Source organism: Selenomonas sp. oral taxon 892 str. F0426 (assembly GCF_000468035.1).
GTDB lineage: Bacteria > Bacillota > Negativicutes > Selenomonadales > Selenomonadaceae > Centipeda.
The window spans coordinates 200,060-373,708 of record NZ_KI260539.1 but is presented as its reverse complement, the minus strand read 5'-3'; the positions used below and the strand labels follow the sequence as shown (position 1 = coordinate 373,708).

Sequence of the window (173,649 nt, the reverse complement as noted above, 5' to 3'; positions counted from 1 at the left end):
GCATTGTGTAGTTTTCAGGGTACATCCGGCGCCATTTAGAGGCTTTCAGCGTTTCTCTCCGCTTTCGTTGCCCTCATCGGCGCGACTGTCATAATATAACACAGGGGGCTGACTCTCGTCAACCCCCTTTTTTCATTTTTTGTGATTCTTTTTAAGAAAATCCTGCCATGCCTATGTGCTGTAGGTAAAGTTGAGTTCTGTACGTGCGGCAAGAAGGGGTGCATTAGCATCCTTGTCCGATAGTACCGTCGGTGCAAGCGGCCACTGCACATTAATCTCTGGATCGTTCCAGCGGATATTCCCATCGCAGTCGGGTGCATAGAGATTATCTGCCTTGTACTGTACTTCGACATCATCGGTCAGTGTGATGAATCCGTGGGCAAAGCCGCGCGGGATGAAGAGCTGCCGATAATTCTCCGCCGTGAGTTCCACGCCGACCCATTTGGCATACGTCGGTGAGCCGCGTCGAATGTCGACAGCAACGTCGAAGATTGCACCGTGCGAGACGCGCAGGAGTTTTGCCTGTGCCATGGGGTTCAGCTGATAATGCAGACCGCGCAGCGTCCCCTTCTGTGCAGAAAAGGAATGATTGTCCTGGACGAAGTCGACAAAGATCCCTGCATCCTCCATCTTCTTTTTCGACCAGCTCTCCATGAACCAGCCGCGTGCATCACCGAACACCTGCGGTTCGAGTATACGGACACCGGGAAGTGCCGTTTCAATTACGTTCATTTAACTGCTCCCCTATGCATCCTGAATCATGCGTTTCAGATAGATGCCGTACTCATTCTTTGCAAGGGGTTCGGCAAGGCGAAGCACCTGCTCGGCGTCGATGTACCCCATGCGGTAGGCGATCTCCTCAATGCAGGAAATCTTGAGTCCCTGCCGTGCCTGGATGGTCTGGACAAATGTCGCCGCCGACAGCAGGGACTCATGCGTTCCCGTGTCGAGCCACGCATAGCCGCGCCTCAGGCGCTCCACGCGAAGCTTGTTCATCGCAAGATATACCTTGTTCACGTCCGTAATCTCAAGCTCTCCACGCGCCGAAGGACGGATGCCGCGTGCGATCTCTACGATGTCGCTGTCATAGAAGTAAAGTCCCGTAACGGCGTAGTTTGATTTTGGTTCTTTGGGCTTTTCCTCGAGCGTGAGCGCATTCCCCACCGCATCGAAGGAGACGACACCATAGCGCTCTGGATCGGACACGTAGTATGCGAACACGGTTGCGCCGTCCTCGCTCTGCACAGCGCACTGCAGGACCTGAGCAAAGTCAGAACCATAGAATATGTTGTCACCGAGTACAAGTGCGCATCCCTCACCCGCGATAAAGTCCGCGCCGATGATAAATGCCTGTGCAAGTCCGTCCGGGCTCGGCTGCACGGCATACGAAATGGAAATGCCAAGCTGACTGCCGTCACCGAGCAGTTCCTTGTAGAGCGCGCTGTCGCTCGGCGTTGTAATGATGAGGATGTCCTTGATGCCCGCGAGCATCAGCGTGCTCAACGGATAGTAGATCATCGGCTTGTCGTAGATCGGCATGAGCTGCTTTGATACGACCTTTGTCAGCGGGTAGAGCCGCGTGCCCGATCCTCCTGCGAGGATAATTCCCTTCTTGATCATCCCGTCACCTCTTCTGCGTTCTTGAAGAATTCTGTCTATCATTATATAATAATGTATCTATAAAATACAATGGCTTTCGTTCCAAGATATTTTTTGCATGAATGTTAGTAAGGAGATGTCATGAGTACGTCGGTGAATTTTTCTGTTGGTGACCCGTTCCCTATGCCCATACTGGCACAGGCGGACGGCGGGATGTTTCAGGTGGATCGGAACGGCATAATGTTCCTGCTCCAGCTCTCGCACACGGATGCCATCGCCGTCGAGGCGTTCCGTACGGGAGAAATTGAGTTTGCCCTGACAGAGGTCGACGGCATTCTCTTCCTTCTCTATCGCATTGACGGGATCTTCAAGGATGGTTGGGGCGATGCACCGCTCTCCCTCTCGCTCGTCAAGAAGGAATTGCTGCCGGATGAAAAGAGTCTCGTTGATCCGACGATCCATCTCTATCTCGTCGATACGAACTTAAAGATTCTGCTTGCGCAGCGAACGGCACATGTGCCCGAGGAGTTCGCAGAGATCATACGACAGAATGTACGTACACAAAAAGAAGAGCCTCTTTCGGCGCTTGCATTTCAAAAAAAGGTATCCGCTGTCTGGGCGAAGAAATCGTCCGCTGATCTGCGCGAGATGGCAGCTGCGGCACATACATTGCCGATGGCGCTTGAGAATACCAAACCACACTGAAAAAGGGATGTTGCACGAAGCTAGAAAACTTCGTGCAACATCCCTTTTTACGAAACGTAATACACGCGATTCGGGCGGCGTGCCGACGCCTTCGGCGGGTTGCCGTCCGGATAGCCAAGGGCGCAGTGCCCGATGCCGATGTATTCGCCTTCGATGCCGAGTTTTTTCAGCAGCGCCTGATAGGCAGGTTCCTCGAACTCCTCCTTCGCGCGGTTGATCCAGATCGTACCAAGTCCAAGTGCGTGCCCTGCAAGCATGAGATTTCCCATGACCAGGCTGCCGTCGTAGACGCCGTTTGGCCAGTCCTTCGGCGCGAGTACGATGAGGATGACAGGAGCGCCATAGAACGGGTCAAAGCCCTCCTTCCAGCCGCCGATACGGCAGTTGTCACGCATGATCTGCATTCTGAGGTCAGGATTCGTCACAGCAATGATGATCGGGGCCTGTTTCCCCTTGCCGTTTGCGGCATAAAGCCCCGCCTCGATCACCTCGTCGATGAGTGCCTGAGGCACCTCATCCGGCTTGAATTTTCGGATGCTGCGGCGTTCAATTATGTCTTTAATGGTGGTATTCATTGTGCCAGTCTCCTTGCAGTCAGCTCTTTTACGATGCGCGCGACGAGTGATGTCCGCGAAAACGGCGTGATGATATAGTAGCCGTCAATGTATGGCGCAATATCTTTTGCAATCTCAAGTGAAAGCTGCACGGCAAGTTCCTCTGCCGCCTCACGATCGAGTCCGTGATAGGCATTGATGATGCGCTCCTCGACATGAATCCCCGAGATCTCACTCTCCATAAAACGCGCGTTGCGCTCACTGACAACGGGCATGATGCCGCCTATGATAAGCGCCCCCGGCAAGGTATCGCGTGCCGTACGCAGATTCTCCTTTGCCCGTGCACTGAGGACGGGCTGTGTGAAGAATCCCGTCATCCCTGCCTCCATCTTCTTTTTTGCAAGCCCAAGCTGTGAAGGAAAATGTTGGGAATTGACGTTGAGTGCCCCGAAGATATGGAATGGCACGACATCGCCGCGCTCTCCGAGGTTCGTAATGAATGCGGACAGTTTGCGTGAGTTGAACTGATAGACACTCTTCACTTCATCGCGCTCTGCGGTTGGAATCGGATCCCCCGTAATTGCGATCATGTTGTGAATGCCCTCGGCGCTCAGGCCGAGGAGGATGGACTTGATTGCGTTGAGATTGCGGTCACGGCAGGTCATATGCGGAATCGGTTCGAGTCCGAGGCTGCGGTAAACACGCCCCGCAAGCATTGCCGCATCCATGCGGGCACGCGCAATAGGGTTGTCTGCAATTGTGATGGCATGAATACCCGCTGCCTGAAGTTCCAGCGCCCCCGCCATGAATTTATCTGCATTACCGGTCTCAGGTGGATCAAGCTCGACAGCGATGGGGATTTCCCCTGCTCTCAGTGCATCAAAGAACGGGCTGCGCGACGGTGCAAGTGCAGTACGCACCGCCCGTTCTTCCGCTTCTGCCGTGACACTTCCTTCGTCTCTCAATGCGCCGCAAAGAGCGCGGATGTGATCCGGCGTCGTACCGCAGCAGCCGCCGACGATGGATACACCGTCACCTACGATGGCGGCAAGCCCCTTGCCAAAATAATCCGGTGCGCTCTCATAAAAGGTACGCCCATCAACGACGATCGGATGGCCTGCATTGGGCATGAGAGAGAGCGGCAAGGAGCATGTGCCGAGGAGATGCACGAGTTCCTTCATCGACTGGACGCCGCTGACACAGTTGAAGCCAACAGCGTCAATGTAGCCACTCTCCACAGCCACACGAACAAGTTCCTCAACGAAGAAACCGTCGCGCGTATAGCCGCCGGGGAAGGCAGAGAAGGATGTCAGGACGAATGCATCAGGACAGACCTGCTTGATGTGTGCCGCTGTCTCGACCAGCCCCTCTGCGGAAGAGTTTGTCTCAAAGAGGAAGTGACGCGCGCCCGCCGCAAGGAAGGAGTCGGCCAGGAAGTAATACTCCTCGATGATGTCAGCAGGCGGCAGTCCCGTGACGGGGCCGATGTCGGCAAAGATATACGCGCCGAACGGCTCTGCCGCACGCGCGGCGATCTCGAAGCCCGTGTGCAGGATGCGCTCGACGAGCGCCGTATCCCCCTGATAGACAATGCGGTTCGCCGCAAAGGTGTTGGTCTTGATCGCCTGCGCACCCGCACGCAGATACTCTGTATGGATCTCCTCGACCACGATCGGAGTCTCGATGTTTGCGAGCTCCACGCCCTTGCCGCGCGTATGCGTCTTTTGGGCGTAATAGGTACCCATGCCGCCGTCAAAGATGAGCGGCTCTTTCTTTATATGTTCCCGTATATTCACGCGCTCCTGCTCCATATCCATAAGCCTCCTTGCTGTTTTTTACTATCCCAATACGCGGCGTGCGATCTCGACAATGCTGCGCGCATCTCCCGCGTAGTAGTCCGCGCCGATCTCCTTCGCATAGTCCTCGGTCAGCACAGCGCCGCCGACGACGGTCTCACAGGAATGCCCTGCCTCGTGCAGTGCCTCAATGGTCTTTTTCATCGCCGTGACCGTCGTCGTCATGAGCGCCGAAAGCCCGATCAGCCCGACCTGCTTTTCGATGGCGACCTCTACGACGCGCGTAATGGGTACGTCGCGCCCGAGGTCGATAATCTGGTAGCCGTAGTTCTCGAGGACGACCTTTACAATGTTCTTGCCGATGTCGTGGATGTCCCCCTCTACCGTGGCGAGGATGATCTTGCCCTTTGATACGCCCTGCCCTTCCTCGGCGAGGCGTACTTTAATGAGTTCAAGCCCCGCCGTTGCCGCATTCGCCGCATTGATGAGCTGCGGCAGGAAGATGATCTCCTTCTCGTAGCGGTCGCCCACGATGTCAAGCGCGGGGATGACCTTCTCCTGTATGATCTCCATCGGCGCCATCTCCGTGAGGAGTTTGCGCGTAATGCGCTCCGCATCGTCACTGAGTCCGCGAATGATCGCGTCCATCAGAGGATCGACCTCGCCCGCACTGTCCGCTGCGGCAGTCTGTACCGCTCCCGCCGCCTCATCGCCCGTAATGCCGAGTTCCTTGCGGCGGCGCATCTCTGCCTGCTCGGGAGCAAACCGCTCGATATATGCGGCGCAGTCCACATCCTCCCCCGACACCGCGCGGAAGGATACAACGGCATCCATGACGCCCTTCGTGTTCGGATTGATGATCGGGAAATCAAGTCCGACGTGCATCGCCTGAATGAGAAAGTTCTCCGTCATGTGTCCGCGCGCGGGCAGTCCGAACGAGATGTTGCTGACGCCGAGCGCACAGTGGAGTCCGAGGCGCTCATGAACCTCGCGCACTGCGCGCAGGGTCTCCATCGCCTGCTCCTGCTGTGCCGAGACGGTGAGTGTCAAACAGTCGATGATGATGTCCTCGCGGTCAAGGCCGTACTTTTCTGCCTCCGCGACAATGTGCTCAGCGATGGCAACGCGCTGTGCCGCCGTCTCTGGGAGTCCGCGCTCATCCATTGCGAGACCGAGCACTGCCGCGCCGTAGTGTTTCGCAAGCGGGAAGATGGCGTCCATGCGCTCGCGCTCGCCGCTGACCGAGTTGATGATGACGCGCCCGTTTGTCACGCGCAGCGCCGCCTCGATCACCTTTGGATTCGCCGAGTCAATCTGGAGCGGCAAGTCAACGACACTCTGTACCGCCTTGACAACGTACGGAATGATCTTTTCTTCGTCCACGCCCTGTGCGCCGACGTTGATGTCAAGCACCTGCGCCCCCGCCTCCTGCTGCGAGATGGCAAGTTTCTTGATGTAGCCGTAGTCCTCCTCAAGGAGCGCCTGTTGGAGGCGCTTCTTGCCCGTCGGGTTGATGCGCTCGCCGATGACGTTGAGCTTACCGTACTCCGCAACGCGCCCCGGGGAGGCGACCCCCTTGCGCTTCTTCCGCGCAGGGCGCTCCGACGCGCCGCCCGCGACAGCGGCCGAAAGCGCACGGATAAAGTCGGGCGTCGTGCCGCAGCAGCCGCCCATGATAACTGCACCGCGCTGTGCAAACGCTGTCATCTCGCGTCCGAAGTCCTCCGCTGTCATTTCGTACGCGCCCGTGCGCGGGTCAGGAAGTCCCGCGTTCGGCTTTACAATGATCGGCAGATCCGTCCACTCCATAAGCTCATCTACAATCGGGACAAGCTCCACGGGACCGAGCGAACAGTTGACGCCGAGCGCCGAAACACCGAGCGCGTCGAGCGTGACCGCAACGGACGGGACGGCAGCACCGAGGAAGGTGCGCCCGTTCTGCTCGAACGTCATCGTCACCCAGATTGGCAGCTTCGTATGCTCCTTTGCCGCCAGCACCGCCGCTTTGGCCTCGTAGAGGTCGGTCAGCGTCTCAAAGATCACAAGGTCGGCACCCGCCTCCTCGCCCGCAGTCACCATCTCGCGGAAAAGCTCATATGCATCCTCAAACGATAGCGTGCCGAGCGGCTCGACCAATTCCCCGATGGGGCCGATGTCGAGTGCAACGCGCACGCCCGTGACGCCGGAGTTCTCCGCAGCACGGCGTGCAGTCGCGACGTTCGCAGCGATCACCTCTGCTACCGTCTTTCCCGTGCCGACAAGCTTGTGTCCGTTTGCACCAAAGGTATTGCTGTAGATGACGCGGCTGCCCGCGGCGATGTAGTTGCGATGAACCTCCTCGATCACATCGGGATGCTCCATGCCGAAGAGTTCGGGGCGCTCCCCCGGCGCAAGCCCGCGAGCCTGCAGCTCCGTTCCCATGCCCCCGTCCAGTATAATGATATCGTTCATTCCATATCTCCCATATTTTTTCATACCGTTATTGTGTTTTTGCCCCTTCCCTGCACCTGCGTCCCGCCTTGCGGAACGGACAGTTGCGGAACATGAGGCAGTGCTCGCAGTCCGGCGGCCGATGCGGCTGCGGCGTGCGCGCAATCCCCATGATCGCCGTCACGGACTTGCGCGGCACCATGATCGTTGTCGGCGTCAGCGAGACACCAACACGCCGCGTCATGTCGAGCAGCGCAAAGAATTTCGGCTGCTCCGTGATCGGTAGGTCGCCGTAGCCGGGGCTGAACCGATCTGTCAGATAGCGCCCCTCCGCCTCGACGGCGGTGCGCATATCGCTCTCGAAGTTGTTGCATATATTCTCGATCGCCGTACTCGCACATGCGTCCATGATCACGGAGTCAGCGGCATTCGTCACCTCATAGCGCATCATCAGCCGCTCGACACCAGGGCCGAGCGTTGCTCCGAAGAGCACAGCCTCCTCACATGGTGCGAGCATCTGCGGGATATCCTTGCCCGCAAATGTAACACCGAGCACGGCACCGTCCACAAGAGGTGCCTGCCGATACGTGAGGCGCGGTGTCGCTGCGGCGAGCACCTCGTCCGTACAGCGCTTGATCTGCGCCGCAATCTCCTCCGTCAGTTCCTGTCCGCGGAATCCAAGGTACTTCAAGATTTCGTTCATATTCAGCGTCGTAAAACGCGGTTCAAACATAGCCTCTCCTATTTCATTGTCAAAGTACTAATACACAGGATAAGAGATTATATCACATTCGAGCAGTCCTCACAAATACACTTTTGTCATATTACAATATGTATGCTATAATACTGCCCTGTCTTTTTCTTTTTCAAGGGGGAAATGGAATGATCAAAGAAGCGATCAAAAAGATCGTAGACAAGCAGGATCTTGGCTACGATGAGGCATATGCCGTCATGAATGAAATCATGTCAGGCGAGACCTCTGCGGTCGAGAACGCCGCCTATCTTGCCGCGCTCTCCACGAAGAGCAGCGGCATGGAGACCATCGCAGAGATCTCCGGATCTGCTGCCGCCATGCGTGCGCACGCAGAACTCGTCGAGCATGACATGGAGGTCATCGACATCGTCGGTACGGGCGGCGACCACTCGGGCAGCATCAACGTCTCAACCACTGCCTCGTTCCTTGCGGCGGCGGCAGGACTCAAGGTCTGCAAGCACGGCAACCGCGCGGCATCCTCGAAGAGCGGCACAGCAGACTGTCTCGAGGCGCTCGGTGTGAACATCGATCAGCCGCCCGCAAAGGTACGCGAGGAGCTCAGCGCTGTCGGCATGGCCTTTCTCTTTGCTCAGCGCTATCATCAGTCGATGAAGCACGTCGGCGCAATTCGCCGCGAACTCGGCATTCGTACGGTATTCAATATCCTGGGACCGCTCACGAACCCCTCACGCCCTGCCTATATGCTCCTGGGTGTCTACGGCGAGCATTTGCTCCGCCCGCTCGCAAAGGTACTGCCGGATCTCGGAATCAAGCGTGCGCTCATCGTCCACGGCACGGACGGCATGGACGAGATCTCCATCGGTGCACCGACCCTCGTACGCGAAATTGCAAACGGCACGGAGAGCGCCTACGAGATCTGCCCCGAGGACTTCGGCATGGTACCTGCATCCAAAGACGCGATCCGCGGGGGCACTCCCGAGGAGAACGCAGCCGTTACACGCGGCATTCTCGCAGGCGAAATCACAGACGCACGTGCCGACATCTGCCTGATGAACGCTGGAGCTGCAATCTACATCGGCGGCGCGGCATCCTCCATCGCGGACGGCATTGCGGCAGCACGTCAGAGCATTGCGGATGGTACGGCACTCAAGAAACTTGAGGATTTCATCAAGATCTCTCTTTAAATCGAAAGGAGTTTGCATCTATGCAGACACTTGAACAACTCAGCAATTTCGTCTCCCGCTACATGGCATTATTCGTTATCCTCATCGCGGGTATTTCACTCTTTCAGCCGTGGACGTTTATTTGGACGGTTCCCTGGATCACAATTCTGCTCGGCATCGTCATGTTCGGCATGGGTATGACACTGCAGTTTGAGGACTTTAAGCTCGTCCTGCAGCGTCCGCGCGATGTATTTATCGGAACGGTCGCGCAGTTCGGCATCATGCCGCTGCTCGCGTGGGGCCTGGCACACGCATTCTCCCTCCCGCCTGAGCTCGCAGCGGGCGTCATCCTCGTCGGCACCTGTCCCGGCGGCACCTCATCGAACGTCATGACCTATCTCGCACGCGGCGATGTCGCGCTCTCCGTCTCCATGACGATGGCCTCCACCATCCTCGCCCCCTTTATGACCCCGCTCCTCACACTCTGGCTGGCAGGTCAGTGGATTGACATTCCGGCAGAGAAGATGATGATCTCCATCGCACAGGTCGTCATCGCGCCGATCTTCCTCGGCATCCTCATCAACCATTTCTTTGCGCGTCCCGTACAAAAAGTTGTCAAGGTGCTCCCGCTCATCTCGGTCGTTGCCATTGTCCTCATCGTGGGCGGCGTCGTCTCGGCAAACGCAGGGCGCATCATCGAGACAGGTGCACTCATCATGGTTGTCGTCATGTGCCATAATCTCCTTGGCTACACGCTTGGCTTTGTCGTTGCAAAAGCACTTCGCATGGATATTGCAAAGGTCAAAGCAGTCTCCATCGAGGTCGGCATGCAGAACTCAGGACTTGCGACCTCCCTCGCCCTCCTGCACTTCGGTGCGGCAGCGGCAATTCCGGGTGCACTCTTCAGTGTATGGCATAATATCTCGGGATCGCTTGCCGCGAACTATCTGTCCAGTCGTATGAAAAAACCGAACGAGTAAAAGTTCCCTGCAGCTCCTCCAAAAAAATCTAGGACGTTTGGAGGAGTTTTTTTATTTATATTGAATTAAATTATATACCGAGGGAAACAATCCTTGCTTCCACGTTATTGGATACAGGTTGTCAGGGCCGTTTGTGCGTATTATCAAAAGAGGTGACGGAATGAAATTAAAGACGAAAATGCTCCTGTGGATCGGAACTCCACTCGTCGTGATTTTTACCGCGATGGCAGTGTTCTCCTACTGGGAAGCGAGCAACATGATTGAGAAGGCAACGGAACGCGAGATGCGTGCGCTCTCGGAGTTCCACGCCGAGGAGGTCGACCGCATGGTCGAGGGACCGAAGGGGATCCTCGAGGGTATCGGCCGTGTATGGTCGACGAATATACCGACGGATGAGCGTTTTCTTGAAACAGCCAAGGACTTCACCTCACGTCCGGACATTGATTCCATCTATATGGGTTTCCCGCGCGAGACAAACCGCCCCTTCCTCTACAGTGAGGAGGGTATCGTACCGCTTAATGAGTTCGACGCAACGAGCCGTCCGTGGTACAAACTCGCAGAATCCAAGGAGGGCGTGCAGCTCAACGAGGTCTCCACGAACGAACGCACCGGCAAGGCGACGCTTGCCTTGAGCCGCGCCATCCGTCACGAAGGACAGCTGCTTGCCGTGATGGGGCTCGAGACCAATTTCTCCGACATTCAGAATATCGTCGCAAAGATCAAGATCCGCGAGCATGGCGCGGCCTTCCTGCTCGATGAGGATGGTCGCTTCATCTACCACTCTGCTCTCGGACTCAACGACAATGTGCACGCACAGGGCGAGGAAGACGCGCGTCGCCTTCTCTCAAAGACGCCTATTTTCTTTACCAACACATATGCAGGTGTTGAGAATTACTACGCAGTCCATCCAGTCGGCACAACGGGCTGGTCACTCGTCCTTTTTGTCCCGAAGGATGAGGTGCTTGCTGATGTAAATAACCTCAAATGGACGATGATCATTGGACTCCTCGTCTCCCTCGCCCTTATTGGCAGTCTGCTCTATAAGATTGCCGACTCGATTGCAGGCCCTCTTGAGAATATGGCAGGTGCGGCGCAGGAGGTGGCAAAGGGTAATCTTGCCATCGTCCCGCCCCAAATGGATCGCGACGATGAGATCGGACAGCTCCACAACTCCCTGCTCACGATGGTCAAAAATCTGCGTGAACTGATTCAGAAGACGGCGCAGACCTCCGAGCAGCTTGCTGCCGCATCGGAAGAGCTCACCGCATCTGCGGATCAGTCGGCACAAGGTGCACAGAGTGCAGCCGAGGCCATCGTCAAGATTACAGGCAGTACGGTGGAGCAGAATGAGGTGGTTGATCAGTCGTTCAAAACGGTGGATGGCATTACTCACGCAATCAACGAGATCACAGCGGGCATTTCGGATGTCTCCGCTGCAACCCACCGCGCTTCAACTGCAACGGTTGAGGGCCAGCAGGGGCTGAGCGTTGCAGTAAAGGGCATGAGTATCCTAGATCAGAGTGCGAAGGATGTCTCCGGAGCGGTCACGGCTCTCTACGAGAGTTCCAAGCGCATCTCTGAGATTGTTGAAATGATCACCGAGATTGCGGGACAGACGAACCTTCTCGCCCTCAATGCCGCTATTGAAGCAGCGCGTGCGGGAGAACAGGGCCGCGGATTTGCTGTCGTTGCCGAGGAGGTCAGAAAGCTTGCCGAGCAGTCCGAAACTGCCGCACAGGAGATCACTGGGCTGATCACCGAGAATGCGAACCGCATTGAGGACACGTTTAAGGTCATGCAGGAGCAGAAGGAACATGTCGGTGAGGGCGTCAAGCAAGTCAATCAGGCAGGTGAACAGTTTGACCGCATCGCAGACGTTGTAAACGAGCTCACTGAGAAGGTGGATGCGATCCTGAAGAATACTGAGGGCATTAAGGCGGGCAGCGAACATATGATGAGCTCAGTCGAAGCTGTCCAGAAGGTCTCGAATGCCGTCCATACGGAGGCGGAGAATGTCTCTGCTGTCTCCGAACAGCAGGCAGCCTCCATGCAGGAGATCGCTGCTTCCAGTCAGACCCTTGCACAGCTTGCGCAGGATCTGCAGCGCATTGTCGGAGGCTTCAAGCTTTAAATACTGTCTGATAAATTCAGTTCTGACAGACTTCATTTTATCAGCGATTCCTTCAGATAAAACAGAAGACAAAAGGGGCTGCCCCAATGGGGCAGCCCCTTCTCTATGCTCCGATCCCCTGCAGGAGTCGGATTAGTGGTTAAACATATTGCGCAGTGCCTGCTTGTTAACCTCGCGGTTGAGCTGGGCGAGATGCTGCGTGAGCTTGATGCTCTTCGGGCATACACGCTCACAGTTCTGGCTGTTGCCGCAGCTCGTGATGCCGCCCTTTTCCATCAGCGCATTGAGACGCTTCGGCGCATCGAACTTTCCGAGCGGATGGAGGTTGAAGAGCAGTGTCTGTGCCGTCGGTGCAGGACCGATGAAGTCTGACTGCGGGCCGACGTTCGGGCACGCCTCGAGGCAGCAGCCGCAGGTCATGCAGTGTGACAGCTCGTAGCATGTCTCCGCCGTGTACGGGTTCTGGATGGGGGCATCCTTATTGTCCCAGGTACCGTCAACCTCAATCCAGCCATGTATACGCTTGAGGCTCTCGAACATAACCGATCGGTCGATGAGAAGGTCACGGATGACCGGGAATGTCCGCGCCGGCTGGAGACGGATTGGCTGTGATAGATGATCCACCAGCGCACAGCACGCCTGCTGTGCACGGCCATTGATGACCATCATGCATGCTCCGCATACCTTCTCCAGGCAGTTGCACTCCCAAACTGGAGGCGGGACACGCTTGCCGTCCACCGTCACGGGGTTTTTCTGAATCTCCATAAGAGCCGCAACCACATTAAGACCGAGGCGATAGTCGACCTCGAACTCCTGCGTATAGGGGTTCTCGTTCGGTCCATCCTGACGCTCGATGATAAAACGAACTTTTTTCTGTTCTGCCATGACTTCTATCCTCCCTTACTCCTTCTTGGCAACTGCGTAGTTACGCGCACGCGCCTTGATGAGTGAATGCTCGAAATCCATGTAGCTGATGATTGGCTCCTCCGTCTGCGGATCGTAATCCACGATGGAGGTCTTCATGAAACGTTCATCATCGCGTCCGTAGAACATCAGCTCACCGTCGGCATCCGTCATACGCTCGCCCTTATCGTCGAGGAGGATCTTCGCATGTGCACCGCGGCTCTCATCACGTGCACGTGCTGCCTTCGTAACCGCCATCGCATAGAGGATCATGTTGCGCAGCTGACGTACGAACATCGCCTCCTGGTTTGCCCATGTGCCGTGGTCGGTCACGCCGATGTCGTCCCAGCGCTTCAGAATCCCCTTGAGCTTTTCAAGGCAGATGTCGAGGCCCTTGTTGTCGCGTTCAATGGAGACGTAGTCATACATAATCTCGCCCATCTCCTGATGGAGCTTATGCGCATTCTCAGAACCCGTCATATTGCGGATCTTGTCGAACTCTGCAACGCATTCCTTGCGCGCTGCCTCGAGTTCTTCCTCCGTGAGCGCCGCACCAAGTTCGCCGCTGCGCGCCCAGCGGAGCGACTCAGGTCCTGCGACGTAGCCGGAGTAGCTTGCCGAGAGGAGGGAGTTCGCGCCCAGGCGGTTCGCGCCGTGGTACTGGTGATCGCACTCACCCGCCGCCATGAGACCGGGGATGTTCGTGTGGTGCATACGGTCGACCCAGATGCCGCCCATCGAGTAGTGCACGGACGGGAAGATCTCCATCGGCACCTTGCGCGGATCCTGACCGACAAACTCGGAGTACATCTCGAGAATGCCGCCGAGCTTGTGCTCAAGGTAGTCCGCAGGGATGTGCGAGAGGTCGAGGTAGACGCGGCGGTCGTTGTTGACACCGAGCCCCATGTGCACGCAGACCTTGAAGATCGCGCGTGAGGCAACGTCACGCGGAACGAGGTTGCCGTATGCGGGGTACATCTCCTCAAGGAAGTACCAAGGCTTGCCGTCCTTGTACGTCCAAACGCGTCCGCCCTCACCGCGGCACGCCTCGGACATGAGACGGTTCTTATCCGATCCGGGGATTGCGGTCGGATGGATCTGGATGAACTCGGGGTTGCCGATGTGCGCGCCCTGCTGGTATGCAGAGGAGACAGCCGAGCCGTTGCAGATCGTGGACGCTGTGCAGCGGCCGAACACCTGTCCGGGGCCGCCCGTCGCGAGGATGACGACATCCGCAGGGAATGCCTTGATCTCGTTTGAGTTCATGTTCTGTGCGACCAGACCGCGGACGATGCCGTCCTTGTTCTTGATCGCGCGGATGTATTCCCAGAACTCGTATTTCGTGATCTTGCCCTTGACCTCCCAACGGCGCACCTGCTCGTCGAGTGCATAGAGAAGCTGCTGCCCCGTCGTAGAACCGGCAAAGACCGTGCGCTTATTCTTCTGTCCGCCGAAGTTGCGGAGATCGAGCACGCCCTCGGGTGTGCGGTTGAACGGAACGCCCATGCGGTCAAACATCTTGACCAGGCGCGGCGCCGCCTCAACCATGCCCTTGACGGCAAGCTGGTCAGCGAGGAAGTCGCCGCCGTAGACGGTATCGTCGAAGTGCTCATAGACGCTGTCGTGCTCGCCCTTCGTATCCATGCAGGCGTTCATGCCGCCCTGCGCGCAGAGCGAGTGAGAGCGCTTCACCGGGCAATAGGAAAAGAGGTCGACCTTGCCGCCGCCCTCGCAGATCTTCAGCGCAGCGAGAAGCCCCGCCAGACCGCCGCCGATGATCGCAATGTTATTTTCTGGTACTTTAGCCATTCTTACTCTCCTTTGCTGCGCTTCTTACATGAAATAGCTGCCCATGAAGGCGAGCGTAACAAGACTCATCAGCGTGCAGAGACCCATCGACAGCGCGTTGATCACTGACTGTGCGCGCGGGCCCTTCGCAATGCCCCACGTCATGCAGAACGTCGAGATGCCGTTGCAGAAATGGAAGATCGCGGCAATCATGCCGAGCGTATAAAGTACGGTATGGAGGATTGCATAATCGCCGGACACAAAGTAGGTGTAAAGCAGGTCATAGTTGATATGAGTTCCCATGACGCCCTTTTCCCACACGCGCATATAGCCAACGTGCCAGATGAGGAAGGGGATGAGCAGCCATGCCGTATAGCGCTGCACGGCAAACTGCCAGTTGCGGATGTAGCCATAATTGCCGGGATTGTTCTTCGCCTGCGCTGCAATATAGATGCCATAGACCGCGTGGAAAAGAATCGGCACGGCGATGGCAAAAATCTCGAGCGCGTAGAACACGGGGCGCGGGATGAGATCCATCATGGCAAGCGCATCATTGAAGGCTTTTGCCCCCTGAAGCACAGTCGAATTCGTAAAGATGTGCTCGAAGAGGAACACACCAATGATAACGAGTCCGACCAATGAGTGCAGCCGCCGCATGTAAAAGGTTGTGTGGAACATTTCATACCTCCTGAAATATATAGACCTTTGGATATGCTGCCCCGAACGCTGTTTGGAACAGCCCCGCGATGATTTGTCATGCGCCAAACCATCGGTATGAACACTCTAGTTAAGGAAGCACTGATAAATTCAGCCGCACCATCTTAGCGCATCTTTTTTGCCCGCTTTTCGTTAGCAAATCCTCCACATAGCTTTGGCTATGCGTCCGGTTTGCTGCCTCAATCGGACGAAAAAATCTACGCCAATCTGACGGACTTCATTTTATCAGCGATTCCTTAGAGTTTGCGGTAGGGTTTCTGCCCCATTTCATAGAAGTTGTTGCCCTCAGAGTCAATGACGACGATGCAGGGGAAGTCCTCGACCGTCAGCTTTGCAACCGCCTCAGGTCCAAGTTCGGGATAGCCTACGACTTCGTACTTCTTCACGGATTTCGCGATGAGCGCAGCAGCGCCGCCGACGGCGGCAAAATAGGTGACGCCGTTCTTCTTCATCGACTCCACGACCGCAGCCGAGCGCGACCCCTTGCCCACCATGCCTTTGATGCCCTGCTCAAGCATCGTCGGTGTGTAGGCATCCATGCGGCCGGAGGTCGTCGGACCTGCCGAGCCGATCGGATCGCCTGGCTTCGCCGGCGTCGGTCCGAGGTAGTAGACAATCTGATCCTGCCAGTCAACCGGCAGAGGCTCTCCCTTTGCGAGTGCCTCTGTCATCGCCTTGTGTGCCGCATCGCGTGCGCTGATGATCGTGCCCGTGATGAGAACGCTGTCGCCTGCCTTGAGCTTACGCGACATTTCCTCCGTGAACGGAGTCGTAATACGGATACTTTCCGCCATGAGTATTCCTCCCTAACAATAATACACAGGAACTGCTGTTACAGGACGCGATGTGCATGCCGAAGTGCATGGCAGCAAATCGTCACCGCAACTGGGAGGCCCGCAATATGCGTTGCGCCCCACTCAATGTTCACGGCAAGCGCGGTCGTCGTTCCGCCAAGCTGCGGTCCGATGCCCGTCTTGTTCACCATTTCGAGAATCTCCTCCTCGAGCTTTGCATACTCGGGCATGGAGTGGCGCTGGTCGATGGGACGCGTGAGTGCCTTCTTCGAGAGGAGTGCCGCCTGATCCATCGTACCGCCGATGCCGACACCGATGACCTCGGGCGGGCACGGGTTCGGACCTGCGTGCTGGACGATCTCCATGACCGCCTTCTTCACGCCCTCCACACCGTCGGCAGGAACGAGCATCTTGACACCGGACTTGTTTTCCGAACCAAATCCCTTCGGCGCAATCGTGATGCTGAGCTTGTCCCCCGCGACAATCTTCGTGTAGATAACACCCGGCGTATTGTTCTGCGTGTTCTTGCGGTTGAAGAGAGGCTCTGCAACGACCGACTTGCGCAGATAGCCCTCCGTGTACCCCTTCGCGATGCCCTCATTGATCGCATCCTCAAGGAGTCCATCCGTGATATGGAGATCCTGCCCAATCTCCACAAACACGATCGTCATGCCCGTATCCTGGCAGTAGGGACGATCCTCTTCGCGTGCGATCTCAGCGTTGCGAATGATCTGATCCAAAACGACCCTTCCTACGGGTGACTCCTCCGTCTCTCGTCCCTTTTTGAGCCCCTCGTAGACATCATTCGGGAGATAGTACGCCGCTTCTTTGCACATCTCGGCGACGTTCTCCGTGATTGCTTTTGCGCTTAGCTCTCGCAAAATAATCCCTCCTATAAATATAACTTATACACAGGTTAGTTAGACTATATCATATTTTTTTCATGCTTTCAAGTCTTTCAAACATGGTGCAAAGCCTTGAAAAAATTGAATACAATTCAAATTGGGAATGATATTCACACGATAAAACAATCTATTATTATTAACTTATATACAATTATTTATACCGAATTCTCCGTTTATTATCTTTATTGTTTTTATAAATTTTATAATAGAACATTAAAAATCCATATCGCAGGATATGGATTTGCTATGCATTCTCATTATGAAATTTTTCTATTTGGTACCAAACTTTAGCCTATGCTCAGATACGGATGAGGGTCACCGCTGGTTTTTCATCCTCGCTGAGCTCCACAAGCATAAATGAGCCACGCCGCTCATCGCGTGGCCGTGCAATACTGCCGGGATTGAGAACTGTAATATCTCCGCGCTCCTCAAGTGCAATATGCGTATGTCCATATACCGCAATATCTGCCCCCGACTCGCGTGCCGCCTCCGCAAGCATCGCCGTGTCAAAGCGTACGTTGAAGAGATGCCCGTGCGTCAGGAAGATACGGTGCCCGGCGATCTCAACAACGGTCTCGTCATACACGCCCTCCATATGAAAATCGCAGTTTCCAAGTACACGTACCACGGGCTTTCCCGTCATTTCCTCCAGAACATCTGCATCTGGCGCAAAGTCCCCGGCGTGCAGCCACATCTCTGCATCCGCTGCACCGAATGCAGAGAGCATATCCTCAAATACACGGACATCACCGTGACTGTCACTGACGATTCCGATCTTCATAATGCCTCCGCCAACATTTTCTTCATCATATCAAGTGCCGCACCACGGTGACTGATCGTGTGCTTTTCCGCACGCGACAATTCTGCCATGGATCTCCCGTCTGCACGATAGAAATGCGGATCGTATCCGAACCCCTCTGTACCGCGTGCCTCTGGACGAATAAAGCCGGCACATGTTCCCTCTGCACCGAGCTCGCGGCCATCCTCAAGAACGAGTACGAGCGCGCAATGATAGGCGGCAGCAGCATTCTCTGTCCCTTGCGCTCGTATCTCCGCGATCAGCTTCGTATTATTCGCTGCATCATCTCCATGCACGCCTGCATAGCGCGCTGAGTAGACGCCGGGCGCGCCGCCGAGGACCTCGACCGTAAGGCCTGAGTCATCAGCAAGCGCTGCAAGGCCCGTCTGTGTACGATAGTAATGGGCCTTAATACGCGCATTTTCGAGGAAGGTCTCCCCATCCTCCACAGGCTCTTCGATTTCTCCGGCATCCGGCAGGACTTCTCGTATGCGGGAGAGTGGGACAAGGCGCACGGGCAGTCCCTCGAAGGCCTTCTCCATCTCACGCACCTTCCCCGCATTCGATGTCGCAATAAGGATGATCTTTTTTTCCATATTACCCCTCCCGTCCCGGCAGCCACGACAGGATCCCGCCAAGTGCCGCCTTCTGATGGTCGATGAGCTCACGTATTCCGCGTTCACCAAGATCTAAAAGAGCATTCATCTCTGTGCGTGAAAATGACCGTCCCTCGCCCGTTCCCTGCACTTCAACGAACTCCCCTGCTCCCGTCATAACGAGATTCATATCAACCATGGCAGAGGAGTCCTCCTCATAGCAGATATCGAGGAGAGGCATACTCTCAGCATCGATGCCAACACTGACCGCTGCCACATAATCACGAACGGGGAAAACCCCGCTCTTCGTATAGAAGCTCGCACACGCCTCAACAAGCGCAACGAATGCACCTGTGATCGATGCCGTCCGTGTTCCGCCGTCCGCCTGCAGCACATCGCAGTCAATGTGGATTGTGCGCTCACCAAGGGCCTTCATGTCGACGACCGCACGCAGGGCACGTCCGATGAGGCGCTGAATCTCCTGTGTGCGCCCAGACTGGTGTCCGCGCACGGCCTCACGCGCCGTGCGCTCGGATCCAGCACCGGGCAGCATCGAGTACTCCGCCGTCACCCAGCCAGTCCCCGAGCCTTTTAAAAAGAACGGCACACGCTCCTCCACACTCGCTGCACAAAGGACGCGTGTATGTCCTGTCTCAATAAGCGCTGAACCTGCAGGATATCGTTGATAACCGCGCTCAATCCGCACGGGACGCAGCTGATCAGGACGCCTCAGATCTCTTCTTGGCATGAAATTTTCTCCTTTGGAAGTTTATGCAGAGTCCCCTATCGACTCGCTTTTCCCGCCGCCTCCCCGCTTCGGCGGGGAAAGCTAATATGCCGTAATGCAAAGCCTCCCCCATCGAAATGAGGGAGGGGGCCATGCGCAGCATGGTGGAAGGGGGGGACCTAACTTACACCCGATGACTTTCCTGATACTGCCGATAGTTCTTGATGATGCAGATCGGTGTTTTCTGTGAGGCGTTGCCGAACGGATTATCAAGCAGCAGCTGTGCTGCAAGTTCGCCGTTGACCCCATCTGATACACCGACTACGCGCGAACGCTTGAGATCATTCACATCAGCAATCATCCCGCCGAACGCACCGACACGGTCACGAATACGTGCGGCAACCTGATCCGGCTCGGCAGGTCCGTAGACGATCACCTTGTCGAACGGCGGCATCGTGCCTGTCACATCGTCGATGAGCGCCGCCTCCTTGCCCCCCCACTGGTAAAAAAGTCCGCTCTTGCCGACGAGTTTACCGAGGAATCCTGCAAACAGTGCGAACAGGACACGCCACTTTCCCTCTACATCCATCAGCGCCTGCATGCCGTGGGGGCTTGCAAGACTGCCGTAATCGGGGATGAAGCGGCACGCAAAGCGTGCAGCACCCGAGATGTTCAGCTCCTCTGGGCGTGCTATCCGCCCCTGCGTCACTGCAACCACGCTCTCGGCACAGCAGACGAGGTCATCCGCTGTGACCCGTGCTCCTGCATAGTATTCGATGGCATCCACAATGTCGTCCGCATCCGTCAGGATCCGCGTTGGAACGGGAAGAATCTCCACCTCAGCCATTCTTCCTTCCCCCTTCCTCGACGAGCGCAACGCCCGCAAGTGCAGCGATCTCTGCTGCCGTAATCTTCAGCATGATTTTCGAGTAATGCGCCGGAATGCGGCCCGTCTCCTGATAGATGAGATCCATCCGGAAATCCGGCATATGTGCAATCGCTTCTTCCAAATTGTTGCCTTTGCGGCCCTCGATGGAGAGCTTGAGAACAAGGTCGATGCACTCACGCTTTTGAATGAGCACCGCCTCGAAGTAGTCGTCCTCGCGCGGCGCCCCCGCAAGCTCCACCTTGCCGCGCACAAGTGCTCCATCATACTGTTCATAGGGCAGCTGCACACGCAAAATTGCGTCCATGATCGTCGCGCACTGCTTCCCCTCATTTGCAAAGGGGATCGTCGCACCGATCACAAGCCGCTCATCGGTACGCTCAACGACAGAGTATGCTGTCATCTCCTCCGTTTTCGGCACGATCTTCTCCGTGCCGAGATAGGCAAAAAGTACACGCCGCCCAATCTCCTCGACAATGAGGATGACGACGAGTAAGTGTATCCACCATCCAAGTTCAGATCCCAATGTCCCGTCCCTCTTTCTCCTGTATCATTGCCGCTTCGAGCGGCTCATAAAACTCCTTTGGCAGACGCGTGATACGCCCCGTCTCGCGTACGGTGAATACGTTCTCGGAGAAACCTGTCACGAGAACCGTCTCCTGCGCATTTAGAACACGATACGAAAAGGCCATCTTCGCTTTGGTCAGTGCCGTCGCAGTCGTCTCAATGATGAGATCATCATCGAAATGCCCCGGTGCATGAAACTGAGCACCTACCTTCGTGATGGGAAACACATAGCCGGCCTCCATCAGTGCGCCGAGCGTAATGCCAATACGGCGCAGGTAGGCCACCCGCCCAATTTCAAACCAGCGAATGTAGTTCGCATGGTGTACGACCTCCATCGCATCCGTATCGTAAAAATTCACCCGATGTTCAACCCTAATCGGCATGAATGCTCCCTTCCTTCAAACAATCTGCTCCATGCGCGCGGCTCGCGCAAGATAGCTCTCGATACGCGCCAGGGCTTCCTGTCCCGCCATCGGACGACCGGACTCAAAAAACTCACAGGGTGCCATCTCCGTACCTGCGGCCGCCGTCGTAAGGCCTGTACGCCGCGCAAGCTCTTCTACCGTGCCTTCGTTTCCATCCACAAAGCCCATTGTCTTCGGCAAAAGTCTGCGCATGGTGTCCTTGAAATAGTTAAAATGCGTGCAGCCAAGCACGATGGCGGAATATTTGCTGAGTTCATAAGGTGAAAGCGTATTCCATAGATACTCCTCCACGCGCGCAGACGAGAACTCTCGACTTTCTGCAAACTCTACGAGGCCTGGCAGCGCAAGGAGATCGACAAGCCCCTTTGTATCATAGTCCGATAGGAGACGACGCAGCTTCTCCCCATTGACCGTAATCGGCGTTGCCGTCACGAGCACACGCCGATCTGGGTCCTGTGCAAGAGCCTTCTTTACGGCCGGCTCCATGCCGATGATCGGCACATCGTACAGCTGCCGCATCTCCTCCACTGCGACGGAGGTCGCCGTATTACAAGCGACAACGACAGCATCCGCCTTCTGTCGCTCGACGAGAAAGCGAAAGGCCTCCCGTACATAACCGCGAACGGCAGAAACGGACTTCGTTCCATAGGGAACATGATCGCGGTCGGCAAAGAACAGAAACTCCTCGGATGGCAGTACGCGGCGTGCATGACTGAGAACCGTCAGTCCGCCAATCCCCGAATCAAACAGAGCAATGCGCATACAGACATCTCCTCCACTGCGCCGAATCATACGGATCTATTATAGCAACTTCTTCCATCTTTGACAAACGGCTTCATTCCCTGTTATAATTATTGTATTGAAATTTTATAATATTTTATTTTTTTGATAGGAAATCCTTACAGATGAAACACCGTCTTAAAAAACACGAATACATTCTTGTCGCATCCATGCTCTTTGGGATGGTTTTTGGCGCCGGCAATCTTATCTTCCCCGCGTCCATGGGGCAGGCTGCCGGAGCGTCGATGCTGCCGGCACTCATTGGCTTCTGCATCACAGGAGTAGGGCTGCCGCTCCTCGGTATCGCAGCGATCAGCATTACAGAGAGTGAAAGTCTATTTGACATTGGAATGAAGATCGACCAACGCTTTGCCTATGCGTTCACCTGTGCCCTCTATCTCTGCATTGGTCCTTTCTTTGCAATTCCGCGCACCGCCACAGTCTCTTTTCAAGTGGGCGCTGCCCCCTTTGTCCCGCTCGAGGGACAGCCATTGGGACTGTTCAGTTTTACGTTGATTTTTTTTGCCATTGTACTCTACTTCTCCCTGCGCCCCTCAGGCATCCTCATCTGGATTGGAAAGGTACTCAACCCGCTCTTTTTGCTCTTTCTCGGCATTCTGATTGTCACTGCCGTACTCAATCCGATGGGTACGGTGTGGGACGTAGAACCGACAAACGCATATACAGAACATGCCTTCTTTACGGGGCTGATCGAGGGCTACAACACGATGGATGTGCTCGCCGCACTCGCGTTTGGCAACATCCTAGTCAATGCGATCAAGCGTCTGGGGCTGTCCGATCCAAGGGATCTCTCCTACAGCACGATTGTATCCGGCACATTCAGTACTGCGCTGATGGCATTCATCTACTTTGCGCTCACGTATATCGGTGCGCAAAGCCGTGCTGTCTATGGCATTGACGCGAACGGCGGCGACATACTCGCCCATATCGCTGCACATTACTTTGGTGCATTTGGCGGTGTACTGCTCGGCATTACGATCACCTGTGCCTGTCTCAAAACAGCCCTTGGGCTTGTCACGGCATGCAGTACGACGTTCTCCGAACTCTTTCCAAACTCCCTCTCCTATGCGAAATATGCTGTACTCTTTTCCGTCTTCTCCTTCGTGGTCTCAAATGTCGGTCTCAGTCGCATCATTGCATACGCACTGCCTGTGCTCTATTTTCTTTACCCTATTTCCATCGTTCTGATTGCCCTCTGCCTTATCGAGGGCATGGTTGGCTATCATCGACCGCTCTACGTATGTTCCATGATCGGCACCGCGCCAGCAGCAGCATTCGACTTCCTGCGTGCGCTCCCTGCGGGGCTGCACGAGGCACTCCCTGCGATCCAATCGATCTATTCTGTCGGCGACACTCTCCCACTTGCCGCTATTGGCATGGGCTGGGTGCTCCCTGCTCTTGCTGGGCTCATCATCGGAGGACTCATCCTCGCATGTCAGAGGGTTGACAGCGCGGCTTAATTTTTGATAGAATAAATCCTGCTGAACACGGAGAGGTGTCCGAGTGGTTTAAGGAGCCGGTCTTGAAAACCGGTGATGCGGCAACGCACCGTGGGTTCGAATCCCACCCTCTCCGCCATACTTTGAAACTTAAAAGAGACTGTTACACGAATGTAGCAGTCTCTTTTTTGTCCCCCTTCCACCGCTTGCGCGGTCCCCCTTCCCCGTCATACGGGGAAGGCTGAAGGTTTTACAGCGTCCCAAAGATACGGTCACCTGCATCGCCGAGTCCGGGTACAATGTAGCCGTGCTCATTGAGACATTTGTCCACGGCAGCAACGTAGATCGGCACATCCGGATGGTCGGCAGCTACGCGCCGAATCCCCTCGGGCGCCGACACGAGGCACATGAGGATGATGTTCTTTGCCCCCTTCTGCTTGAGCATCGTGAGCGCTGCCGATGCGCTGCCGCCCGTTGCGAGCATGGGATCCGGAACGATGAGCGTGCGATCCTCCACACCGCTCGGGAGTTTGGCATAATATTCGACCGGCTCCAAGGTCTCCGGATCACGGTAGAGTCCGATGTGTCCCACGCGTGCAGCGGGCACAAGTGTCAGGATGCCGTCGAGCATGCCGAGTCCTGCGCGCAGGATGGGGACGATGCCGAGCTTCTTGCCCTCGAGCATCTTTGCATGACACGTTGCAACGGGTGTCTCGACCTCCACATCGCACAGGGGGAAGTCACGCGTGATCTCATACGCCATGAGCATGGCGATCTCCGATAGTAGTTCGCGAAACTCCTTCGTCCCCGTCTCCTTCATACGCATGATCGTCAGTTTGTGCTGAATGAGCGGATGATCTACAAGGTGGAGGCTGGGAATGTCGGATGGATAAAATTTATCTGCCATAGAAGGGGGCTTCCTTTCCTAAAAAATTACTCGTAAAGAGGATATTTGCTGCAGAGTTCAGCGACACGGCGCCGCGCTTCCTCCTGGCGAGTCTCATCGGTCGGCGCATCGAGAACGTGAGCTATGATCCGTGCAACCTCACGCATATCATCCTCTTTGAAGCCGCGTGTCGTGAGCGCAGGTGATCCGAGGCGGATGCCGCTCGTGATAAACGGGCTGCGCGGCTCGAACGGGATCGTATTGCGGTTCGCCGTGATGTTCACCTCATCGAGCAGGGTCTGCGCGTCTTTGCCCGTGATATCCTTATTGGTAAGATCGACAAGCATCACATGTGTATCTGTACCGCCGGAAACAATGCGATAACCGCATTTCATCAGCTCATCCGCAAGTGCAGCGGCATTCTTCACGACCTGTGCGCCGTACTCCTTAAACGATGGCTGGAGCGCCTCACCGAGAGCAACCGCCTTTGCTGCGATGACGTGCATAAGGGGCCCCCCCTGAATGCCAGGGAATACCGATTTGTTGATCTTCTTGCCCAGCTCTTCATCACGTCCGAGGATAATGCCCCCTCGCGGTCCGCGCAGCGTCTTGTGTGTGGTCGATGTCACAACATCAGCATGTGGAACGGGACTTGGATGCTTTCCAGCGGCAACAAGCCCAGCGATGTGCGCCATATCCACCATGAAGAGCGCTCCGACAGTCTTTGCGATCGACCCAATGCGTGCAAAGTCGATCGTGCGGGCATAGGCAGATGCACCTGCAATGATCATCTTCGGCTTGTGCTCTTTCGCGAGCGCTTCGAGGGCATCGTAGTCAATGCACTCCGTCTCCCGATCCACACCATAGGGAATGACCTTAAAATAGGTGCCAGAGATGTTGACAGGGCTTCCGTGTGTGAGGTGGCCGCCATCTGTCAGGTTCATGCCGAGGATCGTATCTCCTGGCTGCAAAAGAGCAAAGAATACCGCCATGTTGGCCTGTGCCCCCGAGTGCGGCTGCACATTCGCCCACGCCGCGCCGAAAAGTTCCTTCGCACGATCAATGGCCAGCTGCTCCACGACATCAACATACTCACAGCCGCCATAGTAGCGCTTACCGGGATAGCCCTCTGCATACTTGTTCGTGAGCACGCTTCCCTGTGCCTCCATGACGGCACGGCTAACGATGTTCTCCGAGGCGATGAGTTCCAGCTTCGTACGCTGGCGGTTTAGTTCCTGATCGATTGCGCCAGATACCTGTGCATCAACCTGCTTCAACGAATCCATAATGCTCATGCAAAAATCTCCTTAGTCTTTTTTCTTATCCTGCAGGGCCATCATCTTTTCGACGCGGCGAGCGTGACGGCCGCCCTCGAACTCTGTGCGAACCCACGCACGCACGATCTCGCCTGCAGGACCAAAGCCTGTCACACGCCCGCCGAGGGCGAGGACATTCGCATCATTGTGTTTGCGTGCCATGATGGCAGAGTAGACATCGGTGCAGAGAGCCGCACGTATGCCGTCGATCTTATTCGCTGCAATCGAGATCCCAATGCCAGTGCCGCAGAGCACAATACCACGATCCGATTTCCCGGAAACAACATCGGCGCAGACCTTCTCCGCGATATCAGGATAGTCGACCGCTTCCTTTCCAAACGTGCCAATATCCGTCACACGCACATCGCTAAACTCGTGAAGCACCATCTTGACCTCATCCTTGAGCTCTACTGCCCCATGGTCGCTTCCAATCGTAATGTTCATGGCGGCTCCCTCCTTCACATATCCATTATACTCTGTATTTTATCACAAGTCGTTGAAAAAGAATAGTGCCGCTAGCGACGAAAACGCGGCCGCAGCGCAAGCGACAGGAAGAACGACGCAGCTGCGGCGGCAACGATCGATGCCCCTGCCGCAATGCCGAGATAATATGCCGAAAAGAGCCCGACAAGTCCCGCCAAAAGCGCACATACAACTGAGATGACATGATATTCCTTGACGCTGCCTGCGATATTTCGCGCTGTCGCGCCGGGCAGGACGAGCAGTGCATTGATGACGAGGATACCGACCCACTGGATGCTGACGGCAACGACGACGGCGAGCAGTGCGGCAAACGTCGCCTCCACGGCAAAGATGGAAACACCGCGGCTGCGTGCAAGCGAAGAGTTGACCGAGAGTAAGAGAAGTCGATTGAAGAGCAGCAGCCATCCGATCAGGACGATTCCGTCCACGACGGCAAGACCCACGAGATCGGCATACGTGATGCTTAGAATATCCCCAATGAGCAGCGGTGAATACTTTGAGAATCCTCCGCCGTGACTCATTATCATAAGGCCGACTGCGATCGCCGTCGAGGAGAACACCCCGATCACCGTGTCCGCAGATGCCGCTGTCCTGTGCTTGATGTAGGTGATAAGAAGTGCAAAGAAGATGGAAAAGACGAGGAGTGCCGTAAGCGGCGAGGCCATCCCCACAAGAACACCGACGGCAATGCCCGTAAACGCACCATGTCCGAGCGAGTCTGAGAAGAATGCCATACGGCTTGAAACAACCATCGTGGAGAGCAGCCCGAAGAGCGGCGTCATGAGGAGAATCGCAAGCAGCGCATTTTTCATGAAGGTATATTCCATCCATGCGAATGGAAGCAGCAGATCCATAGTGTCGTAGATCAGCTCCATGCGGGCTCTCCTCCTTCCCTATCGTTCGTCTGCAGATGACGAACATCGGGCAAAATTCCAAAGAGCCGCTCCATCTGGGGATCGGTAAAGACCTCCATCACGCTTCCTGACGCCGCGATCCCATGCTCCATGAGGACAACTTTGTCCGCATGACGTGCAACCATACCGAGATCATGGGAAATGAGGAGGATCGTCAGATCCTCCTTGGCACGCAGCTGACCGACAATGTCATAGAAAAGGGCAAGCCCATTCTGATCGACCCCCGATACCGGCTCATCAAGCAGCAGGAGATTCGGCATAGGATCGAGCGCAAGTGCAAGCAGCACCCTTTGGAGCTCGCCTCCCGAGAGTGCTCCGAGACGCCGGTCGATCAAATGATCTGCGCACACACGCGCCAGATTCTCGAGAATGCGGTCACGATAGCGGCGTGCGGGAAAAAGCCAAACAGGACGCGCCGAGATGCATGCCATGAATAGATCCTGTACCGTGGTTGGCGCACTCACATCGAGGCGCAGATACTGCGGCACATAACCAATGATAGGATGCCCTGTATGGCGATCATCCGCATCGACGAATCGAAGTCTGCCCGTATGCCCCACCTCACCGAGAATGGCGCGCAGGAGCGTGCTCTTGCCCGCACCGTTGGGACCGATAATCGCGGTGAGTTCCCCGCAGTGAAAATGGAGATTGACATGCGAAAAGACCTCGAACGTCCCGAATGAGACGCCGAAGTCCTCAATTTTGGTGCAGCAGAACTGCGCGCAGCCCTCTGCCGCTCCTCTGTGATGAAAGATATGCCTGAGCATGGTGATCCTTTTTTCTAATCCGTCAGCCTTCGAAACTTCCACGTTCCCGCCGCAATCCCCAGCACTGCATACGCAATGACCACGACGAACGAGAGTGGCGAGAAATCCCCTGCAGTCCCAAGGCTGCGCAGGAGATGGCTCGTATGTGTCAGCGGCAGCAGCTCTACGAAGTAACGCATTGGATCCGGCAGCGCTGCCGTGGCGAAGAATGTCCCGCAGAGAAAGGACATCGGGAGGAGTACATAGAGATTGACCTGACTCATCTCCTCATAGGATGAGATGTACATCGCTGCAAGAAAGCCAATCTCGGCAAAGATCATGCAGTTCAGTGCGAGTACGAAGAGAAAGAGCGGTGTGATGGCAAAGTGCGCCCCGAAGAGATAGCTCAGAGCGATGATGATGGCCGATGAAATCATTCCGCGCAGGACAGCCCCTGCGATTTTCCCGATTACAAAGGCGTTTGGCCGAATCGGCGCGATCAAGTACTCCTCGAGGCTCTTGTGATAGACGCGCTCAGAATGCACGGGTATGATGCTCATAAAACTGATGTTCATCGAGTTCATCGCCAGGAGCCCCGGCACGAGAAAATCCAGATACGAGCCAGTCCCGACATCAATGCTGCGTCCAAGCCCCCATCCAAAGGCAATGAGGAACATGAGCGGTGAGACCATACGACTCAGCACATACTTCGTCAGGCGGCGGCGCAGAACGACCCAGTCGCGCCAGAACACAGTCCAGATATCCCCCAGCATCAAAGCCCCTCCTTTCGTCCCGTCAACTCGATGAATACATCCTCGAGGTTTGTCGGGCGCAGGAGGACGCGCGGCATATCCTCAATGGAGCGCGCATAGACTCCTGCCTCCTCACGCGTATGAAAGAAGCGATAGGCTCTGCCCTCCGGACCATCCCACTCGACTGCATGATCCCCGAGCTGTTTACAGAAGTTCCGTGGGGACTGCACATCAATCAGATGGCCCTTGTTGATGATGGCGACACGGCCACAGAGGGCCTCTGCCTCCTCAATGTAATGCGTTGTCAGGAGAACGGTCACACCGCTCTGTGCAATATCGTGAACGATGTTCCAGATATGCCGTCGAATCTGAGGATCGAGTGCCACGGTCGGCTCATCGAGAAAAAGGAGCTGCGGGCGATGAATGAGCGCACGAGCGATCAGCAGACGTCGTTTCATTCCGCCGGAAAGCCGGCGCACTCCATCATTGCGCACCTCGTTCAGCGACATCTCCGTGAGAAGTTCCTCAATGCGGGCCGTTCTCTCGGTACGTTCCATGTGATACAGGCGTGCATGCAGTTCCAGATTGTCCCACACGCTCAGCTCCTGATCAAAATTTACATGCTGCGGCACAACACCGATCATTTCCTTGGTTGCCCGCTCATCTGCACGAATATCACGTCCGTTGATGCGGATTGTTCCGCTCGTTGGATGCGTCTGCATCGTAAGCATGCGGATGATCGTCGTCTTACCCGCACCATTGGGTCCGAGCAGACCAAAGACTTCACCGCGCCGTACAGAGAGAGAGAGGCCTGCAACAGCCGTTTTCCAGGTGTTTTTCTTCGCCATGTCCGTATGCGGAAATTTTTTGACGAGATCCTCCATCTCGATCATCATACTGTCCATATCAATCAATCCGCCCGAAACTGAATCCCGGCCATGAGGCGAGCCTTCTCCATGACGGCGATCACAGTTCGCGATGTCTGCAGCCCCTCCTCCACACTCATATAATCCTGTCGTGCAAAGATGTCCCGCATGGCCTCAAACTCGTGTACCATGCGGTGCGCGTGCCGATTCATCGCATAAGTTTTCGGCTCTCGGCCGCGCAGACCTACCGTAAAGGAGGAAAGCTCACTCGGTATCCCCTCGGCGCGGATCCAACCAGACTCTCCCTGTATCATGAAGAAGGATGGACTGGAGCTGTCCTTCGCTGCTGCCGCAGTCGCAACAAATCCATTGTACCGCATCGTCAGTACACCGGAGGTATCAATGCCGTTAAATCCAATATTTGCTGCATACGTGGCCGACTTGGGACGGCCAAAGAGAGAAGTGATGAGTGAGACATTATAGACATTCAGATCGTAAAGTGCGCCCCCCGAGAGAGACGGATCGAATGCCGGAGCCACGTCGCGTGCGAGATAGCGGTCATAGCGGCTCGAATACTGCGAAAAATTGGCCTGCACAAGTCGGATCAGTCCAAGACTTGGAAGCGCCTCCAAAATCCCCAGGTAGTTCGGCAGAAAAAGCGGTGTCATCGCCTCAAAGAGATAGCAGTGCGCTGCACGGGCTCGCGCGATCAGCTCCTCCGTCTCAGCAAGTGTCGAGGCAAAGGGCTTTTCCACAATAACGTGCCAGCCCGCCTCTATCGCCTGCCGTGCATAGTCAAAATGTGCGCTGTTGACAATGCCGAGATAGACAAAGTCAGCGTTATGCCTCGCGAGCATTTCCTCATAGTCCGTCGTCACTTCGGATACACCGAACTCCTGTGCCAAGGCGCGTGCTTTATCAAGACTGTGAGGGCGTGCGCATAGCCCGGTGACCTCGACATTCTCCACTTTACGCAGGGCTGCGAGCGCCTCCCGCGCAATCATCCCTGTCCCAACAACTGCAATCTTCATTGCCGTACGCTCCTTCATGTGCGGATCCCTTCGCTTCTGCACATATTATAGCAGGGTATCTCCGCAAAGAAAAGGGGCTGCCGCAGAAGCAAACACTCCTGCGACAGCCCCCTCATCATACAAAGGGCGGATATATGCGCCTTACTTCATCATTTTGATATGATCTGCGTCCGCGCCCTTATCGCCCTGCAGCGCAGCCCATGCGTCGTGGGCACGCTCCACATACATATCGCGGACCATCTTGTTCTCGCCAATTCCATGGAGATAGGCATCCACCTTGTAGCCCTCGCCCATGAGAATGTTCTTGTGCGAATCCGGATCATCGCCCGCCATATCGTTGGTCGCATGATCGCCCGCAACCATCATCATCGGAACAAGCGTCACATGCTTGATCTTGTTCGCCTTGAGCTTCGGGATGACATCCTCAAGGCTCGGCCAGCCCTCGACCGTATAGACATAGACGTTCTTGTAGCCGAGCGCATCGAGCTTCGCCTGAATCACAGCATAGTACGCATTCGAGATATGCGGCGTGCCATGTGCCATGATGAGAATGGCATCGTCCTTCTTCTGCTGGGGGAACTGGCTGGCGAATGCCTGAATGAACTCGATGATATCATCCGGCTGCTCCTCCTGTCCCTGCCAGTACATGAGGGAAGTGCCGCAGGTCATCGTCTTGAACTGATCCTTGTAGCCGTGGAATACCCCTCTGACATAGGCATATTCCATACCCGGGATAACGTCGAGCGAGACGAGCGCCACACGTGAGTAGCCGTCCGCCTTAAGCTGCGCAAGCGCCTCCTCGGGGGTTGGGTACTTCACTCCCTCTTTCTTTGCGATGCGGTCGATGATGATGTGGGAGGTAAACGCCGTCACAACCTTCACGCCAGGATGTGCTGCCTTGATCGCATCCACCGTTGCCTCAATCGTCTTCTCACGCGTCTCCTTAAACGTCGTACCGAAGCTCGTCACAACGATGGCATCCTTGTTCGTATAGTTCCGCATCTGCGGATTCTCATACTTCAGCACACCGATCTCCGATGCCTCCATGAGTGCCGGTGTTGCTGTCTTCACCTCGGGGTTCAGCTCATATGCAGCTTCTGCCGGGCTGTACGAAAGTCCCAGAACCGCCGAGCACGCAAGCGAAGCAACCAGCATTTTCTTCCAATTCTTCATCCGAATTCCTCCCAAAAGATATAAATAAAGGCTTTCCTGCAAGAGCAAGAAAGCCCATGATCCGCATCGGTCATGAATCCCCTTCCTGTCACTCGCAGGTCTGTGCCCTCGGCACGCGGTGGATGCTCAAACAGGCAGTTCTCCTGACTCGGTTCATCGCGCCCCTGCGCCTTCCCAAGAGGATCTCCCTCCCAGTGACACAATGCAGGTTTGCTCCCCTTACAGTGGCGGGACCGTGCCGGCTCATCCGGCTTCTCTATTAAGCATGCGCATTTACGCATGCACCTGTTTCCATTTAATTCAGTTAATATACATAGAATACATCGTTAGACACAGATTGTCAATCGTTTTTCCTGCTTATTTCGCACGATCTTCTTCTACATGCGAGCGCCATTTACTTGAGGAAACGGCCCCCATCTCCGCAGCTTCTTCGACATAGGCAGAAACCGCATCGTAGTTCGCACGCACACCAGATTCTGTATTCCGATAGGTCACGGCATTTGCCTTCTTCACACCAATGGCGCCTGCTTCCTGAGCCGCATCAATATTCGCCCCAAGATAGATGAAGTCCCAGCCATCCTTCTCTTGTTTGTCCGAGATCATCTGCTTTACCTTCAGCTTCGTGAACTCCATGCTCGCATTTTCCATACCGTCCGTAATGATGACAAAGATCACCTTCGTTCCCTTGTCCTTAACGGCAGGCTCTTTCTCAGCCTTCAGGATCGTACTGCCCACAGCATCAAGCAGGGCAGTCGTGCCGCCGACCTCATATTCTTTCCCCGTCAAGGGCTTCACCTCGCGGATGTTCCGGCTCATGTAGAGTATATCCATCTTATCGTTAAAGAGGACGGCCGTCACACGCACAGGAACATCGAGGGCTTTCTGCTTCTCAATCATTGAGTTGAATCCGCCAATCGTATCGGACTCCAACCCCTGCATGGATCCGCTCTTATCGAGAACAAGCACAAGTTCAATGCGTTCCGGTCTCTCCATCGACTTTCGTGCATTCTCGGCCGGTGCCGCAGCAGCGCTCGCAGCCGTTACGCACATGAGACAGACGAGCAGTGCACATCGGATTCTATTCCACATGATAAAGCCTCCTTTGCAGATCAATAAGTCAACCACCTAGTAAATATCATATCAGGTTCAAAAAGGTATTTCTACTTATTTTCTGATTGCAAATATAAGGAGTACCTAAAAATAGAGTCCCCCTATTCCTCCGGTGTATGTGCGCCGCGGTTGATCGTCGTAAGACCACGGTAGACCGTACTGATATCCAAGTCATCCCCACGTGACTCCATGTATTTTTCCAGCTTGCGCTTCACACGCTGCAGGGCATTGTCGATCGATTTTACCTGACGGTGCAAATCGACGGCGATTTCCTGATAAGATTTCCCATCGAGATAGCTCATGAGTACACGCCACTCAAGATCGCTGAGGATCTCCTCCATTTTCTGCTCAATGTCAACGAATTCTTCTCGGCTGATCACAAGCTCCTCCGGATCACTGATTCGTGCACCCGAGAGCACATCAAGCAGCGTTCGATCGGAGTCCTCATCATAGATCGGCTTGTTGAGTGATACGTAAGAGTTTAGAGGAATGTGCTTCTGCCGCGTGGCCGTCTTAATCGCCGTGATGATCTGACGCGTCACGCAGAGCTCAGCAAAGGCGCGGAACGATGACAGCTTGTCCTCACGAAAGTCACGGATCGCCTTGAAGAATCCGATCATGCCTTCCTGTACGATATCCTCGCGATCGGCACCGATGAGAAAATAGGAGCGTGCTTTAGAGCGCACAAAATTACGGTACTTGTTGATGAGATAGTCCAGTGCCTCGTCCCCCTGGCAGGAGCGGATATGTACAAGCAGTTCCTCATCGCTGTACCCATCATAGGCACTGCTCTCTATCGACGACTCATCCAGTTCCTCTTCTTCTGCGTCGAGGTCTCCCGTCTCGAGTTCATCTGGTACCGCCTGTTCCTCATCCAACATGGACTTTTGCTTATCGCCGTAAAAAATCATACGATCGCTCCGTCACTTTCAAAGGATTCTCCTCAAGGCATGCAATGTAAAGGCAGTTCCCCTACAATCGTCCTAGTTACTTTTATATTATACCTCGATCTTAAAACCTCCGTCAAGAGACAAAAGAGAGTCACAGCACATGCCGTGACTCTCCATTTTGCCGTATTTTAGATACGTTCTCGAATGATAACCTTCTCTTCTGCATCGACATCATGCAAGAGGACAGAAACATCCTCAAGCGCCGCTGTCGGGACATTCTTGCCAACGTAATCGGCCCGGATAGGCAATTCTCTGTGCCCGCGATCGATGAGCACAGCCAGCTGGATCATTCGGGGGCGCCCAATATCGAGAAGAGCATTCATGGCTGCACGTATCGTGCGCCCTGTATAGAGTACATCGTCCACAAGTACAATCGTCTTGCCGGAGATATCCACCGGCATCTCAGTCGGATGCACAATGGGCTGATACGACAGTTCATTGAGATCGTCGCGGTAGAGGGTGATGTCAAGCACGCCGCGCGGCAGCTCACGCTGCTCGATCCGCGCAATCTCCTCCGCGATCCGCGCAGCGATGGGGACGCCGCGCGTGCGGATTCCGACGAGCACGAGATTCTCCGTGCCCTTATTCTTTTCGACAATCTCGTGCGCAATGCGCATCAGTGCGCGCCGAATGGCGTCACTGTCCATGAGGACTGCCTTTTCACGAAACTCTGTCATACCGTCATCTCCTTAGCTCATATGCCGCAGGCTGCACAATATTTCCTCCATATCTGCGGGCAGGGGGGCTGTAAAGATCATCTCGCCTCCCGTGCGCGGATGCGTGAGGCTGAGTGTCAGCGAGTGCAGTGCCTGCCCCCCAATCGCAAAGGGGTTCTTCTTCCCTGTATACTTCATATCGCCAACGAGGGGGTGTCCAATACTCGTCATATGAACACGAATCTGATGTGTGCGCCCCGTCTCAAGACGACAGGCAACAAAAGTATAATCGCCAAAGCGCTCCAGTACCTCAAAATGCGTGGTCGCAGGCTTTCCATTCTCCCGCACAATCGCCATCTTCTTGCGATCTGTCGGATGACGCCCAATATCGCCTGTAATGACGCCCGCACGCGGCACAATATTTCCGTGCACAATGGCGCGGTATTCACGGCGCGCCTCCTTGACGCGTATCTGCTGGGCGAGGACGTGATGCGCCATATCATTTTTCGCCGCGACCATGACGCCCGAGGTATCCTTGTCGAGGCGATGGACAATGCCAGGGCGCAGGACTCCATTGATCCCCGAGAGATCCCTGCAGTGATAGAGCAGCGCATTGACCAGCGTCCCCGTCATGACACCCGCAGCAGGATGAACCACCATGCCGCGCCGTTTGTTGACGACGATGATATCCGCATCCTCATAGAGAATATCGAGCGGGATGTCCTCCGCCACAATCGAGACCTCTTCCGCCGATGGCATCGTACACGCGACCTGCTCCCCCACACGCAGCTTATAGTTCGCCTTGCGGGGCATATCGTTCACGGTGACCTGCCCCTCCTCGATGAGGCGCTGCGCATAGCTGCGCGAGATGTCAGGGATATGACGCACGAGAAAGAGATCCAAGCGCTCGCCCACACGGTCGGAGATATATGTCTCACTCATGAGAGAAGCTCCTTTTTCTGTATGAAGAGCGCCCAGAGAACGGCTGCCGCCCCGAGGACAATCGCAATATCCGCCACATTGAACACCGGCCACACGCGAAAGTCGAAGAAATCCACCACGTGTCCGATCCGTATGCGGTCGATCAGATTGCTCACGGCTCCGGCTGCAAGTGCGACGCTGCCATAGTGGATGAGACATCCGCTACGCCGCAGTCGTGCATAGGACGCAAGAAATCCCACGACAAAGAATACCGCCGTGACAAGAAACAGCCACTGCTGATCACGAAAGATACCGAATGCTGCTCCAGGGTTGAGCACAAATGTAATATGGAAAAAAGGCGACGCAACAGGGATGCTCTCCCCCGGCAGCATCGTCATCTCCACATAGTATTTTACCAGCTGATCGATTAGTACGATGCCAAGAAAGGAAAATGCGGCTTTCACACATCCGCTCATCGCTCTCAAATATCCTCCTCGCCCTGTTTCACATTGTCCTTGGTGCGGCTCGCGTTCTTTTCAACGGCCATATCGGGCATCTGTGCAATCGCATCCTCAATGAGTGCGAGTTCTGCCTGTACGTTTCCCTTCATGCGGCGCAGGAATTGGTGCTTTTCCCGCACCAGGCGCTCGTACTCCGCTACAATGCCGCGCACTCTGTCCGCCGCATCATCCACCTGCGCCTTTGCCTGCAGCGTCGCCTCACGTTTGAGATTCTGTGCCTCCTTCGCCGCGGTCTCGAGCATCTGGTCTGCGTTTCTCTTGGCATTTGCCGTGACTTCCTCTGCTGTTTTCTGCGCGACGATCAGTGTCTCCCGCATACTCTGTTCGATGCGCCGAAACTCGTCACTCGCAGCCTGTTCCCGTGCCAGCTCCGCACGCAGCTGTTCATTCTCATCGAGCACCGCGGCATATGCCTTCATGATTTCATTGAGGAAATCGTTGACCTCGGTCTCATCGAATCCGCGAAAGCTTCTGCCAAATTCCTTCGCATGTATATCCATCGGTGTCAGCATTCTGCTCCCGCCTTTCCTCAAAAAAATCGGTTTAACACGACGACCGTGCGTCCCTTCTTCGTCTGTCCGCGCACCTCAGTCACGATGGCACGCCCACGTCCACGCATAGAGAGGACATCGCCCTCCTTGATTGTCTTGGATGGGCTGGCCGTACTCTGCCAGTTGAGTTTCACCTTGTCCGCTGCAATATCGTCTGCCGCACGGCTGCGTGAGATTCCAAAACCTGCCGCAACAATAGCGTCAAGCCGCAGTGAGGCCACTGTTGCACGGATCTCTTTCATTCGTTCTTCACGCGGTGCAATCTCTGACGCATCACCGAGCTGCACCTTAACGCCGACCGCGCCGATCATCGTCAAATTCTGGATGATGAAGTCAGCAATCTTCGTATCACAGAGAATCTTTGCCGTGTCCGCTATCGGCAGGATATCTCCGATCAGCTCGCGTTCAATGCCAAGCCCCATGACGGCACCGAGCACATCACGATGTGTCAGGCGGGCAAATTGACCATTCCAAGCAGCTTCCACACAGGCAATCGCAAAGCCATCCGGCCGCCCCGCAAAATCTCTGTGCCGCAGCATGGCACGCTGACGCTCCGCACCAGGATATCCGCCGTCAAAGTCAAGCTGCAGTCCGTCATAGCTGGCACAAATGGTCTCCGCAATTTCCTGTCCGTAGGGATCCAGGAAGGGGCTGAGCCGAAATTTGGCCGTCTTCACTACTGCCTCCGCAAGATCGATGAGACGAATCGCCGTCTCCTCCCCCTCGCTGCCACGATAAAAGCGGAGAATCCGCTCCTTCTGCTGCTCTGCCATTATTTACTCCCCAACTCTCTTGAACGCTCGGCCGCCGCAAGGACAGCCTCCATCAGAGCCGAGCGTACACCCGCACGCTCGAGGACACGCAGTCCCGCTGCAGTCGTTCCGGCAGGACTCGTCACCGCAGCGCGGAGCTCTGCAGGAGAGCGCTCCCCTGAGGTCACCATTTGTGCCGCACCAAGCATGGTCTGCGCCGCGAGTTCGGTCGCAGTCTCCCGTTTCAGCCCTGCAGCAACACCGCCCTCAATCAGAGCTTCCATCATCAGAAACACATAGGCAGGGCCACTGCCCGATAGTCCTGTCACGGCATCGAGATCGCTCTCCTGCACCTGAACCGTCCGTCCGGCGACTCCGAGCAGCAGCTCTGTGCGCGTACACTCCAACGCGCCCGCACAGGTACCACACGCATAGGCACTCATCCCAGCACCGACGGCAAGCGGCGTGTTCGGCATTGCACGAACAACAGGGTGCTCCGGATAAACTGCCTCAATCGCTTGGATAGGAAGTCCCGCTACAATAGAGAGGACAAGGGCGCCCTCCTTGAGGAGAGGCGCGCTCTCCTGCATTGCTGCCGCAGCTGCTGCTGGCTTTACTGCCAGAATAAGCACGTCAATATGGGGCAGAAAGACTTCTGCCCCTACCTGCGCCTGTATGCCGTATTTGTGCGTGAGCTCATCACAGCGCACAGCCTTGTGCTCAGATACGCAAATATGCGTCGGCAGCACTGCCCTCTCTTTGAGCATGCCTGCGATCAGAGCTTCCGCCATCGCGCCGCCTCCGATGATTCCGATCCGAATCTCGTCACACATCGGCCGCTACCTGTTCAGAAAAGACATATCGTCGCCAAGACGGTGCTCCTCCTCAGAGTAGCTCACATTGACGTTGTTTGGTGCGCAGAGAAACACATTGTTGCTGATCTTCTTGATATCGCCATTGAGCGCATACGTTGTTCCGCTGATAAAGTCTATGATGCGGCTTGCTACGCTCTTCTCTGTCTTTTCAAAGTTCAGCACCACGGGTTTCTTTTTTTGGAGATTAACGGCCACCTGCTGAGCATCATCAAATGTTTGCGGCTCAATGACCACGACATTCATACGATATGCGGCTACGACATTATCGATCACCGCATTGCCCGTTCCACCTGTGGACACAGAAAAATCTGGAAAGGAGGAGACGTTTGTTCCAGTCTCCGAGCGACGACCAGCACGCGAGCCAATCCCTGTCACAGGAGAGCTTTTCTTCTCCTCTTCGTGGACCTCGCTCTCCTCCATCTCATCATCCGGCGTAACACCAATGAACTTCGTTGATATTTTCTTAAAGATACTCACTGATCCCTCACACTCCTAGGGCATATTGACGTGCACCAAAAATGGCTGTGCCAACGCGAACCAGATTCGCGCCCTCCTCAACCGCAATCTCATAGTCATGCGTCATCCCCATCGAAAGATAACGGATGTCCGCCGTGCGCGGTTCCGCCGCCTTGACCTGCTGAAAGATTTCATACATCGTGCGGAAGAGCGGCCTGCACTCCTCCACATCATCATAATTCGGCGCCATGCACATAAAACCCTGCAAACGGACAGAACGCAGTCCATCAATTGCCGCCAGAAGATCATCGAGCTCCGTATAATCAATCCCCGACTTGCTTGCCTCGCGCGCCAGATTGATCTGCACCAGGATATTCTGCACCTTGCCAAATTTCGCTGCCGCCTTATCGATCTCCTCTGCCAGGCGTATCGAATCTACGGAATGAATCAGATCAAACTGCCGCACGGCGTGCTTCACCTTATTCGTCTGCAGATGTCCAATGAGATGCCATTTGACCTCACGCTCCAGTGTTTCCGCCTTCTCTAGCGCCTCCTGCACACGATTCTCTCCAATGTTCATGACACCTTTGTCGATTGCCGTCTGCATTTCCTCTACAGAATGATTCTTCGTCACCGCAATCAGCTCGACTGGTGCCTCCTTCGGCACGTGGGTACGTCGGGCACGTGCTGCCGCAATCGTATGGTATACCTGCTGAAGACGCGCTTCGATCGTCATATCTTCACTCATCTTAGTTCCATCACCGCCGCAAGCCGTCCTGTCCTGCCGTCTGCGGCACGATAGGAGTAAAAGAAATTTCGGTCACAGGAGGTACATATGCCCGCCTGATCAATATTGCGCTCTGTGAGTCCTGCCTCAATGAGCTGCATCGTGTTTGCCGTCCAGAGATCCAGGTGGATCTCGCCGTCCTGATCCTGGACAATTTTCTCTGCATACCTCGGAAATGCAGCGTGAAATCGGTCTGCCACCTCACGTCCGACCGTATAACACCCTGCCCCAATAGAGGGACCAATCCCTGCAAGCACATCGGAGGCCACTGTGCCGAACTCCTCGCCCATACGCGCCAGTGTCTTTACTGCAATCCGCTCCAGCGATCCCTTCCATCCTGCATGGACAATGCCCGCCGCATTGTGTACGGGATCGTAGAGGAGAACAGGAACGCAGTCCGCATAGCAAAGCATGAGTGCAACACCGCTGTCGTTCGTGATGACGGCATCCGCATCGGCAAGGGCATCGGCATAGTCATGTGCGCCTCGCCCCGCATCTCTCCGAAAGGCGCGCACGATCTCTGTGCCATGTATCTGGCGGATCGTACAGATTCGCTCCGCATCAAGCCCCAGAGCCGCAAAGTACCGCCGCCGATTCTCCCACACATTGCTTGGTTCGTCGCCAACATGGAGCGCCATATTGAGTGTATCGAACGGCACAGGGCTTACGCCTCCCTGACGCGCAGAAAATCCGTGTATGAGGCGATCCTCTGGAAAGATATCGAGCGAACCACTCCATAGGTTGTCCCGCAGATGCTTCAATACGAAACTCATACGATCGTCCTTTCTTTGTCGGGCGCACAGACACCACAGCGCGTACATCCATCGAAGCAGCTCGGCGTTGCTTTCAGAGCCTCCGCGCGCACGTATTCCTGCCGCAGATACCCCTTTGTAAACCCCATGTCCAGGTGTTCCCAGGGGAGCAGTTCGTCCGCTGTCCATGACCGCGTCAGGTAGTCGTCCGGGGACAGCCCCGCCTCCTGCATCTCCGGCACTAGATCCTTTGCCCCACGTCCCTCTGACGCCCGTATGAGCGGTGCAGCAAGACGGCGATCGCCTCGTGCGAGAATGGCCTGGACGAGCGCCTCCTTCGGCGACTCGAAGTGGACGACAATCTTTTTTTGACGGCGCAGTGCCTGTGTGATTCTCTTCATCACCGCATCGAGACGCTTCTTGTCCGCCATCGGCATCCACTGAAACGGAGTGAACGGCTTTGGAACAAAGGGATTGATGCTGAGTGTCAGCGTTCCGCGGCAGCCCCTCTCGTCCATATATCTGCGAAGGCGCTCCGCAAGATCAATGATCGACGCAATATCGTCATCTTCCTCGAAGGGGAGGCCGACCATGATATACAGTTTGAAATTTGGAATGTGTGCCGCTGCCCCGAGATCGATCGCCGTGAAGAGGTGATGCTCCTCGATCCCCTTGTTGATGACGGCACGCATGCGTGCGCTCCCGGCCTCAGGGGCGAGCGTCAGCGTCTTCAGCCCACTAGCTGCAAGGGATTCAACCAGCTCCTGCGTCACCGAATCTGCACGAAACGACGCAACGGACATGGACAGCCCCTCTCCGAGAATAGAGCGGCAAAGAGCATCGATCTCCGGATAGTCCGAGATCGCTGCACCCATGAGGCCAATTTTCTTGCCGTAGGGGAGTGCTGCGCGCACCTGCTCCTCAATGACTGCGAGAGAGCGATTGCGCGGGCGGCGAAAGCAATACCCCGCCATACAGAAGCGACAATGACGGCCACAGCCGCGCGCCGTCTCGATGAGATAGAAGTTGAACTCCGTATCCTCCGTGACAACGACCGTATGTGCTGGATATGCATCCAGATTCTCCACCCACTGTCGTGCGATCTTGGAGGGCGCATCATCTGTTGAGCGAAGTGCCGTTAACCGTCCGTCCGCATCATAGACCGGAGTGTAAAGAGCAGGAACATAGACCCCCGGAACGAGGGCCAAATGGTGCAGAAGTGCCGTCCGATCAAGCCCCTGGCGAAGTCCCTCATGATACGCATCCATCAAGGCCGGCATAATCACCTCGCCCTCGCCGATCACAAAGGCATCGGCAATCTCTGCAAGGGGTTCCGGGTTGAATGTCGCACATGGCCCTCCTGTAATCACAAGGGGATCACGTCCCGTACGTTCTGCCGCAAGAGGTCGAACATGGCTGAGTTCCAGCATCTTGATGATGTTGAAGTAATCCATCTCGAAGGAAACGGCAAAGCCGATGAGAGCGAAGTCCGCAAGAGGCGTCTGCGTCTCCACGCTCATCATCGGCGTCTGCGTGCGTTCATAGCGAGGAAGTTCTGTACGGTCGGGCAGGAAGAACCGCTCACATGCAGTATCCACACGCTTGTTGAGAAGATCGTAGATAATGTGCAGTCCAAGGTTCGACATACCCACGAAGTAGGTATTTGGATAGACGAGCGCAAAGCGCGTTCGTCCTCCTGCTGGATAGCGGTAAGACCCACGCTCCTGTGCAAACCGATCCTGTAAACTGCTCTTCAGACGGTGATCCAAATCCTGCCTCTTTCGTTCTCGTTACTCCTTCCCCCGATGCGCGCGCAGGGTTTCCAGCTCCTCGATGAAATTTGTAATGTCATCAAATTTTCGATAGACGGAAGCAAAGCGAATATAGGCGACCTCGTCGAAGTCCTTCAACCGCTCCATGACGATCTCGCCGATCTTCTCAGACGGCACCTCAGGCTCCGTACGGTTGCGGATATCGCGCTCGATCTCCGCGACAAAGTTCGTGATTTGCTCCATCGAGATGTCGCGCTTATCACAGGAACGAATAATCCCCGTCAGCAGCTTATCCCGGCTGAACGGCTCACGGCGATTATCCCGCTTGACGACCATGAGCGGCAGCTTCTCCACTACCTCATAGGTCGTAAAGCGCCGCCCACATTCACCACATTCACGGCGGCGTCGGATCGTCGTCCCATCATCGGCTGCTCTTGAATCGATCACCCGGCTGTCCGGCTGCTTGCAAAAAGGACATTTCATCGTACTTCATCCTTCCTCATTGCCGTTCTCACTGCGTATTCTTTGCGCCTGCCGTGCTCCTCGTATCCCGCGCATTTCCCCCGTTTGCGGCACTGCGCTCCGCGCGCCCGGAGGGCTGCTGGTCCTTAGCCGATACGGATTCCTGCGTACGTGCAGGGGGCAGGGTATCCTTCAAGTCCTTTGACGTCTTTGTGAAGCGGCGCTCGACCACTTCTCCGTAATCTCCGAATTTGCCGAGTTTTCTCCCGTTCAGCGATACATCCAGGGCTCCCGCATTGCCCGCGCGAATAACAACAGAGTCCTTGCCCTGCCAGTTCTCTGTTTTCCCCTTTTCGATGATCCCCTCAAAAACATTCTTTCCGTCGATGCTTACTTCCGTCCAGCAGCGCTCTGAAAGAGTCACGCTCACACGCACCCCGTCTGACGTTGCCTCTGCACGCGCTGCATCGGTCGCATCAGCCTCAGCAGACGCCTTAGAGGGTCCTGCCTGCTCCGTCTTGACTGCCGGAACCTGCGCTGTTTCCTTCGCAGGAGAATTGATCGCCGAGATGACGGCCGCGCCTCCGCCCACGAGTGCGGCCAAAACGACGATCCCGATCGCGAGCTTTGCAAATATCCCAGCATAGGATGCACTCGTGCCTCCTATAGAGATCTGAGAGAGAGACTCATCGCCCACATTGCTCAGAGAAATGCGCCGTGCGCTGCTCTCTGGCTCCGGAGAAACCGGTACAGGTGCTGCTCCATTCTCCTCTGCAAACTGCTGCACGAGCATCTCCGCATCCATGTGCAGGAACTTTGCATAGTTGCGTACGAAACCCTTCGCATAGACCATTCCAGGCAATTCATCAATGTTGCCTCGCTCAATATGCTCGATATAAAGCCTACGAATACTCGTCCCTTGCTCGATATCGGCAATTGTCAGCCCTTGTTTCTCGCGCTCTCTTCGCAAGATGTCCCCTACCATGAGACTCCCTCCCTGACTTTTGTCACTTACGGTATATAAATTGATTATACATGAACTATCTTACAAAGACAAGGAATCACAGATAAAATAAGGTCTGCCGGATTTTCAGCGTTCCGATGCGATCTGTGTCATCGTATCGGCAAACTCCTCCACGTCCGCATGCTCGGTAAAGCGCCCAATACTAACACGGATCGCCCTGCGCGCCTCTTCCTCTGAGAGATGCATTGCGCACAGGACGTGGGAGGGGTGTGCGGCGCCCGCACTGCAGGCACTTCCAGCAGATACTGCAAAGCCCATGAGATCAAGACGAATGAGCAAGCTATCCTGTGCGAGGGCCTGTGTGCCAAAATTCAAGATCCCGGCAAGACAATGTTTTTGCGCACCATGAAATACAATCCCATCAATAGCGCTGAGTCGGCTTCGAAGAAAGTCGGCTTCCGACCGAATGCGCCGTTCCTCCGCATCCATCTCCGCCAGCGCAATCTCCGCCGCACGACCGCATCCGACAATCGCCGCGACATTCTCCGTACCCGCCCGGTAATCACGCTCCTGTGCTCCGCCGTGAAGCAGCGGTGCACACTTTGTCCCGCGCCGCAGATAGAGAGCACCAATGCCCTTAGGCCCGCAGAATTTATGCGCAGAAAAGGAAAGAGCATCCACCTGCAGTGCATTCACATCGAGTGGAATATGTCCAGCCGCCTGCACCGCATCCGTATGAAACGGAATGCCGCGTGCGTGCAGACGCGCACCGATCTCCGCAATCGGCTGGATGGTTCCGACCTCATTGTTCGCCGTCATGACGCTGACAAGCGCCGTATCGGTACCGAGTGCCGCCTCGATGTCATCGGGATCAACCATCCCCTCATAGTCAACAGGAACTGAAGTGATGGAGAAGCCAAGCGTCTCCAGATAGCGACACGTCTCACGCACGGCGGCATGCTCGATCGCCGAAATCACGATGTGCGCGCCGCAGCCCGCCGCCCTGCGTTCCGCGGCAATTCCGCACAACGCCCAGTTATCGCTCTCCGTTCCACCACTTGTAAAAAAAAGCTCGTCGGGTGCAGCTCCAATCAAGGCTGCCGCCTGCTCACGCGCGCACATAACGGCACGCCGCGCCGTCTGACCGAAGTGATGGAGGCTCGATGGATTTCCATAGGCCTCTGTCAAATACGGCTGCATCGCAGCAAGGACACGCGCATCAAGAGGACTTGTTGCGGCATAGTCGAAATAGATACGCTTCACTGATTGCACCCAATGCGATGTCGATTGCGCTGCACAAGATCAGCAAGTGAAATATTATTTAGGACAGCGTTCATGCTGTCGCAGACCTCTACCCAGATCTGACGTGTGACGCAGCTGCCCGCACGTACGCAGCTCTGATCGTCTGCCTCCGCACTCGCGAGCACGCAGTCCACGAGGGCAATCGGTCCTTCAACGGCCGTGATAATCCGCCCAATGGTAACATCTTCGGGCGCGCGTGCAAGTGTATAGCCGCCCTGTGCCCCGCGTACGCTCTCTACAAGTCCTGCACGCCGAAGCGGCGCCATCAGCTGCTCGAGATAGTTCTCTGAGATTCCCTGCGTCTTTGCAATTGTCTTGAGAGGAACAACCCCCTCACCATAGTGCAGGGCAAGTTCATAGAGCGCCGTCACACTGTAGCGCCCCTTCGTTGAAAGTTTCATATCATCTCCCGGATGGATGGATTCCCCATCAATCCCAATAAAAATCAGTCTATTTCAGGTCATTATAAATGAGTTTCGTTTTCCTGTCAAAAATGGCATGCATCATGAGCCCGTCGATCCGAATCCGCCCGAACGTGCTCCTCCATGTCCCGCCGTATCGCCGTCCACGGTCAGATAGTGGGTAAAAATGCCCTGTGCAATTCGCTCGCCTGCCGCAATATGGACAGCTTCCGTTCCATAATTATAAAGCGGGATAAATATATGGCCCTCATTCTCCGCATTTCCATAGTAATCAGCATCAATGACGCCAACGCTGTTCATGAGCATGAGATGCTTCTTGAGTGCCGCACTCGAACGGATATAGATGAGCAGAACCTCGTCCGGCTGCATATACGCCTTAACCCCCGTGGGAACGAGACAGCCCTCACCCGCCTGAATCTCGACAGACTCCGCCGCCGCAAAATCATATCCCGTGCTGGCCCCCGTCTTGCGCTCCGGCAGATGAATTCCCGTCGATTCATACATGGAAACGATCTCAAATCCGCGTGTCTTCATATGTTCTCCTCAAAAAGAAAAACACTGCACCGAACCGGTGCAGCAGCATTATTTCTTTGCCCCTCAGGACTCATCGGCCAGAACCTTCACCGTTTGTCCGGGCGTAATGGTTGATATCGCGTGCTTATAGATCATCTGCTGCTTCCCCATCGTATCAACGAGCACAACAAAATTGTCAAAGCCTCGTACCGTCCCCTTGATCTGGAACCCATTCACGAGATGGATTGTCACAGAGATACCGTCCTTACGCACCTGATTAAGAAAATTGTCCTGCAGATTGATGATTTTTGCCGTCACGCCTGAGCGCCCCTTTCTCTTACTTCCTGCCATGCACGCACATCCGCGAGGATCTCATGCAGGAGTTCTGTCTCCGTTCGCGCATCCGCATCATACCAGTGGATGTAGGGCATACGCCGATACCAGGTCAGCTGACGCTTCGCAAAGTGACGCGTCGCCGTCTGGATAGCATTGATCGCCTGTGACTTACTCATCCTCCCAGCAAGATAAGCAACGGTCTCCTTGTAGCCGATCCCCTTCATCGCAGGAGCATCGCGATCTATTCCAGATGCGAGAAGAGCCGCCACCTCATCCGTAAGTCCCGCCGCAAACATTGCTTCCACCCGAGCATTGATGCGTTCATAGAGATGGGCACGTCCCCGTGTGAGTCCGATGACAAAGGCATCGTAGGGAGCTGTACCACACGCAAGTGCACTCTCCTGTGAGATTTGTTCATCTCCATAGCGTACAACCTCGAGTGCGCGGATCACACGCCTGAGATTATTGGCGTGCAGGCGCTCTGCTGCAGCGGGATCACGATGCGCCAGAAAGGAATGGACGCGTGCATTGCCGCGCCGGCGCGCAATGCCCTCCAGAGCACGGCGAAACGCCGTATGCTCACGCGTTTCGTTGAAGTCATACCCCTCGACAAGTGCCTTGATGTAGAGTCCTGTCCCGCCAACAACGAAGGGGATTCTCCCCCTCGCTTCGTGTTGGGCGATCAACGCAGAGGCACGCCCAACAAATTCCGTCACAGAGAATGTTTCATCCGCATCAAGAATGTCGATGAGATGATGCGGGACACGTGCGCGCTCCTCTGCTGACGGCTTTGCACTGCCGATGTCAAAACCAAGATAGACGAGCATCGAGTCACCTGAGATAATATCCGTCCCAAGGCTCTCTGCAAGGTGGAGTGACAGCGCGGTCTTACCGACCGCTGTTGGGCCAAGCAGTACGAGAAGGGGGCTTTTGAAACGTGCCGTCAAAGCTCGATCGTTTCGCCGGGCGCAACAACATTCACTTTCGCACGCGTCATCGCCTCCGTGACCTCCTTATAGTGTCTGACCTCCTGCGCGATGACCGGCCATGTATTGTAATGGATGGGAATGACATGTCCCGCGTTGACCCACTGCGCCGCCATCGCTGCATCCTCAAGACCCATCGTATAGTTATCACCAATGGGGAGCACGGCATAGTCAATCGCATCCTTGCGCCCGATCAGCTGCATATCGCTGAAAAGTGCGGTATCGCCTGAATAGTACACGACCTTGCCGCCGATGTAAACAACGAAGCCGCACGCAATCCCGCCGGCAACGCCTGCGCTGTGTTGGGCGAATGTCATGCGCACCTTGCCAAACGGCAGATCAAGCGAGCCGCCGATGTTCATTGGATGGGATTTGATCTCTGCAAGTGCCTGCCCCTCACAGACGGAGATGACCTCTGGAATGGCGACGATCGCCGCTCCCGTGCGCGCCGCAATTGATGGTGCATCGCCAAGGTGATCCCCGTGCGCGTGCGTAAGCAGGATGAAATCGCAGTCCACCTCGTTCGCCGCGATGCTCGCCGTCGGATTCCCCGTCAGGAACGGATCCACAAGCACCTTATGCGTTCCGTCATCAAGCAAAAAAGCCGCATGACCGTAGTAACTGAATTTTACCATTGCGACCACTCCCCTGTTTTCACAATTCTTCGTTGTTTTTATTATACGATTTGTCCAAACAATGTCAATAGAAAAGCCGCTTCGTTCAGGCGGTCCCCCCGAACGAAGCGGCTTGCAGTCAAACTCTTACTTGATGCTGAGCGTCAGCTTCTCTCCGTTGACGTTCCACTCCTTGCTTGTGCCCGCCGGTGCATCGTAGGAAATGCTGTCAGCAAGCGTAATCTCGGAAATGAACGCCTCGTTCTTCGCTGCGATCGCCGTGAGCTTCGCGTTACCCGAAAGATCGAGCGCTATATGATCGGTGACCTCAAGCCCGCATTCCTTGCGCATCGTCTGCACCTTGCTGATGATCTCGCGGACAAACCCCTCCTCGAGGAGTTCCGGCGTAAGCGTTGTCTCGAGCGCAACGGTGACACCGCCATAGCTCTGGCAGTTGTAGCCCTCCTGCTGGGAGACCGTCACCTCGACATCCTCGGACGTGACTGTAACATCGCCGTCCGCAAGATGCAGCGTGTAGCTGCCGCCTGCGAGCGCATCCTTCACCGCTGCGCCGTCGCTCTCTTCGAGCGCCTTCTTGACCGCATTCATCTGCTTACCGACCTTCGCGCCGAGCACGCGGAAGTTCGGCTTCACATGATAGGCGAGGAAGTCCGACATATCGTCGCGGAACGTGACCGCCTTGACATTCAGCTCATCCTCGATGATCGCGACGAAGAACTCCGGCAGTGCGTGCTCCGCCTTGACGAACATATTCGCGACCGGTTGGCGGTTCTTGATATTCGCTGCGTTGCGTGCCGCACGCCCGAGCGTCACGACCTCGAGCACGATCTCCATATTCTCCTCGAGCGCAGGATCGATTAACGATTCGTTCACCGTCGGGTAATCAGCGAGGTGCACCGAGATCGGCGCCGTCTTGTCGACCGAGCAGACGAGATTGCGGTAAATGCTCTCCGTGATGAACGGCACCATCGGCGCCGCCGCCTTCACCGTCGTCACAAGCGCAGTATAAAGCGTGAGGTAGGCATCCACCTTGTCCTGCTCCATGCCCTTCGCCCAGAAACGGCTGCGGCTGCGGCGCACGTACCAGTTCGACAGCTCCTCGACGAAGGCCTGCACCGCCTTCGCCGCCTCTGTCACGCGGTAATTGCCGAGGCAGTCATCCACCGTACGCACCATCGTATTCAGGCGCGAGAAGACCCAGCGGTCCATGACCGAAAGGCGATCATAGTCGAGCGTGTACGCCGTCGGGTCGAAATTGTCGATGTTCGCATAGAGAACGTAGAACGCATACGTGTTCCAGAGCGTCCCCATGAACTTGCGCGCACCCTCCTGCACCGCGTCGTCAGAGAAGCGGTTCGGCAGCCACGGCGCACTGTTCTCGTAGAAGTACCAGCGAATCGCATCCGCACCGTGACGGCGCAGTGCATCCATCGGCTCGACCGCATTTCCCTTCGACTTGCTCATCTTCTGCCCGTTCTCGTCCTGCACATGACCGAGGACGATGACATTCTTGTACGGACTCTTGTCAAAGAGCAGCGTCGAAATCGCAATCAGGGAGTAGAACCAGCCGCGCGTCTGATCGACCGCCTCGGAGATGAAGTCTGCGGGGAAGTATTTCTCAAAGATCTCCTTGTTCTCAAACGGATAGTGCCACTGTGCAAACGGCATCGCACCGGAATCAAACCAGCAGTCGATGACCTCGGGCACGCGGTGCATCTCCGCACCGCAGTTCTCGCATGGGAATGTGACCGCATCGATGTACGGGCGATGCAGCTCAATATCCGCAGGGCAATTCGGCTGAAGTCCGCGCAGCTCCTCGATGGAGCCGACGGCGTGCTCATGCCCGCAGTCGCATTTCCAGATATTGAGAGGAGTGCCCCAGTAACGGTCACGGCTGATGCCCCAGTCCTGCACATGCTCGATCCAGTTGCCGAACCGCCCCTCGCCAATCGTCTTTGGAATCCAGTTGACCGTGTTATTGTTCGCTACGAGCGCATCGCGCACCGCCGTCATCCGGATGAACCACGAGGCCCGCGCGTAGTAGATCAGTGGAGTATCGCACCGCCAGCAGTGCGGATAGCTGTGCGTAAACTCCGGTGCCTTGAAGAGTTTGCCCGACTTATCGAGATCCTCGAGGATCAGAGGGTCGGCATCCTTTACGAAGACCCCCGGCCAGTCCGTCTCCTCCGTCATCTCACCCTTGTCATTGACAAACTGGACGAACGGCATGCCGTACTTGCGGCAGACGCGGTTATCGTCCTCACCGAATGCGGGTGCCGTATGGACAATGCCCGTGCCGTCCTCAGTCGTGACATAGTCGTCGCAGATGACGAAGAATGCCTTGTCCTGCACATCCTTGCCCGCAAACGGATAGAGCGGCTCGTACTTGCGGTACTCGAGATCGCAGCCCTTCATGGTCTCCAAAATCTCGCGGTCACCCCACGAGTCTGCAAATACACTGTCCATCAGTGCCTCGGCAAGATAGTAGACCTTGCCATAGACGCGCACCTTGACGTACGTCACGTTCGGGTTCACGCACAGACCGAGGTTCGACGGGAGCGTCCACGGTGTCGTCGTCCACGCGAGGAAATAGGCATCCTCGTCCACCGCCTTGAACTTTACAATCGCCGAGCGCTCCGTCACATCCTTGTAGCCCTGTGCCACCTCGTGCGAGGACAGCGGCGTGCCGCAGCGCGGGCAATACGGAACAATCTTGTGCCCCTGATAGAGCAGCCCTTTCTTCCAGATCTCCTTGAGTGCCCACCATTCAGATTCAATGAAGTTGTTCTCATACGTGATGTAGGGATGCTCCATATCCGCCCAGAAACCAACGACATCGGAGAACTCCTCCCACATCGCCTTGTACGTCCAGACAGATTCACGGCACTTCTTGATGAATGGCTCGATGCCGTAGTCCTCGATCTGCTCCTTACCGTTGATGCCGATCGCCTTCTCAACCTCGAGTTCGACAGGCAGGCCATGCGTATCCCAGCCAGCCTTGCGGAGCACCTTGCGCCCCTTCATTGATTGATAGCGCGGCAGCATATCCTTGATGACGCGCGTCAATACGTGCCCGATGTGCGGGCGGCCGTTCGCCGTCGGCGGGCCGTCATAGAACGTGAACGTCTCGCAGCCCTCACGCTGGTCCACCGCCTGCTGTGCAATATGATTCTCGCGCCAAAAATCCGCAACGGCTTTCTCACGCGCGGCAAAATTCAGATTGGTATCTACTTTCTCGTACAAAGAAACCCCTCCCGTAGCATAGTCACGTCATTCTAGCACACGGAAGGGGATTTTTCAAGGAACAGACGGCATCTGCCCAAGATTTCCCTTGCACCTTGATGCAAAGAGTGCTATAACCAACGATAGATATAGAAAGCACAGATAAAATTCACTCCAATTTTAGCAAAGGTTTTATCAGCGATTCCGAAAGGATCGTCGGTTTACACAGTGGAGGGATCTCATGCACGCATTCAAACATTTACTGACTGCCCTGCTATTATGCATCATCCCATACACCGCCTCTGCCGCCGACACGAATGCAGACTACCGGGGCTATCTCTGGCGCATCGATATGGCGACAGGCAATGTGGCGGAGCTGCCGCACAATTTCCGCACGGCGGCATCGCCGTTCCAAATGCGGACAGACGCAGCGAAGTTCGGTGTCGACCCGAACTACACTCCCTCTCGCGAGGGGCTAGACGCCCTGCCGCTCTCGGGAAGCGCGGAGTTCTCCGTCCCTGCCTTTCACGCGCTGCTGAAAGACCTGCACACGCGCGCAAAAGGCTCGATCTGTATCGTCGATCTGCGGCAGGAGTCGCACGGCTTCATGAATGGGAACGCCGTCAGCTGGTACGGCAAGCACGACTGGGGCAATATCGGCCGGACGAAGCACGAGGCACTGCGTGACGAGAACATGCGCATTCGCAGTGCACAGGGCAAGGATGTCGTGCTCGCGCACCTCGACAAGAAAAAGCAGCCAAAAAATCAGCAGACCGTCCGCGTCACGGCGGCGATGACGGAGCGTGAGCTGGTCGAGGATGCGGGCGTGCGCTACGTCCGTCTCGCCGTCATCGACCACAAATGGGCAGACCCACAGACCATCGACGAATTTGTCGATCTCGTGAAAAGAATGCCTGCGGACACATGGATGCACTTTCACTGTCAGGCAGGCAAGGGACGCACGACCAGCTTTATGGCGATGTACGATATGATGAAAAATCCCTCCGTCCCGCTGAAGGACATTCTCTATCGTCAGTACCTGCTCGGCGGAGCATACCTCGCCTACGACCCGACCACGCAGCATGCACCGATGGGATGGGAGGATATAGACTACCATCACAAGTCAGAAATGATCGCAAAGTTCTACGACTACGTTCAGCAGAATCACGAGGACAACTATGCCGTGCCGTGGAGTATGTGGCTGAAAAAGAATCCATAAGAGAATAAGAAAGCCCGCACATCAAATGCAATGTGCGGGCTTTCTTATTCTCTTACTGCGGCTTGATATGCCCTGTCTGATATGCGCGCAGGAGTGTATGCAGGTCAGCAATCTCATCCATGATCGCCGCACCGCGATCGGTGTCGCGTACGAGGCAGCTGCGCGCCTGCAGTTCGACGGTCTGCGAGACGGACTCGATGTCGCGATTCTCACGCAGTGCCTCGCGCACATTCGCCACTTCCTGATGCTGGAGGAGGCGCAGCCCGCGCGAGTTGTAGATGAGCGTGTACCCCGAGATCCCCGTTTTGGAATGGTATGGCGTCGCAAAGCCGCCGTCGATGATGATCGCCCGCCCATTCGCACGCATGGGGCTCTCCCCCTTCTTCACCTTGACGGGAACGTGCCCGTTGATGATGTGCCCATGCTTCGGGTCAAGGCCGAACTCCGCAAGGATTTTCTCGCAGATCGCTTCTTCCTTGATGAGACGGAAATACGGGTCGGACGGCTCTTTCCACGTCGATTCATCGGAGATAAAGGAGCGTTCGAATGTCGTGAACGAGCGGCCCGAGGTCGGCGCAAGCAATCCGCACCAGAGGAAGTACATGAAGTCCTGTCCCTCCTGCGTATGCTCGAGCCACGCCTCACGCGCCTTTTCCTCACAGAAATCCATCCATGCGCGGCCCGTGTATTCCTTGCCCTTGTAGGTGATCGTACGGAAACTCCCATCCTCGTTCATGGGAACGCATCCGTGGAAGAGCAGGTTGCCATTGCAGCACAGATACATACTGCCTCGCTCGTAGAGGTAGTCTACATGGCGCTGCAGTGTCTTGCTCTCGATGAAGTAGGAACGCAGATCATCGATGATGTGCTGCTCTTCCTCCGTCAGCTCATAACAGTTCGCTCCGTCGTCAATCGTCGGAAAATAGGCGCTCTCAAGCTCCACGCGCCGCCCGTTGTTGAGCGTGACATACGATGAGCTGAAGTTGATCTTGTCAAGGAGCAGACGATCTTCCATCTGAAAGTCTGGGTTGCGCTTAATGAGTGCTCCCTCGATTTTGAACATCATCATCGAGACTGCACGTTCCGCCGCCTTGATTGGGTTCTCGTCTGGATAGATGCGCGATGCGAAGGTCGAGAGCGGACGCAGGCTGATGCCGTAACCGCGCTCAAGCACATCCGTATTGCGGTAGCGCAGCGAGTTGCGGATGACCGCCGCAATGCAGACCTCACTGCCGAGCGCCGCGCCCATCCAGAGCACGTCGTGATTCCCCCACTGGATATCGACGGACGGATGCTGCATGAGGAGGTCAAGGATGCCGTCGGGACGATCGCCGCGATCGAAAAAATCACCGACGATATGGATGCGCTCGACTGCGAGGCGTTTGACGAGCACGCTGAACGCATCGATGAAGTCCGTGCCGCCGCCGATCTCCACAATCGTTTCGATCAGTTGTTTATAGTAGTAAAGCTGCGCCTCGTCCAGCTCGGGGCGCGTGCTCAGCAGCTCCACAATGACGGATTCGTAGCGCTTTGGAATGTAGCTTCGCATTTTGCTTGCGGGGAATTTCCAGCTCATGAGCTTGGTCAGTTCGAGCAGATTGGCAATGTTCTGCTGATACCAAATCGTGTCTGCCCTGCCCTCCGCCGTCAGCTGCTCCACCTTCTCGCGCGGATAGTAGATCAGCGTGCAGAACTCTGCCTTCTCCTCCTCCGTCATACGCTCGCCGAAGCAGTAGTCGACCTTCTCCTTGATAACGCCCGAGCAGTTGTTGAGGATGTGAAAGAAGGAATCGTATGCGCCGTGGAGATCGCTCATAAAGTGTTCCGTGCCCTTCGGCAGCATGAGCTGCGATTTTAGGTAGACGATCTTCTCGTAGACGATTTCCTTCGTCGGGTACTTCTCCGCCATCAGACGGAGCACCTTTTCCTGCTCCGTCTTTGCCATGTTTATGCTCATATCGCGTCCTCCTGCGTAATGGAATCACTGATAAATTCCGCGATTCCAATATTTTTACTCTTCTGTATTCTAGCATTAAGCAGAAGGAAATTCAAGAAAGCCCACTGTTTGCGGGAGCACTCACAGTACTCCCTTTCCACGCAGAAATTCCTCCGCAACGGAGCGCGGTTCCCTGCCCCCTGTCTCGACAGCGTAGTTCATCGCCGCCATCTCCTCGTCTGTGATTATCCCCGTCAGCTTTTCAAGCGCATCTCCCAGCTCCGGATGCCGATCCAAAACATCCGCACGCACAACATTGCCGCAGCGATAGGACGGGAAAAAGCTCCGATCATCCGTGAGCACACGTGCATCTGCTGCCGCAAGCTGCCCGTCTGTCGTGAACACGATCATTACATCGATTTGCCCATTTGCAAGCGCCTGATATTTCAGCCCGATATCGAGATCGACCGTGCGCCCGAAATCGAGCCCGTACTCCTTGCAGAGTGCAGGATAACCATCTGCGCGCTCAAAGAAGTCATATTCCGCGCCGAACGTCATCTGTGGGGCAGCACGACGCAGATCGGAATAGTCGTGCAGATCATAGCGTTCCGCAATCTCCCTGCGCACGGCGATGCCAAACGTATCGTTAAAGCCGTACATCCCGACCCAACGCATGGCAAAGCGCCGCTCATATTCCTCGGTCAGCGTTGGAAACAACGCCTCACTGTACTTCGATTCTTCTTTGAGTACCATATTCCATCCCGTTCCCGTATACTCGGGATAGATGTCGAATGCGCCGCTCTCCATGCCGGGATGGATATTCGACGTTCCGCCGCCGACACCTGGCGTAATACGCGCCTCGAGCCCCGTATCGTGCTCGATGACCATTTTAAGCATCTCGCCCATAATAAGCTGCTCCGTCATCGGCTTTGTAGCGATGTGAACGATGTCTGCCCTGCCAAAGAATCCGTAGGTAACCCCACTCACGGCAATGATCAGGGCAGCCGCTGCACCGGCATAGGCAGCGCGGGGTGTTCCGCTGACGCGTACGGGGCGCTTCAGCCACGCCTCCACCCATCCGAGTGCGCCGTCTCCCACAAGCGCAAGGATTGCAATCAACAGGCTTCCCGCAATCGTAAGCGCGGGGTTGTTCGTCGTGATGCCGCGATAGATTGCAACACCGAGCCCGCCTGCACCAATAAAGGATGCAATGCCTGTAAGTGCGATCGTCATCGTCGCCATATTGCGGATACCGCTCATGATGACGGGCATCGCAAGCGGAATCTGGACACGTATCAGCGCATGCAGCGGAGAGCCGCCCATGCCGATTGCCGCCTCCACGAGAGAGGGCTGTATCTGCGAAAGCCCCGTATGTGTCGCACGCACCATTGGCAGCAGCGCGTAGATCGTGAGGGCGATGATTGCCGAGCGGTTGCCGATGCCGAAGAACGGGATGAGGAAGCCGAGCATCGAGATCGACGGGATCGTATAGAGGAAGTTCACTGTCCCGAGCGTTGGCGCCGCTGCCCGTTCATATTTGTGAATCAGCACGCCTGCCGCCCCGCCGAGTACGATTGCGATACCGATTGCTGCACCCGAAATCCAAAGATGCTCGATTATAAGCTGCACGAAAAATGTACTGCGCTCTGCAAAAATTGAAAGAACTGCCTGAAATAGTTCCATGTTTCAATCTCCAAAATGTAATATATTCGATCACAATTGTATTATATCACAGATGAGAATGTCATGCAAATGAAAAATCCCTCTCTGCAGGAAGAGAGGGGTTCTGCATCTATATCATGACCCATTTTCTTCCATATTATCACCTTCTCATCGCAAGGGGCAAGTATATGCGAATGGATTTGTCACAGCCCTTTGCCTATGTTATAATGCCTCTGTAAAAAGTAACAGGACAGGAGCTGAACGTCCTTGAAGAAATTTTTTTCGACATTTTTCCACTTCATCGCAAGCGTTGTCCTTGCGGTCGGTGCTGCGGGATACTGGTATATAACAGATGAGGTCTCCGTCGAAACGGCATCTGAAATTTTCCTCGGTGTCTTTCTTGCCGCCTCACCGCTGCCCTTTATCCTATCACGCGTTGTACTTGCTTTGCGGATCAAGCGCAGCCTGCGCAGCTCCGGTATTGTGTGCAGCCGCATGGGAGCGCTGACCGAACTGATGCACGTCGATACCATTGCGTTCAACCGCAATGGTACGCTCACAGAGGGCAATGTCTTCATCTCCGCGCTCGTGCCCGAGGGCATGACGCAGGGCTCACTCCTCGCGCTCGCTGCCAGTGCCGAGCGTGAGGCAACACATCCCTACGCCCACGCGCTCTATGACACGGCTGTCCAGCGTGGTCTGCATCTCCAGCGTCACTCTGCCGCGCACGAGACAGAGAGCTTTGGCGTCGAGGCGCTGATCGCACGTACACCCGTACGCGTCGGAAAAAAGGAGTGGCTGCAGGAGGAGAATATCGAGATCAGCGCCGCGCTCCTCACGCGCGCCGACCAGCTCGCAACGAGCGGGCAGACACCGCTCTTCGTCAGCTCTAGCAAGTACGCGCGCGGCATCATCGCCGTCCGTGACGATATACGCGCCGAGGTGCGGCGTGCCCTGCAGCAGCTCAAGGAACGCGGACTTTCCCTCATTCTTCTTACGGGAGAGACAAAACGCCTTGCAAACGCAACGAGCAAGGAGCTGAGAATCAGTGAGGTACGCTCCGATCTTACGAGCGCAGACAAGGCTCGTGAAATCCGCCTTCTGCAGTCACGCGGCTCCGTCGTCGCGATGGTCGGCGACCCGATGGCGGATCAGGCAGCAATGCGCGCGGCAGACATCAGCATTGGCTGCCCCTCCTCACTCGACAGGCCGCCCGCAATCGAAGCGAACGAGATACGGCACGATCCTCTGCACGAGGAACTCCTGCGCGGGCCGGACGGAGAGGATGTGCCGCAGGAGATCGAACCGCTGATGGCCCCCGAGGATGCCGCCTACTTCGAGGCACAGGCACTGCGCAATCAGGGGCGCTCGACGAACTTCACTCCCGACATCATGCTTGATGCACAGGGAATTCCAAGCCTTGTCACGCTCTGGGATACGATCAATGGGTCACGCGCCCGTGCCCGACAAAATCTCTGGCTCAGCATCATCTTCGTCCTCCTCTTTACGCCGTCGGCTGCAGGGGCACTGACCTTCTTCGACGGCGCCTTGCTGTCCTATCCTTTCGTCGGCGGCACGCTTATTTTCCTCTTCATTTTGCTTATTGTGAATGCCCTTCGAAAATGAGGATAACAGATATTTATTCCTAATCAGTTGAAAATATCCATCTAACTTGTATTTCATTTTGACCTATGATATAATTCACCGAATCAAGGTCTTTTGTCACGATTGAAGCGACAGAAGACGGTGCTGTTATTATCATGGCTATTTTATTTAGGAGGGGTTTGGAAATGGAAGAAGTGCTGCTGTCACGATGGCAGTTTGCAATCACCACTATCTATCACTTTCTCTTCGTCCCCGTCACCCTCGGCATGGCGATCTTTGTCGCCCTGCTCGAGACGTGCTACGTACGGACGAAGAAGCCGGAATGGAAGAAGACCTGCCGGAAGCTGCTGCATTTCTTTGGCACGCTCTTTCTCATCAACTTCGCGATGGGTGTCGCTACCGGTCTGGTGCAGGAGTTCCAGTTCGGCATGAACTGGTCGGAGTATTCGCGCTTCATGGGCGACATCTTCGGCGCACCGCTCGCACTTGAGGCGCTGACGGCGTTCTTCCTCGAGTCGACGTTCCTCGGGATCTGGATGTTCGGCTGGGACAAGCTGTCCGAAAAGGCACACTGCGCGTGTATCTGGCTCGTCGCGATCGGCAGCAACCTGTCGGCATTCTGGATTCTCGTCGCCAACTCATTCATGCAGCACCCCGTCGGCTACACGATCGCCAACGGACGCGCGGAGATGGCAAACTTCTTTGAACTCATCACGAACCACTACATCCTCGGCGAACAGTCGCACACGCTCTTCGCGGGCATCACAACGGCAGGCTTCGTCATCATGGCGGTCTCGGCATGGAAGCTGCTCCACGATGAGGAGTCGCGTTACGCCTTCACACAGGCGATCAAGGCGGGTGCGATCTACACCATCGTCGGTGTCGTCGGTGTCATCATGAGCGGACATTTACACACGCAGTACCTCGCTCAGGCCAGCCCGATGAAGCTCGCGGCGATGGAGGCGCTCTGGGAGACGGAGGATCCCGCGCCCTTTGCCGTACTCGCCTATCCGAACATGGAGAAGGGGCACAACGACTTCGAGATCACGATCCCCTATATGTTCACCATCATGGTGCATGACAACATCAAGGGCGAGGTGCGCGGCATCAATGACCTTCAGAAGGAGGCCGTCGAGAAGTTCGGCCCGGGCGACTACCGTCCGCACGTAACGATGCTCTTCTACTCCTTCCGTGCGATGGTCGGCGCCGGATTCTTCATGGTACTCGTCTCACTTGTCGTATTCTATCTGGCAAAAAAGGACAAGCTATTCTCGGCAAAGAAGCTGCTTTACGCGCTCCCGTGGCTCGTCATCGTGCCCTTTATCGCGAACTCCTGCGGCTGGATCGTCGCGGAGATGGGCCGTCAGCCATGGCTCGTCATGGGACTGCAAAAAACCGTTGACGGTGTGTCGCCGAACCTTACCTCGGCAGAGATTATGTTCACGATGATCGGCTTTACCGTACTCTATCTGCTGCTCATCATCACGGCGCTCTACATCGCCTTCCGCTTCATCCGCCGCACGCAGATCACACCTGCCATCGAAGGAGGGAAGTAAGCATGGACTACAATATTCTCTGGTTTGTGCTCATCGTCGTTCTCTTCACGGGATTCTTCTTCCTCGAGGGATTCGACTACGGTGTCGGCACACTGCTCACACTCCTCTCGGACAAGGAGAGCGACCGCTCTCAGCTCGTTCGCTCCATCGGCCCTGTCTGGGACGGCAACGAGGTCTGGATGATTACGGCGGGCGGCGCGATGTTCGCGGCGTTCCCGCATGTCTACGCCACGCTCTTCAGCACGTTCTATATCGCGCTCTTTCTCATGCTTGTCGCGCTCATCCTGCGTGCGGTCGCGTTCGAGTTCCGCCATCAGCGCACGGATGAAAAATGGCAGCGCACATGGTCGCGTGCGATTGCGTTCGGCAGCATCGTCCCCGCGTTCCTCTGGGGCGTAGTCGTCACGAACCTCATCGCGGGTCTGCCCATCGGCGCAAATATGGTCTATCGAGGCGGCTTTTTCGATCTCCTGACCCCGTACACGGTGGTCGGCGGCGTGACATTCTTCGCAGTCTTTGCATTCCACGGAGCGACATTCCTGAACCTGCGCCTCACAGATCGCTATCTGCTGGAGCGTGCACGCAGCTATGGGCTGAAGTTCGGCGTCGCTGCAGCGCTTCTCTACGTACTCTGCATGGTACTCACGTACACGAATACCGACCTCTACAGCAGCCCGCTTGCAGCCGGCGCACTTGTCCTCTCCGCTGCGGCATTTGTCGCTGCCATCGGTGCGCTCTATGCCAAGGCACATAAACCAGCGTTCATCCTTGGCGGTCTTGCCATCGCGGGCACGACGGTCGGCTTCTTCGCGGGGCTCTTCCCGCGCCTCATGGTCTCAAGCCTGAATGCGGGCTGGAGCCTCACGATCTACAATGCGTCCTCGACGGAGTACACACTCTCCATCATGACAGTCGCAGCGGTCATCCTCGTTCCGATTATCCTCGGCTATCAGATCTGGACGTACTACATCTTCCGCAAACGCATCTCTCCAAACGATGCGGGGCATCAGGCATACTAATCACAATGAAAAAAAAGAAGTCCATTCTACGCTCTGTGCTGCACACCGAACGCAGCAGCCTCCTCATACGCGCGGTGATCGAACTCCTCCACGGGGGGCTCGTCATCGCGGCGGCATGGGAAACTGCCGTCATCGTGAATGCAGTATTCATGGAGCACGGCGGACCTACCGAAACAGCATCAGATCTTCTGATGCTGTTTTTGTGCGTCCTCTCTATGGCACTGCTGCGCCTCCCCAAGGGACGCATCGAGGCGCAGCTCTCCCATCGCGTTCGCCTTTCCGCACGCACAGCACTGCACGAAGCAATGCTCCTGCACGGCCGCAATTCCTCCGGTGCGCTGACACTCACGCTGGAGCGCGTCGATGCACTCGATCCGTTCTTCCATACGGTGCTGCCCACGATGATAGCAGGCGCGGTTCTCATCCCGCTGATTCTCGTTGTCACGGCAGTTGCAGACCCACTCTCAGCGCTGCTCTTCCTTGCGACTCTTCCGATTGCTCCCTTCCTGCTCTTTTTGATCGGCAAGGCGACACGCCGTGCGAGTGAACGGCAGTGGGACAAGATGCAGTCGCTCACGGATGGGTTCGGCGAACTCGTGCGTGCGGCGATGACGCTCAAGATCTTTCGCCGCATTGACGCCGAGGGAGCACATCTCGCACAGATGAGTCACTCCTTTGCCGAGGCATCCCTCTCTGTCCTGCGTCTTGCCTTTGTCTCAGCGTTCGCGCTCGAGCTTATCACGACGCTGTCGATTGCGCTCATCGCCGTCTCCATCGGCCTGCGGCTTCTGGACGGCATGATGACCTTCCAGACGGCGTTCTTCGTGCTCATTCTCGCTCCGCTCTTCTATCAGCCGCTGCGTGAGGGCGGCATCGCGTTCCACGCGGCGATGGATGCAAAGACGGCAGAGGCGGCGCTCACCCCCTATCTGGATCTCCCCTCCCCCTCAGACGGCGCACGCAGTCAAATCCTTTCGCCGCCGGCGCCGCATACGAAAAACCTCTCCTATCGCTATCCGCTGACCGAAGAGACCGTGCTCACGGGGCTGAATTTCTCGTTTCCCGCAGGCAAATCCACCGTACTTGCAGGCGCGAGCGGCGTCGGAAAATCCACGCTGCTCCTCCTGCTCGCGGGGCAGACTGCACCGACCGAGGGAAGCATTCTGCTCACGGACGGAGCTGGGAGTGCCAATGTATTTGACCTCGCACAGCTCTCGGAGGAAACAAAACAAAACCTCATCACATACGTGCCGCAGGAACCGCATATCTTTACGGCATCACTTGCCGATAACGTCAGTCTCTGGCTTGCGGATGCCACGGACGATGCCGTTGCGGAAGCACTTGAGGCGGCCGCACTCGGCGATTTCCTGCGCGCCCTGCCCGATGGACTCCGCACCCCGCTCGGTGCAGGCGGGCATCCGCTCTCTGCGGGAGAACGCCATCGCCTCGGGCTTGCACGCGCCTTCTTTCAAAACCGTCCCATCGTGCTTCTCGACGAGATCACAGCGGGACTGGACGGAGAGACGGAGGCAGAGGTCATTGCGGCACTGACGCGCTTTGCCCATCATCGCACGCTGATTCTGACATCCCACCGCCCCGCCCTCATCGCATGGGCGGATCACGTCATTACCTTGGGAGGTGCGCACGGATGACAGGGACACTCTTTCGACTGCTTGCTATTGCAGCACCGACAAAGGCGCTGCCTGCACTCCTCGCCGGTGTGCTCGCCGCCGCCTCGGGCATTGCACTCATCGGAACGGCTGCATGGATCATCGCAAGCGCGGCACTGCAGCCGCCGCTCTCCGCGCTTGCCCTTGCAATCACACTGGTGCGCGCGTGCGGTATCGGGCGTGCCGTCTTTCGCTATCTCGACCGCCTGCTCTCCCATCGGCTTGCATTCGCGTGCTATGAGAACCTGCAGCAGGCAACCTATCGCCGCTCTGCCGCAGCGATTCCTCTGCGTGCGGGAAACGCGCGCGAGGGCGAATTTCTGCACGATCTTCTGACGGGCTGTGAGACCCTGCGCAACTTCTACCTGCGCACCGTCCCGCAGCCGCTGATCGCGGGCATTCTCACCGCTGTGACCTGTGCGGCACTCGCGCCGCTCTGCCCGTGGGGCGTGCCACTCATCATCGCGCTCTATCTGCTCCACCTCGTCCTCCCCCACCTCCTGCACGAGACGGATCTGCGGACGGAGAGCACGGCCTATCGCGAGGTTCTGCTCGATCTCCTCGACGGGCGTGCGGAGCTTGCGGCGGCGGGTACGCTCACACAGGCACAGGGACAGCTTGACACAGCAGCAGAGGATTTTCAACAGAAGCAGAGTCACAAGCGCACGAAGCGCGAGCGCCTCTTCACCCTGCTCGACGTACTACGCGTCGCGGTCTGGATCGCCCTGATTGCACTCCTGACGCCATACGCTGCAGACGGTGTGCTCTCCGGCGTTCAGTATGCCGTCTGGGTGCTCGTCCTCGAAGCTGTGCTCAGCGAGTACCGCCCTCTGCCTGCAGCGAGTCTCGGCACGGTGGAGGCAGTGCAGGCAGCGGAGAATATTCTGCCGTCAGCCCCCTGTGCCGCACTGAACCCCGCGCACACAGACACAGAGTACAGCGCAGAGGAACAGGCTCCGCTCATCGAGGCATATCACCTCTCCTTCGGCTACCACGCCGACGTCCCCATCCTGCGCGATCTCTCATTCCGCATCCATCGCGGCGAACATACGGCGATCATCGGCGAGAGCGGCGCGGGCAAGACCACGCTCGCAAGCCTCCTGCTGCGCCTCTGGGAGCCTGACTGCGGCACGCTGTCCTATAACGGGGTACCGCATACACAGCTGTCGCCCGACGGCACGCGTACCCTCTTCGGTGCCTCCCTGCAAGGGAGCTGGCTCTTCAGCACCTCCACGCGTGATAACTTTCTGCGCCTGCACGAGAATATGGATGAGGCACATATCTGGCAGGCACTTGAGACGGCACAGCTTGCCGATGTCGTGCGGGCGCTCCCCGCAGGACTCGACGAGCCGCTCGGTGCAAATGCCGCACGGCTCTCGGGAGGACAGCGCAGCCGTCTGCTCACTGCACTTGCACTTGCCGCCGAAGCAGACCTCCTCCTGCTCGACGAGCCGACCGCAGGACTGGATGCCGCACGCGGAGAACGATTGATTGCTGCTGTTCTGGAAACGCTTGATGCGCGCGGCGGAACACTCATTGTCATCACGCATGACCTCCCCCTCCTAGACCGTATGAAGCAGGTGATAGAACTATGACACAGGAACGATTTCACGAGCTGATCCACATTGTTCTGGACAGCCTCGGCAGTGCTGCCCCGCCCCACGATCTCTTTGCAGGCGGCGTGGACGACTGGCACGCACGCGCACGCCTTGCCCACTTTCTTGCCCAACGCGCGGAATACCGCACAGAGGCGCTCGAACTCTTTCAGAGCGTCGTGGATGCAGAGCCGAACGAGGAACTCGCACAGGATGTGGAGGAAAAAGTCTACGCCATGCAGGGACTGAGCGCCCTTGAAGCGACGGAAACGGAAACGCAAGAAGCGGCGCTCGAACACATCAACCTCGCAATTGAGTGCGCCGAGTCCACGGATTTTCTCTACAAGTACATCCTGCGCGGCGAGCTGTGGGCAGATCGCTGGAACCTCATGCACAAGCTGCGCATGACTGAGGAAGCAGAGGCGGAGGCGGACGAGCGCATCGCTGCGTTTGACGGACTCGAGGACGCCGTTCCGCACAACTCGTATCTCTACTACGGCTACCGCTTCAAGGCACACCTTGCCGCAGAGCGCGGTGTCGTCCTCATTGCAAAGGACTATATGCACATGGCAATTCATGCGATGGAGATGCCATCTGCATACGAGCAGGGGCTTGCGGACGCATTCGCCGCGACGCACGAAAATGCGCCGTGGATCCTGCGCGAGATCGACCGCGCCACGCCAAATCCCGAGCATCTGCATTGGGATATATGATATCTTCCAAGCCTTCCCCATCATGCGGGGAGGGTTTTTGTTTATGGCATTGCATTGCTTTATTAAAGGAAGCACTGATAAATTCAGCTGCGCCATCTTGACGCATCTTTTTTTGCTCGCACTGTTTCGGCAAATCCTCCACATAGCTTTGGCTATCGTCCGGTTTGTCTCCTTGTTCGGACGAAAAAATCTACGCCAATCTGACGGACTTCATTTTATCAGCGATTCCTTAAAAGCGCTGCTGCACGAGAGCAAGAACCTCCTCATGCCGCAGCGCTTTTTTCTGTGTAAATTTTGAGTTGACAAGAGAAATGCAATACTGTATTCTAGCGACAGATAGATGAAGGAACGATTATAAACACGGTCGTTATCGCTTGCGGTATCGACCGTATTACGGGCAAAAGAAAAAGGGGGGATTCCCCTTTTTCTTTTACCTATCAATTGATAATAATTGTATATCTCATATTCTTACAGCATGGAGATTCTATGGAACCATCTGGAAAAAACCTCCCCACCGACATTCATCCGCGTACACTGCTGCGGCGGCTGGCACTTGGCATCGGCTTCCTCGCACTCATTGGAGCACTGCTTGCGAGTGCCTCATTGGGCGCGGTCGAGATCGCCCCGCGCGATATTCTTCCGACACTGCTCGGAAACGGCACACCGGAGGACTACCGCATTCTCTATCATATTCGTCTGCCGCGCATCGTCACAGGCGCACTCACAGGCATCAATCTTGCACTCGCAGGCTGTATCCTGCAGGGTATTCTGAAAAATCCGCTCGCCGATCCGGGCATCATCGGTGTCTCCGCAGGAGCCGGACTTGCTGCCATGTGCATCATGATCCTGCTGCCTGCCGAGACGAAGTTCGTCCCACTCGGCGCCTTCATTGGAGCGATGATTGCCGTAGCGCTCGTCTTTGCCCTCTCATGGGAAAACGGCGTACACCCAATGCGCATGGTACTCGCAGGTGTCGCCATCGCCGCATTTTTCGGCGGAGCGATGACTGCACTGATGGTATTCTACTCCGATCGCGTGCAGGGCACGGTGAACTGGATGGCAGGAGGGTTCGCGGGGCGCAGCTGGAGCCATGCGGAGATGGTACTCCCCTACACACTCATCGGCATTGCCGGAGCGCTGCTCGGCAGTCGCTGGCTGAACGCCCTGCAGCTCGGCGAGGAGACGGCACGGAGCCTCGGCGTGAATGTCGCACGCGCCCGCCTTGTCCTCCTCGTGCTTGCCGCGCTGCTCGCCGCATCCGCTGTCAGTGCTGCAGGCATGCTCGGCTTTGTTGGACTCGTCGTGCCGCATATCGTGCGCCTCCTGACCGGCTCTGACTTTGACTGGCTCCTGCCGGCGTCAGCACTCTGGGGGGCAGCGCTTGTCGCCGGTGCGGATGCTGCGGCACGCGTCGCCTTTGCACCGGTCGAAGTTCCGGTCGGCGTATTCATGTCCTTTCTGGGCGCGCCGTTCTTCCTCTACCTGCTCAAAAAGAGCATGCGAAGGGAGTGACGTTATGGAAGAACTGCTGCGGGCACACGCTCTTTCACTCGGCTACGGGAGCACGGAGATCATACATGCGGTCGATGTCTGCATACACCGCGCAGAGATCGCAGCAATCATCGGCCCCAACGGCTCAGGCAAGTCGACACTTCTAAAGGCGCTCGCCCGCCTCCTCAAGCCGCACAGCGGAACAATTGAGTTCCTGGGAACGGATATATGGAGAAAAAGCGAACGGGATATTGCACAGAAGATCGCCTTCCTGCCCCAGAGTGCAGAACCGCCCGGCGATATTACAGTACTCGACCTCGTTCGCATGGGACGCCTGCCGCATCGAAAATTCTGGGACATGTTCTCCAAAGAGGACGAGGAAATATGTCGTGAGGCATTGGCACGAACAGGCATGGAGTCCTTCGCCATGCGCCCAATCCGCGCGCTCTCCGGCGGCGAACGTCAGCGTGCGCGTCTTGCGATGGCACTTGCACAGCAGCCGGAGGCACTGCTCCTCGACGAGCCGACCACGTATCTCGACATCCGCCATCAGCTCGCGCTCATGGAGCTCGTGGAAAATCTCCACGAAACACTCGGTCTCACTGTCATTATGGTGCTGCACGACCTCAACCAAGCCGTGCGCTATGGTGAACGCCTCATTGCCGTTCACGCGGGCAAGATCATCGCGGACGGATCCCCAAACGACGTCTTCACGCGCGAACTCGTGCGTGATCTCTACGGTGTCGAGAGCCGCGTCAGCGATGTTGAGATCGCTGGGCGGCACACGAAACTCTGCCTCCCGGAGCGCGTTGCGCGGAAGGCACACGAACATTGAGCGCCGAAATCCAACAGGATGGCTTTATCGTTTTTGGAGGTGTTTATGCGAAAAATCGGTATCATTGCGGCATTTCTCTGTCTCGCGGCAGCCGCAGTCTTTCTCCTCTGGCCGCAGGAGCAGGCATCGCCGGAGCAAAAGGAACGCACGGTGACGGACAGCACGGGGCGCACGGTCACACTTCCGTCGCATCCGCAGCGCGTTGTCATCCTCAACCCGTCGAACCTCGACCTCTACGTCGCAGCGGGCGGCGCCGACAACATCGTTGGAAAGCCGACCTCGCAGGTGCTCTCGGAGACGGTCAAGGAAAAAACAGCAGCCGCAGAGGAGGTCGGCATCATACACCAGCCCGACATTGAGAAGATCCTCGCGCTGCAGCCCGATCTCGTCATCGGCACAAACGTCCCCTTCCATACGGGACTCGTGGAGACACTTGGCAATGCCGGCGTACCGCTCTACATACAGGCGCTCGACGACGTCCCTTCCCTGCTCTCCACACTTGATTTCTATGGGAAACTCACAGGACATGAAGAGGACGCGCGTGCGCAGGCAGCAGTGATTCAGGAGAAGCTCGATGTTGTAAAGACGCGCGCGGAGGGCCGCACACCACCAAAGAATCTCCTCGTCTTCGGTTCGCCCGACAGCTTTAACATGGGCACATCGAAATGCTTTACCGGCGGTCTGATCGATATGCTCGGCGGCGGCAATATTGCCGACCGGGCAGAGGGGGACGGCGGTTATCTGCCGCTCTCCATGGAGTTCGTCGCGCGCGAGAATCCCGCCGTGATCTTCATCGTCGTGCACGGTCCTGCAGAGACGCTCGAACCCAAGATGCGCCGCGACCTGCAGGAGAGCGAGGCATGGGCAGATGTCGACGCTGTAAAGAACGGGCGTGTCTATGTACTCCCGTACGAACTCTTCGCCGTAAATCCCGGCGTCCGCGCCGCGGATGCACTCCAGACGATCGCGGATATCATGTATCCAACGCCGCAGTGAAGGGAGTGATTGACAAAGGAAAAAGACGTGCTTTCAGGAGAGCAAAACGAGGCGGCAGCGGCGATGTGCAAAAATTTCGCACGTGAAGTTTTTGCACACGCCATGTTTGACATATAGTGATAGGAGATAGAACAATGTCACACAAGCACACGCGGAAGAGCATTCTTCTGACCGCAGCCGTACTGAGTACAGTAACCGTACCCGCCTGCGCAGCCGCTCGCGATGGTGGAACATCTGTCGTTACAGATAAAGTCATTGTCACAGCGTCCCGCACGGAGCAGGAGGTCAAGGAGACCCCGAGCGCCGTCGAGGTCATCGCACGCGCAGACATTGACAAGATGGGCGCAGAGAGCCTCGCACAGGCACTGAAGCTCGCGCTCGGCATCGACATACAGGAAAACGCAATGGTCGGTAATCGCTCTGCCCTCCGCGGCATGAACACGAACCAGACGCTCATCCTCATCGACGGGCGCCGTGTCCGTACGGAGAACACGAGTGAGACGATGAACTACTATGAGCTGCAGCGCGTCAACATAGACGACGTAGAACGGATCGAGATCGTGCGCGGCGCGGTCAGCTCCCTCTATGGCTCAGAAGCGCTCGGCGGCGTCATCAACGTCATTCGGAAGCGCCCCGCCGAGGCGCAGACCTCTGTTACGCTCGACTGGACAACGCGCCAGAACGATCAAGGCCTCCGCCTCGACTCCGGCAAGGTGGGCAAATGGGCATTCAGCACGAGCTTCAAACACATGGGCGTGCGGGAGCGCGGCACGAACAGCATCAGCAATATGTACGGTAAGAAGTATTTCTTCAACATCGACGGCCGTATGGAGATAACAAAGGACAAACATCTCGATGTCTTCTTTGATTATCTGAAGGAAGACCTCGATATGAAGGACTCTGCCACGCAGAAAACAACCTACGACCATGACCGCATCACGACGGGCGCAAAGTATTCGGGACGCGACAGCCGCGGCGACTACGAGATGCAGGTATACTATACCTATTTCGACAAAAACCAGCGGACAAGAAAACGTGCCGACAGCGCACTCAGCAGCTTTGACGATATGACGTACAATTCGCTGATCTTTGACGGCAGGCGTTCCATACAGCTCGCTCCAAACCACCTGATGACCGTCGGCGGCGAATACCGCAAGGAGGACTATGAGAGTACACGCATCAAAGGCTCCAGGACAACAACGCTTGAGGGTGTGACCAATCAGCTCGGCGACAGCTCGATGGATTTTGCCGCACTTTATGTGCAGGATGAGTGGCTCGCCAGCCCGCGCTGGACGATCATCCCGTCTGTGCGCTGGGATCACAGCGACGTATTCGGCAGCGAGGTGACGGGTAAGCTCGGCACAACTTACAAAATGAGCAAAGGACTGCGCTTCAAGGCGAATGTTGGCACTGCCTACCGCGCTCCGACGGCAAGCGAACTCTACTTTGACTGGCGGCATACACCTGCTGCGCGGGTGAATGTCCATATTGTTGGAAATCCCGATCTGAAGCCCGAAAAGGCGCTGAACTTCGACCTTGGAGTCGAGGGCGAGCGCGGCAAGACCTTCGGTAAGCTCACGTACTTCCACAACAAAGTGGAAGACTTGATCAACGTCAATGTAGTCAATACCGTCATCCCCGGTCCCCCGCCGCCTACTATCCTCTCAACCGGTACATATCAGAACATCGACAACGCCACGATACAGGGCGTCGAGCTTGAGGCGAAACAGGATCTCGGCAGCGGCTTCGCCCTGCGTGGGCTCTATACCTACCTCGACGCACAGGACGATAAGACTAACACGCGCCTAATGGGACGCGCCCGCCACAAGGCGAGCCTCCAGCTCAGCTACGATGACCCGCGGCATGGCTGGAACGCAACACTCTGGCAGGACTGGATCTCAGGCTACCGCTATGCGGAGCAGGTCGGCAGAGGCATGGCTGCGCGCACCGTTTATAAGGACGCGGCTCTCGCACTCACGAACTTCGTTGTTACCAAGAAATTCAACGACCAGTTCAGCGCCTACCTCGGTATCGACAACATCTTCGACAAGGAGAGCGACGCGCTCGCCTACGACGGCCGCATCTGGCGCGGCGGCGTACGCATGACGTTCTAAACAGACACAGTAAAACAATTAATCAAAACCACCAGTTGAACTGGTGATTTGAACAGGCCCTATAAGGGCCAAATGCTTGTGGTAGCACCTTAAAAGATGCATCGAATGGGTTCTGACAACCACACTATTGTCACGGGCAGCCCCCTACTTGGGGGCATTTTTATTTGCCTTTTTCACTCCTGCTACCCGTAAACGGGTCAACAAACTCCTTTAGGCTTAGTTGATCTGCCATAATATCCTCCTGTAACTGATTCTTGATATAATTCTTGATTGCATTTTCACATTTCCCAACAGTATCGACATAATATCCGCGACACCAAAAATGTCGATTCCCGTATTTGTACTACACTTTTCTATAAGAATTTTTTCTCTACCTCCAGTTGAACTGGGGGGTTATTATACCTATTCGGCGACCAAAAATACACCAACTGCGGTGTATGTTATATAAAATTTATATCCTCTATCACCTGTGATAAATTCTATGTATAACGTACCCAAAAAGCACTTCTTTTACAAGGAAAGCAACGAAAAAACTTCTATTTATATTCATTCTTTTTTGCTATTTGTGACATCATTTGAAAGAAATGTTTTTTCCTGCTATAATCATAGGCGATAAAGGAGAATGCCTCATTGGCTGAAGCAACAAATTCTCCATCCAGAAGGAGTTACTTTCACAATGCTGTTACACCGAAAATCCGTCGAACTGCTTGCCCCGGCCGGCACATGGGATGCCATGACTGCGGGCATTGCGGCCGGTGCGGATGCTGTCTATCTCGGCGGCAAACATTTTAATATGCGCCTGCATGAGGGTGATTTTAACTTCGATGACGAGCGGCTAAAGGCTGCGGTAAACTACGCGCATGCCCACAATGTTGAGCTCTACATTACGCTCAACAACCTCATCAGCAATGAAGAACTTCCGGCGCTGCGCGAATACCTCGCCTATCTCGAGGAGATTCGCCCCGATGCGATTCTCGTACAGGACTTTGCTGTGCTGGAACTGGTCCACGAGATGGGCATTACTGTCCCCCTGCATACGTCCGTCATGATGAATACGCACAACGAGCATGCGATCGAAAAGCTCAAAGAGTACGGCATTACGCGCATTGTCGTCGGCAGAGAGATGACGCTCTCAGAGCTGGCGCTCTTCCGCGCACGTACGGGTATTGAGGTCGAGTACTTCATGCACGGCGACATGTGCATCTCCGAGAGCGGACAATGTATCCACTCGGGCGTTCTCTTCGGTCAGAGCGGCAACCGCGGGCGCTGTATGAAGATCTGCCGCTGGCCGTTCTCCATGATCGACGAGAAAACGGGTGAGGTACTCGATGAGGACAGTCCGGGACCGTATAAACTCGCACTGAAGGATATGTGCATGTACCGCTCGATCCCTGCGCTCATACAGGCTGGCGTCTACTCGTTCAAGATCGAGGGACGTATGCGCTCGCCGGAGTTCATCAGCCGCCTTGTCTCCACATATCGCAAGGCGATCGATTCCTATATCGCTGATCCGAACGGTTACACGACGGACGAGGAGGGTTGGCGCACGCTCTACGACAACCGCGTGCGCGACTATACGACGACGTTCGCATTCGGTCAGCCATCTGCCATCGATATTGGGATGACGGGGGAACGCGAACCGCGCTTCTTCAGTCAGGCGATCGAGGAGGCGGGCTTTGCCGACGAGGTGCTGCGCGAGGAACGCTCCATCGAAAAGGAAAACACACCGAGCCGTCACCTCAGCGTACGCGTCAGTACGCCGGATGCTGCACGTGCTGCAGTGGATGCCGGAGCAGACACAATCTATGTCGGCGGCGAGGCATTCCGCCCCAACCGCCCGTGGAAACTTACGGACTATGAGGAGATTGCACGCTATGCGGCGGGTCGCACACGCGTGGTCGTCAACACGTCGCGCACGACCATGCGGCGTGAGTGCGGCGAACTTGAGCAGTTCTTCACCGCGCTGAACGCAATGCCTGTGGATGGCATCATGGTTGGCAACCTCGGCACGCTGAAACTCGCACGAACGCTGACAAAGCTGCCCGTACAGGCGGATCACTCATTTAACATCTTCAACCATCTCGCCGTTACCTTCCTCAAGGAGAACGGTCTCACGATGGCTGCTGCCTCCTATGAGCTGTCCTTCCGTCAGCTGCGCGAGATCGTCGAGAACGCAGTGCTCCCGATCGAGGCGGTCGTACACGGGGCGTACGAGTCCATGATCTGTGACTACAACTTCCCCGCGATGTCGCTGCCGAACTACAGCGATCTTGCCGCGCCGGAACTGATGGATACGCACTATGCGTTCCGCGACGAGGCAGGCGGCGTACACCCCATCCGCATCGATCAGTACGGGCGCAACCATATCTACTTTGCGAAAGATCTCTGCCTCTACCCCTACCTTGAGAAGTTCAACGGCCTCGGCTCCTACCGCATTGAGGCGCAGGACTATACGGCAGAGGAGACGTCTGAGATTGTCCGCATCTACCGCGCCGCGCTCGATCGCCTCGCGGCGGGCGGCGACGGATATCGTGCGGCAGATTTTGACCGCCTCACAGAGATCTCGCCGCGCCCCCTTGGCATTGGAACATACCGTTTCCGCCAAAGCCGAAATTCCATTTGAGCACGATAGAAAGCATATTCCATGGACATAGCTTCCACGAACGAGAACAACTACATCGGCGCTGCCGCCATCCTTGAAAAGAAGAAGAAATACATCATGCCCTGCCTTGGGCATTTCTACAGCGACCCGCGCCAGATCGTCCGCGGCGAGATGCAGTATCTCTACGACAGTGAGGGCAGAAAGTATCTCGACTGCTTCGCAGGCGTCTCCGTCATCAACTGCGGACACTGCAATCCCGCGATCAATGCCGCCGTCACGGAGCAGCTGAACACGCTCCAACACGTCTGCAACATCTACCTTACGGAGAACTTCGTCAACCTCGCCGAGCAGCTTGCGCGCATCACCCCGGGAAATCTCCAAAAGAGCTTCTTCTGCTCCACGGGCACGGAGGCGAACGAGGGCGCGTCGCTCCTCGCCGAGATTGCCACGGGCAGCAGCGAGTTCATCGCTCTGCGCGGCGGTCTCCACGGGCGTACGAAGCTCACGATGAGCCTCACGGGCATCTCCATGTGGCGCACCGATCCGAATCCCGTCGGCGGCATCCACTTTGTCAAGAACCCCTACTGCTACCGCTGCCCGCATCAGCATACACCCGAGGAGTGCGGCATCGACTGCACCTATGAGCTCGAGGAAACGATCAAGAGTGCCACCTCTGGGCGGCCTGCCGCATTCATCGCGGAGAGCATTCAGGGCAACGCGGGCATCATCGTCCCGCCGAAGAACTACTTCAAGCGCGTCAAGGAGATCCTCGACCACTACGGCGTACTCTTCATCGCAGACGAGGTGCAGACGGGCTTTGCGCGCACGGGCAAGATGTTCGCCATCGAGCATTTCGGCGTTGCTCCCGATATTATGACGATGGCAAAGGCGCTCGGCAACGGCGCGCCCATCAGTGCATTCATCGCAACCCCCGAGGTTGCAGATACCTACACGAAGCCCGGCGCGTCGACGCTCGGCGGCAATCCCGTCTCCACAACGGCAGGACTTCATGTCATCCGCTATATCGAGGAGCACGACCTCATGGAGAACGCCGAACGACGAGGAGCGCAGCTGCGCGCAGGACTTAGGGAAATCCAGAAACGCCATCCCATCATCGGCGATGTTCGCGGTCTCGGCCTGATGGTCGGCGCGGAGTTCGTCCACGCGGACAAATCCCCCGCCGCCGCCGAGCTCGACCTTGTGCTTGAGGAGCTGAAGGATCGCGGCTTTATCGTCGGCAAGAACGGCATCGGGCGCAATGTCATGGCATTCCAGCCGCCGCTCATCATCACCGAGGACAATATCAACGATGTACTGAATGCGCTCGAACTGGTCCTCACAGAGAAAGGACTCTAAGGAAAGTATCATGGCAAAACGATATTATGACCTCACCGTTGCTGGGTGCGAGCGCAGGCTCTCCATCCTCAACCTCAACGAGAACCTTGCGATTGCTGGCTTCATCATGCTCGGCGATGTTGAGCTATGCGAAAACTGTGCGCGCGAACTCGCAAAGAAGATTCCTGCAGATACTGAGATCATCATGACCGCCGAGACAAAGGGAATCCCCCTCGCGGCGGAGCTTTCACGCCAGCTTGGCATGCCCTACTACATAACAGCACGTAAGTCTGTCAAGGCATACATGGAAGATCCGATCTGGGTCGAGGACGAGTCGATCACCACGATGGGCAAGCAGCGTCTCTACCTCATGAATACAGACATTGAACGCATCGAGGGGCGTAAGGTGCTCCTCCTTGACGATGTCATCAGCACGGGCGGCTCCATGACGGCACTTGGCAGCCTCGCCGAAAAGGCAGGTGCGCACGTCATCGGGCAGGCGGCGGTGCTCGCCGAGGGCGATGCTGCAAAGCGGACGGACATCATCTTCCTTGAAGCCCTGCCGCTCTTTGAAGCACAGTAGAGAGGCGGCATCTCTTGCATCAGTACCTCTTCTACATCGGCGACTTCCCCATCCGCTCCTATGGTGTCGTCATATCACTCTCCATCCTGCTCGCGACGGGCGTCGGCTACTTTCTCGCAAAGGCGGACGGACGCGGCTACGAGAAGCACGTCCCCGATCTCGGCATCTACTGCGGTATTGCGGGACTCCTCGGTGCGCGGCTCTGGGATGTATTCTTCTTTGACTGGGAGTACTATCAGCACCACCTGACCGAGATTCTGAACGTCTGGCAGGGCGGCATGGCGATCCAGGGAGGTGTCTTTCTCGGTGTGCTCGCCGGCATCCTTTACTGCCGCAGGCACAAACTCGACACCATTCACTTCATGGATGTCACCGCACCTGCGATTGTACTCGGACAGGCGCTCGGCCGGTGCGCGAACCTCCTCAACGGGGATGCCTTCGGCGCACCGACGGGCAGCAGCTTCGGCATCCTCTACCCGGACACGACACTTGCCCACCACACCTACGGCACACAGCCGCTCTGGCCAGCAGAGGTCTGGGAGGGGCAGCTTGACATCGTCATCTTTGCCCTCCTGCTCATCTTTCGCGCACGCGGACATGCACGCGGACAGTGTTTTGCCCTCTACGTCATGCTTTACAGCCTCGTGCGCTTCGCACTCGAGTATCTGCGCGGCGACTACACGGAGAAATATTTGGGGCTTTTCACAAGCGCCCAGATGACAAGCCTCGGTTTCGGTCTTGTCGCACTTTGTTTCTTCCTCTGGCTTGGACTGCGAAAAGAAGCCATACCAACAAAAACAGAAGAAGAACCACACGAGCGAAAGAAGACGCGACGAAAAAAATAATATTTTGCATATGAAAAAGCTGCCTATCAAATGGCAGCTTTTTTCGTGTATAAGGCCTATCATTCGTCTGGATACAGTCCTCGCCGAATCGAACGAATCCCTTCAAGCAATTTGAAGGCGGGCGTGTACTGTTACCTAAGGAACAGCAGATAAAATAAGGCTACCAAATTGGCGTGGATTTTTCGTCCGATTTGCTGACAAAAGTGAGAAAAGATGTACTAAGACGGCGGTGCTGACTTTATCAGCGATTGCTTAATCCGGAAATTCGACAGATAAAATTGTTGTGAAAAAGCAAACGCTCTTTACATCGACTCGTATTCGCTTGAGTTACAAAGTGGGATACAACCCCTTTTTGATGGCACGCAGACCTTCAAGTGTCTTGAGTCCAGGTGTGTATATATAGCCGAAGGGGATCATATAAATACGATTGTTTTGCACCGCACGCAGAGAATTCAGGCGCACATTTCGAAAGAATGCCTCCGACTGTGCACGATGTCGCTCATTGAAATATACCGCAAATATCACATCAGGATTCTGCAGGATCATCTCCTCCATACCTGCCGATTCACTTTGAAGGGGCATACGCCCGCCCAAACGCCGTACCATATCTCCCACGATCCAGCCCTCATCATAGTTCATGACCTCGTTCCCATCAACCTCCACAACCATGACATCCTGCTGCTTCACCCTGTCATCCGTCCAGTCAATCTCCAACTCCGCGTAAATATCCCGTATGACAGCATTCGTTTTCTCTTGCACGTCAAAAATCCGCCCCATATCATCTAGGAACTTACACTCATCTTCAATGGTCGCGGATTTTTTCACATGATTGGAGGTTGCAATAATATAGGATGGGATACTGCGCTCCTCCCACCATTGGATGCTGCCAAATCGGTGCGGAGAGAATGCAGATTTCCACCCAATAACAAAATCCGGCTGATAGGAAATCAGCTCTTCACGACTGATAAGCCGAGAAGAGATATGCGGTATTTTTTTGATTTCCTCCGGATACTCCTTTTTCAAATTTTCATAAAGGCCGCTTGCCGTGCTGCTGACTGATGCCCCAATAATCCGATCCCCAATCCCCAGCGGGATCAGTGTATTCAGCAAAACGCCATCGCATACAAAAACGCGGGAAGGTATTTGGGTAAGATAAATGGAACGTGGTTCCTCATTCGTATCAATGGTTTGGATCTCGATTGACTCGCGTCGTATATCATTAACGTAATTATTGCGCGGCTCGTCCATAACAGAAGTCGGCTCTCGCACCATTGCAGCCGCTATGATAATACCCCCCATAACAAACAACAACAAAATAGATTTTTTCATTGCAATAACACCTCAAACATAATGGCAAGTGGTTATCGAACCAACTTGCCATTATATTCTATGGAATTCTTAGAACTTATACTTCGCACCGATCATGAAATGACGTCCCGCCTCCGGCCAAGAGCCTTTTCCATGATACTCTGACACAATCGTTTCATAGGATTGATTCGTGAGATTCGACACCGATGCATAGATCGTCATGTCGTCATGCAGCTTGTAATTGATGTTGAAATCGAGCAGGAGGGCACGCGCACTCGTAAATGCCGCCGTATTGCAGCCCGTATACCACGTTCCCGTCAACGATGTATTAAGTTTGCCGTTCTCATAGACAAGATCCGCCATATAGACATTTGCAGGGCGCATGTCATTGATGGCAGCATTAACATTTCCGTTCGCCCATGTGAGCGCAGGGTCAAAGACGAGTCCATCCTTTGCAGAGAACTTGTCAAAGGCATGGGTGTAATTCAGTGTCAACGACCAATGCGGACGGAAGCGGTGCGAAAGAGAAAGGTTGAACGCCTTCTTTCCCTCTTTTGCATTGATGGACTTCGCAGTAAAATCTCCTTCATCATCGTCCCAAACGCTGTACTCCGTAATTGCATTGGCCATATGCGTATAATTGTAGTGAACGGCAAGCGATGTGTCCTTGCTGAATGCGTGACGAACGCCCATCGTCCATACATCGCCCTTTTCATCTTCGAGCGGGCGCGGACCGAAGTCGCTCGTATAGTCGTCCACCTTGATGGGACGATGTACACGGCTATATCCAAAATACGCGCTCGTCGCCTTGTCAAAGGCGTACTGCGTGTTCAAAGATGGTGTAAAAATAGCACCGCCTGAGGTTCGAATCGTCGATTCTACGCCAGTCGTTGTCCGTTGCCCGATATCGTTATAGCGTGCATAGCGTACTGCAGGGGTCAGTTCCCATTTATCCGAGAGGAAAATCTTATCCTGAAGATATCCCGTCAGCGTGCTGCGCTCCAGATGATATTTTTTTCCGGTGGAAAGGACTGTATGATCAAACTCCGAACGGTCATACGTCCATGTCGTCAGTACATTATGCTTCCCAAATGCTTTACCGAGCTGCAGTTGGATCCCCTCGTTGCCGAGACGGTCATACCACTTCCGAAAATCTCGCCCTTTGTAATGAGCCTTCGCCCATGCATACCATTCTGGGGTCTCCGGAACAGGCGTATCTTCAAGCATGTCCTCCTCTCCGTTCGATCCCCAATAGCGCTCATTCTGCTGATAGACGCGCACAAAGCTCTCCATCCCGCTGTCGCGATGGAACACATAGGTCAAATCGTGATTGTTCTTGTTATAGGCGCTGTATGCTCCCGTAGCCGCCCAAATTGCCCACTTGGTACGGAATCCATGGAATCGAGATTCCCCTCGTGCCCCGTTCCTATCCCTCCATATGTTCTTAATACGCTCCCAATCCATCGGATTAAAGTATTTATGGTCGGGTGCCGCCATCGGATAGTCTGCATCACTCTGCATGTGATTATGTGCAAAACGCAGCGTATGATTCTTGTCGAAATCGTAGTCGATACGGATATTCGCAGCCTCATCCTTATACCCCGTATTGACAAAGGTATAGGTGTTGCCGCTGAGACCGTCCTTATATTTGGAATCACCGCTCATCTCACGGCTCAGCCCGACAAAGTATTTGAGGCGGTTCTCATCGAGACTGCCTGCATAGCTGAGTTTATAGTTATGACGATGCCACGAGCCCGTCGAAATGTCGAGTGTCCCCTCCGTCTTGTCGAGGCCCTTGCGCGTGATAATGTTGATGACACCGCCTGTTGCATCTGAGCCATAGATCGAAGCGCCGGGACCCTTGATGACCTCGATCTGTTCAACCCCGTTCATATTGATGACTTGATTGATATCAACATTTGCCTTTGTCTCAGCATCGGAGTAGGTCCCAAAGATATTGCTCACGGAGTTATCAACACGCCGTCCGTCAACGAGTACGACAACACGGTCATCACCGTTGATGCTCACAACATTATGATTGTTGGCGATCTGGAACTCACCGCCGCGAAATCCTGGCGTGCGGACTAAAACCCCCGGTACATGCCGCAGTGCATCGGTCAGCTGCTCATAATGACGTTTCTCTATCATATCGCGATCAATGACATTCACATCGCCGCCCGTACGGTAGTAGGACTGCTCTGTTATAATATTGCCAAACGGATCTTTTAAAGCCTCAGTGACTTCGATGTCTTTGGTTGTATAGGTTGCATCTGCAGCTGTTTCTTCGGCGGGTTCAGCTGCATTCATCTCCTGCGCATGAACGTCAACCCCCCCGTACGTAACAGTTGACAGTAAGATGCCTAACACAGCAGACTTCTTCAGTTTCTTCTTCATTCAATCGGTCTCCTTATCATACATAGATCACAAGTACGGCTATACATTTATGGAAACAATGTCCGAATTCATACATCCACATTTCGTTTCCAGTAATGCCATCGGCAAATCCGGTGAGAATCGCCTGATCGTCACAGTCGCCACAAAACAAAAAGCCTTCTTGCTCGCTTGCAAAAAGGCATACAAAATAAAAATATCATCGCGCCTTCCTGTCTCTCGCAGGGACGATACAACGTTCCAATGAGGCAGTTCTTCTGGCTCTGCTTCCTCGTCCTCCCCCGCCTTCCCGGTTTCCCAGTGACGTATTGGGGGCGACTCCACATTACAGCTGCGGGACAGCGCAGGTCTTTCACCTGCTTCTCTATTAAGCGCGGCGCGCACCTCATCGGTCTATGATTTAATTGTAATTTAGCTCTCAAAAAACTCCATGTAGAGTATCACATTCCAAATTACGTGTCAAGACGAATTATTATTTAAAAACACTCTTTTTCGAGAAAGTGCTCCCTCAATAATCCGTTGACGTTTTCGTTTGTTCCTCTGCGAGTCGGCTAACCTCGCTAGCGTACGTGCAGTATGCCCCTATCTATCACGATCCCACCGCATGATGACGAATTTCGAACGGAACGGATATATATCCGCTGTGATCCTTCTCTGCACGGGATAAAAACAGCTCTTGCAGCATACGCCTCTCTTGGGGCGTGATTCCTGGCGGAAACTCCTTGCACACGTCTTCCATACTTTCGTATCTCTTTGTACTTTCTTTGCTGATGTACCGCACATGGGCAGCAATATCCTGCTGCCAAAGGATGTTGGGCATCAGGATATAGTCCTTGCAGCAACGATACGGTATACCTGCCTCTTTACAAATCCCGAAAAGCGGCGAGCGGCTGACGCTGCGGACGACGATGCACCGTCGTGCTGCATACTGCGTCATCTTGTCCAGCGCGGCATGGATGTCCCGAATGCGGTAGAAAGAATTGATCGACAAGACAACATCGGCGCTCTCGCTCGAGGAAAAATCCTCCCATTTCTTTTGAACGAAGGAGACGTTCTCTATGCCTTCTGCATGAATCCGCGCCCGCGCTGCCGCAAGCATTGCCGCAGAAGGCTCAAGCCCCAAGACCCGCCTCACTTTTTGAGCCACCGGAATGGTAAAGTTGGCAGACCCGCTCCCGATCTCCCAAACCACATCATCCTCATCCAAAAGCTGGAGAATGGCCTCCCCCAGCCCCGGAACAGATCGGAACAAATTGTTGGTCTGGGCATACTGCGGGGCGATCCCCTCCCAGAACGCCTCCTCCGTCCGATCATTCACCTTCCTTCCTGCAGGATCGGCATCATAGAACCCCATTTCCTGCAGCCATATTTCACCATAATCTATCTTGTCCCACGCCGAATGCTTCATTTCCTCTGCTCTCCCCTCATGATCAGCAGATGAGGCACGCCATTCAGCATCATCACTTTGTTCCGAACACCATAAACCGTGCTGATATTCTCCTCTGTAATGACATCTGCAGGTGTCCCCTGTGCGAAGATCCTCTGATTGTGCAAGAGCAGGATACGATTGGAGAATAAACTGGCCAGATTCACATCATGGATTGTCATAACAATAGCAACGTCTCTCTCACGGGCGATCTTCTGTATCTGCTCCAGCACAAGAACCCCCATGTTCAAGTCGAGACTGCTGGTCGGCTCATCTAAAAGGATCGTCTTAGTCCCTTGTACGAGGGCTCTGGCAATCAGTACCCTCTGCCGCTCTCCGCCGCTGAGCATCTCGACATCGCGCAGGGCAAGGTGTGCGAGCCCCATCTCCTCAATAACAGCGGCGGCTTTTTCCTCATCATCCCTGCAAAATCCATGACTCACATACGCACTTCGCCCCATCAGAATAAAATCCATGACGGAAAAGCCCCCTCCCGTGCCTGTCGGAAAAAACTGGGGGACATACGCAATATGCTTTGCCATGCTGTGCGTGGACATCTTCTGGATCGGGAGACCGTCTACGAGAATCTCCCCCGCAGAAAGGGTATGAAGCCCCAACATACACTTCAGCAGCGTTGTCTTTCCCGTTCCATTTGCACCGAGAACGGTCAGAACCTCCCCATTCTTTACATGAAATGAAAGATTCTGAAGCACCTGCTTCTGCTGAAATGAGAACACAATGCTTTTTGCTTCAAGCATGGTCTGTTTTCCTCTTCTTCAATACCAAATGGATAAACAAAGGCACTCCTAAAAACGACATAACAACGCCCACCGGAATGTCATTCGGCGGGAGTGCATAGTGCCCGATTGTATCGGCAGTCAAAACCAAGATCATCCCGACCAAGGCAGAAAAAGGAAGCCCATAGCGATGCTCTGCACCGATCAAGCTGCGGCTGATATGCGGTGCAATCAGACCCACGAACCCAATTACCCCGGTAAAGCAAATCACGGTTGCTGTCATAAACACCGCGATTGCCCCCGTGATAAACCGAATCCTATCGGTATTCACCCCAAGGGATTTGGCCGCCTCATCGCCGTTGCTCGACAGGATGTCAAGCTGGACATGGTAGCGATATAGGAGGAAACAGCATACTGTCGTCGCGAGCGCCGAGTAGAACACGCCATCCCAGTGCGCACGGGCGAGCGTACCAAAAGACCACTGAATCAGCGCCTCGAGCTGATATCCCTTTGCATAAAACCGAATGGATTCCGTAAATGCTGAAAACAAATAGTTGAGACCGATCCCGACGAGCACCACATTTGCCGCACTGATCCCACTCCTATAGGCTACGATATAGACGAGAAGGATACAGGTCATCGAGCTGGAAAAGGAGTATAGTATCACCTCCAGCAAGGTATTTGCACCGATCACAATGCCCACTGCTGCGCCGAAGGTAGAAGCGGCCGCCACACCGGTCGTAAAGGGACTTGCCAGAGCGTTCCGTGTCACGGACTGCATTACGCACCCCGCGACAGCCAGTGCGCAGCCCGCAAAAAGCGCCATCACAATGCGAGGCAGGCGGATCACCAGCAGAATGCCGTCGATCTCTTGATGAACGATGGACACCGTCCCGGTGAAATAATGATAGAGCGCATAAAAAAGTTGCCATCTGCTCCCCTCCAGGCGAACAGTGCTCGCAATAACGATGACAAGAAGCAGGATGCTCACGGCAAACAAAAGATACATCCGCTTTCTTTTTTTCGAGTCCCGATATGCTTGTATGATATTCATCTGAGATCCTCCGGTGTGAATGTATGGCCGCTCCGATACGGAATTCCTTGATATTTCTCCATCCAGACACGAAGGATTTCCTCCGGAACAAGATCGGGAAGGTACTCCGGATACAGATATTTCGCCAAAAACATTGCCCCGACGAGTTTTCCTGCACCGCCGTGCGAGTAATAGGAAAACAGGAACATACGGTTTTTCTCAACAGCATCCATATGCGCCCAGCACGGATATCCGCTCATCGTCTCGGCGATCTCTTCAAATCGGGCCTGTGACGGCGGATTGCAGGAGTAGGGATCCTTGAGATCGGACAGGCGAACGATGTATTCCGGGCGCCGTAAAAGGATATATTCTGGAGACACATAGATACTCAGCGCATCGGAAAAAATGTTCTCTGCGTGCGCCGGCTTCAGCATCTCATGAAAGAACTCTCCGGGCACAACAGCACGTGCAAAGTAGCGGCATTCATAGTACACACGCTTTTGCGGAACATGCTCCAGCCGCTCTCTCACATATTGCTCCCAATAGGTGAAATAGGCGTCCAGTTCTGCTGCACGCTCTTCTTTTTGAAAAATTTTCCCGAGGAGTCTGCAGTTTGACGAAAAATACGGCGCGGAGTCTGCCTTCAAAACGATCACGGGAATCCCAAACATCCCGAGCACTTTCTCAACGCGTTCAATGTCTTTTCCGGCATCCATGAACAGTACCTGCGGACGCAGGCGGATGATTTTCTCAAAATGGATCTGCGCCTCACCATGCCCGCAGATCACCATATCCTTGGTGATCGGTATCGGAAATGCCTCTCTGTTTTCGTATATGTCCTGATCCACTCCGCGAATGGCATCGGCAGCCCCCACGGCAGTGATCAGCTCGGCTGTATAGGGGTTCATCACTGCAACATTCGTGAGCGGATAGGGAATGACCACCTGTCTCCCTTTGGAGTCGACAATCTGAATGGTAGGTTCATCCTTCTGCGTGAGTTCCACAAACATATTGGATGCATAGATCCGCATGCCTATGATGAACAGAAGTATGAACGCGAAAAAGATATAATACCGCTTGCTCATAATGCTCCTAAAAATGTGCCCTACAAGATACTTCTCTTGTAGGGCGCATGGAACTTATCCTAAGGAAGCACTGATAAATTCAGCCACGCCATCTTAGCGCATCTTTTTTGCCCGCACTGTGTCGACAAATCCTCCACATAGCTTTGGCTATGCATCCGGTTTGTCTCCTTGTTCGGAGAAAAAATCTACGCCAATCTGACGGACTTCATTTTATCAGCGATTCCCTAACCTTATAGATCAAACTTCGTGGAGAGCATAAACGTCCGCGGCGTACCAAGAATAACCTCTGCCCCGCGGCTGCGTGTCATCCAGTAGTTCTTTCCTGTGACGTTGTAGCAGGCGGCCATAATGGTCATATCCGTGTCGCCAACCCTGCACTTATGTCGGACGCCCACATCAAAGGTGGTGTACCCGGGCAGCGTAATCGACTGATTATAAGTATACATTTTCGCATTGGAAAGCATACGGGCAAATAGTTCTGTGTTCCGATCCGCACGATAGTTCACTCCAAGAACTCCGTTCCAGAGAGACGAACCGTCCACCCTTAGCCCATCATGGTTGCCGCCCTTCGTCTTAGTCTGCACGGCATTCACATACATCGCGCCGCCGAACAAGCTCCACTTTGCATTGATGTCATGCGTGAATGAGAGCTCCACACCACGGAACTGATGCTCTCCATCTGGCGTAAGGTACTTTTTAGAAGAGCGTTCTTCGTCCATATAGCGCTGTTCTTTGATGTCGAACAAACTGAGCGCAACATAGTCCGTTCCGCGGAGCCACTTCACGCCAATTTCATTTTCCTTCGCCTTTGTCGGCGCAAGCATCTCCCCTTCATTCGCATACCCGCTTCCTACCATCCTCCCTTTCGAGAATGCTTCGGTATGGCTCGCGTACCAGGTCAGCTCCTTCGTGGGCTGATAGAGGATCCCAAAGATCGGGCTTGTTGCATTGGTCGTGGTGCGCTTTGTCTGGATGCCATTGATATCATACTCTTTGACATCGGCTTTATGATGGTGAACACCTACAGTGAACTGGAGTTTGTTCATTTTTATGCTGTCGGTAAGTGCAATACCATTTAGTGACGTATCTACTTTCAACTTCTTATCAATATAAGGAAAATTCTGCGTGGGAATGTTGGGCATACCGCGATAGATATTGCCGGAAAAATATCCGGAGCTTACCTTCCTGATGGTGGAGTTCGTATATGTTTTTTGTCCGATATGGTCAACGGCAAGCGTGAACTGATTCTCCGCTCCTTTCACAAAAAACTTTTGTGAAACACCAAGCCCATAGTATGAATATTTGTTCGGTGTCCGGCCGTTTCGTGTTTTAAACCGATAGTCACCCTGTGCATTTCGCATTTCATAGGCGCTCGACTCAGGACTGATGTTGCGCTCCAGGTCGCTGTCCAAGAGACCGATGTTGAGGAAGACGTTCAGATTCTTTGTGATGTTTTGCTTATGATTGAATGCAAGCAGCTTCTCATTTTCTTCCTTCAGCATCTGCCCAAAACCGATATTGGTCGAAAGATCCGGCGGAGACGGCCATTGCGTAAAGTTGCCAGATTTTTTAAACCGCCGCTGTCCTCCCCCGCTTACCTTATGATACTGGTATCCCAAGAGGAGATTTGAGGAGCTGTTCTTGCCCTCATGATCCAAATTGATGAAAATCCCCTTGGTGTTCAGACGCGTGTCCCGAATCGCTGTCTCACCGTTGGAAACGGCTGCGTTGACGCGCACGCCCCATTCGCTGTTCTTGCCGAAACGTCGTCCGATATCAAGATACTCGCCCCAATGTCCCCGTCCCGAAAAGGTCTGCTTAAATGAAAGGGTCGGTGTTTCCTTTGCCTTCTTTGAGACAAAATTAACATAGCCAGCGACCGCATTCTGCTCCATCTGCGTCCCACCAACCAGACTGGGTCCCGAGATCAGCTCGATCCTTTCGGCATTGTACGTCGGCGCGATCATCTGCGAATACAGTCCCGGAATGCCGTTCACATAAAATGATCCCCCCTGCAGATAATGTCCGCGAATGGAAAAATCATTAAACATCAGGCTTTCTCCCGCCTTTACCGACGGAATATTGCGAAGGATGCCGTTGACAGGTCCATGGGGCTCTGCATAATCTTCGAGTGCGCGTTCATTGAGGACATAGGCGGTCATTGGGGTTTCCATGATGCTCCGATTGCCCAGCCGTCCAAAGCCGATCCGCTCCCCATTGTATACCCCGGGCAGACTGTCCTTCTGTCCAGGCGCCTCAACGTAGATGGTCGGCGTAGATAGTTCTGTTGCCGCCGTATTTTGTTCCTGTTCCGGATGCACTGCCGGCAACTCTGCCGAAGCATTTGCCTGCACCGCATGATTCCCCGCAAACAAAAACCAGGTCAAGATTCCTAGCGTCAAAACACTTTTTTTCATGTAACTTCCTCCCTAACAAGCTCACGCAACGAGATCAAACAATGACAGTTTCTGTTCCAATCCACCTCCCTGCAGTTCGTCCGTACGCATATGTTGCGTCGTGGCATCCCGCATTAGGCGCAAAATAAAATGCCTCTTTGCAAAAGGCAAAAAGGCATACGAAGCAAATCATCCGTCGCGCCCTCCTGTCTCTCGCAGGGGTGACACAGCATTCCGGTGAGGCAGTTCTTCTGGCTCTGCTTCATTGTCCCTCCCCGCCTTCCCAGTTGCCCAGTGACATATAGGGGGAGAGCCTCTGCATTACAGCTGCGGGACAGCGCAGGAGTCTCACCTGCTTCTCTATTAAGCGCAGCGCGCACCTCATCGGCAAATGATGTAATTAACAAAGTCTTAGTGTAGATTATCATATTCCAAATTAACTGTCAAGTCGTACTATTTTCGATGTAATTTCCATGCAACCTCCTTCTAATAAGCAGCTGGTAACTCTCAAGCGCGATATTAACATTTGTCCTCACATACTCCAAATTACAAATCCAGAGGCAGATATCCGCATCACAGGGTAAAAATGAACAAAAACCCGGCGTCAGCTACATGACCTGACCCCCAAAAGTTAGATTCTCTAAGTCTAACTTTTGGGGGTCAGGTCAACATACGCCGGATTTTTTTATTCTCCCTGCAATTCCTCAATATGTACCATGCGTTTGCAGATCCGTCGTGCCAGCGCATCATTGTGCGTGATGGCAATCAGGATCATATTGTGTTTTTCAACTTCCTGCAAAATAACAGACCAGATCTGCGCCTGTGTGATCGGATCAAGACTCGCGGTGATCTCGTCGGCAATGAGTACGCGCGTATTTGGACTGAGCGCCCGCAGGATCGAGAGACGCTGCAGCTGCCCTCCGGAGAGTTCATGCGGCCATCGCGTGAGCCAGTCCGGCTCTGCGCCAATCGCCGCAAGAAGTTCCTCCGGCACATCCCACGCCTCACGCAGCGTATCGCCAACCTTCCAGCGCGGATCCATCGCCTTTTCAGGATGCTGATAGATGAGCTGAACGGGATTGTAGCAATCCTTTGGCAGCCGCGCGCCGTCCAAGGTGATCGTCCCTTTTTGCGGCGGAAGATACCCCGCAAGAAGAAGTGCCAATGTGCTTTTGCCGCGCCCGCTCGGTCCGAGAAGTGCGAGACGCTCCCCATCCGCAACGCGCAGCGACACATTGCACAGAACAGGGCTGTCCTCCCCATAGCGATAGGACAGTTCCTTTGCCTCCAGCATCTCACACACCTCCCGCCGCAATCATCTGCGTCACCTCTGCCGCCGTGTAAACGGTAAAATCATTCTGGGGCAGCGCATGATAGAGTGCCTTCGTATACGGATGCACGAGTTCAGCCCCATCTCCGTGAAATGCAGCAGCCGGAGCCATGTCCACCGTTCGCCCCTCGTAGAAAACGGCAACGGTATCTGCAACCTCGACGGCAAGATCAATATCATGCGTGATGAGCAGAATCCCCTTGCCCGCATCGGCAAGTTCGCGCAGGAGCTGCAGTGCCTCGACGGCACTCTTCACATCCATGCCGGGTGTCGGCTCATCCGCAATGATGAGCGAAGCATCGGTGATGACGGCGGTCGAAAAGAGCACGCGCCGCGCCATACCGCCCGAGAGTTGGAACGGATAGAGACGCTGCACCCGCTCCTCCAAGTGCAGACGGCGGAAGGTCGCCGCCATATCGGCGGGCGAACCGTAAAGTCCGCAGACCTCCCTGCCGACGCGCATGAGTGGATCGAGATAGGTCACGGACTGCGGAATCAGTGCCATCGCCCGCCCGCGCAGTTGCTCTTGGAGGGCAGCGTCGAGCAGTTCCCCACGATACCGCATCTCACCGCTCGTCACTGCATTGTACGGCAGAATACCGAGCACTGCGTGTGCGAGAAGACTCTTGCCGGAGCCGCTTGCGCCGACAACGGCAAGGATCTCTCCACGGTTCAGATGCAGATTGACATCGTGCATCCCTGCCACCAAGGTATGGGTCAGTGCCCCCTGGTACATCCGAAAGGAAACAGACAAATTCGTTACACTAAGAAGTTCTTCTGCCATCGCCCTACTCCTGTCCGGACTGCGGATCGAACAGATCGCGCAGAGCCGCGCCGAGACGGTCAAAGATCAGCACAATGAGCAGCAGCAAAAATCCCGGGAAGAACGCAAGCCACCACATGCCGAGTGCGAGGTAACGCATCGACTCCGAGAGGATGATGCCGATTGCCGGCATATCCAGCGGCAGCCCGTACCCGAGAAAACTGATTCCGGCTTCGTGCATGATCGCATGGGGAAAGAGCAGAACGAGCCCGATGATGTACTGCGGCAGCACATGTGGTACGAAATGCCGCCGTGCCACAGTCACCCACGAGTACCCGTACTGCCGCGCCGCCAGAATATAGGGCTGTGCGCGCAGCTGCATGACCTCTGCACGGATGATGCGGGTCAGGCGCGGCCAGTGGGTAACAATGACACCGATGGACACCCCCATAACACCGCCGCCCATCATGACCGAGATCATGAGAATGAGCAGGATATGCGGAATCCCCATGCAGAGATCCACGAGCCAGAGTACAAACTGATCGACCTTGCCGCCGAATGCCGCCGAGAGCGTTCCGAGGAGCAGCGCAATGCAGGAGCTGACAAATGCGGCAGCAAAGCCGATTTGCAGACTGATGGACATTCCCTTGACCGAGCGCAGAAGCATATCGCGCCCCATGTTATCCGTACCGAACGGATGCGCCAAAGACGGCGCAAGATTCTTCTGCCCATAGTCAACTGCATACGCGCTCTCCGGCATCGTCGTCCCCCAGACGAGAATCCCGAGGATAAAGCAGCCCGCCAGCACGGCAAAGATCAGCTGACGCTGACGAACGCTCATGCCGCTGCGCAGGGAATTCTCTTTCATCAAGAACCTCCCCTCCCCTCACGCAGCTGCGGATCGACAATACCGTACAGAATATTGGCAATGAGATTTCCGGCAAAGACAAACACAGCGCTGAAAATCGCAATGCCGAGCAGGAGCGACAGATCACCGCGCAGCCCCGCCATCGTGACCGTACCGCCAAGCCCCGGATAGGAGAACACCGTCTCTGCAAGAATCGCGCCGCCGAACAGCTCATTAAACGAAGCAAATTGGAGTGTGATCGCGGGCAGCAAAATGTTGCGCAGACCATGCCGCCGCACACGCTGCCAGAGCGACTCGCCCCGCGCCTCGGCAAAGAGCATATAGTTTGTCCCCATCACCTCAATCATCTTCTCACGCGTCTGAAGCGTCATCGCGGAGATCCCCGTAACGCTCAGTGTCAGCGCAGGCAGGATCAGATGATGGATCTGCTCCGCGAGCGTAACCTCCTCATGCAGCTTCCCGATCGGCGCGGCAAGCGCGAGGGGGAACCACTGCAGCTTGACCGCGAACACCATCAGGAACAGCAGACCGAGCCAAAACACAGGCACGGAAACACAGAGCAGGGAGAACCCCTGTATCACCTTGTCGAAACGGCTGCCGCGATACATCCCCCCAAGCACGCCGAGTACAAAGCCGATCACACCCGAGAGCATCCATGCCGTCAGCATCAGCAGGAGCGTCAGACGGAATTTCTCCCCAATGACTTCGAGCACCGGCGCACGATAGATAAACGACGTGCCGAAGTCCCCATGCAGAATATTTCCCGCCCAGATGAGGAAGCGTTCGAGCGGCGGCTTGTCAAAGCCCCAGTAAGCGGCAACAAGCGCGTGCTGCTCTGCCGAGGCCGCCTTGTTGATGAAGTATGCGTCAATTGGATCAATGGGTGAATTTGCGAGCAGAATGAAGCTGATCGTACTCACAGCAACGAGAAGAAGGCTCAAACGAACGAGATTCCCTCCCAGAAAAAACAGTACGCGCTTATCCATTTACTTCCACTGCCATTCATCCAAGTTCGCGAGAATCCCCATCCCCTGTCCGCGCTCACCAACACGCAGATGTCCAAGCTCAAGACGCTCATTGACAAGATACGGAACCTGAACCGTTGCGATCCAGAGGTATGGAATATCTGCCTTCGGCCCTGTCGTTCCATCCCACTGTGCTGCCTTGAACTCGCGCAGCGCTTCCTCTTCCGAGGTTGCCGCAAGTGCGCGATCGATATGCGCATCGACTGTCGGATTGCGATAGATCGCAGGATTGTTAATCACATTGACACCGATCTGTGCAGAATGGAAATAATTGTAGATTGTCTGCGGCGTAAAGTCACCAAATGCCCACGTTGTCGGGATATTTCGCGCAATCTTGCGCGCCTCCGACCACGGTGTCGACTTTGCAATGATATTGATGCCAAGCTTCTTCGCATCCTGTGCAAGAGCCACAGCCGTATTATAGCGCTGCAGATCATTCGCCCGCCCGTTGATAACGAACTCCGCCTTCATGCCGTTCTTCTCGCGAATGCCGTCGCCGTCCGTATCCTTCCATCCCGCCGCCTCAAGGATCTTTACAGCCTCATCAACACGGTTGTCCTTCTCCTGCAGCGCGTTGTTCGCCCATGGGAGTGCCTCTGCGAAGTTCATCGTCGGCTTTGCAAAGCCTGCCAGCGCATTTTCGATAATCGTCCTGCGGTCAATGCCGATGTTCAGCGCGGTGCGAATCGCAGGATCACTCGTCACATTGTTGCCGATCAGCATTCCGTTTTCGTCATGCTCCGGTTCCTGCGGCATATTGATGCAGAAACTGTCGATGGAATCCATCAGAACCAGTTTCATGTTAGGAACAGACGCAGAAGCAAATTCCGGCGGGGTAAACACAAGATCCACCTGTCCCGACTGGGCGGCAGCGAGAATCGCATCATCGCCGAGGTTCAGCACCGTAACCTTCTTCAGCTTCGGTTTTTCTCCATAGTAGTATTCATTCGGCTCCATGATGACCTGCTGCTCCTTCTGGAAGGATACCACTTTCCACGGACCGCTGCCCACAGGAGCCGTCGCATAGCCTTCCTTGTAGACATGCTTCGGAACAATACCGAGCGAGGCTGTCGTCTCAAGGAAGACCGACCAGGGCTTGGAGAGTGTGAACTCTACCTGTGTCGGTGAGAGCACGCGCACGGACTCCAACACTGCCAGATCGACGGCGCTGCCTGCCTTCTTCGTTGTCTCATAGGTGAATGCAACATCCTCCGCCGTCAGCGGCTGACCATCGGAGAACTTGGCATCACTGCGGATCGTAAAGGTATATTTCAGCCCATCCGCCGAACGCTGCACATCCGTCGCCAAATCCTTAACGAGCTGATTCTTCGCATCATGCATCATCAATGCGCTGTGAAACGGATCCGGCCCCCACAGCCCCCATCCCGCCGTCGGGTCAAAGCCCTCGCCGACCATGTACTTGCCCACCGAGATTACGATCTCGCCCTTCTCGGCGCGCTCGTTCTTCGGCTGATCCGTTCCGCCGCATCCGACGATGAGCATTGTCATCGCCATCAGCATACACATCAGAAACTTCCTCACTGTCATGCCCCCTTCGTCATATAAAAAAACCTTTTTGCAAAAGCGCAAAAAGGCATACGAAACACATAAAATAATCGTGCCTTCCTGTCTCTCGCAGGAATGATTTCAGCGTTCCAATCGGGCAGTTCTTCTGGCTCTGCTTCCTCGTCTCCCTCGCCTTCCCAGTTTCCCAGTGACATATTGAGGTCGACTCCACATTACAGCTGCGGGACAGCGCAGGTCTTTCACCTGCTTCTCTATTAAGCGCAACGCGCACCCAATCGGCAAAATATTCAATTATGATTCTATTGTTAATAACTTTTAGCAGATTATCATAACATAAACATTCTGTCAAGGTCGTTTTAATCCCCTGATTCCAGCTTTCATTGCAAAAATATTCCTTGACAGAATCTCTATCCATTGTTATAATTCATCTTGTCGTTTGGACATGAACGGCGAAAAATGGGGTTATAGCTCAGTTGGTTAGAGTGTCTCGTTGACATCGAGGAGGTCACAAGTTCGAATCTTGTTAACCCCACCATTTGTTTTTCATCCGCAGTTGTGCGGATTTTTTTATCAGTGATTTTCTTAGGCTCACTTAGCTCAGTTGGTAGAGCATCTCCGTCACATGGAGGGGGTCGGGGGTTCGAATCCCTCAGTGAGCACCATTGTATATGACAGCCGTCCCATGTGGGCGGTTTTTTCGTATATGTAGGAGTACAAACAACAATGACACATGATAAGGAAAATGCAGCCCATATCCTCGCACAGACCTCTCTGGCGGAGGGAATGGACAAAGAAGAAATCGCTGAGCTCCTCGCCTCGAGTGATGTGGCACTGCGCATATACCCGAAGGGAGCTATTGTCTTTCACGATGGTGAGATGCCCCACTCGCTCTATATTTTGCTCGAGGGAGAGGTGCATATTCTCAAGGACACGTATTCCGGACGGCAGATCTTCATCTCGGAGATCGATCGCCCGGGCGATATGTTCGGCGAAGTCTACGAGGTGCTGAAACGGCCGTATGATATGTATGTCCGTGCTGTGACAAAAGTAAAGCTGCTTGAGGTCTCGAGCCATCTCTTCACACTTGATCTCGGAGAGACGCCTCGGCGCTCTGCGCTGATCGTTCAGCGAAATCTCATGAAGATCTTTGCGGGCAAGGCATATGGGATGCACACAAAGCTTAAAATTCTCGCGAGCGGGATGCTGCGCGAAAAAATTGTGCGCTATCTCTTTCCCCACATTGACGATCATGGAAATATAACCCTCACCGTCAGCCGTGAGTTCATGGCTTCCTATCTCGCCGTCAGCCGCCCCTCCCTCTCGCGTGAACTGAGTGCGATGCAGCGTGAGGGCATTATCGAGGCGGCCGGGCGCACGATTCATATCCTTGACATGGAGCAATTTGAATCGTATCTTTAGGCGCGTTTTTACCGATATATCGGACATAAAAATGGGGCTGCCGTATGTACGGCAGCCCCATTTTTATGTAAATGTTGTAGGAATCAATGTGCACCGCAAGTGCCTGTTGACACACTGCAGTCTTCGTTGCGGTTCGTAAAGCCAAGTTCGCGGATGAGCTCCATGTCCTCGGCGATCGTCGTGCCCGATGTCGTGAGCATATTGCCCGTGATGGATGCGGACGCGCCCGCAAGGAACGCTGTCGCGCCGTTCTCGGGCAGCAGCTTGCGCCCTGCACCGAGGCGAATATTCGCAGTTGGATTGATGAAGCGGAAAATCGCGATGGTTCTGAGGATGTCCTCGCCCGAAATCGGTGCGAGGTGTTCGAGCGGCGTCCCTGGAATCGCCATGAGTGAGTTCAGAGGGATGGACTCGATGCCGAGCTCCTGCAGGGCAAACGCCATATCAAAGCGATCCTCCCATGTCTCTCCCATGCCAATGATGCCGCCAGAGCAGACACAAAGCCCCTCTGCCTGTGCCATCTTGATCGTTCGGATACGATCGGCATATGTATGTGTGGTGCAGATCTCAGGGAAATAACGCTCCGAGGTCTCGATGTTGTGATGATAACTTGTCACGCCTACCTCACGCAGACGGCGGAACTGGCTACGCGTAAGAAGGCCATGCGAGGCGCAGAGATCAATGGAGAGTGTGCGGCGCATCGTGTCATAGGTATCCAGAGCCTTCTCAAACTCCTCGCCCGAGAGCGCACCGCCTGACGTCACGATGGAAAAGCGGTTGGCACCCGCATCCTGATTCGCCTTTGCATGTGCGATGATCTCCTCCTGTGGGAGGAAGTTGTAGGTATCGACACCCGTCTTATGACGCCCTGCCTGCGCACAGTACTTGCAGTCCTCACCACAGCGTCCGCTGCGCCCGTTGACGATCGTACATAGGTCGATATGGCTGCCGCAGAAATGTTTCTGCAGACGATGGGCTCCCTCGCCCAGTTCCTCAACCGGTGTATCCATAAAGATCGACCGATCATCATCTCGACTGATGCGGTAGCCCGCAATAATCTTCTGTGTGAGTTCTGCAATACGGTTTTCTCGCATGAAAAAAATCCCTGCCTTATAATAAATCTTTTTTATGTTTCCCATTATAAGGCAGGAATCTATTTGCGTCAACTAAATATTCTATTTATGGTTTACTTTTTATATTCATCCACCAGAAAACGCACGCGTTCATCATGCACACAGACTTCTGTGATAAAGTCGGCCAAATATTCGTCGAAAATTCCCTCACGTTTGCACAGGTCGTGCAGGGCTGACACCGCCTCTTCCACATCAATATTGTATTCGATGCGGTGTAAGAGGCGCGCGATCGTGCGGCGTGTCTCATAGGAAAAGAACATCTTAAGGTTGGCCGCGGCAGCTGTACTCCGATCCGCACGGACGAGCCATGTGCGTGTCGTGAGATCATCGCTGATGTTCAAAAACCCTTCCTCTGCCCACGATTCTCCACCCGCCGGATCATCGTCACGCTCGCCCGCAAAGAAATGAATCTCCTTGTAGAGCGTGTCGTTGAGAAGTCGTACGATCTCTGGCTTGGCGTAGAGATGACGGTCACCTCGAACGGGAAATTCCCCATTGCGCAGACCTGCAAGAATACGGTGATAGCGGATATTCGTGTAGCTCGTATAGAGCGTTCCCGTCTCCTTGAGTGCACGGTTCAGCGCCATGAGACTGTCATATGGTTCGTATGCAGACTCAATGGCAAATTCTGAAACGATGCGGTCAAAAAACAGCTCTGCAAACGGCAGCGGTTCACGCCGCCAATCAAGTACATGCCAGTGCACACGGAGATCAGCAAGAACGGCATGTTCCGCAACCTCCGCATAGGGCGTAACGGCGTGAATCTCCGCATTTGGGTGCATCTGCCGCAGCCGCCTGAGGTATGCCGATCCATCGACGATGAGGATGCGGAGTGTTTCTGCACTCGGTACGAGGAGGTCAAGAAGCTCGTTTTTCAACGTATAAAATCTCCGCGCTCTGCCCACAGACGTTCAATCTCGCTCGTAAATGCTGTGAGATATGCCGTCCTATCCATCAGCGCAGAGGCCTCCACCTCCGCACGTAGTGCCGTGCGGTTCGTCCGAACACCGACGATGTCCTCCGCCATGTGCACGGCCATCTGCTCATATGCACGCACATCATCTGCAATCCATGCCGTTTTTCCTGCCGCCGTGAGCATGGATGCACCAAGACGCGCAGCATGATGCGTTTGCCCACGCAGGGTGATGACAGGCACGCCCATATATAGAGAGGTAGCCGTCGAGGCGCCGCCCGTATACGGGAACGTATCGAGGGCAATGTCGATATCGCCGTAGTCGCCGAGATAGTCGTGCTTTCCCGTACGGACGAAGATGCGCTTCGCAGGCAGCTTCAGCCCCTCGATCATCTCGAGGATGGTCGTAACGCGCAGCGGACTGTCCACAGATGCGTCCTGCAGGATGAGCTGTGCTTTCGGCAGTTTTTTGAGGATACGTCCCCAGGATTTGAGACACTCCTCGTTGATCTTCATAAAGTTCTGGAGCACTCCGAAGGTGATGGGCGCATCGGCAGGGCGGTCCGCTACTGTACTTGCGCGCATTCCCGCATCAGGCGTGAAGTGGAACGCATGCGGCAGACGGAGCAGCTGCTCGCTATAGAACTCCTCCACCCCCGCAGGTGAGAGCACTTCATCTGTGAGGAAAGCGTCCACGAAGGGCACGCCTGTCGTGGCAAACCAGCCAATGCCGGAGATCTGCACAGGAGCTGGGCAGCGTGCGAGCACCATGAGGGTCATGCCGCCGTCCGTATGTCCGCCGAGGTCAAAGAGAACATCGATCTCGTCTGCGCGGATACGCTGCGCTTGTTCCTCGATGGAGAGATTTGCAAGTGCCTGGTAACTGACACTGCCGCGCAACTCATCTGTAAAGGCATCTGTACGGTCGTCGAGTGCATATGCGTAAACGTCATATTTCGCTCCAAGACTGCGCAGCAGCGCCTCGTAAAAGAGTGATGAGGAGGAGCTGAGGAAATGCTGTGCGAGGAATCCGATACGCAGGCGGTCATGACGTACATTCGCGCGCGGAGCAAGTGGCTCCTCGTTCCGATAGAGTGTTGCATACATATCGAACTGTGCCTTCAGCTGCGACGGAGTCAGGTTTGCAGCGGCGTGGCAGAGGTAGAGATAGTTCGAGAAATGCGAGCGCTGACTGCGCAGGAACTTATCCTCCGTCGCCGCCTCGAAATACGCCGCAATCGCGCCCTCTGTATCTGCGAGCGCACCGCAGCACGCGCCCATCATCTCAGAGAAGCGCCACTGCTCGTCCGCAGGGATCTCTTCATGGGCGCGCAGATAGAGAATCGCCTCAATCGCCTCATAGATATATCCCGTGTGAATGTCCTCGCGAATCGCTGTATAATCATCCATCCAACTCATCGTTCAGTTCTCTCCAATCTAAAATATGTTATTTCGGGCGGACATCCGATACGCAGGGGGAACCAGCTGCCGTTGCCCGTATGGACATAGCCATAGCTCTCACCAATGCGCACCATGCCGCGCGTATATTTGAACACAGGGAACAGGGGCACCCCAAGGATGCCGAACTGACTCCCGTGTGTATGACCTGTCAGCGTCAGCGGCACGCTGCCATGTGCCGCCGCATCATCGATAAACTCGGGGTGATGCGCGAGCAATATCGTCATTGTATCCGCAGGAACCACCTTCATGGCATCTGCAAAGTAGGCTGCCTTTTGCGGATAAAATGCATCCCCGCGCGCAAAGGGATAATCGACGCCCGCGATATAGAGTCCTCCGCGCCCCGTGACCCGCGCTGCACTGTTTAAGACGACATGCACTATCCCCTCACGCGCCATGTGATCAACGAGGGGGCGCCCATTCCGATAATATTCATGGTTGCCGATACAGTACCAGATCCCGTCACGCCAGTCCCCCGCATGCGCGGCAAGTACCGCTGCTGCTGGCTCGTTCAATCGCTCATCATCGAAGATATCACCCGTCACGGCGAGCAAGTCCGCACCGCCCGCCGCGACTTCCGTAAGAAGTGCATCAAAATCCTCAACCGAAAAATATGTACCAAGATGCACGTCGCTGATCTGTGCGATCACCATGCCGTCCGCTTCATGTGGAAGATTCGCAATCGGAATGGTGTAGTCGCGCCGTACCGTTCGATGGCGTTCAATGAATGCACCATAGCTGCTGAGCAGAAATCCCGCCGCAGGATAGAGTGCCGCATTTTTCAGTACGCGGCGCCGTTCGGCATTGTACGGAACAGCCTCGATCCTGCGCCGGAGGGCACGCACAACGACAGCAAGGACGACGAATCCAAGGGTAATCATCTGCCCCACGAGCAGGAGAATGATGGGCAGCGCAATCATGCCTGCCCAGCCCTCCGTTTGATGGGTACTGAACAAATAGTAGAGCAGACCCACGCCCCCGAGCTCAGCGACAGTCAACGCGATGCGCAGGATACGCAGCCGCTGCCCCGTCGCCAAATAGCGCAGCGCATACAGGCACAATCCGAGACAGGCGAGTACGACCAGCAGGAAAATCACAAAAAAACCGGGCAATTTTACCTCCTAAGCTGTCAAAGCCCCGTAATCATGGAGACGAACGGTATCGTCGCTACGGAGATCAACGTCGAGAGGGCTATGATCTCCGTCATCAGAGGATAGGCAACCTTGTTGTAGAGCAGAGCCACCATAGCCACCATACCGCCCGTCGGTGCGGCGACAATGACGAGGCTGCACCCGAGAATGTAGGAATTCGTCACGAAGAGTTTCATGATAAAGAGAATCGGGATGGGCAGCACCACTGCCTTGAGAAAGGTATAGAGCAGGAGTTTCCGATCCGTCAGCATGTGACGTACGTGAATGTCCTTGAGCGACGCACCGATCATCATCATCGCGAGCGGCGCGGTCATCGCTCCGAGCATGGCGAACGTCTGCGCAAGGAGCGGATGCGTCGGAATCTCGGCGAAGTAGATCACGCACGCGATCAGCGAGGCACTGATGCCGGGATTCAGCAGCATACGGAACATCTCGAGCCCACGCCGCTTGTGAATACTGATGGAGGAAACACCGTAGACAAAGAAGAGCAGATTCACGGGAATAAAGAAGAGCGTCATGTAGACGACTGCCTGATCGCCGTATACACCCTGCACGAGCGGCAGCCCCATAAAGAGGGAGTTGTTGAACCAGAACGAGAGATTGACCGCCCCGCGCAGCCGCCCGCGAAAGCGCAGGAGCAGCGGCAGGATGAAACCGACAAGACACATCATCGCAAGGAGAACAGCGTATGCGGTATACGTCTCGATGACCTGTTCCAGCCCCATGTGCTCCTCGGCGTGCATTGCCGCCGAGATGATAAGGCAGGGGCATGCAATGTTGACAATCAGCGAGGAAAACTGCTCCTGATTGTTCGGAATGATGATCTTATAGCGGCGTGCGAGCGCCCCCGCAAAGATCATCAGAAAGAATACGATCATCTGACCCAAAATCAGCATTACATTACCTTCTTTATTTCAGTTCGTAAAATCAGTTGTGTATCTCTTCCAGCAGCGGCTTCAAAAATTTCCCCGTATAGGACTCTGCAGCCTCTACGATCTGCTCCGGCGTCCCCTTCGCGACAATCGTCCCGCCGCGTATACCGCCCTCGGGACCGAGGTCGATGACATAGTCCGCCGCCTTGATGACGTCAAGGTTGTGCTCGATGACAACGACCGTATCTCCGCCGTCCACGAGCCGCTGCAGAATGACGAGCAGCTTGTGAATATCCGCCGCGTGCAGTCCCGTCGTTGGCTCATCGAGAATGTAGAGTGTCTTGCCCGTGCTGCGCTTCGACAGCTCCGTCGCGAGCTTCACGCGCTGTGCCTCGCCCCCCGAGAGCGTCGTCGCGGGCTGTCCGAGACGGATGTAGCCAAGCCCCACATCGCGGATGATCTCAAGCTTGCGCGCGATGCGCGGCACATTCTGAAAGAAGTCCACCGCCTCATCGATCGTCATGTCCAGTACCTCGGCGATGGTCTTGCCCTTGTAGTGTACCTCAAGCGTCTCGCGGTTATATCGTGCGCCCTTGCAGACCTCGCAGGGGACATAGACATCGGGGAGGAACTGCATCTCAATCTTGAGAATGCCGTCGCCGCGGCACGCCTCACAGCGCCCGCCCTTCACGTTGAAGCTGAACCGCCCTGCCTTGTACCCGCGCATGCGCGACTCGGAGACCTGACTGAAGAGATCGCGGATCGCATCGAATACGCCCGTATAGGTCGCAGGATTCGAGCGCGGCGTGCGCCCGATCGGCTGCTGGTCGATGTTGATGACCTTGTCGATGTGCTCAAGCCCCTTGATCTTCTTGTGCTTGCCGGGCTTTCCCTTTGCACGGTAGAGGCGTGAGGCGACGCCGCGATAGAGGATTTCGTTGACGAGCGTCGACTTGCCCGAGCCGGATACCCCCGTCACGAGGGTGAGCGTCCCGAGCGGAAATTTCACGTTGATTTCCTTGAGATTGTTCTCCGCTGCGCCAACGATCTCAAGAACGTTGCCATTCCCCTTGCGGCGCTCTGCCGGCACAGGGATGAACTTCCTGCGCGCGAGATACTGCCCCGTGATGGATGCGGGATTTTTCATAATCTCCGCCGCTGTCCCCTCCGCGACCACCTCGCCGCCATGTTCGCCCGCACCGGGGCCGATGTCGATGATGTGGTCGGCGGCGTGCATCGTGTCCTCGTCGTGCTCCACAACGATCAGCGTATTGCCGAGGTCGCGCAGATGGCGCAGGGTCGCAAGCAGGCGGTTGTTGTCACGCTGATGCAGGCCGATGCTCGGCTCATCGAGAATGTAGAGCACCCCCATCAGCCCCGAGCCGATCTGCGTCGCGAGACGAATGCGCTGTGCCTCACCGCCCGAGAGCGTCCCCGCAGCACGCGAGAGTGTGAGGTAGTCGAGTCCCACATCAAGGAGGAAATTCAGACGTGCATGAATTTCCTTTAGAATCTCCACGGCGATCTTTGCCTCACGCGGGGAAAAGTCCTTCTCCGCCTCCGCGAGGAATACGTCTGCCTCGCGAATCGTGAGCGCCGTGAGTTCGGCGATGCTCTTGCCGCCGATCGTCACGGCAAGCGTCTCAGGCTTGAGTCGTGCGCCGTGACACGCCGTACACGGGGTCTCCGTCATATAGTCCTCGTAGCTCTCGCGCATCTCCTCCGAGTCCGTCTCGCGGTAGCGGCGCGCAAGCGCGGGCATAACCCCTTCGTACGGGACGTTGTACTCCTTTTCCTCGCCGAACATATTCGTATATTGGAAGGAAACATACTCCTCCGAGCCGTAGAGCAGCATCTTCTGCGTCTTCTTGTCCATGCGGTTCCACTGCGTATGCTCGTCGTAGTCATGCGCACGCAGGAGCGCCGTAATCGCACGCATCCCGTAGGAGTTCGGATTTTTGGACAGGGGTGCAAAAACACCGTCCGCCACACTGAGTGTTGGATCAGGCACAACCAGTTCCTCATCGAACTCCTTGTGACTGCCGAGTCCCGTGCAGACGGGGCACGCACCGAACGGGCTGTTGAACGAGAACATGCGCGGTGCAATCTCGGGGAGCGAGATGCCGCAGTCCACGCAGGCAAAATTCTCGCTGAACATGAGCAGTTCTCCGTCCACCACCTGCACGTAAACCACGCCGCCGCCCGCACGCAGTGCCGTCTCGAGCGAATCCGTCAGGCGGCTCTCCATCCCCGCGCGTACAACGAGACGGTCGACAACAATCTCGATTGTGTGCTTCTTCTGCTTCTCAAGGGCGATTTCCTCGCCGAGGTCGCGCAGTTCCCCGTCGATGCGGACGCGCACATAGCCGTCGCGGCGAATCTGGTCAAGGATCTTGCGGTGCTCGCCCTTCTTCCCTCGCACAAGCTGTGCCATGATGAGCAGCTTCGTCCCCTCGGGCTGCGTCAGGATCGCATCCACCATCTGATCGACGCTCTGCTGCGCGATGGGTTTGCCGCAGCTCGGACAGTGCGGGCGTCCCGCGCGCGCGTAAAGCAGGCGCAGATAGTCATAGACCTCCGTCACCGTGCCCACCGTCGAGCGCGGATTGTGGCTCGTCGTCTTCTGGTCAATCGAGATCGCAGGCGACAACCCCTCGATGTTGTCCACGTCGGGCTTGTCCATCTGCCCAAGGAATTGCCGCGCATACGCAGACAGCGACTCCACATAGCGGCGCTGCCCCTCGGCATAGATCGTGTCAAAGGCGAGCGAGGATTTCCCCGAGCCGGACAGCCCCGTCACCACAACTAATTTATCACGCGGAATCTCCACATTGATATTCTTCAAATTATGGGCGCGTGCGCCCTCGATTTTGATGCTTTCGTTCATTATAATTCCTATTTTTTCTTCTTGGGCAGTTCGCCCTCAAGTTCCACAATCATATCGCGCAGCTCCGCCGCACGCTCGAATTCGAGCGCACGAGATGCCTGCTGCATTTCGCGCAGGAGACTCTTGACGAGGTTCTCGCGCTCCTTCTTGCCAAGTTTCTTCTTGGACTTGCCGTCCTTCTTGCCGTAGGGCGCTCTGTCCTCGGCGGCAACGAGCGTCATCTCAATGAGTGGGACGATGGGCTTTTCGATCGTCTTTGGCGTGATGCCGTGTGCCTCGTTGTATTCGTTCTGTATCGTGCGGCGGCGCTCCGTCTCGTCGATGGCACGCTGCATCGAGCCCGTGATGACATCGCCGTACATGATGACGTGCCCGCCCGCGTTGCGTGCGGCACGTCCAATGGTCTGGATGAGCGCGGTATCGGAGCGCAGAAAGCCCTCCTTGTCCGCATCGAGGATAGCGATGAGCGACACCTCCGGCATATCAAGACCTTCGCGCAGGAGGTTGATGCCGACGAGCACGTCGAATTCGCCCGCGCGCAGGTCGTGAATGATCTCCGCACGCTCGATGGTCGCAATGTCCGAGTGGAGGTAGCGCACCTTCACCCCCGCCTCGCGCAGATATTCGGTGAGGTTCTCCGCCATGCGTTTCGTGAGGGTTGTGACAAGGACGCGCTCATTGCGCTCGATCCGCACGCGGATCTCCGAGAGCAGGTCGTCGATCTGTCCGTCGAGCGGGCGCACCTCCACCACAGGATCGAGAAGCCCTGTCGGGCGGATGATCTGCTGTGCGACCTGCTGTGCCTGCTGCATCTCGTATTTTCCCGGTGTTGCGGAGACGTAGACGATCTGGTTGACACGCGCGGCGAACTCCTCGAACGTCAGCGGACGGTTGTCGAATGCGGACGGCAGACGAAAGCCGTTGTCCACGAGCGAGATTTTGCGGCTGCGGTCGCCGCCGTACATGGCGTGAATCTGCGGCAGAGTCACATGGGACTCGTCGATCATGATGAGGAAGTCCTCGGGGAAGTAATCGAGCAGGGTATACGGTGTATCCCCCGCGTTCCTGTGCGTAAGGTGGCGTGAGTAGTTCTCGATGCCGGAGCAGTAGCCCATCTCCTCGATCATCTCAAGATCGTAGTTTGTGCGCTGTTCGAGACGCTGCGCCTCGAGCAGTTTGCCCGCCCCCTTCAGCTCATCCAGACGCTGTGCAAGCTCCGTACGGATATCCGCCATGGCGATCTTCATATCCTCGTCCTCGGTGACGTAGTGGGACGCAGGAAAGACCATCGAATGCAGACGCTCGCCGTATACCTCGCCCGTCATGGCATCAAACTCGATGATGCGCTCCACCTCGTCGCCGAACATCTCGATGCGCACGCCTCGGTTGTTGTAGCCCGCAGGAAAGATCTCGACCACGTCGCCGCGCACGCGGAAGCGCCCGCGCTCAAAGGCAATATCGTTGCGCTCGTAGCGGATGGAGACGAGCTTCTGCAGAATCGCCTCACGCGGGATGGTCTGTCCCTTGTGCACGGAGAGCACCATCTCATGATAGCTCTCGGGCGAACCGAGGCCGTAGATGCAGGACACGCTCGCAACGATAATCACGTCGCGCCGCTCGAACAGCGAACAGGTCGCGGAGTGGCGCAGCTCATCGATCTCATCGTTGATGGACGCGTCCTTCTCGATGTAGGTGTCCGTCTGCGCGATGTACGCCTCGGGCTGGTAGTAGTCGTAGTAGCTGACAAAGTAACCGACGTAGTTGTCGGGAAAGAAGGACTTGAACTCGCTCGCAAGCTGTGCCGCGAGGGTCTTGTTGTGCGCGATGACGAGCGTCGGGCGCTGCACGCGTTCGATGACCTTTGCCATCGTATAGGTCTTGCCCGTCCCCGTCGCACCGAGCAGCACCTGCGCCGCCATCCCGTTCTCAATGCCGCCCGCAAGATCTGCAATCGCCTGCGGCTGATCGCCCATCGGCTCGAAGGGCGCGGCGACCTTGAACGGAATCTCCTTCTCGAAGATCGTCGTATTGAGTTTCGGAACCATCGCCATAGCTTGCCCTCCTTCGTGCTGCAAAAAGTCATTCTGTCATTATAACGCATTCAACGTGTGATGGAAATAGCCGCGCATAAAAAAGCACCCCGCAGGGTGCTTCCTATCTCGTGAATTAGAGTTTGCTGACATCCGCCGCCGTCATGATCTCAACAACGGTGATATCTTTTACCGTATTGAGATCGATAAAGCCGCCGTCCGTGAGCTGCACGACGGGCATTGCCGTGACACGCGACTCGTCGATATAGACGATGCGTCCCGCCGTTCCGTCCGAGAGACGCAGCCAGCAGCCATTGAGTGCGGCATTGAGCTTGCGCATAAAGAGCACGGCGTATTCCGAATCGAGCTTTCCGTCCAAAACGTCTGCGTAGAGAATCTTGAAGACCTCGAACGGCGAGCGCTTCTCCGCATAGCTGCGGCTGGATGCCATAGCGTCATAGCTGTCGAGTACAGCGAGCACCTTGCCGAATGTGCTGATCTGATCCGCCTCAAGTCCGGACGGGTAGCCCGAGCCATCGTTACGTTCGTGGTGCTGAATGACGCCGTTCATGAGATCGGTACGCCCCGAGAGTTCGCTCCCCTCAAGGAGCTTGAAGCTGTCAACCACGTGATTCTTGAGGATATCGAACTCCTCCTCCGTGAGACGCCCCTTCTTTTCGAGCAGATCCTTCTCGATGAACTGCTTGCCGATGTCGAGGAAGAGTCCCGCGAGCACAAGGTTCTGACGATCCATGCCCACAAGCCCCATCCACTTTGCCATCAGTCCGCTGAGGATGGCGAGATGGACGCAGTGATGGATGTTGTAATCCCCATCCTGGTTCATCGTGTAGATCATGGAAACCGCCGTCGCGCCCTCTTTATAGAGATCGCGGAGACGTCCGCTTGCCATCACAGGTTGGAGAATGTCCATGTTGAGCCGCCCCGTAAGCGCGGCTTCCTGAAAGAGCTTCTCCATCTCTCCATAAACGTAGCGGTAGTCCTCCTCGTATTTGCTGTCCAGTTTGGCATCCCGCTCGGGCAGTGCGGTGTCCTCAGATGCCGCTTCCCGTTCTCTCTTGATAGCCTTTTCCTTCTGAACGGCAGCAAGAATACTATCCTCATCGACGTAAACGGATGCAACGCCCTTTTCCTTGAGGAGTTTGATCATATCACGATCCAGAACGGTACCGCCCTCGACGAGGACGATATCGGTGTCTCCGTCGTAAACAGTACGCCCAAGGAGCATCTCCGGCAGCAGGCTTCGGACAGCAAAGGCTTTTAACATAATGTACTCTCTCCCTTTTCTCTTCCTTGAATAGCGTTTCCCAATTTATCCTTTGACAACAATATTGACGAGCTTGCCAGGAACACAGACAACCTTGACAATCGTTTTTCCCTCTGTGAGTTCCTTCGCACGCGGCAATTCAGTGACGAGACGCTCCATCGCTGCCCGATCGAGATCGGCGGCAATCTTCACGCGGTCACGTACTTTTCCATTGATCTGCAGGACAACCTCGATCTCATCCTGTGCGAGTGCAGCTTCATCATACGAAGGCCATCGCTGTGCATGCACGCTCCCCGTAAACAGGCGTCCCCATAATTCCGCCGTGATGTGCGGCGCAAAGGGCGCGAGCATGCGCAGGAGTGCACTTGCCGTCTCACGCGCAAGCGCAGGGCTAAGCGTTTTCTCCTGAAAAGTGTAGATCGCATTAACAAGCTCCATAATGGAGGAAATCGCTGTATTGAACATGAAGCGGTCACGCACGTCCTCCGTGACCTTCTTCGTAGTCACGTGCAGGATATGGCGCAGGTCGGACTCCTCTGCAGTGAGCCCGGTCGGATCATAGGACTCGGGCGCGCTCTTAATAATGTCCTCGAACTGCAGCAGGATGCGCCAGACGCGGTTCAGGAAGCGATATGCTCCCTCAACGCCCTGATCACTCCAGTCAAGGTCACGCTCCACTGGAGCCGCGAAGAGGATGAAGAGCCGCGCTGTATCCGCACCGTACTTCTCGATGATCTCCTCGGGCGAAACGACGTTGCCGAGCGACTTCGACATCTTCGCGCCATCCTTGATGACCATCCCCTGTGTGAGGAGGTTCGTGAACGGCTCATCGAAGTCCAGCATCCCTGCGTCGCGCAGCACCTTCGTAAAGAAGCGCGCATAGAGGAGATGCAGGATTGCGTGCTCGATTCCACCGATGTACTGATCGACGGGCGCCCAGTAGTTCACCTTGTCCCGATCAAAGGGGCGATCTGTGTTCTTCGGATCGGCGTAGCGATAGTAGTACCACGAGGAGCAGATAAAGGTGTCCATCGTGTCCGTCTCGCGCGTTGCTGAACCGCCGCACTTCGGACATTTGCAGTGCAGGAAGTGCTCGCTGCTCGACAGCGGCGACACAGTTCCCTGCTCGAAGGATACATCCTCTGGCAAGCGCACGGGGAGTTCTTCCTCGGGCACAAGCACCTCGCCGCACTTCTCGCAGTTGATGATGGGAATGGGCGCGCCCCAGTAGCGCTGACGCGAGATGAGCCAGTCGCGCAGGCGGTAGTTGACGCGGCGTTTGCCGAAGCCCTGCGCCTCCGCCTCGTCGATGATCGCGCCCATCGCTGCGTGCATCTCCATCCCGGTGAACTTGCCCGAGTTGATGAGGAAACCTTCCTTTTCGACATAGGCTGCCGTCATATCCTCGAGACGCAGCTCGCCCTCCGGCGGACGGATGGTGAGGATCTTTCGGATGCCGTACTTCGTCGCAAACATCCAATCGCGCTGATCCTCGGACGGCACCGCCATGACCGCACCCGTGCCGTACTCGAAGAGGACATAGTTCGTGATCCAGATCTCTACCTGCTCTCCGTTGAACGGGTTTATGCAGTAGAGTCCGGTGAAGATGCCCTCCTTCTCCGACTCGCTCGACGCACGTTCGATGTCGGACTGCTTCTTCACGCGTGCACAGAATGCGCGGATCTCGTCTGCCTTGTCGCTGATCGCACAGATCTTCTCGACGAGCGGATGCTCAGGTGCGAGCGCAAGGAAGGTGATGCCGAACACGGTATCGGGACGCGTCGTATAGACGGGAATCTCCGTCTCAAGCGCGGGTGCCGGCAGTCGGAACTCCAGCCCCTCGCTGCGGCCGATCCAGTTCTCCTGCATCGTCTTGACGCGCTCCGGCCACCCCGGCAATTTCACGAGATCTGCAAGGAGTTCGTCGGCGTAGTCTGTGATCTTGAAGAACCACTGTGCGAGGTTCTTCTTGTGTACCTCGCACTTGCAGCGCCAGCATTTACCGTCCTCAACCTGCTCGTTTGCAAGCACTGTGCCGCAGGTATCACACCAGTTGACAGAGGCCGCCTTCTTGTATGCCAGCCCCTTCTTGTAGAACAGTTCGAAGAGCCACTGCGTCCAGCGGTAGTAGTCCTCACGGCACGTGATGACCTCACGTTCCCAGTCATAGGCAAGACCGAGCGTACGCTGCTGCCGCTCCATGTTCTCAATATTCGCATACGTCCACTTTGCAGGATGTACCTTGTTCTGGATCGCAGCGTTTTCTGCAGGCATACCGAAGGAGTCGAATCCCATCGGATGCAGGACGTTGTAGCCTTCCATTGTCCGAAAACGTGCGACAACATCTCCAATCGAGTAGTTGCGGACATGACCCATGTGGAGTTTTCCTGACGGATAGGGAAACATCTCAAGCACGTAGTATTTCGGCTTCGTATCATCCATCTCCGTATGGCAGGTGTGATCGGTCTCCCAAATTTTCTGCCACTTTGCTTCGATCTCCTGCGGGCAATATCTCTCCACTATACTCTTGCTCCTCCCAGTATCGATTCACGCTGTTGTCAGCAATATTGCATAAGAATAGTTTCGATTCATTATACATGAAAGAAAGAGTATGCGCAATCCTTATTCATAGTTCCGCCCCATGTATGTATACTTATTTATATATGTCTGAATTCTGCAAATTCTTCGTGCATTTCCATTTATTCCGTGCTACAATGAACGTGTATTGTCATTGGCGAAATAAAAGGAGGCGACTCTTTGGATCATTATCTTTCCGGTGTCGCTATGCACATTGCTCCGGCACTCGCCATCTTCTTCGCAGCGTTCATTCAGTCCATTACAGGCTTTGGCCTTGTCATTATTGCAGCACCGCTTCTCATGTTCTTCTACGAGCCGAAGCTCACTGTCCCCATCATGCTGCTGATTGCATGCAGCAGCAACTCGGTGCAGGGGTTCCTCATGCGGCGCGAAGCAAATTTTCCGCTCGTACGCTGGATGTATCTCGGTATGCTCGCAGGACAGCCAGTCGGCTTCTTTTTCTTTACTTACATATCCAATGACGCGCTGAAGGTATTCATCAACGTCATTGTTCTTCTCAGTCTCGTCCTCATGCAAGTCTCGCATTGGCGTATCCGCGAATGCCGGCGCAACACCATCATCGCAGGGATACTCTCTGGATTCACTGCGATCACAACAGGCATGGGCGGACTCCCCTTCCTCATTTACCTTGCGTACAGTACGATGCCGCAGAACGTATTCCGCGCGACATGTTTCGTCTACTTCTTCCTCGGCAACGCGACCTCGCTCATCAGCTATCTCATCGGTGGTTTTCCGCTGGCGGCGGCATGGAATGAGTTCATTTTTTTATTGCCCGCGCTCGCTCTCGGCATCATCATCGGTCACAAAAGTATGCGCTTTATGCCCGCTGCCCTCTTTCGAAAGCTCATCTTCGCGATGCTCTACGTCGCCTCGATCTATACGATTGTTTCCATTTTGATGAAATCATTCTGACGGACTTTGTTTTATCAGTGATTCCAAAAAAGCGCGGCTGCTGAGCCGCGCTTTTTTGTGTTTTCTCACCGAATCGAGCGGAGCACAGCCTCCAGCTCATCATAGCGTTGCGTCAGGCGTGTGCTGAGTTCTGCAATGCGGTCGATGGATGTGGTCGAACGGCGAATTGCACCGAGTCCGCTGTCCAGATTTTTCTTCAGTTCCTCCACCCGACCGTCAAATCCATGCTCGAAGTCCTCGACTTGATTTTCAAATTCCTGATTCGTTGCGAGCATCTTGTCGATCTCCTGCACGTCGCGCAGAAGTTCTCCAATCGCCTCATCGGATGCCTCCAGACGCTCGCGCGTGTTCTCGGAGAGCTTGCGCACCTCGCCCGCAACCACGGCGAAGCCGCGTCCCATCTCACCCGCACGCGCCGCCTCGATGGCGGCATTGAGCGCTAGAAGGTTGATCTGTGCGGAGATCTCCGTGATCATGTTCATGACCTGTTCGATCTTCTTCGTACTCTCCGTAAGCCGCTCCAGCTTCGGCGTGATCTCTGCATTCCGTCCGAGCAGTTCCTTTGTCATATCGCCCTGTCCGCCGAGGCCGCTGCTGAGTTTGTCGATGAGCGCGGAAACACTCTCGGCGCTCTCCCCGATGCGTGCCATCGTCTTGGACATCCCCGCCATCTCTGTGCGGTATTCCTGGAACTCATTCATGATTCCGTCCTTGAGGCGGTTGATGATCTGCATACGGCTGATCTCATGTTCCAAGAAGGATTTTTGGCAGAGGGCATAGACGGACGGGAAGCGATCCATATAGCCGTCATAAAACGAACCGCCGGAGATCTGATAGAAGAAGATCGCTGTCAACGTCTCATTGATGTGCATTCCCGCAATCTCGCCGAGTGCCGAGTACCCTGCAACAGGCATGCCGTCGAAGAGATCGGCGCCCGCAAGCTCCCCCGCAAAGGTCAGGCGACGCAGGATACAGTCGTTCATCACCAGACCGATGGGTGTCGGTTTCCCCTTGGCAAATCCCGCATAGTCCGCCTTCAGCGCCTCGATGAAGCGCGAACGGCGCATGAGGTGGAGATCCTCACCTGCTGCAATGTCACAGAAGAAGTGCATGCGCTTCGTATCTTCCTCGATGCGCTGCAGTGAGCGGATATAGAACTGATTGCCGACATGGGTCGCAAAGGTATAGTCCGCGAGCGCATTGGTCAGCGCAGAGGGATCGGCGACATGCAGCTCATCCATCAGGACATCCGCAAGCATGACGGGGCGCCCCTCGGCATCGGCAACGGTATCCACTGTGCGGAACGTCGCATCCGAGCCGATGACCGTCCATTTCTTCCCGGTCTCCTCCGCTGCCTGCGTCTTAAAGATGGAGTAGCGATAATCCGCAGCGAGTTTCACAACGAGAACGACGGCATGATGCTCAAGCACCTGCTTCCCGTTGTAGATATACGTGTGGGAAAAGTCAAGTGCACCGCCCGCCGAGCCGCCGATATACGGGCAAGGAAGGCTCTCCGCCTCATAGAGAGCGCGCAGTACGAAGGACTCGCATGCACTCACGCCATCGACATAGACAAAGGCAAAGGTGTCGTCGAAGCGCACGGGGAAGGGAATGCGCTCGGCACGCACGTCGGCAGCGATCTTCGCCACGCGCTCGGCGGGCGTAAGCGTCACCTCACCGCGCCGCATATCCTCGTTGTGCAGGGGCAACGTCATCATATACGTCTCAGCGATCATACGCTTGCTGAACACCTGCAGGAGCACCTTTGCACGCCCGTCTTCCGCCTCCATATAGTAGGAGCGTGTCCCCGGCGTATGCGTCAGCTCGCCGCAGGTCGTCATGAGCAGGAGCTTTACATCGGGCGGCGAGGCCGACTGTACGGCGCGCGCAACATCATCCATCGCGAGATCCGCCGAGATAAAGCCCAGCACGATGGCGGGGCCGCCCGGCACATCGTAAAGCTCGCGCAGCCGCTCCGCCGTCAGCTCCCCGCGCGAAAGATAGGCGGTCTTTATATCCCCGCCCCCCACAGTGCCGAGGTTCGCAAACGGCGCACGTACTTTTGCGTTCTCCTCGTGCGCAGGTGTCTCCGCTGCCAGAGGCTTTGCCTTGATCCGGTCAGCGAGCGAAACCTCCTCTTTTTTCTTATTCCCAAACAAACCAAACATAATTTACCTCCCCATCAACAAAGACTCTTTAATATAAGTATAACACAGGACTATCCACGCCGCAAGAAACGATAAAGTATCATCGGGACAACGAGCATAGGAACACCAAGATAGAGTGCAGAACGCAGTTCCGGCACAAAGATCATAAAGATGAGGCAAAAGACCTGTGCCCAGATGCCAAAGAGCGTTACATAGGGAAAGAAGGGGGTACGATAGCGCAGGAGAGAAACCTGCCCCTCTGCCTCCAGTTTTCGGCGACGACGATATTGGCTCCAGCAGATCGAGATCCACGCCATCGCGCCGGAAAAGCCCGACAGGGCAAGCAAATATGTATAGAGCTGGCTATTGGGGTTCATCGCATAAATGGCGATAACGCCCCAACAAAAGATGATGGAAGCATAAATCGCGCGCGAGGGTACCCCTTTACTGCTGAGCCCCTCGAGAACACGCGGAGCCATCCCCATCGTCGCAAGGGCATGGACGGTACGTGCTGCGCCATAGAGCCCCGAATTCGAGCAGGAGATTGCGGCCGTAAGAACGACGAGCGAGAAGAGCGCTGCCAGATGGGACAATCCGTGTTCTGCAAGTGCTGCCGCAAAGACACTCTCCGAAAGTGATGCATGATCCCATGGCAAGATCGAGATGAGCAGTGTAATCGGCACAATATAGAGCGCAATGATCCGCCAGGTCACGTTGCGTACCGCTGACGGGATACTGCGTGCAGGATCGGCGGTCTCCCCTGCCGCAAGACCAATAATCTCAGTTCCCTGAAAGTTGACGAGGATAATGACCATCGTGAGCACGATCGCCGCATATCCGTTGGGTGCGAAGCCGCCGCTGCCAAGGAGAATGCGCGTCCCGATATAGCCCTCATCACCAATGATGCCGAGACAGATGAGGAGCGCAACTACACTGAATGCCACGAGCGCGGTGACTTTGATGAGCGAGAGCCAGAACTCGCTCTCCCCGAATTTATCGACACGAAATAGATTCAGGATCGTAACGATCAACCCGAAGAACACCGCCCACCAGATTGTCCCAACCTCTGGGAAAAATCCATTCATGATGATGCCGGCGGCAATCATCTCCGAGGGGACATAGGACACCCATGTCACCCAGTACGACCAACCGACGCCGCACGCCCATGTTGCAGAAATGTTCTCTCGCGCGTAAACGACAAATGAGCCGGAAAGCGGCTTTTCCACCGCAAGCTCGGCGAGGCATGACATAACTGCGAGGACGATGATGCCCCCGAGAAGATAGGAAATGATAGAGGCAGGCCCCGCCTGCTCGAGTACATAGCCTGTTCCAAGAAAGTATCCGCTCCCGATAACCCCGCCGAGAGAGATAAACTGAAGATGTCTGTTCTTCAGCTTCCGTTTCATTGTTGATTCGCCCATGGGCTTTTTAACACAACCTTCCTGCTCGATATGGATGCAAAAAAATGCGCTCTCATCATACTACAAGAACGCATGAATTACTATGATTTATTTGACAAAGCAGTAAATTTTTATTATCATCGTACCAAGTATACAAAGGAGGATTTATTATTATGAAATTTAGAGCCTTGCTGCTCGGCCTTGCACTTGCCATCTCAGTCTCTGCCACTGCAGATGCGGCTGTTGTCGAGCATCGAGAATCAACAACGAATCTCTCGATTGCCTACCCTGTTCTCAGCCTGGATGACACATCCGTCGCCAGTCTCATCAACACCGACATCGAGTCACTTGCTGCACGTGTTCGTACGGAGTACGAGAGCGGTGCGTTCTACCGCGGTGAACTCGGTTATCGCGTACATCTCGACGATGACAACTTTCTCTCTGTGACATTCACGGATCTGCGCTATGAGCTGCGTGGAAACCAACCGACACGGCATGACTACGGTATGGTTTACTACAAGAAGACGGGACAGCGTCTGCCGCTCGCATTCTTCGTCCACGTCACGCCGTCCGATCTCGACAGTGAGGCAGCAAATGGCCATCTCTACAACGAACAGGGACGCAACACTCCGATTCAGCCGGAAAAGTCCGTACGCGAAGTGCCATCAAACTACTTCCTCGGCGGGCGCGGCTTCGTCTGCCCCATCTTCCAGGCGGGCGAACTGACAGCGAGCACAGGGCCGACCTACATTCTGCTTGATGCGAGCATTGTTGACTATTTCAACCGCAAGAACAAATGAGTACAGGCCTTTCCTATACGACGATCGCAGGGGAGATACCGACGAGTGGTATCTCCCCTGTTTTGTACGAGATCCAGCGCTCACGCTTTCTCTCCTATGTGATCCATGCGGAAGACGAGGAGGAGGCACGTGCATGGCTGCTGGGGGTAAAGAAAGAGCATTTTGAAGCGCGTCACGTTCCCTACGCAATGGTATTCGGTGCACGCAGCGAACGACAGCGTTCGAGCGACGACGGCGAGCCAGGCGGCACGGCAGGCAGCCCCATCCTGGAGGCGATCAAAGCGCGCAGCATCACGAATGCTGCCGTCGCCGTCGTCCGCTACTTCGGCGGCATTAAGCTCGGTGCGGGCGGACTCATTCGTGCATACGCCCATGCGGCAGGACTTGGACTGGACGCAGCGGCAAAGATACGCATGACCCCTCTGCATACATTGTATGTGCTGATTGACTACGATCTCCTCAGCGCTGCCGAGCATTATATCCGCGAAACGGGCGTGCAGACAGAGGAGACAAGTTACGCAGATGCGGTGACACTCACCCTGCTCATCCCGACGAGTGACATCGAACTGCATCAACGCGCTCTGACCGACCTCACGGCAGGTCGTGCACGATATAAATTGGGGGAGCGGAAGTATGTCGCTGTTCCCCTTACGTAGAAAAAGCGCCTTTCTAAGGCGCTTTTTCTATTCAATATTGCAGATCTCTTTGCCGCAGTTCTCGCAGTGGATCTCTTCCTTTAGAAAGTCGATGTCCTTGATGAGGATGAGGTGTCCTCGCATAGCGATGACCCCGCTCCGCTTGAGATCGGCGAGCATTCGATTGAGGCTCTCTCTCGCGGAGGCGGAATAGTTCGCAAGTTCCTGATTCGTCAACGGTACGGAGAGCAGGATCCCCTCCTCCGTCTCCATCCCGTAACTGTTCGCAAGACGGATGAGCGTCGAATAGAGTGCGCCCTTCTTCCCGTAGAGAACAAGATCGCGAAACTTCAGATGCTGCTTTCGCATATGTATCCCAATCAGTTTGAGAAGCGCAATCGACAGATGCGGATGCTTCTCAAGATACGCCTGCAGGACAGGAAACTCAATGGCATAAACCTCTGACGCGCTGCGCGCGAGTGCACTGAAGATATAGGTCGGCCTCTCTTCATAGATTGGCAGTTCGCCGATGATGCTCCCCGTTGTCGCAAGGCGGAGAGAGAGTACGCGCCCCGACGCGCCGTATTTCACAATGAAGATATGCCCTGAGCGTACAATGTAGAAATAGCGTGCTGATGTCCCCTCACGAAACAGGTACGCGCCGTCATGCAGCGAAATTACCTTGCCTGGAATCGACATCATTTCCCGAATGAGCTCCCCCTGATCCACAAGCCTCGCCTCCATCTCCCTCAAATAGATGATTTAGGTATTTTTATGTTATCGAAAAAAGTAGAAAAAACCTGTGACATGAATCACATCCAAAGAGCATTTTTTTCATTATAATTTTTTCGTATAGATATTATAGGAAACTCTGATACAGAGCAGATTTATCACAGGGGAGAGATGCAAATGGAAAGCAAGGATGTCCTCGCCTCACTCGGCGAGACCCCGTCAAGACGCGAGATTCTCGCGCACTGGGATCCGGAAAACGAGACTTTCTGGAAGAAGTACGGCGAACGCATCGCCAAGCAAAACCTCTACACCTCGACGTGGGCGCTGACCCTCTCCTTCATCGCGTGGACGATGTGGGCGACAATGGCGGCGCAGCTCAATCAGGTGGGTTTCCACTTTACGGACAATGAGATTTTTACACTCGCTGCACTGCCGGGACTCGTCGGCGCAACAGGGCGTCTCATCTACACCTACCTCCCCGCCATCGTCGGTGGGCGGAACTGGACATTCATCTCGACGGCCCTGCTCCTTGTGCCGCTCATTGGGCTTGGTGGGGCCGTCACGGACACATCGACGAGCTATGACACCTTTGTCCTGCTCGTTGCCGCCATCGGCATCGCAGGCGCGAACTTCTCCTCGTCGATGGCGAACATCGGTTTTTTCTTCCCAAAAGCGCAGAAAGGGCTTGCACTTGGCATCAATGCTGGTATCGGCAACCTCGGCGTTTCGATCATCTACCTGACCGCACCGCTTCTGCTCGGCATGAGCTTCGGCGGGTTCTTCGGCCCACCGCTCATAAATGCAGCGGGCAAGGAGGTCTACCTCCAGAGCGTCTGCTACTTCTGGGCAATTCCGACAGCACTCACCCTCGTTCTCGTCTGGATGTTCATGGACAATCTGCCCATCCCGAAGCAAAGCCCACGCAGCATGATGTCCATCTTCGGCAATAAGCACACATGGCTCATCACGGTCATCTATACGTGCGGTTTCGGCTCGTTCATCGGCTACTCTGCCGCACTGGCACTCCTCGTCAACCGCGAGTTCCCTGAAGTTTCTTTCGCCTACGCTGCATTCCTCGGTCCTTTCATCGGAGCGAGCATGCGCCCCATCGGCGGCTGGGTCGCGGACAAGGTGGACAGCGGCTCAAAGGTCACGTTCTACTCACTGATTCTGATGCTCGTCGCCTGCGTTGTCACGATGCTCGGCATCGAGGCGCACAACTTTGCGCTCTTCTTCAGTTCGTTCCTCGTTCTCTTCTTCTCGACGGGCTTCGTCAACGCCGCATCCTTCCGCATGATTCCGTTCGTCTTCGAAAACCCGGTGCACGCCTCGCTCGTCACAGGTTTCACAGCAGCAATTGCAGCATACGGTGCTTTCTTCATCCCGAAACTCTTCGGACTTTCGTACGCAACGCAGGGCAATGTTATCCCCGCATTCTATTTCCTCATTGGATTCACCTTCCTGACCATCATTATTACATATGTATTCTACGCACGCAAGGGCAGCGGCATCAAATGCTGATGCACGCACCCCGCTAAAAATCCCCCTTCGCACGATTTTCGCGCGAAGGGGGATTTTCTATGCACCGATTTATTTTTTCCGATAGATGATCGGACTGCGCACAAGGTACTCAAACGGTGCGCTGAGGCAGTGGACGAGGCGCGTGAACGGGAAGAGGAACGCGACTGCCATCCATGAGAACATGTGGATACGGAACATGAGCGGCACGTTCTCCATGTAGTCGATCTCGGGGCTGAACATAAGGACGGAACGGAACCACGGCGAGATGGTCTCGCGGTAGTCGAACCCGCCCTGCACGGCGTTCAGCGTCGTGGACGCGCAGCCCGTGAAGATCGCAAGGAAGAGGAACAAATAGAGCCACTTGTCCACGCCCGATGTGTTGACCGCCATCCGATCCTTGCCGAAGCGGCGAATGAGGAGCAGGACAAAGCCTCCGAAGAAGAGAATGCCCGCAGGTGCTCCGCCGCCGAGCGCAATCATGTGGTAGAGGTGCTCGTCGATGCCCGCCGCCTCGGTCATGAACTTCGGGATGAGCACGCCGATGACGTGCCCGCCGAATGCCATGACGAGACCGAGGTGAAACATCGGCCCCGCGATCTTCAGGTCGCTCTTGGAGAGGAACTGACTCGACTTCGTCGTCCAGTTCCTCTCAGAGACGGTGTAGCGCACGATCGTCCCCACGATGAGGAACGTGAACGCGATGTAGGGGAGTATGCCCCATGCGAACTGTTTCATCATGCTGTCCTCCCTTCGAGAGCGGATACCTCCGTGAGCACGACATCGAGGAGAAACGCATAGGGCAGCTTCGCCTCGATCAGACGGTCACGCAGCAGCTCCAGTTTCGGCTGAATCTCATGCAGAATGTGCAGAGACGTGCGCTCGGGCACGGCCGCCGCGAGCTCGAGGAGTGCGGGCAGATAGTCCGGCAGTTCGCGTTCGAGGTCATAGCCCGCATCGAGGAAGAGCTGCTTGTAGCGCAGCATCTCCTCGGACTGCTTGCCGAAATCCGTGCGGTTGTGCATCGTGAGGTAGAGGTTCGTGTTCTGCGAAAAGTCAAAGGCGCGCACATAGGCATCCTCGAACTCCTGCCGCTCGGTCTCGCCGATGTAGCCGAAGAACTCCTCGAACACCTCACGCGACTGCGGACGCTCGACATCCACGACCGCCGCCGCGTGCGTCGGTACGCCCTCCCACCAATCCGCCGAGGGGTACTCGAACAGATAGGAGGTGAGGAGGAGCGGTGTCTGTATGCGATTCGTCTCCATCAGCAGCACCCCCCGGGGCACGCATAGCCGACCGAGCCCTGCAGCTCACGCAGCTTCTCATGCGTGACATCCTGAAGCCCTGCGGGGATGTTGAAACGCTCGCGGCGTTTCGCAAGCCCGAGGAGACGGTACATCGCCTCGTAGGTTTCCACGTCGTGCGTCAGATTCGCAGGCAGAGCATCGCCCGTCTGCTTTGCACGCATGACGGCACGCAGCTCGAGGAGGACATGCAGCACGCGCTCGATCGCCGCCTCATCGCCCGCCGTGAGGAGCTGTGCGAGGTAGGCGACAGGGATGCGCATCTCCGCCGCACCGGGGAAGAATACTTCCTCTTCGACGCGCCGCGCAATCGGGCTGAGGGGCGGGACGTACCAGACATTCGGCAGCGTGCGGTACTCCGGATGGAGCGGGAACGCGAGCTGCCACTCGGCGATCAGCTTGTGTGCGGGCGAGTTCTGTGCCGCACGCATCCAGCGGTCAGGGATGCCCGCCTCCTTTGCCGCCGCGATCGTCTTCGGATCGTTTGGATCGCAGAGCGCACCGAGGTATGCCTTGTAGATGTCCTTTGGGTCGGGAGTGGATGCCGCCGCCTTGACCTTGTCCGCATCGTAGAGCAGGACACCGATATAGCGCATGCGTCCAACGCAGCCGTCGCTGCACACGGTCGGCAGACCGTTCTCCAGACGCGGGAAGCAGAACGTGCATTTTTCCGCCTTGTTCGTCTCCCAGTTGTAGTAGATCTTTTTATAGGGACACGACGGAACGCAGTGCCGCCAGCCGCGGCAGCCGTCCTGCGAGATGAGCACCACGCCGTCCTCGTCGCGCTTGTAGATCGCACCCGAGGGGCACGCCGCCACGCACGCGGGGTTGAGACAGTGGTTGCAGAGACGCGGCAGGTGCTTCATGAAGATGTCGTGGAACTCGAGCGTGATCTCCTGTCCCATCTTCGTGAGGTTGTAGTCCTTGCGTGCGGACGCGCCGTCGGCGAGGTCGTCCTCCCAGTTCGGCCCCCACTTGATCTCCATGCGCTTTTGCGTAATCAGCGAGCGCGGACGCGCGACGGGCTGATGGTTGCGCCGCTTCGTGTGAATCAGCGTCTCATAGTCGTATGTCCACGGCTCGTAGTAGTCGTCCATCTCGGGCTGCTGCGGATGGTAGAACAGCTTTGCAAGACGCGTCGTCATGCCGCCGGTCTTGAGTCCGAGCTCGCCATCCTTCAGCTCCCAGCCGCCCTTCCATTTCTCCTGATTTTCCCACTGCTTCGGATAGCCGATGCCGGGCTTGGTCTCGACGTTGTTGAAATACATATACTCCGCGCCGCGCCGGTTCGTCCAGACGTTCTTGCAGAGGATGGAGCACGTGTGACAGCCAATGCACTTGTCCAAATTCATGACCATCGCAATCTGCGCTTTAATCTTCAAGCCAATCTACCTCCTCCATGCGCCGCACGACGACGTACGAGTCGCGCTGATTGCCCGTCGGGCCGTAGTAGTTGAAACCGTAGCTGAGCTGCCCATAGCCGCCGATGAGGTGGGTGGGCTTGATGTGAATGTGCGTCGGCGTGTTGTGCGTGCCCGCGCGCGTCCCCGAGATCTTCGACCCCGGCACGTTGATGTGGCGATCCTGCGCGTGGTGCATAAAGACCGCGCCGTGCGGGATGCGCGGCGAGACGACGACGCGCGAGGCGACGACGCCGTTGCGGTTGTAGAGTTCGATCCAGTCGTTGTCCTTCACGCCGATCTCCGCCGCATCCTTCTCGCTCATCCAGACACTCTGTCCGCCGCGGAACATCGTGAGCATCTGCTGCGCATCGAAATACATACTGTGCGTGCTCCACTTGTTGTGCGGCGTGAGGTACTTCAGCGTGATTTCCTTCTGCGTGCCGTTCAGCGACTTGTTCATCGGACGGAAGTCGAGGATCGGGCGGTAGACCGCCTGTGCCTCGCCGAACTCGCGCATGACCTCGTGATCCATATAGAAATGCTGGCGCCCCGTGAGCGTACGGAACGGGATCAGCTCCTCCACGTTGTTCGTAAAGGGCGTATAGCGGCGGTTCTGATTGCTGCCCGTAAAGGTCGGTGCCGTGATTGTCTCACGCGGCTGCGCGATGACCTGATCGTAGGTGAACCGCTCCTCCTCGCGATCCTTTGCGAGCTTCACGAGGTTGTCGAGACCCGTACGCTTCTCCACCGCCTCCCATGCGCGGACTGCCGTGCGTCCGCAGGTCGTCGGCGAGAGCCCGAGCACCGCCTCAATCGCCTGCCGCGCCTCGTAGATGGAGGGACAGCCGTAGGACACATAGTCCTTATTCTGAATGATGCCGTTGCGCTGACGGATCTCCTCGTAGTCCTCCGCCGAGTCCCACGTATTGCCGTGGCTTGCCGTCTTGCCGCCCGCGTTCGGGCCGAGCGCGATCCACTTCTCATAGAGCTTCGTGTAGTCGATGGTGTTGGACGCGATGTTCGGCATCGTCTTGCCGGGGATCGGCTCGCACTCGCCCTTGCTCCAGTCGCGCACAATGCCGTCCGGCTGCGCCAGCTCTGCCTCGCTGTCATGCCCGAGCGGTGTCGCAGCGATGTTCGTGTACGGCGTGAGTCCCGCGTCCTTTGCGACCTCGGACACCGCCTGTGCCAGTGTGCGGTAGATGTCCCAGTCCGTGCGCGACTCCCAGAGCGGATCGACCGCGGGCTGGAAGGGGTGAACAAACGGGTGCATATCCGTCGAGGAGAGGTCGGTCTTCTCGTACCATGTCGCCGTCGGCAGCACGATGTCGGAGTAAAGTGCGTTGCCCGCCATGCGGAAATCGAGCGAAACGAGGAGGTCGAGCTTGCCCTCGAGCGCACCGCCCGGCTGCATGAGTTCCTCCTTCTCGCGCCACTTGACTTCCTGCGGACGCGTCGCACAGTCCTCCTCCTGGAAGATGCTGTTCTCCGTGCCGAGGAGATACTTGAGGAAGTAGTCGTTGCCCTTCGCGGACGAGCCGAGCAGGTTGCACCGCCAGACAAAGAGGTTGCGCGGGAAATTCTCCGGTGCATCGGGATCCTCCCATGCGAACTTCAGGCTCTTGTCCTTCAGGCTCTTGACGATGTATTCCTTGATGCCGTCCGCGCCCTCGAAGCCCGCCGCCTTTGCATCCGCAGCGAGGTCGTTCGAGCCGCGGTTGAACGTCGGGTAGGACGGTGCCCAACCCAGACGCGCCGCGAGCACAGCATAGTCCGCCGCGTGATTGTAGCGTGCGTTTTCGTTCGCCGCCGTCAGTGCGTCCGTCTGGATCTCGTCGCTGCGCCACTGGTCGGTCGCGAAGTAGTAGAACGAGGTGGAGTTGAGCAGCTTCGGCGGCGCCTGCCAGTCCGTGCCCGTCATGATGCGCGCCCAGCCCTCGTTCGGACGGAGCTTCTCCTGTCCGACGTAGTGCGCCCAGCCGCCGCCGTTGCGTCCCTCGCAGCCCGTGAAGAGCAGGAGGTTGATGATCGTGCGGTAGACCGCGTCCGCGTGGAACCAGTGGTTGATGCCGCCGCCCATGATAATCATGGTTCTGCCGTTCGTCTTGATGGCGTTATCCGCGATCTCGCGTGCGGTCTTGATGACGAGATCGGGCGAAATGCCCGTGTACTTCTCCTGCCATGCGGGCGTATACGGCGTGTCGTCCTCGTACGAGCCTGCGCTCTCGCCGCCGATGCCGCGATCAATCGCATAGTTCGCGAGCGTGAGATCGTAGACCGTCGTGACGAGCACCTCGCCGTCCGCCGTCTTGATGCTGCGCACAGGCAGAGCACGCGTCAGTGTGCGCTCCCTGCGGTCGTTGCCGAAGTACGGCAGCTCGACCTCAACCGTCCCCGTCTTGTCATCCCAGACGGAGAGACGCGGGCAGATCTCCGCGCCCGTGTCGCGGTTCTCCTCGCGGATGTTCCACTTCTCCTGCGTCGACCAACGCTCGCCGAGCGTGCCGTTCGGAATGACGATCTCGCCCGTCTTGTCATCTACGACGTAGTAGCGGAAGTCCGCGTGCTTCTCGTCGCGTCCCATGTCGCGCGAGGAGAGCATACGCCCGGGGATGTAGGTGCCGTCCTCTTTCTTCTCGATGCGCACGAGGAACGGGAAGTCCGTATACTTCCGCGTGTACTCGAGGAAAAACGGCGTGGTTTTATCAACGTAGTATTCCTTGAGAATGACGTGCCCCATCGCCATTGCCATTGCGGAGTCGCTGCCCACCTTGAGCGGGATCCACGTATCCGCGAACATCGAGGACTCGGCATAGTCGGGCGCAATCGACACGACCTTTGTACCCTTGTAGCGCACCTCCGCCATGAAATGCGCATCCGGCGTGCGCGTGAGCGGCACGTTCGAGCCCCATGTGATGAGGTAGCCCGCATTGTACCAGTCGCTCGACTCGGGCACGTCCGTCTGCTCGCCCCAAATCTGCGGACTCGCGGGCGGCAGATCGGCGTACCAGTCGTAGAACGAGAGTCCGACGCCGCCCATCAGCTGCATGAAGCGGATGCCCGCCGCATAGCTCAACATCGACATCGCTGGGATAACAGAGAAGCCGAAGATGCGGTCGGAGCCGTAGGTATACGCCGTGTAGAGCACGGAGGCGGCGATCAGCTCGCTGACCTCCTGCCAGTTCGAGCGCACAAAGCCGCCCATACCGCGCGCCTGCTTGTATTGCTTCTTCTTTGCGGGATCGGAGGCGATGCTCTTCCATGCCTCGTACGCGTTCGGATGCGCCGCACGCGCCTCACGCCAAAGAGCCGCGAGTTCCCCGCGCATATACGGGTACTTCACGCGGTGCGGGCTATAGAGATACCACGAGAACGTCGTCCCGCGCGGACAGCCGCGCGGCTCGAAGTCCGGCATATCCGGCGCTGTCTCCGGATAGTCGGTCGCCTGATTCTCCCACGCCACAATGCCGTTCTTGACGTGGACGTTCCAGCTGCACGAACCCGTGCAGTTGACCCCGTGCGTCGTGCGAACCGTCTTGTCGAACGACCAGCGGTCGCGGTACATATTCTCCCATGTGCGCCCGCCTTCATTCATCTGGGCATGGCCGCCCGCAAGCTCCGACGTAGGAATCAGATACTTGAACTTTTTGAAGATACTGCTCACGCCTTCACCCCTCCATCAATTTATCACTCATTGAAAGGACTTATACATACGATATAATTTTACTATATTGGTATATACGTGGATGTGAGCAACATCACAGATTTGTAAATTTTTATAATTGAAAACTATTCTTGCGATTGTTTTTCTCTATGCTGCGCCTTGCGTGGTAAGAAAAATGTATCATTGCGCTTTGGTTTTACATTCATAGTACATTTCTCTCTTCGCCTGAAGGGCTGTCTATGTTATAATGAAAAAAATAAAATAAAGTGAAGAGGTGTGCGTATTCCTATGGATTCAAATCTGATCAATAATGCATCACAGGACAGCAACAAGATGCTCAACTATAAGATGAAGATCCTGCTTGACATCGGGCAGACGCTGATGGAGAACGGGGCCGACTGTACACGTATCGTACGCGATATGCGCCGCGCAGCAGCACATCTGCGGATTCCTGCAAAGGACATCCAGTCGCACGTTACCTACACGACACTTATGCTCTGCGTCAGCGATGGCGAGCGTTCCTTCACGCAGTTCCGTAAATGCCTGAAGCACGCCGTCAACCTCGCGGTTCTCGCTGCCGTCAGCAAACTCACATGGCGCGTCCTGCGCGGCAACACGCCGATCCATGCGATTGAGCGCGCCGTCAACCGCATTCGAGAGCGTCCTCTCTGCTATCCCGTCTGGGTCATTGCTCTTGGCGCAGCCGTCGGCTCGGGGGGGTCCTGCAAACTCTTCGGCGGCAGTTGGTTCGAGGCTCTTGTCGCGACCATTGCTGCCCTATTCGGCTTTATCGCGCACCGAACAAGCACAAAATACGAGTTCAACCCCTACGCCTGCGCGATGATCACAGGTTTCGTGGCGACGCTCGCAGCGTGGGCAATCCCCGCTGCACTGGGTCTGCCAACTATGTGGTACGCACTCGTCGCCTGCACCATCTTTCTCATGCCGGGCTTCCCCTCCATCAATGCCGCGAGTGACCTTCTCAACCGCTTCACCACATCGGGTATGACACGTGCAATGGACACCATACTCATCATCGGCGGTATGACATTCGGAATCGCATTCGCCATCCTCGTTGCGGGCATCCACAACATCTCCGATGTCCATATACAGCCGACGGACACCTATCTCAATCAGGCCATTGCTGCAATTCTTGCAGCAGGTGGATTCTCGATCATGTTCAACACACCGAAAAAACTGCTCGCTATCGTCGCGTTCGAGGGAATTGTCACCATGCTCATCCGCAACGTCATTATGCTTGAGTTTGGACTTCCGCAGGCAATCGGCTCGTTCGTCGCTGCTGCCGTCGTTGGCATAGCCGCGCTCAAAATCATCCACATCGTCCATACACCGAACACCCTGCTTATCATTCCGCCTGTCATTCCGCTCATCCCCTGCGTCCTCCTCTACCGCCTCCTCTTCGCCGTCCTGCACATTCAAACCATCTCCGTCGAAGAGCTCTTGGAGGCACTTCGTTTCGGCGTGGACGGCGTTACCATCATTCTTGCCGTTGTCGTCGGTGTCTCGATCCCAAATATTTTCATCCAGCGACGTATGGAAGCACAGCAGCAGCGTGAAATTAACTCAATTATTGCACAGCGCAGCATTGAAGGCTGAACAATTCAAAACATCATCCAAACACCCTCCCATATTGAAAGAATCCGATATGGGATTTTTTTCACATGATTTCACGGCTTATGTATACAAAAAAAGGCTTAAAAAATGGGATTTTACGCTTGACAAAAATATCTGAATTATACTAAAATGCCAAACATGGCGTACTTTTTGAAAGTGGAATGCCATATCAAGTCTTCCGTATTTTTCTTTATGTAATAGGAGGCAAAAATATGATTGTTGGCGTTGTAAAGGAAATCAAAAACAATGAGTTCCGCGTCGGTATGACCCCTGCAGGTGTCGAGGCGATGCGCCGCGCCGGTCACACAGTTTTGATCGAAGAGAGCGCGGGCGTTGGCAGCGGCTTCACGGATGCCGATTACAAGGCTGTCGGTGCAGAGATTGTCTCGGACAAGAAAGCTCTGTTTGATCGCTCCGAAATGATTGTTAAGGTAAAAGAACCCCTTGAGTCCGAATATGACCTCTTCCATGAAGGCCAGATTCTCTTCACCTATCTCCATCTCGCAGCTGAGCCCGCTCTGACGGAAGCTCTCCTCAAGAAGAAGGTTGTCGGCATTGCCTATGAGACGGTTCTCGGCAAGACCGGTCGTGGTCTCCCCCTGCTCGCTCCGATGAGCGAAATTGCAGGTCGTATGTCCGTTCAGATTGGTGCACAGTTCCTTGAGAGCCGTTATGGCGGCAGCGGCGTCCTCCTCGGCGGCATCGCAGGTGTCGCAGCGGGTCAGGTCGTCATCATCGGCGGCGGCAACGTCGGTACGAACGCTGCAAAGATCGCGGTTGGTCTTGGAGCACGCGTTACGGTCATCGACCTCTCCATCGAGCGTCTCCGTGAGCTCGACGATATCTTCGGCGGCCGCATTGTCACCGAGTACTCCTCGAGCTACAACATCGCAAAATGGGTCAAGGAAGCAGATCTTCTCATCGGCTCGGTTCTCATCCCGGGCGCTCGTACGCCGATTCTCGTCACCGAGGAGATGGTCAAGACGATGAAGAAGGGCTCCGTTATTGTTGACGTTGCTATTGACCAGGGCGGCTCAATCGAGACCTGCGACCATGTCACGACGCATGAGAATCCGACGTTCGAGAAGCACGGCGTCGTTCACTACTCCGTCGCGAACATTCCGGGTGCAGTCTCCCGTACCTCCACGCTCGGCATCACGAACGCAACAATCTCCTATGCGGTTGACATCGCAACGAAGGGCTACAAGGCTGCTCTCCAGCAGGTTCCGGGTCTCAAGTACGGTCTCAACACCATCGACGGACACCTAACAAACGAGGCTGTCGGTAAGGCTCTGAACATTCCGTTCAAGTCCATCGATGAGTTCCTTAAGTAATTCTTTTCTCTGACTGCAGAGGGGCTGTTTCACTCCCATATGCTTCCATATGTGCCGTGAAACAGCCCCTTTTCTTAGAAAAAACTGAAAGGATTTGCTTGGAGGTTTTTGTATGTTCTTTAAGAAAAAAACACTGGAGGATTTCAGTGCGCAGCGCGAAGGCAGCGGAATGCTCCGCACGCTGAGCACTCTGGACCTCACCTTCCTTGGCATCGGCGGCATCATCGGCTCGGGCGTGTTCGTTCTGACAGGTATCGGTGCCGCACGCTACGCAGGCCCCGGTATTGTATTATCCTTCGTTGCCGCAGGTCTCCTCTGTATGCTCGTCGGACTTGCCTACGCTGAGCTTGCCTCTCTCATCCCCGCTGCGGGCAGTGCGTACGCCTATACGTTCGCATCCCTCGGTGAGGGCATGGCGTTCCTGTGCGGATGGTCGCTGATCATCGGCTACATCGTTACCGCGAGTGCGGTTGCCGTCGGTTTCTCTGCCTACTTCTCAGGAATGATGGCGTCCCTCGGGATGGAGATACCAAAGGCGTTCCTCACAACGGCGCCGGAGGGCGGTATCATCAACCTTCCCGCTGTCGTCATTACCCTCGTGATTGGTTTCATCCTCGCACACGGCACGAAGGAGAGTTCGCGCCTAAACGCAATCCTCATCTCGCTCACGCTGTGTGCAATCCTCGGGTACATCGTCGTAACGGCCCCCCACATGGACATTGCGAAGAACATGGATCCGTTCCTTCCCTTCGGTGCTGCCGGCATCATGACGGGTGCAGCGGTCGTGTTCTTCTCCTTCATGGGATTCGATACGGTCGCAACCTCCGCAGAGGAGTGCAAGACTCCTGAGAAGAGTCTCCCGATCGGCATTATCGCATCCGTCTTCGTCTGCCTCTGCATCTACGCCGTTGTGGCATTCGTACTCACGGCGACGGTCAACTACGCAGATCTCGACCGTGCCGACCCGGTGGCATACTGCCTCCGTCTCATCGGCTACCCGGGATTTGCGAACCTCGTTACGGTCGGTATCCTCTTCGGTATGATCACGACCCTCATCGTTTACATCTTCGGTCAGGCTCGTGTCTTCTACGCGATGTCGCGTGACGGCTTCCTCCCGAAGGCAATGGCGAATATCCATCCGAAATACGGCACGCCGTACTTCATCACCCTCGTGGGCTCTGTCATCATCGCCTTCATTGCAGGCTGCGTTCCGATGCTTTACATCGTCGAGCTTGCGAACACCGGTGTTCTCGCGGCATTCTTCATCGTCTTCGTCGGACTGATTGCGCTCCGCCGCAACTCCCCCGACCTGCCGCGCACGTTCACGTTCCCGATGCTCTACGTGCTCGCCCCGATTGGTATGGTCGTCTGCCTCTACCTCATCTGGGCACTCTCCCTTGAGACGAACATCACCTTCATCGTTCTGATGATTGTTGGCTTCTTCTTCTACAACGCCTATGCTCCTTCGCATAGATGTTGGGAAAGCAAGAAATAAGTTTCATACAGAAACAGCTGCAGCCCGTCTATAAGGACGGGCTGTTTTCTATTGCAAATCCTCCAGCACAATCTCGACGAAGAAAAATTCATTGCATAAATGCTCTGCATACGCTAAAATAAGCGAACTAAGAAAGCACGGATCCGACAGTGATCTGCGGTTCCTTAAATACGAACTCGAGCAGATGAGAAAGGAAGTGCCCTATGCCCAGTCGTGCGGCGTGGGTGGAGATCGATCTCGGCGCGATTGCCCACAACTATCAAGAGATTCGGAGCCATATCCAACCAGGAGCAAAACTCTGCGCCATAGTCAAGGCAGATGCATACGGCCACGGTGCGATTGCCGTTGCACGCAAGGCAATCGCAGCAGGAGCGGACTACCTCGCCGTCGCGACAATCTCGGAGGCACAAAAACTGCGCGAAGCAGGCTTTACAACCCCCCTCCTCATCCTCGGTCTCACAAAGCCGGACAGCTCCTTTGACATCGTAGACGCAGATCTCACACAGACGGTCTGTCGCCTCGATCTCGTGCAGGCCCTCTCGGCCGAGGCAGTCGCTCAGGGAAAGCGTGTGAAAGTGCATCTTGCCGTCGATACGGGGCTTGGACGCATCGGCGTGCGCCCCGAGGATGCCGCGCATTTTGCCCGCGTCATTACCGCCATGCCCGGCATCGAACTCGAGGGCATCTTCTCCCATTTCGCACTCGCAGATATCGCGGATAAGACATTTTCGATGGAGCAGATTCGTCTCTTTCAGGAGGCGTGTGAGAGTGTGAAGGCGGCAGGAATTGATATCCCGATTCGCCACATTGCAGAGTCTGCAGCAATCCTCGATCTGCCGAATGTGCATTTTGATATGGTGCGCGCCGGTATCGTTCAATATGGCCTGTGGCCATCCGACGAAGTCACACGCCCGCTCGACCTGCGCCCAGCGATGAAGTTCTGTGCACGCATTGTCTACATCAAGACAATCCCTCCCGGCACATCCATTGGCTATGGGCGTCACTTCATCGCGAAACGCGAGAGCCGCATTGCTACCATCTCCGTTGGTTACGCCGATGGCTATATCCGTGCCTATGGCGGCGGATGCGTAGAGGTACGCGGGAAGCGCGCGCCGATTGCCGGACGCATTTGTATGGATCAGTGTATGATTGACGTCACCGACATTCCGGAGGCAAAACTCGGCGATGTCGTAACGCTGTTTGGCTCCGAGACGCTGACAGCAGACGACCTTGCTCACTGTGCAAACACGATCAGCTATGAGGTGCTCTGCCTTGTCTCGAAGCACGTCTCCCGCATCTATATGGCGTAATACAAAGTTTTATATCCCCGCATTTTGCGGGGATTTTCTGTATGATTATGAAGCACACAGTTTTCCCGCCATTACGCATTCTTATTTGTGAAATTCTCCTCCGTGTGGTAAAATAAAAATGTTTTGGGATATTGCAGGAGGATGTTATGAGGTGTGAACGCGGGGAACTGTATACAGCCTTCGGTCATGCGTTCGTACTTGTCTCAGCTGGGGCTCTGACGATTGTTCTAACCACATCACTGCTCACGCGCGCAGGCATCCCCTTTGCAGCATCATATACAGTCTCCATCGTCGCCTGTATAGTTGGAACACTTGCCGTTTCCTGCAGAGAGCGAACACGCATTGCCCTCCCATCACCCGCCATCATGAGCTGGCTTGTTTATGAGGAGATCATTGCACACGGGCTCACGTGGCAGGAGACACTCGGTATCACATTCATTGCCGCTCTTTTGGGGGCAATCCTGACACGCACATTATATGCCGACACATTAATACGTGCACTCCCTCCGGCGGTTCGTACCGGCCTTGTCTTCGGTCTTGCCCTTTCGATGCTCGTGACATCGGCGCTCTATGCGCGGATTCTTCTGCCATCTCCATGGGCACTGACAATGGGCGGTACGCTCAGCGATCCCCTCACCTACTTTACAGTGACAGGCATCCTGCTGGTACTTCTCCTATATGTGCGCAATATGCATGCAGCTCTGCCGCTCGGCATACTCCTCATCGCTCTGCTTACATGGGCAGAGGGATTTTGGGAAATTCCAACGGCGCCCTTTTTTACGCCGGATATCATCTCTCTGCCATTTGTCCTGAGCCTGCCTCAGACCGATGTACTATCGGCCGCAGGAGTCGGCTGTGTGCTGCTGCTTGGCGTTACGATTGAGAACATATCAGTGTTGGGGGCAGAGCAGAGCACCACCATGCCGAAAAAGCCGCTCACACGACTTTTTGCAGTCAGTGCAGGCGGGGCAGCTATAGGAGCATTTCCGCTCACCATCATGCCCCTCTCTGCGGTGCTTCCAGGGGGAGAAGAACGCTGCATTGTTGGTATTCCTCTGACAGCCGGCATATCAGTTCTGCTTCTTGCCATCCTACTCCCCTGTGCCCCTCTGATGCAGGCGTTCATGGAGTTTCCTGCCGCTCCTGCGATAGCACTTGCCGTCACGGGACTGCTGCTCCTCGTACGAGCTCTGCATCTGATGAAAAACATTGAGGCATTCACGATACGCGAGGGTGCCGTCATCGCAGCATTTCTTCTTGCCTCATACAATATCAAGACGGGTCTGACGGCCGCACTCCTCACATGGACGCTGTTCACGGCCGCGCGCGGAGAGCGTGTCCCCTCTATGACCTGGGGGCTTACGGCACTGTTCACAGCTTTCTACCTGCTGAAATGGATACTATAAATAATAGGAGGTTCATCGTTTGCGAAAAGATATCCTTTTGCGCGGCTCTCTAGCCGCAGCCCTCACAGGGCTTTTCATTCTAACTGCGGCATCAGGTGAGGCACGTCGCTCACACGATCCAGGTACGGCAACAAAGGTTCGTTCGGAGCGCGGCACTGAGGCTGAGGAAAAGAATGATTTCCGTAGCCGTATTGACCTGCTCATCCAGGAGGCGGAACGGGCGAATGAGGCTGCATCCCCCGCAAAATCGAAGTACGAGCCGCTCTTCAGTGTCCCCCAGACACTCTCCGAATACGATACTGCCATCATCGGCACACCTCTGGCAAGTCAGGAACAGTGCGTCAACTATCTCCTAAGCGTAAATCCACACCCTGCGATCTCCGTCTCACCATACGAGCTTGTCGCCTACTACTACGAGGAGGGAGCTCGTGAGGGCATTCGCCCAGATGTTGCCTTTGCGCAGGCGCTCAAGGAGACAGGTTTTTTCCGCTACGGCGGTACGGTAACACCAGATCAGAACAACTACTGTGGACTTGGAACGACGAGCGCAACCATCAAGGGGGCCTACTTCGCCACCTCACAGATCGGCGTGCGTGCGCACATCCAGCATTTACTCGCCTACGCATCAACACGCCCCCCCATCTCCCCTGTCGTCGATCCCAGATATAACCTGGTGCGCAACGTCTACGGTACGAATACACTCGGACATTGGCAGGATCTCAATGGACGCTGGGCCGTTCCCGGCGATTCCTACGGGCAGAGTATTCTGTCGATGTTCCGTGCAATCCTGCGCAAGTAGGGAAGGAGAACGAAAAGATGATCACCGTCAACAATCTGAGTCTGCAATTCGGCAAGCGCGTCCTCTATAAGGACGTGAATCTGAAATTCACCCCCGGCAACTGCTACGGCATCATTGGCGCAAACGGTGCTGGAAAGTCCACCTTCCTCAAGCTCCTCTCAGGAGATATCGAACCAACGGGCGGCATTGTGGACATCACGCCAGGTGAGCGCCTCGCCGTTCTAAAGCAGGATCACTATGCCTATGACGAGGTTGAAGTCCTGCGTACAGTCATCATGGGACACCCACGCCTCGTGGAGATCATGGACGAGAAGGACGCCCTCTATGAAAAGCCGGACTTCTCCGACGAGGATGGCATGCGTGCTTCGGAGCTTGAAGCAGAGTTCGCCGAGCTCGACGGCTGGAATGCAGAAACGGAGGCGGCGCAGCTGCTCAATGGTCTCGGTGTTCCAGATGCAAAACACACGCTCAAGATGAATGAAATTTCTCCCTCTGAGAAGGTGCGTGTCTTGCTCGCACAGGCACTCTTTGGCTCTCCGGACATTCTGCTCCTTGATGAGCCGACGAACCACCTCGACGTCTCCTCGATCAACTGGCTCGAAAACTTCCTCGCGGACTTCCCAAATACGGTCATTGTCGTCTCCCATGACCGCCACTTCCTCAATCAGGTCTGCACCTACATCTGTGACGTGGACTTTGGAAAGATCTCCCTCTTCGCCGGCAACTATGACTTCTGGTATCAGTCCAGCCAGCTCGCCCTGCAGATGGCAAAGGATGCAAACAAGAAAAAAGAGGAGAAAATCAAGGAACTTCAGACGTTCATTCAGCGCTTCTCGGCAAATGCATCGAAGTCCCGGCAGGCAACCTCGCGAAAAAAACTCCTCGAGCGCATCACACTTGACGACATCAAGCCGTCCACACGTCGCTATCCGTACATTGCGTTTACGCCAGATCGCGAAGCAGGCGATCAGCTGCTGACGGTCGAAGGACTCTCCAAGGAGATCGATGGCCGCCAGCTTCTTAAAAATGTCAGCTTTACCCTTAAGAAGGGTGATAAGGTGGCCTTTGTCGGACCGAACGGGGCCGCAAAGACCATGCTGTTCAAGATCCTCATGGGTGAGGAGGAGGCAGATGAGGGCTCCTTCAAGTGGGGCGTGACGACGACACAGGCCTACTTGCCCTCGGACAATAGTGCATACTTCGATGATGTCAAACTGAACCTTGTTGACTGGCTGCGCCAATACTCGAAGGATCCGGACGAGACTTTCGTGCGCGGCTTCCTTGGCCGCATGCTCTTCTCTGGTGAGGAAAGTCAGAAGCGTGCCGAAGTGCTCTCGGGCGGTGAGCGCGTCCGCTGTATGCTCTCGCGCATGATGCTCTCTGGTGCGAACGTCCTGCTCTTCGACGAGCCGACCGACCATCTCGATCTCGAATCCATCACGGCACTCAACAATGGTCTCATGTCGTTTGGCGGAACGATTCTCTTCGCTTCGCGTGACCACGAGTTTACGCAGACGGTTGCAAACCGCATCATCGAAATCACGCCCGTGGGCGTCGTCGACCGCATTTCAACCTACGACGAATACCTCAGCAACGAGACGGTCAAACAGCAGCTTGCGGAGAAGTATAAAGCGGCAGAGTAATTTTTCAAAAAAGGGGAATACCGAGTGCTCCGCGAGGGTTCGCTTTGGAGCAACTCGGCAGCTCCTCCGCGACATTTACGGGAGGTGAGATAATGCTGGGCACACTCTTGCAGGGCACGGACAACAAGAACGCTGCTCTGCGCCTGCGCGAGATGGTCACGGTCCTGCGCCGCCACGACATCGTGCATGGTCTGACACCGACGAAGCTGCGCGCCATCTTTGAGGACCTCGGCCCCACCTTCGTCAAATTCGGTCAAATCATGAGCATGCGCCCCGACTTTCTCCCAACGGAGTACTGCGACGAGCTGATGAAGCTGCAGACGAGTGCCCGCCCTCTTCCCTTTTCCCTCATTCTTTCCATTGTAGAGCAGGAATATAAGCGCGAGTGGAACAAGGTGTTCCGCATGATCGACAGCACGCCGCTTGGCTCTGCAAGTATTGCACAGGCGCATCGTGCGACCCTCACCTCAGGCGAGGATGTCGTCATCAAGGTACAGCGTCCCGGTATCCACGAGATCATGCGTATGGACCTGACGCTCATGAAGCGTGCCGCCACCATCATTCGTCTTGTCAACCGCGACAACAATGTAGTGGATTTCCGCACCCTCATGGATGAGATGTGGAATATTGCAAAGCAGGAGATGGACTTTCTCATTGAAGCCAGTCACATTGAGGAGTTTGCCCATCTGAACCGAGACAGTCTCTTTATCTCCTGTCCGCGCGTACTGCGCGATCTCTCCACCCAGCACATCCTCGTCATGGAGTACATTGACGGCATTCCGCTCGATCAGACTGACGCCCTGCATGCAGCAGGTATCAATGTCACCCAGATCGGACGTCGCCTCGGCGAGAACTATGCGAAGCAGATCATCGATGACGGGTTTTTTCACGGCGATCCACATCCCGGCAATATCCGCATCCGAAACGGCACGATCGTATGGCTGGATCTTGGCATGATGGGGCGTCTCAGCAACCGCGACCGCACTGCCTTGCGGCGCGCCATTCTTGCGCTCGCGACCCACGATACCTTTGAGATGAAGGCTGCTGTCCTTGCTCTTGGCATTGTGAAGGGGCGCATCGATCATGCCCGACTCTATCAGGACATCGATGTTATGATGGAGCAGTATGGTTCGCTCGATTTCAGCGATGTTCACATGGGCGTGCTGACGAACCAAATTCTTGGCATTCTGCGTATGCACAACATCGGCTGCCCGAGTGGACTTGCCATGTTTGCGCGCGGCGTGATGACGGTCGAGATTGTCATGCGTCGCTGCGCCCCCGAGGTCAGCTTCCTCGAAATCTTCGCGCGCAGCCTTTCACTCGGCCTTGTGGAGGGCATGACATGGAGTGAGGGACTTGCAAAAGTCCGGCAGGAGGGCATCATGCTCCTGCGCAAATCAGTCCAGATTCCTGAGCAGCTCGCCGATCTCCTCAAGATGACGATGAGCGGCCAGGCAAAGCTGAACATCGATCTCACAGGCTCAGAAGAACCCGTACAGCGCCTCGACAAGATGATCAACAAGCTCATCATCGCTCTTCTGTGCGCCGCCCTTCTCATCGCCTCAAGCACCATCTGTACGACGGATATGAAACCGCAGATTGGCGGTATTCCCTTCCTCGGCATGCTTGGTTATCTCATTGCATTTATCCTGAGTCTTCGGCTTATCTGGGACATACATAAGGGGGTGTAGTCTATGCGCGGTATACGTGGCGCCATTACTGTCCGGCACAATGACAAAGAGGAAATCTGGCAGGCAGCGCAGGAGCTTATCACGGAGCTTTTGCATACGAATGCTATTACCGCCGCCGACATCGGTGCGGCGATCTTTAGTGTAACTGAGGATCTGACAGCAGCCTTTCCTACAGCGGGTGCACGCCGTATCCAGGGATTCGACCTGGTGCCCCTCTTCGATGCACGACAATGTGCCATTGAGGACAGTCTCCCCCAATGCATCCGCGTTCTCCTCCTCGTCAATACAGACAAAGCACAGGCAGACATTCATCACGTCTACCTGAGGGAGGCCGCAGACCTTCGGCCTGATCTCGAGGGATAATCTGAGACAAGGACATAAAAATAAGGTATTGCATTTCATCCATGCAATACCTTATTTTATTTGCTCGTTTATCAGCGCTGACGCATCCAGGCAGGAATATCGATGATATCTGTCCCGCTGGAGCCTGTATTCGGCTCAACGACATTCATGCGGCGGTTATTCGCTGCAGCGGCTGTATTCGGCGGTGGTACGATCGCCGTCGCAGGACGTGCCTGAGCCTGGGCCGGCTGCGCTGATGGTGCAGTGGGCTTCGCGCTTGGCATGCTCATCCCCGGCATAGAGATCCAGTCTGCCGAAAGTCCCGTAGAGGGTTCTGCTGCCCCCGTCGTTCCGCTATTATCTGCACCAAACCCCGTTGCAACTACAGTGACGCGAACACTGTCTTCGAGGTTCTCATCCACACCGATGCCCCAGATGATATTGGCCTGACGTCCATTGGTCGCATTCATGATGACACTGTTCAGCCACTCGGATGCCTCATTGACCTCAAACATGCTGAGTGTCTTCGATCCTGTGAAGTTCATGATGACGGAGGTTGCGCCCTCAATACTCGTCTCAAGCAGCGGCGACTCAATAGCAGCCTTTGCAGCCGCAACGGATGCTCCCTCGCCACGCGCCTCACCGATGCCCATGATAGCCGCGCCGCCATTCTCCATCGTGGTCTTGACATCGGCAAAGTCGAGGTTCACGACGCCTTGATTTGTAATGAGGTCAGTGATCCCCTTGACACCCTGCCAGAGAACATTATCTACCTTGCTGAACGCCTCGGTGACGGGCGTGCTCTTGTCGATGATCTTCATGAGGCGATCGTTCGGGATGGTGATGATGGTATCAACATGCTGCTGCAGATTCGTAATGCCGGAGTCCGCATTTCGTGCGCGCGTCATGCCCTCATAGGAGAAAGGCCGTGTGACAACAGCCACGGTCAGTGCTCCGAGTTCACGGGCGCACTCTGCAACGACAGGCGCGGCACCTGTGCCCGTGCCGCCGCCCATACCGGCGGTGATAAATACCATATCAGACCCACGCAAAGCCTCAACGATCTTCTCACGGCTCTCCGTTGCGGCAGCCTCACCGATCTCGGGGCGTGCGCCGGCACCGAGCCCACGCGTGCGCTTCTCTCCGATCTGAATGCGAACTGCAGCCTTCGACTGCAGGAGTGCCTGCGCATCGGTATTGATGGCAACGAATTCGACCCCCTGCAGACCGGAGTCGATCATATTATTTACAGCATTACCGCCGCCGCCGCCCACACCGACAACGATGATCTTTGCGAGTTCTTCAAAGTTATCATCCATTTCGAACACAGCTTCAGCCTCCATATCTGCATCATGTTTTTATCAAAAAACAGTAATTATCCTCGCCTATTTTACCATGAAACCTCTCTCATTTCCATAGCTAGAAAACATTTTTAGCAAATTTACTTTTTCCCTCTGCGCCAAAGCACGATGGCGAGCAATAGAGCGCACCCCCATGCCGCTATCCCAATATGATCGCCCATCTCCGCATACAAAAGCGGCGCCGCCATGCCTATGATGGAAAGCAGTGCAAAGAGTACAGGCATCGACCACATTCCTGTAATAGATCTTGTTTCATCCGTCAGAATCGGCGGAATTTCTTTTTTTCGTCGGTGCCGCTGCAGCCAACCGGCAAAGCCGCTCACGATGACCACAATGGTGAGGATGTCAAGCACTGTCCAGATCAGCTTGAGCGGCATTGTCGCGTGATTATAGAGATGGAGCGTACGCAGCGAATCACACAGTGCAAGCCAGCGCGGCATGGGCTGTGTGATATGCGTCAGCCCTTCCTCCGTACGGATGAGATATACTTCTTGCCCACGAAACATCGACGGACGCCCCTCATCCGTCAGCGTCATAACGGCAGGCTCATCCTCTCCGGCATTTGCCAGATAAAGGAGATTCTGTGTCGGGAAATGCTCCGCTGCATAGACAATCATCTCCTCATATCCGATGGGTGCTTGATTGTGAATATGGGTGGGAAGCGTCGCCTCCACATCTGCCCGATAGCTTCCATGCCCAATGATATAGGCGGCGATCGCAACGCCGCTGAGTGTCATCAGCCCTGCCCATACCGCAGTGACCATTCCGAGAAAATTATGCCAGTCGAAGAAATTCCCTGCAGACGTTCCGCCGCGTGTCCCGCCAAAAAGACGCCGGCGCATAAAAAACGGATAGAGCAAGATGCCCCCCACGATGGAGAGGAAGGAAAGAAAGCACATGATCGTGAGAAAAATCAGGCCGCCCCGCCCCATTGACATTTTCAAATGCAGATTGTGCATCGTCCCCATAAAATCAGCAAGTATCGGTGATTTGACATGCGTACCGCGCCATGGAACGAGCCCCCCCGTTACCGGCGCATAGGCAAAGCGTGCTCTGCGCATACCTCCATTTTCCTCTTGCCACGTCAGGCTGTACAAAAGCACACCGCGATCCGCATAGGCAGAAATCGCGTCCACACTGCGCCCCGGCATTTCCGCCGAGATTCTGTCCAGCCCTGCTGCTCCTCCGCTCCATAGCTCTTGATAGGAAAGCTCTCCGAAGCTTGGTCGCTCGTCCACTTCATTCCAACGATAGATATCCCCACTGAAAATGAGTGGAAGCCCCGTCAGACAGAGCAGGAGAAAAAACAGTGCACATATTGCACTAATCCATCGGTGGAGACGATAAAGAAGTTTCATCGAATCATCCTTTGCAACACAATCGATAAAATGAATATCGAAACAAACTCTTTGTTTTAGGTATTAATGATGATAGCAAATGAAGCCCCGACACTCCGTCGGGGCCTCAAGACAGACGTACATCGTCTTAGAACGAGTATGACGTACCAAAGGTATAGGTTCTGTCGTTCGCCGTTTCACCCGCATAGTATTTGCGGTTGAAAAGGTTCTCAATGCCGAACTGCAGCTTAAAGTTCTCATTGATCTTATAATTGAGATACAGGTTGGTAACAAAGAAGCTGTCCTCCGAGCCATATTCGCCCGTCACAGTATCCATGCTCTGACGTTCTGCGACGTACTGTGTATCCAGTGTGCCGTTAAACTTATCGCGGTTGTACTCGATACCGAAACGCATCATATGCTTTGGCAGGTCCCAGTTGCGATAGGTTGTTCCACCGCTCGTATCCTCGCCGGACTCAAAGGTGTAGTTGAAATACGTCCGCCAGTTGCGATGGAAACGGTGCTTCACTTCGAACTCCGCTCCCTTGATCATCGACTCGTTCCTATTGTAGTATGCACGCACACGATTCCTCGTCTCAATCGCAATCTTATCCGCAGTGTCCACACGGAAGAGCGTCAGACCATAGGAGGTATTCTTATCAATCTTCTGCTTCATTCCCAGCTCAAGTGTACGGGAGATTTCCGGGGTCAAATTCGGATTTGCCTGGATGGAGCGCGCACTGTCCCCCGCACGACGATACAGCCGATAAATCGATGGTGGATTAAAGGACTTCCCATAGCTCACATAGAGCATGGTATCTTTCTGCGGCTCGTAACTAACTGCCAGCTTCGGACTCCACGCATGGAACGATGTATCTTCGTAGTCCTTGCGTACGGCATTGATATAGGAGTAGCCGTCCTTTTTGTCAAAGCGGTCATAGCGCATTCCGAGCTGCAGTTTCCAACGTGCGTCAAGTGCCAGTTCATCCTGCACAAAGAGTGCGGTGGACATCACGGAGCCGCCACTTTGCTGATACGGTGCTGCATAGACTGAACTCCAATCCTTCCAGTGCAGGAGATCGTATCTGCGATAGCGCATCTTATCCTTCATCCACGAAAATCCGGCAAGCACGGTATTGTTCCCAACCATCCACTTCTTTTGCAGATCTGCATTATAGTTCTTTGTCGGGTACTCTGCACGGTCTCCGGCTCCCGTCCAATCAATACTTGTTGGTCTATCAGCGCTGGAATACCCATCCTTCCATGCGTTGCTGTAGCCAATCCCCGCCTTGAAATCGTTCTTTGTGTCCTCATAGCGCAGCTTATGAATATCCTGCTCTCTCTTGCCAAGGTAGCCTAGGAAGTCGTCGGGCGTGACAATAATGTAGTTGCTGTTCGGCAGCTGCACAATGCCCGAAAACGTGGGATTTCCAGCGGCATCGCGGAAATAGGTGATGGGATCGTGATAGGAATACTCATACGACGCGTGCAGATAGGTATAACCAAGCGAGCGGTTCTTGTCGAACGCATAATTCAAATCAACATAAGTATTCTCGCTTTCCTTCTTCTTCGCTCCGCGGCTTCCCACAATATAATCGCCGCTAGACCGCTTTTGGAAGGAACCGGTTGCATTGGGCGTATAGCTTCTATCATCCTCTTCCGCCGTGACAGCGTGTCCGACCCAGCCATCCGAGGTGCGCTTTTCATAGCCAACACGGTAGGAAATGTTTTGATCACCGCCTGTGACCTGAAGCCCGCGCTGCCAGGTATTATTGCTGCCGCGCAGGACATCGATCTGTCCGTGAATCTGCTCCATCTTTGTGCGCTCTGATGCATCCGGCTTCTTGGTGATGATATTGATAACACCTGCAACGGCATGGCCTCCGTAGAGCGAGGATGCCGCACCGCGCACGATCTCAATGCGGTCAATGCTGGCAAGCGGGATGGAATCCCAGTTCACACCGCCGTCAAAAGCGGTGTTTAGCATCTGCCCGTTATACATGACGAGAATATCGGTCCCGGAAAAGCCGCGCAGCATGACACCATCCTTGACATCAGCCGTCGGCGAGACATAGATCCCCGCCTCGCGTGCCAGAGCCTCGCGCAGGCTGAACACATGCCGTTTTTCGAGTTCCTTTGATGTAATGACTGTGACATTGGCGGCAACCTTCATCAGTGGTTCTGAAATGCGGGTCGCTGTGACGATGGTCTCACCAAGATCGCGTTCACTCTGTAAAGAACGAGAAGACGCTTCCGTTCCATTTTCTGCATATGATACATCGGCAGCAAAATCACTCTCAGCTGCGCCTGCAATGGAGGTGTTCCCTCCTGTCAATGCGCAGAGAACCGCCAACGTGAGACATTTCTTTTTCCATGGATTCATTTTTGTGAAAGACTTCCTTTCTCCTCCTAAAAAATAACACAGAGATCATTACATATAAAACAGCCTCATTTCTCCCAAACGAGAAATGAGGCTGAATATTTCATCACATTATGGCAAAAGCGCCATGTAAAACTAATACACCAAAAAATTTCGATGTACGTAATCTCCTCCCCATCACTCGTAGGTCAATCGGCGATTCCAAATCAGGCAGTTCTCCTGGCTTCAGTTCATCGTTTTCCCTGCACCTTCCCGGTTTTTCCAGTGGCATTTCACAGAGGCACTCGCTGTTACAGTGGCGGGACCGCGTCGGCTTCAACCGACTTCCCTATTAAGTCTTGCGACACCTGATTGAACACTATGCTGTTTTTAAGGAATTATCTCTTTTAAGAAGAATATCACTCGCCAATATTCTTGTCAATTCTTTCATCGCAAATTCTCAAACAAAATAAATCATCCTAAGAAAAATGATCTTATCACTGCTGCAAACAGGCAGATGAACGTATGGAAGAATTGGTTCTGATGCTATTTCGCACCGTCCCGATAATCCCTGAGCAGATAACGGCGCAGAATGGCAAGGTTCTTGAAAATACGGAAGCCAAACGCGAGTAACGCGACATAGTAGAGATCGATGCCGAGGCGGTCACCGATAAAGACGAGTGCCGCGGCAAGCAGCGTGTTTGAGAAGAATCCCGTGACAAAGACGTGCTTGTCAAAGCGCTCCGCAACCGCTGCTCTGAGGCCGCCGAATGCGGCATCCAGTGCGGCGACGAGCGCAACGGAGAAGAGTTTCGAGTACGCGAGCGGAATGACGATCGGACTGGTATAGCCGATGAGAAGCCCAATCACAAGGCTGACAATAACGATGTAGATCATTTGCTTCCCTCCTCGCGCTCCTTCGTTTCACGTGCATAGTTCTGGCGTATGCTTCCGCGATAAGGCGGGATGTAGACGTCATCGCTGACGGTGATGTCGAGCTGGATGCCCCAGACGCTCAGTGTCTCAACGACGCCGCCGCGCATACGCAGTGAATTCTCAAGTGACTTCTTGTCGCCGATGGCACGAATCTCGAACGGTGCGGATGAACGCACATTGTTCACCGAAAGCGTCGGCCCCGCACAGCGAATCTCAGAGATGCCCGTGAGGCGCTGCCCGTTGACGGAGATCGCCTCTGCGCCCGCTGCACGCAGCTCGTTGATAACACGCAGGAGATCGTCGTCATGGATGACGTAGAGGTTCGGATTCTCTCCCGCCTTCACAGGCTTCGTACTGTCGTCCATGCGCACAATGACACCCTCGCCCTCAAGAGGTACGAGTGCTGCACGGTAACGCAGCATTTCCTGATCCTGATTATTCCCCGCATTGGCTGCCGCTGCCTGCATCTTGCGCAGCTCTTCACCAAGTTCGTCGCGCTCATGCTCGGTCTGGAGCAGTCGATCCGAGATCTCTTCGATGCGCTGCTGAGAAAGGCTCCCCTTTCCATCCTGTGCTGTACGAAACTGCACCGCAATCATGAATCCGATCAATATGCAGACGAGTGCAATAAGCCATCCGCCCTGCCAAAACTGTCTCATTTATTTCCCCTCTGTGGTTGTCTTATCTGCAAGTTTAATGAATGGTGCTTCATAACTGAAATCAACATACTCTATTGTATGACGCGTGGTCTTTTGATCCTGTAAAAAATCCTGTGTCAGGCTTGCCTTTTCGGGAAGCTCTTCCAGCTTCCCCAGACGAATCGGCAGGGCATTCTTCGTGTATGCGACGACAGCGGACGGCGCAGTGATGTTAACCTCGGAGATCTGTCCGATATCCGCCGGATCGATCTTGCCGAGGAATGTGATGACCTTTGCAACCTGTGCATTGTCATTGTCATCGCCGATGTAGAGATCACGCAGCCTCACCCCCGTGACAATGGGGATTTCTGCCCCCTTGAGGGCGCGATAGCTAGCAATGACCTTACCCTGCCGGTCGAAATCCAGATAGCCATAGTCGCAGGCGACTGTCGCAACAGGGATGCGCTCGACGATATCCATCTCAATTTTATTGGGCAACTGGCGCCGTACCACTGCCGACTCGATGCGCAAATCATGCAGCAAATTGGTCGTCATGGCATCGGTCTTTAGCTCAAACAGGCGCTGGCCGTATTGAATCCGCGCAATCTCACAGAGTTCGGCCTCATCCAGATGGACGTTGCCGCGCACAACAAGCTGCTGAAAGGTAAAAAGCGGCGAGTAGATGAGCGCGGCAATAATCGCAGCAATGCTTAGAAGGTAGAATGCTCCCTTGAGGATACGACGCGATTTCATCGGCGGTATCCCGCCATCGTTAGGATTTTCTCACAGAGTTCCGGGAATTCCAACCCGATCGCACGCGCAGCATCGGGAACAAGAGATGTTGCCGTCATGCCTGGCACGGCGTTGACCTCGATGGCATAGGGCTGCCCTGCTTCGCTCAGCATGACATCGATACGCGCCACCCCTGCACAGCCGCACACTTTGAAGGCTCGAACGGCAATGTCCTGGACTTTCTCCGTACATTCTGATGTGAGATTGGCTGGAACAATATGAGCAGATGCGCCCGGTGTATATTTGCTCTCGTAGTCATAGCGTCCAGAGATCGTCGTGATCTCGATAACAGGAAGCGCCTCTGCGTCAGAGGCTGTTCCCCAGACGACAACGGTCAGCTCCCGTCCATGAATGAACTCCTCCACAAGCACGGTATCGCCATAGGAGAACGCTTTGTCGAGGGCTGGCTGCACATCCTCTGCCCGCGTAATGATGTAGACGCCGATGCTCGATCCCTGCTCCGGCGCCTTGATGACAACGGGCAGATCAAATGCTGCAGTGATGCGCTCCGCCGTGTGTGCATCCCGCTCATTTGCGGAAACACACCAGAAGCGCGGCGTTGCAATCCCCTCCGCCTGAAAGAGGCGCTTCGCCGTGAGTTTGTCCATTGTAAGGGCAGCAGCACGTACACCCGATCCAGTGTATGGAATGCCAAGCATGTCGAGTGTCCCCTGCAAGACGCCGTCCTCGCCGTATTTCCCGTGAAGTGCGTTGAATACGATCGCAGGGTGGAGTTTTTGAATATCCTCGGCAAAGGTGTTGGGTTCCAGTTCCATCCCGACAGCAGGGTACCCCTTCCCACGCAGAGCATCGAGGATCGCACCGCCCGAGCGCCGTGATACCTCAGCCTCGGTGGAGGGACCTCCCATGACGACGACAATGGGCTGCTCTCCCGTACCTGCCGCCCCTTTTTTTAACTGTTCAACAAGAGCCTCGCCGACCTCGAGAATGTTGCCTGCGCCCATCGTGATGACAAGATCATCCGCGCGCACATTGTGCGCGAGATAGTGCTCCAGATCTTCGCGAGCAGGCAAATATACGGTATCCTGCCCTGTCTGCTTTGCAACCTCCTCCATCAGTGTCTGCCCGCTGATACCAGGAATCGGCGCCTCCCCCGCTGCATAGATATCGGTGAGGAGAAGCAAATCGGCAGCGGCAAAGCATGCCCCGAACTCTGCACGCAGCAGCTTCGTCCGAGAGTAGCGATGCGGCTGAAATACGCAGACAAGTCGTCCGGGATTCGTCTGACGTGCTGCCGCCAGAGTTACAGCGATCTCTGTCGGGTGATGGGCATAGTCGTCTACAACCCAGATGCCGCGTTCCTTCCCCTTCGTCTGAAAACGGCGCTTCGCTCCATGAAAGCCCGCAAGAGCATCCTGAATTTGTGTAAATCCGACACCTGCAAGGCGCGCAACAGCAATGCAGGCAAGCGCATTGAGCACATTGTGACGTCCCGGAATATTAAGGGAAACACGCCCCATCTCCACGCCGCGCTCAAAGACGGTGAAGGAAATAATGGGGCCATGCGTCTCGATGTCTGCACCGCGGTAGTCTGCCTCCTGATCAATCGCATACGAAACCACCCTGCGCGTCGTCTCGGCCGCAATCTGGCGCAGGATCTCATTCTCGAAACAGAGGACTGCTGTGCCGTCCTCATCCACCTGGTCGATGAACTGATGGAATGCCGCGATGATCTTCTCCATCGTTCCGTAATGATCCATGTGGTCATCCTCGACATTCGTCACTACGGCGATGTGTGGATGCAGTTTGAGGAAGGAACCGTCACTCTCGTCTGCCTCAGAGACAAGGAAGCGGCTCGTGCCGAGCTTCGCATTCGTGCCGAGATCGGGCACCTCGCCGCCGACAATGATGGTCGGTGATACACCCACACGGTCGAGCGTCACACCGATCATGGAGGTAGTCGTCGTCTTGCCATGCGAGCCTGCGACAGCAATCCCATCATACTCGTTGACGAGGGCGGCATTGATGTCCGACCGGTGCAGCTTCGGAATGCGCAGATCCCACGCCGCAATCACCTCGGGGTTGTCGTATGGAATCGCCGTGGAAACGACGATGGCATCGACGCCGCGCACATTCTCAGCACGCTGCCCGTCCGTCCATATGCGTGCACCGAGACGTACGAGTTCCTCGATGATGGGCGATGACCCCTGATCGGACCCGGATACCTGATAGCCGAGCAGGAGGAGAATCTTCGCAAGCGGACTCATCCCGGCACCGCCAATTCCGACAAAATGAATGCTGTGAATCCCCTTCAAATCCTTGAGCATCGCCCTTCACCCTTCTCTTTTACTAATGCGCAGCGCAAGCGCTGCAATCTCCTCCGCTGCCTCCGGTTTTCCAAGGCGCTTCATCGCCGCTGCCATTACCGTCCGCCGTGCGTCATCCGCGAGCAGCCCATGAAGGGACTGCTCCAGCACGGCGCCGCTGAGATCGCTGTTGAGGATCACCTCTGCGGCTCCCGCTGCCTCCACAGAGCGCGCATTCTTCTCCTGATGGTTCTCTGCTGCGTACGGGTATGGAATGAGGATCGCCGGCACCCCCCGTGCCGCGAGCTCTGCCAGCCCTGTCGCGCCCGCGCGAAAGACAGCTACATCGGCCATTGCCATTGCCTCGGGCATATTGTAGAGATACGGCAGGACACGCAGATGCGGATGCTCCTCAAGCCGCACGCCTGCATTCCGAATGCGCGCGAGCGTATCTCCGTGCTCATCTGCCCCCGTCACATGAAGGTACTGTACCTCCGTCTGCTCTGCCGCACGCGCAATGACCTCGACCATTGCGCGGTTGATTGAACGTGCCCCACGGCTGCCGCCCGAGACGAGTACTGTCTTTTTCGCAGGGTCAAAGCCAAATGCTCGTGCGCCATCCGCACGCGTTGCTGTCAGCACCTCCGGACGAATCGGATTGCCTGTCACGTAGGTCTTTTCTTTCGGAAAGACGTTCTGTGCATCCTCCATGCCGACGGCAATCGCTGTCGCAAACTTCGCAAGGATGCGGTTCGTCACCCCCGCAAAGACATTCTGCTCCTGCACGAGGGTCGGCACCCCCGCAAGGCTCGCTGCGAGTAGGATTGGCCCTGCAGCATAGCCGCCCGTCCCGATCGCAACGTTGGGCTGAAACCCCTGCACGATACCGCGCGCACGCGCCACGGCACGCAGGGCACGCCATACACGTCCAATATTCTCAAGTGTTATTTTGCGTTCAAATCCCGCGAGATCCATCGCAATGAAGTCGATTCCCTCGCGCGGCACAATGTCTGCCTCGAGTCCGTTCCTTCCGCCGACATAAAGGATACGCGCAGAGGGTTCCATCTCCTGGATTGCGCGGATAATCGTGAGCGCCGGATAGATATGTCCGCCCGTCCCTCCGCCGGATACGATGATGTTCATAGCTCGTTCACGATCCTCTTGAAGTCACGCCCGCGTTCCTCATAGCCTCCATACATATCAAAGCTGGCGCAGGCAGGAGAGAGCAGTACCGTCTGCCCCGCAGCTGCGAGTTCATGTGCGATGCGCACTGCCTCCACCATATGATAGCCCGCACGGTGGATGTGCTCCGCTGCGATTCCGGCGTCCAGTGCAGCAGCCGCAAAACGCTCCGCCGCATCGCCGACGAGAATCAGCTCGTCCACACGCGCACACACAAGCGCCATAAACTCCGTGAGGTCGGTCAGCTTGTCATCGCCGCCCGCAATCAGGATGATATGTCCGTCGAACGCCTCAAGGGCCTTGATCGCTGAGTCCGTATTCGTTGCCTTGGAGTCGTTGTAGTAGCTGACATTGTCCAGCGTGCGCACGAACTCGATGCGGTGCTCCACACCCTTGAACGCGCGCAGGACGGGACGCATCTCTGCCGGCGTCACACCTGCGAAGAATGCCATGGCCGCCGCCGCAAGCGCGTTCTCGACGTTGTGCCCGCCCGGAATGCCGAGTTCATCCGTCCTGATCAGGACGTGCTCCTCATCGTTCCATCGAATGACGATCATGCCGTCCGCGCGCACGACCGCGCCCTCAGCGAGTTCCTCCCGGCGGCTGAAGAAGCAGACCCGCCCCTTCGCACGGTCGGCCATGGAGCGCGTATGCGGATCATCATAGTTCAGCACGAGAACATCCTCTGCCGTCTGCGCAGCAAAGAGCTTCTCCTTCATCGCCTGATAGACCTCCATCGAACCGTGACGAACGATGTGGTCGGGGGTCACATTCAGCTCCGCAACAATCGCCGCATGAAAATGTGCGGTCGCCTCCATCTGATAGCTCGAAATCTCCGCCGCGATCGCACCGTCCGCAGGCGTCTCCTGCGCTACATCGATGAGGGGCACACCAATGTTGCCGCCGACACCGACCGCAGGGAAATGCGCGCGCAAAAGCTCGCCGAGGAGGGTCGTGGTCGTTGTCTTCCCATTCGTCCCCGTAATGGCATAGATGGGCGCACGCGCGATCTCCCCCGCCAGTTCCACCTCTGTGGTGACGCGGATCCCGCGCGCACGTGCTGCCTGCACGAGAGGGATGCGCTCCGGCACGGCGGGCGAAAGGACGATGAGATCCGTCCCCTCCAGCAGTTCCTCCCTTTGTGCACCAAAGACGCAGGAGATTCCCTGCGTCCGTAAATCCTCAATATGCTGCTGTGTCAGCGGATCCTTTTCTGCGTCCGCCTCGTCCTTCGCATCCGAGAGCGTCACGCACGCCCCTGCAGACGCGAGGTACTTCGCCGCTGCAAAACCACTGATGCCCGCCCCAATGACGAGCGCAGACTGATTGTTATAGGACAATTCCCTGTGTCCCCCTTATGTTGATGAAAGTCTTTTTATGATATGAGTACCACGATCCACGCAAGGAGCGCACCAGTCGCGCCAACCGCCCAGAATGTGTAGACGACGCGCGTCTCGCTCCATCCGCCGAGTTCGAAGTGATGGTGGATCGGACTCATGCGGAAAATGCGCTTGCCGCGCGTCTGAAACGAGATGACCTGCAGAATCACGGACAGTGCCTCACAGACGAAAACAAAGCCCACAATGGGCAGAAGTGCCTCTGTATGCGAGAGGATCGCCACCGCCGCAAGTGCGCCGCCAAGTGCGAGCGATCCCGTATCTCCCATGAAGATACGCGCCGGATGATGATTATACCACAAAAAGCCTATACATGCACCAATTATTGCCGCAGAAAAGACCATCAAGCCATGATCTGTGCCGTACATGAGCACGGCATAGAAGATCGCCGCTGCGGCGACCGTGCCGGAGGCAAGCCCGTCGAGTCCGTCCGTCAGATTGACCGCGTTCGACGTACCGACGAGAACGAATACGACGAGAACGTAGTAGAGCACGCCGATGTCCCACATCTCTCCGAGGATCGGCACCCATACGCTCGTATCGTGTCCGAGCAGGCTGCGTCCGATCAGGATGGTGACCAGGGATATGAGGAGCTGACCGAGGAGTTTTTGATAAGCACGCAGACCCAGGTTGCGCTTTTTTACCACCTTGATGTAGTCGTCCGCAAAGCCGAGCAGAAAATGCCCGAGAAAGATGAAGAGTGCGAGCAGTGTCGTTACCGTGAGCGGCGCAAAGAGAAGTGTCGAGAGCGTCACGGCGAGCACAATCATCACGCCGCCCATCGTCGGTGTCCCGTTTTTTTTCTGATGGCTCGCGGGGCCCTCCTCCCGGATGCTCTGCCCGTATTTCAGACGATGCAGAAACGGGAGGAAATAGACGCCGCTGAAGAGCACGATCGCAAGTGCCGTCACAAGCGTCAGGAGCAGGAGCAGCCACGGCGAAAGATCCGAGATATATTCCATCAGTGCCCCGCTTCCTCTCCTGTCAGGAGTGCAATGATCTCCTCCATGCGCATGCCGCGCGACCCCTTGAAGAGCACGGTGTCACCGTCCGCAAGAGCCGTGCGCAGAAACGCCGCCGCCGCCGCATGGCTCTCTGCATGATGACAGAGGGCACAGCCTGCGGCCTCTGCGCTCTCATGAATCCAACGTGCCTGCACACCATAGGTCACGAGCACCGCAAATCCAAGCTTCGCCGCCCTGCGCCCGATCGCCCTGTGTGCCTCCTCGGCAGCAGCACCGAGTTCGAGCATATCACCGAGTACGGCAACCTTGCGCCCCTCATAGAGCGCTGCCGTTGTCTCGATCGCCGCGCGCATGGACGAGGGACTCGCGTTGTAGGCATCATTGATGAAGCGCCATGCGCCGACCTCATGTACCTCGTAGCGCATCTTCGTCGGGGTGAGCCCGCGCAGCCCCATCTGCATCTCCTGCGGCGTGAGTCCGAGCACGAATCCTGCCGCGAGAGCCGCAAGCGTGTTGCTGACATTGTGCCGTCCGGCGAGCGGTATGCTGTAATCATGCCGCTCATTCGCCCATGTCACCATAAACCGCGAGCCATCCACGCCGCAGCGCAGTGCCTCCGCACGGATATCCGCCTCCGCGCTGATACCGTACGTCAGAACGCGCACGCCGTCCGCCGCGCAGGAGCGCATGGCGGCAACGCGTTCATCGTCCGCGTTGAGGAGTACCGTCCCGCCGACAGGGACTGCCTGCACGAGTTCCGCCTTCGCCTTTGCGATATTCTCAAGGGAGCCGAGCAGCTCCATGTGCACCTCGCACACGTTTGTCACAATGGCGATATTCGGTGCGGCAACGGGCGCAAGTGCTGCAATCTGTCCAAGGCCGCGCATGCCGATCTCCACGACGGCTGCGGTATCCGCCTCAGTGATGCCCAGCAGCGTCAGCGGCAGCCCAATTTCGTTGTTGTAGTTCGCCGCTGTCCGACAGACCGCCCCACGTCCCGAGAGGACGGCAGCCGTCAGATCCTTCGTCGTCGTCTTTCCGTTCGAGCCGGTAATTGCAACGACGGGAATATCGAACTTCATGCGCCACGCGTGCGCAATCGCCTGATACGCCTTGAGCGTGTCCTCCACCGCGAGGACAGCACCCTGCTGCTTCCTCAGGTCCTCTTCCACCGACTTTGAGATTGGCGTGCCAATGAGAACCGCTGCTGCGCCCTTTGCAAGTGCGTCCGCAGCAAAGTCTGCGCCGTCAAAATTCTCCCCGCGCAGCGCGATAAAGAGATCCCCCTCGGCGATCTTCCGCGTATCCGTTGTGATATGAGGAATCGTGTCATTTTCACGAACTTTCCCGCTGTGTACCTCGGCTCCTGTCACCGCAAGCATCTCGTCCCATGTCATCGCCATTTCACAGCCCCCTGATCGCTTCGCGCGCCGTCTCACGGTCGTCAAAGTGAATCGTCCCGTCCTTCAGTATCTGATAGTTCTCATGTCCCTTGCCGAGGATAACGACCGTATCGCCCGCGCGCGCCGTCTGCACCGCATGGAAGATCGCCGTGCGGCGGTCGACCAGCTTCTCATACGGCTTTTCACCGATCACGGGCAGGACGCCCGTCTCCACCTCGTCCAGGATTGCGGCGGGATCCTCTGTACGCGGGTTGTCCGACGTCAGCACAACGATGTCCGCACTCTCCGCCCCGATTCGTCCCATGATGGGACGCTTCGTCCGGTCGCGGTCACCGCCGCAGCCAAAGACAACAATGATCCGTCCGCGTGTTACGGCACGTGCCGTGCGCAGGACATTCTCCATGCCGTCCGGCGTATGCGCATAGTCCACGATCACGGAGAAATCCTGTCCCTCGCGCACGAGTTCAAACCGCCCCGGTACACCCGTGAACGCCTTGAGCGCCGCCAAAATATCCTCTGCAGGCACCTTCTCTGCAAGGGCCGCGCCCGTTGCGGCAAGCACATTGTAGACATTGAACAGCCCCGTGATGCCAATATGCAGACGAGAAAACTCCGCCCCACCATGCACGATAGTCAATTCCATGCCATCCTGCGCGAGATCTGCGTCCTGCGCCGTCAGGTCCCCGCTGTTTTCTACACCGTACGAGATGATGGGACAGCTCGTATGCGCACGCATTGTCGCGCTCGCCGCATCATCCGCATTGAGGACTGCCGTCTTTCCCGTCTTTGTCCCCGCCTCCGATACAAGATCGAAGAGGCGCGCCTTTGCCTGCGCGTAGTTTTCCATCGTCTTGTGGTAGTCGAGATGGTCCTGCGTCAGATTCGTAAACACTGCCGTATCAAACTCGATGCCTGCGACACGCCCCTGATCGAGCGCGTGCGAAGAGACCTCCATTACGACGGCATCCATTTTACGCGTTCGCATCTCGGCAAGCAGCTGCTGCATGACGATGACGTCCGGCGTCGTATTCGCCGTAGGGAACACCTCATCCTCCATCATGACCTGTATCGTTCCGATCAGCCCGACGCGTTTTCCTGCATACCGCAGAATTGCACGCACGAGATAGCTCGTCGTCGTCTTGCCGTTCGTGCCCGTAACACCGATGACACGCATGGAACGCGCCGGATAGTTATAGAAATACGGAACAATCGTGTCCAGTGCCTCTTGGAGGTTTGGTACGTGGAGAACAGAGATCCCTGCGGGCACATCGAGCGTCTCCCGCTCCGTCAAAACAGCGCGAGCTCCCGCCCGCGCCGCATTCGGTATAAAGCTGTGTGCATCCACATGAGCACCGCTGATGCAGACAAAGAGTGTCCCCTCCTGAACCTGGCGCGAATCCCGTTCAATGCTCTTGATCTCAGCGTCATTGCCCGCAATACGTGCCCCAGGCACGAGTGCCGCGAGTTCTGTCAACCGCTTCACCATGCGCCATCATTCCCCTTCATGCGAAAAATACATATTCTGCGGCACCTGCATATGCAGCTGTTCCACCGCAATGGCCTCAATACGTGAGGGTGATTTCAGCTGTGCGATCTCGATCTTCAGCCGTTCATTCTCCTGCTCGAGTTGGTCTGCTCTCTGCTGCGTATCAAGCAGTGTATAACCGTTCTTCGCGCCAATACCGCCGAGCAGCGTCACAACCATAGCGCCGAATGCGATAAGAAAGAAGAGTGCACGCAGACAGTTGCGCAGATTCGTATTCACCTCGCGCCGAATCAGCGGTTCCTTTGCCTCCTCCAGCTGTGGTGCAGGCTCAGCGACGAGTGGCTCGTAGTCGTATTCCTCTTCTCTGCGGGCCAGCATATGCCCTCACCTCCTTTGACCGACCTATTTGTTATAGTTTCTCTGCAACACGCAGCTTCGCGCTCTTTGCCCGTGGATTTGCAGCACATTCCGCTGCACTTGGGGCGTGGGCCTTTCCGATCAGCCGCAATTCGGGCGCATGTCCGCAGATGCAGACCGGCGTCTGCGGCGGGCAGATACAGCCACGCGCAAGCTCTTTCAGTGTCTTCTTTACGATCCGATCCTCAAGCGAGTGAAATGTTATGACCGCGAGCCGTCCGCCCTCTCTGAGTGCATGCACAGCATCCGTCAGAGCATCCGCGAGGATCGTCAGTTCCTCATTGACCTCGATGCGGATCGCTTGAAAGACGCGCTTGGCAGGATGCCCGCCCTTTGCACGCACCTGCTTTGGTACGGCACGGTCGATCACGGCGACAAGCTCACCTGTCGTCTCGATGGGGTGAGACTTTCGCTCCTCTGCAATGAATGCGGCAATTCGCTTCGCCCAACGCTCCTCACCGTATGTGTAGAAAATCTCCGTCAGCTCATCCGCCGTATATTCGTTTACAACAGTGTATGCGCTCCGCACCGCACGTCTGTCCATGCGCATATCGAGCGGTGCATCCTGCATATAGGAGAAGCCGCGTTCTGCTGTGTCGATCTGTGGGGAGGAAATACCGAGATCAAAGAGAATGCCATCCACGGCAGAGACCCCCTCGCGCGCGAGAATATCCTGCAGATGGCGAAAGTTGTCCCGCACGAGCGTGACCTTACATGAGACATCCGCGAGCCGCTCGGACGCTGCTGCAATCGCGTTTTCGTCCTGATCGATGCCGATCAGACGCCCCTCAGCAGAGAGCTGTGACGCGATTCTCCCTGCGTGTCCTGCCCCGCCAAGGGTACAGTCCACATAGATTCCATTCGACCGAATGGAAAGCGCCTCGATTGTTTCCTCCGGCAGAACACTCACATGATGGAAGCCGCTCATATCGAAATCCCATAGCCCGCCAGCTGCGTCGATATCTCCGTGATGTTTGGATCGACCTCACCCGCATAGCGCAGCCACTTCTCCTTGTCCCACACCTCGATACGCGCATCTGCACCCGTTAGGATGACATCCTGCTTAAGCCCAATATTTGCATAGGCACGAAGGTTGGCCGGCACAAGAAAGCGTCCTTGCTTATCGCATTCGAGCGTGCGTGCTCCCGCAATAAAGAAACGAGCGAAAGCACGTGCATTCGGATCCGCAATGGAGAGCGTGCGCAGCTTTGCCGCGAACTCGTCCCAGGCAGCCTGTGGAAAGAGAAAGAGGCTGCCGTCGAGCCCCTTCGTGATGATGAAGGAGACGCCAAGTTCCTGACGGAAATCGGCAGGCAGGATAACGCGTCCCTTCGCATCAATGCTGTGGGTGTACTCCCCCATGAACATCCTGCCTCACCACCCTTCTGGTTTTCTGCACCACCTTATGGCACTTTCCACCACAAATCACCACTTTTACTAACAGTTATAGCAAAAACGCCTTTTTTTTTCAAGAAAACAAGTATTCTTTTTTTGTTTATGAATCATAAAAAAATCCCTCTACCCCTTGATATAAAAGGAGCAGAGGGATTTCGTATACATTTCATTGAAAATATAAAAAGGACTTATCGCCTATACGAAAATAAGTCCTTCCATCGTTTTACTTAGACAAGCTCGTTCGCGATCATATACTCCGCAATCTGAAGGGCGTTAAGTGCGGCGCCCTTTCGAATCTGATCACCGCAGATCCAGAAGTTCAATGCATTCTCCGTCGACTCGTCACGGCGCAGACGTCCGATCTCGACATCTGTTTTTCCTGAGGTAAAGAGCGGCATCGGATACTCCTGCTCTGCCGGATTGTCACGCAGGACAATCCCGGGGAATGCAGCGATCGCTTTGCGCGCTGCATCGAGTGAGACCTCACTCTCGAACTCGACGTTGACGGACTCAGCATGACTGCGGTAGACAGGCACGCGCACCGTGGTTGCCGTGATGCGCAGGCTGTCATCCTCCATGATCTTCTTCGTCTCGTCAATCATCTTCATCTCCTCTTTTGTGTAGAGGTTGTCCATGAAGACATCGATCTGCGGGATGAGGTTAAACGCTATCTGATAGTGCGTTGGCAGCTTGCCGACGGGCAGGATGCTTGCCTTGGCTTCTTTGCCCGCAGCGAGCGCAGCGACCTGCTCCTCAAGCTCTGCCATCCCCTCCTTGCCCGCGCCGGAGACCGCCTGATACGTTGAGACGACGACGCGGCGAATCTTCGCGAGATCATAGAGAGGTTTCAGTCCCATCACCATGATGATGGTCGAGCAGTTTGGATTTGCAATGATTCCCTTGTGCTTCTTGATCGCTTCGGGATTGACCTCGGGCACGACAAGCGGCACCTCCGGATCCATCCGGAATGTACTCGAGTTGTCGATAACGACAGCGCCCGCCTTTACCGCATGGGGTGCAAGATCCTTGCCCGCTGCGCCGCCCGCAAAGAGAGCAATGTCAATTCCGTTGAAGGAGTCTGGCGTCGCCTCCTCAACCGTGTACTCCTTTCCCATGAATGCGATCTTTTTGCCCGCCGAGCGGCTGGACGCGAGGAGACGCAACTCCGAGAACGGGAACCGCCTCTCCTCGATGAGGTTCAGAAACTCCTGACCGACGGCGCCCGTTGCACCGAGGATGGCGACGCGATATTTCTTCATAATCTATTCCCCTTATCTATCTCTTACAGCAGTTTGTCCAGTCCGACTGTGAGTGATTTGAGCCCGCGCACCTTCTTCGCCGCGAGCACGACGCCCGGCATAAAAGACTCGCGGTTCAGCGAGTCATGGCGGATCGTAAGTGTCTGCCCGAGTCCGCCGAAGATGACCTCCTGATGCGCCACGTAGCCCGGCAGACGGACGCTGTGGATACGCATTCCCTCGTAGGCTGCACCACGCGCCCCTGCGATCTTCTCCTCCTCATCTGGATGGCCCTGCCTGTGCTCATTACGAACTTCAGCGATCATTGCCGCTGTCTGTACCGCTGTACCGGAGGGGGCATCCAGCTTGTTGTCATGGTGGAGTTCGATAATTTCGACATCGGGCATGTATTTCGCAGCCATACGGCTCATCAGCATCATGAGCACAGCACCAATGGCAAAATTGGGTGCGATGAACGCGGGGGTGTCATGCTCATCTGCAGCAGCCTTGATCGCCGCCTTTTGCTCCTCTGTGAGTCCCGTTGTTCCAACCACAGGGGATACCTTATGTGCAAGTGCTGTCAAGACGCTCCCATAGACAACGTCTGGCCGCGTGAAGTCGATCATCACATCGGGATGCAGGCGTTCAAGTGCAGCCGCGAGATCAGTCTCTACGATGATACCGTTCTTCGCCGTACCCGCAAGTTCTCCTGCATCCGCTCCGCCCGTAATGTCCACCGCTCCGACGAGGGTCAAATCTGCATCGTCGATCACAGCCTTGAGTACCGCGCGCCCCATGCGTCCTGCAGCACCGTTTACCAAAACCTTAGTCAAGACAATCTCCTCCCAAAAACAATATGTGGCTATTCTAGCCCAGAGAATCCCCGCATGTCAAGGAATACAACGTGTATGCTCCTCGATTCTCATCAAACCTCCCGAATATATGCGAACTGTTCGCGATACTGACGCATGAGTGCAGGCAGAACAAAGGAGAACATAGCAGGATCATCGACGGTAGCGAGTGCCGCTCGCCGTGCGAGCAGCAGGAGATCCATATCGGTGAATACATTCGCGATCTTGAGATCCCCCAGACCATGCTGCATTGCACCGAAGAACTGTCCGGGACCACGCAGACGCAAATCCTCCTCAGCAAGTTGAAACCCATCACTCGTTTGCTCGATCACCTTCAGCCGTTCCTGCGAGGATGCACTGCGCCCCGCAATCAGGATGCAGTAGGAGGCATAGGAGCCACGCCCCACGCGTCCACGAAGCTGATGCAGCTGCGCGAGTCCGAAACGCTCCGCATGCTCGACGACGAGGATGCTTGCATTCGGCACATTGACACCGACCTCAATGACCGTAGTCGACACGAGCAGTTTGATTTCATCCGCATAGAAGGCACTCATTACCGCCTCCTTCTCCGCTGATTTCATCCGCCCGTGGAGCAGTCCACATGAGATTCCATAAAAGATACCGTGTGCAAGTTCCTCATAGACCTCCTCTGCCGACGGGAGATCACTTTCCTCACTCGCCTCAATGAGGGGGCAGACGACATAGGCTTGCCGTCCGCTCTCGATTTCTTTGCGGACAAATGCATAGATCTTTTCGCGTGCCATCTCATCGCGGAGGAATGTGCGAATCGGCTGGCGCCCCGGAGGAAGGTGCTCTATGCGCGAAACATCAAGATCACCGTAAACGGTCAGCGTCATTGTGCGGGGAATCGGCGTTGCCGTCATGACAAGCACATCTGGGGTTACTGTGCTCTTTTTCTCAAGCGCTGCACGCTGCGCCACCCCAAAACGATGCTGCTCATCCGTCACCACCAGTCCAAGTTTATCAAACGCAACATACTCCTGAATCAGCGCATGTGTCCCAACAGCAATGTCCACCTCATGGGCGGCAAGCGCTGTTGCGATCTCTGTGCGCTCTTTTTTTGTGAGCCGTCCCGAGAGGAAACCCACGCGCACACCGAGCGGTGCGAGAAGTTCCTGCAAATACTCATAGTGCTGACGCGCGAGGATTTCCGTGGGTGCCATCAGCGCCCCCTGCTGTCCACTCTCGACCGTCTTAACGAGTGCGAGCAGGGCAATCGCCGTCTTGCCCGAGCCAACATCCCCCTGTACAAGGCGCCGCATCGGGAGCGGCGACTCCATATCACGCTTGATCTCCTCCCACACCTTTTCTTGATCTGCTGTCAGGTCAAAGGGAAGCGCCGCCAGCACGCGCGCAGCAAGCGCCCCGCCCGTCGCATGAGTGATCCCCTCCTGCTCTTCTGCTGTACGCTTTTTGAGCGCGAGCAAACCGCATTGGATAAGATAAAGCTCCTCAAATGCGAGGCGGCGGCGTGCTGCAAGCAGTTCTTCCTCCTGTTTTGGGAAATGAATACGGTGAAACGCTGCGGTACGCCCTATCAGGCGATATTCCTCACGAATACGCGCAGGGAGCGTCTCTGAAAGCGCGCCCTCCGTCTGCACAAGAGCATACTCCACCATCTGGCGCAGCTGTTTCTGCGTGAGTCCTTCCGTCGCTCCGTAGATGGGCAGGATGCCGAGATATTCCTCTGGCGCATCCTGCGTGCCGAGTATTTCAAAGGAGGTTATGCCCGATATAGCAAGCTGTCCTCTGGTGTTGTAGGCATAGTCCACCTTGCCCGAAAGAAGGATGCGCTGTCCCTCACGCAGCTTTGACTTGAGGAACCGTTGATTAAACCAAACTGCCTGGACATAGCCGGTTCCATCTCCGACCATCGCCGTCAGGACAGTAAAGGAGCGCCGCCGTGTCGGCCGCTCTGTCACCGACTGAATAACGCCAAGCACGGTCGATCGCTCACCCGGTCGCAGACGGTTAATCGGCGTTGTATGGCTCTGATCCTCATAGGTACGCGGATAGTAGGTCAGGAGGTCATAAACCGTACAAATCCCAAGACGCGCAAACGCCGCCGCCTTTTTTACGCCGACACCGCGAACCTTGTTAATGCTGTCAGTGAGCTGCACCCCCGTTCCTCCTTCCTCCATTGTCTCAAAAAAGAAGCTGCCGCAATCATTGCAGCAGCTTCCTCTCTACGGTAAAACTTAGAGCTTCGGTCCCGCGGATACGAGAGCCTTGCCCTCTTCGTTGCCCTCATACTTCTTGAAATTCTTAATAAAACGCTCGGCAAGATCCTTTGCCTTCTCATCCCATTCCGTGCGGCTCGCATAGGTGTCGCGCGGATCGAGGACCTTCGGATCAACGCCCGGAAGCTCCGTCGGGATCTCGAAGTCGAAATACGGAATCTTCTTCGTCGGCGCACTGTCAATCGAACCGTCCTGGATCGCATGAATGATTCCGCGCGTATCCTGAATGGAGATACGCTTGCCCGTGCCGTTCCAGCCCGTGTTCACAAGATAGGCGCGCGAGCCGTGCTCCTCCATCTTGCGAACGAGTTCATCCGCATACTTCGTCGGATGCAGCTCGAGGAACGCCTGTCCGAAGCATGCCGAGAACGTCGGCGTCGGCTCCGTGATGCCGCGCTCGGTGCCAGCGAGCTTCGATGTGAAGCCCGAGAGGAAGTAGTACTTCGTCTGCTCCGGCGTCAGAATCGAGACCGGCGGCAGAACGCCGAACGCATCCGCCGAGAGGAAGATAACGTGCTTTGCATGCGGGCCTGCGGACTTGTCCGCGACATGGCCGAGCACGATGTTCTCAATGTGATTGATCGGATACGAGACGCGTGTATTCTCTGTCACGCTCTTATCCGCAAAGTCCACACGGCCGGCGAGATCGACCGTAACATTCTCAAGCAGAGCGTTGCGGCGGATCGCCTGGTAGATATCGGGCTCTGCGTCAGGATCGAGATTGATAACCTTCGCGTAGCAGCCGCCCTCGTAGTTGAAGACCCCCTCATCATCCCAGCCATGCTCATCATCGCCGATGAGAAGGCGCTCGTTGTCCGTCGAGAGCGTGGTCTTACCTGTGCCGGAGAGGCCGAAGAAGAGCGTTGTATTCTGTCCCTGCTTGTCCGTATTTGCCGAACAGTGCATGGAGGAGATGCCCTTGAGGGGGAGGTAGTAGTTCATCATCGAGAACATACCCTTCTTCATCTCGCCGCCATACCACGTATTGATGATGATCTGCTCACGACTCGTGAGGTTAAACATCACCGCCGTCTCAGAGTTGAGTCCGAGATCACCGAAGTGCATGACACGCGCCTTTGCTGCGTTGTAGACGACAAAGTCAGGCTTGAAGTTCTCAAGTTCTTCTGCCGTCGGACGAATGAACATATTCGTGACGAAGTGTGCCTGCCAGGGAACCTCTACGATAAAACGCACGGCCATACGCGTATTCTTGTTGGCACCGCAGAATGCATCGACAACGAAGAGACGCTTGTTGCAGAGCTCACGGATCGCGATCTCGCGCACGGCGTTCCATGCCTTCTGCGTCGCACGATGGTTATCATTTGGATATTCCTTGGATGTCCACCAGACCGTATCATGTGATGTCTCATCATCGACGATGTACTTATCCTTTGGGGAGCGTCCTGTATAGATACCCGTCATGACATTGACGGCGTCGCCCATCTCCGTCACCTGCCCGCGCTCATAGCCCTCGAGATCAGGGCGCAGTTCCTCGCGGAACAGCTGGTCATAGTCAGGGTTGTGAACGATCTCCGTCGTGCCTGTAATGCCATACTGTGTCAGATCAATCGTTGCCATATGATAACCTCTTTCTCCAAAAAAGTTTGGCTCATTGATGCGCCGCGGAAATACCGCCTCACATCATTATTATTATGGACGAACACATCTTATAGTGTGAATTCTTCACATACTCTGGAAATCCTTCTTCTCTGTGAAAATTTTTATTGTTCGCTTATTTTTCTCAGGCACGCGCAAACGTGAGGACTGCCGCTCGCATGGCATCCTTTGCACAGCTGTCCTCGTGGAGAATCTTCGCCCCGCGCAGAGCCGCAAGACGTGTCGGAATTACCATACCGCTCCGTTCCTGCAGGCGTTCCATCTGCGCGAATTCGTCCATTCCGTCCGCAGTCTCACCAAATGCATGGAGCACACTTGCGCCAAATTTGTACGGGCTTGCCGTCGAGAGCACGATCATCGGGCGCGTATCCCCCGTCTCGCTCCGATACCCTTCCGCTGCGCGATAGGCAACCGCCGTATGCGTGTCAAGTGTGTACTGCGTCCGCTCATGGACTGTGCGGATCTCCGCCTCCGTCGCCGTATCGTCCGCAAACGCCGCCCAGAAATTCTCTTTGAGCGCGGGCAGGAGACTGCTCGCGTCATACCTGCCTTCCTCGGTAAGCGACCTCATCCACGCATCGACCTGTCCTGCATTCTCCGTCAGATGATAGAGAAGGCGCTCAAGATTGCTGGAAATAAGGATGTCCATCGACGGCGATATCGTCTGATAAAAATCACGCTTACGGTCATAGATGCCCGTCTGCAGAAAATCCGTGAGCACATTGTTGGCATTCGAGGCACAGATGAGCTTTCCGACGGGCAGACCCATGCGCTTTGCATAGTAGCCCGCGAGGATGTTGCCGAAATTCCCCGTCGGTACGGTAAAGTTGACCGCATCGCCCGCCGCGATCTTCCCCTCGGCGAGAAGGTCGGCGTACGCACTGAAATAGTAGACAATCTGCGGCACAAGGCGTCCCCAGTTGATCGAGTTCGCGGACGAGAGCTTGGTATGGAGCGCCGCGAGTTCCTTTGCCATCGCCGCATCACCGAAGATCTCCTTCACGCCGCGCTGCGCATCGTCGAAGTTGCCGCGCACGGCGCAGACGCTGACATTCGCGCCCTCCTGCGTCACCATCTGCAGCCGCTGCATGGGACTGACGCCGCCATCGGGGTAAAACACCATGATGCGGATACCCTCGGCGTCTGCAAATCCCTCAAGTGCCGCCTTGCCCGTATCGCCCGATGTCGCAACGAGGATGAGGATGGTATCCTGCTCGCCCATTTTTTTCCGTGCGGTACTCATCAGCTGCGGAAGCAGCTGCAGTGCCATGTCCTTGAATGCGCTCGTCGGGCCGTGCCAGAGTTCGAGCACCTCCAGCGCACCGACCGCACGCACGGGCGCACGCCGCACATCGTCAAACGTATGGCCATAGGCGCGGCTGACGCAGCCCTGCAGCTCTTCCTCCGTGTAGTCCGTCAGATAGAGGCGCAGGATCCGCACGGCACGCTCCTCGTACGAGAGCGGAGCAAACGCCGCAATCTCAGAGAGCGTTATCTGCGGAAATGCGGCGGGCACATAGAGACCGCCGTCGGAGGCAAGACCCTGGAGGATCGCCGCCGCCGAGGAGACGCGTTCCTCCGCACCGCGCGTGCTGAAATAGTCCATTGTATACATCCTTTCGCGAATGATGTGTGCTATACTTATATCACTGAATTATACCATTTCTATGGAATAAAAATCAAACCTAAGGAGCATTCCCTATGAAAATTGCACTGATTTCAATGGAGGTCATTCCCGGACGCCCCGACCTCAATGCAGCAGCGATACGCGCGAAGATTGCAGAGGCAAAGGCGGCAGGCGCAGAGCTTGCCCTCTTCCCCGCGCTTAGTCTCTCGGGGCTCTTTCTCGGCGGTGTATGGAAGCAGTCCGCATTCCTGCGCGACCTCGCGGACTATTCCGAGGAGATTGCCGCTGCCGCAGAGGGCATCACCGTGGTCTTTGGCAGTGCTGCACAGGCGGACAGCTGTACCGGTGTTTGCCGCACACTTGTCAAAGCACGGGACGGTGTACTCACGGAGGTCGTGCGCACGCCGTTGCACGGCACGGGAAATCACTTTGCTCCGCTGCTCTATGAACTGCCCGGCGAGAACATCATCCTCGCCGCAGATGCGAGTCCCTTCCCCATCTGTTTCGGCGCATCCGCCCTTGGCGAGACGGCACACGAAAAAAGCAAGGCGATCTGCTATATCAATACACTTGGACTGCAGGACAAGGGCAAGACCGTCTACGCATTCCCCGGCAGGGCACAGGTATTCAGTGCAAACGGTGAACGCGTCCTTATGTCCGCTGCCTATACAGAGGGTGTGACCATCGTCAACACGGACGCGCTTCCCTCTGCCGGATCGTCCCCTGCAGAGCCTCCCATCGCTCCCATCCACCGCATGATCCGTTACACCGTGCAGAAGTTCCTTGCACGCATCCGCATGGAGCGCGTCGTCATCGGCATATCGGGCGGCATCGACTCCGCCGTCGCCGCCGCCGTCTACGTGGACGCAATCGGCGCAGAGAATGTCCTGCTCGTCAATATGCCGAGCCGCTTCAACTCCGCAACGACAAAGGGGCTTGCGGCGCGGCTTGCCGAAAACCTCGGCTGCCGACACATGATCGTACCAATTGAGGAGAGTGTTACGCACACGGTCGATCAGCTCACGACTGTTCCCATCATGGGGAAATGTGCGGCGGAGGGCGAGCACCTCACGATTTCCTCCTTTGTGCGCGAGAATATACAGGCGCGCGACCGCAGCGCACGCATCCTTTCCGCCGTTGCCGCCGCATGGGGCGCAGGCTTTACCTGCAACGCAAACAAGGCGGAGTCCACCGTCGGTTACGCGACCCTCTACGGTGATCAGGCGGGCTTCCTCTCCGCGCTCGCCGACCTCTGGAAGTATCAGATCTACGATCTCGCACGCTATCTGAATGATACCGTCTACGGACGCGAAGTCATCCCCCAAGGAATCATCGACATCGTACCGAGCGCAGAACTCTCCGATGCACAGAACGTCGACGAGGGCAAGGGAGACCCCATTCGTTACCCGTATCACGACTACCTCTTCCGCGCCTTTACCGAAGAGAATTGCATCCCCGAGGACATCCTCGCACATTATGCGGACGGCATCCTCGAGGAGTACATTGGTTGTGAGAAAGGCCTTGTCGCAGAATATTTCTCCACAGCGGCAGATTTTATCTCCGACCTTGAGCGCTGGTGGAGGCTCTATACGGGTATGGCCGTCGCCAAGCGCATCCAGTCGCCGCCGCTGCTGTCCGTCAGCGGGTGCGCATACGGCAGCGACCATCCCGAGTCTCAGATCGGTGCGTATGAGACAATTCGTTATCGCGCACTGAAGGCAAAACTGCTCGGGAACTGAAACAAGCGCCCCTTCCACCGCTTGCGCGGTCCCCCTCCCCCGTATCGAACGGGGGAGGCTTTTTCTTTCCTCCCCAAAAAAATTCACTATTGAGAAATTTTCTCATTTACAAGATTAATTTTTTGTGTTATTCTCAATACAAATGAAAGGACGGTGTCTCCAATGAACATCAAAAAAAATTATTTCAAACTTCTGCTCACCCTCGCACTCGCTCTGACGGCGCTGGTTGCTGTCGGCTGCGGAGGCGGCGGAAGCAGTGATAAGGCAGCCGACGCAAAGAAAACGGTCACGGTCACAACTTCGTTCCTGCAGGATATGACAAAGCAGCTTGCGGGCGACTACGTGAACATCGAGCTCATCATCCCCGCAGGTGAGGATCCGCATCTCTACGTCGCGCAGCCCGCTGACCTTGAAAAGATCAAGAAGGCCGACCTCCTCCTCTACCACGGCCTGCACTTCGAGGGCAAGATGGCAGAAGTGCTCGAAAAGAAGGGCGCTGCCGTCACAAAGAATTTTGCAGACGCGAACATCAACTACATGGAGGAGGACGGCCAGAAGATCGTCGACCCGCATTTCTGGTTTGATGTCGCACTCTACAAGCAGGCGACAGAGGAGGCAGCAGAGCAGCTCATCAAGCTGCTCCCCACGCATGAGAAGGAAATTCAGGAGAATCTGAAAAAATATCTTGCTGACCTCGATGCACTCGATAAGGAAATCACAGAAAAGATTGCACAGATCCCGGAGGGACAGCGCAATCTCGTCACTCCACATGACGCATTCAATTACTTCTCCCATCGCTACCACGTAAACGTCATCGCACCGCAGGGTGTCAGCACGGACTCTGAGGTTGCAAATGCGGACATCGAAAAGACGGCGAATTACATTGTCGATCATAAGGTTAAGGCCGTCTTTGCCGAGAGTACGACGAATCCCGAGCGCATGAAGAAGCTGCAGGAGGTCTGCAAGACGAAGGGCTTCGATGTGGAGATCGTCGGCGGCGAGGGCAATGAACTCTTCTCCGACTCGCTCGCACCCGAGGGACAGAAGGGCGATACCTACATTACGATGTACCGCAGCAATGTCGATCTAATTGTTTCGCATTTGAAGTAGGCTCGCCTTAGGTGAAAAGCTTCCCCCGTCGAAACGGGGGAAGTGGCGAGCGCAGCGAGCCGAAAGGGGCGCTTTGAACGATCAGCAGCAACATTTACATAAGGGAAGATAATACTATGAGCGAGGTGATACTCAATGCAACAAAACAGCGTCATACACGTCGAAGACCTCACAATGGCATACCGTGAGACGCCCGTGCTCTGGGACATCGACCTCGATGTTCCGGAATGCGTGCGCTGCGCAATCGTAGGTCCGAACGGCGCGGGCAAATCCACCCTCCTCAAAGGAATTCTCGGTCTCCTAAAGCCCGTCTCAGGTGAAGTACGCCTCTGGGAGAAGCCTCTCTCTGCCGTCCACAAAGAAATTGCCTACGTGCCGCAGCGCGGCACCGTCCACTGGGACTTCCCGACGACAGTCTTTGATGTCGTACTCATGGGACGCTATGCCCATCTCGGACTCGTGCGCCGCCCCGGCAAGGAAGATCGCTTACTTGCGATGGACGCGCTCGAAAAGATGAAGATGGCGGATTTCGCAGATCGTCAGATCTCGGAGCTGTCCGGCGGGCAGAAACAGCGTGTCTTTATTGCACGCGCACTCGCGCAGGACGCACAGCTCTACATCATGGACGAGCCACTTGCGGGCGTCGATGAGACGACGGAGCACATCATCATGGATAAGTTCATGGATTTGCAGCGGGAAAAGCGCACGGTCATCGCCGTCCACCACGATCTCAGCACCCTCGATGCCTACTTCGACTATCTCGTCGTGCTGAACCGCACGGTCAAGGCATCGGACTATCTCACAAACCTGGACAAGGAGGCGGCACTTGCGCTCGCCTACCGCGTGAGGGAGTGAGTACGATGGATATTCTGACGAACTACACCTTCCAGATTGTCGCGCTCGGCAGCGTCATCCTCGCCGTTGCCGCTGCTCCCGTGGGTGCATTCAGCGTCTACAAGGGACAGAGCCTCATCGGCGACGCGATCGGGCACTCGACCTTCCCCGGCATTGTACTTGCCTACATGGTGTTTGCAACGCGCAGTCCTGTCGTCCTTCTCCTGGGCGCAGTTGCTGCGGGCGCGGCAAGCTATGCACTCATCCAGCTCGCACACAGGGACAAACGCCTCGGACTCGACGCAAATCTCGCCATCTTTCTCTCGGGCTTTTTCGGTCTCGGCATGACGCTCAAGAGCTTTATTCAGGGCAATCCCGACTATGCGGGTGCATCACAGGCGGGACTTGGAACGTACATCTTCGGACAGGCGGCATACATGCTTGAGGCAGACGTACAGCTCATCTGCATTGTCTCCGCTGTTGTACTCATCCTGCTCCTGCTCTTTTACAAGGAGCTGAAGCTCTTCGTCTTTGATGCGGAGTACGCAGAAGTCGTCGGACTGCCCTGCCGCTTGCTGAACATCCTGCTGCTCGTCATGACAATTGCCGTCATCGGCATCGGGATAAAAGCGGTAGGCGCAATCCTGATCAGTTCATTTCTTATCATTCCCTGCGTCGCGGCAAGCCAGTGGTCAAACAGGCTTTCCCGCGTACTCTTCCTGAGCAGCCTGATCGGTGCCGTCTCCGCACTCGTCGGAACATACATCAGCACACTTGAGCAGGGCATGTCCACGGGTCCCTCCATCATTCTCGTCGCCTCGCTGATCGCCTTTTTCTCGATTCTATTCGGGACAAAGGGGATTCTCGGCAGAGTGTTGAAACGGAGGAAGATCAATGGATGACGCACTCCTCGTACTCCTCCTGACGGCAGCAGCATGTGCGCCGCTCGGTGTCTTTCTCATCCTGCGCCGCCTCTCGATGATGGCGGACGCGATCAGTCACACTGTTCTGCTCGGCATCGTGCTTGCCTTCTTTCTCACGCATGATCTCGGCTCCCCGTGGCTGCTCTTTGGCGCGGCGCTGATGGGCGTCATTACCGTCTCGCTTGTCGAACTGCTCGGCAAGACGAGTCTCGTCAAATACGATGATGCCATCGGCGTCATCTTCCCTCTCCTCTTTGCACTCGCCGTCATTCTCATCAGCAAATACGCAGGCAACGCGCACCTGGATACCGATATGGTACTCATGGGTGAGGTCATCTATGCGGGACTGAACACGGTGGAGATCGGCGGTGTGGAGATTGCCGCCGCCGCGCTCAAGATGGGCAGTCTGATCGCGGTCATCGCTGCATTTATCACCATATTCTACAAGGACCTCAAGGTCTCTACCTTTGACGGCGAGTATGCACGGCTCATCGGCGTGCCGACAAGCATCCTCTTCTATGCCTTTATGTCACTCACCTCATTGACCACGGTCGCAGCATTCGACGCGGTCGGTGCAATTCTCGTCATCTCCTTCTTTATCGCTCCCGGTGCGTCGGCGCTCCTCTTCACAAAGCATCTGTCGCATACCCTCCTTCTCGCGCTCCTCATCAGCTTTCTGAACTCAGTCATCGGCTATACACTTGCCGTACATATGAACGCCTCGATCGCGGGGCTGTGCGCTGTCATAAATATGCTTGTCTACATACTCGCCCTCCTGATAAGTCCGAAGGGCGCGATCACATCTTACATCCGCCGCTGTCAAAGCATACGTCAGATGCAGCGCGACCTCTTCCTCCTCCACATCGGCAGACATACTGCGGAACACACTCAAAGCGCCGAAAACCACAGGGACGAGATCGGCGACCATTTGAAATGGGACGAGTCCAAGGTGCGGCGCGTGAGCCGCGAGCTGATGGAGCGTCATCTCCTGCGGCAGGACGGCAGCTACTATCTGCTGACAGACGCTGGCGCGGCGGCGTATACGGCGCTCTGCAGGAGATATTACATCTAAAAAAAGCTGCTGTACGAAACAAAATCGTTCGTACAGCAGCTTTCGTTTTTCCTCTATTATCGGATAAAGTAGGACACACCGGATTCAAAGATCATCTGATTCATATCCCCCGGTACGTTCTTGCAGATATTTTCACCGATGCGCTCTGCGTGCGCCATGCGCCCATAGATGCGCCCGTCGGGACTCGTGATGCCCTCGATGGCATTCACGGAGCCGTTCGGATTATACGGCTGGTCAAGCGTAGGCTCTCCCTTCTCATTGACATACTGCGTTGCAATCTGTCCGCGGATACGGAGATTTGCAACGGTCTTTGCATCGGCGTAAAAACGCCCCTCGCCGTGCGAGACAGCGATCGTGTGCGTGTCTCCAACGCTCACGCCCATAAGCCACGGCGAGAGATTCGACGCCACGCGCACACGCACGGTCTGAGAGATGTGGCGCCCGATGTTGTTGTAGGTAAGCGTCGGTGTATTCTCATCCAGTTCGGTGATCTTGCCGTACGGCAGCAGACCGAGTTTCAGAAGCGCTTGGAAGCCATTGCAGATACCGAGGATGAGGCCGTCCTGATCGCGCAGGAGTCGCTGCACTGCCTCGGCAAGTGCCGGCGCACGGAACATCGCTGCGATGAATTTGCCTGTACCGTCCGGCTCATCGCCGCCGCTGAAACCGCCCGGCAGCATGAGGATCTGTGACTGCCGGAGTGTGGCTGCCAGCTCCTCCACCGTTTCTTCGACCGCCTTTGGTGTTAGATTCCGTACAACATGGATCGAGGGAATCGCTCCTACGCGTTCCCATGCACGTGCAGAGTCATACTCGCAGTTCGTCCCTGGAAATACGGGGATACAGACGCGTGGCTTGGCAATCCGCACAGAGCTCCCGGCGAATTTCCCCTGATGATACGGGGCGTAGGTTGGGCGGTCAATCTGCCGCACAGTCTGCGGCACCGTGGTCGGGAAGATCTTCTCGAGCGGCTCTGTATATGCCTCTTTGACATCAGCGAGAACAATGGTATCCAAATCCGTGATAATGCTCGGCACATCGCGCGTCTTTCCAATCTCAACCGCTCCCGTTCCGGCGAGATTGGCCGCCAGATCAAACGAAGAAGAGACCTCGAGCAGTATGGTTCCGTAGAGCGGTTTAAAGAGCTCGTCCTGCGGAATGAATGTGGTAAACTTAAAGCCAAGATTGTTGCCGAGGCACATCTTTGAGATGGCCGCTGCAATACCGCCGCGTCCAACACTCATTGCAGAGAACGCCTTCTTCTCCACGATCAGGTGGTGGATCTTCTCAAAGTTCGTATTCAGACGTGCAAAGACAGGGAGATCCTGTGCATCGTGCGGCACGGGAACCATGATAACCTTGTTGTTCGGATATTTGAACTCAGGCGAGATGACATCATCTGACCGAACCGTTGATACAGCAAACGCAACGAGTGTCGGCGGTACATTCAGATTCTCAAATGTCCCCGACATAGAGTCCTTGCCGCCGATGGCCGGAATCCCCATCTCATGCTGTGCATAGAGTGCACCGAGGAGTGCCGCGAAGGGTTTGCCCCATTTCTTTGGGTCGGTGCCAAGGCGCTCGAAATACTCCTGCAGCGTCAGCCGTACCTTCCTCGCATCACCGCCAGAGGCGACGATCTTTGCCACCGCTTCGACAATGGCATAGACGGCACCATGGAACGGACTCCACGTAGAGAGATCGGGGTCAAAGCCGAATGCCATCGCAGATGCCGTGTTCGTCTGTCCGTGGAGCACGGGCAGTTTTGCCACCATCGCCTCCGAGGGGGTCAGCTGATATTTGCCGCCAAACGGCATAAGAACGGACGCCGCACCAACAGTTGAGTCAAAGCGCTCCCCAAGCCCCTTCTGGCTGCAGACATTGAGGTCACGCAGATTCGCAATCCACATATCTTCGAGCGCACGCCCTACGCTCTTTACAAGCGGCGGAACCTGCTGAAGATAGGGCATTTTCTCATTCGGCGGCTCGACAACAACACGCACATGTTGGCGTACGCCATTCGTTGCGAGGAAGCTGCGCGCAATCCGTACAATCTCTTTCCCTCGCCACTTCATGACGAGGAGAGGTTCTCCTGTCACATGGGCGACCTCAGTCGCTTCGAGGTTTTCTACATCCGCATGGTAGAGGAATGCAGGAACATCTTTCGCAGCAAGGACCACCGCCATGCGTTCCTGCGACTCGGAGATGGCAAGCTCAGTTCCATCAAGACCCTCGTATTTCTTTGGAATAGCGTCGAGATCAATCGTCAGCCCATCTGCAAGCTCCCCAATGGCGACCGCAACGCCCCCTGCACCAAAGTCGTTGCAGCGCTTGATCATGCGGCTGACCTCTGGATTGCGGAAGAGGCGCTGGATCTTGCGCTCGGTCGGCGGATTCCCCTTCTGCACCTCAGCGCCCGATGTTGTCAGAGACGATTCCGTATGCTGCTTTGATGAGCCGGTTGCACCGCCGATTCCGTCACGTCCGGTACGTCCTCCCAGGAGGACAATAACATCCCCGGGCGCTGGACGTTCCCGCTGTACCTGTTCAGCAGGAGCTGCACCGATCACCGCCCCGATCTCCATGCGCTTTGCAAGATACCCCTTGTGATAGATCTCACGCACCTGCCCTGTCGCAAGGCCGATCTGGTTGCCGTAGGAGCTGTAGCCCTCAGCTGCACCAAGGGTGATCTTTTTTTGCGGGAGTTTGCCGGGCAGCGTGTCCTCGATCGGCACGCGCGGGTCGGAGGCCCCCGTCACACGCATCGCCTGATAGACATACGAACGCCCCGAAAGAGGGTCACGAATCGCACCGCCGAGGCAGGTCGCTGCACCGCCGAACGGCTCGATCTCCGTCGGATGGTTGTGCGTTTCGTTCTTGAACATGAGGAGCCATTCCTCATCCTTGCCGTTCACATCGACCGTGATGCGAATACTGCATGCATTAACCTCTTCCGACTCGTCGAGATCCTCGAGTTTGCCCTCCGCACGCAGTGCTTTCATCCCCATTACGGCAATATCCATCAGCGTTATATCGCGCTGCTTTCCATTTTTGTAGAGAGCCTTGCGGTCATCGGTATAGCGTTGATAGGCCTCAAATATTGGCAGGGAGAAGAATCCGTTCTCGATATTCACAGCATCGATCGCCGTGGTAAACGTCGTATGGCGGCAGTGATCCGACCAATAGGTATCAATGACGCGCAGTTCCGTGATCGTCGGTGCACGACGCTCCGTATCGCGGAAATACTGCTGTACGAACGCGAGATCCTCCACGCTCATCGCAAAGCCGCGTTCCCTATGAAACATCTCCAGCTCTCCGCGCGAGAGCTGGTTGAACTGCGTGAGAATCTCCACATCGAGCGGCAGTGTAATCAGACTCTCGAGAGTCGCAGGTGTTGCAAGGGATGCCTCGCGGCTCTCCACCGTATTGATCAGATATGCCTTGATCTGTTCGTAGAGCTGGTCACTCACCTTGCCGATAAGCACGATGACGCGTGCCGTACGCACATCCGGACGGTCTCCCTGTGTCACAAGCTGCACACACTCTGCTGCCGCTGCGGCCGTTGGGTCGAACTGCCCTGGCAGAGGTTCGATCGCAAATATACGTGCATCCGAAAAAAACGGCAGCGTATCCTCATATACGGTGTCGACCGGTGGATCGGCAAAAACGATATTCCGCACCTTTGCGAACTCATCGTCGCTCAGCCCCTCAATGTCATATCGCGTGATGATACGCACAGCACGCAGATCCGTCAGGCGGAACGTCTCTATCAGATCGCTGCAGAGCCGCTGTGCAGGAATATCGAAGAACCCCTGCCGCTTCTCTACAAAGATTCGTTTGACAGCCATACGAAACCCCTTCCTCTATCGCAATTTCTTCTTTCTATTTTAGCGAAATCATACAAAATATGCAACGGAAGATTCTCAGAAAATGCTGCCCTATTTTCTCTCCGCAGGAGAACCGCTCCTGCGGCTATTCAAATGTTCGATTGTAAAGCAGCGCGGCGATCATCACCACAAGGGTCGAGCCGGCATTATGCACCAATGCGCCCGTGGTCGGGGTCAGCAGCTCCATCAGAGAAAGGACAATCGCAGCAAAGTTGATGCACATCGAGAGAGCAATGCTCAGCTTAATCGTTTGAACGGCTGCGTTGGAGAGCCGCTTTAAGTACACAACCTTCGAAATGTCGTCGCTCATGAGTGCAATATCTGCCGCCTCGACGGCAATATCGCTGCCCATGCTCCCCATGGCGACGCTGACATCCGCCATTTTCAGCGACGGCGCATCATTCACGCCGTCGCCGATCATGCAGACGGTATGTTTTTCCTCCTGCAGCTGCACGATGCTCTGCACCTTTTCCTCCGGCAGGAGCTCTGCCCGCACTTCTGCGATGCCGAGCCGGTGTGCAAAATACTGTGCGGTCTGCTGATGATCGCCGGTGAGCAGGACTACACGCGTATTCATATCCAACAGCCGGGCAACTGCATCCTGCGCCTCCGGCCGCACAACGTCAGAGAGAGCAATTACTCCGATGCAGACGTCCTGCTCCGCCACGAGAATCGACACCTTCCCCTGCATACGCAGACGCTCCAGGACAGAACGCTCCGGCGTCCCAATGGAGATTCCGTTCTCTGAAAGGAACTTTTCATTCCCGCAGAGAACTCTGCGCTGATTCACCTCCGCGCAGACGCCCTTCCCCACCGACATTTGAAACATATCCGGTGCAGCAGCGGGAATCCCCTGTTCCTTTGCATGCGCAGCAACCGCCCTGCCTAGGGGGTGCTCACTTTTCGACTCGGCAGAGGCCGCCAGCGACAGCAGTTCTGCCGCGTCAATCTGCGGATCGAACGAAATTATATCGCTCACGCCCAGTCGTCCATAGGTCAGTGTCCCGGTCTTGTCAAATGCAACGGTATCCGCCCTGCCCATCGCCTCGAGTGCTTCACCGGACTTGATGATCACGCCGTATCTCGCCGCCTGTCCGATGGCCGCCATAACTGCCGTCGGCGTCGCGAGAATCAGTGCACACGGGCAGAAAACGACCAGAATGGTCACGGCGGTAATGATGTTGCCCGTAGCGACATATGCGCCTACTGCGATCAGAAGTGCCACAGGAACAAGCCAGCTTGCCCAGCGGTCTGCAATGCGCTGCATCGGCGCCTGCTTTTTTTCGGCATCCTGTACCATGCGGATCAGCTTTTGCAGCGAACTGTCTGCGCCGACCTTCGTCGCGGAAATATCAATCGATCCAAAGCAGTTGATCGTCCCGCAGAAGACTTCTTCCCCCGTACTCTTGTCGATTGGAATGGACTCCCCTGTCATGATCGACTGATCGACCGAGGTCTCTCCGCACAAAACGATCCCGTCGACCGGAATGATCTCGCCGGGGAGAATGCGCAGCACATCCCCCTGCCGAATCTCCTCCGCCGCAATCATTTCTTCCGCACCGCTGCGGATCCTGCGGCCCTGCGTCGGAGCGAGCTGAATGAGCTTCTTCAGTCCCTGTTTCGCGCGGTTCGCTGTCGCCTCTTCGAGCAGCGCACCGATCGCCATGATGAATACGACCTCGCCCGCGGCAAACAGATCGCCGATGGCGATCGCTGCGAACATGGCGATGCAGATCAGGAGCGCAGAGGATATTTTGCGGATGCCCGGGTTATAAATCATGCGCCAAACGGCAAGATAGAGCAGGGGGATCCCGCTGATCACAATGCTTACCCACGCGGGATCAAACGGCAGGAGGAGCACCGGAGGCTGCGTTCCACCGAAACCGCCCGTCACATGGGGAATAAAATCCAGGAGCAGAAAGATGCCCGCAACAATTGTCATTGGCAGTCCTGCCAAAAAATCATTGATTTTTTTCAGTATAAATCCCCCTTCCCTGCACGGACGAAATGACTTCACCCTTTTCGCTTCATGCGTTGAAGCCCCCAATAAAATATATCTCATTTTAGCACGAAGGAAGCATCAATCAAGAGACATTCTCATTTATATATCCGTTACTGTACACTTTCCGTAATTTGTATAGAGTTTTCGCCATAAGAAAAAGGACATCTCTGCAGATGTCCTTTTTCACTATATTGGCCGGGCCGTTAGGAAACCGCCGTCTCAAGCGCGATCTTGATCATGTCACTGAAGGTTGTCTGCCGCTCCTCCGCCGTGCACCGCTCTCCTGTGAGGAGATGGTCGCTGACGGTGAAGAGGGCAAGCGCCTGACGGCCGAATTTTGCTGCGAGCGTATAGAGTGCCGCCGCCTCCATCTCCACGGCAAGCACGCCGTACTGACGGAGTTTCGCATTATCGATCTCTTCGTCATAGAAACGGTCGACGGAGATGACATTGCCGACGCGCGCGGGGAGATTCAGCTTCTTTGCATGCTCCACAGCAGCCGAGAGAAGTTCATAGTCGGCGAGCGGCGCATAGTTGATTGCCCCGCCGAAGATGTTGCGGATCATGGAGGAGTCCGTCGTTGCCCCCTGCGCAATGAATACGTCGCGCAGCTTCACCTTCTCATGCATGCCGCCGCAGGTGCCGACGCGGATGAGTTTCTGTACACCGTAGTAGTCCATCAGCTCATTGGCATAGATGGAGATGGAAGGCATCCCCATGCCCGTCCCCTGTACCGAGACAGGAACACCGTGATAGGTGCCCGTATAGCCGAGGATGTTGCGAATGGAGGTATATTCCTTCACCCCCTCGAGGAAATTCTCTGCGATGAACTTTGCGCGCAGCGGATCGCCCGGCAGCAGAATACGCTCGGCGATCTCGCCCTTTTCGGCAGCAATATGCAGTGAACTCATGATAATTCTCCTATCTCAAATGATACATCAGTCACCATAGCCGTTCGGATGGCTCTCGTGCCATTTCCATGCCGTGCCGATGACCTGCTCCACATCCGTATACACGGGGTTCCAGCCAAGCACAGCCCGTGCCTTCTCACTCGAGGCGACGAGCTGCGCGGGATCTCCTGCGCGGCGCGCGCCGATCTCCGCCTTGATTGCACGCCCCGTCGCCTTCTCGGCCGCGGCGATCATCTCACGCACGGAGAAGCCCTGGCCGTTGCCAAGGTTGAAGATGTCACTCGTGCCGCCCTTTCGGAGATATTCAAGTGCGCACACATGCGCATCCGCAAGGTCTACCACATGGATATAGTCGCGCAGACATGTTCCGTCCGGTGTCTCATAGTCATTCCCATAAATAGTAATATGATCACGCTTTCCTATCGGCACCTGGAGGATGAGCGGAATGAGATGCGTCTCCGTCATATGCGCCTCGCCGATCGAGCCATCCGGCAACGCCCCCGCTGCATTGAAGTAGCGCAGAGAGACATAGTGCACACCATTTGCGCGGCTCACCCACTTCATCATCTTCTCCATCGTGAGCTTTGTCTCGCCGTAGGTGTTCGTCGGGTTCGTTTCGTCATCCTCATGAATCGGCACACGTTTCGGCTCGCCATACACTGCCGCTGTCGAGGAGAAGACGATTTTGTCCACGCCATGACGCACCATGCCCTCAAGCAGCACCTGCATTCCGTAGACATTGTTGTTGAAGTAGAGCAGCGGCTTTTCCATGCTCTCGCCGACGAGGGAATTCGCTGCAAAGTGGATGACCGCCTCAATCTTGTTTTCTGTGAAAATCTTGTCGAGCACGGAGGCGTCGCGAATATCACCCTCGTAGAACTTCGCCGCAGGGTTCAGAGCACCGCGATGCCCCGTCTGAAGATTATCGACAACAACGACCGCTTCACCTTTTTCGATGAGCGCGTGCACGGCATGAGAGCCGATGTACCCTGCCCCGCCGCATACCAATACTGCCATAACATACTCCTTTTGCTCTTAGAGACGGCGCGCACCGTCTTTGCCGCATAGACGCTCGGCGCATAACCGATCTTTTCCATATAGGCCAATGTTCTTCTCAAACGCAGGGATCGCCTCATCGCGCACAATGCAGACCGTACAGCCCCAAAGCCGCCCGTCATACGCGAAAACCAAGCACGCTCTCCTGCCCTCCGCGCGCGTATCCAGCGCAGGCCCCGTCACCTCGTAATCGTCGCGCAGTCCTTCTGTCCCATGCCAACGGCGAACTGATCCATGATACCAGATTCATGCCGACAAACTGATTCTCCGCCTTCTGTGCAAGCTTTACAACCTCTATCATGTCAATGCTCGGTGCAAGTTCGTCGTTCAGAATCACACGTTGCATTACAAAAATCCATTTGCACGGCAGTTACTAGTACTGTTGTCGTTTATTCGATCGCCGTTTCGAGTGCAATCTTGATCATGTCGTTGAATGTGGTCTGCCGCTCCTCTGCCGTACACTTCTCGCCCGTGAGGAGATGGTCGCTGACGGTGAAGAGCGCCAGCGCCTGCCGTCCGTACTTCGCTGCGAGCGTATAGAGCGCCGCCGCCTCCATCTCAACCGCGAGCACGCCGTACTGACGCAGCTTCGCGTTGTCGATCTCTTCATCATAAAAGCGGTCGACGGAGATGACATTGCCGACGCGCACGGGGAGGTTCAGCTTCTTTGCATTCTCCACAGCGGCGGAGAGCAGCTCGTAGTCCGCGAGCGGCGCATAGTTGATCGAGCCGCCGAAGATGCTCCGAATCATGCCTGAGTCCGTCGTCGCGCCCTGTGCGATGAATACGTCGCGCAGCTTTACCTTCTCGTGCATGCCGCCGCAGGTACCGACGCGGATGAGCTTCTGCACACCGTAGCAGTCCATCAGCTCATTCACATAGATGGAGATGGACGGCATGCCCATGCCCGTACCCTGCACGGAGACGGGAACGCCCTTGTACGTGCCTGTGTAGCCTAGAATGTTGCGGATGGAGGTATACTCCTTCGCCCCCTCCAAGAAATTCTCCGCGATGAACTTCGCGCGGAGCGGATCCCCCGGCAGCAGGATGCGCTCGGCGATCTCGCCCTTTTCGGCAGCAATATGCGGTGTACTCATAGTCTCTCTCCTCTTCTCATCATGTAATCCAGATAGATATATTATATGTCCATGTATAAACAAACGCAAGACAAGCCCCAAACCAAAAGCCTCAAGAGCTCATTTGGAATACGAGGTCTTGAGGCTTTATCTGTGATTCAGCGGATGTTCATCCGCTGTGCTTGCTCACGCAGACGCGCGATACGCTCCTGCGTGTCAGGGTGGGTTGAAAACAGGCTCTTAAACGAGATATCGCGTCCCGTGAGCGGGTTGATAATGCACATGTGCGCAGTCGCGGGCGTTGCCTCGGGCAGCGGCGCGCCGTGCACAGCATAGTACTCGATCTTTTCGAGTGCGGCGGCGAGGTAGTTCGGATTGCCGCAGATCTCAGCGCCGCCCTCGTCCGCATCGTATTCGCGCGACCGCGAGATCGCCATCTGGATGAGCGCTGCTGCAATGGGTGCGATGATCGCTGTCGCGATGAGGCCGATGATGCCGCCGCGGTCATCATCGCTCGAACGTCCGCCGCCGAAGATTGCTGCCCACTGAGCGATGCTCGCGGCGTAGGAGATGACGGTCGCCATTGTCGCTGCAATCGTCGAGATGAGGATGTCACGATGCTTGACATGAGCGAGCTCATGTCCGAGTACGCCCGAGATCTCGTTGTAGTCGAGCACGCGCATGAGTCCCGTCGTCACGGCAACGGCCGCGTTTGATGGGTTGCGCCCCGTCGCAAACGCATTCGGTGCATCCTCGTTGATGATATAGACACGCGGCATGGGGAGTCCCGCACGCCCCGCAAGTTTTTCAACAAGGCCATAGAGCTCCGGTGCACTCGTACGATCCACTTCACGCGCATTATACATGCTGAGCACCATGCGGTCGGAGAACCAGTACGAGAAGAAGTTCATGCCGAGTGCAATGACAAGCATGACCGTCATACCTGTCTGTCCGGCAAAAACTCCGCCGAGTGCAACCATAAGCGCCATAAGGAGCGCCATGAGCATCGTTGTTTTGATTGTGTTCATAGGCTTTTGCCTCCATTAAAATCTAAACTTTGTCCTTTTGACTATATCATACAGAGCGATTATGGAAAAAGGCTGAAATTCTCTTTGATACAATTAAATTGTCTCGAAGTTTACCAGCTTCGCATCAAAGATTCCATCGACAGCGAGCACGCGCGCGAGGGTCTCATCAGGGATGTCATGGTCAATTGTAAGCGCCATGATGTTCATTCCCTCGCGGTCAGACTTACCTACCTGCATGGAGGAGATATTGACGCCCGCCTCTCCCATAATGGAGCCGATTGTGCCAATGACACCAGGGCGATTGATATGCGGGCAGATGAGGAGACGTGCATGCGGGTCGATGTCCACACGGAACCCATTGATCCG

Annotated in this window: 146 protein-coding genes, 3 tRNA genes, 2 pseudogenes and 5 riboswitches (1 of these 156 running past the window's edge); of the genes and pseudogenes, 43 read left to right on the top strand and 108 right to left on the bottom strand. The window is 55.7% G+C overall.

Going from position 1 to position 173,649, the window contains the following annotated elements:
- Positions 1 to 171 precede the first annotated feature (171 nt).
- Both rfbC and rfbA read right to left on the bottom strand, forming a co-directional pair.
- On the bottom strand, positions 172 to 732 hold the full coding sequence (rfbC, locus tag HMPREF1992_RS06965) for a dTDP-4-dehydrorhamnose 3,5-epimerase (protein WP_021685169.1): 561 nt from the start codon (positions 730 to 732) through the stop codon (positions 172 to 174).
- 12 nt (positions 733 to 744) lie between these two features.
- Positions 745 to 1,620, bottom strand: a complete 876-nt coding sequence (rfbA, locus tag HMPREF1992_RS06960; protein WP_037358866.1) for a glucose-1-phosphate thymidylyltransferase RfbA — start codon at positions 1,618 to 1,620, stop codon at positions 745 to 747.
- Positions 1,621 to 1,740: 120 nt separating this feature from the next.
- On the opposite strand from rfbA, the gene HMPREF1992_RS06955 reads away from it, so the two are divergent.
- Positions 1,741 to 2,304, top strand: coding sequence for a hypothetical protein (locus tag HMPREF1992_RS06955; RefSeq protein WP_037358862.1), 564 nt, complete (start codon positions 1,741 to 1,743; stop codon positions 2,302 to 2,304).
- A 47-nt stretch (positions 2,305 to 2,351) separates the two neighbouring features.
- On the opposite strand, the gene HMPREF1992_RS06950 is transcribed toward HMPREF1992_RS06955, so the two are convergent.
- Genes HMPREF1992_RS06950 through HMPREF1992_RS06935 form a run of 4 tightly spaced genes read right to left on the bottom strand, consistent with a single transcriptional unit; the run spans position 2,352 to position 7,817 of the window.
- Positions 2,352 to 2,879 carry a nitroreductase gene (locus HMPREF1992_RS06950; protein WP_021685166.1) on the bottom strand — a complete coding sequence of 176 codons (528 nt, stop codon included), beginning with the start codon at positions 2,877 to 2,879 and terminating at the stop codon, positions 2,352 to 2,354.
- Positions 2,876 to 4,669: a bifunctional homocysteine S-methyltransferase/methylenetetrahydrofolate reductase gene (locus HMPREF1992_RS06945; RefSeq protein ID WP_037358927.1), complete on the bottom strand. Its 1,794-nt coding sequence runs from the start codon at positions 4,667 to 4,669 to the stop codon at positions 2,876 to 2,878. The genes HMPREF1992_RS06950 and HMPREF1992_RS06945 overlap by 4 nt, the downstream gene beginning before the upstream one ends.
- Before the next feature lie 27 nt (positions 4,670 to 4,696).
- On the bottom strand, positions 4,697 to 7,105 hold the full coding sequence (locus HMPREF1992_RS06940; RefSeq protein WP_037358857.1) for a homocysteine S-methyltransferase family protein: 2,409 nt from the start codon (positions 7,103 to 7,105) through the stop codon (positions 4,697 to 4,699).
- Positions 7,106 to 7,133: 28 nt separating this feature from the next.
- Complete coding sequence (locus tag HMPREF1992_RS06935; protein ID WP_021685163.1) at positions 7,134 to 7,817, bottom strand: vitamin B12 dependent-methionine synthase activation domain-containing protein; 684 nt, start codon at positions 7,815 to 7,817, stop codon at positions 7,134 to 7,136.
- A gap of 149 nt (positions 7,818 to 7,966) precedes the next feature.
- Here HMPREF1992_RS06935 and trpD point away from each other — a divergent pair, with 149 nt between their 5' ends.
- The 3 genes from trpD to HMPREF1992_RS06920 all read left to right on the top strand — a co-directional run bounded on the left by trpD (position 7,967) and on the right by HMPREF1992_RS06920 (position 12,073).
- Positions 7,967 to 8,983: an anthranilate phosphoribosyltransferase gene (gene trpD, locus HMPREF1992_RS06930; RefSeq protein ID WP_037358854.1), complete on the top strand. Its 1,017-nt coding sequence runs from the start codon at positions 7,967 to 7,969 to the stop codon at positions 8,981 to 8,983.
- Positions 8,984 to 9,003: 20 nt separating this feature from the next.
- The gene (locus tag HMPREF1992_RS06925) at positions 9,004 to 9,942 is read left to right on the top strand and encodes a bile acid:sodium symporter family protein (RefSeq protein WP_021685161.1); all 939 of its coding nucleotides are present in this window, start codon (positions 9,004 to 9,006) and stop codon (positions 9,940 to 9,942) included.
- Between the two features lie 160 nt (positions 9,943 to 10,102).
- Entirely contained in the window at positions 10,103 to 12,073 is a 1,971-nt protein-coding gene (locus HMPREF1992_RS06920) for a methyl-accepting chemotaxis protein (RefSeq protein WP_021685160.1), read from the top strand.
- 132 nt (positions 12,074 to 12,205) lie between these two features.
- On the opposite strand, the gene sdhB is transcribed toward HMPREF1992_RS06920, so the two are convergent.
- The 12 genes from sdhB to murI form a co-directional block, all read right to left on the bottom strand.
- Positions 12,206 to 12,958 (bottom strand): succinate dehydrogenase iron-sulfur subunit, encoded by a 753-nt coding sequence (sdhB, locus tag HMPREF1992_RS06915; RefSeq protein WP_021685158.1) that lies wholly within the window; start codon positions 12,956 to 12,958, stop codon positions 12,206 to 12,208.
- Positions 12,959 to 12,973: 15 nt separating this feature from the next.
- Complete coding sequence (sdhA, locus tag HMPREF1992_RS06910; RefSeq protein WP_021685157.1) at positions 12,974 to 14,785, bottom strand: succinate dehydrogenase flavoprotein subunit; 1,812 nt, start codon at positions 14,783 to 14,785, stop codon at positions 12,974 to 12,976.
- A gap of 24 nt (positions 14,786 to 14,809) precedes the next feature.
- The gene (locus tag HMPREF1992_RS06905; RefSeq protein ID WP_021685156.1) at positions 14,810 to 15,442 is read right to left on the bottom strand and encodes a succinate dehydrogenase cytochrome B subunit, b558 family; all 633 of its coding nucleotides are present in this window, start codon (positions 15,440 to 15,442) and stop codon (positions 14,810 to 14,812) included.
- 275 nt (positions 15,443 to 15,717) lie between these two features.
- On the bottom strand, positions 15,718 to 16,275 hold the full coding sequence (locus tag HMPREF1992_RS06900; RefSeq protein ID WP_021685155.1) for a Fe-S-containing hydro-lyase: 558 nt from the start codon (positions 16,273 to 16,275) through the stop codon (positions 15,718 to 15,720).
- Positions 16,276 to 16,313: 38 nt separating this feature from the next.
- A complete protein-coding gene (locus HMPREF1992_RS06895; protein ID WP_021685154.1) occupies positions 16,314 to 17,156 on the bottom strand; it encodes a fumarate hydratase in 843 nt (280 codons plus the stop codon).
- A gap of 322 nt (positions 17,157 to 17,478) precedes the next feature.
- Positions 17,479 to 17,961, bottom strand: coding sequence for a metallophosphoesterase (locus HMPREF1992_RS06890; RefSeq protein ID WP_021685152.1), 483 nt, complete (start codon positions 17,959 to 17,961; stop codon positions 17,479 to 17,481).
- The gene (rdgB, locus tag HMPREF1992_RS06885) at positions 17,958 to 18,575 is read right to left on the bottom strand and encodes an RdgB/HAM1 family non-canonical purine NTP pyrophosphatase (RefSeq protein WP_021685151.1); all 618 of its coding nucleotides are present in this window, start codon (positions 18,573 to 18,575) and stop codon (positions 17,958 to 17,960) included. The genes HMPREF1992_RS06890 and rdgB overlap by 4 nt, the downstream gene beginning before the upstream one ends.
- Before the next feature lies 1 nt (position 18,576).
- On the bottom strand, positions 18,577 to 19,323 hold the full coding sequence (gene rph, locus HMPREF1992_RS06880; protein ID WP_037358848.1) for a ribonuclease PH: 747 nt from the start codon (positions 19,321 to 19,323) through the stop codon (positions 18,577 to 18,579).
- A gap of 163 nt (positions 19,324 to 19,486) precedes the next feature.
- Positions 19,487 to 20,149: a hypothetical protein gene (locus HMPREF1992_RS06875; protein WP_021685148.1), complete on the bottom strand. Its 663-nt coding sequence runs from the start codon at positions 20,147 to 20,149 to the stop codon at positions 19,487 to 19,489.
- Positions 20,142 to 20,690, bottom strand: coding sequence for a hypothetical protein (locus HMPREF1992_RS06870; protein WP_369791855.1), 549 nt, complete (start codon positions 20,688 to 20,690; stop codon positions 20,142 to 20,144). The genes HMPREF1992_RS06875 and HMPREF1992_RS06870 overlap by 8 nt, the downstream gene beginning before the upstream one ends.
- Before the next feature lie 13 nt (positions 20,691 to 20,703).
- A complete protein-coding gene (locus tag HMPREF1992_RS06865) occupies positions 20,704 to 21,138 on the bottom strand; it encodes a thioesterase family protein (protein WP_021685146.1) in 435 nt (144 codons plus the stop codon).
- A gap of 15 nt (positions 21,139 to 21,153) precedes the next feature.
- Positions 21,154 to 21,942, bottom strand: a complete 789-nt coding sequence (gene murI, locus HMPREF1992_RS06860; RefSeq protein ID WP_021685145.1) for a glutamate racemase — start codon at positions 21,940 to 21,942, stop codon at positions 21,154 to 21,156.
- Between the two features lie 143 nt (positions 21,943 to 22,085).
- Between murI and brnQ the strand changes: the two genes are divergently transcribed.
- Together brnQ and HMPREF1992_RS06850 are read left to right on the top strand one after the other, a co-directional pair.
- Complete coding sequence (gene brnQ, locus HMPREF1992_RS06855; RefSeq protein WP_021685144.1) at positions 22,086 to 23,441, top strand: branched-chain amino acid transport system II carrier protein; 1,356 nt, start codon at positions 22,086 to 22,088, stop codon at positions 23,439 to 23,441.
- A 29-nt stretch (positions 23,442 to 23,470) separates the two neighbouring features.
- Positions 23,471 to 23,559 (top strand) — tRNA-Ser (locus HMPREF1992_RS06850).
- A gap of 111 nt (positions 23,560 to 23,670) precedes the next feature.
- Here HMPREF1992_RS06850 and upp read toward each other — a convergent pair.
- The 30 genes from upp to ileS all read right to left on the bottom strand — a co-directional run bounded on the left by upp (position 23,671) and on the right by ileS (position 50,553).
- A complete protein-coding gene (gene upp / locus HMPREF1992_RS06845; protein WP_021685143.1) occupies positions 23,671 to 24,327 on the bottom strand; it encodes a uracil phosphoribosyltransferase in 657 nt (218 codons plus the stop codon).
- Positions 24,328 to 24,353: 26 nt separating this feature from the next.
- Complete coding sequence (gene glyA / locus HMPREF1992_RS06840; RefSeq protein WP_021685142.1) at positions 24,354 to 25,601, bottom strand: serine hydroxymethyltransferase; 1,248 nt, start codon at positions 25,599 to 25,601, stop codon at positions 24,354 to 24,356.
- A gap of 12 nt (positions 25,602 to 25,613) precedes the next feature.
- Positions 25,614 to 26,066, bottom strand: a complete 453-nt coding sequence (gene rpiB, locus HMPREF1992_RS06835; RefSeq protein ID WP_037358845.1) for a ribose 5-phosphate isomerase B — start codon at positions 26,064 to 26,066, stop codon at positions 25,614 to 25,616.
- 71 nt (positions 26,067 to 26,137) lie between these two features.
- The gene (locus HMPREF1992_RS06830) at positions 26,138 to 26,980 is read right to left on the bottom strand and encodes a metal ABC transporter permease (RefSeq protein ID WP_021685140.1); all 843 of its coding nucleotides are present in this window, start codon (positions 26,978 to 26,980) and stop codon (positions 26,138 to 26,140) included.
- Complete coding sequence (locus HMPREF1992_RS06825) at positions 26,971 to 27,786, bottom strand: metal ABC transporter ATP-binding protein (RefSeq protein WP_021685139.1); 816 nt, start codon at positions 27,784 to 27,786, stop codon at positions 26,971 to 26,973. The genes HMPREF1992_RS06830 and HMPREF1992_RS06825 overlap by 10 nt, the downstream gene beginning before the upstream one ends.
- Positions 27,787 to 27,800: 14 nt before the next feature.
- The gene (locus HMPREF1992_RS06820; protein WP_021685138.1) at positions 27,801 to 28,538 is read right to left on the bottom strand and encodes an ABC transporter permease; all 738 of its coding nucleotides are present in this window, start codon (positions 28,536 to 28,538) and stop codon (positions 27,801 to 27,803) included.
- Positions 28,538 to 29,422 (bottom strand): ABC transporter ATP-binding protein, encoded by an 885-nt coding sequence (locus tag HMPREF1992_RS06815; protein WP_021685137.1) that lies wholly within the window; start codon positions 29,420 to 29,422, stop codon positions 28,538 to 28,540. Before HMPREF1992_RS06815 ends, HMPREF1992_RS06820 begins: the two co-directional genes overlap by 1 nt.
- A gap of 5 nt (positions 29,423 to 29,427) precedes the next feature.
- A complete protein-coding gene (locus HMPREF1992_RS06810) occupies positions 29,428 to 30,414 on the bottom strand; it encodes a Gfo/Idh/MocA family protein (RefSeq protein WP_037358922.1) in 987 nt (328 codons plus the stop codon).
- 141 nt (positions 30,415 to 30,555) lie between these two features.
- Positions 30,556 to 31,587, bottom strand: coding sequence for a sirohydrochlorin cobaltochelatase (locus HMPREF1992_RS06805; RefSeq protein WP_021685135.1), 1,032 nt, complete (start codon positions 31,585 to 31,587; stop codon positions 30,556 to 30,558).
- Positions 31,588 to 31,702: 115 nt separating this feature from the next.
- Positions 31,703 to 31,891, bottom strand: a riboswitch (cobalamin riboswitch).
- 53 nt (positions 31,892 to 31,944) lie between these two features.
- A complete protein-coding gene (locus HMPREF1992_RS06795) occupies positions 31,945 to 32,676 on the bottom strand; it encodes a vWA domain-containing protein (RefSeq protein ID WP_037358839.1) in 732 nt (243 codons plus the stop codon).
- Positions 32,677 to 32,798: 122 nt separating this feature from the next.
- Positions 32,799 to 33,608, bottom strand: a complete 810-nt coding sequence (sigH, locus tag HMPREF1992_RS06790; RefSeq protein WP_021685132.1) for an RNA polymerase sporulation sigma factor SigH — start codon at positions 33,606 to 33,608, stop codon at positions 32,799 to 32,801.
- A gap of 167 nt (positions 33,609 to 33,775) precedes the next feature.
- Positions 33,776 to 34,324, bottom strand: a complete 549-nt coding sequence (gene pyrR / locus HMPREF1992_RS06785; protein WP_021685131.1) for a bifunctional pyr operon transcriptional regulator/uracil phosphoribosyltransferase PyrR — start codon at positions 34,322 to 34,324, stop codon at positions 33,776 to 33,778.
- A gap of 12 nt (positions 34,325 to 34,336) precedes the next feature.
- Positions 34,337 to 35,245, bottom strand: coding sequence for an RluA family pseudouridine synthase (locus HMPREF1992_RS06780; RefSeq protein WP_021685130.1), 909 nt, complete (start codon positions 35,243 to 35,245; stop codon positions 34,337 to 34,339).
- A complete protein-coding gene (lspA, locus tag HMPREF1992_RS06775; protein WP_021685129.1) occupies positions 35,242 to 35,700 on the bottom strand; it encodes a signal peptidase II in 459 nt (152 codons plus the stop codon). The genes HMPREF1992_RS06780 and lspA overlap by 4 nt, the downstream gene beginning before the upstream one ends.
- A gap of 5 nt (positions 35,701 to 35,705) precedes the next feature.
- A complete protein-coding gene (locus HMPREF1992_RS06770; RefSeq protein WP_021685128.1) occupies positions 35,706 to 36,257 on the bottom strand; it encodes a DivIVA domain-containing protein in 552 nt (183 codons plus the stop codon).
- A 17-nt stretch (positions 36,258 to 36,274) separates the two neighbouring features.
- Entirely contained in the window at positions 36,275 to 37,069 is a 795-nt protein-coding gene (locus tag HMPREF1992_RS06765) for an RNA-binding protein (protein WP_021685127.1), read from the bottom strand.
- Positions 37,069 to 37,881 (bottom strand): pyrroline-5-carboxylate reductase, encoded by an 813-nt coding sequence (gene proC, locus HMPREF1992_RS06760; RefSeq protein ID WP_021685126.1) that lies wholly within the window; start codon positions 37,879 to 37,881, stop codon positions 37,069 to 37,071. Before proC ends, HMPREF1992_RS06765 begins: the two co-directional genes overlap by 1 nt.
- A 6-nt stretch (positions 37,882 to 37,887) precedes the next feature.
- The gene (locus HMPREF1992_RS06755) at positions 37,888 to 38,400 is read right to left on the bottom strand and encodes a cell division protein SepF (protein WP_021685125.1); all 513 of its coding nucleotides are present in this window, start codon (positions 38,398 to 38,400) and stop codon (positions 37,888 to 37,890) included.
- 7 nt (positions 38,401 to 38,407) lie between these two features.
- Positions 38,408 to 39,127 (bottom strand): YggS family pyridoxal phosphate-dependent enzyme, encoded by a 720-nt coding sequence (locus tag HMPREF1992_RS06750; RefSeq protein WP_021685124.1) that lies wholly within the window; start codon positions 39,125 to 39,127, stop codon positions 38,408 to 38,410.
- A complete protein-coding gene (pgeF, locus tag HMPREF1992_RS06745) occupies positions 39,124 to 39,939 on the bottom strand; it encodes a peptidoglycan editing factor PgeF (RefSeq protein ID WP_021685123.1) in 816 nt (271 codons plus the stop codon). Before pgeF ends, HMPREF1992_RS06750 begins: the two co-directional genes overlap by 4 nt.
- The gene (locus HMPREF1992_RS06740; RefSeq protein WP_037358834.1) at positions 39,936 to 41,687 is read right to left on the bottom strand and encodes a radical SAM protein; all 1,752 of its coding nucleotides are present in this window, start codon (positions 41,685 to 41,687) and stop codon (positions 39,936 to 39,938) included. The genes pgeF and HMPREF1992_RS06740 overlap by 4 nt, the downstream gene beginning before the upstream one ends.
- 21 nt (positions 41,688 to 41,708) lie before the next feature.
- Complete coding sequence (gene nrdR / locus HMPREF1992_RS06735; RefSeq protein WP_021685121.1) at positions 41,709 to 42,173, bottom strand: transcriptional regulator NrdR; 465 nt, start codon at positions 42,171 to 42,173, stop codon at positions 41,709 to 41,711.
- 28 nt (positions 42,174 to 42,201) lie between these two features.
- Entirely contained in the window at positions 42,202 to 43,137 is a 936-nt protein-coding gene (locus HMPREF1992_RS06730) for a RodZ domain-containing protein (protein ID WP_021685120.1), read from the bottom strand.
- Between the two features lie 105 nt (positions 43,138 to 43,242).
- Positions 43,243 to 44,379 (bottom strand): cysteine desulfurase family protein, encoded by a 1,137-nt coding sequence (locus tag HMPREF1992_RS06725; RefSeq protein WP_021685119.1) that lies wholly within the window; start codon positions 44,377 to 44,379, stop codon positions 43,243 to 43,245.
- A complete protein-coding gene (locus HMPREF1992_RS06720; RefSeq protein ID WP_021685118.1) occupies positions 44,376 to 44,819 on the bottom strand; it encodes an Rrf2 family transcriptional regulator in 444 nt (147 codons plus the stop codon). The genes HMPREF1992_RS06725 and HMPREF1992_RS06720 overlap by 4 nt, the downstream gene beginning before the upstream one ends.
- Positions 44,820 to 44,921: 102 nt before the next feature.
- Positions 44,922 to 45,374, bottom strand: coding sequence for a dUTP diphosphatase (locus HMPREF1992_RS06715; RefSeq protein ID WP_021685117.1), 453 nt, complete (start codon positions 45,372 to 45,374; stop codon positions 44,922 to 44,924).
- Positions 45,375 to 45,437: 63 nt separating this feature from the next.
- The gene (gene hfq / locus HMPREF1992_RS06710; RefSeq protein ID WP_021685116.1) at positions 45,438 to 45,671 is read right to left on the bottom strand and encodes an RNA chaperone Hfq; all 234 of its coding nucleotides are present in this window, start codon (positions 45,669 to 45,671) and stop codon (positions 45,438 to 45,440) included.
- Positions 45,668 to 46,636: a tRNA (adenosine(37)-N6)-dimethylallyltransferase MiaA gene (gene miaA / locus HMPREF1992_RS06705; protein ID WP_021685115.1), complete on the bottom strand. Its 969-nt coding sequence runs from the start codon at positions 46,634 to 46,636 to the stop codon at positions 45,668 to 45,670. Before miaA ends, hfq begins: the two co-directional genes overlap by 4 nt.
- On the bottom strand, positions 46,633 to 47,310 hold the full coding sequence (locus tag HMPREF1992_RS06700) for a metal-dependent hydrolase (protein ID WP_021685114.1): 678 nt from the start codon (positions 47,308 to 47,310) through the stop codon (positions 46,633 to 46,635). Before HMPREF1992_RS06700 ends, miaA begins: the two co-directional genes overlap by 4 nt.
- A gap of 126 nt (positions 47,311 to 47,436) precedes the next feature.
- Entirely contained in the window at positions 47,437 to 50,553 is a 3,117-nt protein-coding gene (gene ileS, locus HMPREF1992_RS06695; protein WP_021685113.1) for an isoleucine--tRNA ligase, read from the bottom strand.
- A 220-nt stretch (positions 50,554 to 50,773) separates the two neighbouring features.
- Here ileS and HMPREF1992_RS06690 point away from each other — a divergent pair, with 220 nt between their 5' ends.
- Positions 50,774 to 51,751, top strand: a complete 978-nt coding sequence (locus tag HMPREF1992_RS06690; RefSeq protein WP_021685112.1) for a hypothetical protein — start codon at positions 50,774 to 50,776, stop codon at positions 51,749 to 51,751.
- A 52-nt stretch (positions 51,752 to 51,803) separates the two neighbouring features.
- Here HMPREF1992_RS06690 and HMPREF1992_RS06685 read toward each other — a convergent pair whose 3' ends face one another.
- Together HMPREF1992_RS06685 and HMPREF1992_RS06680 are read right to left on the bottom strand one after the other, a co-directional pair.
- On the bottom strand, positions 51,804 to 53,708 hold the full coding sequence (locus tag HMPREF1992_RS06685; RefSeq protein WP_021685111.1) for a fructose-bisphosphatase class III: 1,905 nt from the start codon (positions 53,706 to 53,708) through the stop codon (positions 51,804 to 51,806).
- Between the two features lie 120 nt (positions 53,709 to 53,828).
- Positions 53,829 to 55,370: a glycine betaine ABC transporter substrate-binding protein gene (locus tag HMPREF1992_RS06680; protein ID WP_021685110.1), complete on the bottom strand. Its 1,542-nt coding sequence runs from the start codon at positions 55,368 to 55,370 to the stop codon at positions 53,829 to 53,831.
- Positions 55,371 to 55,616: 246 nt separating this feature from the next.
- Here HMPREF1992_RS06680 and HMPREF1992_RS06675 point away from each other — a divergent pair, with 246 nt between their 5' ends.
- From HMPREF1992_RS06675 to HMPREF1992_RS06625, 11 genes are all read left to right on the top strand, one after another.
- Positions 55,617 to 56,975, top strand: a complete 1,359-nt coding sequence (locus HMPREF1992_RS06675) for an HAD-IC family P-type ATPase (RefSeq protein WP_037358829.1) — start codon at positions 55,617 to 55,619, stop codon at positions 56,973 to 56,975.
- Positions 56,976 to 57,139: 164 nt separating this feature from the next.
- Entirely contained in the window at positions 57,140 to 58,510 is a 1,371-nt protein-coding gene (locus HMPREF1992_RS06670) for a cytochrome ubiquinol oxidase subunit I (RefSeq protein ID WP_037358826.1), read from the top strand.
- 2 nt (positions 58,511 to 58,512) lie between these two features.
- A complete protein-coding gene (gene cydB, locus HMPREF1992_RS06665) occupies positions 58,513 to 59,529 on the top strand; it encodes a cytochrome d ubiquinol oxidase subunit II (RefSeq protein WP_021685106.1) in 1,017 nt (338 codons plus the stop codon).
- A 5-nt stretch (positions 59,530 to 59,534) separates the two neighbouring features.
- Entirely contained in the window at positions 59,535 to 61,181 is a 1,647-nt protein-coding gene (gene cydD, locus HMPREF1992_RS06660; protein WP_021685105.1) for a thiol reductant ABC exporter subunit CydD, read from the top strand.
- Positions 61,178 to 62,794, top strand: coding sequence for an amino acid ABC transporter ATP-binding/permease protein (locus HMPREF1992_RS06655; RefSeq protein ID WP_021685104.1), 1,617 nt, complete (start codon positions 61,178 to 61,180; stop codon positions 62,792 to 62,794). The genes cydD and HMPREF1992_RS06655 overlap by 4 nt, the downstream gene beginning before the upstream one ends.
- Positions 62,791 to 63,507 carry a hypothetical protein gene (locus HMPREF1992_RS06650; protein ID WP_021685103.1) on the top strand — a complete coding sequence of 239 codons (717 nt, stop codon included), beginning with the start codon at positions 62,791 to 62,793 and terminating at the stop codon, positions 63,505 to 63,507. Before HMPREF1992_RS06655 ends, HMPREF1992_RS06650 begins: the two co-directional genes overlap by 4 nt.
- Positions 63,508 to 63,550: 43 nt before the next feature.
- The gene (locus tag HMPREF1992_RS11810; RefSeq protein ID WP_037358822.1) at positions 63,551 to 63,805 is read left to right on the top strand and encodes a hypothetical protein; all 255 of its coding nucleotides are present in this window, start codon (positions 63,551 to 63,553) and stop codon (positions 63,803 to 63,805) included.
- Between the two features lie 188 nt (positions 63,806 to 63,993).
- A complete protein-coding gene (locus HMPREF1992_RS06640; RefSeq protein ID WP_021685101.1) occupies positions 63,994 to 65,019 on the top strand; it encodes an iron ABC transporter permease in 1,026 nt (341 codons plus the stop codon).
- Between the two features lie 4 nt (positions 65,020 to 65,023).
- Positions 65,024 to 65,833, top strand: coding sequence for an ABC transporter ATP-binding protein (locus HMPREF1992_RS06635; RefSeq protein WP_021685100.1), 810 nt, complete (start codon positions 65,024 to 65,026; stop codon positions 65,831 to 65,833).
- A 45-nt stretch (positions 65,834 to 65,878) separates the two neighbouring features.
- On the top strand, positions 65,879 to 66,829 hold the full coding sequence (locus HMPREF1992_RS06630) for an ABC transporter substrate-binding protein (RefSeq protein ID WP_037358819.1): 951 nt from the start codon (positions 65,879 to 65,881) through the stop codon (positions 66,827 to 66,829).
- Between the two features lie 134 nt (positions 66,830 to 66,963).
- Positions 66,964 to 68,943 carry a TonB-dependent siderophore receptor gene (locus tag HMPREF1992_RS06625; protein WP_021685098.1) on the top strand — a complete coding sequence of 660 codons (1,980 nt, stop codon included), beginning with the start codon at positions 66,964 to 66,966 and terminating at the stop codon, positions 68,941 to 68,943.
- 160 nt (positions 68,944 to 69,103) lie between these two features.
- Here HMPREF1992_RS06625 and HMPREF1992_RS11195 read toward each other — a convergent pair.
- Positions 69,104 to 69,286, bottom strand: a pseudogene (locus HMPREF1992_RS11195) (transposase); the annotation flags it as partial.
- Positions 69,287 to 69,619: 333 nt separating this feature from the next.
- On the opposite strand from HMPREF1992_RS11195, the gene HMPREF1992_RS06620 reads away from it, so the two are divergent.
- Genes HMPREF1992_RS06620 through lgt form a run of 4 tightly spaced genes read left to right on the top strand, consistent with a single transcriptional unit; the run spans position 69,620 to position 74,308 of the window.
- Positions 69,620 to 71,566 carry a peptidase U32 family protein gene (locus HMPREF1992_RS06620; RefSeq protein WP_037358811.1) on the top strand — a complete coding sequence of 649 codons (1,947 nt, stop codon included), beginning with the start codon at positions 69,620 to 69,622 and terminating at the stop codon, positions 71,564 to 71,566.
- Positions 71,567 to 71,587: 21 nt separating this feature from the next.
- Positions 71,588 to 72,901, top strand: a complete 1,314-nt coding sequence (locus HMPREF1992_RS06615) for an aspartate aminotransferase family protein (protein WP_021685095.1) — start codon at positions 71,588 to 71,590, stop codon at positions 72,899 to 72,901.
- Between the two features lie 10 nt (positions 72,902 to 72,911).
- Positions 72,912 to 73,463: a phosphoribosyltransferase family protein gene (locus HMPREF1992_RS06610; RefSeq protein WP_021685094.1), complete on the top strand. Its 552-nt coding sequence runs from the start codon at positions 72,912 to 72,914 to the stop codon at positions 73,461 to 73,463.
- A 14-nt stretch (positions 73,464 to 73,477) separates the two neighbouring features.
- Complete coding sequence (gene lgt / locus HMPREF1992_RS06605; protein ID WP_021685093.1) at positions 73,478 to 74,308, top strand: prolipoprotein diacylglyceryl transferase; 831 nt, start codon at positions 73,478 to 73,480, stop codon at positions 74,306 to 74,308.
- A gap of 327 nt (positions 74,309 to 74,635) precedes the next feature.
- Here the strand turns inward: lgt and HMPREF1992_RS06600 are convergent, their stop codons facing one another.
- The 12 genes from HMPREF1992_RS06600 to HMPREF1992_RS06545 form a co-directional block, all read right to left on the bottom strand.
- A complete protein-coding gene (locus tag HMPREF1992_RS06600; RefSeq protein ID WP_021685092.1) occupies positions 74,636 to 75,637 on the bottom strand; it encodes an ABC transporter substrate-binding protein in 1,002 nt (333 codons plus the stop codon).
- 69 nt (positions 75,638 to 75,706) lie between these two features.
- On the bottom strand, positions 75,707 to 78,010 hold the full coding sequence (locus HMPREF1992_RS11915; RefSeq protein WP_021685091.1) for a TonB-dependent siderophore receptor: 2,304 nt from the start codon (positions 78,008 to 78,010) through the stop codon (positions 75,707 to 75,709).
- A gap of 226 nt (positions 78,011 to 78,236) precedes the next feature.
- Positions 78,237 to 78,410: riboswitch (cobalamin riboswitch) on the bottom strand.
- 186 nt (positions 78,411 to 78,596) lie between these two features.
- Positions 78,597 to 79,415: a class I SAM-dependent methyltransferase gene (locus HMPREF1992_RS06590; RefSeq protein ID WP_021685089.1), complete on the bottom strand. Its 819-nt coding sequence runs from the start codon at positions 79,413 to 79,415 to the stop codon at positions 78,597 to 78,599.
- The gene (locus HMPREF1992_RS06585) at positions 79,412 to 80,191 is read right to left on the bottom strand and encodes an ABC transporter ATP-binding protein (protein WP_021685088.1); all 780 of its coding nucleotides are present in this window, start codon (positions 80,189 to 80,191) and stop codon (positions 79,412 to 79,414) included. The genes HMPREF1992_RS06590 and HMPREF1992_RS06585 overlap by 4 nt, the downstream gene beginning before the upstream one ends.
- Positions 80,184 to 81,224, bottom strand: a complete 1,041-nt coding sequence (locus HMPREF1992_RS06580) for an iron ABC transporter permease (RefSeq protein ID WP_021685087.1) — start codon at positions 81,222 to 81,224, stop codon at positions 80,184 to 80,186. Before HMPREF1992_RS06580 ends, HMPREF1992_RS06585 begins: the two co-directional genes overlap by 8 nt.
- Positions 81,221 to 82,213, bottom strand: coding sequence for an ABC transporter substrate-binding protein (locus tag HMPREF1992_RS06575; RefSeq protein ID WP_196801390.1), 993 nt, complete (start codon positions 82,211 to 82,213; stop codon positions 81,221 to 81,223). Before HMPREF1992_RS06575 ends, HMPREF1992_RS06580 begins: the two co-directional genes overlap by 4 nt.
- Positions 82,214 to 82,518: 305 nt before the next feature.
- Complete coding sequence (locus HMPREF1992_RS06570) at positions 82,519 to 84,705, bottom strand: TonB-dependent siderophore receptor (protein WP_021685085.1); 2,187 nt, start codon at positions 84,703 to 84,705, stop codon at positions 82,519 to 82,521.
- 202 nt (positions 84,706 to 84,907) lie between these two features.
- Positions 84,908 to 85,083: riboswitch (cobalamin riboswitch) on the bottom strand.
- A 286-nt stretch (positions 85,084 to 85,369) separates the two neighbouring features.
- Positions 85,370 to 85,978, bottom strand: coding sequence for an ABC transporter ATP-binding protein (locus HMPREF1992_RS06565; RefSeq protein ID WP_021685083.1), 609 nt, complete (start codon positions 85,976 to 85,978; stop codon positions 85,370 to 85,372).
- Position 85,979: 1 nt separating this feature from the next.
- Positions 85,980 to 86,798, bottom strand: a complete 819-nt coding sequence (locus HMPREF1992_RS06560; protein WP_021685082.1) for an ATP-binding cassette domain-containing protein — start codon at positions 86,796 to 86,798, stop codon at positions 85,980 to 85,982.
- 4 nt (positions 86,799 to 86,802) lie between these two features.
- Positions 86,803 to 87,645, bottom strand: coding sequence for an ABC transporter permease (locus HMPREF1992_RS06555; protein ID WP_021685081.1), 843 nt, complete (start codon positions 87,643 to 87,645; stop codon positions 86,803 to 86,805).
- A complete protein-coding gene (locus tag HMPREF1992_RS06550) occupies positions 87,645 to 88,631 on the bottom strand; it encodes an ABC transporter permease (RefSeq protein WP_021685080.1) in 987 nt (328 codons plus the stop codon). Before HMPREF1992_RS06550 ends, HMPREF1992_RS06555 begins: the two co-directional genes overlap by 1 nt.
- Positions 88,632 to 90,218, bottom strand: a complete 1,587-nt coding sequence (locus HMPREF1992_RS06545) for an ABC transporter substrate-binding protein (protein WP_021685079.1) — start codon at positions 90,216 to 90,218, stop codon at positions 88,632 to 88,634.
- Positions 90,219 to 90,314: 96 nt separating this feature from the next.
- A riboswitch (cobalamin riboswitch) is annotated at positions 90,315 to 90,487 on the bottom strand.
- 168 nt (positions 90,488 to 90,655) lie between these two features.
- On the opposite strand from HMPREF1992_RS06545, the gene HMPREF1992_RS06540 reads away from it, so the two are divergent.
- The 3 genes from HMPREF1992_RS06540 to HMPREF1992_RS06530 all read left to right on the top strand — a co-directional run bounded on the left by HMPREF1992_RS06540 (position 90,656) and on the right by HMPREF1992_RS06530 (position 91,616).
- Positions 90,656 to 90,732, top strand: a tRNA-Val gene (locus tag HMPREF1992_RS06540).
- Positions 90,733 to 90,783: 51 nt separating this feature from the next.
- Positions 90,784 to 90,859: transfer RNA gene (locus HMPREF1992_RS06535), tRNA-Val, on the top strand.
- A gap of 61 nt (positions 90,860 to 90,920) precedes the next feature.
- Complete coding sequence (locus tag HMPREF1992_RS06530; RefSeq protein WP_021685077.1) at positions 90,921 to 91,616, top strand: Crp/Fnr family transcriptional regulator; 696 nt, start codon at positions 90,921 to 90,923, stop codon at positions 91,614 to 91,616.
- Between the two features lie 83 nt (positions 91,617 to 91,699).
- Here the strand turns inward: HMPREF1992_RS06530 and bioB are convergent, their stop codons facing one another.
- The 9 genes from bioB to leuS form a co-directional block, all read right to left on the bottom strand.
- A complete protein-coding gene (gene bioB, locus HMPREF1992_RS06525) occupies positions 91,700 to 92,710 on the bottom strand; it encodes a biotin synthase BioB (protein ID WP_037358916.1) in 1,011 nt (336 codons plus the stop codon).
- A gap of 92 nt (positions 92,711 to 92,802) precedes the next feature.
- A complete protein-coding gene (locus HMPREF1992_RS06520; RefSeq protein WP_021685075.1) occupies positions 92,803 to 93,627 on the bottom strand; it encodes a class I SAM-dependent methyltransferase in 825 nt (274 codons plus the stop codon).
- On the bottom strand, positions 93,624 to 95,081 hold the full coding sequence (locus HMPREF1992_RS06515) for a hypothetical protein (protein ID WP_021685074.1): 1,458 nt from the start codon (positions 95,079 to 95,081) through the stop codon (positions 93,624 to 93,626). The genes HMPREF1992_RS06520 and HMPREF1992_RS06515 overlap by 4 nt, the downstream gene beginning before the upstream one ends.
- On the bottom strand, positions 95,078 to 96,232 hold the full coding sequence (locus HMPREF1992_RS06510) for a metallophosphoesterase (RefSeq protein WP_037358799.1): 1,155 nt from the start codon (positions 96,230 to 96,232) through the stop codon (positions 95,078 to 95,080). The genes HMPREF1992_RS06515 and HMPREF1992_RS06510 overlap by 4 nt, the downstream gene beginning before the upstream one ends.
- Positions 96,233 to 96,249: 17 nt before the next feature.
- Positions 96,250 to 97,167 (bottom strand): AEC family transporter, encoded by a 918-nt coding sequence (locus tag HMPREF1992_RS06505; RefSeq protein ID WP_021685072.1) that lies wholly within the window; start codon positions 97,165 to 97,167, stop codon positions 96,250 to 96,252.
- Positions 97,168 to 97,198: 31 nt separating this feature from the next.
- Positions 97,199 to 100,030, bottom strand: coding sequence for an excinuclease ABC subunit UvrA (gene uvrA, locus HMPREF1992_RS06500; RefSeq protein ID WP_021685071.1), 2,832 nt, complete (start codon positions 100,028 to 100,030; stop codon positions 97,199 to 97,201).
- An 8-nt stretch (positions 100,031 to 100,038) separates the two neighbouring features.
- Entirely contained in the window at positions 100,039 to 102,081 is a 2,043-nt protein-coding gene (gene uvrB, locus HMPREF1992_RS06495) for an excinuclease ABC subunit UvrB (RefSeq protein WP_021685070.1), read from the bottom strand.
- Positions 102,082 to 102,196: 115 nt separating this feature from the next.
- Positions 102,197 to 103,345, bottom strand: coding sequence for an HD-GYP domain-containing protein (locus tag HMPREF1992_RS06490; protein WP_021685069.1), 1,149 nt, complete (start codon positions 103,343 to 103,345; stop codon positions 102,197 to 102,199).
- Between the two features lie 45 nt (positions 103,346 to 103,390).
- Positions 103,391 to 105,865, bottom strand: coding sequence for a leucine--tRNA ligase (gene leuS, locus HMPREF1992_RS06485; protein ID WP_021685068.1), 2,475 nt, complete (start codon positions 105,863 to 105,865; stop codon positions 103,391 to 103,393).
- Between the two features lie 237 nt (positions 105,866 to 106,102).
- Between leuS and HMPREF1992_RS06480 the strand changes: the two genes are divergently transcribed.
- Complete coding sequence (locus tag HMPREF1992_RS06480) at positions 106,103 to 106,855, top strand: sulfite exporter TauE/SafE family protein (RefSeq protein WP_037358796.1); 753 nt, start codon at positions 106,103 to 106,105, stop codon at positions 106,853 to 106,855.
- 65 nt (positions 106,856 to 106,920) lie between these two features.
- Here the strand turns inward: HMPREF1992_RS06480 and HMPREF1992_RS06475 are convergent, their stop codons facing one another.
- On the bottom strand, positions 106,921 to 109,023 hold the full coding sequence (locus HMPREF1992_RS06475; protein ID WP_021685066.1) for a methyl-accepting chemotaxis protein: 2,103 nt from the start codon (positions 109,021 to 109,023) through the stop codon (positions 106,921 to 106,923).
- 50 nt (positions 109,024 to 109,073) lie between these two features.
- Positions 109,074 to 110,423: an amino acid permease gene (locus tag HMPREF1992_RS06470; protein ID WP_021685065.1), complete on the bottom strand. Its 1,350-nt coding sequence runs from the start codon at positions 110,421 to 110,423 to the stop codon at positions 109,074 to 109,076.
- Positions 110,424 to 110,575: 152 nt separating this feature from the next.
- On the opposite strand from HMPREF1992_RS06470, the gene HMPREF1992_RS06465 reads away from it, so the two are divergent.
- Together HMPREF1992_RS06465 and HMPREF1992_RS06460 are read left to right on the top strand one after the other, a co-directional pair.
- Positions 110,576 to 111,202 (top strand): hypothetical protein, encoded by a 627-nt coding sequence (locus HMPREF1992_RS06465; protein ID WP_021685063.1) that lies wholly within the window; start codon positions 110,576 to 110,578, stop codon positions 111,200 to 111,202.
- Positions 111,199 to 111,858, top strand: coding sequence for a YigZ family protein (locus HMPREF1992_RS06460; RefSeq protein ID WP_021685062.1), 660 nt, complete (start codon positions 111,199 to 111,201; stop codon positions 111,856 to 111,858). Before HMPREF1992_RS06465 ends, HMPREF1992_RS06460 begins: the two co-directional genes overlap by 4 nt.
- Before the next feature lie 27 nt (positions 111,859 to 111,885).
- On the opposite strand, the gene HMPREF1992_RS06455 is transcribed toward HMPREF1992_RS06460, so the two are convergent.
- Positions 111,886 to 112,566, bottom strand: a complete 681-nt coding sequence (locus HMPREF1992_RS06455) for a Crp/Fnr family transcriptional regulator (protein ID WP_037358915.1) — start codon at positions 112,564 to 112,566, stop codon at positions 111,886 to 111,888.
- Between the two features lie 174 nt (positions 112,567 to 112,740).
- Between HMPREF1992_RS06455 and HMPREF1992_RS06450 the strand changes: the two genes are divergently transcribed.
- On the top strand, positions 112,741 to 114,090 hold the full coding sequence (locus HMPREF1992_RS06450) for an MFS transporter (protein WP_021685060.1): 1,350 nt from the start codon (positions 112,741 to 112,743) through the stop codon (positions 114,088 to 114,090).
- A gap of 69 nt (positions 114,091 to 114,159) precedes the next feature.
- Here HMPREF1992_RS06450 and narI read toward each other — a convergent pair whose 3' ends face one another.
- Genes narI through HMPREF1992_RS06430 form a run of 4 tightly spaced genes read right to left on the bottom strand, consistent with a single transcriptional unit; the run spans position 114,160 to position 120,461 of the window.
- Positions 114,160 to 114,825, bottom strand: coding sequence for a respiratory nitrate reductase subunit gamma (gene narI, locus HMPREF1992_RS06445; protein WP_037358913.1), 666 nt, complete (start codon positions 114,823 to 114,825; stop codon positions 114,160 to 114,162).
- Entirely contained in the window at positions 114,825 to 115,355 is a 531-nt protein-coding gene (narJ, locus tag HMPREF1992_RS06440) for a nitrate reductase molybdenum cofactor assembly chaperone (protein ID WP_021685058.1), read from the bottom strand. The genes narI and narJ overlap by 1 nt, the downstream gene beginning before the upstream one ends.
- A complete protein-coding gene (gene narH, locus HMPREF1992_RS06435; protein WP_021685057.1) occupies positions 115,355 to 116,776 on the bottom strand; it encodes a nitrate reductase subunit beta in 1,422 nt (473 codons plus the stop codon). Before narH ends, narJ begins: the two co-directional genes overlap by 1 nt.
- Positions 116,766 to 120,461, bottom strand: coding sequence for a nitrate reductase subunit alpha (locus HMPREF1992_RS06430; RefSeq protein WP_021685056.1), 3,696 nt, complete (start codon positions 120,459 to 120,461; stop codon positions 116,766 to 116,768). Before HMPREF1992_RS06430 ends, narH begins: the two co-directional genes overlap by 11 nt.
- Before the next feature lie 288 nt (positions 120,462 to 120,749).
- On the opposite strand from HMPREF1992_RS06430, the gene HMPREF1992_RS06425 reads away from it, so the two are divergent.
- The 9 genes from HMPREF1992_RS06425 (at position 120,750) to aroH (ending at position 132,137) form a co-directional block, all read left to right on the top strand.
- Entirely contained in the window at positions 120,750 to 122,078 is a 1,329-nt protein-coding gene (locus HMPREF1992_RS06425) for a threonine/serine exporter ThrE family protein (protein WP_021685055.1), read from the top strand.
- Between the two features lie 230 nt (positions 122,079 to 122,308).
- On the top strand, positions 122,309 to 123,430 hold the full coding sequence (gene ald / locus HMPREF1992_RS06420) for an alanine dehydrogenase (RefSeq protein ID WP_037358794.1): 1,122 nt from the start codon (positions 122,309 to 122,311) through the stop codon (positions 123,428 to 123,430).
- Positions 123,431 to 123,542: 112 nt separating this feature from the next.
- On the top strand, positions 123,543 to 124,925 hold the full coding sequence (locus HMPREF1992_RS06415; protein ID WP_021685052.1) for an amino acid permease: 1,383 nt from the start codon (positions 123,543 to 123,545) through the stop codon (positions 124,923 to 124,925).
- 203 nt (positions 124,926 to 125,128) lie between these two features.
- On the top strand, positions 125,129 to 126,235 hold the full coding sequence (gene alr, locus HMPREF1992_RS06410) for an alanine racemase (RefSeq protein ID WP_021685050.1): 1,107 nt from the start codon (positions 125,129 to 125,131) through the stop codon (positions 126,233 to 126,235).
- Positions 126,236 to 126,381: 146 nt separating this feature from the next.
- Positions 126,382 to 127,641 carry a nitrate reductase gene (locus tag HMPREF1992_RS06405; RefSeq protein ID WP_037358793.1) on the top strand — a complete coding sequence of 420 codons (1,260 nt, stop codon included), beginning with the start codon at positions 126,382 to 126,384 and terminating at the stop codon, positions 127,639 to 127,641.
- A gap of 19 nt (positions 127,642 to 127,660) precedes the next feature.
- Positions 127,661 to 128,440: a glucosaminidase domain-containing protein gene (locus HMPREF1992_RS06400; RefSeq protein ID WP_021685047.1), complete on the top strand. Its 780-nt coding sequence runs from the start codon at positions 127,661 to 127,663 to the stop codon at positions 128,438 to 128,440.
- Between the two features lie 17 nt (positions 128,441 to 128,457).
- Entirely contained in the window at positions 128,458 to 130,083 is a 1,626-nt protein-coding gene (locus HMPREF1992_RS06395; RefSeq protein WP_021685046.1) for an ABC-F family ATP-binding cassette domain-containing protein, read from the top strand.
- 92 nt (positions 130,084 to 130,175) lie between these two features.
- Entirely contained in the window at positions 130,176 to 131,774 is a 1,599-nt protein-coding gene (locus tag HMPREF1992_RS06390; protein ID WP_021685045.1) for an AarF/ABC1/UbiB kinase family protein, read from the top strand.
- Between the two features lie 3 nt (positions 131,775 to 131,777).
- Positions 131,778 to 132,137, top strand: a complete 360-nt coding sequence (gene aroH, locus HMPREF1992_RS06385) for a chorismate mutase (RefSeq protein WP_021685044.1) — start codon at positions 131,778 to 131,780, stop codon at positions 132,135 to 132,137.
- 71 nt (positions 132,138 to 132,208) lie between these two features.
- Here the strand turns inward: aroH and ftsZ are convergent, their stop codons facing one another.
- The 20 genes from ftsZ to thrC all read right to left on the bottom strand — a co-directional run bounded on the left by ftsZ (position 132,209) and on the right by thrC (position 157,633).
- The gene (gene ftsZ, locus HMPREF1992_RS06380; protein WP_021685043.1) at positions 132,209 to 133,459 is read right to left on the bottom strand and encodes a cell division protein FtsZ; all 1,251 of its coding nucleotides are present in this window, start codon (positions 133,457 to 133,459) and stop codon (positions 132,209 to 132,211) included.
- Positions 133,460 to 133,557: 98 nt separating this feature from the next.
- Positions 133,558 to 134,835, bottom strand: a complete 1,278-nt coding sequence (locus HMPREF1992_RS06375) for a PepSY domain-containing protein (RefSeq protein ID WP_021685042.1) — start codon at positions 134,833 to 134,835, stop codon at positions 133,558 to 133,560.
- Positions 134,836 to 134,962: 127 nt separating this feature from the next.
- Positions 134,963 to 137,197, bottom strand: a complete 2,235-nt coding sequence (locus HMPREF1992_RS06370) for a TonB-dependent receptor (RefSeq protein ID WP_021685041.1) — start codon at positions 137,195 to 137,197, stop codon at positions 134,963 to 134,965.
- A gap of 188 nt (positions 137,198 to 137,385) precedes the next feature.
- Positions 137,386 to 137,560, bottom strand: a riboswitch (cobalamin riboswitch).
- A 159-nt stretch (positions 137,561 to 137,719) separates the two neighbouring features.
- Entirely contained in the window at positions 137,720 to 138,070 is a 351-nt protein-coding gene (locus HMPREF1992_RS06365; protein WP_021685039.1) for a small basic family protein, read from the bottom strand.
- A complete protein-coding gene (locus HMPREF1992_RS06360; protein ID WP_021685038.1) occupies positions 138,067 to 138,768 on the bottom strand; it encodes a DUF881 domain-containing protein in 702 nt (233 codons plus the stop codon). The genes HMPREF1992_RS06365 and HMPREF1992_RS06360 overlap by 4 nt, the downstream gene beginning before the upstream one ends.
- Entirely contained in the window at positions 138,769 to 139,500 is a 732-nt protein-coding gene (locus HMPREF1992_RS06355) for a cell division protein FtsQ/DivIB (protein WP_021685037.1), read from the bottom strand.
- Positions 139,497 to 141,827, bottom strand: coding sequence for a UDP-N-acetylmuramate--L-alanine ligase (gene murC, locus HMPREF1992_RS06350; RefSeq protein ID WP_021685036.1), 2,331 nt, complete (start codon positions 141,825 to 141,827; stop codon positions 139,497 to 139,499). The genes HMPREF1992_RS06355 and murC overlap by 4 nt, the downstream gene beginning before the upstream one ends.
- A 6-nt stretch (positions 141,828 to 141,833) precedes the next feature.
- Complete coding sequence (gene murG / locus HMPREF1992_RS06345; RefSeq protein ID WP_021685035.1) at positions 141,834 to 142,949, bottom strand: undecaprenyldiphospho-muramoylpentapeptide beta-N-acetylglucosaminyltransferase; 1,116 nt, start codon at positions 142,947 to 142,949, stop codon at positions 141,834 to 141,836.
- On the bottom strand, positions 142,946 to 144,328 hold the full coding sequence (murD, locus tag HMPREF1992_RS06340) for a UDP-N-acetylmuramoyl-L-alanine--D-glutamate ligase (RefSeq protein ID WP_021685034.1): 1,383 nt from the start codon (positions 144,326 to 144,328) through the stop codon (positions 142,946 to 142,948). The genes murG and murD overlap by 4 nt, the downstream gene beginning before the upstream one ends.
- Before the next feature lie 35 nt (positions 144,329 to 144,363).
- On the bottom strand, positions 144,364 to 145,347 hold the full coding sequence (gene mraY, locus HMPREF1992_RS06335) for a phospho-N-acetylmuramoyl-pentapeptide-transferase (protein WP_021685033.1): 984 nt from the start codon (positions 145,345 to 145,347) through the stop codon (positions 144,364 to 144,366).
- The gene (murF, locus tag HMPREF1992_RS06330) at positions 145,347 to 146,753 is read right to left on the bottom strand and encodes a UDP-N-acetylmuramoyl-tripeptide--D-alanyl-D-alanine ligase (RefSeq protein WP_021685032.1); all 1,407 of its coding nucleotides are present in this window, start codon (positions 146,751 to 146,753) and stop codon (positions 145,347 to 145,349) included. Before murF ends, mraY begins: the two co-directional genes overlap by 1 nt.
- 1 nt (position 146,754) lies before the next feature.
- Positions 146,755 to 148,239: a UDP-N-acetylmuramoyl-L-alanyl-D-glutamate--2,6-diaminopimelate ligase gene (locus HMPREF1992_RS06325; protein WP_021685031.1), complete on the bottom strand. Its 1,485-nt coding sequence runs from the start codon at positions 148,237 to 148,239 to the stop codon at positions 146,755 to 146,757.
- Between the two features lie 6 nt (positions 148,240 to 148,245).
- Positions 148,246 to 148,617, bottom strand: a complete 372-nt coding sequence (locus tag HMPREF1992_RS06320) for a cell division protein FtsL (protein ID WP_021685030.1) — start codon at positions 148,615 to 148,617, stop codon at positions 148,246 to 148,248.
- Positions 148,618 to 148,648: 31 nt separating this feature from the next.
- On the bottom strand, positions 148,649 to 149,584 hold the full coding sequence (rsmH, locus tag HMPREF1992_RS06315) for a 16S rRNA (cytosine(1402)-N(4))-methyltransferase RsmH (RefSeq protein ID WP_021685029.1): 936 nt from the start codon (positions 149,582 to 149,584) through the stop codon (positions 148,649 to 148,651).
- The gene (gene mraZ, locus HMPREF1992_RS06310; RefSeq protein ID WP_021685028.1) at positions 149,581 to 150,024 is read right to left on the bottom strand and encodes a division/cell wall cluster transcriptional repressor MraZ; all 444 of its coding nucleotides are present in this window, start codon (positions 150,022 to 150,024) and stop codon (positions 149,581 to 149,583) included. The genes rsmH and mraZ overlap by 4 nt, the downstream gene beginning before the upstream one ends.
- 254 nt (positions 150,025 to 150,278) lie before the next feature.
- A complete protein-coding gene (locus HMPREF1992_RS06305; RefSeq protein WP_021685026.1) occupies positions 150,279 to 151,310 on the bottom strand; it encodes an aspartate-semialdehyde dehydrogenase in 1,032 nt (343 codons plus the stop codon).
- A gap of 23 nt (positions 151,311 to 151,333) precedes the next feature.
- Complete coding sequence (gene dapB / locus HMPREF1992_RS06300) at positions 151,334 to 152,122, bottom strand: 4-hydroxy-tetrahydrodipicolinate reductase (protein ID WP_037358788.1); 789 nt, start codon at positions 152,120 to 152,122, stop codon at positions 151,334 to 151,336.
- A 92-nt stretch (positions 152,123 to 152,214) separates the two neighbouring features.
- Complete coding sequence (recG, locus tag HMPREF1992_RS06295) at positions 152,215 to 154,281, bottom strand: ATP-dependent DNA helicase RecG (protein WP_037358786.1); 2,067 nt, start codon at positions 154,279 to 154,281, stop codon at positions 152,215 to 152,217.
- A 78-nt stretch (positions 154,282 to 154,359) separates the two neighbouring features.
- Positions 154,360 to 155,979: a phosphoenolpyruvate carboxykinase (ATP) gene (pckA, locus tag HMPREF1992_RS06290; protein ID WP_021685023.1), complete on the bottom strand. Its 1,620-nt coding sequence runs from the start codon at positions 155,977 to 155,979 to the stop codon at positions 154,360 to 154,362.
- 163 nt (positions 155,980 to 156,142) lie between these two features.
- On the bottom strand, positions 156,143 to 157,633 hold the full coding sequence (gene thrC, locus HMPREF1992_RS06285; protein WP_021685022.1) for a threonine synthase: 1,491 nt from the start codon (positions 157,631 to 157,633) through the stop codon (positions 156,143 to 156,145).
- An 86-nt stretch (positions 157,634 to 157,719) separates the two neighbouring features.
- Between thrC and nadE the strand changes: the two genes are divergently transcribed.
- The 5 genes from nadE to HMPREF1992_RS06260 all read left to right on the top strand — a co-directional run bounded on the left by nadE (position 157,720) and on the right by HMPREF1992_RS06260 (position 163,323).
- Positions 157,720 to 159,384, top strand: a complete 1,665-nt coding sequence (gene nadE / locus HMPREF1992_RS06280; protein WP_021685021.1) for an NAD(+) synthase — start codon at positions 157,720 to 157,722, stop codon at positions 159,382 to 159,384.
- A gap of 162 nt (positions 159,385 to 159,546) precedes the next feature.
- The gene (locus HMPREF1992_RS06275; protein ID WP_021685020.1) at positions 159,547 to 160,494 is read left to right on the top strand and encodes a metal ABC transporter solute-binding protein, Zn/Mn family; all 948 of its coding nucleotides are present in this window, start codon (positions 159,547 to 159,549) and stop codon (positions 160,492 to 160,494) included.
- Positions 160,495 to 160,629: 135 nt separating this feature from the next.
- Positions 160,630 to 161,349 carry a metal ABC transporter ATP-binding protein gene (locus HMPREF1992_RS06270; protein ID WP_021685019.1) on the top strand — a complete coding sequence of 240 codons (720 nt, stop codon included), beginning with the start codon at positions 160,630 to 160,632 and terminating at the stop codon, positions 161,347 to 161,349.
- Positions 161,350 to 161,354: 5 nt separating this feature from the next.
- Positions 161,355 to 162,230 carry a metal ABC transporter permease gene (locus HMPREF1992_RS06265; RefSeq protein ID WP_021685018.1) on the top strand — a complete coding sequence of 292 codons (876 nt, stop codon included), beginning with the start codon at positions 161,355 to 161,357 and terminating at the stop codon, positions 162,228 to 162,230.
- Positions 162,223 to 163,323, top strand: coding sequence for a metal ABC transporter permease (locus tag HMPREF1992_RS06260; protein ID WP_021685017.1), 1,101 nt, complete (start codon positions 162,223 to 162,225; stop codon positions 163,321 to 163,323). The genes HMPREF1992_RS06265 and HMPREF1992_RS06260 overlap by 8 nt, the downstream gene beginning before the upstream one ends.
- 56 nt (positions 163,324 to 163,379) lie before the next feature.
- Here HMPREF1992_RS06260 and HMPREF1992_RS06255 read toward each other — a convergent pair whose 3' ends face one another.
- From HMPREF1992_RS06255 to serA, 9 genes and pseudogenes are all read right to left on the bottom strand, one after another.
- Positions 163,380 to 167,171, bottom strand: a complete 3,792-nt coding sequence (locus HMPREF1992_RS06255) for a phosphoribosylformylglycinamidine synthase (protein WP_021685016.1) — start codon at positions 167,169 to 167,171, stop codon at positions 163,380 to 163,382.
- 124 nt (positions 167,172 to 167,295) lie between these two features.
- On the bottom strand, positions 167,296 to 169,152 hold the full coding sequence (locus HMPREF1992_RS06250) for a cation-translocating P-type ATPase (RefSeq protein ID WP_231366961.1): 1,857 nt from the start codon (positions 169,150 to 169,152) through the stop codon (positions 167,296 to 167,298).
- A 263-nt stretch (positions 169,153 to 169,415) separates the two neighbouring features.
- Positions 169,416 to 170,123, bottom strand: coding sequence for a purine-nucleoside phosphorylase (gene deoD, locus HMPREF1992_RS06245; RefSeq protein WP_021685014.1), 708 nt, complete (start codon positions 170,121 to 170,123; stop codon positions 169,416 to 169,418).
- Between the two features lie 27 nt (positions 170,124 to 170,150).
- Positions 170,151 to 171,140 carry a UDP-glucose 4-epimerase GalE gene (gene galE / locus HMPREF1992_RS06240; protein WP_021685013.1) on the bottom strand — a complete coding sequence of 330 codons (990 nt, stop codon included), beginning with the start codon at positions 171,138 to 171,140 and terminating at the stop codon, positions 170,151 to 170,153.
- An 18-nt stretch (positions 171,141 to 171,158) separates the two neighbouring features.
- Positions 171,159 to 171,314 (bottom strand): hypothetical protein, encoded by a 156-nt coding sequence (locus tag HMPREF1992_RS11785; RefSeq protein WP_021685012.1) that lies wholly within the window; start codon positions 171,312 to 171,314, stop codon positions 171,159 to 171,161.
- Between the two features lie 53 nt (positions 171,315 to 171,367).
- Positions 171,368 to 171,534 (bottom strand): annotated as a pseudogene (locus HMPREF1992_RS12005) (galactokinase); the annotation flags it as partial.
- A 34-nt stretch (positions 171,535 to 171,568) separates the two neighbouring features.
- Entirely contained in the window at positions 171,569 to 172,276 is a 708-nt protein-coding gene (gene deoD / locus HMPREF1992_RS06230) for a purine-nucleoside phosphorylase (RefSeq protein WP_021685010.1), read from the bottom strand.
- Positions 172,277 to 172,413: 137 nt separating this feature from the next.
- Positions 172,414 to 173,283 carry a zinc metalloprotease HtpX gene (gene htpX, locus HMPREF1992_RS06225; RefSeq protein WP_021685009.1) on the bottom strand — a complete coding sequence of 290 codons (870 nt, stop codon included), beginning with the start codon at positions 173,281 to 173,283 and terminating at the stop codon, positions 172,414 to 172,416.
- A gap of 93 nt (positions 173,284 to 173,376) precedes the next feature.
- Positions 173,377 to 173,649, bottom strand: partial view of a phosphoglycerate dehydrogenase gene (gene serA / locus HMPREF1992_RS06220; RefSeq protein ID WP_021685008.1) — the 3' end only. 1,323 nt of this gene lie beyond the right edge of the window; 273 of the gene's 1,596 nt are visible here — the last part of the coding sequence; its start codon lies beyond the right edge, outside the window; its stop codon occupies positions 173,377 to 173,379.

What these genes read in the sequence shown, in the direction of transcription:
- rfbC (WP_021685169.1), bottom strand. Translation starts at nt 732, where the DNA reads ATGAACGTAATTGAAACGGCACTTCCCGGTGTCCGTATACTCGAACCG.
- rfbA (WP_037358866.1), bottom strand. Translation starts at nt 1,620, where the DNA reads ATGATCAAGAAGGGAATTATCCTCGCAGGAGGATCGGGCACGCGGCTC.
- HMPREF1992_RS06955 (WP_037358862.1), top strand. Translation starts at nt 1,741, where the DNA reads ATGAGTACGTCGGTGAATTTTTCTGTTGGTGACCCGTTCCCTATGCCC.
- HMPREF1992_RS06950 (WP_021685166.1), bottom strand. Translation starts at nt 2,879, where the DNA reads ATGAATACCACCATTAAAGACATAATTGAACGCCGCAGCATCCGAAAA.
- HMPREF1992_RS06945 (WP_037358927.1), bottom strand. Translation starts at nt 4,669, where the DNA reads ATGGAGCAGGAGCGCGTGAATATACGGGAACATATAAAGAAAGAGCCG.
- HMPREF1992_RS06940 (WP_037358857.1), bottom strand. Translation starts at nt 7,105, where the DNA reads ATGAACGATATCATTATACTGGACGGGGGCATGGGAACGGAGCTGCAG.
- HMPREF1992_RS06935 (WP_021685163.1), bottom strand. Translation starts at nt 7,817, where the DNA reads ATGTTTGAACCGCGTTTTACGACGCTGAATATGAACGAAATCTTGAAG.
- trpD (WP_037358854.1), top strand. Translation starts at nt 7,967, where the DNA reads ATGATCAAAGAAGCGATCAAAAAGATCGTAGACAAGCAGGATCTTGGC.
- HMPREF1992_RS06925 (WP_021685161.1), top strand. Translation starts at nt 9,004, where the DNA reads ATGCAGACACTTGAACAACTCAGCAATTTCGTCTCCCGCTACATGGCA.
- HMPREF1992_RS06920 (WP_021685160.1), top strand. Translation starts at nt 10,103, where the DNA reads ATGAAATTAAAGACGAAAATGCTCCTGTGGATCGGAACTCCACTCGTC.
- sdhB (WP_021685158.1), bottom strand. Translation starts at nt 12,958, where the DNA reads ATGGCAGAACAGAAAAAAGTTCGTTTTATCATCGAGCGTCAGGATGGA.
- sdhA (WP_021685157.1), bottom strand. Translation starts at nt 14,785, where the DNA reads ATGGCTAAAGTACCAGAAAATAACATTGCGATCATCGGCGGCGGTCTG.
- HMPREF1992_RS06905 (WP_021685156.1), bottom strand. Translation starts at nt 15,442, where the DNA reads ATGTTCCACACAACCTTTTACATGCGGCGGCTGCACTCATTGGTCGGA.
- HMPREF1992_RS06900 (WP_021685155.1), bottom strand. Translation starts at nt 16,275, where the DNA reads ATGGCGGAAAGTATCCGTATTACGACTCCGTTCACGGAGGAAATGTCG.
- HMPREF1992_RS06890 (WP_021685152.1), bottom strand. Translation starts at nt 17,961, where the DNA reads ATGAAGATCGGAATCGTCAGTGACAGTCACGGTGATGTCCGTGTATTT.
- rdgB (WP_021685151.1), bottom strand. Translation starts at nt 18,575, where the DNA reads ATGGAAAAAAAGATCATCCTTATTGCGACATCGAATGCGGGGAAGGTG.
- rph (WP_037358848.1), bottom strand. Translation starts at nt 19,323, where the DNA reads ATGCCAAGAAGAGATCTGAGGCGTCCTGATCAGCTGCGTCCCGTGCGG.
- HMPREF1992_RS06875 (WP_021685148.1), bottom strand. Translation starts at nt 20,149, where the DNA reads ATGGCTGAGGTGGAGATTCTTCCCGTTCCAACGCGGATCCTGACGGAT.
- HMPREF1992_RS06865 (WP_021685146.1), bottom strand. Translation starts at nt 21,138, where the DNA reads ATGCCGATTAGGGTTGAACATCGGGTGAATTTTTACGATACGGATGCG.
- murI (WP_021685145.1), bottom strand. Translation starts at nt 21,942, where the DNA reads ATGCGCATTGCTCTGTTTGATTCGGGGATTGGCGGACTGACGGTTCTC.
- brnQ (WP_021685144.1), top strand. Translation starts at nt 22,086, where the DNA reads ATGAAACACCGTCTTAAAAAACACGAATACATTCTTGTCGCATCCATG.
- upp (WP_021685143.1), bottom strand. Translation starts at nt 24,327, where the DNA reads ATGGCAGATAAATTTTATCCATCCGACATTCCCAGCCTCCACCTTGTA.
- glyA (WP_021685142.1), bottom strand. Translation starts at nt 25,601, where the DNA reads ATGAGCATTATGGATTCGTTGAAGCAGGTTGATGCACAGGTATCTGGC.
- rpiB (WP_037358845.1), bottom strand. Translation starts at nt 26,066, where the DNA reads ATGAACATTACGATTGGAAGCGACCATGGGGCAGTAGAGCTCAAGGAT.
- HMPREF1992_RS06830 (WP_021685140.1), bottom strand. Translation starts at nt 26,980, where the DNA reads ATGGAGCTGATCTACGACACTATGGATCTGCTGCTTCCATTCGCATGG.
- HMPREF1992_RS06825 (WP_021685139.1), bottom strand. Translation starts at nt 27,786, where the DNA reads ATGCTCAGGCATATCTTTCATCACAGAGGAGCGGCAGAGGGCTGCGCG.
- HMPREF1992_RS06820 (WP_021685138.1), bottom strand. Translation starts at nt 28,538, where the DNA reads ATGCTGGGGGATATCTGGACTGTGTTCTGGCGCGACTGGGTCGTTCTG.
- HMPREF1992_RS06815 (WP_021685137.1), bottom strand. Translation starts at nt 29,422, where the DNA reads ATGGACAGTATGATGATCGAGATGGAGGATCTCGTCAAAAAATTTCCG.
- HMPREF1992_RS06810 (WP_037358922.1), bottom strand. Translation starts at nt 30,414, where the DNA reads ATGAAGATTGCAGTTGTTGGGACAGGGATGATTGCGCGGGAGGCGCTC.
- HMPREF1992_RS06805 (WP_021685135.1), bottom strand. Translation starts at nt 31,587, where the DNA reads ATGAAGAATTGGAAGAAAATGCTGGTTGCTTCGCTTGCGTGCTCGGCG.
- HMPREF1992_RS06795 (WP_037358839.1), bottom strand. Translation starts at nt 32,676, where the DNA reads ATGTGGAATAGAATCCGATGTGCACTGCTCGTCTGTCTCATGTGCGTA.
- sigH (WP_021685132.1), bottom strand. Translation starts at nt 33,608, where the DNA reads ATGATTTTTTACGGCGATAAGCAAAAGTCCATGTTGGATGAGGAACAG.
- pyrR (WP_021685131.1), bottom strand. Translation starts at nt 34,324, where the DNA reads ATGACAGAGTTTCGTGAAAAGGCAGTCCTCATGGACAGTGACGCCATT.
- HMPREF1992_RS06780 (WP_021685130.1), bottom strand. Translation starts at nt 35,245, where the DNA reads ATGAGTGAGACATATATCTCCGACCGTGTGGGCGAGCGCTTGGATCTC.
- lspA (WP_021685129.1), bottom strand. Translation starts at nt 35,700, where the DNA reads ATGAGCGGATGTGTGAAAGCCGCATTTTCCTTTCTTGGCATCGTACTA.
- HMPREF1992_RS06770 (WP_021685128.1), bottom strand. Translation starts at nt 36,257, where the DNA reads ATGCTGACACCGATGGATATACATGCGAAGGAATTTGGCAGAAGCTTT.
- HMPREF1992_RS06765 (WP_021685127.1), bottom strand. Translation starts at nt 37,069, where the DNA reads ATGGCAGAGCAGCAGAAGGAGCGGATTCTCCGCTTTTATCGTGGCAGC.
- proC (WP_021685126.1), bottom strand. Translation starts at nt 37,881, where the DNA reads ATGTGTGACGAGATTCGGATCGGAATCATCGGAGGCGGCGCGATGGCG.
- HMPREF1992_RS06750 (WP_021685124.1), bottom strand. Translation starts at nt 39,127, where the DNA reads ATGAGTGAAGATATGACGATCGAAGCGCGTCTTCAGCAGGTATACCAT.
- pgeF (WP_021685123.1), bottom strand. Translation starts at nt 39,939, where the DNA reads ATGAGTTTCGTATTGAAGCATCTGCGGGACAACCTATGGAGTGGTTCG.
- nrdR (WP_021685121.1), bottom strand. Translation starts at nt 42,173, where the DNA reads ATGAAATGTCCTTTTTGCAAGCAGCCGGACAGCCGGGTGATCGATTCA.
- HMPREF1992_RS06730 (WP_021685120.1), bottom strand. Translation starts at nt 43,137, where the DNA reads ATGGTAGGGGACATCTTGCGAAGAGAGCGCGAGAAACAAGGGCTGACA.
- HMPREF1992_RS06720 (WP_021685118.1), bottom strand. Translation starts at nt 44,819, where the DNA reads ATGAAACTTTCAACGAAGGGGCGCTACAGTGTGACGGCGCTCTATGAA.
- HMPREF1992_RS06715 (WP_021685117.1), bottom strand. Translation starts at nt 45,374, where the DNA reads ATGAAGACACGCGGATTTGAGATCGTTTCCATGTATGAATCGACGGGA.
- HMPREF1992_RS06700 (WP_021685114.1), bottom strand. Translation starts at nt 47,310, where the DNA reads ATGGTAAAATTCAGTTACTACGGTCATGCGGCTTTTTTGCTTGATGAC.
- HMPREF1992_RS06690 (WP_021685112.1), top strand. Translation starts at nt 50,774, where the DNA reads ATGCACGCATTCAAACATTTACTGACTGCCCTGCTATTATGCATCATC.
- HMPREF1992_RS06685 (WP_021685111.1), bottom strand. Translation starts at nt 53,708, where the DNA reads ATGAGCATAAACATGGCAAAGACGGAGCAGGAAAAGGTGCTCCGTCTG.
- HMPREF1992_RS06680 (WP_021685110.1), bottom strand. Translation starts at nt 55,370, where the DNA reads ATGGAACTATTTCAGGCAGTTCTTTCAATTTTTGCAGAGCGCAGTACA.
- HMPREF1992_RS06670 (WP_037358826.1), top strand. Translation starts at nt 57,140, where the DNA reads ATGGAAGAAGTGCTGCTGTCACGATGGCAGTTTGCAATCACCACTATC.
- cydB (WP_021685106.1), top strand. Translation starts at nt 58,513, where the DNA reads ATGGACTACAATATTCTCTGGTTTGTGCTCATCGTCGTTCTCTTCACG.
- cydD (WP_021685105.1), top strand. Translation starts at nt 59,535, where the DNA reads ATGAAAAAAAAGAAGTCCATTCTACGCTCTGTGCTGCACACCGAACGC.
- HMPREF1992_RS06655 (WP_021685104.1), top strand. Translation starts at nt 61,178, where the DNA reads ATGACAGGGACACTCTTTCGACTGCTTGCTATTGCAGCACCGACAAAG.
- HMPREF1992_RS06650 (WP_021685103.1), top strand. Translation starts at nt 62,791, where the DNA reads ATGACACAGGAACGATTTCACGAGCTGATCCACATTGTTCTGGACAGC.
- HMPREF1992_RS11810 (WP_037358822.1), top strand. Translation starts at nt 63,551, where the DNA reads ATGGCATTGCATTGCTTTATTAAAGGAAGCACTGATAAATTCAGCTGC.
- HMPREF1992_RS06640 (WP_021685101.1), top strand. Translation starts at nt 63,994, where the DNA reads ATGGAACCATCTGGAAAAAACCTCCCCACCGACATTCATCCGCGTACA.
- HMPREF1992_RS06635 (WP_021685100.1), top strand. Translation starts at nt 65,024, where the DNA reads ATGGAAGAACTGCTGCGGGCACACGCTCTTTCACTCGGCTACGGGAGC.
- HMPREF1992_RS06630 (WP_037358819.1), top strand. Translation starts at nt 65,879, where the DNA reads ATGCGAAAAATCGGTATCATTGCGGCATTTCTCTGTCTCGCGGCAGCC.
- HMPREF1992_RS06625 (WP_021685098.1), top strand. Translation starts at nt 66,964, where the DNA reads ATGTCACACAAGCACACGCGGAAGAGCATTCTTCTGACCGCAGCCGTA.
- HMPREF1992_RS06620 (WP_037358811.1), top strand. Translation starts at nt 69,620, where the DNA reads ATGCTGTTACACCGAAAATCCGTCGAACTGCTTGCCCCGGCCGGCACA.
- HMPREF1992_RS06615 (WP_021685095.1), top strand. Translation starts at nt 71,588, where the DNA reads ATGGACATAGCTTCCACGAACGAGAACAACTACATCGGCGCTGCCGCC.
- HMPREF1992_RS06610 (WP_021685094.1), top strand. Translation starts at nt 72,912, where the DNA reads ATGGCAAAACGATATTATGACCTCACCGTTGCTGGGTGCGAGCGCAGG.
- HMPREF1992_RS06600 (WP_021685092.1), bottom strand. Translation starts at nt 75,637, where the DNA reads ATGAAAAAATCTATTTTGTTGTTGTTTGTTATGGGGGGTATTATCATA.
- HMPREF1992_RS11915 (WP_021685091.1), bottom strand. Translation starts at nt 78,010, where the DNA reads ATGAAGAAGAAACTGAAGAAGTCTGCTGTGTTAGGCATCTTACTGTCA.
- HMPREF1992_RS06590 (WP_021685089.1), bottom strand. Translation starts at nt 79,415, where the DNA reads ATGAAGCATTCGGCGTGGGACAAGATAGATTATGGTGAAATATGGCTG.
- HMPREF1992_RS06585 (WP_021685088.1), bottom strand. Translation starts at nt 80,191, where the DNA reads ATGCTTGAAGCAAAAAGCATTGTGTTCTCATTTCAGCAGAAGCAGGTG.
- HMPREF1992_RS06580 (WP_021685087.1), bottom strand. Translation starts at nt 81,224, where the DNA reads ATGAATATCATACAAGCATATCGGGACTCGAAAAAAAGAAAGCGGATG.
- HMPREF1992_RS06575 (WP_196801390.1), bottom strand. Translation starts at nt 82,213, where the DNA reads ATGTTTGTGGAACTCACGCAGAAGGATGAACCTACCATTCAGATTGTC.
- HMPREF1992_RS06570 (WP_021685085.1), bottom strand. Translation starts at nt 84,705, where the DNA reads ATGAAAAAAAGTGTTTTGACGCTAGGAATCTTGACCTGGTTTTTGTTT.
- HMPREF1992_RS06565 (WP_021685083.1), bottom strand. Translation starts at nt 85,978, where the DNA reads ATGCTGGAGGCAAAGGAACTGTCCTATCGCTATGGGGAGGACAGCCCT.
- HMPREF1992_RS06560 (WP_021685082.1), bottom strand. Translation starts at nt 86,798, where the DNA reads ATGGCAGAAGAACTTCTTAGTGTAACGAATTTGTCTGTTTCCTTTCGG.
- HMPREF1992_RS06555 (WP_021685081.1), bottom strand. Translation starts at nt 87,645, where the DNA reads ATGAAAGAGAATTCCCTGCGCAGCGGCATGAGCGTTCGTCAGCGTCAG.
- HMPREF1992_RS06550 (WP_021685080.1), bottom strand. Translation starts at nt 88,631, where the DNA reads ATGGATAAGCGCGTACTGTTTTTTCTGGGAGGGAATCTCGTTCGTTTG.
- HMPREF1992_RS06545 (WP_021685079.1), bottom strand. Translation starts at nt 90,218, where the DNA reads ATGACAGTGAGGAAGTTTCTGATGTGTATGCTGATGGCGATGACAATG.
- HMPREF1992_RS06530 (WP_021685077.1), top strand. Translation starts at nt 90,921, where the DNA reads ATGACACATGATAAGGAAAATGCAGCCCATATCCTCGCACAGACCTCT.
- bioB (WP_037358916.1), bottom strand. Translation starts at nt 92,710, where the DNA reads ATGCGAGAAAACCGTATTGCAGAACTCACACAGAAGATTATTGCGGGC.
- HMPREF1992_RS06515 (WP_021685074.1), bottom strand. Translation starts at nt 95,081, where the DNA reads ATGAGTTGGATGGATGATTATACAGCGATTCGCGAGGACATTCACACG.
- HMPREF1992_RS06505 (WP_021685072.1), bottom strand. Translation starts at nt 97,167, where the DNA reads ATGCTGATTTTGGGTCAGATGATCGTATTCTTTCTGATGATCTTTGCG.
- uvrA (WP_021685071.1), bottom strand. Translation starts at nt 100,030, where the DNA reads ATGAACGAAAGCATCAAAATCGAGGGCGCACGCGCCCATAATTTGAAG.
- uvrB (WP_021685070.1), bottom strand. Translation starts at nt 102,081, where the DNA reads ATGGCGATGGTTCCGAAACTCAATACGACGATCTTCGAGAAGGAGATT.
- HMPREF1992_RS06490 (WP_021685069.1), bottom strand. Translation starts at nt 103,345, where the DNA reads ATGTTAAAAGCCTTTGCTGTCCGAAGCCTGCTGCCGGAGATGCTCCTT.
- HMPREF1992_RS06475 (WP_021685066.1), bottom strand. Translation starts at nt 109,023, where the DNA reads ATGTTTGGTTTGTTTGGGAATAAGAAAAAAGAGGAGGTTTCGCTCGCT.
- HMPREF1992_RS06470 (WP_021685065.1), bottom strand. Translation starts at nt 110,423, where the DNA reads ATGGGCGAATCAACAATGAAACGGAAGCTGAAGAACAGACATCTTCAG.
- HMPREF1992_RS06465 (WP_021685063.1), top strand. Translation starts at nt 110,576, where the DNA reads ATGAAATTTAGAGCCTTGCTGCTCGGCCTTGCACTTGCCATCTCAGTC.
- HMPREF1992_RS06460 (WP_021685062.1), top strand. Translation starts at nt 111,199, where the DNA reads ATGAGTACAGGCCTTTCCTATACGACGATCGCAGGGGAGATACCGACG.
- HMPREF1992_RS06450 (WP_021685060.1), top strand. Translation starts at nt 112,741, where the DNA reads ATGCAAATGGAAAGCAAGGATGTCCTCGCCTCACTCGGCGAGACCCCG.
- narI (WP_037358913.1), bottom strand. Translation starts at nt 114,825, where the DNA reads ATGAAACAGTTCGCATGGGGCATACTCCCCTACATCGCGTTCACGTTC.
- narJ (WP_021685058.1), bottom strand. Translation starts at nt 115,355, where the DNA reads ATGGAGACGAATCGCATACAGACACCGCTCCTCCTCACCTCCTATCTG.
- HMPREF1992_RS06425 (WP_021685055.1), top strand. Translation starts at nt 120,750, where the DNA reads ATGGATTCAAATCTGATCAATAATGCATCACAGGACAGCAACAAGATG.
- ald (WP_037358794.1), top strand. Translation starts at nt 122,309, where the DNA reads ATGATTGTTGGCGTTGTAAAGGAAATCAAAAACAATGAGTTCCGCGTC.
- HMPREF1992_RS06415 (WP_021685052.1), top strand. Translation starts at nt 123,543, where the DNA reads ATGTTCTTTAAGAAAAAAACACTGGAGGATTTCAGTGCGCAGCGCGAA.
- alr (WP_021685050.1), top strand. Translation starts at nt 125,129, where the DNA reads ATGCCCAGTCGTGCGGCGTGGGTGGAGATCGATCTCGGCGCGATTGCC.
- HMPREF1992_RS06405 (WP_037358793.1), top strand. Translation starts at nt 126,382, where the DNA reads ATGAGGTGTGAACGCGGGGAACTGTATACAGCCTTCGGTCATGCGTTC.
- HMPREF1992_RS06395 (WP_021685046.1), top strand. Translation starts at nt 128,458, where the DNA reads ATGATCACCGTCAACAATCTGAGTCTGCAATTCGGCAAGCGCGTCCTC.
- HMPREF1992_RS06390 (WP_021685045.1), top strand. Translation starts at nt 130,176, where the DNA reads ATGCTGGGCACACTCTTGCAGGGCACGGACAACAAGAACGCTGCTCTG.
- aroH (WP_021685044.1), top strand. Translation starts at nt 131,778, where the DNA reads ATGCGCGGTATACGTGGCGCCATTACTGTCCGGCACAATGACAAAGAG.
- ftsZ (WP_021685043.1), bottom strand. Translation starts at nt 133,459, where the DNA reads ATGGAGGCTGAAGCTGTGTTCGAAATGGATGATAACTTTGAAGAACTC.
- HMPREF1992_RS06375 (WP_021685042.1), bottom strand. Translation starts at nt 134,835, where the DNA reads ATGAAACTTCTTTATCGTCTCCACCGATGGATTAGTGCAATATGTGCA.
- HMPREF1992_RS06370 (WP_021685041.1), bottom strand. Translation starts at nt 137,197, where the DNA reads ATGAATCCATGGAAAAAGAAATGTCTCACGTTGGCGGTTCTCTGCGCA.
- HMPREF1992_RS06365 (WP_021685039.1), bottom strand. Translation starts at nt 138,070, where the DNA reads ATGATCTACATCGTTATTGTCAGCCTTGTGATTGGGCTTCTCATCGGC.
- HMPREF1992_RS06360 (WP_021685038.1), bottom strand. Translation starts at nt 138,768, where the DNA reads ATGAGACAGTTTTGGCAGGGCGGATGGCTTATTGCACTCGTCTGCATA.
- HMPREF1992_RS06355 (WP_021685037.1), bottom strand. Translation starts at nt 139,500, where the DNA reads ATGAAATCGCGTCGTATCCTCAAGGGAGCATTCTACCTTCTAAGCATT.
- murC (WP_021685036.1), bottom strand. Translation starts at nt 141,827, where the DNA reads ATGCTCAAGGATTTGAAGGGGATTCACAGCATTCATTTTGTCGGAATT.
- murG (WP_021685035.1), bottom strand. Translation starts at nt 142,949, where the DNA reads ATGAACATCATCGTATCCGGCGGAGGGACGGGCGGACATATCTATCCG.
- mraY (WP_021685033.1), bottom strand. Translation starts at nt 145,347, where the DNA reads ATGGAATATATCTCGGATCTTTCGCCGTGGCTGCTCCTGCTCCTGACG.
- murF (WP_021685032.1), bottom strand. Translation starts at nt 146,753, where the DNA reads ATGGCGATGACATGGGACGAGATGCTTGCGGTGACAGGAGCCGAGGTA.
- HMPREF1992_RS06325 (WP_021685031.1), bottom strand. Translation starts at nt 148,239, where the DNA reads ATGGTGAAGCGGTTGACAGAACTCGCGGCACTCGTGCCTGGGGCACGT.
- HMPREF1992_RS06320 (WP_021685030.1), bottom strand. Translation starts at nt 148,617, where the DNA reads ATGCTGGCCCGCAGAGAAGAGGAATACGACTACGAGCCACTCGTCGCT.
- rsmH (WP_021685029.1), bottom strand. Translation starts at nt 149,584, where the DNA reads ATGAGCGGCTTCCATCATGTGAGTGTTCTGCCGGAGGAAACAATCGAG.
- mraZ (WP_021685028.1), bottom strand. Translation starts at nt 150,024, where the DNA reads ATGTTCATGGGGGAGTACACCCACAGCATTGATGCGAAGGGACGCGTT.
- HMPREF1992_RS06305 (WP_021685026.1), bottom strand. Translation starts at nt 151,310, where the DNA reads ATGAAGAAATATCGCGTCGCCATCCTCGGTGCAACGGGCGCCGTCGGT.
- pckA (WP_021685023.1), bottom strand. Translation starts at nt 155,979, where the DNA reads ATGGCAACGATTGATCTGACACAGTATGGCATTACAGGCACGACGGAG.
- thrC (WP_021685022.1), bottom strand. Translation starts at nt 157,633, where the DNA reads ATGTATACAATGGACTATTTCAGCACGCGCGGTGCGGAGGAACGCGTC.
- nadE (WP_021685021.1), top strand. Translation starts at nt 157,720, where the DNA reads ATGAAAATTGCACTGATTTCAATGGAGGTCATTCCCGGACGCCCCGAC.
- HMPREF1992_RS06275 (WP_021685020.1), top strand. Translation starts at nt 159,547, where the DNA reads ATGAACATCAAAAAAAATTATTTCAAACTTCTGCTCACCCTCGCACTC.
- HMPREF1992_RS06270 (WP_021685019.1), top strand. Translation starts at nt 160,630, where the DNA reads ATGCAACAAAACAGCGTCATACACGTCGAAGACCTCACAATGGCATAC.
- HMPREF1992_RS06265 (WP_021685018.1), top strand. Translation starts at nt 161,355, where the DNA reads ATGGATATTCTGACGAACTACACCTTCCAGATTGTCGCGCTCGGCAGC.
- HMPREF1992_RS06260 (WP_021685017.1), top strand. Translation starts at nt 162,223, where the DNA reads ATGGATGACGCACTCCTCGTACTCCTCCTGACGGCAGCAGCATGTGCG.
- HMPREF1992_RS06255 (WP_021685016.1), bottom strand. Translation starts at nt 167,171, where the DNA reads ATGGCTGTCAAACGAATCTTTGTAGAGAAGCGGCAGGGGTTCTTCGAT.
- HMPREF1992_RS06250 (WP_231366961.1), bottom strand. Translation starts at nt 169,152, where the DNA reads ATGACAATTGTTGCGGGCATCTTTCTGCTCCTGGATTTTATTCCCCAT.
- deoD (WP_021685014.1), bottom strand. Translation starts at nt 170,123, where the DNA reads ATGAGTTCACTGCATATTGCTGCCGAAAAGGGCGAGATCGCCGAGCGT.
- galE (WP_021685013.1), bottom strand. Translation starts at nt 171,140, where the DNA reads ATGGCAGTATTGGTATGCGGCGGGGCAGGGTACATCGGCTCTCATGCC.
- deoD (WP_021685010.1), bottom strand. Translation starts at nt 172,276, where the DNA reads ATGAGTACACCGCATATTGCTGCCGAAAAGGGCGAGATCGCCGAGCGC.
- htpX (WP_021685009.1), bottom strand. Translation starts at nt 173,283, where the DNA reads ATGAACACAATCAAAACAACGATGCTCATGGCGCTCCTTATGGCGCTT.